This is a genomic window from Saccharibacillus brassicae, from assembly GCF_006542275.1.
Taxonomy (GTDB): Bacteria; Bacillota; Bacilli; order Paenibacillales; family Paenibacillaceae; genus Saccharibacillus; species Saccharibacillus brassicae.
This window is the reverse complement of sequence record NZ_CP041217.1, coordinates 1,436,598-1,667,283: the sequence shown is the minus strand read 5'-3', so window position 1 is coordinate 1,667,283 and position 230,686 is coordinate 1,436,598. Positions and strand designations below refer to the sequence as shown.

182 protein-coding genes, 16 tRNA genes, 2 rRNA genes, 2 pseudogenes and 2 riboswitches (2 of these 204 only partly in view) are annotated in these 230,686 nt (G+C 59.9%); of the genes and pseudogenes, 149 read left to right on the top strand and 53 right to left on the bottom strand.

What is annotated here, in order from left to right:
* The 22 genes from FFV09_RS06925 to uxuA all read left to right on the top strand — a co-directional run.
* A protein-coding gene (locus FFV09_RS06925) for a glycosyl hydrolase family 18 protein (protein WP_246098497.1) crosses the window boundary here: on the top strand, positions 1 to 104 show its final stretch. 1,468 nt of this gene lie to the left of the window's left edge; the window shows 104 of its 1,572 coding nt (coding positions 1,469-1,572); its start codon lies beyond the left edge, outside the window; the stop codon is at positions 102 to 104.
* 192 nt (positions 105 to 296) lie between these two features.
* On the top strand, positions 297 to 1,166 hold the full coding sequence (locus FFV09_RS06920; RefSeq protein ID WP_141447167.1) for a nucleotidyltransferase-like protein: 870 nt from the start codon (positions 297 to 299) through the stop codon (positions 1,164 to 1,166).
* 559 nt (positions 1,167 to 1,725) lie between these two features.
* Positions 1,726 to 3,277 (top strand): 16S ribosomal RNA (locus FFV09_RS06915).
* 291 nt (positions 3,278 to 3,568) lie between these two features.
* Positions 3,569 to 6,502: ribosomal RNA gene (locus tag FFV09_RS06910) — 23S ribosomal RNA — on the top strand.
* Together the 16S and 23S rRNA genes with 16 tRNA genes alongside form the textbook arrangement of a ribosomal RNA operon.
* Before the next feature lie 147 nt (positions 6,503 to 6,649).
* Positions 6,650 to 6,725: transfer RNA gene (locus FFV09_RS06905), tRNA-Asn, on the top strand.
* Between the two features lie 3 nt (positions 6,726 to 6,728).
* Positions 6,729 to 6,819: transfer RNA gene (locus FFV09_RS06900), tRNA-Ser, on the top strand.
* A 15-nt stretch (positions 6,820 to 6,834) separates the two neighbouring features.
* Positions 6,835 to 6,906, top strand: a tRNA-Glu gene (locus FFV09_RS06895).
* Between the two features lie 84 nt (positions 6,907 to 6,990).
* Positions 6,991 to 7,066, top strand: a tRNA-Val gene (locus tag FFV09_RS06890).
* An 18-nt stretch (positions 7,067 to 7,084) separates the two neighbouring features.
* Positions 7,085 to 7,158 (top strand) — tRNA-Met (locus FFV09_RS06885).
* 19 nt (positions 7,159 to 7,177) lie between these two features.
* Positions 7,178 to 7,253, top strand: a tRNA-Asp gene (locus FFV09_RS06880).
* 51 nt (positions 7,254 to 7,304) lie between these two features.
* Positions 7,305 to 7,380: transfer RNA gene (locus FFV09_RS06875), tRNA-Phe, on the top strand.
* A gap of 33 nt (positions 7,381 to 7,413) precedes the next feature.
* Positions 7,414 to 7,489, top strand: a tRNA-Thr gene (locus tag FFV09_RS06870).
* Between the two features lie 13 nt (positions 7,490 to 7,502).
* A tRNA-Tyr gene (locus tag FFV09_RS06865) sits at positions 7,503 to 7,587 on the top strand.
* 5 nt (positions 7,588 to 7,592) lie between these two features.
* Positions 7,593 to 7,666: transfer RNA gene (locus FFV09_RS06860), tRNA-Trp, on the top strand.
* Between the two features lie 42 nt (positions 7,667 to 7,708).
* Positions 7,709 to 7,781 (top strand) — tRNA-His (locus tag FFV09_RS06855).
* Positions 7,782 to 7,792: 11 nt separating this feature from the next.
* Positions 7,793 to 7,867, top strand: a tRNA-Gln gene (locus FFV09_RS06850).
* Positions 7,868 to 7,890: 23 nt separating this feature from the next.
* Positions 7,891 to 7,965 (top strand) — tRNA-Gly (locus tag FFV09_RS06845).
* Between the two features lie 13 nt (positions 7,966 to 7,978).
* Positions 7,979 to 8,052 (top strand) — tRNA-Cys (locus FFV09_RS06840).
* Between the two features lie 28 nt (positions 8,053 to 8,080).
* A tRNA-Arg gene (locus FFV09_RS06835) sits at positions 8,081 to 8,157 on the top strand.
* A 23-nt stretch (positions 8,158 to 8,180) separates the two neighbouring features.
* A tRNA-Leu gene (locus tag FFV09_RS06830) sits at positions 8,181 to 8,261 on the top strand.
* An 85-nt stretch (positions 8,262 to 8,346) separates the two neighbouring features.
* Positions 8,347 to 9,093, top strand: a complete 747-nt coding sequence (locus FFV09_RS06825) for a GntR family transcriptional regulator (RefSeq protein WP_141447166.1) — start codon at positions 8,347 to 8,349, stop codon at positions 9,091 to 9,093.
* A 147-nt stretch (positions 9,094 to 9,240) separates the two neighbouring features.
* On the top strand, positions 9,241 to 10,308 hold the full coding sequence (uxuA, locus tag FFV09_RS06820) for a mannonate dehydratase (protein ID WP_141447165.1): 1,068 nt from the start codon (positions 9,241 to 9,243) through the stop codon (positions 10,306 to 10,308).
* Between the two features lie 126 nt (positions 10,309 to 10,434).
* Here the strand turns inward: uxuA and FFV09_RS06815 are convergent, their stop codons facing one another.
* Entirely contained in the window at positions 10,435 to 11,253 is an 819-nt protein-coding gene (locus tag FFV09_RS06815; protein ID WP_141447164.1) for an AraC family transcriptional regulator, read from the bottom strand.
* A 195-nt stretch (positions 11,254 to 11,448) separates the two neighbouring features.
* On the opposite strand from FFV09_RS06815, the gene FFV09_RS06810 reads away from it, so the two are divergent.
* The 4 genes from FFV09_RS06810 (at position 11,449) to FFV09_RS06795 (ending at position 15,796) form a co-directional block, all read left to right on the top strand.
* Positions 11,449 to 12,639, top strand: a complete 1,191-nt coding sequence (locus tag FFV09_RS06810) for a Gfo/Idh/MocA family protein (RefSeq protein ID WP_141447163.1) — start codon at positions 11,449 to 11,451, stop codon at positions 12,637 to 12,639.
* A gap of 75 nt (positions 12,640 to 12,714) precedes the next feature.
* On the top strand, positions 12,715 to 13,497 hold the full coding sequence (locus FFV09_RS06805; protein WP_141447162.1) for a sugar phosphate isomerase/epimerase family protein: 783 nt from the start codon (positions 12,715 to 12,717) through the stop codon (positions 13,495 to 13,497).
* 95 nt (positions 13,498 to 13,592) lie between these two features.
* Positions 13,593 to 14,714 carry a Gfo/Idh/MocA family protein gene (locus FFV09_RS06800; RefSeq protein WP_141447161.1) on the top strand — a complete coding sequence of 374 codons (1,122 nt, stop codon included), beginning with the start codon at positions 13,593 to 13,595 and terminating at the stop codon, positions 14,712 to 14,714.
* A gap of 26 nt (positions 14,715 to 14,740) precedes the next feature.
* Positions 14,741 to 15,796 (top strand): Gfo/Idh/MocA family protein, encoded by a 1,056-nt coding sequence (locus FFV09_RS06795; protein ID WP_141447160.1) that lies wholly within the window; start codon positions 14,741 to 14,743, stop codon positions 15,794 to 15,796.
* A 163-nt stretch (positions 15,797 to 15,959) separates the two neighbouring features.
* Here the strand turns inward: FFV09_RS06795 and mprF are convergent, their stop codons facing one another.
* Positions 15,960 to 18,794 carry a bifunctional lysylphosphatidylglycerol flippase/synthetase MprF gene (gene mprF, locus FFV09_RS06790; RefSeq protein ID WP_141447159.1) on the bottom strand — a complete coding sequence of 945 codons (2,835 nt, stop codon included), beginning with the start codon at positions 18,792 to 18,794 and terminating at the stop codon, positions 15,960 to 15,962.
* Positions 18,795 to 19,169: 375 nt separating this feature from the next.
* On the opposite strand from mprF, the gene FFV09_RS06785 reads away from it, so the two are divergent.
* The 14 genes from FFV09_RS06785 (at position 19,170) to FFV09_RS06720 (ending at position 33,117) form a co-directional block, all read left to right on the top strand.
* Complete coding sequence (locus FFV09_RS06785) at positions 19,170 to 19,475, top strand: hypothetical protein (protein ID WP_141447158.1); 306 nt, start codon at positions 19,170 to 19,172, stop codon at positions 19,473 to 19,475.
* Positions 19,476 to 19,560: 85 nt separating this feature from the next.
* The gene (locus FFV09_RS06780; protein WP_141447157.1) at positions 19,561 to 20,232 is read left to right on the top strand and encodes a PspA/IM30 family protein; all 672 of its coding nucleotides are present in this window, start codon (positions 19,561 to 19,563) and stop codon (positions 20,230 to 20,232) included.
* Between the two features lie 6 nt (positions 20,233 to 20,238).
* Positions 20,239 to 20,748, top strand: a complete 510-nt coding sequence (locus FFV09_RS06775; protein ID WP_141447156.1) for a PspC domain-containing protein — start codon at positions 20,239 to 20,241, stop codon at positions 20,746 to 20,748.
* 1 nt (position 20,749) lies between these two features.
* On the top strand, positions 20,750 to 21,466 hold the full coding sequence (locus FFV09_RS06770) for a PspA/IM30 family protein (RefSeq protein ID WP_141447155.1): 717 nt from the start codon (positions 20,750 to 20,752) through the stop codon (positions 21,464 to 21,466).
* Between the two features lie 222 nt (positions 21,467 to 21,688).
* Positions 21,689 to 22,336 carry a cell wall-active antibiotics response protein LiaF gene (gene liaF, locus FFV09_RS06765; RefSeq protein ID WP_170314959.1) on the top strand — a complete coding sequence of 216 codons (648 nt, stop codon included), beginning with the start codon at positions 21,689 to 21,691 and terminating at the stop codon, positions 22,334 to 22,336.
* Positions 22,337 to 22,408: 72 nt separating this feature from the next.
* Positions 22,409 to 23,473, top strand: a complete 1,065-nt coding sequence (locus FFV09_RS06760) for a sensor histidine kinase (RefSeq protein WP_141447153.1) — start codon at positions 22,409 to 22,411, stop codon at positions 23,471 to 23,473.
* A gap of 2 nt (positions 23,474 to 23,475) precedes the next feature.
* The gene (locus FFV09_RS06755) at positions 23,476 to 24,126 is read left to right on the top strand and encodes a response regulator transcription factor (protein ID WP_141450376.1); all 651 of its coding nucleotides are present in this window, start codon (positions 23,476 to 23,478) and stop codon (positions 24,124 to 24,126) included.
* A gap of 293 nt (positions 24,127 to 24,419) precedes the next feature.
* Positions 24,420 to 26,189: a sugar-binding protein gene (locus FFV09_RS06750; RefSeq protein ID WP_170314958.1), complete on the top strand. Its 1,770-nt coding sequence runs from the start codon at positions 24,420 to 24,422 to the stop codon at positions 26,187 to 26,189.
* A gap of 236 nt (positions 26,190 to 26,425) precedes the next feature.
* On the top strand, positions 26,426 to 27,982 hold the full coding sequence (gene zwf, locus FFV09_RS06745; RefSeq protein ID WP_141447151.1) for a glucose-6-phosphate dehydrogenase: 1,557 nt from the start codon (positions 26,426 to 26,428) through the stop codon (positions 27,980 to 27,982).
* Positions 27,983 to 28,179: 197 nt separating this feature from the next.
* Entirely contained in the window at positions 28,180 to 29,463 is a 1,284-nt protein-coding gene (locus FFV09_RS06740; protein WP_170314957.1) for an alpha/beta hydrolase family protein, read from the top strand.
* Entirely contained in the window at positions 29,460 to 29,864 is a 405-nt protein-coding gene (locus FFV09_RS06735) for a MerR family transcriptional regulator (RefSeq protein WP_141447149.1), read from the top strand. The genes FFV09_RS06740 and FFV09_RS06735 overlap by 4 nt, the downstream gene beginning before the upstream one ends.
* A 108-nt stretch (positions 29,865 to 29,972) precedes the next feature.
* Positions 29,973 to 31,556: a peptide chain release factor 3 gene (locus FFV09_RS06730; protein ID WP_141447148.1), complete on the top strand. Its 1,584-nt coding sequence runs from the start codon at positions 29,973 to 29,975 to the stop codon at positions 31,554 to 31,556.
* A gap of 22 nt (positions 31,557 to 31,578) precedes the next feature.
* Entirely contained in the window at positions 31,579 to 32,253 is a 675-nt protein-coding gene (locus FFV09_RS06725) for a potassium channel family protein (protein ID WP_141447147.1), read from the top strand.
* A gap of 63 nt (positions 32,254 to 32,316) precedes the next feature.
* On the top strand, positions 32,317 to 33,117 hold the full coding sequence (locus tag FFV09_RS06720; protein WP_141447146.1) for a TrmH family RNA methyltransferase: 801 nt from the start codon (positions 32,317 to 32,319) through the stop codon (positions 33,115 to 33,117).
* 195 nt (positions 33,118 to 33,312) lie between these two features.
* On the opposite strand, the gene FFV09_RS06715 is transcribed toward FFV09_RS06720, so the two are convergent.
* From FFV09_RS06715 to FFV09_RS06705, 3 genes are all read right to left on the bottom strand, one after another.
* Positions 33,313 to 34,173: a sugar phosphate isomerase/epimerase family protein gene (locus FFV09_RS06715; RefSeq protein WP_141447145.1), complete on the bottom strand. Its 861-nt coding sequence runs from the start codon at positions 34,171 to 34,173 to the stop codon at positions 33,313 to 33,315.
* Positions 34,174 to 34,248: 75 nt separating this feature from the next.
* A complete protein-coding gene (locus FFV09_RS06710) occupies positions 34,249 to 35,151 on the bottom strand; it encodes a sugar phosphate isomerase/epimerase family protein (RefSeq protein ID WP_141447144.1) in 903 nt (300 codons plus the stop codon).
* Positions 35,148 to 36,224 (bottom strand): Gfo/Idh/MocA family protein, encoded by a 1,077-nt coding sequence (locus tag FFV09_RS06705; protein ID WP_141447143.1) that lies wholly within the window; start codon positions 36,222 to 36,224, stop codon positions 35,148 to 35,150. Before FFV09_RS06705 ends, FFV09_RS06710 begins: the two co-directional genes overlap by 4 nt.
* A gap of 103 nt (positions 36,225 to 36,327) precedes the next feature.
* Here FFV09_RS06705 and FFV09_RS06700 point away from each other — a divergent pair, with 103 nt between their 5' ends.
* Together FFV09_RS06700 and FFV09_RS24100 are read left to right on the top strand one after the other, a co-directional pair.
* A complete protein-coding gene (locus FFV09_RS06700) occupies positions 36,328 to 37,188 on the top strand; it encodes a helix-turn-helix domain-containing protein (protein ID WP_141447142.1) in 861 nt (286 codons plus the stop codon).
* Positions 37,189 to 37,380: 192 nt separating this feature from the next.
* A complete protein-coding gene (locus tag FFV09_RS24100) occupies positions 37,381 to 38,268 on the top strand; it encodes a YutD family protein (protein ID WP_246098496.1) in 888 nt (295 codons plus the stop codon).
* Between the two features lie 179 nt (positions 38,269 to 38,447).
* Here FFV09_RS24100 and FFV09_RS06690 read toward each other — a convergent pair whose 3' ends face one another.
* On the bottom strand, positions 38,448 to 39,248 hold the full coding sequence (locus FFV09_RS06690) for an NAD kinase (protein WP_141447141.1): 801 nt from the start codon (positions 39,246 to 39,248) through the stop codon (positions 38,448 to 38,450).
* Positions 39,249 to 39,853: 605 nt separating this feature from the next.
* Between FFV09_RS06690 and FFV09_RS06685 the strand changes: the two genes are divergently transcribed.
* The 8 genes from FFV09_RS06685 (at position 39,854) to FFV09_RS06650 (ending at position 48,592) form a co-directional block, all read left to right on the top strand.
* Complete coding sequence (locus FFV09_RS06685) at positions 39,854 to 40,231, top strand: globin domain-containing protein (RefSeq protein ID WP_141447140.1); 378 nt, start codon at positions 39,854 to 39,856, stop codon at positions 40,229 to 40,231.
* 69 nt (positions 40,232 to 40,300) lie between these two features.
* The gene (locus FFV09_RS06680; protein WP_141447139.1) at positions 40,301 to 41,002 is read left to right on the top strand and encodes a DUF2225 domain-containing protein; all 702 of its coding nucleotides are present in this window, start codon (positions 40,301 to 40,303) and stop codon (positions 41,000 to 41,002) included.
* Between the two features lie 722 nt (positions 41,003 to 41,724).
* Positions 41,725 to 42,639 (top strand): AraC family transcriptional regulator, encoded by a 915-nt coding sequence (locus FFV09_RS06675; protein ID WP_141447138.1) that lies wholly within the window; start codon positions 41,725 to 41,727, stop codon positions 42,637 to 42,639.
* A 158-nt stretch (positions 42,640 to 42,797) separates the two neighbouring features.
* Positions 42,798 to 43,664 (top strand): ABC transporter permease, encoded by an 867-nt coding sequence (locus FFV09_RS06670; protein WP_425472306.1) that lies wholly within the window; start codon positions 42,798 to 42,800, stop codon positions 43,662 to 43,664.
* A 22-nt stretch (positions 43,665 to 43,686) separates the two neighbouring features.
* Positions 43,687 to 44,580, top strand: coding sequence for a carbohydrate ABC transporter permease (locus tag FFV09_RS06665; protein WP_141447136.1), 894 nt, complete (start codon positions 43,687 to 43,689; stop codon positions 44,578 to 44,580).
* A gap of 25 nt (positions 44,581 to 44,605) precedes the next feature.
* Positions 44,606 to 46,261 (top strand): extracellular solute-binding protein, encoded by a 1,656-nt coding sequence (locus FFV09_RS06660; protein ID WP_141447135.1) that lies wholly within the window; start codon positions 44,606 to 44,608, stop codon positions 46,259 to 46,261.
* A gap of 37 nt (positions 46,262 to 46,298) precedes the next feature.
* Positions 46,299 to 47,273 carry an N-acetylglucosamine kinase gene (locus FFV09_RS06655; protein ID WP_141447134.1) on the top strand — a complete coding sequence of 325 codons (975 nt, stop codon included), beginning with the start codon at positions 46,299 to 46,301 and terminating at the stop codon, positions 47,271 to 47,273.
* 2 nt (positions 47,274 to 47,275) lie between these two features.
* Positions 47,276 to 48,592 carry a 6-phospho-beta-glucosidase gene (locus tag FFV09_RS06650; RefSeq protein ID WP_141450375.1) on the top strand — a complete coding sequence of 439 codons (1,317 nt, stop codon included), beginning with the start codon at positions 47,276 to 47,278 and terminating at the stop codon, positions 48,590 to 48,592.
* Between the two features lie 909 nt (positions 48,593 to 49,501).
* Here the strand turns inward: FFV09_RS06650 and FFV09_RS06645 are convergent.
* Together FFV09_RS06645 and FFV09_RS06640 are read right to left on the bottom strand one after the other, a co-directional pair.
* On the bottom strand, positions 49,502 to 49,732 hold the full coding sequence (locus tag FFV09_RS06645; protein WP_141447133.1) for a hypothetical protein: 231 nt from the start codon (positions 49,730 to 49,732) through the stop codon (positions 49,502 to 49,504).
* 3 nt (positions 49,733 to 49,735) lie between these two features.
* Complete coding sequence (locus tag FFV09_RS06640) at positions 49,736 to 49,912, bottom strand: YycC family protein (RefSeq protein ID WP_141447132.1); 177 nt, start codon at positions 49,910 to 49,912, stop codon at positions 49,736 to 49,738.
* Positions 49,913 to 50,070: 158 nt separating this feature from the next.
* Between FFV09_RS06640 and FFV09_RS06635 the strand changes: the two genes are divergently transcribed.
* The 3 genes from FFV09_RS06635 (at position 50,071) to trpS (ending at position 53,880) form a co-directional block, all read left to right on the top strand.
* Positions 50,071 to 51,873, top strand: coding sequence for a M3 family oligoendopeptidase (locus FFV09_RS06635; RefSeq protein WP_141447131.1), 1,803 nt, complete (start codon positions 50,071 to 50,073; stop codon positions 51,871 to 51,873).
* Between the two features lie 244 nt (positions 51,874 to 52,117).
* Entirely contained in the window at positions 52,118 to 52,525 is a 408-nt protein-coding gene (locus tag FFV09_RS06630) for an O-methyltransferase (RefSeq protein WP_141447130.1), read from the top strand.
* Between the two features lie 368 nt (positions 52,526 to 52,893).
* Positions 52,894 to 53,880: a tryptophan--tRNA ligase gene (gene trpS / locus FFV09_RS06625; RefSeq protein ID WP_141450373.1), complete on the top strand. Its 987-nt coding sequence runs from the start codon at positions 52,894 to 52,896 to the stop codon at positions 53,878 to 53,880.
* Positions 53,881 to 54,073: 193 nt separating this feature from the next.
* Here trpS and FFV09_RS06620 read toward each other — a convergent pair whose 3' ends face one another.
* Positions 54,074 to 54,280 carry a hypothetical protein gene (locus FFV09_RS06620; RefSeq protein ID WP_141447129.1) on the bottom strand — a complete coding sequence of 69 codons (207 nt, stop codon included), beginning with the start codon at positions 54,278 to 54,280 and terminating at the stop codon, positions 54,074 to 54,076.
* Between the two features lie 319 nt (positions 54,281 to 54,599).
* Between FFV09_RS06620 and cyoE the strand changes: the two genes are divergently transcribed.
* The gene (gene cyoE / locus FFV09_RS06615; protein ID WP_141447128.1) at positions 54,600 to 55,526 is read left to right on the top strand and encodes a heme o synthase; all 927 of its coding nucleotides are present in this window, start codon (positions 54,600 to 54,602) and stop codon (positions 55,524 to 55,526) included.
* A 75-nt stretch (positions 55,527 to 55,601) separates the two neighbouring features.
* On the opposite strand, the gene FFV09_RS06610 is transcribed toward cyoE, so the two are convergent.
* Positions 55,602 to 55,964 (bottom strand): toprim domain-containing protein, encoded by a 363-nt coding sequence (locus FFV09_RS06610; protein WP_141447127.1) that lies wholly within the window; start codon positions 55,962 to 55,964, stop codon positions 55,602 to 55,604.
* Positions 55,965 to 56,170: 206 nt separating this feature from the next.
* On the opposite strand from FFV09_RS06610, the gene FFV09_RS06605 reads away from it, so the two are divergent.
* From FFV09_RS06605 to FFV09_RS06525, 17 genes are all read left to right on the top strand, one after another.
* A complete protein-coding gene (locus tag FFV09_RS06605) occupies positions 56,171 to 56,608 on the top strand; it encodes an ATPase (RefSeq protein ID WP_141447126.1) in 438 nt (145 codons plus the stop codon).
* A gap of 53 nt (positions 56,609 to 56,661) precedes the next feature.
* The gene (locus FFV09_RS06600; RefSeq protein ID WP_246098495.1) at positions 56,662 to 57,795 is read left to right on the top strand and encodes a transglutaminase domain-containing protein; all 1,134 of its coding nucleotides are present in this window, start codon (positions 56,662 to 56,664) and stop codon (positions 57,793 to 57,795) included.
* 42 nt (positions 57,796 to 57,837) lie between these two features.
* On the top strand, positions 57,838 to 59,916 hold the full coding sequence (locus FFV09_RS06595) for a peptidoglycan D,D-transpeptidase FtsI family protein (protein ID WP_141447124.1): 2,079 nt from the start codon (positions 57,838 to 57,840) through the stop codon (positions 59,914 to 59,916).
* A 132-nt stretch (positions 59,917 to 60,048) separates the two neighbouring features.
* Complete coding sequence (locus tag FFV09_RS06590) at positions 60,049 to 62,088, top strand: peptidoglycan D,D-transpeptidase FtsI family protein (RefSeq protein ID WP_141447123.1); 2,040 nt, start codon at positions 60,049 to 60,051, stop codon at positions 62,086 to 62,088.
* Between the two features lie 275 nt (positions 62,089 to 62,363).
* A complete protein-coding gene (locus FFV09_RS06585) occupies positions 62,364 to 63,314 on the top strand; it encodes a metal ABC transporter solute-binding protein, Zn/Mn family (protein WP_141447122.1) in 951 nt (316 codons plus the stop codon).
* Between the two features lie 59 nt (positions 63,315 to 63,373).
* The gene (locus FFV09_RS06580; RefSeq protein ID WP_141447121.1) at positions 63,374 to 64,156 is read left to right on the top strand and encodes a metal ABC transporter ATP-binding protein; all 783 of its coding nucleotides are present in this window, start codon (positions 63,374 to 63,376) and stop codon (positions 64,154 to 64,156) included.
* 58 nt (positions 64,157 to 64,214) lie between these two features.
* The gene (locus FFV09_RS06575; RefSeq protein ID WP_141447120.1) at positions 64,215 to 65,177 is read left to right on the top strand and encodes a metal ABC transporter permease; all 963 of its coding nucleotides are present in this window, start codon (positions 64,215 to 64,217) and stop codon (positions 65,175 to 65,177) included.
* Positions 65,174 to 66,052, top strand: a complete 879-nt coding sequence (locus tag FFV09_RS06570; protein WP_141447119.1) for a metal ABC transporter permease — start codon at positions 65,174 to 65,176, stop codon at positions 66,050 to 66,052. The genes FFV09_RS06575 and FFV09_RS06570 overlap by 4 nt, the downstream gene beginning before the upstream one ends.
* 156 nt (positions 66,053 to 66,208) lie before the next feature.
* Positions 66,209 to 67,183 carry a Gfo/Idh/MocA family protein gene (locus tag FFV09_RS06565; protein WP_141447117.1) on the top strand — a complete coding sequence of 325 codons (975 nt, stop codon included), beginning with the start codon at positions 66,209 to 66,211 and terminating at the stop codon, positions 67,181 to 67,183.
* A gap of 146 nt (positions 67,184 to 67,329) precedes the next feature.
* On the top strand, positions 67,330 to 68,160 hold the full coding sequence (locus tag FFV09_RS06560) for a Cof-type HAD-IIB family hydrolase (RefSeq protein WP_141447114.1): 831 nt from the start codon (positions 67,330 to 67,332) through the stop codon (positions 68,158 to 68,160).
* 49 nt (positions 68,161 to 68,209) lie between these two features.
* A complete protein-coding gene (locus FFV09_RS06555; RefSeq protein ID WP_141450372.1) occupies positions 68,210 to 68,689 on the top strand; it encodes a DUF456 domain-containing protein in 480 nt (159 codons plus the stop codon).
* Positions 68,690 to 68,736: 47 nt separating this feature from the next.
* The gene (locus tag FFV09_RS06550; protein ID WP_141447112.1) at positions 68,737 to 70,359 is read left to right on the top strand and encodes a putative polysaccharide biosynthesis protein; all 1,623 of its coding nucleotides are present in this window, start codon (positions 68,737 to 68,739) and stop codon (positions 70,357 to 70,359) included.
* 78 nt (positions 70,360 to 70,437) lie between these two features.
* On the top strand, positions 70,438 to 70,788 hold the full coding sequence (locus FFV09_RS06545) for a thioredoxin family protein (protein WP_141447110.1): 351 nt from the start codon (positions 70,438 to 70,440) through the stop codon (positions 70,786 to 70,788).
* Between the two features lie 263 nt (positions 70,789 to 71,051).
* Complete coding sequence (locus FFV09_RS06540) at positions 71,052 to 71,957, top strand: COX15/CtaA family protein (protein WP_141447109.1); 906 nt, start codon at positions 71,052 to 71,054, stop codon at positions 71,955 to 71,957.
* Positions 71,958 to 72,248: 291 nt separating this feature from the next.
* Positions 72,249 to 72,391, top strand: a riboswitch (SAM riboswitch).
* 217 nt (positions 72,392 to 72,608) lie between these two features.
* Positions 72,609 to 73,625 (top strand): methionine ABC transporter ATP-binding protein, encoded by a 1,017-nt coding sequence (locus tag FFV09_RS06535; protein ID WP_425472277.1) that lies wholly within the window; start codon positions 72,609 to 72,611, stop codon positions 73,623 to 73,625.
* Positions 73,622 to 74,293: a methionine ABC transporter permease gene (locus FFV09_RS06530; protein ID WP_141447107.1), complete on the top strand. Its 672-nt coding sequence runs from the start codon at positions 73,622 to 73,624 to the stop codon at positions 74,291 to 74,293. Before FFV09_RS06535 ends, FFV09_RS06530 begins: the two co-directional genes overlap by 4 nt.
* 34 nt (positions 74,294 to 74,327) lie before the next feature.
* On the top strand, positions 74,328 to 75,182 hold the full coding sequence (locus tag FFV09_RS06525) for a MetQ/NlpA family ABC transporter substrate-binding protein (protein ID WP_141447105.1): 855 nt from the start codon (positions 74,328 to 74,330) through the stop codon (positions 75,180 to 75,182).
* 197 nt (positions 75,183 to 75,379) lie between these two features.
* Here the strand turns inward: FFV09_RS06525 and FFV09_RS06520 are convergent, their stop codons facing one another.
* Positions 75,380 to 75,625: a NifU family protein gene (locus FFV09_RS06520; RefSeq protein ID WP_141447102.1), complete on the bottom strand. Its 246-nt coding sequence runs from the start codon at positions 75,623 to 75,625 to the stop codon at positions 75,380 to 75,382.
* Positions 75,626 to 75,830: 205 nt separating this feature from the next.
* Here FFV09_RS06520 and FFV09_RS06515 point away from each other — a divergent pair, with 205 nt between their 5' ends.
* The 4 genes from FFV09_RS06515 (at position 75,831) to FFV09_RS06500 (ending at position 80,654) form a co-directional block, all read left to right on the top strand.
* Positions 75,831 to 76,088, top strand: a complete 258-nt coding sequence (locus FFV09_RS06515; RefSeq protein ID WP_141447100.1) for a YuzB family protein — start codon at positions 75,831 to 75,833, stop codon at positions 76,086 to 76,088.
* A 264-nt stretch (positions 76,089 to 76,352) separates the two neighbouring features.
* Positions 76,353 to 78,269, top strand: coding sequence for a beta-glucoside-specific PTS transporter subunit IIABC (locus FFV09_RS06510; protein ID WP_141447098.1), 1,917 nt, complete (start codon positions 76,353 to 76,355; stop codon positions 78,267 to 78,269).
* A 25-nt stretch (positions 78,270 to 78,294) separates the two neighbouring features.
* Entirely contained in the window at positions 78,295 to 79,758 is a 1,464-nt protein-coding gene (locus FFV09_RS06505) for a glycoside hydrolase family 1 protein (protein ID WP_141447096.1), read from the top strand.
* Positions 79,759 to 79,805: 47 nt separating this feature from the next.
* A complete protein-coding gene (locus FFV09_RS06500; protein WP_141447094.1) occupies positions 79,806 to 80,654 on the top strand; it encodes a PRD domain-containing protein in 849 nt (282 codons plus the stop codon).
* Positions 80,655 to 81,058: 404 nt separating this feature from the next.
* Here the strand turns inward: FFV09_RS06500 and FFV09_RS06495 are convergent, their stop codons facing one another.
* Entirely contained in the window at positions 81,059 to 82,123 is a 1,065-nt protein-coding gene (locus FFV09_RS06495; RefSeq protein WP_141447093.1) for an NAD(P)/FAD-dependent oxidoreductase, read from the bottom strand.
* 49 nt (positions 82,124 to 82,172) lie between these two features.
* Positions 82,173 to 83,279 carry an aminofutalosine synthase MqnE gene (gene mqnE, locus FFV09_RS06490; RefSeq protein ID WP_141447091.1) on the bottom strand — a complete coding sequence of 369 codons (1,107 nt, stop codon included), beginning with the start codon at positions 83,277 to 83,279 and terminating at the stop codon, positions 82,173 to 82,175.
* 408 nt (positions 83,280 to 83,687) lie between these two features.
* Here mqnE and FFV09_RS06485 point away from each other — a divergent pair, with 408 nt between their 5' ends.
* Complete coding sequence (locus tag FFV09_RS06485; protein WP_141447089.1) at positions 83,688 to 84,050, top strand: HesB/IscA family protein; 363 nt, start codon at positions 83,688 to 83,690, stop codon at positions 84,048 to 84,050.
* Between the two features lie 169 nt (positions 84,051 to 84,219).
* The gene (gene hprK / locus FFV09_RS06480) at positions 84,220 to 85,134 is read left to right on the top strand and encodes an HPr(Ser) kinase/phosphatase (protein ID WP_141447087.1); all 915 of its coding nucleotides are present in this window, start codon (positions 84,220 to 84,222) and stop codon (positions 85,132 to 85,134) included.
* Between the two features lie 357 nt (positions 85,135 to 85,491).
* Here hprK and FFV09_RS06475 read toward each other — a convergent pair whose 3' ends face one another.
* The 7 genes from FFV09_RS06475 to FFV09_RS06445 all read right to left on the bottom strand — a co-directional run bounded on the left by FFV09_RS06475 (position 85,492) and on the right by FFV09_RS06445 (position 91,306).
* Positions 85,492 to 86,286 carry an ABC transporter ATP-binding protein gene (locus FFV09_RS06475; RefSeq protein WP_141447084.1) on the bottom strand — a complete coding sequence of 265 codons (795 nt, stop codon included), beginning with the start codon at positions 86,284 to 86,286 and terminating at the stop codon, positions 85,492 to 85,494.
* Positions 86,286 to 87,206 (bottom strand): ABC transporter permease, encoded by a 921-nt coding sequence (locus FFV09_RS06470; RefSeq protein ID WP_141447083.1) that lies wholly within the window; start codon positions 87,204 to 87,206, stop codon positions 86,286 to 86,288. Before FFV09_RS06470 ends, FFV09_RS06475 begins: the two co-directional genes overlap by 1 nt.
* Before the next feature lie 140 nt (positions 87,207 to 87,346).
* Entirely contained in the window at positions 87,347 to 88,387 is a 1,041-nt protein-coding gene (locus FFV09_RS06465; protein WP_141447081.1) for an ABC transporter substrate-binding protein, read from the bottom strand.
* Between the two features lie 267 nt (positions 88,388 to 88,654).
* Positions 88,655 to 88,975 (bottom strand): hypothetical protein, encoded by a 321-nt coding sequence (locus FFV09_RS06460; RefSeq protein ID WP_141447080.1) that lies wholly within the window; start codon positions 88,973 to 88,975, stop codon positions 88,655 to 88,657.
* 99 nt (positions 88,976 to 89,074) lie between these two features.
* On the bottom strand, positions 89,075 to 89,761 hold the full coding sequence (locus FFV09_RS06455) for a TraX family protein (RefSeq protein ID WP_141447078.1): 687 nt from the start codon (positions 89,759 to 89,761) through the stop codon (positions 89,075 to 89,077).
* A gap of 22 nt (positions 89,762 to 89,783) precedes the next feature.
* A complete protein-coding gene (locus FFV09_RS06450) occupies positions 89,784 to 89,984 on the bottom strand; it encodes a hypothetical protein (RefSeq protein ID WP_141447076.1) in 201 nt (66 codons plus the stop codon).
* Positions 89,985 to 90,304: 320 nt separating this feature from the next.
* A complete protein-coding gene (locus FFV09_RS06445) occupies positions 90,305 to 91,306 on the bottom strand; it encodes an NAD(P)/FAD-dependent oxidoreductase (RefSeq protein ID WP_141447075.1) in 1,002 nt (333 codons plus the stop codon).
* Positions 91,307 to 91,770: 464 nt separating this feature from the next.
* Between FFV09_RS06445 and FFV09_RS06440 the strand changes: the two genes are divergently transcribed.
* On the top strand, positions 91,771 to 92,961 hold the full coding sequence (locus FFV09_RS06440) for an NAD(P)/FAD-dependent oxidoreductase (protein ID WP_141447073.1): 1,191 nt from the start codon (positions 91,771 to 91,773) through the stop codon (positions 92,959 to 92,961).
* A gap of 736 nt (positions 92,962 to 93,697) precedes the next feature.
* Here FFV09_RS06440 and hemQ read toward each other — a convergent pair.
* Entirely contained in the window at positions 93,698 to 94,444 is a 747-nt protein-coding gene (gene hemQ, locus FFV09_RS06435) for a hydrogen peroxide-dependent heme synthase (protein ID WP_141447071.1), read from the bottom strand.
* A gap of 443 nt (positions 94,445 to 94,887) precedes the next feature.
* On the opposite strand from hemQ, the gene FFV09_RS06430 reads away from it, so the two are divergent.
* The 11 genes from FFV09_RS06430 to mnhG all read left to right on the top strand — a co-directional run bounded on the left by FFV09_RS06430 (position 94,888) and on the right by mnhG (position 107,552).
* On the top strand, positions 94,888 to 96,393 hold the full coding sequence (locus FFV09_RS06430) for a replication initiation and membrane attachment family protein (RefSeq protein WP_141447069.1): 1,506 nt from the start codon (positions 94,888 to 94,890) through the stop codon (positions 96,391 to 96,393).
* A 547-nt stretch (positions 96,394 to 96,940) separates the two neighbouring features.
* Positions 96,941 to 97,888: a primosomal protein DnaI gene (gene dnaI, locus FFV09_RS06425; RefSeq protein ID WP_141447068.1), complete on the top strand. Its 948-nt coding sequence runs from the start codon at positions 96,941 to 96,943 to the stop codon at positions 97,886 to 97,888.
* A 214-nt stretch (positions 97,889 to 98,102) separates the two neighbouring features.
* A complete protein-coding gene (gene trxA, locus FFV09_RS06420) occupies positions 98,103 to 98,423 on the top strand; it encodes a thioredoxin (RefSeq protein WP_037291158.1) in 321 nt (106 codons plus the stop codon).
* Positions 98,424 to 98,651: 228 nt separating this feature from the next.
* Positions 98,652 to 100,805, top strand: a complete 2,154-nt coding sequence (gene uvrC, locus FFV09_RS06415; protein WP_141447066.1) for an excinuclease ABC subunit UvrC — start codon at positions 98,652 to 98,654, stop codon at positions 100,803 to 100,805.
* A gap of 188 nt (positions 100,806 to 100,993) precedes the next feature.
* On the top strand, positions 100,994 to 101,632 hold the full coding sequence (locus tag FFV09_RS06410) for an adenine nucleotide alpha hydrolase family protein (RefSeq protein WP_246098547.1): 639 nt from the start codon (positions 100,994 to 100,996) through the stop codon (positions 101,630 to 101,632).
* Positions 101,633 to 101,666: 34 nt separating this feature from the next.
* Positions 101,667 to 104,528: a Na+/H+ antiporter subunit A gene (locus tag FFV09_RS06405; protein WP_141447063.1), complete on the top strand. Its 2,862-nt coding sequence runs from the start codon at positions 101,667 to 101,669 to the stop codon at positions 104,526 to 104,528.
* A 1-nt stretch (position 104,529) separates the two neighbouring features.
* Positions 104,530 to 104,880, top strand: a complete 351-nt coding sequence (locus FFV09_RS06400; RefSeq protein ID WP_141447061.1) for a Na(+)/H(+) antiporter subunit C — start codon at positions 104,530 to 104,532, stop codon at positions 104,878 to 104,880.
* Positions 104,877 to 106,403: a Na+/H+ antiporter subunit D gene (locus FFV09_RS06395; protein WP_141447059.1), complete on the top strand. Its 1,527-nt coding sequence runs from the start codon at positions 104,877 to 104,879 to the stop codon at positions 106,401 to 106,403. Before FFV09_RS06400 ends, FFV09_RS06395 begins: the two co-directional genes overlap by 4 nt.
* A 6-nt stretch (positions 106,404 to 106,409) precedes the next feature.
* Positions 106,410 to 106,889, top strand: a complete 480-nt coding sequence (locus FFV09_RS06390) for a Na+/H+ antiporter subunit E (RefSeq protein WP_141447057.1) — start codon at positions 106,410 to 106,412, stop codon at positions 106,887 to 106,889.
* Entirely contained in the window at positions 106,886 to 107,170 is a 285-nt protein-coding gene (locus FFV09_RS06385) for a Na(+)/H(+) antiporter subunit F1 (protein WP_141447055.1), read from the top strand. The genes FFV09_RS06390 and FFV09_RS06385 overlap by 4 nt, the downstream gene beginning before the upstream one ends.
* Positions 107,154 to 107,552 (top strand): monovalent cation/H(+) antiporter subunit G, encoded by a 399-nt coding sequence (gene mnhG / locus FFV09_RS06380; protein ID WP_141447053.1) that lies wholly within the window; start codon positions 107,154 to 107,156, stop codon positions 107,550 to 107,552. Before FFV09_RS06385 ends, mnhG begins: the two co-directional genes overlap by 17 nt.
* 106 nt (positions 107,553 to 107,658) lie before the next feature.
* On the opposite strand, the gene FFV09_RS06375 is transcribed toward mnhG, so the two are convergent.
* Positions 107,659 to 109,449, bottom strand: a complete 1,791-nt coding sequence (locus FFV09_RS06375; RefSeq protein WP_141447052.1) for a CPBP family intramembrane glutamic endopeptidase — start codon at positions 109,447 to 109,449, stop codon at positions 107,659 to 107,661.
* Between the two features lie 209 nt (positions 109,450 to 109,658).
* On the opposite strand from FFV09_RS06375, the gene FFV09_RS06370 reads away from it, so the two are divergent.
* The 7 genes from FFV09_RS06370 (at position 109,659) to FFV09_RS06340 (ending at position 117,158) form a co-directional block, all read left to right on the top strand.
* Positions 109,659 to 110,999: a TrkH family potassium uptake protein gene (locus tag FFV09_RS06370; RefSeq protein ID WP_141447050.1), complete on the top strand. Its 1,341-nt coding sequence runs from the start codon at positions 109,659 to 109,661 to the stop codon at positions 110,997 to 110,999.
* Positions 111,000 to 111,014: 15 nt separating this feature from the next.
* Positions 111,015 to 111,686 carry a potassium channel family protein gene (locus tag FFV09_RS06365; RefSeq protein ID WP_141447048.1) on the top strand — a complete coding sequence of 224 codons (672 nt, stop codon included), beginning with the start codon at positions 111,015 to 111,017 and terminating at the stop codon, positions 111,684 to 111,686.
* A 511-nt stretch (positions 111,687 to 112,197) separates the two neighbouring features.
* The gene (locus tag FFV09_RS06360; protein ID WP_141447046.1) at positions 112,198 to 112,866 is read left to right on the top strand and encodes a succinate dehydrogenase cytochrome b558 subunit; all 669 of its coding nucleotides are present in this window, start codon (positions 112,198 to 112,200) and stop codon (positions 112,864 to 112,866) included.
* A gap of 17 nt (positions 112,867 to 112,883) precedes the next feature.
* On the top strand, positions 112,884 to 114,629 hold the full coding sequence (gene sdhA, locus FFV09_RS06355) for a succinate dehydrogenase flavoprotein subunit (RefSeq protein WP_141447044.1): 1,746 nt from the start codon (positions 112,884 to 112,886) through the stop codon (positions 114,627 to 114,629).
* A 112-nt stretch (positions 114,630 to 114,741) separates the two neighbouring features.
* Positions 114,742 to 115,530, top strand: a complete 789-nt coding sequence (gene sdhB, locus FFV09_RS06350) for a succinate dehydrogenase iron-sulfur subunit (RefSeq protein ID WP_141447042.1) — start codon at positions 114,742 to 114,744, stop codon at positions 115,528 to 115,530.
* 214 nt (positions 115,531 to 115,744) lie between these two features.
* Positions 115,745 to 116,542: an AAC(3) family N-acetyltransferase gene (locus FFV09_RS06345; RefSeq protein ID WP_141447040.1), complete on the top strand. Its 798-nt coding sequence runs from the start codon at positions 115,745 to 115,747 to the stop codon at positions 116,540 to 116,542.
* A 25-nt stretch (positions 116,543 to 116,567) separates the two neighbouring features.
* Positions 116,568 to 117,158 (top strand): GNAT family N-acetyltransferase, encoded by a 591-nt coding sequence (locus FFV09_RS06340; RefSeq protein ID WP_141447039.1) that lies wholly within the window; start codon positions 116,568 to 116,570, stop codon positions 117,156 to 117,158.
* A gap of 266 nt (positions 117,159 to 117,424) precedes the next feature.
* Here the strand turns inward: FFV09_RS06340 and FFV09_RS06335 are convergent, their stop codons facing one another.
* From FFV09_RS06335 to FFV09_RS06305, 7 genes and pseudogenes are all read right to left on the bottom strand, one after another.
* Complete coding sequence (locus tag FFV09_RS06335) at positions 117,425 to 118,315, bottom strand: carbohydrate ABC transporter permease (RefSeq protein ID WP_141447037.1); 891 nt, start codon at positions 118,313 to 118,315, stop codon at positions 117,425 to 117,427.
* Between the two features lie 21 nt (positions 118,316 to 118,336).
* Positions 118,337 to 119,227 carry an ABC transporter permease gene (locus tag FFV09_RS06330; RefSeq protein WP_141447035.1) on the bottom strand — a complete coding sequence of 297 codons (891 nt, stop codon included), beginning with the start codon at positions 119,225 to 119,227 and terminating at the stop codon, positions 118,337 to 118,339.
* Between the two features lie 29 nt (positions 119,228 to 119,256).
* A pseudogene (locus FFV09_RS24545) lies at positions 119,257 to 120,966 on the bottom strand (extracellular solute-binding protein).
* Between the two features lie 153 nt (positions 120,967 to 121,119).
* Positions 121,120 to 122,556, bottom strand: a complete 1,437-nt coding sequence (locus FFV09_RS06320; protein ID WP_141447033.1) for a response regulator — start codon at positions 122,554 to 122,556, stop codon at positions 121,120 to 121,122.
* A complete protein-coding gene (locus tag FFV09_RS06315; RefSeq protein WP_141447032.1) occupies positions 122,531 to 124,348 on the bottom strand; it encodes a sensor histidine kinase in 1,818 nt (605 codons plus the stop codon). Before FFV09_RS06315 ends, FFV09_RS06320 begins: the two co-directional genes overlap by 26 nt.
* 260 nt (positions 124,349 to 124,608) lie before the next feature.
* Positions 124,609 to 125,418 (bottom strand): histidinol-phosphatase, encoded by an 810-nt coding sequence (locus tag FFV09_RS06310; protein WP_141447030.1) that lies wholly within the window; start codon positions 125,416 to 125,418, stop codon positions 124,609 to 124,611.
* Between the two features lie 24 nt (positions 125,419 to 125,442).
* Entirely contained in the window at positions 125,443 to 126,345 is a 903-nt protein-coding gene (locus tag FFV09_RS06305; protein ID WP_141447028.1) for a LysR family transcriptional regulator, read from the bottom strand.
* A gap of 468 nt (positions 126,346 to 126,813) precedes the next feature.
* On the opposite strand from FFV09_RS06305, the gene FFV09_RS06300 reads away from it, so the two are divergent.
* From FFV09_RS06300 to FFV09_RS06255, 10 genes are all read left to right on the top strand, one after another.
* Complete coding sequence (locus FFV09_RS06300; protein ID WP_141447026.1) at positions 126,814 to 127,272, top strand: chemotaxis protein CheX; 459 nt, start codon at positions 126,814 to 126,816, stop codon at positions 127,270 to 127,272.
* Between the two features lie 48 nt (positions 127,273 to 127,320).
* Positions 127,321 to 128,094, top strand: coding sequence for an SDR family NAD(P)-dependent oxidoreductase (locus tag FFV09_RS06295; protein WP_141447024.1), 774 nt, complete (start codon positions 127,321 to 127,323; stop codon positions 128,092 to 128,094).
* Between the two features lie 145 nt (positions 128,095 to 128,239).
* Positions 128,240 to 128,551 carry a hypothetical protein gene (locus FFV09_RS06290; protein WP_141447022.1) on the top strand — a complete coding sequence of 104 codons (312 nt, stop codon included), beginning with the start codon at positions 128,240 to 128,242 and terminating at the stop codon, positions 128,549 to 128,551.
* Between the two features lie 276 nt (positions 128,552 to 128,827).
* Positions 128,828 to 129,310 (top strand): MerR family transcriptional regulator, encoded by a 483-nt coding sequence (locus FFV09_RS06285; RefSeq protein ID WP_141447020.1) that lies wholly within the window; start codon positions 128,828 to 128,830, stop codon positions 129,308 to 129,310.
* Complete coding sequence (locus FFV09_RS06280) at positions 129,307 to 130,542, top strand: MFS transporter (protein WP_237401774.1); 1,236 nt, start codon at positions 129,307 to 129,309, stop codon at positions 130,540 to 130,542. Before FFV09_RS06285 ends, FFV09_RS06280 begins: the two co-directional genes overlap by 4 nt.
* Positions 130,543 to 130,649: 107 nt before the next feature.
* Complete coding sequence (locus tag FFV09_RS06275) at positions 130,650 to 131,069, top strand: universal stress protein (protein ID WP_141447018.1); 420 nt, start codon at positions 130,650 to 130,652, stop codon at positions 131,067 to 131,069.
* Positions 131,070 to 131,232: 163 nt separating this feature from the next.
* Positions 131,233 to 132,681 carry a DEAD/DEAH box helicase gene (locus FFV09_RS06270; protein WP_141447017.1) on the top strand — a complete coding sequence of 483 codons (1,449 nt, stop codon included), beginning with the start codon at positions 131,233 to 131,235 and terminating at the stop codon, positions 132,679 to 132,681.
* Positions 132,682 to 132,735: 54 nt separating this feature from the next.
* Complete coding sequence (locus FFV09_RS06265; RefSeq protein ID WP_141447015.1) at positions 132,736 to 133,497, top strand: ABC transporter ATP-binding protein; 762 nt, start codon at positions 132,736 to 132,738, stop codon at positions 133,495 to 133,497.
* A complete protein-coding gene (locus tag FFV09_RS06260; RefSeq protein WP_141447013.1) occupies positions 133,494 to 134,840 on the top strand; it encodes an ABC transporter permease in 1,347 nt (448 codons plus the stop codon). Before FFV09_RS06265 ends, FFV09_RS06260 begins: the two co-directional genes overlap by 4 nt.
* A 220-nt stretch (positions 134,841 to 135,060) precedes the next feature.
* Positions 135,061 to 135,528 (top strand): DinB family protein, encoded by a 468-nt coding sequence (locus FFV09_RS06255; RefSeq protein ID WP_141447011.1) that lies wholly within the window; start codon positions 135,061 to 135,063, stop codon positions 135,526 to 135,528.
* Positions 135,529 to 135,800: 272 nt separating this feature from the next.
* Here FFV09_RS06255 and FFV09_RS06250 read toward each other — a convergent pair whose 3' ends face one another.
* The gene (locus FFV09_RS06250; protein ID WP_141447009.1) at positions 135,801 to 137,099 is read right to left on the bottom strand and encodes an aminotransferase class I/II-fold pyridoxal phosphate-dependent enzyme; all 1,299 of its coding nucleotides are present in this window, start codon (positions 137,097 to 137,099) and stop codon (positions 135,801 to 135,803) included.
* 395 nt (positions 137,100 to 137,494) lie between these two features.
* Here FFV09_RS06250 and FFV09_RS06245 point away from each other — a divergent pair, with 395 nt between their 5' ends.
* Together FFV09_RS06245 and FFV09_RS06240 are read left to right on the top strand one after the other, a co-directional pair.
* The gene (locus tag FFV09_RS06245) at positions 137,495 to 137,974 is read left to right on the top strand and encodes a YfbM family protein (protein ID WP_141447008.1); all 480 of its coding nucleotides are present in this window, start codon (positions 137,495 to 137,497) and stop codon (positions 137,972 to 137,974) included.
* A 46-nt stretch (positions 137,975 to 138,020) separates the two neighbouring features.
* Positions 138,021 to 138,995 (top strand): ADP-ribosylglycohydrolase family protein, encoded by a 975-nt coding sequence (locus tag FFV09_RS06240; protein ID WP_141447006.1) that lies wholly within the window; start codon positions 138,021 to 138,023, stop codon positions 138,993 to 138,995.
* Positions 138,996 to 139,515: 520 nt separating this feature from the next.
* On the opposite strand, the gene FFV09_RS06235 is transcribed toward FFV09_RS06240, so the two are convergent.
* The 3 genes from FFV09_RS06235 to FFV09_RS06225 form a co-directional block, all read right to left on the bottom strand.
* Positions 139,516 to 140,658: an undecaprenyldiphospho-muramoylpentapeptide beta-N-acetylglucosaminyltransferase gene (locus tag FFV09_RS06235; RefSeq protein WP_141447004.1), complete on the bottom strand. Its 1,143-nt coding sequence runs from the start codon at positions 140,656 to 140,658 to the stop codon at positions 139,516 to 139,518.
* A gap of 520 nt (positions 140,659 to 141,178) precedes the next feature.
* Complete coding sequence (locus FFV09_RS06230; protein WP_141447002.1) at positions 141,179 to 142,438, bottom strand: PQQ-dependent sugar dehydrogenase; 1,260 nt, start codon at positions 142,436 to 142,438, stop codon at positions 141,179 to 141,181.
* 87 nt (positions 142,439 to 142,525) lie between these two features.
* Positions 142,526 to 143,821 carry a PQQ-dependent sugar dehydrogenase gene (locus FFV09_RS06225; protein WP_141447001.1) on the bottom strand — a complete coding sequence of 432 codons (1,296 nt, stop codon included), beginning with the start codon at positions 143,819 to 143,821 and terminating at the stop codon, positions 142,526 to 142,528.
* 380 nt (positions 143,822 to 144,201) lie between these two features.
* Between FFV09_RS06225 and FFV09_RS06220 the strand changes: the two genes are divergently transcribed.
* Positions 144,202 to 145,068, top strand: a complete 867-nt coding sequence (locus tag FFV09_RS06220; RefSeq protein ID WP_141446998.1) for an MBL fold metallo-hydrolase — start codon at positions 144,202 to 144,204, stop codon at positions 145,066 to 145,068.
* A gap of 177 nt (positions 145,069 to 145,245) precedes the next feature.
* On the opposite strand, the gene FFV09_RS06215 is transcribed toward FFV09_RS06220, so the two are convergent.
* Entirely contained in the window at positions 145,246 to 146,238 is a 993-nt protein-coding gene (locus FFV09_RS06215; protein WP_170314956.1) for an N-acetylglucosamine kinase, read from the bottom strand.
* Positions 146,239 to 146,440: 202 nt separating this feature from the next.
* On the opposite strand from FFV09_RS06215, the gene FFV09_RS23950 reads away from it, so the two are divergent.
* Positions 146,441 to 147,187, top strand: coding sequence for a MarR family winged helix-turn-helix transcriptional regulator (locus FFV09_RS23950; RefSeq protein ID WP_246098492.1), 747 nt, complete (start codon positions 146,441 to 146,443; stop codon positions 147,185 to 147,187).
* Positions 147,188 to 147,325: 138 nt separating this feature from the next.
* Positions 147,326 to 148,111 carry a helix-turn-helix domain-containing protein gene (locus FFV09_RS06205; RefSeq protein WP_141446995.1) on the top strand — a complete coding sequence of 262 codons (786 nt, stop codon included), beginning with the start codon at positions 147,326 to 147,328 and terminating at the stop codon, positions 148,109 to 148,111.
* A 466-nt stretch (positions 148,112 to 148,577) separates the two neighbouring features.
* Here the strand turns inward: FFV09_RS06205 and FFV09_RS06200 are convergent, their stop codons facing one another.
* The 3 genes from FFV09_RS06200 to FFV09_RS06190 are packed head-to-tail and all read right to left on the bottom strand — an operon-like array spanning position 148,578 to position 151,884.
* Positions 148,578 to 149,561, bottom strand: a complete 984-nt coding sequence (locus tag FFV09_RS06200; RefSeq protein ID WP_141450367.1) for a DUF1861 family protein — start codon at positions 149,559 to 149,561, stop codon at positions 148,578 to 148,580.
* A 2-nt stretch (positions 149,562 to 149,563) separates the two neighbouring features.
* Complete coding sequence (locus tag FFV09_RS06195; RefSeq protein ID WP_141446994.1) at positions 149,564 to 150,706, bottom strand: glycosyltransferase; 1,143 nt, start codon at positions 150,704 to 150,706, stop codon at positions 149,564 to 149,566.
* Complete coding sequence (locus tag FFV09_RS06190) at positions 150,703 to 151,884, bottom strand: glycosyltransferase family 4 protein (protein WP_141446992.1); 1,182 nt, start codon at positions 151,882 to 151,884, stop codon at positions 150,703 to 150,705. The genes FFV09_RS06195 and FFV09_RS06190 overlap by 4 nt, the downstream gene beginning before the upstream one ends.
* A gap of 245 nt (positions 151,885 to 152,129) precedes the next feature.
* Between FFV09_RS06190 and FFV09_RS06185 the strand changes: the two genes are divergently transcribed.
* The 13 genes from FFV09_RS06185 (at position 152,130) to FFV09_RS06125 (ending at position 169,621) form a co-directional block, all read left to right on the top strand.
* Positions 152,130 to 153,125 carry an SDR family NAD(P)-dependent oxidoreductase gene (locus tag FFV09_RS06185; protein WP_141446991.1) on the top strand — a complete coding sequence of 332 codons (996 nt, stop codon included), beginning with the start codon at positions 152,130 to 152,132 and terminating at the stop codon, positions 153,123 to 153,125.
* 76 nt (positions 153,126 to 153,201) lie between these two features.
* Positions 153,202 to 153,316, top strand: a riboswitch (TPP riboswitch).
* A 124-nt stretch (positions 153,317 to 153,440) separates the two neighbouring features.
* Entirely contained in the window at positions 153,441 to 154,052 is a 612-nt protein-coding gene (locus tag FFV09_RS06180) for an ECF transporter S component (RefSeq protein ID WP_141446989.1), read from the top strand.
* Positions 154,036 to 155,814 carry an ATP-binding cassette domain-containing protein gene (locus tag FFV09_RS06175; RefSeq protein ID WP_141446987.1) on the top strand — a complete coding sequence of 593 codons (1,779 nt, stop codon included), beginning with the start codon at positions 154,036 to 154,038 and terminating at the stop codon, positions 155,812 to 155,814. The genes FFV09_RS06180 and FFV09_RS06175 overlap by 17 nt, the downstream gene beginning before the upstream one ends.
* Positions 155,811 to 156,626 carry an energy-coupling factor transporter transmembrane component T family protein gene (locus FFV09_RS06170; protein WP_141446985.1) on the top strand — a complete coding sequence of 272 codons (816 nt, stop codon included), beginning with the start codon at positions 155,811 to 155,813 and terminating at the stop codon, positions 156,624 to 156,626. Before FFV09_RS06175 ends, FFV09_RS06170 begins: the two co-directional genes overlap by 4 nt.
* Positions 156,627 to 157,516: 890 nt before the next feature.
* The gene (locus FFV09_RS06165) at positions 157,517 to 158,659 is read left to right on the top strand and encodes a glucose-1-phosphate adenylyltransferase (RefSeq protein WP_141446983.1); all 1,143 of its coding nucleotides are present in this window, start codon (positions 157,517 to 157,519) and stop codon (positions 158,657 to 158,659) included.
* Between the two features lie 486 nt (positions 158,660 to 159,145).
* On the top strand, positions 159,146 to 160,249 hold the full coding sequence (gene glgD, locus FFV09_RS06160) for a glucose-1-phosphate adenylyltransferase subunit GlgD (RefSeq protein ID WP_141446982.1): 1,104 nt from the start codon (positions 159,146 to 159,148) through the stop codon (positions 160,247 to 160,249).
* Between the two features lie 252 nt (positions 160,250 to 160,501).
* Positions 160,502 to 162,940: a glycogen/starch/alpha-glucan phosphorylase gene (locus FFV09_RS06155; RefSeq protein WP_141446981.1), complete on the top strand. Its 2,439-nt coding sequence runs from the start codon at positions 160,502 to 160,504 to the stop codon at positions 162,938 to 162,940.
* 263 nt (positions 162,941 to 163,203) lie between these two features.
* Entirely contained in the window at positions 163,204 to 163,725 is a 522-nt protein-coding gene (locus FFV09_RS06150; RefSeq protein WP_141446980.1) for a GNAT family N-acetyltransferase, read from the top strand.
* A 20-nt stretch (positions 163,726 to 163,745) separates the two neighbouring features.
* The gene (locus FFV09_RS06145; RefSeq protein WP_141446979.1) at positions 163,746 to 164,933 is read left to right on the top strand and encodes a GGDEF domain-containing protein; all 1,188 of its coding nucleotides are present in this window, start codon (positions 163,746 to 163,748) and stop codon (positions 164,931 to 164,933) included.
* 170 nt (positions 164,934 to 165,103) lie between these two features.
* Complete coding sequence (locus tag FFV09_RS06140; protein ID WP_141446978.1) at positions 165,104 to 166,525, top strand: MATE family efflux transporter; 1,422 nt, start codon at positions 165,104 to 165,106, stop codon at positions 166,523 to 166,525.
* Positions 166,526 to 166,745: 220 nt separating this feature from the next.
* Positions 166,746 to 167,399 carry a ThuA domain-containing protein gene (locus FFV09_RS06135; RefSeq protein ID WP_141446977.1) on the top strand — a complete coding sequence of 218 codons (654 nt, stop codon included), beginning with the start codon at positions 166,746 to 166,748 and terminating at the stop codon, positions 167,397 to 167,399.
* A 37-nt stretch (positions 167,400 to 167,436) separates the two neighbouring features.
* A complete protein-coding gene (locus FFV09_RS06130) occupies positions 167,437 to 168,855 on the top strand; it encodes a hypothetical protein (RefSeq protein ID WP_141446976.1) in 1,419 nt (472 codons plus the stop codon).
* Between the two features lie 16 nt (positions 168,856 to 168,871).
* Positions 168,872 to 169,621 (top strand): SDR family NAD(P)-dependent oxidoreductase, encoded by a 750-nt coding sequence (locus tag FFV09_RS06125; RefSeq protein WP_141446975.1) that lies wholly within the window; start codon positions 168,872 to 168,874, stop codon positions 169,619 to 169,621.
* Positions 169,622 to 170,072: 451 nt separating this feature from the next.
* Here FFV09_RS06125 and manA read toward each other — a convergent pair whose 3' ends face one another.
* Together manA and FFV09_RS06115 are read right to left on the bottom strand one after the other, a co-directional pair.
* Positions 170,073 to 171,020, bottom strand: coding sequence for a mannose-6-phosphate isomerase, class I (gene manA, locus FFV09_RS06120; RefSeq protein WP_141446974.1), 948 nt, complete (start codon positions 171,018 to 171,020; stop codon positions 170,073 to 170,075).
* Between the two features lie 111 nt (positions 171,021 to 171,131).
* Complete coding sequence (locus FFV09_RS06115; protein ID WP_141446973.1) at positions 171,132 to 172,034, bottom strand: ROK family protein; 903 nt, start codon at positions 172,032 to 172,034, stop codon at positions 171,132 to 171,134.
* Between the two features lie 132 nt (positions 172,035 to 172,166).
* Between FFV09_RS06115 and FFV09_RS24085 the strand changes: the two genes are divergently transcribed.
* Together FFV09_RS24085 and FFV09_RS06105 are read left to right on the top strand one after the other, a co-directional pair.
* Positions 172,167 to 173,516 carry a substrate-binding domain-containing protein gene (locus FFV09_RS24085; RefSeq protein WP_246098490.1) on the top strand — a complete coding sequence of 450 codons (1,350 nt, stop codon included), beginning with the start codon at positions 172,167 to 172,169 and terminating at the stop codon, positions 173,514 to 173,516.
* A 381-nt stretch (positions 173,517 to 173,897) separates the two neighbouring features.
* Positions 173,898 to 174,392 carry a copper amine oxidase N-terminal domain-containing protein gene (locus FFV09_RS06105; protein ID WP_141446972.1) on the top strand — a complete coding sequence of 165 codons (495 nt, stop codon included), beginning with the start codon at positions 173,898 to 173,900 and terminating at the stop codon, positions 174,390 to 174,392.
* A 1,303-nt stretch (positions 174,393 to 175,695) separates the two neighbouring features.
* Here FFV09_RS06105 and FFV09_RS06100 read toward each other — a convergent pair.
* The 3 genes from FFV09_RS06100 to FFV09_RS06090 all read right to left on the bottom strand — a co-directional run bounded on the left by FFV09_RS06100 (position 175,696) and on the right by FFV09_RS06090 (position 180,594).
* On the bottom strand, positions 175,696 to 177,681 hold the full coding sequence (locus FFV09_RS06100; protein WP_141446971.1) for a beta-glucoside-specific PTS transporter subunit IIABC: 1,986 nt from the start codon (positions 177,679 to 177,681) through the stop codon (positions 175,696 to 175,698).
* Between the two features lie 208 nt (positions 177,682 to 177,889).
* Entirely contained in the window at positions 177,890 to 178,720 is an 831-nt protein-coding gene (licT, locus tag FFV09_RS06095) for a BglG family transcription antiterminator LicT (protein WP_141446970.1), read from the bottom strand.
* A gap of 329 nt (positions 178,721 to 179,049) precedes the next feature.
* Positions 179,050 to 180,594, bottom strand: coding sequence for a serine hydrolase domain-containing protein (locus FFV09_RS06090; RefSeq protein ID WP_141446969.1), 1,545 nt, complete (start codon positions 180,592 to 180,594; stop codon positions 179,050 to 179,052).
* Between the two features lie 302 nt (positions 180,595 to 180,896).
* Between FFV09_RS06090 and FFV09_RS06085 the strand changes: the two genes are divergently transcribed.
* From FFV09_RS06085 to FFV09_RS06070, 5 genes are all read left to right on the top strand, one after another.
* Entirely contained in the window at positions 180,897 to 181,160 is a 264-nt protein-coding gene (locus FFV09_RS06085) for a hypothetical protein (protein ID WP_141446968.1), read from the top strand.
* A gap of 75 nt (positions 181,161 to 181,235) precedes the next feature.
* Entirely contained in the window at positions 181,236 to 181,412 is a 177-nt protein-coding gene (locus FFV09_RS23695) for a hypothetical protein (protein WP_170314955.1), read from the top strand.
* A 172-nt stretch (positions 181,413 to 181,584) separates the two neighbouring features.
* A complete protein-coding gene (locus tag FFV09_RS06080) occupies positions 181,585 to 181,791 on the top strand; it encodes a hypothetical protein (protein WP_141446967.1) in 207 nt (68 codons plus the stop codon).
* A 193-nt stretch (positions 181,792 to 181,984) separates the two neighbouring features.
* Complete coding sequence (locus FFV09_RS06075; protein ID WP_141446966.1) at positions 181,985 to 182,944, top strand: oxidoreductase; 960 nt, start codon at positions 181,985 to 181,987, stop codon at positions 182,942 to 182,944.
* Between the two features lie 809 nt (positions 182,945 to 183,753).
* Positions 183,754 to 185,484, top strand: a complete 1,731-nt coding sequence (locus tag FFV09_RS06070) for a SulP family inorganic anion transporter (protein WP_141450365.1) — start codon at positions 183,754 to 183,756, stop codon at positions 185,482 to 185,484.
* Positions 185,485 to 185,694: 210 nt separating this feature from the next.
* Here the strand turns inward: FFV09_RS06070 and FFV09_RS06065 are convergent, their stop codons facing one another.
* A complete protein-coding gene (locus FFV09_RS06065) occupies positions 185,695 to 190,953 on the bottom strand; it encodes a cadherin-like beta sandwich domain-containing protein (RefSeq protein WP_141446965.1) in 5,259 nt (1,752 codons plus the stop codon).
* A 298-nt stretch (positions 190,954 to 191,251) separates the two neighbouring features.
* On the opposite strand from FFV09_RS06065, the gene FFV09_RS06060 reads away from it, so the two are divergent.
* The 9 genes and pseudogenes from FFV09_RS06060 to FFV09_RS06020 all read left to right on the top strand — a co-directional run bounded on the left by FFV09_RS06060 (position 191,252) and on the right by FFV09_RS06020 (position 204,422).
* Positions 191,252 to 192,991 carry a glycoside hydrolase family 13 protein gene (locus FFV09_RS06060; RefSeq protein ID WP_141446964.1) on the top strand — a complete coding sequence of 580 codons (1,740 nt, stop codon included), beginning with the start codon at positions 191,252 to 191,254 and terminating at the stop codon, positions 192,989 to 192,991.
* Between the two features lie 84 nt (positions 192,992 to 193,075).
* A complete protein-coding gene (locus tag FFV09_RS06055; RefSeq protein ID WP_141446963.1) occupies positions 193,076 to 194,599 on the top strand; it encodes a beta-N-acetylhexosaminidase in 1,524 nt (507 codons plus the stop codon).
* Between the two features lie 160 nt (positions 194,600 to 194,759).
* Positions 194,760 to 195,434: pseudogene (locus FFV09_RS06050) on the top strand (response regulator); the annotation flags it as partial.
* A 299-nt stretch (positions 195,435 to 195,733) separates the two neighbouring features.
* Positions 195,734 to 196,756, top strand: a complete 1,023-nt coding sequence (locus FFV09_RS06045) for a sensor histidine kinase (protein ID WP_141446962.1) — start codon at positions 195,734 to 195,736, stop codon at positions 196,754 to 196,756.
* Between the two features lie 69 nt (positions 196,757 to 196,825).
* Positions 196,826 to 197,596, top strand: a complete 771-nt coding sequence (locus tag FFV09_RS06040) for an ABC transporter ATP-binding protein (protein ID WP_141446961.1) — start codon at positions 196,826 to 196,828, stop codon at positions 197,594 to 197,596.
* Positions 197,571 to 199,538 carry an FtsX-like permease family protein gene (locus FFV09_RS06035; RefSeq protein WP_141446960.1) on the top strand — a complete coding sequence of 656 codons (1,968 nt, stop codon included), beginning with the start codon at positions 197,571 to 197,573 and terminating at the stop codon, positions 199,536 to 199,538. The genes FFV09_RS06040 and FFV09_RS06035 overlap by 26 nt, the downstream gene beginning before the upstream one ends.
* Positions 199,539 to 199,675: 137 nt before the next feature.
* Positions 199,676 to 200,956 (top strand): hypothetical protein, encoded by a 1,281-nt coding sequence (locus FFV09_RS06030; RefSeq protein ID WP_141446959.1) that lies wholly within the window; start codon positions 199,676 to 199,678, stop codon positions 200,954 to 200,956.
* A 235-nt stretch (positions 200,957 to 201,191) separates the two neighbouring features.
* Positions 201,192 to 202,238 (top strand): ABC transporter substrate-binding protein, encoded by a 1,047-nt coding sequence (locus FFV09_RS06025; RefSeq protein WP_141446958.1) that lies wholly within the window; start codon positions 201,192 to 201,194, stop codon positions 202,236 to 202,238.
* Positions 202,239 to 202,478: 240 nt separating this feature from the next.
* The gene (locus FFV09_RS06020; RefSeq protein WP_141446957.1) at positions 202,479 to 204,422 is read left to right on the top strand and encodes a helix-turn-helix domain-containing protein; all 1,944 of its coding nucleotides are present in this window, start codon (positions 202,479 to 202,481) and stop codon (positions 204,420 to 204,422) included.
* 1,269 nt (positions 204,423 to 205,691) lie between these two features.
* Here the strand turns inward: FFV09_RS06020 and FFV09_RS06015 are convergent.
* On the bottom strand, positions 205,692 to 206,747 hold the full coding sequence (locus tag FFV09_RS06015) for an ArsR/SmtB family transcription factor (RefSeq protein WP_141446956.1): 1,056 nt from the start codon (positions 206,745 to 206,747) through the stop codon (positions 205,692 to 205,694).
* A 272-nt stretch (positions 206,748 to 207,019) separates the two neighbouring features.
* Here FFV09_RS06015 and FFV09_RS06010 point away from each other — a divergent pair, with 272 nt between their 5' ends.
* From FFV09_RS06010 to FFV09_RS06000, 3 genes are all read left to right on the top strand, one after another.
* Positions 207,020 to 208,801: a glycoside hydrolase family 2 protein gene (locus FFV09_RS06010; RefSeq protein WP_141446955.1), complete on the top strand. Its 1,782-nt coding sequence runs from the start codon at positions 207,020 to 207,022 to the stop codon at positions 208,799 to 208,801.
* A 282-nt stretch (positions 208,802 to 209,083) separates the two neighbouring features.
* On the top strand, positions 209,084 to 209,482 hold the full coding sequence (locus FFV09_RS06005; protein WP_141446954.1) for a nuclear transport factor 2 family protein: 399 nt from the start codon (positions 209,084 to 209,086) through the stop codon (positions 209,480 to 209,482).
* 133 nt (positions 209,483 to 209,615) lie between these two features.
* Complete coding sequence (locus FFV09_RS06000; RefSeq protein WP_141446953.1) at positions 209,616 to 210,524, top strand: NAD(P)H-binding protein; 909 nt, start codon at positions 209,616 to 209,618, stop codon at positions 210,522 to 210,524.
* A gap of 332 nt (positions 210,525 to 210,856) precedes the next feature.
* Here the strand turns inward: FFV09_RS06000 and FFV09_RS05995 are convergent, their stop codons facing one another.
* Positions 210,857 to 211,477, bottom strand: a complete 621-nt coding sequence (locus tag FFV09_RS05995; protein ID WP_170314954.1) for a TetR/AcrR family transcriptional regulator — start codon at positions 211,475 to 211,477, stop codon at positions 210,857 to 210,859.
* 251 nt (positions 211,478 to 211,728) lie between these two features.
* Here FFV09_RS05995 and FFV09_RS05990 point away from each other — a divergent pair, with 251 nt between their 5' ends.
* Complete coding sequence (locus FFV09_RS05990; RefSeq protein WP_246098489.1) at positions 211,729 to 213,687, top strand: amidase family protein; 1,959 nt, start codon at positions 211,729 to 211,731, stop codon at positions 213,685 to 213,687.
* Positions 213,688 to 213,828: 141 nt separating this feature from the next.
* Positions 213,829 to 215,838, top strand: coding sequence for a GNAT family N-acetyltransferase (locus FFV09_RS05985; RefSeq protein WP_141446951.1), 2,010 nt, complete (start codon positions 213,829 to 213,831; stop codon positions 215,836 to 215,838).
* A gap of 289 nt (positions 215,839 to 216,127) precedes the next feature.
* On the opposite strand, the gene FFV09_RS05980 is transcribed toward FFV09_RS05985, so the two are convergent.
* Entirely contained in the window at positions 216,128 to 216,550 is a 423-nt protein-coding gene (locus FFV09_RS05980; protein WP_141446950.1) for an Rrf2 family transcriptional regulator, read from the bottom strand.
* A 212-nt stretch (positions 216,551 to 216,762) separates the two neighbouring features.
* Here FFV09_RS05980 and FFV09_RS05975 point away from each other — a divergent pair, with 212 nt between their 5' ends.
* Positions 216,763 to 217,179 carry a GNAT family N-acetyltransferase gene (locus FFV09_RS05975; RefSeq protein ID WP_141446949.1) on the top strand — a complete coding sequence of 139 codons (417 nt, stop codon included), beginning with the start codon at positions 216,763 to 216,765 and terminating at the stop codon, positions 217,177 to 217,179.
* A 216-nt stretch (positions 217,180 to 217,395) separates the two neighbouring features.
* On the opposite strand, the gene FFV09_RS05970 is transcribed toward FFV09_RS05975, so the two are convergent.
* The 4 genes from FFV09_RS05970 to FFV09_RS24320 all read right to left on the bottom strand — a co-directional run bounded on the left by FFV09_RS05970 (position 217,396) and on the right by FFV09_RS24320 (position 221,008).
* Entirely contained in the window at positions 217,396 to 218,613 is a 1,218-nt protein-coding gene (locus tag FFV09_RS05970; protein WP_141446948.1) for a CynX/NimT family MFS transporter, read from the bottom strand.
* Positions 218,614 to 218,688: 75 nt separating this feature from the next.
* Entirely contained in the window at positions 218,689 to 219,381 is a 693-nt protein-coding gene (locus FFV09_RS05965) for a FadR/GntR family transcriptional regulator (RefSeq protein WP_141446947.1), read from the bottom strand.
* Between the two features lie 262 nt (positions 219,382 to 219,643).
* Positions 219,644 to 220,252 (bottom strand): lipoprotein BA_5634 family protein, encoded by a 609-nt coding sequence (locus FFV09_RS05960; RefSeq protein WP_141446946.1) that lies wholly within the window; start codon positions 220,250 to 220,252, stop codon positions 219,644 to 219,646.
* Between the two features lie 630 nt (positions 220,253 to 220,882).
* Positions 220,883 to 221,008 carry a hypothetical protein gene (locus FFV09_RS24320; protein ID WP_281288480.1) on the bottom strand — a complete coding sequence of 42 codons (126 nt, stop codon included), beginning with the start codon at positions 221,006 to 221,008 and terminating at the stop codon, positions 220,883 to 220,885.
* A gap of 318 nt (positions 221,009 to 221,326) precedes the next feature.
* Here FFV09_RS24320 and FFV09_RS05950 point away from each other — a divergent pair, with 318 nt between their 5' ends.
* Positions 221,327 to 222,286, top strand: coding sequence for a cation diffusion facilitator family transporter (locus FFV09_RS05950; RefSeq protein WP_141446944.1), 960 nt, complete (start codon positions 221,327 to 221,329; stop codon positions 222,284 to 222,286).
* Positions 222,287 to 222,444: 158 nt separating this feature from the next.
* On the opposite strand, the gene FFV09_RS05945 is transcribed toward FFV09_RS05950, so the two are convergent.
* Positions 222,445 to 223,350 carry a DMT family transporter gene (locus FFV09_RS05945; RefSeq protein ID WP_141446943.1) on the bottom strand — a complete coding sequence of 302 codons (906 nt, stop codon included), beginning with the start codon at positions 223,348 to 223,350 and terminating at the stop codon, positions 222,445 to 222,447.
* Positions 223,351 to 223,533: 183 nt separating this feature from the next.
* Here FFV09_RS05945 and FFV09_RS05940 point away from each other — a divergent pair, with 183 nt between their 5' ends.
* Positions 223,534 to 224,898, top strand: a complete 1,365-nt coding sequence (locus FFV09_RS05940) for an aminotransferase-like domain-containing protein (RefSeq protein WP_141446942.1) — start codon at positions 223,534 to 223,536, stop codon at positions 224,896 to 224,898.
* Positions 224,899 to 224,924: 26 nt separating this feature from the next.
* Positions 224,925 to 226,967 (top strand): Na+/H+ antiporter, encoded by a 2,043-nt coding sequence (locus tag FFV09_RS05935; protein ID WP_141446941.1) that lies wholly within the window; start codon positions 224,925 to 224,927, stop codon positions 226,965 to 226,967.
* Positions 226,968 to 227,173: 206 nt separating this feature from the next.
* Here FFV09_RS05935 and cydC read toward each other — a convergent pair whose 3' ends face one another.
* Together cydC and cydD are read right to left on the bottom strand one after the other, a co-directional pair.
* On the bottom strand, positions 227,174 to 228,961 hold the full coding sequence (cydC, locus tag FFV09_RS05930) for a thiol reductant ABC exporter subunit CydC (RefSeq protein ID WP_141446940.1): 1,788 nt from the start codon (positions 228,959 to 228,961) through the stop codon (positions 227,174 to 227,176).
* Positions 228,958 to 230,686, bottom strand: partial view of a thiol reductant ABC exporter subunit CydD gene (gene cydD, locus FFV09_RS05925; protein ID WP_141446939.1) — the 3' portion only. It continues 134 nt past the right edge of the window; 1,729 of the gene's 1,863 nt are visible here — the last part of the coding sequence; its start codon lies off the right edge, out of view — the gene reads right to left on this strand; it ends in the stop codon at positions 228,958 to 228,960. The genes cydC and cydD overlap by 4 nt, the downstream gene beginning before the upstream one ends.

Here is a 230,686-nt window from a genome sequence, read left to right as displayed (position 1 = left end):
TCGACTTGGCCCGCAAGCACGACCTGGCCGGCGTAGCCAGTTGGACGCGAAGCTTCGCTTCGGCGCAGGCGTGGGAAATTTTGCAAACCGTCAATGAAAAATAAGGCCGCTTAATCGGAGTATGGGCCCATACTCCGATTTTCTTTTGTCTATGAACACTTCCTTTCATAATCGAACGAATTTGAAGAAGGAATAGAGGACCCGGCGTAGAATAACCATTAACGGCCCAAAAGCGGATGCGGTTCATTCGCGGCGAAGCCGAACGGCCGGGCGGCCATGCGGAGGAGGAGACGAGAATGAGCCCATTTACATTTGAGGATTGGATGAAAACCGAACCTGCTGCGTTGGGCGCCGTTGCCTGCTACCGTCCCGGCGGAACTTTTCACGGTGCGCTGCTTCAGGACTTTGACGGATTGATTTTTCTGATCTTCGAGGATCTGGACGAACAACTGCAAATTCATCATCGCGTGGAGAACGGGCTGCATTATCAACTGATCGGCCTGCAGGCCAAAGAATTGAAGCGCTGGATCGTGACCGGGGAAAACCGTTCGCTGGTTCATTATTTTTTACAGGGGGAAGTGGTGAATGACTTGAACGGCCAAATTTTTCATTTGAAGCAGCAGGTCGAGCATTTTGAACAGCCTCTTCGGGAACAACGCCTGTTTTTCGAATTTTCCCGCCTGGTCCGCAATTATGTGGAAGCCAAGCGCCATATCAACGAAGGCCACGAGATGGATGCCTATTACAGCACGCTCAAAGCGCTGCACCATTGGGCCTGTATCGAATTGGTGCAAAAAGCCGTCTATCCCGAGAAGACGATCTGGAATCAGGTACGCGCCCATGGGACCCAGGTCTATAAATTGTACGAGCAGCTTGCTTTCAGTCAGGAAACGCTGAGAGAGAGAGTAGAGCTTGTGCTGCTGGCGTGCGAATTTTCCGTTATGTCGAAAATGGCCGTGTGCTCCGAACTGCTCATTCACGTGCTCCGCAGCCGCAGGATGCCGTGGACGATCGGAGAGTTGAGCCGGCACCCGGATCTGCAATATGTCAAAAACGAACTGCCGATGGTCGTGCGCAAATTGGTCTACCGCTCCCTCATTACGCAGTGGCCGCGCGACGGCAAACACGGTGCGCAAAGCGAAGAAATCAGGTACAGCGCGGATTGAAGCCTTGATTCTTCGCAGCAACCAGACAGCAAGACAGCAAATTTTCAAAAAAGGGTTGACTGGAATAGCCGCTACGTGATAAATTAAATCTCGGCCTTTGAAGCCGCTGAGCGCTAAGTCGCTGAGCGCCAAACGCCTCACAGTGAAGTTTAAAGCGAAGTTCAAAAATGCTTTGAAAAAAGTGCTTGACGAACTGCTTGCCACTGTGATAGGATATAAAAGTCGCCGCTGAGATGCGGTGGTGAACGAAAGAAACGAGCAAGACAAGCAAATAAACGAGTTTGTTCTTTGAAAACTGAACAGTGAGTAACGAGAATCACGGAACCCAGCCGGGCCAAGTGATTCGAGGAACCGCGCTTAGCGAAGGGTTTTGATCTTCGGATCTGAATATTGGAGCACAAGACGGTTTAGAGTGAATATAGGGAACTTTAGTTCCCGCCACGTTTTAACGAGCACATGGTGCTTTCTTGACAAGTCAACTTCAAGACCATCCGCTTTATCCGAATCCAGGCCCTATGGGGTCTCTAATCGGAGTCGCGGGTGCAACAGAGGTTGCACCTTAATGGAGAGTTTGATCCTGGCTCAGGACGAACGCTGGCGGCATGCCTAATACATGCAAGTCGAGCGGATTGGATGAGAAGCTTGCTTCTCTGATAATTAGCGGCGGACGGGTGAGTAACACGTAGGCAACCTGCCTTTTAGCCTGGGATAACTTCCGGAAACGGATGCTAATACCGGATACATCATTTCTCCGCATGGAGAGATGAGGAAAGACGGCGCAAGCTGTCACTGAGAGATGGGCCTGCGGCGCATTAGCTAGTTGGTGGGGTAATGGCTCACCAAGGCGACGATGCGTAGCCGACCTGAGAGGGTGAACGGCCACACTGGGACTGAGACACGGCCCAGACTCCTACGGGAGGCAGCAGTAGGGAATCTTCCACAATGGGCGAAAGCCTGATGGAGCAATGCCGCGTGAGTGATGAAGGTTTTCGGATCGTAAAGCTCTGTTGCCAGGGAAGAACGTCCGGGTGAGTAACTGCACTCGGAGTGACGGTACCTGAGAAGAAAGCCCCGGCTAACTACGTGCCAGCAGCCGCGGTAATACGTAGGGGGCAAGCGTTGTCCGGAATTATTGGGCGTAAAGCGCGTGCAGGCGGCGGGTTAAGTCGGATGTTTAAGATCGGGGCTCAACCCCGATTCGCATCCGAAACTGGCCCGCTTGAGTGTAGGAGAGGAAAGTGGAATTCCACGTGTAGCGGTGAAATGCGTAGAGATGTGGAGGAACACCAGTGGCGAAGGCGACTTTCTGGCCTATAACTGACGCTGAGGCGCGAAAGCGTGGGGAGCAAACAGGATTAGATACCCTGGTAGTCCACGCTGTAAACGATGAGTGCTAGGTGTTCGGGGTTTCGATACCCTGGGTGCCGAAGTTAACGCATTAAGCACTCCGCCTGGGGAGTACGGTCGCAAGACTGAAACTCAAAGGAATTGACGGGGACCCGCACAAGCAGTGGAGTATGTGGTTTAATTCGAAGCAACGCGAAGAACCTTACCAGGTCTTGACATCGGCATGACCGGCTTAGAGATAAGCCTTTCCTTCGGGACATGCCAGACAGGTGGTGCATGGTTGTCGTCAGCTCGTGTCGTGAGATGTTGGGTTAAGTCCCGCAACGAGCGCAACCCTTGACTTTAGTTGCCAGCATCTTGGATGGGCACTCTAGAGTGACTGCCGGTGACAAACCGGAGGAAGGCGGGGATGACGTCAAATCATCATGCCCCTTATGACCTGGGCTACACACGTACTACAATGGCCGGTACAGAGGGTCGCGAAGCCGCGAGGTGGAGCCAATCCCAGAAAGCCGGTCTCAGTTCGGATTGCAGGCTGCAACTCGCCTGCATGAAGTCGGAATTGCTAGTAATCGCGGATCAGCATGCCGCGGTGAATACGTTCCCGGGTCTTGTACACACCGCCCGTCACACCACGAGAGTTTATAACACCCGAAGTCGGTGAGGTAACCGCAAGGAGCCAGCCGCCGAAGGTGGGATAGATGATTGGGGTGAAGTCGTAACAAGGTAGCCGTATCGGAAGGTGCGGCTGGATCACCTCCTTTCTATGGAGAATCGTTTCCTGCAACGGAGACATTCAGTCCCGCTTTTCTAGGGAGATAAAAAATAGAAACACTCAAACACTTACTGTTCGGTTTTGAGAGAGGGAACTCTTTCAATTCCGGGTACCATCCTTCTGTAAGGACTTCAAACCCAGCTTTCGCTTATCGCGGGAACGACGTTTGATCCACACAGCGGTGATGCACCCAAACTTGTTCCTTGAAAACTGGATACCGAAACGAAAAACTTCGCGTCTGGACTATTCTTCTTATGAAGACGTAGTTCCAATGAAGTTTGGTTAAGCAAGTAAGAGCGCACGGTGGATGCCTAGGCACCAGGAGCCGACGAAGGACGCGACGAACCGCGATAGTGCTTCGGGGAGCTGTAAGTGAGCGTTGATCCGGAGATTTCCGAATGGGGGAACCCAGCTGGACTCATACCCAGTTACTGACCGAGTCAATTCATAGCTCGGCAGAGGCAGACCGGGGGAACTGAAACATCTAAGTACCCCGAGGAAGAGAAAACAATAGTGATTCCGTCAGTAGCGGCGAGCGAACGCGGAACAGCCCAAACCAGAGAGCTTGCTCTCTGGGGTTGTGGGACGTCTCACACGGAGTTACAAAGGAGTTTGGTAGGCGAAGAGGTTTGGAACGACCCGCCACAGCAGGTGATAGCCCTGTAGCCGAAAGCAAGCTCCCTCCGAGACGGATCCCGAGTAGTGCGGGGCACGTGAAACCCCGTATGAATCCGGCAGGACCATCTGCCAAGGCTAAATACTCCCTGGTGACCGATAGCGAAGCAGTACCGTGAGGGAAAGGTGAAAAGGACCTCGGAAGAGGAGTGAAATAGAACCTGAAACCGTGCGCTTACAAAAAGTCAGAGCCCAATTAAGGGGTGATGGCGTGCCTTTTGTAGAATGAACCGGCGAGTTACGTTTACATGCAAGGTTAAGGTGAGAAGCCGGAGCCGCAGCGAAAGCGAGTCTGAATAGGGCGACGTAGTATGTAGGTGTAGACCCGAAACCGGGTGATCTACCCCTGTCCAGGGTGAAGGTGCGGTAACACGCACTGGAGGCCCGAACCCACGTACGTTGAAAAGTGCGGGGATGAGGTGGGGGTAGCGGAGAAATTCCAATCGAACCCGGAGATAGCTGGTTCTCCCCGAAATAGCTTTAGGGCTAGCCTCGGATTGAGAGTTGTGGAGGTAGAGCACTGATTGGGTGCGGGGCCCGCCAAGGGTTACCAAGTCCAGTCAAACTCCGAATGCCATCAACTTATATCCGGGAGTCAGACAGTGAGTGCTAAGATCCATTGTCAAAAGGGAAACAGCCCAGACCATCGGTTAAGGTCCCCAAGTGTGTGTTAAGTGGGAAAGGATGTGGAGTTGCCCAGACAACCAGGATGTTGGCTTAGAAGCAGCCACCATTTAAAGAGTGCGTAATAGCTCACTGGTCGAGTGACTCTGCGCCGAAAATGTAACGGGGCTAAACACACCACCGAAACCATGGCTTGATGCCTTGTGCATCAGGGGTAGGGGAGCGTTGAATACGGATTGAAGGTGTACTGGAAAGAGCGCTGGACTGTATTCAAGTGAGAATGCCGGTATGAGTAACGAAAAGATCAGTGAGAATCTGATCCGCCGAAAACCCAAGGATTCCTGAGGAAGGCTCGTCCGCTCAGGGTTAGTCGGGACCTAAGGCGAGGCCGAAAGGCGTAGTCGATGGACAACAGGTGGATATTCCTGTACCGCCGTAAACCGTTACGAGCAATGGAGTGACGCAGGAGGGAAGGGACGCGGACTGATGGAAGTGTCCGTCCAAGTAACAAGTCTGGTATGTAGGCAAATCCGCATATCTGAGGACAAGTTGCGATGGGGAGCGAAAATTACAGTAGCGAAGGTCCTGGGCTCACACTGCCAAGAAAAGCTTCTAGCCAGGTGAAGGCGCCCGTACCGCAAACCGACACAGGTGGGTGGGAAGAGTATTCTAAGGCGCGCGGAAGAACTCTCGTTAAGGAACTCGGCAAAATGACCCCGTAACTTCGGGAGAAGGGGTGCCCCGGTAGTGTGAATAGCACGAGGGGCCGCAGTGAAAAGGCCCAAGCGACTGTTTAGCAAAAACACAGGTCTGTGCGAAGCCGCAAGGCGAAGTATACGGGCTGACGCCTGCCCGGTGCTGGAAGGTTAAGAGGAGGGGTTAGCGGCAACGCGAAGCTCTGAATTGAAGCCCCAGTAAACGGCGGCCGTAACTATAACGGTCCTAAGGTAGCGAAATTCCTTGTCAGGTAAATTCTGACCCGCACGAATGGCGTAACGACTTGGGCGCTGTCTCAACGAGAGATCCGGTGAAATTTTAATACCTGTGAAGATGCAGGTTACCCGCGACAAGACGGAAAGACCCCATGGAGCTTTACTGCAGCTTGATATTGGACTGGGGTGCGATTTGTACAGCATAGGTGGGAGCCTTAGATCTCGGAGCGCCAGCTTCGGGGGAGGCGCCGTTGGGATACCACCCTGATCGCATGCTAGTTCTAACCTCGTACCGTGATCCGGTACAGGGACCGTGTCAGGCGGGCAGTTTGACTGGGGCGGTCGCCTCCTAAAATGTAACGGAGGCGCCCAAAGGTTCCCTCAGAATGGTTGGAAATCATTCGCAGCGTGTAAAGGCATAAGGGAGCTTGACTGCGAGACGGACAGGTCGAGCAGGGACGAAAGTCGGGCTTAGTGATCCGGTGGTACCGCATGGAAGGGCCATCGCTCAACGGATAAAAGCTACCCTGGGGATAACAGGCTTATCTCCCCCAAGAGTCCACATCGACGGGGAGGTTTGGCACCTCGATGTCGGCTCATCGCATCCTGGGGCTGAAGTAGGTCCCAAGGGTTGGGCTGTTCGCCCATTAAAGCGGTACGCGAGCTGGGTTCAGAACGTCGTGAGACAGTTCGGTCCCTATCTGTCGTGGGCGTTGGAAATTTGAGAGGAGCTGTCCTTAGTACGAGAGGACCGGGATGGACGCACCGCTGGTGTACCAGTTGTTCCGCCAGGAGCATCGCTGGGTAGCTACGTGCGGAAGGGATAAACGCTGAAAGCATCTAAGCGTGAAGCCCCCCTCAAGATGAGATTTCCCACACGCAAGTGGTAAGACCCCTTGGAGACGACGAGGTAGATAGGCAGGAGGTCGAAGCGTAGTAATACGTGCAGCTGACCTGTACTAATCGGTCGAGGGCTTATCCTACAGACTTGCGCAGTAAGATTCTTCGGAAGCCTCTGCTTCGGTTGAGACCTCTGCGCGAGCAAACACTTCATGACGCGAAGTGGATCGTTTCGGATCCGGTTTTCAAGGTGCAAACCTTGTAGTATAGCTTACTTTTAAGCTGAATGTTCCCTGATAGCTCAGTTGGTAGAGCACTCGACTGTTAATCGAGTTGTCACAGGTTCGAGTCCTGTTCGGGGAGCCATATGGAGAGGTGTCCGAGTGGCCGAAGGAGCACGATTGGAAATCGTGTAGGCGTCTAAAGCGTCTCGAGGGTTCGAATCCCTCTCTCTCCGCCATATTTTTTACAGCAAGGCCCGTTGGTCAAGGGGTTAAGACACCTCCCTTTCACGGAGGTAACAGGGGTTCGAATCCCCTACGGGTCATTCTTCTTTTCGAAAGAGAAGAAGCACGAAAAAACATTTGACATGAGGCTGCTAACATGGTATACTAGTAAGCGTATGTGAAATGGAGGCTTAGCTCAGCTGGGAGAGCATCTGCCTTACAAGCAGAGGGTCGGGGGTTCGAGCCCCTCAGCCTCCACCATATAGTTATACACTCTGACGCGGGGTGGAGCAGCTCGGTAGCTCGTCGGGCTCATAACCCGAAGGTCGCAGGTTCAAATCCTGCCCCCGCAATTGCTTCACCTTATGGCCTGGAACCGTGGTGTAGGGGTTAACATGCCTGCCTGTCACGCAGGAGATCGCGGGTTCAAATCCCGTCGGTTCCGCCATTTTTATTGCTTTCCATCTGCTCGAAGTCGGGCTTACAGGAAAAACTGCTTGGCTCGGTAGCTCAGTCGGTAGAGCAAAGGACTGAAAATCCTTGTGTCGGCGGTTCGATTCCGTCCCGAGCCACCATTGATAACCAAATAGTATCACATTCAAAAATTGGCCGGTGTAGCTCAATTGGTAGAGCAACTGACTTGTAATCAGTAGGTTGGGGGTTCAAGTCCTCTCGCCGGCACCATTTATTGAATTGTGGAGGCTTAGCGAAGTGGCCAAACGCAGCAGACTGTAAATCTGTTCTCTCTGAGTTCGGTGGTTCGAATCCATCAGCCTCCACCAGTTATAGGGGCATAGTTTAAAGGTAGAACAACGGTCTCCAAAACCGTTAGTGTGGGTTCAATTCCTGCTGCCCCTGCCATAGTAATTTCATATTTAACCCAAAGATTTATTTTGCATTTTGGCGGTCGTGGCGAAGGGGTTAACGCATCGGACTGTGACTCCGACATTCGCGGGTTCAATTCCCGTCGATCGCCCTTTTCTTTGTTGGGGGTTAGCCAAGCGGTAAGGCAACGGACTTTGACTCCGTCACGCATAGGTTCAAATCCTATACCCCCAGCCATTTTATTTCTTCAAAAAAAGTAAGCGGACGTGGCTCAGCGGTAGAGCATCGCCTTGCCAAGGCGAGGGTCGCGGGTTCGATTCCCGTCGTCCGCTCCATTTTTTTATTTACGGCGCCATAGCCAAGTGGTAAGGCACAGCTCTGCAAAAGCTCTACCCCCAGTTCGAATCTGGGTGGCGCCTCCAGTTTATTTTTCAAAATTTTATACAGCTTGCGCCCTTAGCTCAGCTGGATAGAGCGTTTGACTACGAATCAAAAGGCCAGGAGTTCGAATCTCTTAGGGCGCGCCATTTATCTAATTTTTTTTGTTTGTGCCGGTGTGGCGGAATGGCAGACGCGCTCGACTCAAAATCGAGTGGGGAGACCCGTGAAGGTTCGAGTCCTTTCACCGGTATTACGAGTAACGAAGAACCTGCAGCCTGCAGGTTCTTTTTTTTGTTACAATGACGGCAAAGTCATTTCGAAAGGGGCGGACCGCGATGCTGAGAGAGACCGCCCGGAAGGCGGGCGAGAACGGGAAAGACTATGCGTACCGGGTGATCCGCAGCAATATTATGGATCTGACGCTCGTTCCCGGACGGGCAATCAGCGAGATCGAGTTGGCGGCCGCCCTGCAGCTGTCCCGCACGCCGGTGCGGGAAGTCATGTCCCGACTCAAAGAAGAGTATCTGGTCGACGTGGTTCCCCAGGTCGGTACGTATATCTCTAAGATCGACGCACAGTTGATCGAAGAAGCGGCTTTTATGCGCCTGACTTTGGAACAAGAAGTGCTCCGCCTGGTCTGCGGGAGTCTGCCGTCCGACATTTTGCTGGAACTGCGGCACAATTTGCGACAGCAGGAAGACGTGCGGGATCGCGCAGCCGGTGCAGCGGCTTTTCACGAGCTGGACAACGCGTTTCACCGGTTGTTGTTTCGCGGCTGTAGCAAAGAACATGTGTGGGACTCGATCACGAGGCTGAGCACGCACTACAATCGGATGCGGCTGCTGTTCGAGACGGAGCATCCTTTCGACGAAGCGATCGAGCAGCATCGCCAATGGATCGAACTGATCGCCGAAGGACGCGTCAACGAGGTGGAAGGTGCCGTACACGAGCATATCCGTCAGCCGATCCTGCATTGGAAAACGCTGCTTGGCAGCGACGATCGGTACAGCGGCTTTTTCAAAACTTCGGACGTGTTCGAGGTGGCGGCTTCAGACGGTTTGGCGCCGCGCAATTCCCTTTAACAAATTCGCAAAAGCAGCCGACCCGTCGGCTGCTTTTATTTTTTGCGGAACGCGGGCAAAGCGTCGGCATCCGAATAAGCTTGCCACGCCTATACTGGCATGCTAGTATGCCAGTATATAAACTTAACGCAGAAGGAGTGAATTGCAGTGGAGATGACGTTTCGTTGGTATGGCGAAGACGATCCCGTCAAGCTGGAGCATATTGCGCAGATTCCCGGGATGAAAGGGATCGTAAGCGCCATTTACGATATTCCGGTCGGCGAGGAATGGCCGGTGGAGAATATTCGCGCGCTCAAGCGGCGGGTGGAAGAAGTCGGACTGCGGCTGTCGGTCATCGAAAGCGTTCCGGTGCATGAAGACATCAAGCTGGGCCTGCCGACGCGTGACCGCTACATCGAGAATTACGCGAATACGCTGCGCAACCTGGGCAATGCAGGCGTCCCGGTCGTCTGTTACAATTTTATGCCGGTATTCGATTGGACGCGGTCCGATCTGAATTTCGAGCTGCCGGACGGATCGACCACGTTGATCTATGAAGAAGAGACTATTCGCCGGATGGACCCCAAGCTCGGCGAACTGGCGCTGCCGGGCTGGGATACTTCCTATGGCGAAGGCGGATTGGGTCCTCTTTTGGAAAAGTACGAAGAAGTGGACGAAGAGAAGCTGTGGGAGAACTTGGCCTACTTTATCGAGCGGATCATTCCGGCGGCCGAGGAGAGCGGAGTCAAAATGGCGATCCATCCGGACGATCCGCCGTGGCCGATCTTCGGTCTGCCGCGGATCATGACGAACCGGGACAATCTGGAGCGTTTCCTGAACCTGCACGACTCGCCTTGCCACGGGTTGACGCTGTGCTCCGGTTCGCTTGGCTGCGATCCGAAAAATGATTTCGTGGAGATGGTGCGATATTTTGGCGGGGTGCGGGATCGGGTCCATTTCGCGCATCTGCGCAACGTGAAGATTACAGGCGACAAATCGTTCCGGGAATCCGGTCATTTATCGGAATGGGGTTCGCTCGACTTTTATGAAATCGTCAAAGCGTATACCGATTACGGCTTCGACGGACCGTTCCGCTCGGATCACGGCCGGATGATCTGGGGCGAGACCGGACGGGCCGGCTACGGCTTGTACGACCGGGCGCTGGGCGCCGTATACATCAACGGCTTGGCGGAAGCGACGACCAAAGCGAAGCAGGCGCCAGAAAAGTCAAAGTAAAAGTCAAAGTAAAAGTAAAAGTAACACTAACGGGAAAACGCAAAAAGCTCAACCGCTGCAAGAGACAGCCAACCGAATCAAGCCCGGCGCCGACGACGGCGTACCGGGCTTTTTGACGTGACCGATTTAACGGGTGCTGTTGCGGTACGTGCTGGGCGAGACACCGGTCGTTTTTTTGAAAGTGCGGGAAAAGTGGGCCGGGTCCATGCCGACGCGGTCCGCGATCAGCGAGATACCCATGTCGGTCGAGGTCAGCAGGCGCCGGGCGAACTCGATCCGTTTATGCTGCACGTAGCTCATCGGGGTGGTGCCCATCTGTTTTTTGAAATAGGGAATGAAATAATTGGGATGCAGATGCACGATTTCGGCCAGCCGTTCGACTTCGAGCGGTTCTTCCAGCCGAGCCTCGATATACTCCAGCACAGCGCTCAGCTTGCCTCGTTCCCCGGCCTGCGCCGCAAGCTCCGAATGCTCGTCGTGCCCGCTTCGTTCGAGGCAGCAGGCGAGCAGCTGGAGCAGGCACGCTTTGACGCGCAGCGCGGCAAAAGGGCCGGGATGCTCGGACTGCCCGATCATGTCGCGAAACAGCGCTTCGACCGTTCCGGGATCGGCGGCATCGGCCAGATGAAAAGGCGAACCCGCCCGGAACAACGGCCAGCCGCCGATCTTCGCGTCGAAATGGCAGAAGTAGCGGGAATACGGATTCCCGGGCGGGGTAAAGCGGGTCTGCACGGCTCCGGCCGGCATGATGAACAGCTGCCCGGGCCGGGGTTCGTACCGAATGCCGTCGAGCGTCACCGCGCCTTCCCCTTCGGTCACGTAATACAGGCGGTTGAACGACGGCTTCTCTTCGGGAGCGTTCCAACCGAAATAACCGGCGCGGTAAAAAGCATGGGAGACGTGGACGGTCAGATTTTCCAGTTCGTTGCGGGAAAAAGACTGCATAAAAACCCTCGCTTTCCATAGATGTTTCCTTATTCGCAGTATACCTTCTTTTAGCCAAAACACCTTAGTTTTAGACAAGAAGTTCTTAATCGTGTTCATGTTCTTGCGTGCGCGTCCGGGTTATTCTCAAAAGGAAGCAACGACAGGAACAGAAATGGAAGCGGAAACATAATCTGCAAGCGGCGGAGGGACATCATGAAGACGACTACAGGCACACAGATAAGGTTCGGCGTAATCGGTATCGGCAATATGGGCAGCGCCCACGCGCAGAGCCTGATCGGGCAGCGGATCGAAGGGGCCGTGCTGACCGCGGTATGCGATGTGCGGCAGGAACGGCTGGATTGGGCGAAGCAGCATCTTCCGGCTGACGTGAGACGTTACGCCGACCCCAAAGAGCTGATGCGCTCGGGCGAGATCGACGCGGTGCTGATCGCGACGCCTCATTACGATCATCCGACTTTGGCGATCGAAGCTTTTCAATACGGTCTGCACGTGCTGATCGAAAAGCCGGCCGGCGTCTATACCAAAGCGGTGCGGCAGATGAACGAAGCGGCGGCCGCAGCGGCAAAATCGGGTCTTGTGTTCGGCATCATGTACAACCAACGCACCAATCCGCTGTACCGCAAGCTGCGCGACCTTGTTCAATCGGGCGAACTGGGCGAGATCCGGCGGACCAACTGGATCATCACCAACTGGTACCGCTCGCAGAGCTACTACGATTCCGGCGGTTGGCGGGCGACGTGGCAGGGAGAAGGCGGCGGCGTGCTGTTGAACCAGGACCCGCATCAGCTCGATTTGTGGCAGTGGACGACGGGCATGATGCCCAAGCGCGTAAGAGCGTTTTGCAGCTTCGGAAAAAAACGGAATATCGAGGTGGAAGACGACGTGACCGCCTACGTGGAGTACGAGAACGGAGCGACCGGACTGTTCGTGACGACGGTCGGCGAGGCGCCGGGTACGAACCGGTTCGAGCTGGTGGGCGATAACGGCAAAATCGTGATCGAAGACGACAAGCTGACCTTTTGGCGCTTGCGCACGCCGGAACCGGAGTTCAATGCGACGTATACGGGCGGATTCGGCGAGCCGGAATGCTGGAAATGCGACGTGCCGGTCGAGCGCGGAAGCGGGGAGCAGCATGAAGGCATCCTGAGCAATTTTACGCGGGCCGTGCTGCACGGAGAGCCGCTGATCGCCCCGGGCGAAGAAGGCATCCACGGGCTTACGCTGTCGAACGCGATGCATTTGTCGAGCTGGACCGACGGCTGGGTTGAACTTCCGATCGACGAAGACGCTTATCTGGCACAGTTGAACGAACGGATCGAGCAGTCCACTTTTGTCAAAAAAACGGGCACGGACGCGACGCTCAACGTATCGGGCACGCACTGATTCCGCCGTGCAGTACGGATCAACCGACAGCCGGAGATGCACGCGCACAAAAACGTGGGAAAGGCGGAACATACGATGAAAAGATCGACGATTGCCGCTCAGTTGTATACGTTTCGGGAACAGGCACAGACGAAGGAAGGCTTGGCGGACACGCTCTCCAGGCTCAAGCAAATCGGCTACGACGCGGTGCAGGTGTCGGGCATCGGCCCTATCGATCCCCATAGAGTCAAAGAACTCGCGGTGCAAAACGAACTGAAGATCTGCGCCACGCATATTGCGTACGATCGGCTGACGGATGACCTGCAAGCTGTGGCGGAGCAGCATAAGCTGTGGGACTGCGCCTACGTCGGACTCGGCATGGTGCCGGACCGGTACCGCGGCAGCGCGGACGGCTACCGGGCTTTTGCGAAGGAAGCGTCCGGTATCGCCCGGCGGCTCAAGCAGGAGTACGGCCTGCAGTTCGTGTACCACAACCATCAGATCGAATTCGAACGGTACGACGGCCGCACGGCGATGGATATTTTGCTGGACGAAAGCGATTCGGAAGCGTTCGGCTTCGAACTGGACATGTACTGGGTGCAGGCAGGCGGAGGCGATCCGGCCCAGTGGGCGCACAAGGTCGCAGGCCGGATGCAGGTCGTCCATCTCAAAGACATGGAGATCGTGGACGGACAGGCGGTTTTTGCGGAAGTGGGACACGGCAATATGAATTATCCGGCCATTATCGAAGCGTGCCGGGCGACAGGCGTGGAATGGTACGTCGTCGAGCAGGACGTCTGCCGGCGCGACCCGTTCGAGAGTGCGCAGATGAGCCTGGATTATTTGCACGGACTGCTGCGGCGGGAGAAGACGATGTAAGGAGTTTGGGAGTGGAAGGATCTCACAAGCAGGACGGAACGGGAAACAGCCGTGCGGACTGTGCGAAAAAAAGGCAGCGGGAGGATGAATCGACGATGGGACGAAGCGACGGCATGAATTACGCGCCGAGACACGAAGCGAAGCCGGTGGTGGCACCGGGCGAATTCGTCTTTGCGGCGGCGGCTCTGGATCACGGGCATATTAACGGCATGTGCAACGGGCTGATCGAAGCCGGCGGCACGTTGAAATGGGTCTATGATCCCGATCGGGTCAAAATGGAAGCTTTTATCGCGTCGTTTCCGGGCGTGAAGGCAGCGGATTCGCTGGAAGACATTCTGGATGATCCGGAAGTGCGGATGGTCTGTTCGGCGGCCATCCCGGCCAGGCGCGGACCGCTGGGCGTGCGGGTGATGGAGAGCGGCAAAGATTATTTCACGGACAAAGCGCCGTTCACGACGCTCGCGCAGCTTGACGAAGCGGAGGCCTGCGCCGCCCGGACGGGCCGCAAGTATATGGTCTACTACAGCGAGCGCCTGCATGTCGAGAGCGCGGTGTACGCGGATCAGCTGATCCGCCAGGGCGCGATCGGCCGCGTCGTACAGGTGACGGGCGCAGGCCCGCACCGGCTGAATGCCGCCGGCCGTCCGGACTGGTTTTTCCGCCGCGAAGACTACGGCGGCATCCTGTGCGATATCGGCAGCCACCAGATCGAGCAGTTCCTGCATTATGCAGGCTGCAAGAGCGCCCAGGTGCTGCACAGCAAGGTGGGCAATTACAGCAGCCCCGAATACCCCGAATTGGAAGATTACGGCGACGCGACGCTTGTCGGCGACAACGGGGCGACGCAGTATTTTCGCGTCGACTGGCTGACGCCCAAAGGGCTCGGCACGTGGGGCGACGGGCGGACGGTCATTTTGGGCACCGAGGGATACATCGAGCTGCGCAAATATACGGACATCGCGCGTTCGGACTCCGGGGACCATGTGTATTGGGTCGACGGGGAAGGCGAGCATTACGAGCAGGTGTCCGGCAAAGTGGGCTGCCCGTTCTTCGGGCAGCTGATTCTGGACAGCCTGAACCGCACGGAGCACGCGATGACGCAGGCGCATGCGTTTCTGGCCGCGCGGCTGTGCCTGGAAGCGCAGGCGGCCGCGCTGAACCTGACGCCGGACACGCTGCGCAAGCCGGAATCGGCAGGGCTCACGAATAAGACGTAAAAAGTCGAAGACGGAAGGTGCGACTGATGACAAAAACGGGAGCGGCGATTATCGGCTGCGGCACGATCTTCGCCCAGCATGCGCGGGCTTTGGCAAATATGGAAGAGGCGCAGCTGCGCCTTGCGGTGGACCTCGATCTGCCCCGGGCGGAGCGGGAAGCGGCCGCTTACGGCTGCGAAGCGGCGCGCGATTACCGGACGGTGCTGGAACGTCCGGACATTGAAGTCGTGCATCTGTGCACGCCGCATCATCTGCATGCGGAGATGGCGGCAGAACTGCTGGCGGCCGGCAAGCACGTACTGACGGAGAAACCGATCGCCCATACGCCGGAAGCGGCGAGGTCGCTGCGAATCGCGGCGGCCGCGGCCGGACCTGCGCAGCTCGGCGTCGTGTTCCAGAATCGCTATAACGAAAGTTCGCGGCAGATTCGGGAGATTATCGATTCCGGCCGGTTGGGCCGGCTGCTCTGCCTCAAAGGCGCGGTGACCTGGTCGCGCAGCCCGGACTATTATACGGACAACCCGTGGCGCGGGCGGATCGCGACAGAAGGCGGAGGGCTGCTGATCAACCAGACGATCCATACGCTCGATCTGCTGCAATGGTTCGCCGGCGGCGAAATCGAGCGGATCGCGGGCAGCGTCACGACGGACGCTCTGGGCGATTACATCGAGGTCGAAGACACGGCCCATGCCTGCCTCGATTTTTCGAACGGCGTCCGGGCGTTGTTCTACGGCACGAACGCGTATCTGGCGAACAGCCCCGTCGAGCTGGAGCTGATCTTCGAGCAGGGCGTGCTGCTGCAGCGCCGGGACCGCCTCTATCTGCTGCAGGAAGGCGAAGAGACGGAACTGTGCCGCCCTGCCCGGAGCGCCGCGGGCGCGAAGTCGTATTGGGGCCTCAGCCACGGCCTGCTGATCGAGGACTTTTACCGGCATGTGCGCGCCGGGCGCAAATTTTGGCTCGACGCGGAAGAAGGCGGGCGTGCCCTCGATCTCGTGCACGGCATTTACGCGGCTTCGCGGGCGCAGGCGTTACGGCCGACCGGAACGCCGCTATCTACCCGCGTCACGCGCGCGGACTAAGCGGCCTTGAGCCAAGCTTCCGCCAATAGAAAACAGACCAAAAAGCAGGCATCTGCGCGAGTACGCTCGCGTCGATGCCTGCTTTTGGTCGTGAAGGGCGATCATAATTTGGAAAGGCGCCGTTCACAGGCGCTGCGGCCGAACGAGCTTAGTCCGAGCAAGCCTAGTCCGAACCGCCGGGCGATTCGGCTTCCCGGTTCGGGGAGCCCGCCGGCGTTCTGCCGCTTGGCATCGATTCGCCGATCTCGACCGTGCCGTCGCCCCGATCGTTGTTTTTCGGTCGGCGGGAGACGAGGATCACGAGGTCGACGAGCAGGACCGGCAGCGAGACCGAAGCCGGATACGCCAGATAACGCGGCTGCCATTCCGGGAAGAACTTCTCCTTGTACCGGCGCAGCCCTTCGAAGCTGTAGAAGTGTCCGCCGTAGCGGAACACCAGATTCGCCAGCTTCTCTTCGCGCAGCGAGCTGCGGCTCTTGCCGACGCTCGACAGCGGAGCCATGCCGAGATTGAACGTCTTGTACCCTTGCGCCTGCGACCATTCGATCAGTCTTGCGAACAGCAGGTCCATCGTGCCGTTCGGCGTATCGGGCAGATGGCGCATCAAGTCGACGGAGATCGTCCGTCCGCCGTCGTACGCCGGAGCGAGTGTCGCGAAGGCGACGACCCGGCCTTCCGGGTCTTTGAGCAGCGCAAGCGGCGAGCGCTGCAGGTAAGCTTCGTTGAAGAAGCCGAGCGAGAAGCCTTTTTCTTTGCGGTCGCCCAGCCAGACGTCCGAAATGGCGCGAAGTTCTTCGAGCAGCTCGGCCCCGTAAGGCGCGGCTTCTACGGAGAACGTATACCCGTCCCGCTCGAAGCGGTTTTTGGCCGTGCGGAACGCCGTCATCTTTTTGCCCGAGAATGTGAACGTCTCCAGATTGATCAGCGCTTCTTCGCCGAGCTTGAAGAACCGGTAGCCTTTCTCGTGGTAGATCGACAGATAGTCCGGCGAAGCCTGATAGAACACGACGGACAGCGCGTAGCGGTCGCCGAACGCCTGGAATTCCTCGATCGCGTCGCCAACGAGCTTTTGCGGGCCGAGCGGATCGCCGAGTACGACCAGCTTGTCGCGCGAGCGCGCGTACGGGATAAGCACTTTGCCGTCCTGCGCCCAATAGAACTGCTTGTCGCCCAGATACAGCATATGCGACAGCAGGTTGCCTTCTTCCGTTTGCAAAAAGGCATCCAGCCGGTTCAGTTCGTCGCCGCACGGCAGCTGGGCGTCCTGCCGCTTCGGACGCAGCAGGACGAGGATCGAGAACAGAATCCACGCGCCGACGATGCCGCTTGCGGCAATCGCTCCGTATTCGCTCGGCTGCATGATCCATTCCGGCTGGAATCCGGCCGGCAGGCGGTTCAGGAAGCGAGGCCGCGAAGACGTTCCGATCAGGTAATAGAGACCCGCCAGCACGAGGGTGAACACGAACCACAATCCGATCCGTTTGCTCGACAGCGTCGCGCCCGAACGGTAGAAGCGGGCCCGCGACACCCAGAGCAGCAGCGCCACGACGAGCAGGAAGATCGCTTCCTCGTAGTCGAACGCTTTGAAGAAAGTGAACAGAGCGCCGGCGACCAGCAGCAGCGAGGTCAACCGGTGTGCCCTGCGCAGCCGCAGGGAGATGCCGCTGGACAGAATGATCAGCATGAAGCCGATCACGACCGAAATTTGCTGCGACAGCTTCATGAGCGGCGTGGACAGGAAGCGCGATATGAAATGCAGCCGCTCGAACAATCCGGGCGTCGCCGCGGACAGAAGCAGGATCAAGCCGCAGGCCAGCACCAGCTTGCCGAGCGCCCAGATGCCCATATCGCTCAGGAAGCCGAATTGGCCGGGCCAGTTCCAGAAGCGCTGCCAGTGGGCGGCAAGGCCGTCGTGTTCGCCTGGGCCGGGCAGCTCGTCTTGAGCGTCGCTTTTGGACCCTGCGACCGGCAGGCCGCCGGCGTCGGGTTCTCCGGCGGCCGTTTCTTTGTGGATCGCCTTGCGCCGGCTCGGCAGCAGTTCGAACGCCGTCATCGCCAGCGCGATCAGCCACGGAATAATGAAGTAGAAGACGCGGAACAGCACGATGGTCGCAAGCGCCGTCTCCGGCCGTACGCCGGCCAACTGCAGGCCGAGCAGCGCCGTAATATCGAACGCCCCGATGCCGCCCGGCGCGAAGCTGACGATGCCGGCGATTGCCGCAACGCTGTAGATCGCCATAGCCTGGCTGAGCGGAACGTCATGCAGGAAATTGGAGCAGATCAGCCAGAACGTAAGGCCCGCGAAAAACCATTCCAGCACGGAAGCCAGCACGGAGCTGACGATGATACTCCACGGCAGCCGGCTGCCGTCGCCCTGCTTGTGGAACCATTTGGCGAACAGCTTGGATCGTTGCATGAGCAGGAAGACCGGCAGATAAAGCGCCATGCCCCATACCGCGTAGACCAGCCAGCCGTGTTCGCCCAGCATGAGCTGGATCGGCAGCAGGCCGACGATGCCCGCCCAGGCCAGCACGGACAAGCCGGTCACGAGGGTCGGCGACAGAAAGACGATGGCCGGCGTAATCTGGGCCAGCGTGACGCCGCTGTTGCGATACAGCAGAGCCCGCACGCCGGCGCCCGTAAAGCCGGCAAAGCCGAGAAAGTTATTGAACGTATTCGAGATCCAGCCGTACCGGAAAGCCGCCCATTTGCTTACGTTCAGGCGGAAATGCCGGCAGATCAGGAAGTCGTACGCGCTCATGACCGAGACAGCGACGAGTGACAGGGCAAGAATCTGAAAGATGGCGCTTGTCGGCATCGTCCGGATGTCGAACAGGATGCGCGAGAAGTTGAGCTTGCGCAGCTCGCCCTCGCTCTGAAAATAGACGAAAGCGATGACAGCGACCGGGATAAGCAGCCGGACGATTTTCATACGGTAGAGAAAAGCGAACACTCGCAAAATGTGCAGACGTTCCAAAACGATTTTCGTACGATTCATGAAGTCACCTACATTAGTAAGAGTGAAATAGAAGGCATTAAAAGCATACAATTATTTCCATTGGCACGCGTTCTATAAATCTTAACATAAAACCCCCGACTTCGAACCGAACATCTTTGTAACTTTTCGCGGATGCGCCGCGGCGGCGCGTTTTTCCGCCCGGCGCTTCAGCCTTCTTCCTTATACATCGACGTTCGGGCGATTATCGTTCACTGCCTTTTACCCGATCCGATTTATATATACGCTCGAAGGTCCGGGAGGTTCCCCGCCTCAGGTCTAGGTTCAAAAACCGCCTCGGGTCCGTTTTGCGCGAAGCCTCTTCCGTCTAGAATAAAGGCATAAGGAAATTGATTCAGGGAAGGCGGTGAAAAGTTAATGAGAAGCATGAAACTTAATATCCCGGCTATCGTACTTGTGGTACTGGGAGCGCTGATTCTGTTCGGAAAACTCGGAAGTTTCGTCGGATTGTTGTTCGCGGTCGCCATCTTCGCACTCGGTTATTACGCGGTCAAGACAGGCAAGAAAGTACTGGGCTGGACGCTGTTGATCATCGGCGGCTGTATGCTGATGGCGAAGTTGTCGTGGCTGATCGGACCGCTGCTCGGCATCGCGCTGATCGCGGCAGGCATCGTCTGGATCGCCGGTAAACGTTCGAACAGACGGAGCGGATTCGGCGGCTGATTGCAGTCGGCCAAGCCGGATCGCTCCGGAGTCCCGGTAAACGAAAGATGGAACGGACATTACGCAGAGGAGGGAAAAACGCCGAATGAGCATGTTCAAACGAATGAGAGACATTACGCTGGCTACCCTTAACGATAAGCTTGAAGAAAGTCAGGACCCGGTGCGGATCATCGACCAGTTCCTCGTCGAGACCCGGCAGGAGATCGGCGAAGTGCAGCGCCTGCACGATCAATGCGCCCACCACAGCAAGCAGCTTCGGCAGCAGGTCGACCATGCAGTATCGATGCGCGAGAAGCGCGAAGAGCAGGCGATGCTGGCCCTCAAGGCGGACGAAGAAACGATCGCCAAGCTGGCCCTGCAGGAGAAGATGCTGTACGAGGAAAAAGAACGGCAGTATCTGGATCTGTGGAACCAGAGCCAGGAGACGCTCAAAGAGCTCGGCGAGCAGCTGAACGTACTGCGCAACGAATACCAGACCGTATACAACAAGCGCCAATATTATTACGCCCGGATGGAGACGCTTCGTCTGCAGCAGCGGCTGAACCGCCGCAGCGGCGGCTACGAATCCGACGTGCCGAAAATGTTCGACCGGTTGGAAGACCAAATGTCGTCGATCGAATACGAAACGTACAGCCTGCGCGATATCCGCAAGCTGGGGCAGGAAGCTTCCCGGCAGATCGGTGAAGTGGGCAGCATTCTCGAAGAGGAGATGGCCCGGCTGAAAGAAAAATTGAAACGCAACGAAGGGAAGGAGTAAGCGAGGATGCATAGATTCTACCGCTCGACCCAGGACCGAATGCTTACCGGACTTTGCGGCGGACTGGCACGCGAATTCGGCGTCAACCCCACGCTGCTCCGAATCCTGTTCCTTGTCGCCATCCCGCTGACCAGCGGGGCGATGCTTCCGATCTACTTCATCGCTTCGCTCGTCATTCCGAAAGCGCCGGCTCCGCCGTACTATCCGTACGGCCCCGACGAATACGGCCGCGATCCGTACGGCAGAGACGCGTACGGCCAAGGCCCTTACCGCGCGGAGAGCGACCGCGAGCCGCATGCGCCAAGACCGCTCCGCGAAGAACGCGAATTCGAACGCCCGTTTCCTCCGCATCGCCCGCAAATGCAGCGCGCGGATCTCAAAAAGCGCGATATTCCGGATTCCGGGATCGACGCCATGATGGAAGATATCGAGAAAAAAGCTCTCAAAAAAGAAGTTGAAGAACTCAAACACAAGCTGTCCAAATACGAGAACGACAATCCGAAAGGGGATTTATAAAATGGGAGTATTCAAAAGATTGCGCGATATGACGAAAGCGTCGGTAAACGAAATGTTGGACAAGGTGGAAGATCCGATCGTCATGCTGAACCAATACCTGCGTGACATGGAAGAAGAGATCCATCAAGCCGAAGTGACGGTGGCCAAGCAGATGGCCAACGAGCGCCGCATGAAGCAGCGTCTTGAAGAATCGTACCGCATGTCCACCCAGCGCGAAGCGCAGGCCGAAGCGGCACTCAAGAACGGCCAGGAAGAAGCGGCACGCAAACTGCTCGAAGAAAAGATTTATTTCGATCAAAGAATCGCGGAATCCCAGGATCTGCACGCTCAGGCCGAAGTTCAAGTGTCCGACCTGATGCGTCAGCTGCATGAGATGAAAGACGAGTTCTACCAAATGCGCAACAAGCGCAACGAACTGGTGTCCCGCGCCCAAATGGCGAAAGCCAAAAAGCAAATGGCTCAGGTCAACCCGGTCTACGCGATCGACAAAGGCACTTCGTCGTCGGGCTTCCGCCGGATGGAAGAGAAGATCATGCAGATGGAAGCCGAAGCCGACGTGCTGCGCACGCCTTACGGCAGCTCCAGCCGTCCGTCCGCCTACCTCAGCCCGGTCGACGCGCAGAAGCAGCTTCAAGTCGACGAGCAGCTGAACGCGATGAAGAACAAACTGAACGGCGGACACAGCTCGCCTTCGCTGACCAAAGGCGACGAGCAGTAAGAAGCCGCACGCGGCGGGCCGAACTTATGCTATACTAGCGAAGTTACCGCAGCGCAAGCTTGAAATAACGGCAAAACGACAAGAATCACGGACCGTGCGATACGGCTTCCGGCTCAAATAGGCACAGGCGAAGCCATGCGGTGTATACCGTTATGGCTTTTGCTACGCTTGGAAGAAGATGCGGAAAGCCCAAATTCGGAACACGGCAGGAGGAGAAGCGGCATGAAAACTCAAAAACGCACATGGGCGATCGTTCTGATCGCCGCCGGTATGCTGATGCTGCTCGGCAGATGGATCAGCCCGCTCTCGCTGATCGCTCTCCTCGTGCTGTGTTACGGGATCTACACGATGCGTGCCGAACGGACGTCCATCGGGTACAAATGCCTCGCCGTCGGATCGGGACTGCTGCTGCTCGACCATATCGTCATCCTGCTCGGCGGGATCCTGCTCTCGATCGGCGTATTCTACGCCCGGGCGCGCGAACTGCATGCCGGGCGCGAATACGGACGCCGCCAGGAATTGGCGGCGCAGCTGAATCGCGAACACGAAGCGTGGGTACCGGAAAATATCAGCTTGTGGCATGTGTTCGGCGACATCGATTGCGATTTCGCGCTGGCGCTGCCGACCGAGCCGGACACGGTTATTCACCTGCAGGGGCTGATCTGCGACGCTGACCTGACGTTCCCGGAAGAATACGGCATCGAACTCGACGTATTTCTCGGCTGCGGCAAAGTGACTTTTGACGGCAAAGGCCGCAGCGGCTTGCTGAACAAGTTCGTCTGGCGCTCGCCGGGCTACGCCCACAGCGAGCAAAAAGTCCGGGTCGTGATGGCTTACGCCGCAGGCGACTTGAATATCCGAATGAACTAGAACGGGGCGAAGCGGACCCGCGCACAGCGAGGCGCAACCGATCCATAAATCCGAAGGCGGTGAACGGGCACGGTGAACGAAGCGGGAAAAGCGAAAAAATCGAATACGATCGTGCGGGGCATCGGCTCGGGTATCCTGTTATCTTTTATCGTGCTGCTGTCCGCGCTGTACGTGCTCTATTCGTACAAACTGCTGGACGTTCCCGAGACGTGGCCGCTGCGCATCCGGGCCGGCCTCACCGTGTTGACGGTGAGCGTCGCCGTCGGCGCGCTGTACGGGCTGTACCGGTCGCTGCAGATCAAGATTCAATACGACCGGCTGCAAGATACGCTGCTGCTGTGGGAAAAAGGCAATCCGGCGCGTCCGGTCGGACCGCTCGGCGGGGAGATGGAAGTGCTGGCCGGGCAGCTCGAACGGATCGGCAAAAAGTGGGAAGAGCAGGTAAGCTCCCTGCAGCGGCTCTCCACGCATAACGCCCAACTCGCCGAACAGGCGCGGGTGTCCGCGATCGTGGAAGAACGGCAGCGGCTCGCGCGCGAGCTGCACGACGCCGTATCGCAGCAGCTGTTCGCGATCTCGATGACGGCGACGGCGGTCGGCCGGACGTTCGAGAAAGACCTGTCCCGCGCGAGGCGCCAGGTGGAACTGATCGAAGAGATGGCATCTGTCGCGCAGTCCGAGATGCGCGCGCTGCTGCTGCATCTGCGTCCGGTATATCTCGAAGGCAAACCGCTGTATCAGGGACTGAGCGAACTGGTTCGCGAGATTCAGGCCAAAGGACAGATGGAGATTACGCTCAATATGGACGCCGGGCTCGAACTGGTCAAAGGAATCGAGAATCATCTGTTCCGCATCGTGCAGGAAGCGCTATCCAATACGCTTCGCCATGCGAAAGCGGATAAGATGGAGATCATGATCGTCCGGCGCAACGACTCGCTGCGCATGTCGCTCAAAGATAACGGGGTCGGCTTCGAGCTCGACGACAAGAAGCAGTCTTCATACGGGCTGTCGCTTATGCAGGAGCGGGTGAGCGAGATCGGCGGCTCGATTCGGTACATTACCGCTCCGGGCAAAGGAACGCGGATCGAATTGACCGTGCCGCTGGTAAACGGGGGACAAAGAGGGAGCGAGGAATGACGATGGAGACGGAACAACTCATTAGCGTACTGCTCGTCGACGATCACGAGATGGTGCGGATCGGTCTTGCCGCGGTGCTGGACACGGAGGACGGGATCGAGGTTATCGGCGAAGCGAGCGGAGGCGAGGAAGGCGTGCGCCTGGCGCAGCAGTACCAGCCCGACGTCGTGCTGATGGATCTCGTCATGGACGGTATGGACGGCATCGAAGCGACGCGCGAAGTGCTGAAGATCTGCCCCGGCTGCAAAGTGATCGTGCTGACGAGCTATCTGGACGACGAGAAAATGTATCCGGTGATCGAAGCCGGGGCGTTCAGCTATCTGCTCAAAACGTCGCGGGCGAACGAAGTGGCCGACGCGATCCGCGCCGCGGTCCGCGGGCAGTCGGTACTGGAATCGCAGGTCGCGGCCAAAATGATGGATCGGTTCCGCGCGCCCGCACCTGTGCGGGCGCTGCATGAAGATTTGACCGACCGGGAGATGGAAGTGCTGCGGCTGGTCGCGCAGGGCAAGTCGAATCAGGAAGTGGCGGACGAGCTGATCATCGGGATCAAGACCGTCAAGTTCCACGTGACGAACCTGCTGTCCAAGCTCGGCGTGGAAGACCGGACGCAGGCGGCGATTTACGCTTACAAAAACGGTTTGGCCGAATAAACGGTCCGCCGTATCGAAGACAACAGATTGGATTGGCGGGTCGGCTGCGCAGCCGATCCGTTTTTTTTGCCGTTGCGGCGGCCTTTCACAATTTGACGGCTAACACATTCTGCGATTTGCGCAGGCAGGCAAGCCGGATGGAGTATGCTTTATAAGCGCTTAACAAAACGCGGACAGGAGGGATGCGCAGCTGCGGCCGGTTACGATTTTTGAACGCGGCCCGATCAGGAAAAGCTTGGTACGATCCGCCGGAGAGTCAACGGTTGTTATCATTCGAAATGGGGGGCTGCATCATGTCCATGTTCAAGAAAATGGCGTACCTGCTGACCGCTTCCGTTCTTGCCTTTCCCGCTGCCGCTTCGGTCCCGTTCGCGGGCCGGGAAGTCTCGGCGGCTTCAAACGCCGTCTCGATCGTCGATTACGGAGCCGTCCCGAACGATGACGGAGACGACCTGGCCGCGATCCGCCAGGCGGTCGCCGCCGCCAAAGCCGCGGGCAAAAAGGTGTGGGTACCCGCGGGCCTCTTCGCGTACGGCGACGTCGTCGCGCTGGACGGCGTCGTACTGGTCGGCGAAGGAGAACGCTCCGTGCTCCGCAGCACGAATCCGCAGCGCCAGGCGATCCAGCTGGCCGGAAGCGGCAGCGGATTGAGCGACGTGAAGCTCACGAGCGTGCCCGCGCCCGAGCGGCTGTCGAGCTCCGTCTCGGCGCGGGTGCACGTCACGCCGGAGGCGTCGGACTTTACCGTGAAGGACACGGTGATCGAGGGCGGATCTTCGGCCGGGATCATCGTCTACGGCACGAACGGCAGCATCTCGGGGAATACGGTCCGGGATACGCTGGCCGACGGGATCCATATTACGGGAGGGTCCGGGAATATCCGGATCGAGCGAAATATCGTTCGCGACACCGGTGACGACATGATCGCCGTCGTGTCGTACGAGAAAAACGGAACCTGGGTCAAAAACGTGAAGATCTCGCGCAACGACGTCTCGGGCGGCCACGCGCGCGGCATTACGGTCTCCGGCGGCACTGATATTTCGATCGAGCGCAATCAAATAGCCGACACGGGCGGCGCGGGCGTGTTTATCGCGTCGGAAGGCAGCTACCGGACGTACGAAGTGCGCAATCTCAAAGTGAGCCGCAACGATATCCTGCGCGACAGCCGCAATGCGTCGATCCCGGAAAAAGGCGGTATTCGCCTGCAGGCGACGTACAAAGAGCCAAGCATCGTCAACGCGATCATCGAGCGCAATACGATTACCGATTCGGCGGACAGCGGCATCCTGATTCTCGGCTCGGCGAGCATTCAGGCGTCGTTTGCCCGCAACGATATCCGGGACCCGGCCAACCACGGCATCCATCTGCTGCGAACGGTCGTCGGGACGCTGGAATTTGCCGGGAATACGGTTCGGGGCGCAGGCGGCCATGCGCTGTATAACCAGTCCGCGGCGGACGTCGTCAGCGACCTGCCGAATTCGGCGCCTCCGGGCGGCGGCGAAGAAGAAGGGGCTGTCGCGGCGCGCGGCACGCCAAGAATCGACGGCGCGGCCGACGACGTATGGAGCAACGCGACGCCGCTCCGGCTGAACACGGATGCCAACGGCACGACCGGTACCGTCCGGATCGTCTGGGACGATGCCGCGCTGTATTATTTGTTCGAGATGACGGACGCCACGCCGAACGCGCTCGCCGCGGACGAGCATAACGATTCGGTCGAAGTCTGGGTCGACGAGCGCAACGCGAAGAACGGGACGCGGACCGTCGGCGATTACCAACTGCGCGTCGGGCTCGACAACGCACGCTCTTCCGCCGTGCGCGGATTCGATCTGTCGGCCGTCTCAAGCGCGGTCGCGGAGCGGGCCGGCGGATATACGGCGGAGTTCGCCGTGCCGTATACGGCGCTTGCGCCGCAGGCCGGCGACAAGATCGGCTTCAACGCGAGCGCCAACGACGACTCGAACGGCGACGGACGGCGCGACACGTATCTGAGCTGGATCGACAAAAATTTGCCGTACTGGGCAGATACGCGCGTGTACGGCGAAGTGACGCTTGCAAACTGAAAGCGTTCCCTTTGATTTTTGCGGGGCCGGCGTGATTCTGCCGGCCTTTTTGGTGGTGGTAATATTAATGAAACCTTCATGTTGGATCAGCATAAATGATATCATTGCGATAGCATCAGTTTGAGGGATATGTTAAAATGACATCACATCTTTCTTTCTGCGCGTCAACGCGGAGAATTAAGAGTCAGACATAAAGACAAGAGATACTATACCAACTACAGGAAGAATGGGGAGCTATGGCGGACAATCAAAATCTTGAAGCATTGAAAGCACCGGGCGCGGTCTTTTTCATCTTCGGGGCTACCGGAGACCTGGCCCGTCGCAAGTTGTTCCCGGCCATTTTCAGTTTGTACCGGGAAGGAAAATTGGCGGAGGACTTTGCCGTGGTCGGAGTGGCTCGGCGTCCTCGTACGAACGAAGAGTTTCGTGACGACGTTTTCCGCTCGATCCAGGAATTCGGCCGGTACAAATCTTCCGACCAGGAGAAGTGGAACAAGTTTGCGGAACACTTCGAATATAAATCCCTCGACATCAACAACGTAGCGGGATTCCAGGAACTCAAAGAACAGACCGAAGCGATCGAGCAGAAGTTTTCGATTCCGGGCAACCGACTCTTCTATCTGGCGCTGGCGCCCGAACTGTTCGGCAGCGTCTCGTTGAACCTGCGCGAAGGCGGTATGCTCGATAACGAAGGTTGGCATCGTCTGGTCATCGAGAAGCCGTTCGGCTACGACCTCAAGTCGGCCGAGAAGCTGAACGAAGAACTGGGCCATGTGTTCAAGGAAGACGAGATCTACCGGATCGACCACTATCTCGGCAAAGAGATGGTGCAGAACATCGAGACTATTCGGTTCTCGAACCTGTTCTTCGAATCGCTCTGGAACAACAAATATATCGCCAACGTGCAAATCACGCTCGGCGAGACGGTCGGCGTCGAAGAACGCGGCGGCTATTACGATCATGCGGGCGCGCTGCGCGATATGGGCCAGAACCATATTCTCCAGCTGCTCACCATGATCGCGATGGAACCGCCGAGCCGTCCGCTTGCGGAAGACCTGCGCGACGAGAAGGTGAAAGTGCTGCGTTCGCTGCACCATTTCGCCGACGCCGCCGAAGTCAAAGCCAATGTCGTGCGCGGCCAGTACACGGCCGGACAAAGCAAAGGCAAAGACCTGCCGGGCTACCGCGAAGAAGACAAAGTCGATCCGGATTCGAATACCGAGACGTTCTTCGCGGCTCGCGTATCCGTGGACAATTTCCGCTGGGCCGGCGTTCCGTTCTATATCCGAACAGGCAAGCGCCTCCCGGTCAAAACGACGGAAGTCGTCATCGAATTCAAGAAGATGCCGGGCAACATCTACCTCGGACAAAAGCACGACCTGCAGCCGAACCTGCTCGTCATCCGCGTCAATCCGATGGAAGGCATCTACTTCAAGATCAACGCCAAGAAGCCGGGTTCGGAATCCGAAATCGCGCAGGTGGCGATGGAGTTCTGTCAGAGCTGCCTGGTGGGCATCAACTCGCCGGAAGCTTACGAGCGCCTGATCCACGATGCCGCCAAAGGCGATTCCACTTACTTCACGCGTTGGGACGAAGTGGCTTCGGCCTGGGCATTCGTCGACAAAATCGACGCCGCCTGGAAAGAAAACCCGTCCGACGTCAGCTCGTATCCGGCAGGAAGCTGGGGACCGAAAGAAGCGGACGAACTGCTTGCCCGCGACGGATTCCACTGGTGGCCGGTGAACGGCGAAGAAGAAGACAACGTGATCTGGGTAGCCGCTTCGAGCAGCTAAACGGATTGCGCAATGCCAGCGGTGTATTCCGCAGATCAGCCGCCGCGCGGCCGGACATTCCGGCTGCGCGGCGGTTTTTGCTTTTTTTCGACCGAATATCGAACCGAAGCTTGACCTTGAACCCAACTTCAACCCTTATGCTGAACGCATACAGCCGTAAGCGGCTTGAAATTCGATATTCAAGGGAGAGTGGCCGCATGAACAAGAACACGAAAACCGTTTGGCTCGGGGGAGCCGCCGCTGCGGCGATGGTTGCGGCCGCCGGATACGTCTATCGGTCGAGACGGCAGGGCAAAAGCCCGAATCCGCTGCGTCGGCTGTTTCCGGTATTCGCCCTGCCGGAGCCGACGGGGCCGTACGCGATCGGCACGTTCGAAGAACATCTCGTCGACGGAAGCCGGCAGGAGAACCGGCGGGGCACGCTTCCCGAAGGGGACGGTCCGCGGGAAGTGCCGCTCACCGTCTGGTATCCGGCCGACACTTCGGCCGCGGCCGCCGCGCAGCCGGAACGATACCCGGCTGCGCTCGGCGAATGCCTGTCGCTCGTATTCGGGCTGCCGCGCCGATGGTTCGGGCATTTGTCGCGGGTGAGCACGCATGCGTTCCGGCGCCTGCCGCTCTCCGGCGGGGAGTCCGCCTATCCGGTGCTGCTGTTCTCGCCGGGCATTCGCTCGACCCGGTTCCAGAGCCTGACGCTCGTCGAGGAACTCGTCAGCCGGGGCTATATCGTAATCGGGATGGATCATCCGTACACGTCGGCCGAAGTGAAGCTGCAGGGCGGGCGCGCCGCCGCGTACGTGCATGAACCTTCCTTCGCGCATTCTAGCGAGCTGCACGCGTACAACGTGGGCGAAATCGCCGTTCGCGCAGCGGATGCCCGCTTCGTGCTCGATACGCTGGAGCGCTGGAACGCGGCCGGCTCCGGCCATCCGCTGTCCGGCCGATTGGACCTTGAACGCGCCGGGCTGCTCGGCCATTCCTACGGGGGAGCGACGGCGGTCCAAGCGCTTGCGGCCGACGAACGCTTCGCCGCGGCGCTCAGCCTGGAAGGCGGGTTCTGGGGCGAAGCCCCGAGCGGGCCGCTTGAGCGGCCGTTCATGTACCTGCTGACCGGAGAGACGGAGCGGGCGCTGGACCCGAACGATCCGAAGCGGGAAAAAGTCGTCTACCCGGAATGGACGGAAGAAGCGGAGCAGGCGATGGGTTCGAGCCGGAGCGATACGCTGTTCGCGGTGGTCGAACCGTTCTACCATCAAAGCTTTACCGACGTCGCTTATGTGTCCCCGCGCCTGTTCGCCCACAAAGCGACGCCGGAACGGACGAGCGAGATCACGCGCGCTTACGCCGTCGCTTTTTTCGACCGTTATATAAAAAGTATCCGTTCGGAGCTGCTGGGGCAGGACTCGGAGGCGTTCCCGGAAGTTCGGTACGACCGCAAGCTCACCCGGATCGCCGACCAAGAGAAGGAGACCCGCGCATGAAAAAGATGACCCGAGGACAGCTTGCGAACAAAACGGGCTTGACCCCGGCCACGATCCGGTTCTATGAAGATCGGGGCGTACTGCCGGAACCGGAACGCGGCGACAACGGCTACCGGATGTACGGCGAAGAATACGTGACGATGATCCGTTTTATCCGGGACGCCAAAGCGCTCGGGTATCCGCTTGCGCGCATCGGCGAAACGCTGCGCGAGCTCGGCGGAAGCCCGGGCATCGGCATCGAGGCGCTGCGCGAATTGGTGCGGCAGCAGATCGCGGACGTCGAACGGCAGGAGCGGCATCTGGCGGAAGTGAAAAAACATCTGAACCGGCTGCTGGACGAATATGACGACGACGAAGTGCGCGAATATGCGCGTTCGTTCCGCCGCGGCGGGGACCGGTAACGAAAATTGTGCGCGCACTCCCGGTCGGCGCACATTATCCCCTTGCCTGTGCGTTAATTATGGTACAATATAGGGATGAATACGTACGATACAGAAGGGAACGTGAACATGAACCAAGCCGATGAAAAGGTTTTGCGCGATGAAGTCGACAAACGCAGAACTTTTGCCATTATATCTCACCCGGATGCCGGGAAAACGACGCTGACGGAGAAGCTTCTGCTCTTCGGCGGCGCTATTCGTCTGGCCGGAACGGTCAAAGCCCGCAAAGCAAGCAAGCACGCGACGAGCGACTGGATGGAAATCGAGAAACAGCGGGGCATCTCCGTTACGTCCTCGGTCATGCAGTTCGATTACGACGGTCACCGCATCAACATTTTGGATACGCCGGGTCACCAGGACTTCAGCGAAGACACGTACCGGACGCTCACGGCGGCCGACAGCGCGGTCATGCTGATCGACGTGGCGAAAGGCGTGGAAGCGCAGACGATCAAGCTGTTCCAGGTGTGCGCGAAGCGCGGCATTCCGATCTTTACTTTTATTAACAAACTCGACCGCGAAGGCCAAAGCCCGTTCGACCTGATGGAAGAGCTGGAGCAGGTGCTGGGCATCCGCTCGGTTCCGATGAACTGGCCGATCGGCATGGGGCGCGAGCTGAACGGTATCTACGACCGGATGAAAAATCAGGTCGAGCTGTTCCAGGGCGACGACCATTCGCAGATCAAAGTCCAAAAAGTCGAAGATTACCGCGATCCGATCATCAAAGAGATGGCCGGCGAATACCATGCGAACCAGCTGGTGGAAGAACTTGAGCTGCTGGACGTGGCGGGCGATCCGTTCGATTACGAAAAAGTGAAACGCGGCGAGCTGACTCCGGTCTTCTTCGGCAGCGCGATCAACAACTTCGGCCTGCAGACGTTCCTGCAAAACTTCCTGGAGCTGGCACCCAAGCCGGCGCCGCGCCGCAGCACGGAAGGCGAGATCGAACCGGTCCGCGAGAAGTTCAGCGGCTACGTGTTCAAGATCCAGGCCAACATGAACCCGGCGCACCGCGACCGGATCGCGTTTCTGCGCATCGTGTCCGGCAAGTTCGAGCGCGGCATGAGCGTCAAGCACGTGCGCGTCGGCAAAGACATCAAGCTGGCCCAGCCGCAGCAGTTTCTGGCGCAGGACCGCGATATCGTCGAGACGGCTTACGCCGGCGACATTATCGGCTTGTTCGACCCGGGCATTTTCCGGATCGGCGATTCGCTGGTGGAAGGACAAAGCTTCGAATTCGAAGAGCTGCCGACGTTCTCGCCGGAGATTTTCGCCAAGGTCACGGCCAAAAACGCGCTCAAGCACAAGCAGTACCAAAAAGGCATCGACCAGCTGACGGAAGAAGGCACCATTCAGGTGTTCCGCACCGTAAGCTTCGACGACACGATCCTCGGCGTAGTCGGACAGCTCCAGTTCGAAGTGTTCGAGTACCGGATGAAAAACGAGTACGGCGTCGACGTGCAGCTTCAGCGCCAGTCGTTCCAATTCGCGCGCTGGATCGTCGCCCCGGAGATCGATCCTTCGAAATTCCGGATCAACTCCACGCTCGTCAAAGACAAAAAAGGCAACTATGTCGCGCTGTTCGAAAACGAGTATGCCATGCGTACCGCTATCGATAAAAATCCGGACGCCCGATTCCTGGAAATGGCGCCCTGATCTCAAGGAGGCCTGAAGCAGGATGGGGAAAGGCAAAAAACAGTACGCGGTCATCGGTATGGGCCGATTCGGATCAAGCATCGCCAAATCGCTCAGCCAAATGGGATTCGACGTGCTGGCGATCGACGCCAGCCAGCAGCGGACCCAGGAGATCTCGAATATCGTGACGCATGCGGTGTCGGCGGATTCGACGGACGAAGAAGCGCTCAAAGCGCTCGGCATCCGCAACTTCAACGTGGTCGTCGTGGCGATCGGCCAGGATATTCAGGCGAGTATCCTGACGACGCTCATTCTCAAGGAAATGAACATGCCGATGATCATTGCCAAAGCGCAGAACGAACTCCACGGCAAAGTGCTGAGCAAGATCGGCGCGGACAAAGTCATTTTCCCGGAACGCGATATGGGTACAAGGGTTGCGCACAATCTGACGTCGCCGAACATCCTCGATTATATCGAGCTGTCGGGCGATTACAGCATCTTCGAGATGCTCGTCCCGGCGCGGATGGTCGGCCGCAACCTGATCGAGCTGAATCTGCGGCAAAAGTACGGCTGCAACGTGATCGCCGTGCGCCGCGGCAGCAAGATGAACATCTCCCCGGACCCGCACGGCCGTCTCTGGGAAGGCGATGTGCTCGTTATCGTCGGCGAACGGGACGATCTGGTGCGGCTGGAGCTTGCGTTCGACAAACACGGATAAACCCAAAAAAGGTATCGCCCCGCGGCGGTACCTTTCAATTTGAATAAGCGGAGGGCGAAACGTATGCGACATGCGCAGATCGAATCGACGGCGAATGCCCGCGTGAAAGAATGGGCCGGCCTGCTGGAGAAAAAGCACCGCGACCGTCAGGGAAAATACCTCGTGGAAGGCGTGCATCTGGTGCAGGAAGCGCTGCGCGCCGAAGCCGACGTGGAATGCGTCGCTTACGACGCGGCGCTCGGCGTGCCGGGAGAACTCTCCGCCAGCGCGCAGGGCGGCAGCGCGGCGGAATGGATCGCCGTCTCGGCGGCGATCGTGTCCAAATGCACCGAAGCGCGCACGCCGCAGCCGGTGTTCGCGGTCGTGCGCAAGTCCGCCGCGAAGCCGGCCGATCTGCTGCGCGTGCCGCACGGCCTCGTCGCCGTGCTCGACGGCGTGCAGGACCCGGGCAACGTGGGCACGATCATCCGCGCCGCCGACGCGGCGGGCGCGGCGGGCGTTATCGTCGGCCGGGGCTGCGCGGACATGTATAATCCCAAGACGGTACGCTCGACGATGGGATCGCTGTTCCATCTGCCGATCGTGGAAGGCGATCTGACCGAACTGCTGCCCCTGGCGCGCGAAGCGTCGGCCAAGATCGTCAGCACGAGCCTGCAGGCCGACCGCGGCTGCTACGAAGCCGATTACCGCGGCGCGACCTGGTTCGTGTTCGGCAGCGAAGGCGGCGGCGTCTCGCCGGAAGTCGAGGCGTTCGTGGACGAGAAGGTCATCATCCCGATGCCCGGCCGGGCGGAATCGCTGAACGTGGCGATGGCCGCTTCGGTGCTTCTGTTCGAAGCGGTGCGGCAGCGGCTGCTGCCGTAGGGCGCGGCTGCTGCTCTAGGCCGCAGCGCGAGAAATAAAAAGGACTTGAGCCGCGGCTCAAGTCCTTTTTATCGTGCCGGGTAAGCCCGGGACGTCTGTCCGGGCGCAGGCGGCTTTTGGTTCATTCGCGAGCATGCGGACCAGCCGGATTCGCCCGGCATGCATGTCGGCCGTCCCGCCGGGCACTCCGTCCCGTCACACTTCGTCCCAGATGCGCAGCACGTTGTCGAAAGCGATCCGCGTGCCGTTCAGGCAGTCTTCCATGCCTTCGTATTCGATAGACAGGAAGCCGTCGTAGCCGGAAGCTTTGACGTGGGCGAGGATCTCGTACAGGTCGAGATCGCCCTGACCGGCGATCGCGCCGCGCAGGTAGCTGCCGCCCGAACTGCGGAACCAGCCTTCGCCGGGATTGAGGCGGGCCGGACGGATATAGAAGTCTTTGATATGGACCATCGAAGCGATCGGCAGATTGTTGCGGACGGCGGTCAGCGGGTTTTCGTCGACGCAGACGAAGTTGCCGACGTCGAGCGTCGTTTTGAAATTCGGGCGGTCGACGGCCTGCACGAGCGTCTGAATCCGGTCGCTCGATTGCACGTAATAGCCGTGGTTCTCGACGCTTGTCGTAATGCCGTAACCGGCGGCGTGGTCGGCAATTCGCCGGCAGGCGGACGCGAGCTTCTCCAAGTCTTCGTTGAAGCGAAGAATCGAAGTGTCTTCGCGCGAAGCGACGTCGTGGCGCATCAGCTGGATGCCCAGCCGATGGGCGCGATCGACTTCGGCGAGAACGCGGACGATTTCCGCTTCATAGTCTTCTTCGCTCTCCGTGATGAAGTTCGCTCCGATCGCGTAGTTCGAAAGCTCCAGGTTCAATTCCTTGGCGCGCCGCGCAAGCTGCCTCTCCAGCACGCCGGCTTCGTCGAACCCGAAGCCGAGCCCCGGGACGATCTCGATATGCCGGGCTCCGATTCCGGCCGCCCAACCCATGCCTTCGCCGATCGTCATGCGGCCCTGCTGCATGGCTTGATACAGACTGTATGAACTGATGCCGAGTTTCATCGTGCAGCCACTCCCCGTCAAATGGAATATTCGATAAACGAAAGGTTTCTGTTTGAGTATAGCGCAGCCGGGAGCTTAACGATAGCGCTCGATGAAGCGCACCGCTCCGGCAATATCCGCCGCCGGATCGCGGCCGACTTCACGCTCGATCGTCAGGTAGCCCGTATAGCCGATCTCCTGCAGCGCCCGGAAGTAGGCGTCGAAGTCCACGTCGCCTTCGCCCGGCGGCAGTTCGACGAAGTCCGCGCCGCCCGAAGCCATATCGGCGATGTCCGCGTGGTCCATCTCGCCGAAGCCGAGATACCCGTATACCTTTTTCGGATCGACTTCGCGCAGGCGGCGGCCGTCTTTGACGTGCGTGTGCACGATGTAATCCCGAAGCAGGCGCACGCCCTGCACCGGATCGTCGCCGGTGACCATCACCATGTTGGCCGGATCGAAATTGACGGAGACGCCGTTGGTGCCGAGCGTATCGAGGAAGCTTTTGAGATGGGCGGCCGGCTCGGGACCGGTCTCGATCGCAAAATAGGCGTTCCGGCTGCTTGCGTATTGGCTCAGTTCTTCGCACGCCCGGTGCATCGCGTCGTAAATGGCTCCGCCGCGGTCTTCGGGCACGATGCCAATATGGGTCGTGACCACGTTCGTGCCGAGCTCAAGCGCAAGGTCCAGGATGCGTTTCGATTTCTCGATCTTCTCCGGGTTGACGGAAGCATCCTGGAAGCCGTGGCCGGCCAGATCGCCGCACAGCGCCGATATTTCCAGGCCGAGGCTGCCGATGAAGTCGCGCAGTTCGCGCCGTTTGGAACCGGTCAGGACGGCCGGGTCCATCTCGCCGGACACCGCATAGATCTGCACGCCGTCGGCGCCGACCTCTTTTGCTTTTCTCAATCCTTCCGTCACGCCGATCCCGAAGCTGTCGACGATCACGCCGATTTTGTTGGAAAGGCCCGGAGTCCCGTTCGTCGATTGTGCGTTCATTGGGCATCCTCCCCGTCCAGACGAATTTCCCGGCCTTCTTCGGCCGAGCGGTAGATCGCGTTCAGCAGCCGGATCATGGCTACGCCGTCGTCGACCGGGCACAGATTGTCGCCTTTGCCCTGGCACAGATCGACGAAATGGTTGATTTCCCGCTTGAAGCTGTCCACGAAGTCGAAGCCCGGCGTCGTGAGCTGCGGGTCGATGTTCAGGATCGTATTATGCTGCTCGGTCACGATCGACAGCGCCGGTTCGATCTCCGCGCCGCCCCGCTCGCCGAATACGGCAATCTGCGCGGAATCTTTGCGGGCATGCAGCGAGAAGCTGACGTCGACCATAAGCGAAGCTCCGTTCTCGAACCGGATCAGCGCATTGGCCATGTCTTCGACCGTATTGAGCGAAGGATCGAAATCGGCGGCCTGGTAATACGAGAAGTTCTCGATATTCGAGCGGTTGCCGAGTTTGCGATACGTGTTGCCGCTGACCGAGACCGGTGCCGGCTTACCCATGAGATACCAGCACAGATCGATGACGTGCACGCCGATATCGATCAGCGGACCGCCGCCGGAACGTTCTTCGTCCGCGAACCAGCCGCCCGGATTGCCGAGGCGGCGGATCAGGCTCGCTTTGGCGTAATACAATTCGCCCAGATCGCCCGCATCGATAAAACGCTTGAGCACTTCGATATTGGCCGCATGCCGCCGCACGTAGCCGACCTGAAGCACGCGTCCGGTCTCTTCGACCGCCTGGCGGATCGCCAGCGCTTCGTCCACCGTTTTGCAGAGCGGTTTTTCGCACAGGACGTTTTTACCGGCTCGCAGCGCCGCGATACTGATCTCCGCGTGCGAGTTGTTCCACGTGCAGATGCTGACGGCGTCGATATTCGGGTCGGCGAGCAGTTGACGATAATCGGTATGGACGCCGTCAATGCCGTACTGCTTCGCTGTCCGCCGGGCACGTTCCTCGTTCAAGTCGCACACCGCGGTCAATTTGACCTGCGGGTTGGCGGCGTAAGCCTGAAGATGCGAGTCGGAGATGGACCCGCAGCCGATCAATCCGATGCGTACAATTTCCATGGTCGAAGTCACCCTTTCCGGATTCTTATGTTATATTTGTTCATGTATAGGGGATTGCACAGGTCTAATTTAACATAGCGGAGCAAAGGAGAAAATGTTCAGGATGACTCAGTATATGGACTATACGATCAGCCAGAGCCCGATCCGGGTCTTCTCTCCGCCGATCGATCCCGCCCGCCGCCGGATCAAATCGATCACGCTGGTCAACGCGGGACATCTGCCGGGGCGAACGCTTCAGCGGGAACAGGCGACGTTCCATGATTGGGCAATCGTGCTGATCACGGGCGGCGAAGGGCATTACCGGATCGACGGCGGAGAGACGCAGCGGGTCCGGGCGGGCTCGTGGTTCTGCCTGTATCCGGGCGCGTCGTTCGATTACGGTCCCGACCCGGGCGGATACTGGGACGAATATTACGTGACGGCCGAAGGAAAACGGGTCGAGGAATGGCAGCGCGACTGGCTGCCTCCGCGCGGGCAGGTGCACCGCCTGGCGGTGGACGAAGTGCTGCTGCAGCGGATGGAGAGCCTGCTGCGCCTCGTCGGCAGCGGAACGCCGGACAATCTCGACCGTGCGGCCATGCTGCTGGAACAGTTGGCGTACGAGATCGCGGCGGGCGGCGCAGGGCAGGGGGCGGACAGGCGCGGGCACCTGGCGCAGACCGTGATCGAAGACATCCAGTCGCGGCTGCATCTGCCGCCGACCGTCTCCGATACGGCGGCCCGGCATCACGTCTCGGTCTCGACGCTGCGCCGGATCGTGAACGCCTACACCGGCTATCCGTTCAATGAATTCGTGCATCGGCTGCGCGTGGCGGAAGCGGGTCATATTTTGCTGAACACCGACCTAAGCGTCAAAGAAATCGGGGAACGGCTCGGCTACCGGGACCTGTTCTACTTTTCCCGCGTGTTCAAACGGATCACCGGCGTGTCGCCCCGGGAGTACCGCAGCCGCGTCGGACCGTGAACGCTGCCGCCGCAGCCCCGGCTCCGGGGCGTCTCCGCGCGCAATCCCGTATTGGTTTTTTGCACCGCCGCCGTTATAATGGGTGTAGCTTCACAAATCCACGTATCGACTTGCGCAGTTCTTTTATTGAATACGGCCAGAATCATATAGAGATTGACCACAGCTATCGTTTCGGCAGGGGAGGGGAATTTTTTGTTTCAGATTGGCGGCAAAGTGTACGAAGTCATGATCAATCACAAAAACGGCTGGAATGCGGAAGCGTTCCGCGGCCGCTACAGCGAAATTCTGGAACGCTACGATTACATCGTCGGCGATTGGGGATATAACCAGCTTCGGCTAAAAGGCATGTACCGGGACGGGCATCCCAAAGTGGCGAAAGAGTCCCAGGTTTCTTTTACGACCGATTACATTACCGAGCACTGCAACTTCGGGTGCGCCTACTTCGTTCTGCGCAAGGTCAAAGACATGCGCGACGTGAAGGACCCGGAAGAAGCGGCGCTGTACGAAGACCTCGGCGAGATGAAAGAGCCGGTGCGGGAGACTCGCGAATCGCACAAAGTGCAGGAAGCCGCGAAGGAAACCCGCGAGCATACGTCTCCCAAAGAGCGCAAAGACCATCGGGGCGGGCGGGATTCCAAAAGCTCGCGCGGTGAATCGCGCACTTCGGAATCGACGGAGCGCGAGACGAAGGACAAAACGCAGGGCCATCCGGGCAAAAAGAACGGCCAGCGCGGCGAACGTCCGAACCGCCAGCCGCAGGGACAAGGCGCCGACAAGGGCAAAGCTTCCGGCGGCGAAGCAGGCCCGTCTTCGAACAACCGCAACCGCAAGCGCGAAGATCGCGGCGGCGAATCCCGGCCCAAGCCGCAGGTTCGCGACGCGGGCGAACGCCAAAGCGGCGAACGCCAGAGCAGCGAACGGCAAGGCGGCGAACGGCGCGAGCCGGCCCAACCGGCTCCGCAGCCACAAACGCAGCCACAAACGCAGCCACAAACGCAGCCACAAACGCAGCCACAAACGCAGCCGCAGCCGGCCGAATCGGCTCCGAATCCACGTCCGGATCAGGAATCGGCGAAGTAAGCTTGAGTTCGGCCCATTGGGCTGTGCCCGCCACAAGGACTTTGCATTTTCGTTACAACGCCAAGAAGGACCGGCATCGCTGCCGGTCCTTCTTTTTGTCGTTGTTCGGTGTGGTGATTGTTCGGTGTGGGTCGTTGTGTCTGCCGGGGCGGTAAGCGAAGCGGGCTTGTGCCTTGCCTTCAGCCCAGGAACGCTTCGCGTACCCGGTTCCAGAACGGAAACGGACGATAACGGGCAAAGCTGATCTTCTGGCTCGATACGCGGCAGCGGACCGAGACGAGATCGTCGATCGTCAGGTAACGGTGATCCATCGTCAGCAGCAGCCGCTGCTCTTTGCGCGAGTAAATGTCGCAGTGATGGTGCTTGGGAAGCACGAGCGGCGAACCGAGCGTGCGGAAGACGCGGTTGTTGATCGAGGCGATCTCCGCGATTTGCAGCGCTTCGAGCGTCGGGTGCATGATCGCGCCGCCGAGGCCCCGGTTGTACGCGGTGCTGCCCGACGGCGTGGAGACGCAGATGCCGTCGCCGCGGAACATCTCGAACACTTCGTCGTTGATGTCGATCTGCACGACCATCGTCGCTTCGGCGCCTTTGATCGCGAACTCGTTCAGCACGGTATGGATCGACGTGCCGGACTTGCGTTCGATCTCCAGTTCGAGCAGCGGGTACTTGACGATCTTCGGGCCGAGCCCGCCTTCGCCGGCGCCGGACATGAATTCGATCAGTTCGGGCAGATCCTGCGCTTTCCAGTCGGCGTAGAAGCCCAGATGGCCGGTGTGGACCCCGACGAAAGCGATCTCCGGAATACGGTCGATAAACGAATGGAAAGCGTGCAGCATCGTGCCGTCGCCGCCGATCGACACGACGATTTCCGGCGATTCGGAATCCATTTCGAATCCTTTTTCGGCCGCGAGTCTATGGAATTGTTGGCTTAAATCGATCGACAGTTGGTCGCCGCGATCCAGTACATAATATTTCAACGGTTAAACGCTCCTTTGCTCGGGTTTTTGCCTTGCGGCCGCCGAGACAAGCCGGTGCCTGTTCCCGTACATTTTACCATGCCAAACCAGCCGCGTCGCATAAAAAGTTTTTTTGTTCATTCTCTGCCCGATCTTTTGGAAAGCGGTTGCATAATGGGTTTATTTTTAGAAAAATTATGATAGAATAAAAAAACCAAACTCTAATTTCGGCCTTTTGGCAGATTCGATGTATCGAATGTAGGCACGTTGTCTTTAAATTCAAGACGAACGGAGTGGTCAAATGAGTATCTTGACGGCTGTTATGGTATGCGCCTTTGTCTATGTGATTCGCACTTCCCTGGAACATGCCGGGGAAGAAGAGTGGAGCGGATACTAAGATTTCGGTTTGACAGGCGGCCGCGCATTCCGGGGGACGGGTACGCGGTCATATATTCGGCGCGGGGCAAAGACCCGGCGCTTTTTTTGTTTTTTCCGCAAACGGGTCCAAAGACGGGCTGAAAAGGCTCGCATTTTGTTATAATACAAGAAGGTCTCCTGCGAAGACGCATGAGGGCAAGGCCAAGTTGCATCTCCAACGAAATCGGAAGCGAAAGCAGGTAATGGACATGAACTCCGAAACAAACCTCTACGAGCAGCTCGGCGAATCGCCCGGACTGCGGCGCATCATTGAGACTTTTTATGGGAACGTGGTACGCGAGCCTCTGCTGGCCCCGCTGTTTCCCGAAGATATCGAGCCGGTCATCGAACGGCAGCATCAATTTCTGACGCAGTTCTTCGGCGGCCCGCCGCTCTATTCGGAGCAGCACGGGCATCCGATGATGCGGGCGCGGCATATGCGGTTTCCCGTCACCAACGAGCGGGCGGACGCGTGGCTGGCCTGCATGGACGCGGCGCTCGCGGAGAACGGCGTCGAAGACGAGCTGCGCGAATTCGTCGTGGCCCGGCTCAAAGGCCCGGCTTACCATTTCGTCAATACCCCGTAACGGGGAAGTTCGTCCGTCGCGCGACTCTCTGCCGAATTCGATAGACAAAGGAAAGAAGGGCTTATCATTATGGAAATCGATCCGCTGTTTCAAATTACGACGGTCTGCGTGTGCTGCGAAAAAAAATTCGAAACGAGCCGCGTACGGCCGAGTTTCAAACAAACGATTCGGCGGGATAGCGACTTCTGCGCCCATTACAAAAATGAAAATCCCGACTTCTACGTCGTGCGGATCTGTCCGCACTGCGGCTTCGCGTTTACCGAAAATTCCGCGAACAAACTGAGCGCGATCCAGCGCGGCCGATTCGAGGAAAAAGTCGGCGCGGCGCCGAAAAAGAAAGATTACGGCGGCAAACGCACGCTCGAAGCCGCTTTGGACACGTACAAGCTTGCGCTGATCTGCGCCCAGGTCATTCAGGACAAAGAGCGCATCGTCGCAAGCCTGCTGCACCATATCGCGTGGTTGTACCGCTACGCGGACAACGCGGAGCAGGAAGCCCGGTTTATCGGCTTCGCGCGCGATTCGTACATCCGCGTCTACGAGACGGAAGCGGCCGGGCCGAGCGACGCGCGGCTGATGTACCTGATCGGCGAGCTGTGCCGCCGCATGGGCGAGTTCAACGAAGCGGTGCGCTGGTTCTCGCGCGTCATCCACGATCAGCGCATCATGGACGCGGGCATGATCCGGGCGTCGCGGGAACAGTGGGCGACTTTGCGCGAAGACATGTTGGCGCGGAAAATGGAGCTGCCTTCGGAGATGTTGGAGTCTTGAAGGTGTGATGGGAGCCTGGGGCTGGGCGTCGGAGCTTGGGGCTTGGGGCTTCCGTGGCGAGGAAAGGTTGAGGTTGGGAGGCGCTGCGGGGCGGTGAGGCCTGCGATCGCTGTTGCCCCCCGGCTTCCCTGGATTGGAACAGGAAGGGTGGAAGCCGGGGGACAAAGGCGATGTTCCGCTTCCGCTCCACGGTCTCCGGCTCTCCCCGCCCCTCCGCTGACTGCGGCTCGCCTGCGCAACGAGGGTGGGGAAGCGAGCGCCCAAGGCTCCCTTTGTGGTGGGGGTAGGGGAAGGGATAAGAGATAAGAGAGAAGAGCGTAAAGAGATAAGGGACAAGGGATACGAGAGTGAAGAGATAAGAGTGTTAAGGGATAAGAGTGGGAAGAGACAAGGATAAGGGATAAGGGATAAGAGATAAAGGCTGCCTGGGAGTCGGGCGGTCTTTTTTTTGTATTTTTTAAGGGGAAGGAGAGGGAGATTGATGTGAAGGAGTAGAGAAAGGGAACGCGATGTAATCTATGTTGACGCCGAGGGAGTTGGGTTCTACGATGAGGGGGTAGAACGGAAAGTGGGCTTTTTTCAGAGAGAATCAGTAAGATACAGTAATTTTTAATGAAAATACAGTAACAATCATCGAATTTGCGCAAAGGGAAAGGGATGAGAAGCGTATGGGACGAGTCGGCGAGAATAGGGGACGAAGCGGAGAAAGAGCAGAGGAAAGAATGAAGGAGAAAGTCGTATTCCACCGCGAGTATCCGATCCATCTGTCGGACACGGTCGGGGTCACGACGCAGTATCAGAGGCTGCACGCGCACGACGCGCTGGAGATCAACATGATCAAGTCGGGAACGGGCTATTACATCATCAACGGCGTCACGTACGATTTCGAAGCGGGAGACATCGTGCTGATCCATTCGGGAGCGCTGCACTGCGCCTACGAGAAAGAAGGGCTGGTCATGCAGGTCATCACGTTCGACGCCGCCTGGTTCATGGGCAGCCAGCGTTCCGATCCCGACATTTTGAGCCCGTTCAAGGAAATGGGCGTTTATTTTACCCACGTGCTCGACCGCGACCATCCGCGCCTGCCCGAACTGCGCGGACTGCTGCTGTCGCTGCAGGAAGAGCACGACGCGGCCCGGCCTTCGTACGTGTCTGTCGTGTACGCCTACATGCTGCAATTTTTCGTGCAGGTGAATCGCCATTTTCGCCGCGAGAACGTCGAACCGGCGGCAGGCAGCGTCTCCGTCGCGCAGCTGGAAAAAGTCCGTCTCGTGATCGGCGCGATGGAAGAACGCCCCGCCCACGCCTGGACGCTGGAAGAACTGTCCGCCCTCGCTTACCTCAGCCCGTCCCGCTTCAGCGACGTGTTTCGCCGCGCGGTCGGGGTCTCGCCTCTTACGTATCTGATTCAAATCCGGCTGGAGAACGCGTATCACCTGCTGGAAACGTCCGATCTGAAGATCGTCGATATCGCGATGGAATGCGGATTTCGCACGCTGTCGAATTTCAACCGGCTGTTCAAGCGCCATATCGGCACCGAGCCGAGACTGATCCGCGGCAAAATAAATGCGTGTTGCAGTAAGATAGTACCGGTTTCCGATCATTTTGGCGGAGTCGAAGAGGTGGGGTCCAAGTAAGATTGAGTCAGGAAAAGTCACTTCAACGGTGATGCCTACTTACACCATGCGAGGGAAAGGAGGTCCATATGCAGAATACGACGCACCGGACCGCCATCGGGGAACGAAAAGCGAAGGTGTCGCTGGTCAAACGGCTTGGCAGGCAGTGGGATCTTCAAATGATGGTGATTCCGGCGCTGCTGTTCATCTTCGTGTTCAGCTACATTCCGATGTACGGGGTCCTGATGGCTTTTCAGGATTACAGTCTGTTCGACGGATTTTCCGGAAGTGCGTGGGTCGGGTTCAAGCATTTCGAAATGTTTTTCAACGCTCCCGAGTTCTGGACGGTCATCCGCAATACGGTGGCGATCAGCCTGCTGAAGCTGCTGGTCGGGTTCCCGGCTCCAATCCTGCTGGCGTTGATGCTGAACGAAGTGCGCAGCCGCGCTTTCAAAAAAATCGTGCAGACGATCAGCTACCTGCCGCACTTCCTGTCCTGGGTCATCGTCTCCGGCTTCGTCATGTCGCTGCTGTCGACGGAGAACGGGAGCGTCAACATGCTGCTGCAGACCGCGAATCTGATCAAGGAGCCGATCAACTTCCTTTCCCTGCCGCAGTATTTCTGGACGATTCTCGTCACAACGGGCGTCTGGAAAGAAATCGGATTCGCTTCGATCGTCTATCTGGCGGCCATCGCCGGCGTCGATCCGCATATGCACGAAGCGGCGGCGATGGACGGGGCGGGCAAGCTGAGGCAGATCTTTTCCATCACGCTGCCCGCGATCATGCCCGTCATCATCGTGTTCCTGATTCTGGCGATCGGCAATCTGTTGAGCGCGGGATTCGAAGACATCCTGCTGCTCGGCTCGAATCCCGTCCTGAGGGACGTGGGCGACGTGCTCGATACATACGTGTACCGGACCGGCATCCAGAACAACCGGTATTCCTACGCGACGGCGGCGGGCCTGTTCAAATCGCTGCTCGGCGTGCTCCTGCTGGTCGGGGCGAACTACGCGGCGCGCAAATCGGGCAACAGCCTATGGTAAATCGAAAGCGGGGTGCTTGCGCATGAAACCTTCAACCGGAGACCGCATGCTGACGGGCGTCGTCTACGCGCTGCTCGCCGTCATGGCTTTCGTCGCTTTCTATCCGTTCTGGAACGCGGCGGTGATTTCTTTCAACAACGGTACGGATACGATGCGCGGCGGCATCACGTTCTGGCCGAGAGCGTTCACGTTCGAAAATTACCGGGTCGTGTTCGAAGACAGCCGGCTGATCAACGGATTCGTGATCTCGATTCTGCGCACGCTGCTCGGGACGCTGCTCTCGGTCGGGGCTACGGCGATCTTCGCCTACGGCATGAGCAAATCGGAACTGATCGGCCGCAAAGGCTACATGATCTTCTGCATCGTCACGATGTATTTCAGCGGCGGGCTCATTCCGACCTTCCTGCTGATCCGCTCGCTCGACCTGTTCAACACGTTCTGGGTCATGGTCATTCCGGGACTCATCAGCGTGTGGAACATGATCATTTTCCGTACTTTTTTCAAAAGCATTCCGGCGGGGCTCGAAGAATCGGCGCGGATCGACGGCTGTTCCAACTGGGGCGTGCTGTTTCGCATCGTGCTTCCGCTGTCCGGCCCCGTTATCGCCACGCTGTCGCTGTTCACGGCGGTGTATCACTGGAACGACTGGTTTACGCCGAGCATCTATATCAGCAACGCCGATCTGCTCCCGATTCAGACGAAGCTGCAGCAGATTCTGAATTCGAACATCATGAGCGAACAGATGGCGCAGATGGACTCGGCAGCCCAGGGACGGATGAGCCGGATGAAAGCCGTGACGTCGAAGTCGCTGTCCATGGCCACGATGATGGTTGCGACGATTCCCATTTTGTGCGTGTATCCTTTCCTGCAAAAGTATTTCGTCAAAGGCGTGCTGGTCGGTTCGCTCAAGGAATAGACAAGAGGACGAAGGGGGCAAAGCCATGAGAATCGGTAAAAAAGGACGGCGGGTCGGCTCGACGCTGCTCGCATTGACGTTGGTCTTGGCAGGCTGCAGCGGAGGAAGTTCTTCCGGGGCGGGCAAAACCGAAGGCGGAAGCGGCTCGGCCGAAGCGTCCGGGCAGGAAGCGTACGTACTCGGCGAAAGTCCGCTCGAATTTTCTTTCTACGGGCATTACGACTGGTATACGATGCCGAACTGGGGCGAAGACAAAGCTTCGGAATGGATCAAGGCCAACAAAAAAGTCAACGTCGTTCCGATCAGCTCCGGCGGCAACGCCAAGCAGAAGCTGAGCACGATGATCGTGTCGGGCGAGCTGCCGGACGTGATCTGGACCGAACGCGGCGCCGACGTGGAATCGCTGCGCAAAGCGGGTGCGATCGTGCCGTTCGACGACTATCTGGACAAATACCCGAATCTCAAAAAGTGGGCCGGCGAAGAGACGCTCGACATGCTGCGCTCGGAAGACGGCAAGCTGTACCAGTTCCCGAACTGGTACACGACGCAGCCGAACGGCAACGCCGGCTATCTGGTGAACAAAAAAATCTACAACGAGCTCGGCGCGCCGAAGCTTGAGACCACCGAAGAACTGTACGCCTATCTCAAGCAGGTCAAAGACAAATATCCGGACGTCGTGCCGCTCGAAGTCGGGCAGTCCGCAAGCGGCGTCGACATTATGAGTTCGGCTTTTGCGGAGAACCGGCCTTATCTGTACAGCTCGCTCAGCATGAAAGCCGTCCCGTCGGGCGAGACGCTGACGTCGGTGTTCACCGACGACGTGTTCCGCGAGACGCTCGTCTACGCCAACCGGCTGTACCGCGACAAGCTGATCAGCCAGGACGCGTTCACCCAGCCGCTGGAGCAGGTAGAGCAGAAGATCATTACCGGCAAAGCCGCCGTCTACGTCGCGTCCAGCCCGACCGAGTTCGGGGCGATCGGCGACTCCCTGCTCAGCGAAGAAGATCCGGAAGCCGGGTACATCATGATCTGGCCGGTGCATAAGGAAGGTCTGGACAAAAACAAAATTTTCCCCGGTACGTACAACCAGCTCGGCTGGAACGTCAGCGTTATCTCGAAGACGGCCAAAGACCCGGAAGCGATCTTCGCTTTCCTCGACTGGCTCACCGGCCCCGAAGGGCAGCGAATCAGCATGTGGGGACCGGAAGGGCTGTATTGGGACGGCGTCGACGAAGAAGAAGCGCCGATCTTCACCGACGCGTTCACTTCGGACACCAAAGGCCGCGACGAACTGATGAACTCCACGGTCAATCTCCAGTGGGTCGGCAATACGGTCTACGTGGACAACTCCAAGATGAAGTTCGAATCGACGCTGCCGGAAGACAAGAAGAGTTGGGAAACGAAATGGCAGTCGGAGATTACGTGGAAAACGCAGTACGACACGACGGCCTTCGTCAACCTGAATCCGGCCGGCGATTCGAACGAAGGCATCATCGAGCAGAGCGTCGGCGAAATCTATGAAAAAGCCAAAGCGCAGGCGATTCTGAACGCGGGCAGCGAAGAAGAAGTGCTGGCTATTCTGGATCAGGCGGAGCAGGACGCACAGCAGGTCGGTTACGCCCAACTGCTGGAGTACAAAACGGGAAAATGGCAGGAAAATCTGGCGAAGCTCGGCAAATAAAACAGAAGACACGACGTTTGGATGGAGGGCAACCGATTTGAACTATTATCTGGGCGTTGACGGGGGAGGCAGCAAGACTCTCGCCGTAGTCTGCGACGAAAGCGGCCGGATCGTCGGCCGCGGGCAGAGCGGCTGCGGCAATCATCAGCTGGGCGCGGCTCCGGCCGAGCAGCAGATCCGCCTCGCGGTGGACGAAGCGCTGGAGCGGGCCGGCATACGCCGGGAGCAGGTGCGGCGTTCGGTGTTCGGGTTGGCGGGAGCCGACCGCGAAGCGGACTTCCGCATTCTGCGGCCGATGATCGCCCGGCTCGGGCTCGACCGGCACGAGATTGTGTGCGATACGGTGATCGGCCTGCGTGCCGGAACGCGGCAGGCGCACGGCGTGGTCGTGATCTGCGGCACGGGCACGAACTGCTACGGGATCAACCGGAGCGGCGAAGAACTGCAGGTCGGCGGGTTCGGCTATACATTCGGCGATTTCGGCGGCGGATCGGATCTTGCGGTCGAGGTGTTCCGCTCGGTGATCCGGGCCTGGGAAGGCCGGGAGCAGCCGACGCTGCTGGCGGAAGCGACGCTGAGCCGTCTGGCGATGGGTTCGGAAGAAGAAATGTTCCATCATTATCTGGATACGGGCCGGCCTATTCCGCCGGACCTTGCGAAAGTGCTGTTCGACGTGGCGGAAGCCGACGAGCTGGCGAGAAGCATTCTGGCCCGGCAGGGGCGTGAGCTCGGCCGGGCGGCCGGAGCGGTCATTCGCAAGCTGGAGATGGAACACGACCGTTTCGACCTGGTCATGGCCGGCAGCATCCTGACCCGGGGAGACAGCCGCTACATCCTGCCTTTTCTGGACGGGGAAGTCCGGGCGGCGGCGCCGGGCTGCCGGCTGAGCGTGCTAACGCTTGAGCCGGTGGCGGGCGCGCTGTTCATGGCCATGAGCGAGCAGGGCGGTACCGACGAAGAGCTCTACCGCCGCATTCATCAACAACTAAGCGTAAAGGCGGCGAGCGCATGAGCATGCACAAGTTGAAAGTGGCGGTCATCGGAGGCGGATCTTCGTACACGCCCGAGCTGATCGAAGGCTTCATTCTGAATTACGGTACGTTTCCGGTCACCGAAATCGTACTGGTCGATATCGAGCCCGGCCTGCGCAAGCTGTCGATCGTCGGCAGGCTTGCCCAGCGCATGGTCGCCAAGTCCGGGCTGCCGATCGAAGTCACCCTGACGTTGGATCGGCGTTCGGCGCTTGAGGGCGCGGACTTCGTCTCCACGCAGATGCGCGTCGGCATGCTGGAAGCCCGCGGCTGGGACGAGACGATTCCGCTCAAGTACGGCATGATCGGGCAGGAGACGACCGGCCCCGGCGGCATGATGAAAGCGCTCCGGACGATTCCGGTGCTGCTGGACGTCGCCCGCGACATGGAGGAGCTGTGTCCCGACGCGTGGCTGCTCAATTTCACCAATCCGGCGGGCATGGTCACCGAAGCGATCACCCGGCATTCGCGGATTCGCACGATCGGCCTGTGCAATTCGCCGATCGCGGCGTACAAATGGCTGTCGCGGCTGTACGAAGTGCCGATCGAGCGCATCGCATGCGAATTCGTCGGCCTGAACCATCTGCATTATATCAGCCGGATCGAGATCGATGGACAGTCCAAGCTCGACGAACTGCTGGATAACCGCGACGGTTATTCCGCCCGCAACGTGCCGCAGTACGAATGGAACGGGGCGCTGCTGCGCACGCTGCATGCCATTCCTTCGTATTACCTGAAATACTTCTACCTGCACCGCGAACTGCTCGCCGAGCAGCAGGAAGCCGCGGCTAGAGGCGAGACCCGGGCGGAGACGGTGCAGCGGCTCGAAGACGAACTGTTCGAGCTGTACGAAGACGTGAATCTGGCCGAAAAGCCCAAGCAGCTCGAACAGCGCGGCGGCGCGTACTACTCCGAAGCCGCGGTCAAACTGATGAATTCGCTCTATAACGACCAAGGCGACATCCAGACGCTGAACGTCGCGAACAACGGCAGCCTCGATTTCCTGCCGGACGATGCGTGCATCGAAGTCAACTGCCGGGTGTTCAAGACCGGCCCCGTCCCGATCCCTGTCGAAGTGGTGCCCGAAGCGGCTACAGGGCTGATCCACGCCGTCAAAACGTACGAACGGCTGGCGATCGAGGCCGCCGTCTCCGGCAGCCGCGATCTGGCGCTGACCGCGCTGGCGCATCATCCGCTCGTCCCTTCGGTGAACGACGCCGCAGCGATGCTCGATGAGATGCTGGAGCGGAACCGAGCTTACCTGGACCGGTTTTTCCCGAACGAAGCGGCTGTGCGCTGAAGGTCGTGCGCGGACACCGTAAGCTGGGGTTGTCGGCTGACAGCGTGCGCTGAGGGAGTAGGCCGACATTGTCGGCTGACAGCATGCGCTGCCGATGTAAGCTGAGGTCGTGCGCTGTGAAGTCGTGCGCCGATGTTATCAGCGTACATCATGCGCGGCTGCCGTGCGGGAGTGTCCGTGCGTGCGGAACACCGCCGGTCGGGCTTGGCGGTTCGCTGACGCCTGTTGACCGCGCCCGACCGAGCTTGCGGCGCGCTTCCATCCATAACCGCTGCGTTGACCGTGCGGCCTCTTGATTGCTTTTCCGTCAACGTAGCGCGCCTGGGAGCGAAGATTACGGTCTTACATTGCCGAAAAAGCAGCGTGGCCCCTGCAATACGCTTCTTTTCCGCAAAAAGACGCTTCTACGCTGCTTTTTAAGCAGCGTCAACGTGTCGAGAAAGTCTGATTCTGAACAAAGTGAGGAGGCGGAGGGAGAAATTCAGTGTAGGAGCGCCAGCGTTCGCCTTTGAAATCAGGAAAATCCCATTCAAATTTGATCCTTTTTCCTGATTTCAACACGCGACCGGAACGAATTTCTCCCGCAGTCGACAAGCTTCTCATACGTATAGGACTTTCTCGACAGCCTGACGCTGCCTTTTAAGCAGCGTAAGCGGCTCTCGCTAATTCGCCAAATCGGCGCCAAAAAAGCCCTTCGAAGGAATCTCCTTCGAAGGGCTTTCGCTTGCCCGCCGGCTAATCCCGCCAAGGCCATGTCTCGCCCAGGTCATGTCGCGCCAAAGTCGCGTGCGCCCGCTCATGTCCAAGCGGCCCGCCTGTTCCCGGCTCCGGCCAAGCCGGACGCCGGACCTCGAATGCCCGATGTCGGACGCCCGATGTCCGACGTTCACCCGCGAAGCCGACCGCGGCTCACTTGACGACCGTATCCGTCATCAGATAATCGTCGTCGCAGTCCAGCACCGTCAGTCTTCCGTGGCAGCACGGAAAGACCGTCAGGCGCTTGCGGCCGGTATGGATATCTTCCAGTTCCGACGGCTTGATCGGCAGCAGCACGTTTTCCGCTCCGCAGAACGGGCACTGCGGAACCGTCAAATCGCCCATCAGATGGTCGTACGGCAGCGCTTTTTCAAAAGGAATCATGGGTCAGTTATTCTCCCCGGACTGATCTTCCGAAGGCTTGGCTTCCGCTTCCTGCTTGGCCAGTTCGGCCAGCTTTTGCATCAGGATATGCTGCGGCATATGCATGAGATGTTCGATCGGAACATTCAGTTGTTTGGACAGCTTGATTGCCGTGTCCGCCGAAATTTGCAGAGGTCTCATGGTGTATTCCCTCCCGTGTCAGATTTGGCTTCATAAGACGTTTTCGATATAGTAATACTGTACCATGAGGCCCAGGCAAACGCCATATGGACCTCGTGAACCGATCATGCCGCCATGTCCGCTGCACCTATTTTTCGAAGCGAAAGGTGAGGAACGCAATGAGCAACCGCTTGAGACAGACCTGGGATTTGGAGACGGTTTTCCCCGGAGGTTCGGCTTCGGCCGAATTCGATACTTTTCTAAAAAAATTGGCGGCCGACGTGGAAGGACTGCAGCAGCGCGTAGGCGGACTTCAACCTCCGGCTTCCGCCGAACAGACCGCGGCGTTCGATCCGCTGTTCGTCGACGTGCAGGACGTATCCGCGCGGTTCCGCCAGGCGGGCGCGTTCGTTTCGTGCCTGAGCGCACAGGACCAGAACGACCAAAAAGCCGGGCAGCTCTCGGCGCGCGTCGGCTCGATCCGCGCCCGCTGGCAGAGCGTCGTGGCGACGTTCGACAGCGTGCTGCAAAATACGCAGGATGCCGTCTGGACAGAGTGGATGGAGCGGGAGACGGTGGCGCCCGTCGCGTTCAACCTGAGCGAGAGCCGCTCGCAGGCCCGCGAGAAGATGACGCCGGAGCTGGAAAGCCTCGCGCTCTCGCTGTCGGTCGATGGGTATCAGGGCTGGAGCAGCTTTTACAATACGATCGTGCGCCACGTGCGTGTGAAGTCCGAAGAGAACGGCGAGATCAAGCAGCTGTCCGCGGCGCAGGCCGCCAACAAGCTCGGTTCGACGGACCCGAAGCAGCGCGAAGACATGGGCCGCAGCTGGGAACAGGCCTGGACCGACGTCGAAGACTACTGCGCGGATACGCTCAACCATCTGGCCGGCTTCCGTCTGTCGCTGTACGAGAAGCGCGGCTGGGAAAACGTGCTGCGCGAGCCGCTTGAGATCAACCGGATGTCCGCCCGCACGCTCGACACGATGTGGCAGGTCATTACGGACAACAAGCCGATCTTCGTGGAATACCTGAAACGCAAAGCGCAGCTGCTGAACGTGGAACGGCTCGGCTGGCACGACGTCGACGCGCCGATCGGCGCATCCGAATCCAAAATCGAGTACGACGACGCAGCCGATCTGATCGTGGAGCAGTTCCGCAGCTTCAGTCCGCGCATGGCGGACTTCGCGCAGCGGGCGTTCGATCACAACTGGATCGAAGCGGAAGACCGGGCGGGCAAACGGCCGGGCGGGTTCTGCACGGCGCTGCCGCTGACGAAGGAAACGCGTATCTTCATGACGTACAGCGGCACGGCATCCAACGTGTCCACGCTTGCGCACGAACTGGGCCACGGCTACCACCAGCACGTCATGGACGAACTGCCGACGTTCAGCCAGCGGTACGCGATGAACGTGGCGGAGACGGCGTCGACGTTCGCGGAGATGATCGTGGCCGATTCGCTGGTGCGCAAAGCGGCGGACGAAGAAGAGCGTATCGTGCTGCTCGAAGACAAAATCCAGCGCAGCATCGCGTTCTTCATGAACATTCACGCGCGCTTCCTGTTCGAGACCCGCTTTTACGAGCAGCGCCGTGCCGGTCTGCTCACGCCCCAGGATCTCAGCGAGCTGATGACGCAGGCGCAGGAAGAAGCGTTCTGCGGCGTGCTCGGCGATTACCATCCGCATTTCTGGGCGTCCAAGCTGCATTTTTACAATACCGGCGTTCCGTTCTACAATTTCCCGTATACGTTCGGCTACCTGTTCAGTACCGGGATCTATGCGCAGGCGCAGCGGGAAGGAAGCGGATTTGCCGACAAGTACGACGCGCTGCTGCTCGATACCGGCCGCATGACCGTCGAACAACTGGCCTCGAAGCATCTGGGCGTCGACCTGACGCAGCCGGACTTCTGGCAGGCGGCGATCGATGTTAGCGCGGCTGACGTTCGGACGTTCCTGGACATGACCGAAGCGAAAGTTTTATAACAGAAAACCAAGCGTTCAAAGCTGCAAAAAAAGGCGATCAGATCTCAAATCTGGTCGTCTTTTGCTTTTATTTACTGAAAAATAGCAAAATATTTAAAATTTAATAGTTATATTTACCCAATTATTACGAATAGTATTGAAGTAGGCAGGAACCGTCTCTATAATGAGCCTCAAGCGCTACATACCGGCATAAAATCGGGATCTCACCTGTGCTTAAAGATGCATATGATAAGGGAGGATTAACATGTTTGTCCTAAACGAGTATTCGCTTCCCAGACAGCTCGACATCGTATTCAAAGAATTGGGCGAGGAACTGTCGCAGCTTGAATCCGGAACGGTTTTCGTCCAGATTCGCAACAATGTCGTCGGCAAGTTCGGCATCCGCCATACGCCGCTCGCCGGCCGCGACGGCCACGTGGAAGCGCCCGGCCGGGGACTGAACGAGCAGCAGGTCCGGGCTTTCCGCAACATGGCGATCGAATCGCTCAATTACAAGAAAAGCTGGACGCACGGCGAGATCCATTACGATTTTGCGATCCGCAAAGCGGAAGTGGTGGTGGATGCGCAGTTCGAATCGAACTACAATATGGCCAGCAGCCTGATCCGCTATCCGAAGCACACGTCCAAGGAATCGCGGTCCGAACTTTCCTGAGCATGCGGCGCACGGATTGACAAAGAAGGGCCGCCACTTTAAGATAGGGACAAGTTACTGTCACAACGCGATGATGGGGACAAGTAAGCGGGTGCGAACTGCTTCAGAAAGCCGGCGGGTGATGCGAGCCGGTGCAGACGCCCTGTCCGAATGGCCCCCGGAGTGCCGCGCCGAACCGGAATATTCCGCAGTAGGCCGGCCGGCTTCGTTCCCCGTTAACGGAACGGTTAAGGTCTGCCCCGGAGTTAAGCCGGAGAGACGAATAAGGGTGGTACCACGGTCTCACGTCCCTTGCGGACGTGGGCCTTTTTGCGTTCAAACGCCTGCCTTCAAACGGCGGGCCTATCAGAATCGGAGGAATCCTAATGATGAAAAAAGTATTATCGGGCATTCAACCGAGCGGTCAGCTGACCATCGGCAACTACATCGGGGCGATCAAAAATTTCGTGACGCTTCAGCACGACCACGAGTGCTTCTTCTCGGTCGTCGACCTGCACGCGATCACCGTGCCGCAGGACCCGGCCGCGCTGCGCGAGCAGTCGGAATCGGTCGCGACGCTGTATGCGGCAGCCGGCATCGATCCGGAGAAGTCGAACATCTTCATGCAGTCGCATGTGCCGCAGCATGCCGAATTGGGCTGGTTGATGACGACGCTGACCGGCATGGGCGAGCTGGAGCGGATGACCCAGTTCAAAGACAAGTCGGAAGGCAAAGGTTCCGTCGGCGCGGGGTTGTTCGTCTACCCGGCGCTGATGGCGGCAGACATTTTGCTGTACCAGGCCGATCTGGTTCCGGTCGGCGAAGACCAGAAGCAGCATCTGGAATTGACGCGCGACCTGGCCGGCCGCTTCAACAGCCGGTTCGGGGATTTCTTCACCGTGCCGGAACCGTACATCCCGAAAGTCGGCGCGCGGATCATGGGACTCGACGACGCTTCCAAAAAAATGAGCAAAAGCAGCGCGAATGCGGGCAGTTACATCGCGCTGCTCGATCCGCCGGACGTGATCCGCAAAAAGTTCAACCGGGCGACGACCGATTCGGGCGGCGAAGTGCGCTACGACCCGGCGACCAAGCCGGAAGTGAGCAACCTTATGGGCATCTACGCGGAATGCACGGGCAGCTCCCTTCAGCAGGTGCAGGAGCAGTTCGAAGGCAAAATGTACGGCGCGTTCAAAAAAGAGCTGGGCGAAGCCGTCGTATCGGTGCTTGAGCCGCTCCAGCAGCGCTACAGCGAGATCCGCGAATCGGGCGAGATCAAGCGCATTTTGGCCAAAGGCGCGGAGCGCGCGGAAGCGGTAGCCGAAGAGACGATGAAAGGCGTGCGCGACCGTATGGGCTTCATGCCGAAGTTCTGATCGCTCGCGCCCTTTCCATACAGCGATCCCTTACGCACAGTCCGAACATGGAAAAGCCGCTGATCCGTCTTGACGGGTCAGCGGCTTTTTGGCGTGCCGGATGATTGGTAAACGAGCCTGGCCTCCTGAAAAGGCGGGCCGTCGTTCGTGCATGTGCAAGGGTCGTTCATCCGTAATTGCCGTTCGTCTGTAATTAATGAAGCGGCTTTTCCTGCGGCGCCGCGGAGACGCCCAGTTTGCGCTGGATACGCGCTTTGGTAATGAAGCCCCAGCCGATATTGAGCACGGCAACGACGCCGACGCCAAGCGCGAGCCAAGCGCTCTCATTAATAAGGATGGCGCACAGCGTGACGAGAGCCATCGAAGAAACGGCGAACCATAGGGCAAGACCTTTATTCATCGGAAAACCTCCGTTTTAAATTCGACTTTGTTCCATTATACCTTATTTTTTCGGGATAGAGCCAAATTTTCGTCGGTTTTTCGTACCCGTCTTCCAACAAAATTCCACATCTTTTTTTGAGAATGCCGTGAAAATCTCATGAAATTGTCAAATTATCGAACTTGTTTCGGGAATCGTTGGCAATCGAAAGGGGCTTTGATATGATAAAATTCATAGCGATACTTTATCCCGGCTTGCCAAAAGCCGGTTTTAACCATTATCGTATACATTTCGCATGTACGTTTTTGCGGATCGGAACCTAAGAGGAGGAATGACAAGCGTGGGCAAATCGTTAAATTATGCAGCTTCGGAAGCCGCCCCTGTCTCGGAACACGAAGACGCGCGGGTAACGTGGCGAGATTTCGTCACCTTGGCCAAGCCGGGCATTTTGCGCTCGAACCTGTTCGTGACGCTGGCCGGATTCTGGCTGGCTTCGCAGTGGAACATCAACTGGGCGAATCTGATTGCGACGCTGGCCGGCACGATGCTGATCGTCGGGGCATCCGGCGTGTTCAACAACTATCTCGACCGCGAGATGGATACCAAAATGGAACGGACCAAGAACCGCGTGCTGCCGACCGGCAGAATCGCGCCGCGCATCGTGCTGACCTACGGCATCGTGCTGGGCGTGCTCGGACTGGCTATTTTATTCGGATTTTGCGGCGTATTGACCGGCGTGTGCGGAGCGATCGGCATGTTCGCCTACGTCGTACTCTACACGATGTGGCTCAAGCGCACGTCTACGTGGAGCACATCGCTCGGCGGAATCTCCGGCGCGATGCCTCCGGTCATCGGTTACGTCGCCGTCACGAACCGAATCGACATGGGCGCCGTACTGCTGTTCCTGTGGATGTTCCTCTGGCAGCCGCCGCACTTCTGGGCGCTCGGTATTCGCCGCGTCGAGGAATACCGCGCAGCGGGCTTCCCGATCCTGCCGGTCGTCAAAGGCATTCGCCGCACCCAATGGCAGATGCTGCCTTATATCGTGCTGCTGCTGCCGGTACCGATTCTGATGTACGCGTACGGATACGTCGGCATGATCTTCACCGTCGCTTCGGTCGCCATCACGGCGCTGTGGCTGTACTTCGCCGTCAAAGGACTGGCCAAAGGCCAGGACCCGGACGCCTGGGGCAAAAAAGTGTTCATGTACTCCATCTATTACATGATGGTCACGTTCCTGCTGATGATTATCGACACGGCGCATTGATCCGATCGTGATCGACTCGATGCGCACCGCGTCCTGCCAAGCCGTCTTACGCCCCCAATGGAGCGGAAGACGGCTTTATTCATGCCCGGTGCGGGGCAGCATCGTGTCCGGGTAGCGGATAAACTCGTCCAGTCCGGCCTTCTCAAGCTGCTGGACTGCGTATTCGTCCGGGGTGCCTTCGACGCCCGCGTATCCGCGGCGCGTATACAGATGGTCCGCGTCCGGAAACAGATCGGACAGCAGCGCCCGGATTTTCCGTCCGGACGAGTCGTTATCGAGAAACAGATACACTTCGTCGTGCTTCGCTTCCTGGTACAGCGATTCCAACCGGGCGGCGTTGGGCGTTCCGAACGTGCACAAGATCCGGATGTTCTCGTCGAGCAGACGCCGAATCTTGCTGCGGTCGTTCTTGCCTTCTACGATGACGGTGATCGGCATAAGGGATGTACCTCCTGCTTCAATCGAATAGGATGTTTTTATACAGTGTACCGGGCCGGAAACCGGAATGCAAAAGGCGGCGGAAGAATGCGGCGAAAGCTGACAGAGGGCCTTTTTTTCCTGTATAATCAAAAGGCGCGCGAACCGCTGCGAACGAGGGGGGCGGAGCGCGCGGAAATACGAAGGAAGAACGGAGGCAAAGCCTGATGAATACGGAAGTCTGGATCGAATTCGCCAGGCAGAACTGGCTGATTCTTCTGATTGCGCTCGTAGCGGTATGGTTGGTCATAAACCTTATAAAAACGATGATCAAATGGGCGATCGCGATCGTGATCGTCGTGGCGCTGATCGTGTACAGCGGCGTGTCGCTCGATCAAATTCAGCATACGGTAACGGACGTCAAGAACGAAGCGGTGGCCAAGCTTCAGGGCGAGGCGTTGAACATGCTCAGGGACGAAGCGGCGGAAGCCGTGTTCGACAGCGGCGCAGACGGTTCTTTTACGGTCAAAACGACGAGTCTCAAGCTTGAAGGCCGCCCGAACGCGTCGACCGTCAAGGTCACGTATCGCGGCATCGCGCTCGGGGAATGGGAACGCGGCGAACAGGTGAATGCCCTGATCCGCGCCGCGCAGAGCCGGAAATGACGGCGCAGGGGAACTTGACCGCCCAGGCGTCCAATATTCGGGAGGTGGACGTTTTGCCTTGGCTAAGCACGGATATCGTGACCCTGCTGCTGCTCGCGGTGCTGGTGTTGTCGGTCTTTCGCGGCGCGTATCTGGGCACGAAGAGAACGGCAGCGGGTCTTGGCAGCATGGTCGGCCGCCTGCTGATGCGCGTATTGGGCATTCTGGCCGCGCTGCTGCTGGCCGGCTGGGCTTCGCCTTATGCGCGGGACTGGGCCGACCGGACCGTGCTGGACATGCCGGCGGGCGAACTGCCCGCCTGGAGAGAAGCCGGGTATGCGCTGCTCGGCTTCGTATCCGATTTTTCCCTGCTGCGGGTGGCGCTGCTGTTCGTGCTGATCTACCCGGTCTGCGTGACCGGGTTGTCGCTGCTCGGCAGATGGCGCACGACCGTGGAAGAGCCGCCCCGCAAAAAAGGCAAGCGGCGCCAGAGCGGTCCGTTTCTGGACCGGATCGGCGGAGCGGCTCTCGGCCTCGTGGCCGGCGCCTGGCGGGGCGCGCTGCTGCTGGCGCTGCTGTTCGTGTTCGCGTCGCTGCTGCCCGCAAGTCCGGTGACCCGCTACGCCGAAGCGTCGCCGGCTTACCGCTACGCGGCGCAGAAAGTGTTCGAACCGGCGGCCGGCGAATGGATCAGCGGCAAGCTGCCGGTGCTGACGGCGTCGGCGGCGGAAGAACTCGACGGCATCCTGCGGCAGCGGTACGACGTGATCGACCGGAATATCCCTTCGGACATCGGCCAAGCCGCGATCGATATCGCGGGAACCGGCGCAGACCTACAAAAAGCCGAGCGGTTGTACGATTGGGTCGGCAGCCGGATTCAGTACGATTACGACAAAGTCGGCGATTACGAAAACAAAGGCATCTGGCGCGAGCAGACGCCGCGCAGCACGTACGACACGCGCCGGGGCGTCTGTATCGATTACGCCCGCCTGTACGCGATGATGGCTCGTTCGGTCGGGCTGCAGGTTCGCGTCGTGACCGGGCTCGGATCGGACGGGCGGGGCGGTTACGGCTCGCATGCCTGGAACGAAGTGTACATTCCGGGAGAACAACGCTGGATCGAACTCGATCCGACCTGGGCATCCGGGGGAGACTGGTTCGACCGGGAAAATTTTGCCGATACCCATATCAAGCAGAGCGTGCTGTAGATTCATCACCCTGCGGTCAAGGAACACCAAGAGGAGGCGCCCATGAAAGTGCAGGATAAAGACCGGGAAAACGAAGTGCGCCGGCAGAGAAGTTTCGGACTTCGGCTCAATTTGTTTTTTTTCAGCGTATTCGTCATCTTCTCCGTCATCATCGTCCGGACGGCCATGCTTCAATTCGTGGAAGGGCCCGAACTGAAGCAGGAAGCGGTCAGCCGGGTTACGCGCGACATTCCGATGCAGCCGATCCGCGGCAACATCCTGTCGGCGGAAGGCGTGCCGATCGCGTACTCCAAGCCGACGCAGACGCTGTACGCGACGCCGCTGAAGAACTACGCGAATAACAACGAGAAAGGGCTTCAGAACCGGCCCGAGCTCAAAAAAGCCGTCAACGAGATTCTGGCCAAGTTCAAGGAACTCAATCCGTCCGGCGAGCAGCCGACGCTTGAAGAGATGCTGAGCCGCGATCGCCTCGATCTCGAAAACATCAAGCATTACGGCTACACGCCGCGCAAGATCAGAACGGATCTGACCGAACCGGAGATTGCCTATTTCAAAGAACACAAAAACGAGTTCAAAGGCATCCTGACGCTCGACGTCGTCGAAGAAGCGACCCGGGAATACGATACCGATTCGGTCGCCGTGCAGACGGTCGGCTATCTGTCCAAGTTCAAAAGCGTACGGGAGAACAAAAATTTCCCGTTCTATCAAAAAATTTATAAAGAGCAGGCTTCCGGAGCCGATCCGACCGTTCAGTACCAGGAAGACGAGATCGTCGGCTATTACGGGCTCGAACAGCAGTACCAGGAATACCTGCGCGGCAAAAACGGCTACAAACGGATCGAGATTACGCCGCAAAGTATGGCCAAAGAAGGCGGAACCGAAGAAATCGTCGCGCCCAAAAAAGGCAATGACGTCTGGATGAATATCAATAAATCGATTCAGACCGAGACGGAAAAAGCGATTGCCGAGCAGATTCAAGTGTTGAGACGCGATCACCCTTATGTCTCGACAGGCTTTGCGGTAGCGATGGAAGTCGATACGGGGAACGTGGTCGCGATGGCGAGCATGCCGGACTTCGATGCCAACAAATACAAAACGGGCAGCATCTCCGGCGAAGATTTCAACGAGATCGAGAATCTGTACATCAACGGCACGATTCGGGCCAAAGCGCCGGACGATGAACGGAATAAAGCCGAGTCCGTTGTGTACATGGGTTCGACGATCAAGCCTTTGTCTGTACTGATCGGTCTGCAGGAAGGGTTGTTTACGCCTTCGGACGGATACATGGACGTCGGCAATACGAAGCTCGGAGAGTTCGACAAAAAAGGGATTTCCAATGCCGGCAGACATTATCTCGGCTGGATCGGTCCTCGCCAAGCGATTGAAAAGTCTTCCAATACGTTCATGATCGATATGGTCGGCAAAAAGCTGTTGAACAAATACGGGTCCGCCAAAGTCATTGACGTCTGGGATAAACACATGAAGGAATTCGGCCTGGGCGTAGAGACCGGAGTCGATATTCCCGGCGAACAAGTCGGCCTGACGGATTACACAAACGATGACGAAAGCACCCTGACCCGTATGGCTTACGCTTCTTTCGGCCAGCAGGGCAAATACACGACGATGCAGCTGGCGCAGTTCACCGTTATGCTTGCGAACCGCGGCGAAAGACTCGAGCCGCATCTGGTCAAGAAGATCACGAATCAAAACGGCAAAACAGTTAAGGAGTTCCCGCGTAAAGTGCTCGATAAAGTGGAATTCAATTCGGACTACTGGGATTTGGTTCAAAAAGGCATGAATACCAAACTCGAAAAAACATTCGACGATTTCCCTTACGATTACGCACGTAAAACGGGTACGTCCACCCAATGGATTCGAAATCAAAATATCGATAACGGCGTATTTATCGCCTACGCGCCGCGCGATAACCCAAAACTCGCGGTGGCGGTCGTCGTGCCGGAAGGCGGCTTCGGCTCCCAGAGCGCGGCGCCGATCGCGCGCAAAATTTTCGACGCTTACGATTACGAGTACGGTCTGGACGGCGTAGCCAAAAAAACGCAGCAGCAGTTCAATGAAGACGGAACGCCGATCGATACGGCGGCCGAAGGGCAGAATCCGTAACGAACCGCAGCATGCCGGCGTTTAACCCGTAACCTGCCGCAAAACGCGGTCGTGCAAGGTGCAAGCAAAATTCGGAACGGCAAGGGGCGCTCTGTCGAAGGGCGCCTTTTCCTGCCGCACAAGGAGGATGGGATGAGAATCTGGTCAAGGGAAGAACAGGAAGACCATCGCAAGCGCCGGAATTTCGGCATACGCATGAGCCTGTTCTTTTTCACCGTATTCGTCGTGTTTGCCGTCATTATTATACGTACCGCCGCGCTCCAATTCGTGGAAGCGCCCAAGCTTCAGGAAGAAGCGAAAGAACGCGCGACGCAGGATATCCCGATGAAGCCGGTTCGGGGCACGATCTACTCGGCGGACGGAGCCAAGCTGGCGTATTCGGAACCGACGCAGACGCTGTACCTGACGTTCGAGCAGGATTTTAGCAAAGGCGAAGGTCTGAAGAACCGCCCCAAACTTGATGCCGCGCTGCAGGAGATTCTGGCCGTGTTTCAGCAAAAAGGGCGCAAAGACATCGTCAATCCGACGATGGAGCAGCTGATCGGCAAAGACCTGCTCGATCTCGACAACGTCAACAGCTACGGCTACTCCGCAAGACCGGCCAAAACCGGACTCAGCGACGAAGAAGTGGCTTATTTCAAAGAAAACAAGCATAAGTATGCCGGCCTTCTGTCGTTCGAAGTGTCCGAAGAGACGCTGCGGCGCTACGATTCGGATACGGTTGCGGTCCAAACGATCGGCTATGTCAAAAAATTCGATTCCGTGAGCAGCGCCGAAAGCGGCATCGACGTCTACAAAAAAATCGCTGCCGGACTGCGAACGCAAAAAGACGAAGGATTGATGTACAGCCGGACGGAAAACGTCGGCTATTTCGGTCTCGAACAGCAGTACCAGAAGGAGCTGCGCGGCAAAAACGGCTACCGCAAAATCGGCGTCAGCGCGCAAAACACGGCGCAGGGCGTGGAAGAAGTCGTACCGCCGGTCAAAGGCAGCGACGTGTGGAGCACGATCAATAAAAACGTGCAGATGAAGACGGAAGACGCGATGCGCGCCCAGCTGTCGAAACTGCCCAAAGCCGTCTCCGCTTCGGCGGTCGCGATGGAGATCGACAGCGGCAATATCGTGGCGATGGCGAACATGCCCGACTTCGACGCCAACGTCTACCGCACGGGCTCGATCAGCGACGATAATTATCACGCCGTGGAATACTCGTACCTGAACGGCGCGATCCGCTCGAAGCCGACGAACGATACCGGCAAAAAGGCGGAGTCCGTCGTCTACCTCGGTTCCACGATCAAGCCGCTGTCGGTGTTGATCGGCCTCGAAGAAGGGCTGATCACGCTGGGCACGACGTATAACGATACCGGCATCGCGGAATACGGCAAAGGAACGGACAAGATCCGCAACGCCGGCAGCCATCCGTACGGAATATTGAACCCGGTCACCGCTATCGAACGTTCTTCCAATACATTCATGGTTAAAAAGATCGGCGAAGCGCTGTACAATCGCGACGGCGCCAATTCGCTCAAGATTTGGGACAAATACATGAAGGAGTTCGGCCTCGGCGTCAGAACCGGCGTCGACCTGCCGGGCGAATGGGCCGGAGCGGCCGATTACTTCAATACGAAAGACGGCAGCAGCGTGCTGTCGCGGATGGCTTTTGCTTCCTTTGGCCAAAAAGGCAAATACACGACCCTTCAGCTCGCGCAGTACACGGCGATGCTGGCCAATCGGGGCTCGCGCATGCAGCCGCATCTGGTGAGCAAAATCGTCGGTCCCGACGGCGTGGTCACCAAAAAAGACGTGCCTACCGTATTGAACAAAGCCGAATTCCCGGATGCTTACTGGGAAGCGATCCAACGCGGCATGAAGACCAAAGTCGACGATTCGTTTGGCGACTTCGCCTACGATTTTGCCCGCAAAACGGGTACGTCCACCCAGGACCTGAATGGCAAGCAGGTCGACAACGGCGTGTTTATCGCCTATGCTCCGCGCAAAAATCCGAAGCTTGCCGTCGCCGTGATGGTGCCGGAAGGCGGCTTCGGTTCGGAGAGCGCCGCGCCGATCGCACGCGCGATCTTCGACGCTTATGACGAGACGTACGGCCTCGACGGAAACGGACCGAAAAAAAGCGCGGACGCGGAAAACGCCGAATCGGCCGACGCCGAATAAGCCGTTTCTCGCTTCGTTTCTCGCGCCGCCATTCGGTACAGGCTGCGATTCAAAAGCCCGCTTTCTACGGAAAGCGGGCTTTTTTTGGCGTTTTTGGGCCGGATGCGCGCTCGGTACTTGCATTCTGCCTTTTTTTATCTTAAAATTTGCCCTAGGGAAACACTTTTAACGCAGAGAAATAAAGAGTCACCAAGAAAACAATTTAGCGTATGGAAAAGTTTACAGAGAACAATCGGAGAATGCGGCGTAAAGCCGATTCCAGAAGGAGGAACGGAATGCACGCAGGCAAAAAAAGAACGGGCGGTTGGGCCTCGCTTATGCCGCTGCTGCTGCTCGCGGCTTTGCTGGCCGGCTGCTCCGGCAGCGGCAGCGCGCAGGGCGTCAGCGAGGACGGCAAGCTGCTCGTGACGGCGACGACAGGCATGATCGCCGACGCAGCGGCGGAAATCGGCGGCGAATTCGTCGAAGTGACGACGCTGATGGGACCGGGCGTCGATCCCCATCTATTCAAAGCTTCGCAGGGCGATATCCGCAAGCTGGACCGGGCGAAAGTCGTTTTCTACGGAGGGCTGCACCTGGAAGGCAATATGGAGCGCATTCTGGAGAAAATGGCGCTGCGCAAAACGGTCGTCGCGGTCACGGACCACATGCCGAGGGAGCGACTGATCGGAACGGAGAACAGCGAAGAGTTCGATCCGCACGTCTGGTTCGACGTCGATCTCTGGACGGTCGCGGCGGAGCATATGCGCGATACGCTGATTGCCGCGGACCCGGCGAACGAAGCCGCTTACCGCGAGCAGGGCGAGCGCTACGTCCGGGAGCTTGAGCAGCTGGACGCCTACGTGAAGCAGCGCATGCTGGAGATCCCGGAAGAAGGCCGGGTGCTGGTGACGGCGCATGACGCGTTCGGCTACTTCGGCCAGGCGTACGGCGTGGAAGTCGTCGGCCTGCAGGGTATCAGCACGGCGGCCGAATTCGGCGCACGCGACGTCAGCACGCTGCGCGACTATCTGGTCGAGCGCAATATCAAAGCGGTGTTCGTCGAATCGAGCCTGCCGGCAAGATCGATGGAAGCGATCGTCGCGGGAGCGGCGAGGCAGGGACACGAAGTCCGGATCGGCGGGGAACTGTTCTCCGACGCGATGGGCGAACCGGGAACGCCGGAAGGCACCTATATCGGCATGATCCGGCATAATGCGGACACCATCGCGGAAGCGCTGAAATAAATCGCAAGCCGTACCCGACAAAATTCCAATCCTGACATTCCAAGAGGAGGCATGAACAGATGAACACTTCATCCCGGCAGCCGGCCTCGGCCGCGCCGCTGAACGTAACGGGCATGACCGTCGCCTACCAGAAAAAAGCAGTGGTCGAGAACGTCAGCTTCACCCTGCCCGAAGGCAAGCTGGTCGCCCTGATCGGGCCCAACGGAGCGGGCAAATCGACGCTGCTCAAAGCGATCCTCGGCCTCGTGCCTTCGATCTCCGGCACGGTCGGCATCTACGGCGACACGTACAAAAAGATGCGCAGCCGCGTCGGCTACGTGCCGCAGCGCGAGTCGGTCGACTGGGACTTCCCGACGGACGCGCTCGACGTGGTCATGATGGGCCGCTACGGCCATCTGGGCTGGATCAAACGCCCGGGACGCAAAGAGAAGGAGCTGGCGATGAACACGCTCGACAAGGTCGGCATGGCCGACTTCGCGCGGCGGCAGATCAGCCAGCTGTCCGGCGGCCAGCAGCAGCGGGTCTTTCTCGCCCGGGCGCTGGCGCAGGAAGCGGATCTCTACTTCATGGACGAGCCGTTTGCCGGCGTCGATGCCGCGACGGAGAAAGCGATCATCGCGCTGCTCGGCGAATTGAGGCAGGCCGGCAAGACCGTGCTGGTCGTGCATCACGATCTGTCCACGGTCGAAGAATATTTCGACCACGTGCTGCTGCTCAACAAAAAGCTGATTGCCGAAGGCCCGGTGCAGACGACGTTTACGCCGGAGCTGCTGCACGAGACGTACGGCGGCAAGCTTGCGATCGTCAGTTCGAGCGGCCGGGAAGCGCTGGTCGGCGAATGAAGACGGCAAGAGACATGCGCAAGCGGCCGCAGCCGCGGCGGACAAGGAGGACACACACATGCTGGATTGGTTGATCTCGCTCTGGAGCGATCCGAATACGCGCTGGATTCTGATGGGCTGCACGCTGCTCGGTCTGGGCAGCGGCGTTATCGGCAGCTTCACGTTTCTGCGCCGGGAGAGCCTGCTCGGCGATACGCTGGCGCATGCGGCGCTGCCGGGCGTCTGCGTCGCCTTCATGCTCAATGAAGTGAAATCGGCTTCGCTGTTTCTCGTCGGCGCCCTGATTGCGGGCATCGCCGCCGTGCTGTGCGTCAGCGCGATCTCGCGCTGGACGCGCATCAAGTCCGACGCCGCGATGGGCATTGTGCTGACGTTCTTCTTCGGCGTCGGCACCGTCATGCTGACGCATATCCAGCATAGCGGCAGCGGCAGCCAGAGCGGCCTGGACAAATATTTGTTCGGCCAGGCGGGCGCGATGGTCACGGGCGACGTCTACATCCTGATGGGCGTCTCCGTGCTGCTGATCGTCGCGGCGATGCTGCTGTTCAAGGAATTCAAGCTCATCAGCTTCGATCCGGGCTTCGCCCGCGGCATCGGCCTGCCGGTCGGGCTGCTGGAACACGGCCTGCTCATTCTGACGACGGTCGCGGTCGCGGCCGGCATCCAGGCGGTCGGCGTCGTGCTCGTCGCCGCCCTGCTGATCACGCCGGCGGCCGCGGCCCGCTACTGGACCGACCGCCTGCCGGTCATGCTCATGTACGCCGGCTTGTTCGGCGCCCTGAGCGGTGCTTCCGGCGCGGCGATCAGCACGCTCGGCGAAGGCATCCCGACCGGACCGGTCACGGTGCTCGCGGCCACGCTGCTGTTCGCCCTGTCGCTGCTGCTGGCCCCGGGCCGCGGCCTGCTGTCCCGGTCGCTGCGCCATCGCAGCCTCAAAGCCGATTACGCCCGTTCGGCGGATCAGGGCGCGCTTAACGCCGCCGAAAGCCTGAACGCCGCAGAAGGAGGAACACGCAAATGATGGACTTTTGGATTATTCTGACCGCCGTTCTGGTCGCGAGCGCCTGCTCCATTCTGGGATGTTTCCTGATCCTGCGGCGGATGGCGCTGGTCGGCGACGCGATCAGCCACGCCGTGCTGCCGGGCATCGCGATCGCGTTTCTCATGAGCGGTACCCGCGATTCGATGTGGATGCTGCTCGGCGCGACCGCGTTCGGCCTGCTGACGGTATTCCTGATCCAGTCGCTCCAGACGTCCGGCCTGCAGTCGGACGCTTCGATCGGCATCGTGTTCACCGCGCTGTTCGCGGTCGGCGTGCTGCTGATCAGCCTGAACGCCCAGCATATCGACCTGGATCTCGACTGCGTGCTGTTCGGCGAGATCGCCTACGTGCCGTGGGATACGTGGACGTTCGGAGGCGCCGATATGGGGCCGAGGGCAGTCTGGATGCTGGGGATTACGCTGACGGTCATCCTGCTGCTGCTCGGACTCTTTTACAAACAGTTCAAGATCTGCGCATTCGACCCGGCGATGGCGGCGGCCTGCGGCATTCCGGTCCTGCTGTTCCATTACCTGCTCATGGGCATGGTGTCGATGACGGCCGTGTCTTCGTTCGAAAGCGTCGGCGCGATTCTCGTCGTCGGCATGCTGATCATCCCGGCGGCGACCGCTTACCTGCTGACGAACCGTCTGGGCGTCATGATCGGTCTCAGCGTCGCGGTCGGCATCGTCTCGGCAGTCGGCGGCTACCTCGTCTCGTACCTGCTGGACGCTTCGATCGCGGGCTGCATCGTCTCGATCGCCGGCATCCTGTTCATTCTGACGCTGATCTTCTCGCCTTCGCACGGCATGATCGCGAAGTTCGCGCGCGGCCGCAGAGCGGCTCAAGCGCTGTAAGCGATACGCCAGGCATCCTCCCGACCGGGGAGGATGCCTTTCTTTTTTGGCAGGAAGAACAGGAAGCGGGGAGAGTGGATTTTTACGGAAAAATCATGGTAACCTAGAAAGAAGAAAAGCCGGATCGGCCGGCGGACAAAAAAGGGGCTGGAGCGCATGACGCTAAAGATCGGAATCGTGGGTACGGGTTGGTTTGCGGGCAAGCACGCGGATATTCTCGCGGCGGCGGAAGGCGTGGAAATCGCGGGCATCGTCGGCAGCAGCAAAAACAAGGGAGACGTGTTCGGCATCCGGTACGACGCGCCCGGTTATGAAAGCGTATCCGAGCTGGCGGACCATCAGGCGCTCGATGCCGTCTACATCTGCGTGCCGCCGATGGCGCACGGCGAGATCGAACGCGAGCTGATCGAGCGCGGCATTCCGTTTCTCGTCGAGAAGCCGCTTGGCACGGACGCCGAAGTGCCGCAGGACATTCTCGGCTTCATGCGCCTCAAGTCGCCGGAGCTGATCACGTCCGTCGGCTACCATTTCCGCTATCAGGATAACGTGGACCGGCTGCGCGAAGCGCTGCATCCCGGCCGGATCGGTATCGCGACGGGCATGTGGATGGGCGATATGCCGCAGGCCGAATGGTGGCGCAGACAGGAGAAGTCCGGCGGGCAGTTTATCGAGCAGACGACGCATATCGTCGATCTGCTGCGCTACTGCGCCGGCGAGGTGGACGAAGTGCGGGCGGTGTACGCCAGCCGGTTCCCGGAAGAAGAGTGGGAGCGGACGAACGTGCACGATATCGGCACGGTTACGCTCAAGATGAAGTCCGGCGCCGTCGCGAACATTTCCAACACATGCGTGCTGCCGGCGGGAGTCGGCCGGGCCGGATTGTCTTTTTACGCGCGGGAAGGGCTGTGGGAGTGGTCGCCGGGCGAGCTGAAGGAGACGCGGGCCGACGGGGAGAAGCGCCATGCCGAAGAGAGCGATCCGTACGTGCGGCAGACGGAAGCGTTCCTGCATGCGCTGCGTACCGGCGATTCGTCGCGGATCCGGTCCGACTATGCGGACGCGTGCAAAACGCAGGAAGTGACGTTCGCCGCGCTGCAATCCGCCCTGTCCGGACGCAGCATGAAGCTGTAGCTTCAGGGGGAGAGACGCAAGGCCCGTTTCCGGTTCTGCCGGCGACGGGCTTTTCGGCGTTTTCGGGTCGGCGGAACGTCTTTGGAGCATGGATGGAATTGTGATAGAATGGCGAGAGCGAACACGTTTTGAAAGGGGCAAAAAGAATGACGAGCTACGATTACAAGCTGCTTGCGCTGGATATGGACGGCACGCTGCTGAACGACGACCATCAAGTGTCGGAAGAGACGGCCAAATGGATCCGCCGCGCGATCAAGGAAGGGTTCCACGTCTGCCTGTCCACGGGACGCGCAGCCATGCACGCCCTGCCGTACGCGGTAGAGCTGGGCCTGGAGACGCCGATGGTGACGGTCAACGGAAGCGAAGTGTGGAAAGCGCCGCACCAGCTGCATTACCGGGCGCTGATGGACGTGGAATCGGTCCGCGGCATGCACGCGCTGGCGGAAGAATACGGCGTCTGGTTCTGGGCGTATACGACGGAACGTCTGTACAACCGCGATCAATGGACGGACACGCTGGAAGACAAGGAATGGCTGAAGTTCGGCTACAATACGTCGGACCGCGAAGTGCTGCACCAGATCCTCATGCGGCTTCAGGACATGGGCGGCCTGCAAATTACCAACTCGTCGATGGAAAATCTGGAGATCAACCCGGAAGGCATCTCCAAAGCGAGCGGGATCGCGCAGGTATGCGAGCTGCTGGATATCACGATGGAGCAGGTTATCGCCGTCGGCGACAGCCTGAACGATATCGCGGTGATCGAAGCGGCGGGACTCGGCGTCGCGATGGGCAACGCCCAGGACGCCGTCAAGCAGACGGCCGACGTGGTCGTGGCGAGCAACAACGAAGACGGCATCGTGCAGGTCATTCGCGAGTACATGCTTGGCGGCAAGGAATTCGACGATGCCGAGCCGGCGGCCGCGGCGTCGCAGACGCCCGCATCCAAGATCCGGCGCGAAGACGACCCGTCCGCTTGAGGACAGGCGACACTAACCGAAAAGCATAGGAGGACCTGGCATGGTCGCATTGGATATACTGGGTTGGGTACTTGTGGTCGCGCTGTTTATCGTCGGCATGGCGAGCTTGATTTTCCCGATTTTACCGGGAGCGGTCGCGATCTATTTCGCTTTCTTCGTCTACGGCTGGTTTTTCTCGTTCGGCGAGCTGACGGTCTGGTTCTGGATCATCCAGACGGTGATCTTCGTGGCGCTGATCGTGGCCGATTACGTCGTCGGAGCCTGGGGGACCAAGAAGTTCGGCGGTTCCAAGCTGTCGATCCAGCTCAGCACGGTCGGCTTGATTCTCGGCCCGTTCGTCATTCCGGCGTTCGGCCTCATTCTCGGCCCGTTTATCGGGGCGGTGATCGGCGAGCTGATTCACGGATCGAACTTCAAGCAGGCGCTGCGCGCAGGTTGGGGCGCCCTGATCGGGCTGCTCAGCAGCACGCTCGTCAAAGGCATTTTGCAGGTCGTCATGATTGTCGTCTTCATCATATGGATCGTGTAAGGAAGCCGCTTGCGGCTTTTTTTGCGGGAGAAAGAAGGGAATAGGTTTTGTCGAAAAAGGAATCATTTATCAGAGGGACGCTCATTCTGGCGGCGGCCGCGCTCGTCGCCCGGGTGCTGGGGCTCGGGCAGCGGATTCCGCTGGAACATATGCTCGGACCCGTCGGCAACGCGTCGTTCAGCGCCGCCAACAACGTGTACCTCATGCTGCTTACGGTCGCGACGGCGGGCATTCCGAGCACGCTCAGCAAGATGATCTCGGAGCGCTACGCGCTCGACCGGCCGCAGGAAGCGGGACGCATCTATTATGCGGCGCTGCTGTTCTCCGGCATGATGGGCGTCGTGATCACGCTGCTGCTGTACATCTTCGCGCCGTGGTACACGGCGCTGATCGAGCTGCCGCAAGCGACCCCGGCTATCCGGGCGCTTGCGCCGGCGCTGATCCTGTTCCCGACGATCGCCATGATGCGCGGCTATTTCCAGGGCCGCAACATGATGGCGATCGGAGGCGTCTCGCAGATCATCGAGCAGGTCGCCCGCGTCTTCACCGCGATTCTGTTGGCCTACATTTTGCTGCAAATGGACAAGCCCGGCGAGACGATCGCGGCCGGCGCCACCTTCGGCGGCGTGCTCGGCAGCCTGGGCGCGTTCGCGATCATGCTGTTCGCTTCGCTGAAACTGTCGAAGAACGAACGCAAAAAAGGCCGGACGCTGATCAACCGTCACGATCAGACTATTCCGCTCAGCCGCATTTACGGCGACATCTTCAAACTGTCGATTCCGATCGTGCTGACGGCGCTCGCCGTTCCGGCGATCAACTTCATCGACACGACGATCGTCAAGCCGCTGCTCATCGGACAGATCGGCGACGCGATGGCGACGATGCAGCTCGGCATCCTCGGCAGCCGCGCCCAAAGCGTCGCCGGCATCCCGCCGATTCTCGCGATCGCGCTCAGCACGTCGCTGATTCCGATCATCTCGGCCGCGTTCGCCCGCAAAGACACGCAGCATTTGCAGCAGCAGGTGACGCTTGCGATGCGCATCGCGACGCTGACGGGCATGCCGCTCGTACTGGCGCTCGGCTGCGCCGCCTATTCGGTCAACGGCCTGCTGTTCAGTACGCTGGACGGCGCCGGCATCATCGCCATCCTGACGCTCGGCACCATTTTCCAGATTACGATGATGGTCAGCAACTCGATGCTGCTCGGCATGAACCTGGCCCGCCGCTCGATGGTGCACGTCGCGATCGGCCTCGTCGTCAAAATCGCCGGCAGCCTGGCGCTTGCGCCGCTGCTCGGCAGTTACGGCATCTACGGCATCATCGGCATGACCGGCGTCTGCTTCCTCGTCATCACGCTGCTTAACCTGCACACGCTGCGCGGCATCGTGTCGTTCTCGGTGCTGGGCAGCCGCTGGCCGGCCTTCATCGCGACCTGCATGGTCGTCGCCGCGGCAAGCTTCGGGCTCAGCGAGCTGGGCAGCTGGATGAGCGCGTTCATGCACGCCCGCCTGGCGTTCTTCATCGCCTGCTGCGCGGTCGGCTTGATTGTGCCGTCGATCTACCTGGTGCTGCTTGTCGTGCTGCGGGTCATCCGCCGCGACGAACTGGGCTCGTACCCGCGTCCGCTGCAAAAAGCGCTGCGTCCGCTGATGCGCCTTCAGCGCGGATGATTCCCGGGCGAAATTGGGGTAAAATAAACAGACCGGCATTGATGCCCGAATAACGAAACATCAAAGGAGAGATTTCGCATGGAACAAATTCGTACCCAAGCCGATTTCGATCGGCAGATCGCAAGTCCGGGACTGACCGTAGCCGTATTCCGCGCCGATTGGTGCGGAGACTGCCACTTTATCGATCCGTTCATGCCCGAAGTCGAAGAACAGCGCAAAGACCAGCTCAAGCTGATCCAGGTCGACGTCGAAGAAGTCGAGGCGGTCAGCCGCGAGCTGAACATTCTCGGCATTCCGAGCTTCGTCGCTTTTTCGAACGGCAAGGAATTGATTCGCTTCGTGAACAAAGCCCGCAAATCGCGCGCCGAGATCGAGAGTTTCCTCGACCGCGCCGCCGCCGTGCACGGCCAACTGGCCGGCCAGAACTGATCCCGCAAACGCCCGCTTCGGCCTGCCGCCCTGGCGGGCGTTTTGCTGCGTGCGGGCTTCGATCCCCGGCATCAATGATAAAGGTCATACGGAATCCGGCAATAAGCCGGAAACTTGCCGTCGATTTGAACATTTTTTGTCACAAAGACAATTCTTAACCCGGATACATTTCCGGTATAATAAAAGGAAAAGGCATTTCGGCGGCTGCGGGGTTCGCGGCACGGGAATGCCCTCCACTACTTTTCGAATCGGCGGTGAGACTTTTGCAATATAAAGTGTTGAAATGGCTGAGCTACGCATCGTGCATGATCATGCTGCTCGTCTCGTTCAACGGCGTGGTCGTGACGAGAACGGGGTCCGGCCTGGAATGCGGACGCCAATTCCCGCTCTGCCACGGCAAGTTCGTGCCGGGCACCACGATCGGTTCGCTGATCGAGTACACGCACCGGTTGACGGCCGGCATCGCGGGTCTGCTGGCGCTCGCCACGCTCGTGGCGTTTCTGATCTGGGCGCGCAAACGGCGCGATTTTCAAATCTATGCCGCGATCATGGCGTTTTTCGTCATCGTGCAGGCGGTCATGGGCGCGCTGGCTGTCGTCTTCTCGCAGTCGCCGCCGATCATGGCGCTGCATTTCGGATTCGCGCTGATCGCGTTCGCGAGCGCGCTCGTGCTTGCGCTGTCGGTGCGCCGGGCAGGCAGCCTGGAGCGCTACCAGGAGCCGCCCGCCGCGCAGCGGGTCAGCAAGCGCACGCGCAATTTGACCGTGTTCTCGGCAGCGTTCACGTATGCGGTCGTCTATACGGGTGCGCTGGTCAGCCATACCCAACTGGCGAAAATGTCGATCGTGCTGCATATCGCGTCCGCGCTGCTGCTCATTTTCGTACTGATCGTCGGGCATATGGCGGTTCGCAATTACTCGCATATTCCGGACATCCGCAAGCTGGGCATCATCGTCATCGTGCTGATGATCGCGCTGCCGCTCAGTGGCATTCTCAACCTCGTTGCGCTCGGCAGCGAATATTACATGTTCGCTCCGATGCTGCACACGCTTATTACGGACTTCCTGTTCGCGTTCCTGTGCTTCATGAGTATCCGGACCTGGGAATTGAGCCGGATTCCGGCCAGGGAAGAAACGTCGGTGCGCGTCAAGAAAACGGCGCAAGCCTGAGTGCCCGGCAGTCCCCGCGCAGCGGATGAACCGCCCGGCGGGGCAGCCGGCGCAGGAGGCATGCTAATTTGCGCGAAGGCGCGTACGGCCAAGAAGTCTCTGCGGAGGCTTCTTTTTTGTACGCCGGATCTGTCCGCGGCGGCAAGACAAACCGGCGGACCGAAAGCGATGAAAATTTTCATGCGAGACCTTTACAAAACGTGCCAAACTGAATATACTGAGTGAAGGATTTCGGTTCGGTTCTTTTGAATTTCCGTAATCCCCAGCTTTCCAATTAGATATCTCAGATTTTTCTTATCGAGAGAGGCGGAGGGACAGGCCCGATGAAGCCCGGCAACCGATCCTGCAGGCGAACGTCCGAAGAAGACGTGCGGCGCAGGGTGTCATGGTGCTAATTCCTACAGAACGCAAGCCACGGTTCTGGGAGATGAGAAGGTGACTTTCCGCATACGATGCGAGCCCTTTTTGTCTATCAAAAAGGGCTTTTTGATTTATCAAGCCGCGGTATACACGGGTTAGATCCGCAAGCGCGGCCGGCATGGAGAACGGGTGTGCGCCGCGAATACCCGCCGGCTTTAAGGCGACAGCGCGTAACCTAAAGTGGGCAAATCGACACACAAGCGATTTTAGACAGCTAGGAGGACCAGCCGAGTGATCACCATCAAAAATTTGGTTAAGACCTATACCACGAGAGGCAAGACGATGACGGCGTTGAACGGCATCAATCTGGAGATCGCCCAAGGGGAAATCTTCGGCATCATCGGCCATTCCGGAGCCGGCAAGAGCACGCTGATCCGATGTATCAACCGTCTGGAGCAGCCGACGAGCGGTTCGGTCTGGATCGGCGAGACGGACATTACCCGGCTCGGCAAGAGGCAGCTCCAGCGCGAACGCCGCAAGCTCGGCATGATTTTCCAGCATTTCAACCTGCTGTCTTCGGCGACCGTCTACGAGAACGTCGCTTTTCCGCTCAAGCTTGAAGGCAAATCGCGTACGGAGATCAACCGCCGGGTGAACGAGATGCTCGAACTGGTCGGGCTGACCGAACACGCGAGCAAATATCCGGCGCAGCTGTCCGGCGGGCAGAAGCAGCGGGTCGGCATCGCCCGGGCGCTGGCGCCCAACCCGCGCGTGCTGCTGTGCGACGAAGCGACGTCGGCGCTCGATCCCCAGACGACGGATTCCATCCTGCGTCTGCTGCTCGACATCAACCGCAAGCTGGGCTTGACCATCGTGCTTATCACGCACGAGATGCACGTCATCCAGAGTATCTGCGACAAGGTCGCCGTTATCAACGGCGGCATTATCGTGGAGCAGGGGCCGGTTATCGACGTGTTCCTCAAGCCGAGAGAGACGATTACGCAGGAGTTCATCAAGCGCGAATCCGAAGGCGGAGAGATGTTCGAAGAAGCGATCCGGGCCGTGCACGTGCCGTCTTCGCGGACGGTCAAAGTGACGTTTATCGGCGAGTTGACGTATCAATCGACGCTGTCGCAGACGGTGAAGGAGACGGGCGTCGACTTCGCGATTCTGCAGGGCACGATCTCGCGGATCAAGGAAACGCCGTACGGGCAGCTGGTCGTCCGTTTCGAAGGCGACGCCGCGTCGATCGACAACACGCTGCGGCGCCTGACCGAACAAAGGCTTGAAGTGGAGGAACTGCAATGAACGGCAAACTCGATTTTTCGCAAGTCAACTGGGAAGAGTTCGGCAAAGCCACGGTCGAAACGCTCCAGATGCTCGGCTACTCCAGCCTGTTCACGCTGCTTCTCGGCCTTCCGCTCGGCATCGTGCTGTTCCTGTGGGCGCGGTCGTCGTCGTACGTGCTGCGGGTGCTGTACAGCATCCTGTCGGTGATCGTCAACATCCTGCGCTCGGTTCCGTTCATCATCTTGATCATCGCGTTGATTCCGATCACGAAGGAAATCGTCAACACTTCGATCGGCGTACGGGGCATGATTCCGCCGCTCGTCATCGGAGCCGCCCCGTTCTTCGCACGGCTCGTCGAGACCGCGCTGCGCGAAGTGGACCGCGGCGTGATCGAAGCGGCCCAGTCGATGGGCGCTTCCACGTGGCAGGTTGTGTACAAAGTCATCTTGCGCGAATCGCTGCCGGGCCTGATTGCGGGCTTCACCGTCACGGTCATCGCCCTGATCTCGTACACCGCCATGTCGGGGCTGGTCGGAGGCGGCGGCCTCGGCACGCTTGCGGTCAACTACGGCTATTACCGCTACGAGACAGCCGTCATGCTCGTATCGCTCGTGCTGATCGTGCTGATGGTACAGATCATTCAGATGATCGGCGATCGTCTGGTCCTTCATTTTACCCGGAAATAAAACATAAAATAGCGAACAAAAGGGGAGAAACACAATGAAAAAATGGATTCTCGCAGTACTCACGCTTGCGCTCGTCGCTCTGCTGGCCGCATGCGGCAACAGCAGCGGCGGTACCACGGCTTCGACAGGCACGGACGCTGCCGGTTCCGGCGACGCGGCTTCGACCGAAGCGGTCACGCTCAAAGTCGGCGCTTCTCCGGTCCCTCACGCCGTCATTCTGGAACACATCAAGCCTGCGCTGGAAAAAGAAGGCGTGAACCTGGAAATCGTCCAATTCTCGGATTACATCCTGCCGAACACGCAGCTGGCCGAGAAATCGCTTGACGCGAACTTCTTCCAGACCCAATCGTACCTCGACGTGCAAAACGAGAAAAACGGCACGGACCTGGTCAGCGTCGCTTCCGTACACATCGAACCGTTCGCCGGCTATTCCAAAAAAATCAAATCGATCGACGAGTTGGCCGACGGCGCGACCGTAGCCATCCCGAACGATCCGACCAATACGGCACGCGCGCTGCTGCTGCTGCAAAAACAAGGATTGATCAAGCTCAAAGACGGCGCGGACATCACGTCGACCGAGCGCGACGTGACAGAGAACACCAAGAACCTCAAGTTCCTGCCGATCGAAGCCGCAGCGATTCCGCGTCAGCTCGACGAAGTCGACCTGGGCATGATCAACGCCAACTACGCGCTTGAAGCCGACCTGTCCCCGGGCGAAGACGCCCTGTTCAAAGAAGACAGCGACGTACCTTACGCGAACCTGCTCGTTACCCGTCAAGACAACAAAGATTCCGACGCCATCAAGAAATTGATCGCGGCTCTGAACTCGGAAGATACCAAAGCGTTCATTCAAGAAGAATACAAAGGCGAGATCATTCCCGCTTTCTAAGCGCGAACCTCTGAACCGTCGTTCCCGATCTGCCGATTCACACCAAAAGTCCCGGACTCCTGATGGAGAACGGGACTTTTTTTGGTGAGATCCGTTGTTTTTTTAAAAAGACAAACAAAAAGCGCCGAATCCGAAGATTCGACGCTCTCGTTCCATGTTCGCCTAAGCGAAATCTTGTATACGAACCGGGGTCCGTCTTAGAAGACCTGGATAACTTCGTTTACGCCTTCGACTTCTTCGAACAGGGCGCGTTCGATACCGGCTTTCAGCGTAATCGTGGAACTTGGGCAGCTGCCGCAAGCGCCGACGAGCTTCAGCTTCACGATGCCGTCTTCAACGTCAACCAATTCAACGTCTCCGCCATCGCGCTGCAGGAAAGGACGCAGTTTGTCCAGCACGTCCAGAACTTCATCATACATGTCGAGTTGTGTACTTTCACTCATTATGGTCAGCTCCTCTCAAATGTTTGAAGCGTACAGTTGTAACCGCGTAGTCACTTCGGAGAATCATTTTGCAAAAGAATGAAACAATAAATCAAACTTTGCAAAAGTCTCTCTTGTATTATAATATAAATGAATCGAAAATTAAAGAAGCATTCCAAGTTTGCCGTCATGCGGCTGAGAATAAATGAGAATAGGTGAGAAAATGATGATCAGACCGATTATCGAGTTCTGTGCCAGCAATATGCACCACGGCACGCAGGAGCTGTTCGACAAGCTTGAAGCCAATCCCGAATACGATGTCATCGAATACGGCTGTCTCGGCAACTGCGGGCAATGCGATTTCGGCCCGTATGCGATGGTGAACAGCGATGTCGTCGAAGCGGAGACCGTAGAGGCGCTGGAGAAAGCGATCGAAGCGAAGATGAACGAAGAAGATCCTTGGGCGTCTCTGGATCTGGACTAGGACTAGGGTTGAATGGGAGAGAGACGGTTTAAATTCCGCCTGAATTCGAACATTCGAAACTTTTCGACAAAAAAACCGTCCGTAATGTTGACGCTTTCACCGATATGCGATACACTGACAGCAATTCAATAAACCACTAGGCATGTGACTGGTTATGCAGGCAGGACCTAAAACGAACGAATCTCCGGATTTGTGCGTTTTAGGTCCTTTTTTAGTTGAAAAATGGCTGAAACCTTTCATATCGCCTGAAAAAGGAGCATAGATATGGACTACAAACGCACCGCCACCGACGTGCTGAAGCATGTGGGCGGCAAAGAAAACGTGTCTCACTTCGAGCACTGCTCGACGCGGCTGCGCTTTACGCTGATCGACGACAACAAAGCCGACGTTCCGCAGCTCGAAAGCGTCGAAGGCGTGATCGCGGTCAAAATGGCGAGCCAATGCCAGGTCGTCATCGGCAACGAAGTGCTGGAAGTGTACGACAAAGTCGTGGACCTGCTCGGTCCGGGCCATGCCGGCGCTTCGTCCGAAGACGGCGGCATGGCCGCAGGCGGCGACAAACCGGCGGAGAAAAGAAAATGGGGCGCCGTATTCCTCGATTTCCTGACCGGCGTGTTCGGCCCGCTCGTGCCGGCGATTGCCGGCGGCGGCGTGCTCAAGTCGCTTCTGCTGCTGCTGAGCGTCGCCGGCTGGATCGATTCGGACGGGCAGACGTACAAAATCCTGTTCCAGATCGGCGATGCGCCGCTGTACTTCCTGCCGCTGCTCGTCGCGGTGACGACGGCGAACAAGCTGAAGGTCAGTCCGCTCGTCGCGCTGTCCGCGGTCGGCGCGCTGCTGCTGCCGAGCATGGGCGCGATGCTGGCGGAAGGCTCGCAGCTGTTCGGCCTGACGGTGCGCAATATCGCGTACCCGTACCAGGTCTTCCCGGCCATCCTGACCGTGCTGCTGTACGCGCAGATGGAGAAGCTGTTTACCCGCATCTCGCCGAAGGTCATCCGCGTCTTCTTCGTTCCGATGATGGCGCTCGTCATTACCGTGCCGATCTCGCTCCTGCTGCTCGGGCCGCTCGGCTATACGCTGGGCGAAGGCTTCACTTCGATCATCCTGACGCTGTTCGATACGGTGGGCTGGGTCGCCGTCGCGCTGCTGGCCGCCGTGCTGCCGTTCGTCGTCTCGGTCGGCATGCACAAAGCGCTGCTGCCGTACGCGATCGCCACGATGGGATCGGCCGGCAAGGAACTGCTCTATCTGCCGGCTTCGCTGGCGCATAACTCGGCGGAGAGCGGCGCCTGCTTCGCGGTCGCGATCCGCACCAAAGACAGACGGCTGCGCGCAACGGCGATCTCGGCCGGCGTCTCCGCGCTGTTCGGCATTACGGAACCGGCGCTGTACGGCGTCACCCTGCAGCACAAAAAAGTGCTGTGGAGCGTTATGGCCGGCTCGCTCGTGGGCGGCGCTTACGTCGGCATCGTCGCGCTGCAGGCGCTGGTGCTCGTCGGACCGGGACTCGCCAGCTTGTCGATGTTTATCGTCGAAGACCTGCCGGGCAATATCGTGAACGCCATTATCGGCCTGCTGATCGCGCTCGCCGCGTCGTTCGCCGCAGCTCTGCTGCTGTTCAAGGACAGCCCGGCCGAAGCCGCCGCAGCCGCCGAAGCCGTACCGGCTCCAAGCCGCGCGGCCGAGGAGCGGCGTCAATTCGCGGGCAGCCTGCAGGCCGCCGAGATCTTCAAAAGCCCGGCGATCGGCGAGCAAATTCCGCTGTCCGACGTGAACGACGAAGTCTTTTCGACCAAAGCGATGGGGGAAGGTCTGGCGATCGTTCCTTCCGTCGGAGAATTGTACGCCCCGGTCGACGGCAGGATCGAAATGGTGTTCGGCAAAAAGCACGCCATCGCCATGAGCACGACCAACGGCGCGGAGCTGCTGTTCCATGTCGGCATCGATACGGTCCGGCTCAAAGGCAAACATTTCGATCCGCAGGTGCAGGCCGGAGATACAGTCAAAGCCGGCGACCTGCTCATGAAATTCGACTATGCACAAATTGCGGCGGAAGGCTACGACCCGGTCGTGCTGGCCATCGTCACAAGCAAAGACCGTTACCGGGTCGACGTGGCCAACTTGAGAAAAGTCGGTCGTCACGATACGCTGATGACCGTGACCGCGCTGACCGACTAAACCTACTTTTGGGAGGCAACCAATCATGACAACGTACAAAGGATTTCCGAAAAACTTTATGTGGGGCGGCGCTATCGCCGCCAATCAGGCGGAAGGCGCATGGAATGTAGACGGCAAAGGACCTTCGGTCGCCGACGTGGCCAGCTACAAGCCGCATTTGAGCGTGGAAGACTATGCCGGGCACGTGGGTATCTCCACGAAGATGATCGAAGAAGCGATGGCCGATCCGAGCGACCGGGATTATCCGAAACGCCGCGGCATCGATTTTTATCACCGGTACAAGGAAGACCTGGCGTTGTTTGCCGAAATGGGCTTCAAAACGCTGCGCGTCTCGATTGCGTGGAGCCGCATTTTCCCGACCGGCGAAGAAAGCGTGCCGAACGAGAAAGGGCTGCAATTTTACGAGAATCTGTTTACCGAAATGAAACGTCTGCATATCGAGCCGATCGTGACTCTGTCGCATTACGAAATGCCGCTTGCGCTCAGTCTCAAATATAACGGCTGGTACGAACGCAAAGTCGTCGACTATTTCGTGGAATTCAGCCGGGTCTGCTTCACGCGGTACCAAAATCTCGTCAAATACTGGCTTACCTTCAACGAAGTCGACAGTATCAACCGCCATCCGTTCACGACGGCGGGCATTATCCCCGACCGCTGCCCGGAAGGGCAGGAAGACCAGGTCGTGTACCAGGCGCTGCACCATCAGCTCGTCGCTTCGGCGATGGTGACCAAAGACTGCCACGAGATCATTCCCGGCAGCCTGATGGGCTGTATGCTGACCAAGCTGACGACGTATCCGAACACGTGCAACCCGAACGACGTGGAGATCACGCTTCAGCGCAACCTGAACAATTATTTCTATTCCGACGTGCAGGTGTTCGGCGAATATCCGATTCTGACCGAGCGCATTCTGGCAAGCAAAGGCGTGCACATCCGGATGGAACCGGGCGACCGCGAAGTGCTCAAAGCGCATACCGTCGACTTCGTGTCGTTCAGCTATTACATGTCGCTGACCGAATCGGCGGAAGCCGGCAAGGAACGCACAGCGGGCAATACGATCATGGGCGTCAAAAATCCGTATCTGCCGTCGACCGACTGGGGCTGGCAGATCGATCCGGTCGGTCTGAAAATCTCGCTGATCGAACTGTACGACCGCTACAAAAAGCCGCTGATTATCGTGGAAAACGGCATGGGCGCGGTCGACGAAGTGGCGGAAGACGGTTCGATCCACGACGAGTACCGTATCCAGTATTTCCGCGACCATTTCCGGCAGATGAAAGAAGCGGTGGAAGCCGGCGTCGATTTGTTCGGCTATACGAGTTGGGCGCCGATCGACCTGATCAGCGCTTCCACGTCGCAGATGTCCAAGCGTTACGGCTTCATCTACGTCGATCAGGACGATCTCGGCAACGGCACGCTTGCGCGCAGCCGCAAAGACTCGTTCCACTGGTACAAAAAAGTGATCGAGACCAACGGGGAAGAACTGTAACCGGTCGGCTGCTCCGATCTTTCCGGCAGGAAGGGGAACCAGACAAGATGATCAAAATCAAAAAAGTGCTGAACTCCAGCGTCGTGCTCGTCGAGGACGATCAAGGCAAAGAATATATCGTTTTCGGCAAAGGCATCGGCTACGGGCAAAAAACGGGCAGTCTGATCGACGAGAACCAGGTCGACCAGACGTTCGTTCCGGTCGAAGACGTCAAAGTCAAAGAGTATCTCGGCATGCTGGACGCGATCGAGCCCGTCTACGTCGAACTGACGCGCGAGATTATGGCCTATGCCGAACGCAAGCTGCAGACGAAGCTGAATCCCGGCACGTATTTTATGCTCATGGACCATTTGAGCTTCGCCGTCGAACGCTACAAGAAAGACATCAACCTGACGAACAAAGTGTTCTGGGAGATCAAAAACTACTACCCGGAAGAGTTCGAGATCGGCCTGTTCGCGCTGCATCTCATGAACGAACGGCTGGAGCTTGAACTGCCCAAAGAAGAAGCCGCGAATATCGCTTTCCATTTGATCAATGCGCAGGGCGGCAAGTCCGAGTCGAAAGACGGGATGAAATACGCCAAGCTGATCGGCAGCATCGTCAATCTCGTCCGGTATTCGCTGCATATCGATCTGGATACGGAAAATATCCATTACACGCGGTTCATTACGCACGTGAAATTTTTCGTCGAGCGCTTCTATTCGGATCGGATGCTGCAGGCCAAAGACGATCTGCTGTTCGAGCAGATCGCCACGCTCTACCCGCAGGCGATGGACGGGGCATTCAAGATCAAAGCCTACGTGGAGCAGGTGCACGGAAAAGTCATTACGAACGACGAACTGACCTATCTGGCGGTGCATATCCATCGCCTGATGTCGTACAACGAGCTGGAGTAGCCGCCTGGAAAAGGTACGGTTTGTGGAGAGCCGGGGCCGGCTCTCCAACGGATTGGAGGCGGGATTTCTTTTCGCCTTTGTATAAGCCCAAGGCTGTTAGCCGGGCAACAAAAAAGAAGCCGTACTCGGATATCGAGTACGGCTTCTTTGGGCTGGGGAAGTTGACGTAAACTTCATCGGGCAGGGAGGCGGAGGAGAACTTGAATGGAGAAACGGAGTGCTCGCCTTTGTCTGTGGGAAATCTCCCTGACAACATCCAATCCTATTTCCCACAGGCAACAAGCGATCGGAATCAAGTTCTCCGCAGCTTCACAGGCCGGGCGGCGCGGATTGGGTTTTCCACGTCCGCATAGGACGCTCCGCGCGAACTGAATCTTCCCGTCGGCTCCCCAAAGCCGGATCTTCTACCCCAGATTATGCTTCGACATCCACAGGACGCCGCTCTTGAGCATGCGCGGCACGCGGCCGGTAATCGACGTATCGCCGATGACGTTCAGGCCGAAGCCGGCTTTCTGGCCGAGGGAACCAAGCATGCCTTTGAGCTTCATCGGCTTGAGCTTCGGCTTCTCGTTTTTCCAGAAGGCGAGCAGCACGTGGGCGATCTGCTCGCCCTGCGCTTCCGCCGCCTGGGCGCTCGGAGCGAACTCCAGGCTGGCGCAGTCGCCGCAGACGAACACTTCCGGGTACGTCTCGATCTGCGAATATTCGTTGATGACGACGCGGCCCGAACGGTCTTTGGTGACGTTCATGTTCTGCACGACGTCGACCGGCTGGATGCCGGCCGTCCAGACGACGGCATCGGTGTGCATCAGTTCGTCGCCGTTATAGAGCGCGTCCTGCTCCACGCGGCTGATCGAGACTTTGTGGCACACTTCGACGTCGTGTTTCTTGAACCAGTCCTGCACGTAGCGCGAGATCCGCGGCTGATACGACGAGAGCAGGCGCTCGCCGCGGTCGAGCAGCGTGATCCGCAGATCGTGCCGGCTCTCGCGCAGTTCGGCCGCAAGCTCGATGCCGCTGAGGCCGCCGCCGACGATATGCACGTGGGCGGAAGGCTTGAGGCTGCTGAGCTTGTCGTTCGTGCGGCGCGAAGCGTGCAGCGACTGGATGCTGTACGTGAATTCGTCCGCGCCAGGGACGCCGTGGTAATTGTCGGTGCAGCCGAGCGCGACGACCAGCTGGTCGTAAGGAACCGGCTCGTCGTTTTGCAGCAGCACTTTTTTATTTTCCAGATCGATCTGCTCCACCGTACCGAAATGCTTCGTGATGCGGGGATGGTTCGGGAACGCGATCCGCAGTTTGTGGTCGGACACGGTTCCCGCCGCCAGCGCGTAATATTCCGTTTTGAGTCCCATAAAAGGAAGCCGATCGATCAGCGTCACGTTCACGTCCGAAGGAAGATTTTCCGAGAGGGTATCGAGAATGGTCAGGCCGCCGTAGCCCCCGCCGAGAATAACGAGATTTTTCATATCAGATCTCCTTAGTGTGTGGATTGGTCGAGCTGCCGGCGCGAAGCCTCTACTCGTACACTTCGACTTCGTTGTAGAACGTGTCGCGTTCTACCGGGATGCGGCCCGCTCCCTTGATCAACCAGATCAGTTCCTTGCGCGTCAAGCCTTCCGGAGTCAGCGCGCCCGCGGCGTGGCTGATCCGTTCCTTGACGATGGTGCCGTGCGCGTCCGAAGCTCCGAACGTCAGCGCCATCTGCGTCAGCTGCGTGCCGATATTGATGAAGTACGCTTTGATATGATCGATGTTGTCGAGCATCAGACGGCTGATCGCGATCGTCTTGAGATCTTCGTAGGCCGAGTTGCGGCGCATAATGCTGGCATTGCGGCTCTTGGGCTGCATGGACAGCGGAATGAACACCATGAATCCGTTCGTCTCGTCCTGAAGCTCGCGGATCTGGATCATGTGGTTGATGCGGTCTTCGTGGCTCTCGATCGAACCGTACAGCATCGTCGTGTGCGTGCGCATACCGATCTTGTGGGCGGTGCGGTGCACTTCGAGATACCGGTCCACGTTCGCTTTGTCGACGCGCATTTTCTGGCGGTATTCGTCGGAGAGAATCTCCGCGCCGCCGCCGGTCAGCGATTTGAGGCCCGCGCCCTGAAGCGCGCGCAGCACTTCTTCGATCGACAGTCCGCTGATGCGGGTGAAGAAGTCGATCTCCGCCGCCGTGTACGCTTTGATCGTCACTTCCGGGAAACGCTCGTTCAGCGCGGCCAGGGAATCGACGTAGTATTGGAACGGCACGTTGTTGTTATGGCCGCCGACGATATGGAACTCGCGCACGCCCGGCGTGATGTTCTCTTCGACGTAGCGGACCATTTCGCTGCCGCTCAGCGTGTACGAACCTTCTTCGCCCTCGTCTTTGCGGAAGTTGCAGAACGCGCAGTGCGCTTCGCAGACGTTGGTGAAGTACAGGCTCATATTTTCGATAAAATAGACCTTTTTGCCGTTCTTGCGCAGGTTGACTTCGTTGGCCAACTGGCCGATCGTCAAAATATCTTCGCTCTGATATAAATAAACGCCGTCTTCCAAGCTCAAACGCTGCCCATTGTGAACCTTCTCGGCGATTTCGGCCATGCGCTTATCCATGGTGGGATTGATGATCGTAGACATTTTGTAAGAACCTCCTCGTTGATCCCGAGGCGGCGCTACCGCACCGGAACGGGCCGGACCGAATAGGACCGGAATACTGGACAGACAACAAAAACATAGCCGCACGCGGCGGCCGCTATCTTGCTGAAACGGACAAGCCGTTTCTGAAAGTGTGAAAAAAGTTACATCGGTGGGCCGACAAGCATTCTTTACATCTTCGTGTCGAAATTCCGAAAATTTAAAGAGTCATTCTGTACCCATTATAAACCTACTCGGGAAACGGGGCAATACGGGACGTTTTACGCCTATCGGTCCTGGGCAGGCGGCACGGGCCTCCTGCTCAAGCCGCGGACGGCCCGCCCGAAATGCTTGAGTCGCGCGGCCCGGAGGCGTATAATGTAGGGAGATCAGCTTAAAGGAGGAAAAACCATGATCGAAATCACGGAATCGGCCGCTTCGCGCATCAAAGGGATGCTGGAGCAGCAGGAGACGCCGGGCATGTTTCTTCGTTTGGGCGTAGCCAGCGGAGGCTGCAGCGGTTTTTCGTACGCAATGGGCTTTGACAACGAGGAGTCCGATGCGGACGACGTCTACATGAATATACAGGATATCAAATTGGTCGTATCCAAAGAGGACCTGAAATACCTCAACGGCCTGCAGGTGGATTTTGAAGAATCCGGCATGAGCGGGGGCTTCACCATCTTCAACCCGAATGCGGTCGCGACCTGCGGCTGCGGTTCTTCGTTCCGTACGCGGGAAGAAGACGAGACGCTGGCCCAACCCTGCGACTAAGCGGCGGACCGGCGGCATGAATGTTTGCACGAAGCTTTCAGCTTGGATGCCATTTCCGGGTTGGGAGCTTTTTTTGGTACGGCGGCAGCGCCGGACCTTTATCGGATCGCGGAGAGTGCCGGGCAGGCGGGCGTCTTCCGCGATCGATTCTGTACAGGAGGAATAAGCCATGAAATCCGTTACCGTAGAAAATGTCGTCCGAGCGCTCAAGCTCGAAGTGCTGTCCGGAGCCGACCGGCTCGACCGCGAGATTACCCGTCCCAAAGCCCACCGCCCCGGCCTGGAATTCGTGGGCTATTTCGAGTATTTTCCGATGAATCGGGTGCAGGTGCTGGGCCGCAAAGAAATCACGTACCTGCTCCAGCAGAGCGTCGAAGAACGCAGGCTGCATATCGGCAATATCGTCAAATACCATCCGCCGTGCTTTATCGTGACGACGGGCCAGCAGGAGATCCCGTTTCTGGAAATGTTCTGCGATCAGGAAGGCATCCCGCTGCTGCGGACGCCCGAGAAGACGACCGAGTTCCTCACCAAGCTCGACGGCTACCTGCTGAAGGCGCTGGCGCCGGAGATGTCGATCCACGGCGTATGCATCAACGTCTCGGGGATCGGCGTCCTGCTGCGCGGGCGTTCGGGCATCGGCAAGAGCGAGACGGCGCACACGCTGATCGGCCGCGGCCACCGCTTCGTGGCGGACGACGTGGTCGTGCTCAAAAAGCTCGGCCCGTCCACGCTGCTCGGCACGCACAATACGATTACGCGGGAGTTTCTGGCGCTGCGCAGCATCGGGCTGATCAACGTCGTACGCCAGTACGGACGCACCGCGTTCCAGGACGAGACGCGTATCGTGCTCGATATCGAACTGACGCCGTGGGAAGACAAAGCGCTGAACAACGATCTGGAAGTGGCGGATCAGTTCACCGAATATCTCGGCGTCCAAATTCCGCATATCGAGATTCAGCTGCAGCCCGGCCGCGATACGTCGGGGCTGATCGAAGCCGCGGCGAACAACTGGTATTTGAAGCAGCTCGGGTACAGCGCGGCGGAGGAGTTTATGGGCCGGTTGGAAGAGGGCGCGGAGTGACTGTTTGCACGGGCTCGCCGATTTCCGCTTTTCGCTCGGACTCGTTTTCCTCCCCTCTGATTGGATAAAAGATTCAGCGGAAGGGGAGGAAAGCCGAAAGTCGCTCAAATCGGAAATCGGCTCGCCTGCTGCAAAAGTCGCTCCAGTGATAAGAGATAAAAGACAAAAGACAAAAGACAAAAGATAAAAGATAAGATCAAGAAATAAGATCAAGAGATAAGATCAAGAGATAAGATCAAGAGAGTATACAAAAAGGCTGCCCTTCGCATTGCGAATTGGGCAGCTTTTTGGGTTTAGGGCTTGGAAGGAAGACAAGGCCGCGGGAAGCAGCCGGTCAACAGGCACTGCCAGTCAGGATTAACCGAGCAAAGTCCGGTCGTCCGCCATTTTCTTGCCGCTGATCCGTTCGAATTCGCTCATCAGGCGCTCGACGGTCAGATGCTGCTTGTCGGCTTCGCCGATGTCGAGAATGATGCGGCCTTTGTCCATCATCACGAGGCGGTTGCCGAGGCGGATTGCCTGCTCCATGTTGTGCGTGACCATCAGGGTGGTCAGGTTCATGTCGCGGACGATCTCGTCGGTCAGCGAAGTGATCAGTTCCGCGCGGGAAGGATCGAGCGCGGCGGTATGTTCGTCGAGCAGCAGAATCTGCGGACGCGTGAACGTCGCCATGAGCAGGCTCAGCGCCTGGCGTTCGCCGCCGGACAACAGGCCGACTTTGGCGCTCAGCCGGTTCTCCAGCCCGATGCCGAGGCGGCTCAGTTCGGCCTTGAAGATTTTGCGCCGGGCGCTGCTGACGCCAAGCGAGAAGCCGCGGCGCTTGCCGCGCAGGTAAGCCATCGCCAGATTCTCTTCGATGGTCATGCGCGGGGCCGTACCGGCCATCGGGTCCTGGAAGACGCGGCCGATCCAGCGGCTGCGGCGGTGTTCGGGCAGGGCGGTCACGGAGCGGTCGCCGATCCGGATCTCGCCGGTATCGGGCTTCATGACGCCGGAGATCATGTTCATCAGCGTCGATTTGCCCGCGCCGTTGCTGCCGATGACGGTGACGAAGTCGCCCGGCTTCAGGTTCAGCTCGATGCCGATCAGCGCGATTTTCTCGTCGATGGTACCGGAATTGAACAGTTTGGAGACGTTCGATACGTGCAGCATCAGCGGTCACCTCCCGCGGTCTCGAACGATTTGAGCAGTTCGGCGGAGCGCCGCTTGGCGGCGCCGCGCTGCTTGATCGAGCTGCGCACCGTCGGGAAGACGAGCGCGATAATGACGATGATCGCCGTAATGAGCTTGAGGTCGGACGTCTCGAAGCCTTTGATTTGCAGCGCCAGCGAGATGACGATCCGGTACACGACCGAGCCGAGCACGACGGCAAGCGTCGCGCGGAAGACGGTCTTGGCGCCGAACAGCGCTTCGCCGATAATGACCGAAGCGAGGCCGATGACGATCATGCCGATGCCCGACGTGGCGTCCGCGAACGAAGACTGCTGCGCGATCAGCGCGCCGGACAACGCGACCAGACCGTTCGAGAGGCTGATGCCGAGAATGGTCGTGTTATCGGTATTGGCGCCGAAGCTGCGGATCATGCGCTTGTTGTCGCCGGTCGCGCGCAGCGACAGGCCGATGTCCGTCTTGAGGAACGCGTCGAGCGCGAGCTTGAAGATCAGCACGAGCGCGATCATGAACGGAAACGGGGAAAAGGTGCCGAGCACCGTCTCCTCGCCCATGATCGACACGTTCGGGCTGCCGAGAATGCGCAGGTTGATCGAATACAGGGCGATCATCATCAGGATGCCGGACAGCAGTCCGTTGATTTTGCCTTTGGTGTGCAGCAGGCCGGTGCAGGCACCTGCGGCCATACCGGCCAGAATCGCCGTCAGCGAAGCGATCCACGGCGAGATGCCGTGCGAGATCATGACGGCGGCGGTGGCGGCTCCCGTCGTGAAGCTGCCGTCCACCGTCAGATCGGGGAAGTCGAGAATACGGAACGTGATGTATACGCCGAGCGCCATCAGGGCGTAGAGCAGTCCCAGATAGATGGCGCCGGGCATCGAGCCGACGAAGTTTTCGAACATGGATGACGCCTCCTAGGCAAAAGGGTAGGGACAAGCGGTTGGAGCGAACGCGGCGCCGCGCCAAGCAAAACGGGATGAAGCGAAAGCTCATCCCGTTTCGATTCGGCCGGATCTCCGGCTCTTTTCCAGGCGCCGTCCGGTTATTGAATGATGTTGTTATCCGGGTCCTGAACTTTGCCCTTCATGCCGTCCGTCACCGTGATGCCCTGCGCTTCGGCGGCTTTCAAGTTGAGAATCAGATCAAGCTTCTCCTGCATGGCGACCGGAAGGTCGGCCGGCTTCTTGCCGTTCTTGAGAATGTCGGCGGCCATCTCGCCTACCTGGTAGCCGTGGTCGTAATACTTGAAGCCGACGGTCGCGAACGCGCCTTTCTCTACCGTGTCGCGGTCGCTGGAGAAGAACGGCAGCTTGTTGTCGTTCGCGATCTTGATGATCGTGTCGACGGCGCTGACGACGGTGTTGTCGAGCGTGATGTACAGCGCGTCCACCTGGCCGACGAGCGATTGCGCCGCCTGCTGCACTTCGGACGTGTTCGTGACGGCCGCTTTGACCAGCTTGATGCCGTGCGCGCCGAATTCCTGCTCTGCGCGCTCCGCCATGACGACGGCGTTCGGTTCGCCTTCGTTGAGCACGAGGCCTACGCTTTTGACGTCCGGCATCTCGGCGGCGATAAAGTCCGCCAGCTGCTTGATCGCTTCCGGATTCGTATCCGAAGCTCCCGTGACGTTGGCGCCCGGCTTATCCATGCTGGCGACGATTTTGGCGCTGACCGGATCGGTCACGGCCGCGAACAGCACCGGCGTTTCTTTGACCTGCGCGGCGACGGCCTGGGCCGAAGGCGTTGCGATCGCCAGCACCAGGTCGTTTTTGACGCCGGCCAGCTTCTGCGCGATCGACAGATTGTTGGTCGAATCGCCCTGCGCGTTGTTGTAATCGAGCGTCAGGTTCTCTCCTTCGACGATACCTTCTTCTTTGAGGGCGGCGATGAAGCCTTCCCGCGTCGCGTCGAGCGAAGGGTGTTCCACGATTTGCGAAATCGCGATTTTGTACGTTTTGGCGTCGGGCGCGGCGGCCGTGCCGTCTCCCGCGGAACCGGCAGCCGGATCGGCGGTTTGGCTGCAGCCGGCAAGGGCGGCGAGGGACAGAGTCAAAGCAAGCGGAAGCCATTTCTTTTTCAACATAAAGCGTGAACCCCTCTCTGGAACTGTTGTCGGAACCGGACGCCTTCTTTTAATGAAAGACCGCGAGCCCGCATTGTTGCTTTCGTGCGAGAACGTGTCAAAGCGGACAGGTGCGCGAAAACGGTCGGCAAATGTTTTCTCCTATCTTACGTTGCGCATTTGCCGTCAGTCAATCCGAAATCGTTTCTTTGTTAAAATAAAAAAACGACCCGTTCCCGAAATCGGCGATGATTTCGAAAACGAATCGTTTTTTGGGAACGCGACCGGTTACGGACGGCGAAATCCGCCGGCCACACCCGCTCCGTGCCGGTCGACCATGCTGACGAGCAGCAGGACCGCCGCGACCCAATGGCCGAACATGCCCACGACCGGCACCGAAAAGAGCAGGCAGGTCACGATTCCCGCAGCCGATCCGTAGAACGACTGCCGATGCTGCAGCGACATCGCAAGGGTAACGGCGTGCAGGGCGAACATGACCGCGGAGATTCCCCAACCGCTTCCCATGACGACCATGCCGCCGAGAAGCGGGAGGCCGAGGACAAGCTCGAACAAACCGCTGATTCCTTTGAATGTGCGTGCGAGCACCATATGATACTCCCCCAGATTCCTTATGTGTTTAAAAGTAAGAACACCGTATAATACCCATTCGGCGCGACTTCGAAACACAAGTTATCCGGTTCGCCGCACTTACATCATGATCCAGTTCAGGTAATCGCCCGGCGCGGCCCCGGACAGCTGCCACTGCACGATAGCGATGACCGCCAGATGGCCCGGATAGAACGCCCGCCACAGCCAGCGCGGCAGCCGGATCTCGGTCTTCGCTTCCGGCGCCGCCGAGTGGAGGCCCGCCAGGAACAGCGTCGTCGCGACGCTGAAGAACTGGATGACGCCCTGGAACAAAAACACGTACAGCACGTTCAGCGCCAGATGGCCGCCCAGCATCCCCCACGGATTCGGCATATACCGGTAGATCAGCACCAGCAGCACGCCGTACGTCCCGTAATCGAACTGCAGCGCCTCCATCGGCCAGAACGTAAGCGCGACGAGCAGCAGCCCGACGGCCCACTGCAGGCCGGCCTGGCCTTTGAAACGATCGATCGCCATCACGATCAGCAGCGCGATCAGCAGCGTGCCGATCACGTTCACGCCGCTCGTGAGAAACATCAGCATGTAAGGGAGCTGCGACAGCAGCGCGAGCCCAAGCAGCCGCAGCACGTACCGGTTCGGGCTGCGCGTGCGCCGGTAGCCGACGACCAGCAGATAACAATAGATCGGAAAAGCGATTCGTCCGACGATACGCATCCAGCGCTCGTCCGGGAAAAAGACCGCTCCCAGATGGTCGATCAGCATCGTGATCATGGCAATCAACTGCATCGCTTAAAGCTCCTTTCGTCCGCTACAGGAATTTGTCCTGCACGCTCCACCAAGTCAGCGTCAGGCAGACGATCAGAAACACGGCAAAAGCGATAACGGGACCGAAGCGTTTTTCTTTCCAAAACTTGATGCCGAGCATGACCATAAATACGGCAATCATCAACAGAATGATCACTTCGGCAATCGAGATGACCCAGTATAGACCGCTCGCGAAATTCTCCACGGAGGTTCCTCCTCGTAAATGATAAAAACGGGTAAGCGCTGCTTCAACCTTTGAAGCCGGGAAATGAGATTTGTCACGTTCGTTCCCATCATACCATGCCAAGCGCATCCGGAAGCAATCGCGCCACTGCGCGCAGCGGGATCTTCGCCTCCCCGGCCGTCCAAGGCGTCGGTTAAGCGTCTTTTACCCCTATTATACACAAGACGCACATGGGAAAAGAGGGCCGGAAAAAGCGCGAAAAGCCGACAAAAAGCCCGTCATGCCGGGCGCCGCGGCGCTTTGAGGCATAACGGGCAGGAATATGTCGATTTTGTGGATAATTAACGCTTCATGTTGCTGCTGTGGCCCGGGGAGAGCTTGGCGTCCGGATCGAAGTACACTTTGGCGTTGTTCACGGCGGTCGGCGCTTCGCCGAATCCGACCGCGATCAGCTTCAGCTTGCCCGGATACGTCGTCACGTCGCCCGCGGCGAAGATGCCCGGGATGCTCGTCTCCATGCGCGTATCGACCACGATCGAATGGCTCTGGATCTCGATGCCCCATTCGGAGATCGGACCGAGCGAAGAGACGAAGCCGAAGTTCACGATCACGTCGTCGACTTCGATTTCCTGCGTCTCCTGCGTCTTGACGTTCGAGAGGACGACGCGCTCGATGCGCTCTTCGCCGATCAGTTCCGTGATCTCGGTCGGCGTCACGATGTTGACTTTGGACGCCATCAGGTTCTCGACGCTGTGTTCGTGCGCGCGGAACTTGTCGCGGCGGTGGATCAGCGTCACCTGCTCGGCGATCGGCTCCAGCATGAGCGCCCAATCGACCGCGGAATCGCCGCCGCCGCTCAGCAGCACTTTGCGGCCCGCGAACCGGCTCAGGTCGCTGACGAAATAGTGCAGGTTGCGGCCTTCATAACGCTCCGCGCCTTCCAGAGCCAGGCGGCGCGGTTCGAAAGCGCCGACGCCCGCGGTGATGATAACGGACTTGGCGTAGTGGACGCCTTTGTCGGTCGTGACCTTGAAGCGCTGCTCGTCTTCCTTGTCGACGGACACCACTTTTTCTTCCAGGCAAATTTCCTGATCGAAATGATTCATCTGCGTGACAAGCTGGTTAACCAATTCCTGTGCGGTCACTTTCGGGAAACCGGCTACGTCGTAAATGTATTTTTCGGGATAGAGCGCGGCCAACTGCCCGCCAAGCTGAGGCATGCTCTCGATCAGCTTCACGGACGCCTGGCGCATTCCCCCGTAAAAAGCGGCGAACAAACCGGCGGGACCGCCGCCGATAATTAAAATATCGGCTATATTGTCGCCGTTATGGATCTCTGTCACTGGATAAGCACCTCCGAAGGTATGAATCGTTATGAATCTATCGAAATGAAATGGATTTTTGCAATCTCACTCATTATAAACTCGTTTTTCACCGGATTGCAAAGCGAATTCCCGGCTTTTTTCGCTGTTTGGGCATTCGCGCGGCCGACGTCGCATCGATCCGGGGCACGTTCGGCCGAAGTTCGGGCTTGCACGGTGCGGCTTGCCCCGGTTATCGATCTGTTCCCTGACAATTATGAATACTTTTTGTCCGTTTTGCGTCCGATTTTCAAATTTTTCTTTGTAATATTGCCTTGAAAAGCGTACAATGTATGTGATAAAAGTCGCAGTGTAGATGCGGACGGGATAAATCGAAAATAGGGCGAGTTCTCTCCGTTTTTGTGTAACTTTTCACATGAGGCTCCAACCTTTATAACAAGGTTATCCCATAAATGACTATGAATCGAAAAGGGGTAAGGAAAACAATGAACAGCATTCCCAAAATCGTAATCCTGGGCGCAGGGTACGCCGGCATTCTCGCCGCTCAAAACCTGCAAAAAAAGCTCAAAAACAACGAAGCCGACGTTACTCTGGTTAACCGTCACGACTACCACTACTTCACGACGGAACTGCATATGCCGGCAGCCGGTACGCAGCCGGACGAGAAGACGTACGAGAAGATCTCGAACCTCGTGGACGAATTCAAAATCGACCTCGTCAAATCGAACGTTACGGCGATCAAGCTGGACGAGCGTCAAGTCGTACTGGAAGACGGCGTTCTGTCCTACGATCACCTGATCATCGCTCTTGGCGGCGATCCGGAAACATTCGGCATCCCGGGCATGAAAGAGCACGCGTTCTCGATCCGCAGCATCAACTCCGTGCGCGCGATCCGCGACCATATCGAGACGCAGTTCAAGGAATTCAAAAAAGACGGCGACGAGACTCGCCTGAACTTCGTAGTCGGCGGTGCCGGCTTCACGGGTATCGAATTCGTCGGCGAACTGGCCAACCGTCTGCCGGAACTTGCCAAGCAGCACGGCGTTGATCCTTCCAAAGTCGGCCTGTACAACGTGGAAGCCGCTCCTTCGGCTCTGCCTGGCTTCGATCCGGAGCTGGTCACATACGCCATGGACACGCTGACCAAAAAAGGCGTGACGTTCCGTATCGGCGTACCGGTCAAAGGCTGCGACGAAAACGGCGTAACCGTCGGTGAAGGCGAACGCATCGAAGCCAAAACGGTCGTGTGGACCGGCGGTATCCGCGGCAACCACCTGATCGAAGACGCAGGTCTTGAAGCAATGCGCGGACGCGTCAAAGTCGACGAGTACCTCAGAGCTCCGGGCCACGACAACGTGTACGTCATCGGCGACGGTTCCCTCATGATCGGACCGGAAGGCCGTCCTTACCCGCCTACCGCCCAAATCGCGATGCAGCAGGGCGAGCGTCTCGCGAAGAACCTGATCGCGACGATCCGCGGCCAGCAGACCGAGAAGTTCGTGTTCAGCAACAAAGGTACCGTCGCGTCGCTCGGCAAAGGCGAAGCCGTTGCCGTCGTAGCCGGCAAGAAAATCAAAGGCTGGCCGGCAGCCCAACTGAAAAAAGTGGTCGATGCCCGCTACCTGTTCGTGATCGGCGGCATGGGTCTCGTCCTCAAAAAAGGACGCTTCCTGTAAGCCGACCCTGAACGAAAAAAAGCGCGGGAGGAACGTCAACGCTTCCGACGACGTATCTCCCGGCTTCGAAAAGACCGTCTCCGCCCCGTGCACACGGGTGAGGGGACGGTCTTTTTTTGCGTAGATGGCGGGTTTTCGTTCCGGGAACGGGAAGTCTACGCAGCCGAAGCTCGCCGTCACGGCGCTTCGCTGTAAGTAAACCGCTTCGTATTCCGACCTCGCCGCCACGGCATTTCTCCGTACCTGAAACTCGTCGTATCCGCACCTCGCTGCCACGGCACTTCGCCGCACCCAACCCTCGCCGTATCCGCATCTTTCCTTGCTCGATTCTCGATCGTTCCATGCCAACGAATCCTAATATCCTTATTTGGCACATTAAACGGTTTCGCTATTTTTAACGAATCGTAGTCACGCTATATCGCTATTTTCATGGTCCGAATGCGATTTTGGGCCGATTAGCGTGATTACGATTCGTTACGGCAGCGCGCACCGGCGTCAGCTCCTCCGCACGCCGATTCGGCAGCGACCGTTGGGCCATCCCCATCCCGCCGCCGGTTCCGCTGTGGCAGCGCACCGGCTCCACCCCGCTCCGACGTCAGCCGAGCCCCGTCCCGTCCCCGTCCGTTCCGCTGCCCGTACGCCCCGCCGCGCCCACAAAAAAAAGCGTCCCGGAGCCGCCGGCGCTGCCGCCGCCTACTCCAAAACGCTTTCCCGGTTCTGCTTTTTCCGCCGAAAGTTACACTTTCAACATCTCGACCGCTTTTTCCCAATCGAGCAAATTGCCGACGTAGAACGCGCCGAATTCCCCGTAGCGCGCGCTCACTTCGTCGAAACGCATTTCGTAGATCAGCTTCTTGAACTGCAGCGCGTCGTCCGAGAACAGCGTGACGCCCCATTCCCAATCGTCGAAGCCGACGGAGCCGCTGATGATCTGCTTCACTTTGCCGGCGTAGCTGCGTCCGATCAAGCCGTGGCTGCGCATCATCGCTTTGCGGTCGTCCATCGACAGCATGTACCAGTTGTCGGCCAACTCGCGCTTTTTGTTCATCGGGTAGAAGCAGATATGTGCCGATTTCGGCAGTTCCGGCTTCAGGCGCGCGATGATCTGCGGATTTTGCATCGGATCTTCGCCTTCTTTGCCCAGATAGTTGCTGAGCTCGACGACGCTGACGTACGAATATTCCTTGACCGTGAACTTGGCGAAATCGGTCTTGTTGAACGCCGTTTCCAGCTTGTTCAGGTCTTCCAGCGTTTCGCGCAGGTACATGAACACGAAATCGGCTTTTTGTCCGACGATCGAGTAGACGGCCGTGCTGCCTGCTCCGTCCTGGGCGGTCACCTGGAATTCCTTCATGAATTCTTCGAGGTCTTCGATCGCCCCGGCGCGTTCCTCGTGGTCCGCCGCTTTCCACAGCGTCCAGTCGATGGAACGGAAATCGTGCAGACAGTACCAACCCTCAAGCGTCAGCGTAGCTTCGTTCATGAATCGATCACTCCCAAATCAGATTGTATGGTGGGGATTTTCACAAGAGTTTCCGTCAAAATCCGTAGGATAAACATAAGGTCGTCGGGTTACAAAAAAACGGTAAAGCTTCGCGCAGCCTGCCCAGGCGCTTTTTCCGGCGGCTCCCAATTTCCATTGTAGCGCACCGACGAACGCAAGAGCAATTCGCGGCGCGAAAAAGCCCGGGTTTTTGCGGGGAAGCCGTCATGCGCAAAAAAACAAGCATTCCGAAGCGCGGACGCTTCCGGTCGTGCGGACGGTTGCTCCTGCCGGAATTTTGGTGCCTTTCCGCTCTTTCATGCCGCAGGAATTGTGTTAAAATAGAGGGGCTCCAACGAACCTGTCCACAACCAAGGGCGCGTTCCGCGGAGCAACTCTATTTTTACGCGCCATTTGCAAGGACAAGAGGGGGACATCCGCCGATGCGCATGAAGAGCCTGCTGCACTATACGGAACATCACCGTTATTATACGTATCGCGATTTCAGTCTCAGCAGCCGGGACGAACGCATGCTGAACCTGGTCTATCAGCCGATGGTCGGCACGTCGGCTATCGCGCTGTACCGGCTGATCGCCCAGCACCTGCCGGCCGAGCAGACCGGATATTCCAAGCCCGAACAGCAGCGCAACCTGTTTCTGACGCTCGGCGTCGAACCAAACGACCGGGGGCGCACGCTGATGGTCGAGAACGCTTCGAAGCTCGAAGCGGTCGGTCTGCTGCAGACCCATCGGCTGTATTTGCCGGAACAGGACCAATACATGTACGAATACGAGCTGCAGCAGCCGCTGCCGCCGTCCGATTTTTTCGCGACCCAGCATCTGACGCTGCTGCTGCGCGACAAGATCGGCAAGTTCGCCGTATTGGCGCTGCAGGAACGCTTCTGGCAGGGGGAGCCGGAAGAGTTCGGCGAAGTCGGGCGGGCGGCGAAAGAAAACATTTCGCAGCCGTTTTACGAAATCTTCGAACTGAACACGCACGTGATCGACTACGAGCTGGAACAGGCGCTGTCCGAAGCGTCGCCGGCCCGCCGCCAGAGCAAGAACATGCCGGCCGAAGAGCCGCTGTTCGATTACTCCGACGTGATCCTGCATTTTCCGCGCGGCGCCCGCAACCGCAAGTTCGTCGAAGCGCTGCGGCATAACCGCGAACAGATGGGCATGATCAATCACGTCGCCCGCAAGTTCGACCTGAACGTCGAAGACGTGGTGCGGCTGCTGGACGAGGAAGGCATTTTCTCAAGCGACGGGGAGCTGATGCTCGACAATCTCCAGAACCGGGCCAATCTCACCTTCCGCCAGACCGCCAAGCGCACCGAAGAACGGCAGGTCCGGGCCGCCCGCGCCGTGCGTCCGGAAGAACCGGCCGCCGAAGAGATGCCGGTCGAACATGCCGTGGAGATGGAATATTATCTGGAAGTGCCTTCGCAGTTCCAGTCCAAATGCGATATTCACCAGTACAACATGCTGCTGCGCAACGAGCCGTATACCGGCCTGCTGCGCAATTTTTTCCCCGGAACCGTTCCGGGACCGTGGCTCGACATGTTCAGCAAGATCGACCTCAGCTACAAGCTGCCGGGCGAAGTGATCAACGTGCTGATCCATTACCTCGTGACGCTGCTCGGCAAAGACGGCGACCAGCGCATCAGCCGCAACTTCGTCGATTCGATCGCTTCGAATATGCTGCTGCGGCAGATCGACACGTACGAAAAAGCCGTCCGTTATATCCGCGACCAGGCCAATCCCAAACGCCAGGCCCCTGCCCAAAGCGGCAGCCGCGCCCGTGTTCAGGGCAAAGCCGCCCGCGGCAAACCCGAACTTCCGATCGTCCAGAACTCTCCGGTCCAGACCGCCGTCAGCGACGAAGAATTCGCCGAATACGTGCGCATGGCCGAAGAGATGAAAGCCAATAAAATCAAGCCCCGACCTTAAATCGGCGCTGCCCCTGCCCGCGGAGAACAGCCGGCACCGCCCGGCGCTTTCTCCGCCCGTCGGAAACAGCCGGCGAATGCCCGGCGCCTTCCCGCCCTGTCGGGAACAGCCGGCGAATGCCCGGCACCTTCCCGCCCTGTCGGGAACAGCCAGCGAATGCCTGGCACCTTCCCGCCCTGTCGGGAACAGCCGGCATATGCCCGGCGCCTTCCCGCCCTGTCGGGAACAGCCAGCGAATGCCTGGCACCTTCCCGCCCTGTCGGGAACAGCCGGCATATGCCCGGCGCCTTCCCGCCCTGTCGGGAACAGCCGGCGAATGCCCGGCACCTTCCCGACCCGCGAGAACAGCCGGCCCTGCCCGGCGCATTCGAGCCCTTAATCTTTTACGCCTTTAATCTTTTATGCTTTTACACCCCTACCAGCGGAGCGATGTCGAGGGATGGCGACTTTTGGCTTTCCCCGGCCCGAGAATCTTCGATTCGAAGGAGGGAAAACAACCGGAGCCATCCCCGACATCGCGGAGCGCCACCATGAGAGGAGGACAAACATGGACTCGATCGGCAACGTGCTCAAGCAGCTCGGAGGTTCGCGCATTCACCAGCGAACCGAAGACCTCAAAGCCAAAATATTGAACGAGCCCGACGTGCGCCAGCTTCGGCTGCGGCATCCCGAACTGACCGAGCAGGAATTGATCCGCAACATGAGCCGCCTGTACGAGTACATGAAGGAGAAGCGGCACTGCGCCGAATGTCCGGGTCTCGACAAGTGCCCGAACGATTTTCAGGGCCACTACACGAAGCTCAGCGTCGACGAGGTGGGCGGCCAGCTGCGGATTCGCGACCACAAGACGCCGTGCAATCTGCAGCTCGCCCATGAGCGGGACAAGCTGATCAGCAGCCGGATCCGCAGCTTTTACGTGGATGAACGGGCTCTGATCGAAGGCTACGACGAAGTGGAGATCATGCTCAAAGACCCCGCGCGTTCGCCGGCCGTCAATCGCATCTTCCGCTATATCAACGAGACGAAGGCCGCCGGGCTGCCGACCAAAGGGCTGTATCTGGAAGGGCCGTTCGGCACGGGCAAGACGTTCCTCATGTGCTATCTGCTGCACGAGCTGGCGAAGGAAGGCCATTCCGGCGTCATCGTGTACATGCCCGACTTCGTCGAAGACGTCAAATCGATGATCCAGGACGGAGACAGACTGCGCGATACGGTGGAGATGATGAAGGAAACCGATCTGCTGATCTTCGACGACATCGGAGCGGAAAACATGGGGCCGTGGGTACGCGATCACGTGCTCGGTTCGATCCTCAACCACCGCATGAACCGCAAACCGACTTTTTACACGTCCAATTATTCGCTGTCCGCGCTTGAGAAACATCTCAGTTTCACGAACAAGGACGGAGAAGAAGCGTACAAAGGCGAGCGGTTGATGAACCGGGTGTCGCCGTTCGTGGAAGTCGTGCGCGTCCTCGGCGAGAACAAGCGCGGCTGAACCCGACCGACGCAGACCGAACCTTCTTCATCCAATCTTCACTTACTAAAGGTAAGATATTTATAATTTATTACAAATATTTGTTTCAGTATGGCCGATTCCGTGTTATAATTGACATGTAGACAACCGCAAGTTATCTTTAACTATGCGATTACGGTGCGGGCATTCGCGCGTACCCCAGATAAATTCAGCAGCATATAAGGAGGAATTTTCCGTGGCTATTGTAAATGTATCCGACCAAACATTCGGAACGGAAGTTGAAGCGGGCGAAGGTACCGTTCTTGTCGATTTTTGGGCACCTTGGTGCGGCCCTTGTAAAATGCTCGCTCCGATCCTGGACGAGCTCGACGGCGAAGTTGGCGCAAACGTCAAAATCGCCAAAGTGAACGTGGACGAAAACCCGGAAACGGCTTCCCGTTTCGGCGTGATGAGTATCCCGACGATGATCTTCTTCAAGGACGGACAACCGGTCGACAAACTGATCGGCGTAAACTCCAAAGAAGCCCTCAAAGGCGTATTGTCCAAACACGAATAATTTTGTTTTCGCCCCGCGGACGTTTTTACCGAAACGAATACGGGCGCAGACACGACGACCTCCGGCGCATGCCGGGGGTTTTTCGTTTGTTCTTTTTCAAAAGCAGGATCGGTGAGAGCGGATGTTCGTCTTTTGGTGTATACCGGACCTTTTTGGCGTATAATAAAAAGGGTAATGCATCGAGAGAAACTTATCGCATGGCAAGCATGCAGGGAGGTCGAATGTAGAGTGGAGCCACACCTTGAGACGATTCAGGAACAGGAGAAAGCCCTCGCGCATATTCGGGACAAGCTTGCGCTGCTCCCGGAACTGCCGGGCTGCTACCTGATGAAAAATAGAGAAGGCACGATCATCTACGTCGGCAAAGCCAAAATTTTGCGCAACCGGGTACGGTCGTATTTTACGGGCAGCCATGAAGGCAAAACGCAGCGGCTCGTCGTCGACATCCGGGATTTCGAATATATCGTCACGTCGAGCAATATGGAAGCGCTCATTCTGGAGTGCAATCTGATCAAGCTGCATCAGCCGCGCTACAACGTGCTGCTCAAGGACGACAAGACGTTTCCGTATATCAAAATTACGAACGAGCGCCATCCGAAGCTGGAAGTGACGCGCCGCGTGCTCAAGGACAAGGCGCGCTATTTCGGTCCGTATCCGAACGCCTACGCCGCCCAGCAGACGAAGAAGCTGCTCGACCGGATGTATCCGCTGCGCAAATGCGGCGTCATGCCGAAGGAAGTGTGCCTGTACTACCATATGGGCCAATGTCTGGCGCCGTGCGTCAAAGACATTCAAAAAGAAGATTACGACGGTATCCGCGACGAGATTTCCCGTTTCCTCGGCGGCAGCCACGAAGAGATCAAAAAAGAGCTGCGCCGCAAAATGGAAGAAGCCGCCGAAGACCTGTATTTCGAGCGGGCCACAGAACTGCGCGACCAGATCCAGAACATCGAAGCGGTCATGGAAAAGCAGAAGATCAACGCCACGGACAAAAAAGACCGCGACGTATTCGGCTATTCCGTCGACAAAGGCTGGATGTGCGTGCAGATTTTGTACATCCGCCAGGGCAAGATGATCGAGCGGCACGCGTCCAGCTTTCCGTTCTACGGCGAAGCGTACGCCGATTTCCTGTCTTACGTGACGCAGTATTACAGCGACAACCCGGCGCTGCCGCAGGAGATTCTCCTGCCGGCGAATGAGGACGAAGGCGGCGCGGAAGCCGCCGCCGGCGAAGCCCGTCCGGCCGCGGCGGCCTCGCGTGCCGACATTATGGCGGCGAACGATGCCGCCGATGCGGACGGAGACGACGAAGACGGCGTCTCGTCGGACGACTCGGCCGCAGGCGATGCGGCCGAAGCCGCTGCGGCGGCGCAGGCGGGAGCGGCGGCCGGCGAAGCGCTGCCGCAGGTCGCGGAAGCGCAGGCGGAGTATACCGCCGCCGCTTCCGCCCCGGGCGCCGAAGCTTCGGCGCCCGCGCTGCCGGACGACGCGCAGAGTCCGGCGGGGCTCGGCGACGTCAACGGGTCGGCGGCGCTCCAGCAGTGGCTGGGCGTGAAGACGCTTGTGCCCAAGCGCGGGTCCAAGCGCAAAATGGTCGAGATGGCGTGCGAGAACGCGCGTGTCTCGCTGGAAGAGAAGTTCCGCCTGATCGAGCGGCACGAGGAGCGTACGAGCGGCGCGGCCGACCGGCTGGGCCATGCGCTCGGCTTCGACACGCTGTACCGCGTCGAGGCGTTCGATAACTCGAATATCCAGGGCACCAATCCGGTGTCGGCGATGGTCGTGTTCCTCGACGGCAAGCCCGCGAAGCAGGAATACCGCAAATACAAAGTCCGCACCGTCAAAGGGGCAGACGATTACGCGACGATGCGCGAAGTGATCCGCCGCCGCTACGAACGCGTGCTCAAAGAAAATTTGCCGATGCCCGATCTCGTCCTCGTCGACGGTGGCAAAGGCCAAATCTCCGTCGCGATCGACGTGCTGGAGAACGAACTGGGGCTGAGCATTCCGGTGGCGGGCCTGGTCAAGGACGCCAAGCACCGGACCGCGCAGCTTATGAGCGGCGATCCGCCGCAGGTCGTGCCGCTTGCGCGCGACAGCGAAGAGTTCTACCTGCTCCAGCGCATTCAGGACGAAGTTCACCGCTTCGCGATCTCGTTCCACCGCGAACAGCGGGCCAAGTCGATGGTGACGTCGAAGCTCGATTCGATTCCCGGCATCGGCGACAAGCGCCGGCAGCTGCTGCTGAAGCATTTCGGTTCGCTCAAGAAGATCCGCGAAGCGTCGGTCGAAGATTTCCGTCCGCTGTCGATCGGCGACAAGCTGGCGCGCCAGATTCTCGACGCGCTCAAAGACGGGCCGACGCCGAACCCGAACGACTGAATAGGCCGCCGGATCAGGCTTTGACCCCGCCGCCTTTACTTTTGCGCGCGGGCTGGATATAATGGTCAGTAATTGTATAGGATTTACCCGGAGGAGCCTGCCAACAGCGGGCTCTTTTTATGCTTTTTTAGAGGTTTTTTAAGGGTAATAGACAGAAAATAACAAAATGGAGGGGTTACGACGTGGAAATGGACAGGCAGCAGGAAAGTATATTGGTGTGCGTGCATTACGGACCGCACGGGCAGCGCCTTATTCAGCGGGGGAGCCGGCTGGCGAAGCTGCTGAACGCGCCGCTTCGGGTACTGACCGTCGCTCCGGCGAAGCGCGAAGAATACAATCCCGAGAAAGAACGTTACGTCGCGGGCTGGCGCAGGCAGACGGAAGAAAACGGCGGCGAATTTCTCGTGCGCGCCTGCGGCGCAGGGCTCAAAACGCCGGACGTGATCGCGGCCGCGGCCAAAGAACTCGGCGTGACCCAGATCTTGATCGGGCATGCGAGCCAATCGTTCTGGCACGAGATCACGCATGGCGATTTCGTCGACGAACTGCTGGAGCGGATCGGCGCGGTCGATCTGCATATCGTCGCCGTGCAGCGCTATCCCGAACAGCTTGAAGACACGCACGAGCAGGGCTTTGCCGCTTACCTCGTTCCCCGGAGAGGGCGCTACACGCTCAGCAGGGAAGCTTCCGGAGAAGATGCGATCAAGGGCGTCTTTTTCCGCGAGCTGGATACCGACTTCGACAGCGGCTTGTTCAAGATCGTGAAGGACGGACAAGCCGAATACGTAAAAATCGTGCAGGGAGAATGGATCAAATCCCGATCCTGAACCGCTGCCATTCCGAAAGGAGGAACGCTTACACGTGCTGCATGCCGCCGTTTTACTGCCTTTTCTATGGGCCGCTCTTATTCCGCTGATGAAAAGGCTGCCCCGCGTTCATCCGGGCTGGGCCGTACTGCCCGTTCCCGTCGCTTTGTTCGCTTTGTTCATTGTTCTGCTGCCGCGGGTTCGCAGCGGAGAAGTCCTCTCCGCGACCCTCCCGTGGATGCCGGGTCTCGGCATCGACCTGTCGCTCGTGCTCGACGGCTGGAGCCTGCTGTTCGTGCTGCTCATTACGGGCATCGGCGCGCTCGTCGTCTGGTATTCGATCTTCTATATGAGCAGGGGCATGGAGTCGCTGCGAAATTTCTACCTGTATCTGCTGCTGTTCATGGGTTCCATGCTCGGCGTCGTGCTGTCGGACAATCTGATGGTGCTGTATGCCTTCTGGGAACTGACCAGCGTCGCTTCCTTCCTGCTGATCGCGTTCTGGTACCGGCGCGAGCGTTCCCGGTACGGCGCGCTGAAGTCGATGCTCATTACGGTGTTCGGCGGGCTGGCGATGTTCGCCGGATTCAACCTGCTGTACGTCATGACCGGTTCGTACAGCATTCGGGAGATCGCGGCGCAGGCCGCGGGATTGACCGGGCATTCGCTGTTTCTGCCGGCGATGATTCTGGTGCTGCTGGGCGCCTTTACGAAGTCGGCCCAGTTCCCGTTCCATATCTGGCTGCCGGACGCCATGGAAGCGCCGACGCCGGTCAGCGCCTATCTGCACTCGGCTACGATGGTGAAAGCGGGCCTGTATCTGGTTGCCCGCATGAGTCCGGTCTTCGCCGGCGTATCCGAATGGTTCTGGATCGTGTCGCTGACCGGCCTGATTACTTTGTGCTACGGTTCGTTCAAGGCGATCCGGCAGACCGACCTCAAAGCGCTGCTCGCCTACTCGACGATCAGCCAGCTCGGACTGATCATGTGCCTGCTCGGCGTCGGTTCGGCGTCCGCCTTTTTCCCCGGGACCGAGCAGGCCGTCTTCTTCAGCCTCGCCACGACGGCCGCGGTGTTCCATCTGATCAACCACGCGGTGTTCAAAGGTTCGCTGTTCATGGTCGTCGGCATCGTCGACCATGAAGCGAATACGCGGGATCTGCGCAATCTGGGCGGATTGATGCGGCTGATGCCGGTCACGTTCACGATCGCCCTGATCGGCGCATTCTCGATGGCCGGCCTGCCGCCGTTCAGCGGCTTCCTGAGCAAGGAAATGTTCTTCACGGCGATGGTCAACCTTCGCGATTTCGAGGCGGCGGGGGCGGGCAGCTGGATGATTGGGTTCGCGGTGCTGGCGTGGATCGCCAGCGTGTTCACGTTCGTCTACAGCCTGATCCTCGTCTTCAAGACGTTCGGAGGCAAATTGCAGCTCGACAAGCTGGACAACAAGCCGCACGAAGCTTCGGCCGGCCTGCTGGCCGCGCCGGTGCTGCTGGTCTCGCTTGCGCTTGTCTTCGCAGTCGTGACGAACGGCCTTGCGGCGTCGCTGATCGATCCGGCCGTCGCAGCCGTGAACGGCGGCGCGCTGACCGCGCAGCAGGCCCATGTCCCGATCCATTTCTGGCACGGCTGGACGCCGGAACTGTTCATGACGCTCGGCGTCGTGGGACTTGGCCTCATCCTATACCGGACCTATACCCGGCTGCGGATCATGGACCGCGAACGGAGCGGCCGCGAAGGGTTGAACCGGCTGTATAACGGCGGCCTGAACCTGCTGGAGAGCGGAGGGCGCCGGGGAACCGATCTGTACATGACCGGTTCGGTCCGGCACTACCTGATCTATATTTTGCTGTTCCTCGTCGCCGCGGTCGGCGGCACGCTGCTGTTCTCGCCGAATATCCGGTTCGGCATGGATCGGTACGCGCCGATTACGTTCTACGAGGTCGGACTGGTGCTCGTGATGGTCGGTTCGGCGGCGGCGGTGCCGTTTGCCCGCTCGCGGGTGAACGCGATCCTGTTCACCGGCTCGGCCGGGTACATGGTCACGGCGCTGTTCCTGATCTTCCGCGCGCCCGATCTTGCGCTGACGCAGATGATCGTGGAGACGGTATCCGTCATCTTGTTCCTGCTCTGCTTCAAATATTTGCCCAAGCTCAAATCGGTCAAAACGGAAAAGCTCACGTTCAAATGGCTGAACCTGATCGTGGCGGCCGCGGTCGGCGCAACGATGACGCTGATCGCTCTGGCGGCGATGGGCAGCAGCCCGTTCGTACCGATCTCGGAGTATTTCCTGAACGGGAGTTACGAGCTTGCCGGCGGCAAAAACGTCGTCAACGTTATCCTCGTCGACTTCCGGGGCTTCGATACGCTGTTCGAGATCATGGTGCTCGGCATCGCTTCGCTCGGCATTTACGGCATGATCAAGCTGGGCGCCCGGACGAAGCCCGAAGCCGGGAACGCACAGCAGGCGGCCGCAAATCAAAAAGGCTTCCCGCTCGTCAGCAACGACGTGATCCTGCGCACGATGTCGCGGGTGATCATCCTGATCATCATCACGTTCTCGCTCTATCTGTTCTTCGCGGGGCACAACAACCCCGGCGGCGGATTTATCGCCGCCTTGATGACGGCTTCCGCGCTGATCCTGCTTGCGGTATCGTTCGGCATGGATACGGTGCGCCGCGTCCTTCCGGTCAATTACCGGCTTATGACCGCGATCGGCCTGTCCGTCGCGATCCTGACCGCTTCCGGTTCGTTCTTGTTCGGCGCTCCGTTCCTAAGCCATGCGTTCGGCCATTTCGACCTGCCGATTCTGGGCGATACCGAACTTGCGACCGCCGTCCTGTTCGATCTGGGCGTGTATCTGGCCGTCGTCGGCGTCGTCATGACTATCATTTTCAGCATAAAGGGGGAAGATTGACATGGAATGGATAATGGCAATCGCCGTCGGCCTGCTGTTCATGATCGGCGTCTATCTGATTTTGTCCAAAAGCCTGCTGCGGATCATTCTCGGCACGTCGCTGCTGACGCACGGCGTCCATCTGCTGCTGCTGACGATGGCTGGCCTGAAGCGCGGCGCGGCTCCCGTCCTCGGTAGCGGCAGCGACTCTTACGCCGATCCCCTGCCGCAGGCGCTGATCCTGACTTCGATCGTGATCAGCTTCGGCGTGACCGCGCTCTATTTCGTCCTCGCTTACCGGGCGTACCAGACGCGTGGCACGGATGAGATCGATGCGGCGGACGAAGTCCGCGGCGGGGAGGGGGAATCTTGAACAATCTGCTTGTGCTGCCCGTCCTGCTGCCGATGGCCCTCGCCGTGTTTTTGATGTTTTTCCGCAAAAAAGTACGGCTGCAGCGAGCAATCGCCCTGGTCGGCGGAATCGCGAACGTCGCCGTCGCCGCACTCATCGTGTTCCGGGTGCGGGATCACGGTATCCAGACGCTGCAATTCGGCGGCTGGGCGCCGCCTTACGGCATCGTGTTCGTCGCCGATCTGTTCGCCGCGCTGCTGGTATTGGCCGCTTCGATTACCGGACTTGCCGTCTTGATCTATTCGTTCTCGACGATCGGCCGGGAACGGGAAGAACATTACTACTATACGTTCTTTCACTTCCTGCTCGTCGGCGTCTACGGTTCGTTCCTGACCGGCGACATCTTCAATCTGTTCGTCTTCTTCGAAGTGATGCTGATCTCGTCGTATGCGCTTATTACGCTCGGCGGTTCCCGGAAGCAGATGCGCGAAGCGCCCAAATATCTGCTGGTCAATATTCTGTCTTCGACGCTGTTCGTCGCCGCCGTCGCTTATCTGTACGCGTCGGTCGGCACGCTGAATATGGCGCATCTGTCGGAGCGGATCGCCGAAGTCGGCCAGAGCGGGGTGCTGAACGTCGTCGCCGTGCTGTTCCTGATCGTGTTCTCGCTCAAAGCGGGATTGTTCCTGTTCTTCTGGCTGCCCGGTTCGTATGCGGCGCCGCCGTTCGCCGTGCGCGCGCTGTTCGGGGCGCTGCTGACCAAAGTAGGGCTGTACGCGATCGTTCGGACGTTCACGCTGATCTTTCCTTACGACGCTGCGCTGACGCATACGTGGATCGCCGGCATGGCCGCGGCCACGATGATTCTGGGCGGGATCGGCGCGGCCGCTTACCGCGATATTCCGCGCATTCTGAATTTTAATGTGCTGATCGGCGTCGGCTTCGTCGCGTTCGGTCTGGCGACGGGGACGCGCGACGGCATGGACGGCGTCGTCTTCTACATGCTGCACGACATTTTGTCCAAAGGATTGATGTTCGTCCTCGGCGGCATGCTGATCGCGGCGGCCGGAACCGATCATCTGGACGGCATGGGCGGACTGATCCGCAGACGTCCCGGACTCGGGTGGATGTTTTTCCTGCTGGCGCTTGCGCTGACGGGCATTCCGCCGCTGAGCGGCTTTGCGGGCAAAGTGCTGATCGTCCGCGGGGGCCTTGAAGACGGGATGCTGACGCTGTCGTTGGTCGCGCTGGCGTCCAGCCTGCTGACGCTGTACTCGCTTATCAAGATTTTCCGCGAAGCGTTCTGGGGCGTCGAGCCCGAAGCGGAGCCGGACGCGGAAGCTTCGACATCGACATCGAAATTAAAGTCAAAATCAACCCCGACAGCCCGTCCGGGCCTGCTGCCCAACGCAGCGGCCATCCTGCTGCTGCTGTGCGTCATCGCGCTCGGCGTGGGCGCGAATCTTGTATCCGGCCCCGTCTCGCAGGCCGGGGAGACGCTGGCGAACCCGTCGCTCTATATCGAAGCCGTACTGAAGGAGTAGATCGACATGCCTTTTCAAATTTTACTGAATCTGATGATCGCTTTCGTCTGGATGATGCTGAACGGAAACTGGACCTTCTCCGGTTTTGTCGTCGGCTACGTCCTCGGTATCCTGATTCTGCTCGTCGTGCGCAAATTTCGGCCGGAACCTTTTTACCTCACCAAGCTCTGGGCGGTTCTCAAGCTGCTGCTTATTTTCGGCCGCGAGCTGTTTATCTCCAGTTTCGACGTGATGGGCCGGATTCTGCGTCCCAAGCTGGATCTGCATCCCGGCATTTTCGAATACCGGACCGAGCTTCGCTCCGATTGGGAAGTGACGATTCTGTCCTGCCTGATCTGTCTGACCCCGGGCACGCTGACGCTTGAAGTGTCGGGCGATAACGAGGTGCTGTACATTCACGCCATGAACATCACGGATGCGGACGAGATGGCGGCCGGGATTCGGTCGACGTTCGAAAAAGCGATTATGGAGGTGACCCGATCGTGATAACGTTTGTATTGACGGCCGCGCTGGTCATTCTGACGCTTGCCGTGCTCGGCTGCATGTACCGGCTGATCGCCGGTCCGAGCCGTTCGGACCGTATCGCCGCGCTCGACACGATCGGCATCAATCTGCTGGCCATGATCGCCGTGTTCTGCATGCTGCTCGACACGCGCGCGTTGATCGAAATTATTCTCGTCATCGGCATTTTGACTTTTATCGGCACGACGGTGTTGGCCCGGTATATCGAAAGAGGGAGCGTGATCGAAGATGGCGACGATCGTTGAATGGATATCCGCCCTGCTGGCGCTGGCCGGAGCTGTGTTCTGCGCGATCAGCGCGTTCGGCCTGATCCGTCTGCCCGACGTGTATCTCCGCTCGCATGCGGCGACCAAAAGCGCGGCGCTCGGCGTACTGTTCATCTTGGGCGGCGCTTTTGTGTACTTCTGGGCGGCGGACGGCGAGATCGACGTGAAGCTGCTGCTCGCGATCGTGTTCGTGTTCCTCACGTCCCCGGTAGCCGGGCATCTGAACGGGCGCGCGGCCTATCGTTCCGGCGTCAAGATGTGGACCGGCAGCGTGCGGGACGATTTCAAGGACGTGCTGGAGCAGGCGGGCACTCCCGCGCCGGACACCACTTTGGAAAAAGAAGGGCCGAAACGGCCTTGAGCCCGATTTGGCCTTGAGTTCGATTGGGTTCACAACGCAAAAAAAGGCTTCGCCCTGTACAGGGCGAAGCCTTTTGTCGTTCGAATTGCTTGGACAGATTCGGAAATTAAATGGAAGGCGGACGGTCGTCTTTGGAGAGCGACCAGCCCGGCGTACGGCGCGCCGCATCTTCGTCGGCCGGCAGGGCCGGCTGAGGCTGCGGACGTTCCGCTTCCCGCTCCGGCAGGCCGCGTCCGCCCGGCGGAGTGCCGTCCGCGGGACGCGGCTTGTCTTTGCGGTAGATCAGGTAGATGACCAGAGCGACGATCGCCGGCATCACGATCGAGACGATGCCCACGACGACGTAAGTCGCCGTGCCCATGAAGATCAGGCTGAGTCCCATCAGGATGCTGTCGAACACGACGTGCGCGAACATGGCCGTAATATAGCCGTAGCGCAGGAAGATGAAGCTGAACAGCAGGCCGAGGAACAGCAGCTCGATCGGCCGCGTGATGACGGGATAGATCGGGTACAGCGTGTGGCCCAGCGCCCAGATGAGCGAAGTGATGATACTGGCCAGCACGGTGCTGCGCACGATCTTTTTGACCATCGGAATACCGAACAGCCGGTAGATCGCTTCTTCGGAGATGCCGGCCATCCAGGCCAGAATCGGGAACAGCCACGGATACATCATATTGTACGTGGACTGGGAATCGTCGGTCGTCGAGAACACGCCAAGCGTGCGTTCGAGCACGAAGAAGAGCACGGCCTGTACCGCGAGCAGGATCAGCGCCCACAGATAGCCGGTCTTGACCGATTCCCAGACATGGCGTCCGTAAGCGGGTTCCCCGCGGCGCGCCCACATATTGCGTCCCTGGCTGCGCCACATGGCGTCTCCGGCGACGAACGAGAAATACAGCGACGCCGCCATGAAGAAGCCGAGAACGATCTGAAGCAGGAGCGTCACGATGAACATGAAGTCGGAATAGTTCGCGCCTTCGAAGTACGGACGCGAGTTCCATACGGAGAAGACCGATACCGCGTAATAGAACAGCGACAGGAACAGGCCGCGGGTGAACGAAGCATGTCGTTTCAGCACGAAGGCGTAGATGATGGCGAGCACGCCCAGCACGAACGTGAGCAGCATGTAGCCGCCGTAGGTCATGATCTCCGCCCAGCTTTTCTGTTCGTTGACGTACGACGTGTACGAAGCCGGCACGCTGAAGTTCGCCCGGATCGAAGCGACTTGTTCGTCTTCGAACGTCGCGTTGACGTTCAGCACGCTTTCGCCGACTTTGGCGGAAGAAGACGTATAGGCGAGGCCGAAATCGTCGTCGGCGGAAGTGCGCTCAAGCTCCGCCGGGTCCAGGCCGAGCTTCTGCAGGAGCGGCAGGGCGATCTTCTCTTTGTCTTCGGCCAGCAGCGTCTGGTCTTCGAGCGGTGCCGGCGGCACGTTCGCTTCCGTCAGCTGCTCGGCGTAATTGGCCGGCAGATCGTTGAAAGCGACGACCCGGCCGGACTGCGCGCCCACGTCGATCGAGAGCTTGCGCTCGATGCCGCTTTCGTCGTACTCGTAAGCGACGCGGAACATCTCGTACGGGAAACGCTCGGCGTAGCTCGCGTCGTACTCGCCGGTCAGCCCTTCGCGGGACAGGTAGCCGTACAGGTCCGAGTCGCTGCGATAGCTGACCGTAGGACTGCCGAGCGGCGCGGAGATGCCAAGCTCGTCGGCAGCGAACGTCGTCGCGGCCGCTGCCGCCTGCTGCTCGCTGATCAGCGAGTAGGCTTCCTGCTGGGTCATGTCGCTCTGGAACAAGGTCGTGAAGTTGAAGAGGAAATAAACGACCAGCGCGATGGCCGCGGCCAGGCCGAGTCTTTTGTAATTCACGCGCAAAATGCGCTGCTGCGGGTCTGTCATGGTTCTCCCCCTTGCTTGATTTCGTACCGGAAAGCCGGATACCTTTCTCTAAAATACCATATTCCGAAAGTCCGATACCACAACGGGGCTTCGCCGATCGCTTTGTCGCCCAAATCGTAGTTGTGGGAAGAGAGCGCGTGCGCATATAATAGGACGACTGCTTTCATTAAATGGACGAAGTTCGCAACAGAAAGGGGAGGCGCGAAGAAATGGCAATGGCGGTTCCCAAATTAAGATTCGCTCCGCCGCAAATTTTGGCGATCGGCTATGCGGTGCTGGTCCTGCTCGGCACGCTGCTGCTGAGGCTTCCGGCGGCCAACCACACCGGGCAGCCGCTGCCGCTGATCGACGCCTTTTTCACCGCGACGTCCGCCGTCTGCGTGACGGGGCTCGTCGTGGTCGATACCGGCACGTTTTTCAATGCGTTCGGCCAGACGGTCATTATCGTCTTGATTCAGATCGGCGGCCTCGGCTTCATGACGATGGCCACGCTGTTCGCGCTGGTGTTCCAGCGCCGCCTCTCGCTGCGCGACCGCCTGCTGCTGCAGGAAGCGATGAACCAGGGCTCGGTCGAAGGCATCGTGCGGCTGATCCGGCGGGTCATTTATTATTCCCTGGCGATCGAGGCGGTCGGGGCGCTGCTGTTCGCGATTCGGCTCGCTTTCGACATGCCGCTCGGCCGGGCGCTGTATTTCGGCATTTTTCATTCGGTTTCTTTTTTCAACAATGCGGGCTTCGATATCTTCGGCGATTTCCGCAGCCTGACCGATTACGCGGACGACCCGGTCATGAACCTCGTCTCGGTGGGGTTGATCGTAAGCGGCGGCCTCGGGTTCATCGTCTTGTCCGATCTGGCCGATTACCGGCACAAAAAGAAGCTGTCGATGCACTCCAAAGTCGTCCTGTCCACGACGGGGCTGCTCATTCTGTTCGGAGCCGTCATTATCCTGCTGTTCGAATGGGGCAATCCGGGCACGCTTGGCGGCATGGACTGGGGAGGCCGGCTGTGGGGCGCGCTGCTGCAATCCGTCACTCCGCGCACGGCGGGCATCAATTCCGTGGATCTTACCCAGCTGCACCAGGCGACGCATTTCCTGCTGCTGATCCTGATGTTTATCGGCGCTTCGCCGGGATCGACAGGCGGCGGGATCAAGACGACCACGTTCGCGGTGACGATCGGCGCCATGATCGCGATGATGCGCGGACATGAAGACGTCGTCTTTTTCCGGCAGCGTCTGGCCCGCGAACGTATCCTCAAAGCGCTGACGATCATTCTGCTCGCGCTTGCGCTCGTAATCGGCGTCGCCATGCTGCTGTCCGCGACGGAAGGGCATGATTTCATGGTGGTGCTGTTCGAGACGACTTCGGCGTTCGGTACGGTCGGCTTGTCGCTGGGGCTGACGCCCGAGCTGTCGACGTTCGGCAAAATCATGATCGCGCTGACGATGTTCGCCGGCCGGGTCGGCCTGCTGACGCTCGTGTACGCGCTCAAGCCGAGAAAAACGTCCGAGAAATTCCGGTATCCCGAAGGCAAAATTATTATTGGTTAAGGAGATGCATCCGCATTGGGCACACAACAATTCGTAGTGATCGGACTGGGGCGCTTCGGCATGAGCCTCGGCATGGAACTGATCGAGCTCGGGTATGAAGTCATGGGCGTCGACCGCAGCGAGGAAGTGGTCGAAGAAGTCGGCGGCCGCTTCACGTATGCGGCGGTTGCGGACGCGACGGACGAAGAAATGCTGCGTTCGCTCGGCATTCGCAATTTCGACTGCGGCATCGTCGCGATCGGGGAGAATATGCAGACGAGCATCCTGGCCGCGATTCTGCTCAAGGAACTCGGCGTCAAAAAGGTGGTCGCCAAAGCGATCACCGTCCTGCACGGGCGGGCGCTGGAGAAGATCGGCGTCGACCAGGTCATTTTCCCGGAGCGCGATATGGGCATCCGCGTGGCGCACCAGCTCGTGACGCCGAACCTGCTCGATTACATCAAGCTGTCGGACGATTATTCGATCGTGGAGATGCGGGTGCCGACCTGCCTGAATTCGCGTACGGTGGCGGACCTGAATTCGCGCAGCCGCTTCGGCTGCACGATCGTGGCGCTGCGTACCGAAGCCGGCGTGACGATCGCGCCGACGGCGCTCGACCGGATGCACGAAGGGGACGTGATGGTCATCGCGGGCCCGAACGACCGGATCGAGCAGTTCGAGCGCGAAGTGGTCAATATCGAAGAATAAGAGGCTGCGAGGCAGGTCAATCGCGGCGGCCAAAGCGGAATCCGGAGCGAAAGCTTATCGGATTCCGCCCTTTTTTGCTTTTTTATCTGTAAACGCTTCCTTATAAGTAGGGCTGGAGCGATATGAGAACGGAGTGAGAACGCCGCAGCGGCGCGTTCCGGCGCCACCAACCCAGCAAGCGCGCGCTTTTGATCGGTTGTTGAGTCGTTAACGTTTACGCACGCTTACATATACTATGCAGGAATTTTTTGTTTTCAAAAAGACGTCATATTGGTTCCATTCTCCGAATTTTTGGGGTAACATAAAAGGGTAGTCGCTTTGTTCACGAAGAAATGGTATGGCGTGAATTTTTTTTGTTTTTTCGCGCTTTCGGGTGGGGAAAACGGCAGGGCGGCAAATTCCTTTATGGAATTTATGAAAACGTTCTAATTAAAGGGCATTTTGCGGCATGGAGGAACCCGTTTCCGAAAAGCGGCGGAATGTCGAACGATGAAAGGGGACGGTTCGGCAGATGAAAGGTTACTACGCCAGAAAGGTACACTCATTATTGGGGGTTGTTCCGCTAAGCTTTTTCATCCTCACTCACGCGATTACCAATTTCGGGGCGTATGAAGGCGGAGATCAAGGGTTTCGGGACTCGGTAAGCAGAATCAACGATCTACCGCTTGTTATTTTCCTTGAAATATTTGTAATTTGGCTTCCGCTGCTCTTTCACGGCGTGTACGGACTTTACATCGCTTATCAAGCGCAGCCCAATCTCGGACATTTCAAGACCGAGCGCAACTGGCGCTTCGTGCTGCAGCGGATCAGCGGCGTAGTCGCTTTCGTATTCATCATTTGGCATGTGTACACGACCCGTTTACAGATCCTTTTCGGCAATGCGACTCATGACGATCTCGGCGGCATAATGCATGAACTGGTTACGCAGCCCGGTTTCTTCGTTTTCTTCACGATCGGAGTCATTGCAACGACTTTCCACTTCGCCAACGGCGTATGGGCGTTCCTGGTCAGCTGGGGCATTACGGTCGGTCCGCGCGCACAGCGCATCTCTTCTTACATTTGCATGGGTCTGTTCGTAGTCGTGACGGCCCTGTTCATGCTGTCGCTGTTCGCTTTCCGCGATGATCAGTTCGCGAACACGGCACAAGTATTGACGACTTTGAAAACAATGATCGGTTAAGGGGGACTCAATCAGACATGGCAAAATCCGGACTTATTATCGTCGGCGGAGGGCTTGCGGGTCTCATGGCAACCGTCAAAGCGGCCGAAGCCGGCGTTCCCGTACAGTTATTCTCCGTCGTTCCCGTCAAGCGTTCGCACTCCGTGTGCGCGCAGGGCGGCATCAACGGCGCGGTTAATACAAAAGGCGAGGGCGACTCGCCGTGGCTCCATTTTGACGATACCGTCTACGGCGGAGACTTTCTCGCCAACCAGCCTCCGGTCAAAGCGATGTGCGACGCCGCTCCCGGCATCATCCACCTGATGGACCGGATGGGCGTCATGTTCAACCGCACGCCGGAAGGCCTGCTCGATTTCCGCCGCTTCGGCGGCACGAAGTTCCACCGCACGGCGTTCGCCGGCGCGACGACGGGCCAGCAGCTGCTGTACGCCCTCGACGAGCAGGTACGCCGTTACGAGGCCGCCGGCCTCGTGACCAAGTACGAGAACTGGGAATTCCTCGGCGCGGTACTGGACGACGAAGGCGTATGCCGCGGCGTCAGCTCGCAGAACCTGCGCACGATGGAGATTCAGACGTTCGTCGCGGACGCCGTCATCCTGGCGACCGGCGGACCCGGCATCATTTTCGGCAAAACGACCAACTCGGTCATCAATACCGGTACCGCGGCCAGCGCCGTATACCAGCAGGGCGTTCATTACGCGAACGGCGAATTCATCCAGATTCACCCGACAGCCATTCCCGGCGACGACAAGCTGCGCCTCATGTCCGAATCGGCGCGCGGCGAAGGCGGCCGGATCTGGACGTACAAGGACGGCAAGCCGTGGTATTTCCTCGAAGAGAAATATCCGTCTTACGGCAACCTCGTTCCGCGCGACATCGCGACGCGCGAAATCTTCAATGTCTGCGTAGACCAGAAGCTCGGCATCAACGGCGAGAACATGGTCTATCTGGATCTGTCGCACAAGGACCCGAAAGAACTCGACGTCAAACTCGGCGGCATTATCGAGATCTACGAGAAGTTCATGGGCGACGATCCGCGCAAAATCCCGATGAAAATCTTCCCGGCCGTACATTATTCGATGGGCGGCATGTGGGTCGACTATAACCAGATGACGAATATTCCGGGCCTGTTCGCGGCCGGCGAATGCGAATACCAGTACCACGGTGCGAACCGTCTCGGCGCCAACTCGCTCGTCTCGGCGATCTACGGCGGCATGATTGCCGGCCCGAAAGCGGTCGAGTATATCAAAGGCCTCAAGAAATCGGCGGCCGATCTGTCGAGCTCGTTGTTCGACGCCAGCACAGCCAAGCACCAGGGCAATTACAACCGACTGCTCGGCATGGACGGCGGTACGGAGAACTCGTACGTGCTGCACCGCGAACTGGGCGAGTGGATGACCGACAACATGACGGTCGTGCGCTACAACGACAAGTTGGAGCAGACGATTAACAAGATCAAGGAACTGAAGCAGCGCTACGGCAAGATCAACATGATGGATACGGCCAAATGGAACAATTCCAGCGTAGCCTTCACCCGTCAGCTCTGGAACATGCTGGAGCTGTCCGAAGCCATGACCAAAGGCGCGCTTCTGCGCAACGAAAGCCGCGGCGCGCACTACAAACCGGACTTCCCGGTACGTAACGACGAAGAGTTCCTGAAGACGACCAAAGCGGCCTGGACGCCGGACGGCCCGAGTATTTCCTACGAGGAAGTCGACGTGTCCCTGATCCCGCCCCGCGTCCGTGATTACTCGAAAGATTAATCGCGTTTCACAGAAACGCGCGACTCAGCGAAGTTTCGAAGAAACTTGCCAGTAATCGCGTTTCGCAGAAACACTCAGTTGTCCATATCCAAGCGAATGGGGGAGAACGACCATGGCGGATACACCAACCGTGCCACAACCAACTCAGAATACAGCCAGAAAAGTCAAATTTGTGATCACCCGTCAGGATACGCCGGAAGGCAAGCCTTACGCCGAAGAATTTGACCTGCCTTACCGTCCGGGCATGAACGTTATCAGCGCCCTGATGGAGATCCAGCGCAATCCGGTCAACGCGAACGGCGGCTCCACGGCACCCGTGTGCTGGGAATCGAACTGTCTGGAAGAAGTGTGCGGAGCCTGCTCGATGGTCATCAACGGCAAGCCGCGCCAGGCCTGTTCGGCGCTCGTCGATCAGCTGGAACAGCCGATCCGCGTCGCTCCGATGGCGACCTTCCCGGTCGTGCGCGACCTCGTCATCGACCGCAGCCGGATGTTCAACGCGCTGAAGAAAGTCAAAGCATGGATTCCGATCGACGGCACTTACGATCTCGGCGCGGGACCCCGCATGCCGGAGAAGAAGCGCCAATGGGCGTACGAACTGTCCAAGTGCATGACTTGCGGCGTCTGCCTGGAAGCCTGCCCGAACGTCAACGACAAGACGGACTTCATCGGTCCGGCGGCCCTGTCGCAGGTTCGCCTGTTCAACGCCCACCCGACGGGCGAGATGAACGCCGACGACCGTCTCGACACGCTGATGGAAGGCACGGACGGCATCGAAGGCTGCGGCAACTCGCAGAACTGCGTACGCGCCTGCCCGAAAGGCATTCCGCTGACGACTTCGATCGCCGAGCTGAACAAGCAGACGACGAAGCGCATGTTCAAACGCTGGTTTGCGCAGTAAGCGTCCGGCAGCGGCTTTAAGCCGGAGGCGATAACGAATCCGAGAAACCCGCTGCCGGGTTTCTCGGATTTTTGGCGTCCGGCGAAGAACGAAGCCGCGGCAATCCCGCGTCATTGCGTTTCATGGTACACTGGAAAAGAGACTGCGGCTGCCCGGCCCATGCGCGCCGGAGCGGCTTCGCATCGAACGAAATCAAGGATGGAGCCTGATTCCCATGATTGTGGAGAAACCGTATACCCGCACATCGGTTGCGGAAGAAGCGCGTGCGCTCGGCGTGCAGCCGGGCAGCGTGCTGCTGGTGCATTCGTCGCTCAAAGCGATCGGAGGCTGGATCGCCGGCGGAGCGGAAGCCGTCGTACTCGGACTGGAAGACGCGCTCGGCGAAGACGGAACGCTCGTCATGCCGACGCAGTCGTCGAACCTGACCGATCCGGCGATCTGGATGAATCCGCCGCTCGATTCCCGGTGGTGGGATCTGGTGCGGGCGGAGATGCCGCTGTACGACCCCGACCTGACGCTTACGAGCGGCATGGGGGCCGTGCCCGAAACGTTCCGCAAACAGCGCGGTACGCGGCGCAGCGGCCATCCGCACGTATCTTTTGCGGCCCGCGGGCCGCAGGCGGACGCCATTACCGCTCGGCATCCGCTGGCGTACGGGCTGGGCGAGGAATCGCCGCTCGGCCGCCTGTACGAGCTGGACGCGTCCGTGCTTATGCTGGGCACCGGATACGACAAGAATACGTCGTTTCATCTAGGCGAGTACCGGGCCGACTACCGGGGCAAAAAAGAACTGCGGCCGACGGCCAAAGTTCAGGGAGCCGACGGACCGGAATGGGTGAAGTTTTCCGATATCAACTTCGATTCGTCCGATTTCGAGCGGATCGGCGGCGACTTCGAAGCGGAGAAAGGCGCGGAAATTCGGCGCGGACGGATCGGACGCGCCGAGTGCCGGCTGGTTCGCCAGCGGAGCCTGGTCGATTACGCCGCGCGCTGGCTGGAATTGTATCGCTGAGCGAAGAACGAGGGGGAACATAGAGATGGCGGACAAAGAAAGAATCGCCGGCAGCCTGCCGGACTGGCTGCCGATCCGGACGGATCGGCTTGAGCTGCGCATTTTGACCAAAGAAGACATTCGCAGTTGGAGCCGCAGCGCGGACGATACCGAAGTGAACCGGTATCTCGCTTCGGCGGGACGCACGTTCGGCGTCGGCAATCCGGATCGCGTATACCGGCAGATCGAAGAATCGTATCGAAGCCTGAGCGCGCTGCATTTGGGCGTCTTCCTGCACGGCGGCACGGACATCATCGGGCTGTGCTCGTTCCAGCGCTGGGACGCCCGGGGCGGCAAAGCGGAGCTCGGTTTCGCGCTGTCGCACGAATACTGGGGCAAAGGGTATGCGACCGAAGCGGCGGACGCGATGGCGGCTTTCGGGTTCGAGCATCTGGAACTGGAGCGGATTCAGGCGCGCTGCTTCGTCAAGAACGGCGCGTCGCTGCGCGTGCTGGAGAAGATCGGCATGGAACGCCAGCACCGGCCGGAATTCGGTTTCGGCGTGAAGCGCCGCGACGACGAGCTGGGTATCGTCGTGTTCACGCTGACGCGCGAAAAGCTGGAAGCGGAAGCCTGAATGTAAAAGCCAAACGTCGGAAAAACGAATTTTTGGCGTGAAAAAGGCTTTGTCACACAAATGAAATATAAGCGCAACTGTTCTCTAACATGTATGGGGTATAAATAAGACATGACCCCCTTTTGAAATAGAAGTGACTAGACCCGGATAACTATCCGGGTCCTTTTTTTGCGTTTTTTTCGGTATAACTGCCGCTCCATAACGAAAAGGCTCCGGGAAACTCCCCGAAGCCCGACCGCTTTGCGGCCTAATCCGTCCGACGCTTTTTATTCCTTGACCGAACCGAGCGTGATGCCGTGAATGAAGTAACGCTGCAAAAAAGGATACACGATCATGACCGGGAGCATGGCCACGAAGATCTTGGCGGCGTCGAGCGTCCGGTTGGACAATTCCGACAGCCTGCGGTACTGGTCTTCGCTCATGGTAGCCGGGTCGACGGAGACAACCATCTGCTGAATATAAGTCTGAAGCGGATAATACTGCTCGCGCGTCATGAAGATCAGTCCGTACAGAAACTCGTTCCAATGGTATACGATACTGAACAAGGTGATGGTGGCCAGCACGGGCACCGCCAGCGGCAAATAGATTTTGATCAGCGAATACCAGGGACCCGCTCCGTCGACCAACGCTGCTTCGTCCAGTTCCTTGGGCAGATTCCGGAAGAAGTTGACGGTCAAAATGACGTTGAACACGAGCGTCTGCGCGCCTCCCACGAGCACGAGCGCCCAGATGCTGTTCAGCATGCCCAGCTCTTTGACGGTCAGGTAGAGAGGGATCAGGCCGCCGTTGAACAGCATGCAGAAGACGAGAATCCACATCAGCGGGCCCCGGGCCCGGAACTGCCGCGAACTGCGCGAGAGCGGATAAGCCATGAGCAGCACGACGACGAAATTGAGCGCGGCTCCGAGCACGACGCGCTGGACCGAGATCCAGAAGGAGCCGAAAAATTGTCCGTCTTTCAAAATTTGCGCGTAAGCATTCAGGTTGAAGCCGACCGGCCACAGCCAGACTTGTCCGGAAGCGGCCGCCGAATTCGAGCTGAGCGACAGCGCCAGCGTGTACCAGATCGGCAGCACGCAGCTTAGGGTGATTGCGATCAGGATGACCAACAGCCCGATATCCGTGAGGCGCGACCCCCAGGTTCTGTCCCGAATCATAAACGCACCTCCCGCATGGATTTAGAAAATCCGATAATGGATCAGCCGATAAGCCAGATAATACGAGACGCTGATCAGAATGAAGCCGATGACGGACTTGAGCAGCCCGACGGCGGTCGCCAGTTCGTACTGCAGATTGAGCAGGCCGGTCCGGTAGACCCAGGTGTCGATAATGTCGCCGGTCGAGTAGACGAGCGGATTGTACAGATTGAAAATCTGGTCGAAGCCGGCGTTCAGCACGTTGCCGAGGCTGAGGACGGCCAACAGGACGACGGTGGTGCGAATGCCGGGCAAAGTGATATGCCATAAGCTGCGCCAGCGGCTCGCGCCGTCCATGCCGGCCGCTTCGTATAAGGCGGGATTGATGCCCGTAAGCGCCGCCAGATAGATGATGGTATTGAATCCGAACTCTTTCCAGACGTCGCTGCCGACGACCAGCCACGGAAACAGCTCCGCTTGGGCGAAAAACAGCACGGGCTCAAAACCGAGCAGTGCTCCGAGCTGATTGATCGGACCGTTGTACGAGAAAATGTCCAGTACGATGCCGCCGAGGATGACCCAGGAGAGGAAGTGGGGAAGGTACACGACCGTCTGAATCCAGCGTTTGAGAATCATTTGGCGCAGCTCGTTGAGCATGAGCGCGAACACCAGCGGCACGACGAGATTGGTGACGATTTTGAGTACCGCGATAATGAGCGTGTTCACGAAGACTTCGCGGGTGTCCTTCAGCACGAACATGTAGCGGAAATGTTCCAGCCCGGCCCAATCCGAGCCGAATATGCCTTTGCCGGGATTGAAATATTGAAAAGAAATCGCGATTCCGAACATCGGAACGATGCTGAACACGATCAGCCATAGATAGCCGGGCAGCAGCATCAGATAATAGTGTTTGTCGAAGCCTTTGATCCGCATCCGTCAAAACTCCTTTCCGCACCGCGGCCTTACTGTTGAAGCGCTTCGGCTACTTCTTTGGTGATCTGTTCGCCGCCCTGGCGCTTCCAGTCTTCGACGAACTGGTCGAAGCTGTCGACCGGAGCTACGCCCATGACGATTTTGAGGAACATCTCGTCTTCCATCTTTTTGAGGTTGACCCACCGGCTTTCCATCAGCGGCGTCTGCTCATAGATCAGGCTTTTGACTTTTTCCATCTCCGTCTCGACGAGCGGATTGCCGCCGACCATGATCGAATAGGCGCGGGTCCATGCACCCCAATCGGCATCCGGCGTCCAGGTGCCGATATTCCATTGGTCGTACGGTTCCTGCTTGATGGTCTTGATCGCGTCCAGATCGGAAGGCAGCAGCTTGTACGATTTGGCGTCGGCAAAATCTTCTTTGGTCTTGGTGCCGGCGAGCACTTCCTTGATGGCTTTGTTCGTAAATTCGATTTCGTCCGAAGGCGCGAACACGACGCGCAGCGGATAGAAGCCGGGACCGCCTTTGCTCGGGTCGAACGTATTCTCCATTTCGTTCTTGAACAGATTGTTCAGCATCTTCATCGGGATTTCGGGATGCTCGTAATCTTTGCGCACTACGACGAATTCGGTAGAAGGGGTCGCGGCATGCGGCCGGAAAGCCCCGTCGGCGTTAAGCGGCAGCGCATACGCCTGCCAGTCCGCTTCGGCGTCGTTTTTGACGGCATTGGTGAGCGGGCCGTAACCCATCCACTAGGGAGCGAAGAACATCCCCGACTTGCCGTTGATGATCGGTTCGTCGGACGCTTCGCGCACCGCCATTTCCGGATCGATCAAGCCTTTTTTGTACAGATCCTGCAGTCCGGCGAGCGCTTCCTTGGTTTCCGGCAGGGTCGAGCCGTAGACCGGATTGCCGCTCCCGTCTTCCAGCCAGAAACCCGGGAAAGCGCCATACGCGGAGAAGATCGCGTCGAAGCCGTACAGATTGTTTTTGGATTCCAGGAAATTGGCGTACATTTTGCCGTCGCCGCTTTGCGGGCCGGAAATGCCGATCGTATCGGCTGTGCCGTTGCCGTCGGGGTCCTGCTCGACGAAAGCGCGGGCAACGGTTTCGAGCTCTTCCATCGACTTGGGCGGCTCAAGACCGAGCTTGTCGAGCCAGTCCTGCCGAACCCACAAAATGTGGATGCCGTCCGCGTCGGCCTGCACGCCCGGAATGGCATACATTTTGCCGTCGAACGTAACCGACTTCAGCGCGGCTCCGTTCGTTTTGTCCACGATGTCTTTGATTTCGGGGGACGCATAGCGTTCGTACACTTCCGTCAGATCGGCAAGCTGTCCGGCGGCGACCATCTGCCGCAGTTCCACGGCATTGACGACGAGCGCGTCCGGCAGATCGTTGCTGGCGATAGCCAGGCTGATTTTCTGGCGCATGTTGGCGGCGGAAGCGGTAAAAGCATGCTCGACCCGGACGTTCAGCGCTCCTTCGACTTGGCGCGTGTACTGGTTGTCGAGCGGCGTATCTTCGGCCGGAAGATCTTTGTCGGTCGGGTCGACCTGCATGCCGATACTGATCGTCGTCGGTTCTTCGTAGCGTCCGTAAGGATCGGCCGGTTCGGTATTTTGCGCTTTGGCTTCCTCCGGTGTGGCGTCGGCCGGCGTCTCCGCGCCGCTGCACGCTCCGAGCATCAGGACTGCCGAGAGCAGCACGATCCATGAGGCTTTGACTGTTCGCTTCATGACGTTCCCCTTCTTTCTGTGCAAGATGGATGAGATAGCTATAATTTAGCACAAAGAAACCGCTTTCACGGATAGAAAGCGGTCGTTGATCCGGTAAGGCAAATGCTTGAAATCAGTCGGAAACGCGGAATCGCCGGACAAATCTCTACCTGTTCAGCGGACATTCGTCCCTTCCGGCAGATGGCGCTGACGAAATTCGCTGGGCAGCAGACCGGTTTGTTCCCGGAAAATGCGGCTGAAATATTTCTCGTCGGCGTATCCGATACGCTCGGCGACCCACTGCACCGTATTACGCGTCTCGGCCAGCAGCGTGCAGGCCCGGTCGATCCGTTTCTGCCGCACATATTCGTTGAACGTGACGCCCAGGATGTCGCGAAAGCATTGACTGAAGTAGCTTCGGCTCATGTTGACTTCCTGCGCCAGCTGCCCCGCCTGAAGCGGCTCGGACAGTCGCTCGTGCACCAGCGCGGCGGCTCGCGTCACGCTTGCCCGTACCTCGACGGAGTAGAGCCGCGAACCGAGCGCGATGCCCAGCTGTTCGCGAACCCGGCGCAGGAAACTTTCCGCTTCGTACCAAGTCCCGATCCGCCCCGGCAGTTCCAGGCGCCGCCCGGACGCCGCTTCGTAAACCGCGTTCCAGGCGTATCCCCAGCCGAGCAGCTCGCCGTGCAATCTCGCGGCGGGAAGGCGAAGCGAAGCCAGATCCGCCAGCAGTCCTTCGAAAGCTTCGGCGTCATGCACCCAGCCCAGCCGGGCACCGCGATGCAGCAGCTCCCGCAAAATCTGCGGCTGCGTCCCGTGCGGTATGCCGGACTCCGGGTCCGCCGCTTGTCGCCAATCGGCAAAATCGAGCACGTAAGCCTTTTTGCCCGGCTGCTGCGCGTAGAACCATTCTCCGTCCAGGTAGGCGGACAGGCCTGCCGCTATTTCGGAAGTGCCGAATCCGTGCAGACCGTTTAGACGCAGCAGGCTGCAGCCCGGACGGGGATCGCTTAATGTCAGGTTCAGGATATCCGCCAGCCGTTCGTCTTCCGCAGCGTCGAGAGCCAGCCACGCGGCAAGGCGGGGAACGGACTTGAAATCGGGCGCGCGAAAATCCGTGGTCATACGGTCGATCGCGTCCTTGAGCTGCGCTTCTTCGCCGCCGATCAGCGCATAGCCGCCGTCGCTCGGAGAAGCATGTTCGAAGGAGCGGCTGTTTTTGTTTTGTTCGCTGTCGATCCGCGAGCGGATTCGCCGAAGTACTTCCTCGAAGCGCTCCTCTTCAAGCTGTACTTTGGCGATGTAATCGATTGCTCCGAGCCTGAGCGCTTCCTGGATGTAAGAGAAATCCTGATGCAGCGTCAGCACGACGATGAATATTTGGGGATAACGTTTTCGGACATGCCGCATCAATTCGAGTCCCGACATGACCGGCATTGCCAAATCGGTCAGCAGCAGATCCACTTCCTGCGTCTCCAGCAGCTCCAGCGCTTTCTCGCCGTTTCGGGCTTCGCCGACGACGCGCAGTCCGAAATCCGCCCACGGCATCGTCGAAATCAAGCCTTGGCGCACGAGCTTGTCATCATCCACGACCAGTACGTTCAGCATCCGCTGATCCCTCCTTCTGGGGCTCGTCCGTTTCGTCCGGCAGCAGCAGGCTCACGGCCGTCCCGCGGCCCGGTACGCTTTCCAGGCGAAGTTCCGCCCGTCCTTCGTAATACGATTCGATCATGCGTTTGACGTAATTCATCCCGATGCCCATGCCTACTTTTTCATGGGCAGGCTTCTGCTCGTCCAGCAGCCGTCGGATCTCCGTTTCGGAAATGCCGCCCCCGTTGTCGCGAATCACGAGCTCGATCATGCCGTGTTCGCGTTTGACGTCCACCTGGATATGCCCGTCGTCGTCCAGACCGTGGTACAGCGCGTTTTCCACGAGCGGCTGCAGGATGAAGCGCGGTACCGGAACGTCCAGCACTTTATCTTCGACCCGAATGCGTACGTCAAAATCGAAATCGTACCGGATCTGCTGCAAAATCAAATACTGGCGCAGCGAGTCGATCTCTTCGCGAATGGTCGAGACCTGCCCGAGTTTGCCCAGGTTGTAATAAAGCAGTCGGTTCAAAGAGACGAGCAGTTTGTCGATCTCTTTTTGTCCGTTGATTACGGCCAGCCAGTGCGCCGTATCCAAAGTGTTCATCAAAAAGTGCGGATTGATCTGATACAGCAGCTTCTCCACTTCGAGATCCGCCCGGCGCTTTTCTTTTTGTTCCACTTCATGGATCAGCTCGGCGATCTGGCGTTTCATATGATGGAACTGCTGCTGCAAATATTGGAATTCCGGAATCCGGCTGGGAGGGGAAGGAGGATCGAAGCGGCTGCCGACGACGTCTTTCATCTCCCGGTGGAACCGGTTAAGCGGTTCGTACACCATTTTCCAGAGCAGCCCGGCCGTTCCGAGTCCCACCGCGAGGAAAAGCAGCAGCAGCATCGTCATGATTTGGACCCAACGGCGTTTTTCGGCTTCGTAATCGCTTTTGGGAATCAGCGATACGATGCTCCATCCCTGATTGCTCGTGCCTTTGAACCAATAATAATTGCCGACCAACCCGGAAGAGGGAGTTTCGCCGCCGGCCTTTTTTTGGATAAGAGCGTCCGGACGGAAAAAGCTGTTCTCGGCGAAGGTTTCGGGGCGTTCGCTGTAGGCGATACGTCCGGAGTTGTCCAGAATCAGATGCGAAGACGTTTTGACGATATGGTCGCTGTTCAAAATGTTCTGGGTCAGCTTGAAGCCCGACTCCATGTATACGTACACATTGTCTCGCCCCGGCAGATTGACTTTTCGCAGCGCCGACAGTACGTATTGGTCGTTAAAGCGGTCTTTGCTAATATGCGGGCCGTAATAGGAAATGCCGTAATATCCCGCCAGCAGAGGCAGTTCCTCGGGATCGAAATCGCCGCGGAGCCCGGCATTCGCGAACAGCATACGTTTTTCGTCGGCAAAATAATACATAACGAAACCGGTCGTCGGATTGGTGAACGTAATCAGGTTCAATTCGCTTTGGAGGTCTTCGATCAGCGCGGCGCGGTCATAAGCCTGTTCGGCTGCCAGATATTGTTCCAGCAAACGGCCGACGCTGCCCGGATAGGCTAACTGCTGCGAGACGTGATTCAGGTTGCTGATCGTATTTTCAAGCGAAAGCTGGACCTGATGCAGATTGCTCTGCACGCCCAGATTCAAATTGTCGGCCAGAATCACGGAAATGGTACGATGCGAGACCAGGGTGGTGATCGCGAACGGAATGATGACGCCTGCCGCAAAGATCAGAATAATGCGTTTTTTCAACGTAAGACGTTCTTGTTTCGGCCAAAGTAAGCGCTTGCGAAAAACGCGGCCTGTCATCGCATCCCCGTCCTTTCTTCCGGAATCAATCAAATTGTAACCGATGGGGCAAAAGTGCGCAATTTGGAAATCGGATCATACGGCAGACCTGTCGCACGATCGGAAAAAGAAGAAGGGAACGAGGAAAATGGAAGAAGGGAACGAGGAAAATAGAAGAAAAAGACCCCGTCCGACGCTGCTGCGCGAAATCGGGGTCTTTGAACGGGCTGCGGCCCGCTTGGGTAAAAGTTTGCGCTTCGCGGCGACTTCCGCTTATCCGCTTACAGCGGAACGCTAACCGGCCGGCGCTGCTTGACGTAGATCCATTCCTTGAAGCCAATCTCCCGCAGCTTGGCGGCGACCGCTTCGAAGTCTTCGCCGACGCGCGACGGCTTGTGGGCGTCCGAGCCGAACGAGATGGAGACGCCGTAATGCAGCGCGCGCTCCAAAATGGCGTCCGACGGATACCAGCCGCCGCAGTGCTTGGTGCCGCCCGACGTGTTCACTTCGATCGCGAGGCCGTGCTCGCCGATCGTTCGGAGCGCGGATTCCACCGCGGCTTCGGCCGGAATATCGGAGAAGGCCGGGTAGTAGCCTTTCATCGCGTCGATATGGCCGAGGATCTGGAACATGCCGCTGCGCGCCGAAGCTTCGATCAGGCGGTAATAGTCCCGTTTGGCTTCGATCGCAAGCTCCGCCGGAACGTCGGTCCAGCGGTTGCGGTCGAAGATGCTTTTGCCGCCGCTGATATGCACCGAGCCGATGACGTAATCGAACGGATAACGCTCGATCGCGTCGCGGTACACCTGTTCATGTTCGGTAAAATAGTCGGATTCGATGCCGAGCAGCACGTCGATCCGGCCTTCGTATTCTTTTTTGAGCCGCAGCACTTCTTGCACGTAAGAGTCGAGTTCAAGCCTCGACATGGCGACGGTCGGGATCGGATGGTCGAGCGGACTGAACAGATGCGGCATATGATCGGAGATGCCGATCACGGACAGCCCCTGCCCGATGGCGGCTTCGATATAATCGCGAATGTCGCCGTCCGCGTGTCCGCAGCGATAGTGGTGGGTGTGCAGGTCGAACTTCATGGACGGATGCTCCTTTGCGTTCGTTTATTCGGAACCGATAAATTGCGTTTCCGGCATGCCTTTGAGATCGGCGAGAAATTGGCGCATCGCCGAATTGAGATATTTGCCGGAACGGTAGATGACGCCGACGGGATGGCTGACTTCGAATTCGATCAACGGCAGCATGATCAGCGAGCCCTGGCGCACTTCGCGGGCGACCGACAGCTTCGAGATCACGGCGGCGCCCAGATTGAGCTCGACCATCCGTTTGACTTCTTCGCTGCTGGACAGTTCCATCGCGACGCGCGGCACGATGCCGTGCTGCTTGAACACCTGTTCGACGAAGCGGCGTCCGACCGTGTCCGGGGACAGCATGACGATCGGCACGTTTCGCAGATCGTCGATCGAAATCCTGGGCTTGTGCGCCAATTCGTTGCGGGGCGAGACGACCAGCTCGAACGTATCGTAATACAGCACCGACGTCTCTAGGTCCGGATTGCGCTCGATCAGGTAGCCGATGCCGATATCCACCGAGCCGTTCTCGACCAGGCTGTAAATTTGCGAAGAAGGCATCGACTGGATGCTCGTCTGGATCAGGGGGAACTGGTTCTGAAAATAGGACAAGACGCGCGGCAGGATCTGCATGGCGATCGAAGTGGTCGTGCCGAGCATGATATGGCCCTGGGGCGTTTCTTCGAGGTCGGTCATTTTCTGCTTCAACTCTTCCACGACGGACAAAATGCGCTCGGCATGCTCCAGAAACACGAGCCCGCGATCGGTCAGCGTGACCGGCTGGCTCCGGTCGACGAGCACTGTCTTGAATTCGTCTTCGAGGCTTTTGATCTGGGCGGAAACGGCGGGCTGCGTAAGATTGAGCAGTTCTCCGGCTTTGCGGAAACTCATCGTTTTGGAGATGGTCACGAGCGTCTCCAACTGACTCATGTTCATGAAACTTCTCCTCCCACCGCGTACTTGATTCTTTAAATTATAGGGGAAAAACAAAAGCAAAAGCAATGAACGCTTGAATTTTGCATGAAAATGAAAGAAACGGGATAAAACCCTTACGAAAGTAATGAATTTCCCGAAATTGGGTCTTTGGCTATAAAAAAAAAGCCTATTTATGGCGATAAAAGAATAAGCCGAATCATTACAGGATTCGACGTCGACCGCTCCAAGGGAGCCGTCTGCCCCCGGCATGTTCGAGCTTCTTCAAACGCGCGCAATCGGTGTCGAAAATCGTCGATAAGCTGCATAATCGTTGCCAGAAATAATCATTTAAAATCGGATGCTTTATTTTTATCTCTCACGTATAATTGGGATATCGAATATTAGGCCTTAAGGGTTATGATCTAAAGGTCCCAACCTCCCAAGAAACGTGATTCCAAAAACCTAAGCACCAGGAGGCGAATTTACATTATGAAAGCGGAAGTTATCAACCCGTTTTTGGAATCGGCTAAGCTTGTGCTTCATCAGCTTATTCAGATATCCCCTTCGACGGGAGCTCTTGCGATCAAGAGCGTCAAACCGATCGACGATCATATTTGGATTCAGATCGGAATGACCGGACAGCTGAACGGCAATATCATGTTCGGCCTGCATGAGCAGGTCGCCATGCGGATCGTATCGGCGATGATGGGCGGATTCGTCATTACCGAAATGGACGAAATGGGACGCAGCGCGATCTCGGAACTTGGCAATATGATCAGCGGCAACGCGGGCATTCTGCTGTCGAATCAAGGCGTGATCGTGGACATTACTCCTCCGCATGTCGTGCACGGCGACGAATTCAGAGGCGTTATGCCCGAGAAAGCTCTGACGATTCCGCTTCTTATGGAAGGAATCGGCGAACTGGATATTCAGGTACTGATCTCGTAAACTGAACAGGCGAACATTTATCCGAATCACGAAGGAGCATTCGCCTATATGCTGAATAACAAAATCGTATGGATCACAGGCGCTTCGAGCGGAATCGGAGCGCTTGCGGCGCGTCTGGCGTCGGAACGCGGCGCGATTCCGATCTTGTCCGCCCGTTCGGAAGACAAGCTGAACCGGGCGGCCCAGGCGGTGCCGGGTCCGCACGGCGTACGCGTATTCGATGTCAGCCAAGCGGAATCGGTCGAAGAGACAGCCCGCTCGATCATCGAGCAGTACGGACGGATCGATATCCTCGTCAACAATGCCGGCTACGGATTGTTCGAGACGGCGGAGGAGATGGACCTGTTCGATTACGAAGGCATCATGGACGTGAACTATTTCGGCGTCGTCCGCTGCACCAAAGCGGTGCTGCCGCATATGCGGCGCGCCGGAAGCGGCCAGATCCTGACCGTCGCTTCGATGGCCGGCAAGTTCGCCACGGCGAAATCGGCCGGCTACGCCGCTTCGAAGCACGCCGCCGTAGGCTTCATGAATTCGCTGCGCCAGGAGCTGCGCGGAAGCGGGATCGCCGTCTCCACCGTCAATCCGGGACCGATCGACACGCCGTTTTTCGAGACGGCGGACCCGGACGGCAGCTACGTCAAGAGCGTGGGCCGCTTCATCCTGCCTCCCGAGAAAGTCGCGCGCGAGATGGTGCGGATGATGGAGACGCGCCGAGGCGAGATCGACCTGCCCCGTTATCTCGGGCTGGCGATTCGGCTGTACGGGCTTATGCCGCGAACGGCGGACAAGCTGGCCGGACGTTTCCTGAACCTGAAGTAAGCCGCGCGCCAAGTTCCGTAAGAATCGTGTTCCCGATTGCGGGGATAGGGTTTTCGCGGGGCTTTTTTTGCGTTAAGTTAGAGGTAACACGCGGCCGGTTCGCGGCCGATCGGGCTGCCGGCCATCAGGCAAAGGAGGGACACGGATGAATTTGATCGCTTCGCAGCCCTATTATCAGGTGCAGCGGGAAGTGAGCGAAGGACAGCAAAAACGCAGCGTGTCGGATCGGCGTATCGATCTGTATCACGACCGGATCACGACGCACCGACGGGAATTTTTGCTGACGCATGTGTTCGACATCTCTTATCGCCGGATCGGGGGCGGGATCGGCCTGCTCTATTTGCATACGAGCATCGGCGTTTTCTCGTATACCGTCAATACCGATCCCAAGCCGTTTATCGCCTTGTTCAAATCGATGCCGACCGATTCCGGGCGCCAGGGCGAAGGCTCGTCCTAGCACGTCAAGCCGTTCCCGTACGCCGGGTCGATCAAGCCGCAGACGCGAATTCCGCGCCGCTGCGGCTTTTTGCGTTTCTTTTTTGCGTTTCTTTTTGCGTTTCTTTTTTGCGTTTCTTTTTACGTCTCCTTTTTGCCAGCCTTTGAATAAGTCGAACCTATATTTTATAAATCTAACGTTGACGTTAACGTTAGTATGTAGTAATATTCATATGTAAATGTTGAAATGATATGAAACGTACAGAAAACTTGCGCAAACGGCGGGAGGAGGAGACGGATGGACGCCTACAAAATCGACGATGTCGCCCGCGAGACGGGGCTGACCAAGCGGACGATCCGCTATTACGAAGAAATCGGGCTGATGCCGGCACCGGAGCGCAGCGAAGGCGGCACAAGGCGGTATACGCGCGCCCATATCGAGCATCTGCAGCGGGTCATCTCGGCGCGGGACGTGCTCGGATTTTCGCTGCAGGAGATTCAGGCCTATATGGTCTATGCGGAGGAGCTGACCGGACACCGCGAAGTGTATCCGCGTATCAGCGAACCGGAGCAGCAGCTGTCCAAGCTCCGGGAGATGGACGGGACGCTGGATCGGCAGCTGAGCCAACTGGACGAGAAGATCGGCCGGATTCTGGCGCTCAAAGAAGAACTGGAGCAGTTCCGAACCCGGGTACGCGGCGGAATCGCGCGCCTCGAAGCGGACACTCCCCAAACGTCGGAACCCAAGCCCAATACGTATACGGAGGGAACGGAGTCATGAAGAATCAAGTCATATCGGGGAACGCGCAGCGTCCTCCGGAAGGAAAAACGTTGAAAGAAGGCGGCTTTTTGTCCCAGCCCAAAGCGGTCTGGGCCGTGATGTTCGCCTGTATCATTTCGTTTATGGGCATCGGGCTCGTCGATCCGATCCTGCCGGCGATCGCCACGCAGCTGGACGCGTCGCCGAGCCAGGTCTCACTGCTGTTCACGAGCTATAACTTCGTGACCGGCGTGGCGATGCTGATCACGGGCTTCGTGTCCAGCCGGATCGGCGTCAAAAAGACGCTGCTGAGCGGCATCGTGCTGACCGTCGTCTTCGCGGCGCTGGCCGGTTCGTCGGACACGATCGCGCAGATCGTCGGTTTCCGCGGCGGCTGGGGACTCGGCAACGCGCTGTTCATCGCGACGGCGCTGTCGGCGATCGTCGGCTTGTCGACTTCGGGCACGGCCAAAGCGATCATTCTGTATGAAGCGGCGCTCGGCCTCGGCATCGCGGTCGGACCGCTGCTGGGCGGAGAACTCGGCTCGATCTCGTGGAGAGGACCGTTCTTCGGCGTCAGCGTGCTGATGGCTCTCGCTTTTGTAGCCGTCACCGTGCTGCTGCCGAAGATTCCGAAACCGAAAACGACGAGCAAGCTGTCCGATCCGTTCAAAGCGCTCGCTTATCCTTCGCTGATGACGCTCGGCATCGTCGCTTTCCTGTACAACTTCGGCTTCTTCACCCTGATGGCGTATTCGCCTTACGTGATGGGACTCGACGAGCACGGGCTCGGCTACGTCTTCTTCGGCTGGGGCCTGCTGCTGGCGATCACGTCCGTGTTCGTCGCGCCCCGTATTCAGGCCCGCTTCGGCACGGTCCGCTCGATGGCGGTCATGCTGACGCTGTTCGCGCTCGACCTGCTCGCCATGGCGGTCGGCACGGTCATGGGCAGCCCGACGACCGTTATCGTCTGCGTGATCGTGGCCGGCGCGTTCCTCGGCATCAACAACACGCTGATCACGACGGCGGTAATGGAATCGGCTCCGGTCGAACGTTCGACCGCTTCCGCCGCCTACAGCTTCGTCCGCTTCATGGGCGGCGCGGTATCGCCGTTCCTGGCCGGCAAGCTTGCGGAATGGTTCAGCGCGGAGATGCCGTTCTACTTCGGCGCGGTCATGGTCGTAATCGGCGTGTTCGCCCTGCTGCTGAGACGCCGCCACCTGTCGCATATCGACGCGGCGATCAGCCATTGAGTCCAGGTCAAGGCGCAAGGTGCAACGATCAAGATACAAGGCGCGATGTGAAAAGAAAATCGAAGCACGCACACCCAAATCCCAATTACGGAAAGGAAGCGGCATCCATGCAGCATATTCTGGTAGCGATAGACGGTTCATCCGGCGCCGCGCAGGCGCTGGAACAGGCGATCTCTCTCGCTTCTTCGTTCAAAGAAGTGTCCAAAATTACGGCGCTGCACGTCGATCCCGCGATCGCGATGAACGAGCCGGCGATCGGCTTCGACCCGGAAGCCCGGATCGAAACGGAAGGGCTTGAGACGCTGCGTCCGGCGCTGGCGCGGCTGGCCGATTCCGGCCTGCCGCATGGCTCGGCCGTGCGGCGCGGCGATCCGGCGCGCGAGATTTGCGAGTTCGCCCGCCGCGAACAATGCGACCTGATCGTGGTCGGCACGCGCGGACACGGGCTTGCCGCCGAGCTGCTGCTCGGCAGCGTCAGCCACAAAGTGATCCAGCACGCGCCCTGCCCGGTGATGACGATTCGCTGAGCGGCGCGGACCAAGCCTTCTCTATTCAAGCGTTCTTCCCTTCTTCGAGAAGCGGGAGGACGCTTTTTGGCGTATCCGGCTTTTCGATTTTCATTTGGGATTTGGGCCGATTCCCCCTATAATGGAGGGAGGACATGACTGAACATAAAGGTGGAACAACGTAATGACAAAAGAAATCGAACAATTTGCGCAGCTCGGCATCGGCGAAGCGCTGACGGCCTCGCTGCTTGAATACGGAATCGAGACGCCGAGCCCGATCCAGACCGAAGCGATCCCGTACATTCTCGAAGGCCGCGACGTGCTGGCGCAATCCCAGACCGGTACGGGCAAGACGCTCTGCTATTTGCTGCCGCTGCTGGAGAGAATCGATCCGGAGAAAAAAGAAAGCCAGGTGCTCGTCATCGCGCCGACCCAGGAACTGGCCATGCAGATCGTGCGCGAAGGCGAGAAGTACGGCGCCGCGCTCGGTATTCAGACGATCGGCCTGATCGGCGGCGCTTCGGCGGCCCGCCAGATCGAGAAGCTGCGCCAACGGCCGCAGCTCGTCGTCGGCACGCCGGGACGGCTGCGCGAGCTGCTGTCGACGCGCAAGCTCAAGCTGCACGAAGTGCGCAGCATCGTGCTCGACGAAGCCGACCAGATCTTTCAGATGGGCGGCGCGGACGACGTGCGCTCCCTGCTCAAGGGCGCGCTGCGCGATCGCCAGCTGATCTTCCTGTCCGCTACGCTCGGACCCGACGTGCGCGGCTTGGCCAAGCGCGAGATGCGCGATCCGGCCGACGTCGGCATCGAGCCGGAACAGAAGCTGGTCAAGCTGACGCAGCATTTGTATTTCGAATGCCAGCAGCGCGACCGTATCGATACGCTCCGCCGGGTCGTGCGCCATTACAACCCGGACCGGGCGATCGTGTTCGTCAATCAGGCCGACACGATCGCCGAAGTGGAAGCGAAGCTGAACCACCTGGGGCTGGAAGCGCGCACCCTGTACGGCGACGCCGACAAAGTGACGCGCGCGAACGTGCTGTCGCAGTTCCGCGCCGGCAAGTTCCGGCTGCTTGTCGCGACCGACGTCGCCGCCCGCGGCCTGGATATTCCGGGACTGGAACTGGTCGTGCATCTCGACCCGGCCGCGGATTCCGAGCATTACGTCCACCGGGCGGGCCGGACCGGCCGCATGGGACGCAAAGGCCTGTCGGTCTCGATCGTGACCGATCGCCAGGCGTTCATCATGCGCCGATTCTCGCGCGAACTGGGCACGGAGATCGAAGAGCGCGCCATGTATGACGGCGTGGTCCTCGATCCGGCGGAAGCCGACGAGCGCCGCTCGCGGCGCACGTCGAAAGGGCCGACTACCGGCCGCGGCGACAGCGCCAAGCCTTCGGCGAAGCCGGCGGCACGCGGCGCGGCGCAGGCTTCGGCCGCGCCGTCGGGTGATGCGCCGGGCAGCGCCCGCCGCGACGCGGGCGAAGCTGCGCCGGAAGCATCGGTGCGGCCCAAGCCTGCCGCGAAGCCGGCCGGACGGGGACCCAAAGGCGGCAAGAAGCAGCCGAACAAAGACAAAGGCGCGCCGAAGTGGCTGAAGGAGAAGCGTTCTCCGCAGGACCCTTCCTAAAGCGGAAGGCGTCCGGCCGCGCGGCCGCATCAGATACGGAAGAGGGGTATGGAAATGGGTGAACAAGCTGCCTTGAAGGTCGCAAGTCTGACCGGCGGGTACAGCGTGAACAAGCCGGTGCTGCACGGCGTCGATTTCGAAGTCGGCACGGGCGAAATGGTCGGCCTGATCGGGCTCAACGGAGCCGGCAAGAGCACGACGATGAAGCATATTCTGGGCTTGATGTCGCCCAAGGAAGGCGAAGTCCGTATTAGCGGCGCGCTGCTCAAGGACGATCCCGACCGGTATCGTTCCGCGCTTGCCTTCGTGCCGGAATCGCCGGTGCTGTACGAAGAATTGACGGTACGCGAACATCTGGAATTCACGGCGAGAGCGTACGGCGTCGATCACGCGGTGTTCGAAGAACGCGCGGAGCGCCTGCTGAAGCTTTTCTACATGAAAGACAAAGAGCACAGCCTGTCTTCGCATCTGTCCAAAGGCATGAAGCAGAAAGTCATGATCATGTGCGCCTTCATCGCGCGGCCGCCGCTGTACGTCATCGACGAGCCGTTTCTGGGCCTCGATCCGCTCGGCATCCGCGACCTGCTGGACTACATGGTCGAAGTGAACCGCGAAGGCGCTTCGATCCTGCTCAGCTCCCATATTTTGTCGACGATCGAAAATTACTGCGACCGCTTCGTTATCCTGCACAAAGGCCGCATCATCGTGCAGGGCACGCTTGAAGACATCCGCAGCGCGTCGAACATGCCGGGCGCTTCGCTCGAGAACATGTTCGACCGGCTCGTCCGGGCAGAGGGCGCCGGGGGCATTCAATGAGCGGGCCGCCGGATGCTCCGACAGGAAGAGGCGGGGAAGCGCCGGTCGGCGCGCGCTTCGCTTCGCCGCCTTCGGGCGGACTGCCCTGGCCGGCCGGGACGATCGCCCCGATGACGGCCGAAGGCATGCAGGCGCTGCGCGGCCGGCGCCGCTCGACGTTCCTCGGCCGGATCGTGCCGTACACGCCTTACATCATTCAGAGCGGACTGGCCGTCACCGTGATGCTGCTGCTCATCCTGTTCTCGGCGTGGTACACGTCGCTTGTGCAGGACGTGCCGCCGGGGCTGCCGATCCGCTGGATTCTGCCGGCGCTGCTGTTCCCGCTGGCGGCCTGGAGCAGCTTCCGCACGTACATGCAGCCGGCCGATACCGTATTCCTGCTGCCGCTGGAGACGAAGATGCGCGCTTACTTCGCTCCGGCCTGGCGCGGAGGGATCGTCTACAAGCTGCTGATCGTCTGGCTCGTGCTGCTGGTCGCGTGGCCGATCTATATCCGCGTGCAGCCGGACGATCATGCCAATCTGTGGCTGAGCCTGCTGCTGCTGCTCGGCTTGAAGCTGCTGTTCGCCTACGGCGCCTGGCAGGAACACCGCTTCGTCTCGGGACGCCTGCCCGCAATCTTCGCGCTGCTGCGCTGGGTACTGGCCGCGGGAATGCTGATCGCCTGGTTCCAACTGGGGCTGCTCTACGCCGTGCTGTCGATCGTGATCGGCGCCGCGGTTTACATGCTCGCCCTGCGCTTCCCGGCGAAGCACCGCGTGCCGTGGGAACGGCTGATCGCGGTCGAACGGGCGCAGGTCGGCCGGTCGATGCGGATGCTCGGCTGGTTCGTGGACGTGCCGACGGAAGATCCGCGCGTATACCGGAGACGTTGGCTGGCCGGCTTCGGCCGCAAAATTCCGTGGCAGCAGGAAGAGGCGTACCGCTTCCTGCTGACCCAATCGTTTATTCGCGGCGATCTGCTCGGCATGGTGGGACGCCTCGTGATCGTCGGGTTCGCCTTGCTGCTGCTCGCCCGCGAATCATGGGGCGGCGTCGCGCTGCTGCTGCTGCTGCTTTTCATGATCGGCACGCAGCTGAACGGGCTGCGGCGCGCCCATGCCGATTCGCTCTGGCTGGCGCTCTATCCGATCCCGGAAGATTCGCGCCGGCGCGCGGGACTGTATCTCATGATTCGCGTGCTGCTGGTGTCCGCGTTCGCGATGTGGCTGCCATTCCTGCTGACGCTGCTTGCGAATCCGCTGCTTGCGCTCGGCGGACTGGCCGCCGCGTTCGCGTTCGCCTGGCTGATCCGCCGCTCGGCGGAACGCCGGTGGCGCAAAATGGAAGGCGAAGACGACTGATTCGAAGCCGGCAGCCCGCAAGGCTGCGCGGTTCGGATACGGCGCGTCGAGATCCCCGATTCTCCTGCCGGAGGATCGGGTTTTTCGTGTATGGATCTGCGGCGTTTTTTCGGTGCGGAAGAGGCATGACGGCTTGAACCCGGACACTCTTGTGTCCGGGTTGTTCTTTTATGATAGAGACAGCGAAAGCCGTACACTTTGCGAAAAAGGAGAATCCGAAATGGGCGAACGGGAACAAAGACTGCACGAATACGGACGGTGGATCGAAACGATGCGGGCGCTGGAGCGCAAAAGGGAGTCGTTCTGGGATCGCGCGCTCGGCGAAGGGAAATGGACGCTGCGGGAAATGGTAGCGCATATCGTCGAGTGGGACTGCCATTTTTACGGAAATGCGGTCAAAAAGACGGCGGAAGGTCAAGCGACGACGCTCAAGCGGCAGAATGTCGACCTGTTCAACGCCAAAGCGTCGGCCGCGGGGCTGATGCTGTCGGGAGCCGAATTGGCGTCGCGGGCCGTCGCGGTGCGCGAACTGCTCATGCGGACGGTCGGCGGTATGCCCGACGAGACGTACCAGCGTATCGCGGTGCAGCCGGACGGACTTACGTTTCAGCCGGAGTCGTTCCTGCGCGACAGCATCCGGCACGATCGGCATCATCTGGAGCAGCTGCGCACGCTCGGGCGGTTATGAATAGGAACAAGAACAGAAATAGGACGCGAATACGGCCGAAAAAAAAGAGCGCATGCCAAAACCACCGCCGGAGCCGGAAGCTCCTGCGGTGGTTTTGGGTGCGCGCGTTTATAGGGTACGTGCTTACATCATGCGTGCCTGAATCTTCCGTGCCGGTTCGGCCTGCAGGCGCCGAATCGACCGGCAGCGTAAGCAGCCTAAGCGGCCTAAGCGGCGTTACGGCGTAAGCTCGGCTATCGACCGCTCCTGCCGCGTGCCGTTCGTCGGCAGGGTTACTGTCCGATTTCCTGCGCGCCCCGATATACCAGGTCGAACAGATCTTCCAGATGTTCTTCGGCGATACAGGAGAACGCGATGCGCAGGTCGGTCTCGCCGAGAGCGATCGTACCCACGCCGTATTCGTGCAGCAGGCGCTGGCGCAGCGCTTCGGCCGGGATGCCCGGATTCAGCTTGAGGCACATGAAGTAGCCGGAGTTGAACGGGTAGTACGTCCAGACGCCTTCGTATTTGCCGCTGTCGAGCAGCGCTTTGACCTTGTTGGCGCGGCCTTTCATGATCAGGAATTTCTCCTGCTTCTGGGCTTCGAACTCCGGCGATTTGAGCGCGTCGAGCACGAACGTCTGCGACGGGTGCGGGCCGCTGGAGATGGTGGCGCGGATAATGCCCATCGTCTTCTGCTCAAGCGCCGTCAGCACGTCGGCGTCGTCCGACGCGTACGTGATAAAGCCGACGCGGAAGCCCCAGACGAATTCTTCCTTGGTCGCGCCGTCGATCTTGATCGGCAAAATGCGCGGATGCAGGCCGGCAAGCTTGCCGAACAGCGATTCGTGCAGCGAGTCTTCGAAGAAGAGGCCGAAATAGGCGTCGTCGGTCACGACGACGAGGTTGATGCCGGCTTCGGCGGCTTCGACGAGCACGGAGACGATCTCTTCGCCTTCCGCGACGCTCGGCGTGTAGCCGGTCGGGTTGTTCGGGAAGTTGAGCGGCACGATCGCTTTGCCCGCTTCCTTTTGTTCCAGCAGCGCCCGGCGGAACGCCGGCGCATTGAAGCGCATGTCCGCGTCGAACAGTTCGTAGTTGACGATCTTCGCGCCGCGGCGGATGCCGAACGTCAGCTCGTAGTTCTCCCAGTTCTTGTCCGGGTAGACGACCGCGTCGCCGCTGTCCGCGAACAGATCGGCCACGATGCTGAGGCCGTGCGTCAGCGCGTTGGTCGTAATCGGATTGCCGAACGCTTTGCCTTCGAGCGAAGGATTCTCGCGGATCATCTTCTCGCGCCAGGCGGCGCGCAGTTCCGGCTTGCCCGCGGGAGGCGCGTAGCCGTACAGATCTTTCGGGCTGTAGGCCGAAAGTTTATCCTGGATCACGTTCAGGTGCATCGGTCCGCCGTTCTCGGTCGCGATGCCGATCGTGGCATTATATTTCTTGGCGTGCGTCGTCGCTTCGGCGGATTGGCTCAAGATGCCTTCCTTCGGGAAATAGATTTCCCGGCCGAGTCCCGATAGCATATCGTGGACATGCGCGTTTGCGGTTCTGATCTTTTCGTTCCATTGTTCAGCCATAGGGTTCATTGCAAGTCGTCATCCTTCCAAACCGAATTGCGTCAATTATAGCATTCTCCCCCCGTGTCGTCACGGGAAAAGCAAGGATTTTTTGGCTTGGCGAGCCGGCTTGGCCGCTATTTTGTCGAAAAAAATTCACGATGTCCCCGGCCTGCGTACGCTCCGAATTTCCGAATGTTTAGGCTTTGATGTCAACTTTTTGTGCGGAAACAAGGAAGGCAAGGACGATGCGGAATGGTAGCGGAAAAAAAGGCGGTTGACGGGCGGGCCGCTGCGGACATAGTGTCTTCTCCCGGCGGACATAGATTCATTTCGCCCGCCGGACGTGTAGAATAGAACAAGGCACGCCGACGTCTTCTTTTTTGGCGGACGTATTCTTTTTTTAACCGAGGAGGAGTCTTGTTATGGGCATGATCGGGTACTTGAGGCGCATACCGGAGCAGTCATTGTCGTCGTTGATTCACGGAGGCCTGGATCTGTACGCGTACATTCAGGGAGACGAAGGCGAAGAACTCGATCTCGACAAAGCGTGGCACGGCCTGCAATATTTGCTGTGCGGCGACGCCTGGAGCGGGGAAGGCCCGCTGTTCGACGCGCTCATGGGCGGCAAAGCGCTGAACGAGGACGAACAGGAAGACATCATTGTGCGGTATCTGACGCCGGACGAAGTGCGCGAAGTGTCGTCGGCGCTCGAAAGCGTCAGCGAGCCGGATCTGGCCAAAGGCTTCGAGCCGGACGACATGAACGAAGCCGGCGTCTATCCGTCCGCGGACTGGAACGAAGCCGGAGAACTGGATTACGTGCTCGGCTATTACGAGCCGATGCGCGCGCATTATCGGGCGGCCGCGGCGGCGGGCGAAGGCATGCTGATCTATGTCTCCTGAAGATCGGCGCAGAGAATCGAAGCACGCAGGCAGGGAGGAAGGACCGATGCATAATCACCAAACCGGGCAGCCGCTTTCGTTTCGCTCGAGATTGAACGGCGCGCTGCTTGGACTGACGGCCGCGGACGCTTTGGGCGTTCCGGTGGAGTTTCGGCAGAGGGCGTATCTGGACGCCAACCCGGTCACGGACATGTTCGGATACGGCACGTACAACCAGCCTCCGGGCACGTGGTCGGACGACAGCACGATGACGTGGTGCACGGTGGAGAGCCTGGTGCTGCAAAAAGAATGCGATACCGAAGACATGGCCGGCCGTTTCGTTCGCTGGCTGCAAGAGGGCTACATGACGCCGCACGGCGAACTGTTCGATATCGGCAACGCGACGCGCGAAGCGCTGGAACGCTATCGGGAAGAGGCGATGTGGGCGAGATTTGCCGGGCTGACGCGCGAGAGCGCCAACGGCAACGGTTCGCTGATGCGCATTTTGCCGCTCGCTTTCCATGTGCGGGGCATGGAGGCGGCGGAGCGCGACCGTCTGGTCGAAGAAGTGTCGTCGATCACGCACCGGCACCCGCGTTCCGTGCTGGCCTGCCAGATCTACGTGGAGACCGCGCTTGCGCTGCTGGACGGGCATTCGGCGGAAAAAGCGTATATGACGGCGGTCGCCGCTATCCGCGAACGCCACGCCGGGCACGCCGAATCGGCGGCATTCGAGCGGGTGCTCGGCGGACGGCTGGCGGAGCTTGAGCGGGACGCGATCCGTTCGAGCGGCTATGTGGTCGATACGCTCGAAGCGGCGCTGTGGTGCCTGCTGACGACCGGCAGCTACCGCGACGCGGCGCTCAAGGCGGTCAATCTCGGCGAAGACACCGATACGACCGGAGCGGTCGTCGGCGGACTGGCGGGCATTCTGTACGGCGAAGCCGGCATCCCGGCCGAATGGCTGTCGCAGCTGGCGAAGCTGGAGGAACTGCGGGAGCTATGCGGCCGGTTGGAAAAGAGGCTGTTGTCTTCGGGTTAGGTTTTTGGGTTAGGTGGATGTTCTTGATCATAATCAATAATACCGATTCAAATAAAGGGTCCAACAAATTACGGCTGCAATGAACATAAATAAATGGAAGATGCAGAGACGGTATACGCGAGGGATCGAGATCCATTTCTCGGTCAGTTTCATCGTGAATTCATCCCATTTATCGTGATCAAGCAAAGACCTCACCTCCAATGTATAGGTTGAGATACGCCGCACGGATCGGGCTGCTGCAACGTATGGCATTTGCGATGATGCAGATTAAGCGCTGTAGTCAAAATATAATCTTGTTTTGATTGAAAGATTAGAGTCTTTGAGACTAAAAAATGAACGGGCACGTAGGGATTTGGTCGAACAAGCAGTGATTTGGTCAAAAAAAGAGCGTAACCGCCGGGGCGGTTGCGCTCTTTTTGGCGTGCGGGGCGGACGGTGCGCATCCGGAGGCGAGCGGCCGGCTGGAAAAGTTCCGCCGCCGCAGCCGGGCGGGGACGCTCATGCACAGACGGATCGGCATTTACTTGGCCGTGTCCGTAATGCGCCGCAGCAGCTGTTGAAGCGGGTCGCCGTTCTCGGCCGCGCGCATGCGCGCGGCGTAAAGTTCCCGGTCGCGGTGCAGCCGATCCAGCTTCGCGAAGAACGCTTCGTCGCTCCAGGCGTCTTCGTCGAGGCTCTCGGCGTAGCCGGCGCGGACGAACGAATCCGCGTTCAGGATCTGGTCGCCGCGGCTTTGCGAGCGGCCGAGCGGGCAGAGCAGCATCGGCTTGCCCAGCGACAGAAACTCGAAGATCGCGTTTGATCCGGCGCGGCTGAACACAAGGTCGGCCGCCGCGAGCACGTCGGGCAGCGATTCGTGCACGAATTCGAACTGGCGGTAGCCCGCGCGCTCTTCCAGCTGCGGGTCGAGGCCGCCGCGGCCGCACAGATGCACGACGTCGAAGCGGTGCAGCAGCTCGCCGAGATTGCGGCGCAGATTGCCGTTCAGCGCGCGGGAGCCGAGGCTGCCTCCGGCAGCGAGCAGCACGGGCTTGGCGCCGTCGAAGCCGAGGAATTCGAGGCCGCGCGCGGCGCTGCCGGTCTTCAATTCGGGGCGGACGACCGAACCGATCTGCACCGCTTTGCCGGATTTGACCGCGGCGGCCGTCTCCGGAAAAGTCGTGCAGAGCGCCGCGGCAAACGGCAGCGCGAGTCGGTTGGCGAGTCCGGGCGAATAATCCGATTCGTGGATCAGCGCGGGCACCCGGTTCATCCAGGCGCCGAGTACGACCGGCACGGACACGAAGCCGCCTTTGGAAAAGACGACCTGTGGCTTGAGCCGCCGGATCAGGCGCCGCGACTGGCCGACGCCTCTGAGAATGCGCAGCGGATCGGAAAAGTTTTGCAGCGAGAAGTAGCGGCGCAGCTTGCCCGTGGCGATCGCATGGTAAGTCACGCCGGGCAGCGCGGACACCAGTTCTTTTTCGATGCCGGTCTCCGAACCGATATAGTGTATCGACCAGCCCTGTTCCCGAAGCACGGGAATGAGCGCCAGATTGACCGAGACGTGTCCGGCCGAGCCGCCTCCGGTCAGAACGATGCGTTTATCCGAAAAAGACGAAGGCCGGGCAGCGCGGCGCGAAGGCGCGGCGGAAGCCGGGCGTGAAGCGGGATGGGCAGTCATGGCGTTGAAAGTCTCCTTTGTAGGGGCGATTCCGGCGCGCGGAGCGGGCTCCGGCCATGCCGGGCGGACCGCGCGCAAGCTCCATTGTACGTTTCGACGCGGCAAAAGCCAACCGTAGCGCTTTCCGGCGGCGCGGCGGCGCTAACGAATCGTCATCACGCTATATGCCGATTTGGACGCTTTTTTCCAAACTAACGAATCGAGAGCACGCTATTCGAGCCGCGAAGCTCTTTTTAAAGCGAAAATGGACAAATAGCGATACTACGATTCGTTAAAATGGAAAATCGGCTGTAAAACGACGATTAGCGTTACGACGATTCGTTAGCGCAGGGATGGCGGGTAGAAAGGGGAAGCCGACGGCAGCCGCGCCCGCCCGCGCTCTCCGGCCGCGCCAGCCCGCGCTCTCCGGCCGCGCCAGACCCGCCCGGCCCAGCTCCGCACGCATAGAAAAGAAGCCGTCCTCTACACCCGGAGCGGCTTCTTTTTTCCTGTTCGGCCTGTTCGGTTCGGCCGGTTGGCCTTACTTCAAGATCAGCAGCCGGTCTTCATCCGGACCCGGCTTGGCGTTGGGGGCGGTGCTCACCGAATTGTTCGTCAGCACGTAGACGCGTCCGCCGTGAACGGCCACGTCGCGGATGCGGCCTTCGCCGGTCAGGACGTCGGTCATCGTCTTGGAGAGCGGGTCGAACTGCTTGAGGCTCTGGCCGACAAGCGTCGCGACCAGAATCTTGTCGTCCGGCGTCGCCGCGATGCCGGAAGGCGCGATCGCCCGGTCGCCGGCGACGTAATACGGCGGGATCAGGCCCGGCGCCGTCTCGGTACCCTGAATCTTCGGCCAGCCGTAGTTGGCGCCTTTGGCAATGACGTTGATCTCGTCGAGGCCGGTCCGGTCGGTGCCGCTGCCGCCGGGAATCGGCGCGCCGCTCGGTCCGTGGTCCGACGCGTACAGCGTGCCGCTGGACGTCCAGGCGAGGCCCTGCGCATTGCGCAGGCCGTACGCGTACACGTACGAATTTTTGAACGGGTTGTCTTTGGGCACTTGGCCGCTCGTCGTCATGCGCAGCACTTTGCCGGCGGAACTCGACAGGTTCTGGGACAGCTCGCGCCGGTTCGCGTCGCCGGCCGTGCTGTACAGCATGCCGTCCGGTCCGATCGCGAGGCGTCCGCCTTCGTGGATACGGCCGCCTGGGATACCGTCCAGCAGTTCTTTTTGCTCGCGCCAGACGCCGTTCACGAGCTTCACCTTGACGATGCGGTTCAGCGCTTCGCCTTTTTCCTCGTAAGCATGGTAGATGTAGGCATACTTATTTTTGGCGAAGTTCGGATCGAGCACGAACCCGGTCAGGCCGGCTTCGCCGACGACGCGCAGCGCTTTTTTGGTTCGCACTTCCTGCACCGTCTGCTTGCCGTTTTTCACTTCGACGATGCCGCCGCCGCGCTGCGTAATATAGACGACGTCTCCGGCAAACTGCATCGACCACGGAATTTTAAGCTTCGTCGCCGCCACGTCGTAACCGCCTTGCAGCGAATCGGTGACGCTGGCTTTCGCCGCGCTCGTCGCCGAAGCGGCCGCCGCGCCTGCCGCTGGACTCGCCGCCGGGATCGCGGACGCGCCCGCGCCCGGACCGGGCGAAATTTTGAGAATGCCGGCCGCAGCCGACGGGATTTGCGACTCTGCCGTTTGCTGTGCCTCTCGCTGATCCGCCGCGTAAGCCGAGATCGGCACAGCAAGCAGCAGGGCTGCCGTCAGCGCTTTGCTTTTCGTGCTCAATAGGGGCATGGTTAAATCCCTCCTTCTTTTTTCCATTTTTACCCGGGAGGTGCGGGCTCAATCTTTTTTCGCCAAAAAGCACCCTATTCTTATGCGTTATCGCAAAATAAGCAGTTTATCATCGCCTTCCGCCGGCGAGCCGCGTCCGTCGGTATTGTTCGTCAGGACGTAGACCTGTCCGTCGTGGACGGCCACGTCGCGGATACGGCCGACGCCGCTCAGCACGTCCGCCATCTCCCCGGTCTCGGGATCAAAAGACGTCAGGCTCTCGCCGCGCAGATTCGCGACCAACACTTTGCCGTCCGGCGTCGCCGCGATGCCCGAAGGCGCGATCGCTTCTTCGCCCGTATGGTACAGCGGTGGCGTCAAGCCTTCCCCGCTCTCGTCGCCCAGCACGTCCGGCCAGCCGTAATTGGCACCCGGCACGATCTCGTTCATCTCGTCGTGGCCGCCGGGATTGCCGCTCGGCCCGTGTTCGGAAGCGTACATCGTGCCGTCCGCAAGCCAGTCGATGCCCTGCGAATTGCGGTGGCCGTACGAATAGACGTAGGAATCCGCGATCGGATTGTCGCCCGGCACGCCGCCTTCCGGCGTCATCCGCAGAATCTTGCCCGCGACGCTGCCGGTATCCTGCGCCGAACTCTCGTCCTGCGCGTCGCCCGTCGTCACGTACAGCATGCCGTCCGGCCCGAACGCGATCCGTCCGCCGTCGTGCACGCGCGCGCCCGGAATACCGTCGAGCAGTACCGCCGTCTCGGTCCAGCCCGAACCCGAAGGCTCTTCTTCGATCCGGATCACGCGGTTGCGGATGCCGTCGCCTTCTCCGTACGTATGGTAGACGTAAGCCGCGCGCGACTCCGCAAAGTCCGGCGCCAACGCGAAGCCGAGCATCCCGCCTTCGCCTGCTTCCAGCACGCCGGGGTCGAGCGAGACCGGCTGCACCGTCTGCCGGCCGCCGGACACTTTGGCGATAGAACCGCCGCGCAGCGTCATATAGACCGTATCGCCGGCGAACTGGATCTCCCACGGCGTCTCCAGCCTCTCCGCGGCGATCTCCGTTTCTCCGGTCAGGCCGTCGGTCACGCTGCCGCCGCTGCCTGCGCCGGTGCCGCCCGAACCCGAAGTCGCACTTTTCCCGTCGTTACCGGTATCCGCCGCGGCGCCGTCCGCCCCGGGTTCGGCCTTCCCGTCCGCGCCGTCCGTTCCGTTCGCTTCATTCGGGTCCGTTCCCGCGTCCGTGCCTTCGCCCGCTTCGCTGCCCGCGTTCGGCGTCTGCACGGGCGACTGTCCGGCCGGAACCGATCCGGCGGGAGCGCCGGTCTGACCCGAACAAGCCGCGAGCGGCAGCAGGAGCAGAAGCGCGGCGAGCTTTTTAGGGGTATAGGTTCGCATGAATATCCTCCTTGGGCTTGCGTATAGGTGTACCGTCAGCCAATCTGCGCGCTGCAAAACGGCTTGGGTCGTTTCACAGTTTCATAGGCTCGCAGATTCAAGCTTACGGGTTTTTACCCGATGGGAGGCGAGCCGACCCCGACCCGGAAGCCGCGATTGCAGCCAAAGCCACGCGGACCCGCCCGAAGCGGTTGGTGCGCAGGCCGGGAAATGGTAAAATAAACAATGACGTCCGTGCCGGAGCGGCAGCGGGCCGTTTGATCCCGAATCGGTTTCAATTCGATCTCGAATCGATTTCGATTTGATCCCGAATCTATCTTGATCCATGTTCGACGTCAGGTTTTTTTAGTTGTCTATTCGCACTTTTGGAGGTTACAATCATGTCCGAATTTGAACGCATCAGTGAACATATTTATGTCATGCACGCGGAGCAGGAGACGGACCGTCCGCTGCTCGCGGCCGTGGCGGGCAGCAGCCGGACGCTGCTGATCGACGGGGGCAACTCGCCTGCGCACGCCGCCGCGTTCCGCGATTATTTGGCCCGGGAAGGTGTGCGCAGCCCGGACGTTATGGTGCTGACGCATCACCACTGGGACCATTCTTTCGGCTTGTCCGAGTGGAGCCTGCCCGCGATCGCCCAGCGGCAGACGGCCGAGATGCTGCGCGGCTTCGCGGCACTCCGGTGGAACGAAGAGACGCTCGGGCGCCTGATCGACGAAGGCGTCATGAGCGAGCAGACCCGGACCGATCTGCGCGCTGAGTACGAAGGAGACCTGGGCCGGATCCGGGTCGACGAACCGAACATCGTGTTCGAGCGGTTTATCGACGTGCATCTGGGCGGCCTGACGTGCGAAATCCGCTACGTGGGCGGCGACCATTCGGCGGATTCGTGCGTCGTGTACGTGAAGGAAGCAGGGACGCTGTTCCTCGGGGACGCGCTTGCGCCTTCCGTGTACGGCGGTCCGATGAAATATACGACCGGCAAGTTTCTGGCGCTGCTCGATACCGTATTCGCTTACGGCGCGGACGTGCTCGTCGAGTCCCACGGCCGCCCGGTGTCGCGCGAAGCGTTCTACGAGGACGTGCGGCGGTACGAGCTGCTGGCGCGGCAGGTGCTGCGGCACGGGCCGGATCGGAGTGCGGTAGAGCGCGACCTGCGCGCGGAGCTTGGGATCGGGGCGGATCAACCGCTGCCGCAAGATCTGGACGAAGCGACCGGGTATTTCATGCACGGGCTGGAGAAGTAGGCGGACCTTGATGGTCGGGGGTAAAAAGAAAAGGCCGGGCCGGGCGCGCGAAAGCGGCGCCGGGACCGGCCTTTTCGCTGCGGGGAGGCGTCCGCGGGCGTTCGGCGCTCTGCGTCCGCGCCGAACGCCGCGGCATCGAACCGGGCGTCGGTGGGGAACGGACGAGGCGGGCGGCGCTTACAGCCGCGAGTGCGGGCTGTTCTCCAGCGCGTCGGCCATGCTGTCGCCGTACGACAAGCCGAGCGATTCGTACGCGATCAGGATCGCGCCTGCTGCCGGCGTCAGGCGGGGCGCGGTCCAGCGGAAACGTCGGCCCGGCTGCGAGCAGATCATATCCTGCAGGCCGCCCAGCATGTAGGCGCTGCCCGCGACGCTGCCGGTCTGGGAGACCGGAATGTCCGGTCCGCCGAAGAAAGCGGCCAGCAGGTCGGAGCCGACGCCGATCTGCCGCAGCGCTTCGTCGCAGACGCGGACGGCGATCGGCGAGCCGGCTTCCGCATGGCGGGTCACGACCGGCGCGAACAAGCCGAACAGCCGGTCGCGGCGCTCCCGCGAGAGCCCGAAGCCGCGGCTGGCGGATTCCGCCAGTTCCCGCAGGTCGGACGCGCGGAAGAAGCGCAGCATGTCGCGCACGAGAGCGGCGTCGCCGGGCGTCTCCCGTCCGGCCAGCGCGTCGTAGACGGTCTCGTACCCGAGGAAGCGGGCGCCGCTGGCCGCGTAATGGCCGAAATCGTAATTGCGCAGCCATTGGCCGCGTTCCGTATGCGCCAGCAGAATCGAGCCCGTGCCCGAGGCGACGAGAATGCCCGAACCGCCGGCGAGCGCTCCGCGGTGCGCGATGACCGCGTCGTTCACGGCCCGGCTCGGGCACGCCAGCCCGAATCCGGCAGTCAGCCGTTCGGCCCACGCCCGGTCGGCTTCGTCGTCGAATCCGGCGATGCCGGCAGCGACGAACGCGACGTCTTCCGCCCGGCATTCCGCCTGGGCCAACGCTTCAAGCATCTGTTCCACGAGCGGGGCGGCGTCGGTTCGCTGCTTGGGCAGCAGATCGGCTTCGACCTTGACGTAGGCGCGGACTTCGCCCGCAAGGTCGGCGATCATGATGCGGACATTGGTGCCGCCCATATCGATTCCGGCAACGACGGAATCCGTATTGATATTTTCCAGCATGTGCAGCCTCCTTGTCGGTAAAGATCCGGACAGGCCGGAACCATTAATCGCATTGTAACCGCTTGTGGCCTCTTTCATCAAACCCGCCGCCCGGCCGCGCCGCAGCTAGTGTCGGGATTCCCGTTTTTGACCCGCATGCAAAGCGTTTCTTTCTGGTATAATGGGAATGAATGTTTGCCCGACGAAGAAGGAGGAATGCGCCGTGAAGGAAGTGCTCCGCGAGATCGAAGCCATCGCCCGCTGTTCCGAAGCGATCAGCAGTATCGAATTCAAGCATCTGAAGCTGTCCCGGGGACTGGATCTGTATCTGACGTTCGTGTGCGAATATCCGGGCGAGCCGGCCGGCACGGTGGCGGACCGGCTCAAGGTCAAGCGGGCCGCCGCTTCGCGCGCGCTGGGGAAGCTGGCGGACGACGGCTTGATCGAACTGCGCGAAGCGCCCAACCTGCGCAAGGACAAGCGGGTCTACCCGACCGAGACGGGCAAATCGGCGTATCTGTTCATCCGCGACGAAGGCGAATACGCGGATCAATCTTCGCTGCGCAGCCTGTCGCCGGAAGAAATTCCGCAGCTGCTCGACATGCTGTACCGGGTGAGGGTGAATGTGGAGAAAGACTGGCGCTTCGTGCAAAAAGGCGGGCGCCGGCCGTATATCCACGATTATTACAACCGGCTGATTGCCGCGGGCCCGGAAATGGGCGGGGAACCGGGTGCCGTGCAGCCGGATACCGGCGGGCGGGGCGGCCCGGAACTCTCTTCCGCTCCGCCGGATACCGGCGAGAAACGTTCCGCCGCCGGGCCGCCGCAAGCGCCGGCCGCTTCGGACGGGGAGCGCGAAGTCTCGCTGTGGACGTATGAAGAGAGCCGCGAGCAGGCGCGGCGCGAAGCCGAAGAACGGGCCAAGCGGCGGCAGGACACGGAGAAAGCCGGGCCCGATGAACGGGGCTGACGGGCGCTTCGCCGTCCGCCATCTTCGTTCGCCGTCTGTTCGTCCGGTCCGTTTTCCGGGCCGGGCCTGTTCGGATGCCGCGCCGCTTGTCCGCCGGCATCTTCCATTACTTTTACACGAAGAAAGGAGCGGGTACCGTTGCTGAACGTGCCGCCATCCTCTTTTATTTTGACGCCCTACGTCGCGAAGATCGCGTGCGAACCGGGCTGGAAATGGCAAAAACGCGAGCAGCCGCTCCAGAACTATGACCTGTTCTACGTCTGGAGCGGGGAAGGGCGGCTGCTGCTGAACGACGAACCGCACGAGATCGGCAAAGGAAGCTGTTTCCTGTTCCGGCCGGGCGACCATACGAGCGCCACGCACAATCCGCAGAAGCCGCTCGTGCTGACGTATATCCATTTCAATATCGAAGGAGAGACGACCGATATTCCGCATGCGTACCGCATGCTGGACGAGACGGTCGACTTCGAATATTTGCTGTCGCGCTACGTCCGCCTGCTGCTGAGCGAAGCGTACGGGGCCGAAGAAGAAGCGAAGCTGCTGCTCAAGCAGATGATGATCCAACTGCTGCGCGGCGACCGCGAACAACCGTCGGAACGCCGGGGCAGCAACCATCTGTACGAGGTCGTGCACGAAGCGGCCAACTACGTCCGGCAGCATCCGAGCCTCGCCCACCGGGTCGAAGACCTGGCCGCGCGGGCCGGATTGTCGCCGAGGTATTTTTCCGCCAAATTCAAAGAACTGGTCGGAGCCTCGGTGCAATCGTACATTATTCGCATGCGGATCGAACGCGCGCAGCATCTGCTCGGCCATGCCGGCATGAACGTCACGGAAGTGGCGGAAGCGCTCGGCTACCGGGACATTTTCTTTTTCAGCCGGCAGTTCAAGCAGTACACGGGCAAAAGTCCGTCCGAAATACGCTGACCCCGCCTTGCGGGGCGGCGGTTCCTCCCGCTCCGTTAATCGGATCTTCCGCCGCGCTGTTTAGAGAGTCACACCGCGGGGTAATGATTCGTTAGCTTTCATTCTTTAGACGCGATAGCGCGGGAATGAGGAAGGAGGAACGATCATGTTAATCAAAAGACGGATTAGCTGCGGCGCGGGGCGTACCGGGGGCAATGCCATTTTCCGCAACCGTTTGCGCCGGGTCAAAGCGGCCGAACAAAGCGAATTGTGGTTCTGATTTCTTTTCAACGTCCATAATGATCGACCATATATGCACGATGCGGCACCCGTATGCACAGTGCGCCTGTGTCCGCCGAGGCGGACGGCTTGCGCCCGAAGCCTACATATTTTCTTGCACGGCGGACGACGGCCTTGCGGCCGGGCCCGATGCGCAGGAAACCCGAAGACCTCCGGAATTTTTCCGGAGGTCTTTTTGGTGCGTGCTTCATTTCCCTTTGAGGCCGTGCGGATCTTCGGCGCAAACGGCGGGCAGCCGTTCGTACTCGAGGAACGGATCGCCCAGCTCAAGGCTGTACGCTTCCGTGTCGCTTGCGCCGACGTACAGCACCGCCCGGCCGTCCGCTTCGCGGATCAGCCCGCCGCTGAAGATGACGTCGACCAGATCGGGACGCTTGGCCGGACCGTCGGGGAAATCGCCGCGGACCGCGACGATCTTCAGCTCTGTTTTTTCCAGCGTCCACGGGTTGAGCCCGAACGTCATCGCATGATAATGCAGCATGCCGTCCGCGTCGCGGCGCGAAATATGACCGAGCACGCCGAGCATGCCGTTGCTCAGCATATGGATCTCGTTCGCGCCGCCCCATTCTTCCTTGACGAACTGGTCCCGGAACAGATGGCCGTGCAGGAAGATCGTCTCGGACAGCTCCTCGAACGATTGGATGATATTGAATCCGATAACGGCGACCCGTCCTTCCACGCCGAAAGGCCGGGAGAAGAATCCGACCGTGCCGTCGATCAGCGGCGTCAGCCGGATGTCTTTCATGTTCCACGGACCGGACTTGACGTGCGTCAAATCGTGCAGCACGCTTCCGCGGTACAGCACGGTGCGCCAGCCGTCGATTTTGCGTTCGGGTTCTTTGGAGAAGTGCAGCTGCACGCCGCCCATGATCCATTCGCCGCCGAGCCGCGTAATAAACGGGTCCTGCAGGCGGAAGCGCGGCAGATCGGCTTTGGCTTTCCAGATGCCGTTCTCGGCCGTGAAAAAGACGACTTCCGAATCTTCGGAATTGCGTTCTTCCACCCGTCCCGCCATATACCATTCGCCTTCGTTCCGGAACGGAGCCGTAATATTGTACACGTCGCGTCCGTCCACGCCTTCGAACACAAGTTTGCGGCCTTTGGTCTCGGCCGGCACGTAATCGCGCAGCAGTTCTTCGCACGTTCGGGCCGTCCATTCGCTTCGCAGCATGCTCATGAGCGTTGGCCTCCGGCCGCGGCGGCCGGCTCGTCATGCCGCAGCGGCCGCATGGCCGCCTGGGCCGTGCAGTAGGACACGATGTTCTCGGAACCCTGGTTCAGGTTCAAGCCGCGGGCGTGCAGACCGTCGTAGCAGGCGCCCGTCCGGGCGTCGATCAGCGATTTGCGCAGCGAATTGCTGCCGTGGAACCAGTCGTAACAGCGGACCGCAAAAGCGCGGTAAGCGGGATCGCCCAGCAGGTCGTACGCTTCCAGACAGGCGAGCAGCGTCTCGGCCGCTTCGATCGGCTGTTCGTCGTACGGCGCCGGAGCTTCGCCCCGGACGTACCAGCCGTCGCTGCCGATCGGCTTGAAATATCCTTCGGGCGCGGACGTTTTTTGCAGCAGAAAATCAAGGCTTTCCCGCGCGGCTTCCGCGTACTCCGTCCGGTTCGGCAGCCGCGACGCTTTGAGCAGCGCCCAGGGCAGCATGGCGTTGCCGTACGTGATCGAATCTTCGTACCAGTGCCAATCGTCTCTGCGATACGTCCGGTAGCTGCCGAGCAGCCGGCCGGCCATCTTGTCGACCAGCGCTTCGATCCGCGTGCGCGGCAGAAACTCCGGGTCCGGCGCGTCCGCGTCTCCGTAAGGAAACGCGTAGAGCAGCGCCCCGGGAGCGTCCAGTATCGAAGTCAGGCCGATTAAGGCGTACGCCATCGCCCGCGGCGAACGAATCTCCTCCAGATGCGGCAGCGCGCGGTTCAGCATGTACTTGCACGTATTTTGCAGATTGTCCGGCAGCGGACTGTCTGCGATCGCCGAGCCGAGCGCCCAGGCGCAGCGGCCCTGGCAGTCTTCGGAACCGATCGTCTCCGCGAACGAGCGGTCGTAATTCATGAAGTTCCGGAAGCTGCCGTCGTCATTTTGCGCGTGATACAGAAAAGCTGTATACGTATGCGCCAGATCCAGCGTCGTCTCGCCCGGCTGGGCCGCATAGGCCAGCGCGGCGGCGATCAGCGCCCGGGCATTGTCGTCCGACGTATAGCCGTGGAAACGGTCGGGCACGCCGAATTTGGTATGCTGAAAAATGCCGGTGTCGTCCGTCAGCCGGCGCAGGTACGACAGGGAGAGCGCGTCGGGGTTCGGGGCGGTGTTCAAACGGCACTTCCTTTGGCGGAGCAGGTGCGCAGCAGCGCCGCGTATTCGCCGGCGATATGGTTCCAGTGCATCGTGCTTCCGAGCTGGAGCGTCCGGCGTTCCATGTCCGCTTTGAGCTCCGGTTGATCGAAGACGCTCAGGATATGTTTTTCCAGCGAGACCGAATCCCGGAACTCCGCCAGCAGTCCCCGTCCGTCCGCCAGCATCTCCTGCGCATAGCGGTAAGGCGTCGAGATGACGACCCGTCCGTAGCCGATGCCGAACGCGAGCGTCCCGCTGACCGCCTGATCCTGCCCCAAATACGGGGTGAGGTAGATGTCCGACATAACGAGCGACTGCACAACTTCTTCCTGCGACAGATGCTTGTCCACGAACAGCACGTTTGTGCCGAGGCCCAGTTCCGCGACCCGCTGCTGGAGACTTTCCCGGTACACTTCGCCTTCGCGGCGCTTGATGCTAGGGTGGGTACGGCCCCAGATGATGTACAGCGCTTCGGGATGGGTAAGCACGACGCGGCTCATCGCTTCGATGACGTATTCGATGCCTTTGCCGGGACTGAGGAAGCCGAACGTGGACAGGATCTGGCGTCCTTCGTGCCCGTAACGGACTTTCAGCTGCTCGCGGCTCTCTGTCTGCACAGTCGGGACGCCGTGATGGTGCATCTCGATTTTGGTCGGCGAGATGTCGTACACGTCGGTCAAATCGGCGATTTTGTTGCGCGCCATCGTGACGACCTTGAAGCTGAGCGCGGCCAGTTCCTGCATGATCCGGCGCTGCTCCGAAGACGGGGCGGCCAGCACGGTATGAAAAATGACGATGAACGGAACGTGCAGCGCCGCGGCGAAATCGAGAATATGGCTGCCGTTGTCGCCGCCGTAGATGCCGAATTCGTGCTGGATGACGACGACGTCCGCGTCGCTCCGGTTGAGGTCATCCGCGGCCCGTAAATAATCGTCAAGCCGGTTCTGCGCGATTTTGCCGATCACTTCGCTGCGGTACGCATACGCTCTTTCGTCTTCTACCGCTATAATGGACGGGGGAGCGAAGTCGCCCAGCAGGGCCAACTGGCTCATCATATCCTGGGAAAAAACGGCCAATCCGCACTCGCGCGGCGAACTGGTTCCAACGAAAACGGCTTTGATTCCGGGCGTGGCAGGTTGGAGATTTGGATTTATCATGATAAATCCTCCTTTTCATATTTTTACATAAAACAGAACGAAAAAAAGAAATAAAGAGAGCTTTATTTCTATCAGGGGTGCATGAAAAGGAAAGGGTAAACAGAGTGATCCAGAAGAGGAGTCCGTTCGTAAGGGGAATAGATCAACGCTATCACTTGGTCGATATTATGTAAAGCAAGCAAACGTATAATGTAATGAAAATTGACAAACGGGGAGCGGTCCAAGTGAAGGAGCAGCGCCGAAACATGGATACGAAAAATAAAACGGCGATCGTGACAGGCACGTCGAGCGGGTTCGGCCTGCATATCTGTATCGGGCTGGCATCGGAGGGGGTGCGCGTAGCGGCCTGCATGCGGCGGCCGGAAGCGGCGGAGCGGCTGCTGGCCGCGGCGCGGGAAGCCGACCGCGCGGCAGGGGCGGAAGTCGCAGCGGGCAGGGACGCAGAACCTGGAGCCGAAGCCGGCGCCGTCCGGAATCGGAGCGGAGACGCCGGGAAGACGATCGAACCGCGCGGCCTGATTCCGCTCGGAACCGGGCCGGTGTCGGGCCTGATCTTCCCGGTGGCGCTTGACGTATGTGACGACGCACGCGTGACCGAAGCGGTGGCGGACATTGGCGCAGCGTTCGGGCGGATCGATATTCTCGTCAACAACGCGGGACTCGCGATGGGCGGATTCATCGGCGAAGTGCCGATGCACGGCTGGAGGGAACAGTTCGCGGTCAACGTGTTCGGCCTGATCGCCATGACCGGCGCGGTCGTCCCGTACATGCGCGAGGCCGGAAGCGGCTGCATCATCCAGATGAGCAGCGTCAGCGGCGCGATCGGCCTGCCCGGCTACGCGCCGTACGTCTCGTCAAAGTTCGCGATCGAAGGCTTCAGCGAATCGCTCGCGCTTGAGACGGCTCCGCACGGTATCCGCACTTACGTGCTCGAACCGGCGTCGTACAAGACGGAGATCTGGGACAAAGGCTTCGCCGGCATTCACCGGGCGGAGCATTCGCCGAACGAGGCGGCGCTGCAGCGGATGCTCGATATGTCGCGTGCCAGCGCGCAGAGCGGCGGCGATCCGCGCGACGTGGCGAAGCTCGCGGTGGACCTGGCGCTCGGACGGCGGGGCCGCGGCCGTTTTCGCTATGTGCTGCCGCGCGGGGCGGCCGCGCTCGTCTGGTTCAAAAAGCGGCTGCCGGACCGGCTGGTGCAGGCCGTTATGCTGCGGATTTTGCGGCGCGGCATGAAGTAAGAGACCTACCTAAGCGGCGCATGCGGAAATTCGCTGTTGCGCTGCCGCGCCAAAAGGTGTAGGGTGAAAAGCAACTGCATAACGATACGGGGGTCCGGGCGAGCCGGACTGAGATTGAAGCCGTTTGACCGCTTCTGACCGTTAATCTGATCTGGATCATGCCAGCGTAGAGAATTCGTATCCGTCCGTGAAATCGGCGGCTTTCTGCGCATTTTTATGCCGGAAAGCCGCTTTTTTGCGCTTCCGGCAGCGAAAATGCCGGGCGAACCCTCGTCGTTACCGCAGCAAACGACTATGAGCGGGGAGAATGGGACAATGGGTATCAAAAGTGAAAAGGCGCCTTCGCGGCGCAAAGGATTGACGCTGACCGACGTATTGGTCACGGTCGTCGTATCGCTCGTGCTGGGCGTCGTCTACCATCTGTGGGCATCGGTATCGAGCATCGCGGGGCTGCTGTTCGTCCAGTCGGACGAGCTGGTCTACGGCATGTGGTTCGCCGCTTCGACGCTTGCGTTTCTGTTGATCCGCAAGCCCGGCGTCGCTCTGATCGCCGAGATCGCGGCGGCGCATCTGGAGATCGCTTTCGGCAGCGCCTACGGCATCCAACTGCTGCTCTACAGCGTCGTGCAGGGGCTGGGCGCCGAATTGGTCTTCGCGGCGTTCCGTTACCGCAGCACCAGCGCTTTCGTCGCGGGCCTTGCCGGTATCGCGGCGGCCGCCGGCTCGCTGCTGGCGGACATTTATTACGGGTACGTCACGGAATACGCGACGTGGCTGCTTATTCTGAAATATTCGCTGCGGACGATCAGCGGCTTCGTCATCGCCGGGTACCTGATGTACGGCTTGGCGAAGCTGCTCGAAAAAGCCGGCGTTACCCAGTCGCTGCGGCCGGTGGAGAGGAAAGAATACGATGCGCTGGACAGCTGAACAGCCGGAGCCCAAGGTCGAATACGCCGCCGAAGCGGAGAAGCTGCGGCTGAAATTTCCCGGCACGCCGGACTTGCTGTTTCGCGATTTGTCGCTCCGAATCCGCCGCGGCGAAAAAGTGCTGCTGCTCGGCCCGAGCGGCTGCGGCAAATCGACGCTGCTGCAGGTGCTCGGCGGCATCATCCCGCGGATCACGGAAGTGCCGCTCAAGGCGGAGCGGCTGAGCGTGCCGGATTCGGCGGGCATCGTGTTCCAGGACCCCGACACGCAGTTCTGTATGCCTTACGTCGACGAAGAATTGGCTTTCGTGCTGGAGAATCTGGAAGTGCCCGCGCCGCGGATGCGGCCGCTGATCGAACAGGCGCTGCGCGAAGTCGGGCTGGACCTGCCCGACCCGCACGTCGCGATCGGCTCGCTGTCGCAGGGCATGAAGCAGCGCCTCGCGCTTGCGTCGGTGCTGCTGCTCGCACCGGACACGCTGCTGCTCGACGAGCCGTCCGCGCTGCTGGACCCGGAAGGGCGGCGCACGATCTGGGACGCCGTTCGCCGCGTCGCCGGAGGCCGGACAGTTATCATCGTCGAGCACCGGCTCGAAGAAGTGCTGGACTGGGTCGACCGGGTCGTCCTGTTCCGGGGCGACGGCACGATACTGGCCGACGGTCCGGCGGCCCTGATCTTCGGCCGCTACCGCGCGGAGATGCGCGAATACGGCATCTGGCATCCGGAAGCCTGGCACGAGGCTTACGGGGCCGGGGCGGCTCCGGCGTCCCGGCTGGCCGGCGAGCGAGGCGAGCGGCGCGCTGTCGGCGGCGCGGCGGCATCGGGCGAAGCGGCGCTCCGCGTCGCTGCGCCCGAGCGCGTCGATCAGGCGGCTGTCGCGGCTTCGGCCGGCTATGCCGTTGACGCGCAAGCCCCCGGCGTTCCGGCCGCCGCTGCCGGGCCGCGCGCATCGGCGGCTCCGGGCGAAGCCGCCGACGCGGCCCGGCCGCTGCTTCAGCTGCGCGATTTCCGCGTGCTGCGCGGCGGCAAGGCCGTCTGCGCGGCGGAATCGGCCGCCGTCCGGCCCGGCGACCTGATCGCGCTGACCGGCCCGAACGGCGCCGGCAAAAGCTCGCTGCTGCTCGGGCTGATGGGCCTGCTGCCGCATGAAGGCTCGTGCGAATACGCGGGGGAACGCCCCCCGGGCCGCCGGGCGCTGCGGGAGACGGCGGCGCGGCACGCCGCCTTCGTGTTCCAGAACCCCGAGTTCCAGTTCGTGACGAACCGGGTGCTGGACGAAGTGTCGTTCACGCTGCGCAGCGAAGCGGCGGAGAGCGGCGCGGCCCGCGGCAGCTGGCGCGCCCGCTGGTTCGGGCGCAGCCGACCGGACGGCGAAGCGGAAGCCGGCATTCTGCGCCGGGCTTCCGACTGCCTAGACGTTTTCGGGCTTGGCGATTATGCCGAGCGCCATCCGTACCTGCTGTCGCTCGGCCAGAAGCGCCGGCTCAGCGTCGCTTCGGCTATCGTGTCGGACAAGCCGCTGCTGCTGCTCGACGAGCCGACGTTCGGCCAGGACGCACGCAACGCGTTCGCGATTCTGGATCTGTGCGAGCGGCTGCGCGCTTCCGGCCATGCCGTGCTGATGATTACGCACGAGATGGAAATCGCCGAGCGGCTGGCCACGCAAATCTGGCGGATCGAAGACGGCCGGCTGGCCTCGATCGAACAGACGGGCCGCTCCCGCGCCGACGGGCTGCGGCTGTCGAAGGAGGTACGTCCGTGAACGGATTTTTCGAACCGGCCCGCACGACGTGGCTGCACCGGGCCAACCCGGCGCTCAAGCTGCCGCTGTTCCTGCTGCTGTTCGCTTTGACGGTGCTGACGCACCGGATCGACGCTTCGTTTTATCTGGCCGTCGTATTTCTGCTGCTGCTGTTCGCCGCTTCCGGTTATCCGGCCTGGAAAACGGCGCTGCTCGCTTCGGGCTTCGCGCTGGCGTTCGCTTCCGCTTCGCTGTCGATGATCCTGTTCGGCAAAGGCACCGAGATCTGGTGGTCGCTTGGTCCGATCTCGATCTCGCAGGAAAGCTTCTATCGCGGCCTGCATCTGGGCTTCCGCTCGATCGCGTTCGGCTGCCAGGGGCTGCTGTTCGTGCTGACGACCCGCTCGACCGACCTGTTCTACGCGCTGATGCAGCGCCTGAAGCTCAGCCCCAAATACGCCTACAGCTTCATGGCGTCGCTTCGCCTCATGCCGATGGCGCTGGAGGAGCTGCGCATCCGGCGCGACGCCCTTGCCGTGCGCGGCACCGGAGGCGCCGGACGGGGCTTCGCGCCCGCGGCGCTGCTGCGCCTGCCGGAGCTGTACGCGCTGCCGCTGCTGGCGCAGAGCATCCGGCGCGCCCAGCGTACCGCCGTCGCGATGGAAGTGAAGCGCTTCGATGCCGAGCGCCGCAGAACCTACTATTATCCGTCGCCGGTTACGCGCAGCGATGCGGCCGTATTCCTGCTGCTCGCCGGAGCGGCTGCCGCCGCGCTGCTGCTGGCGCAGCTGGTGCCGGTGTTCGGGCTCGGCGACATGCGGACGAGTCCGTGAACGGGCTGCGTTCCGGGCTGCCGCAAAACCCTGCTGCTCCGAATGGAGCGGCAGGGTTTTTGTTCGGGCCAGGCCTGCGCGCGTTACTGTCTTTTTGCATACTATCGATCTTTTCGCATTCTCCATATCTATATGCACGTCCATACGCACACCCCCCGCACCCCGCACGTTCCCCGCCCCCGCGCAGCGAATCCTCATACCGCTATTTCCCGATTTTCCGCCTTTTTTGCAAACGAACGAATCCTCGTGTTCTTATTCGCTCCCATTCCGTCGATTCAGGCCGATTTCGGACAAATAACGCTGCTGCGATTCGTTAGTATGCAGTAAAAGCGTTTTTATCGCCGAATAGCGTGACCCGGGTTCGTTAGGTGAGGCGAAAGCCGCGAATTTTTCCGAATGTCCCCCACCGTCTGCGGCAGCCTGACCAGAACGCGGGCCAGTCCTTCTTTTTCCCCGAATCCGCACAAAATCCGTCCTGCCCAAGCAGAGGTTTCGCTCTTTTTCCCACAGGCTTCGATCGACGTCCGTTTGAGCGGCTTCACCCGCGGCTTTCCGTTCCGGATATTCATTTAATACTTTCAATTTTTCAAGTATATGGTATCATCAGGACGGAAGGACGACGCATTTGCGCAAGCTGCGTTCGTTCAATCGTTTGCACAAAATTCCGTTTGCGCTTCGTGCGTTTTATTGCGAAATTTCCCGGCAAATGGAGATTCCAAATGGCTCGCTCGGGTTAAACATGTTATATGTGGTTTTATACTGTCTCGCTGATTTGCATTCCCGTTCTGCTATCCTGGCAAGTCGCAACCGCCCGTTCGGGCACTTACACATCTGCGGAGAATGCTCCGCCACGCGCACAGTCGTATATATTGCCGAGGAGGTTCGTCTGAATGAAGAAAAAAGAAATGATCGCCATGCTGCTGGCCGGCGGACAAGGCAAGAGATTGAAAGGCCTGACGAAGTCTTTGGCAAAGCCTGCCGTATACTTTGGAGGAACGTACCGCATCATCGACTTCCCGCTTAGCAACTGCACGAATTCCGGTATCGACACTGTAGGCGTGCTGACCCAATACGAACCGCTCGTGCTGCATTCTTACATAGGGGTCGGAAGCGACTGGGACATGGACCGCAAAAACGGGGGCGTGTTCGTCCTGCCTCCTCACGAACGCGAAGACGGAAGCAGCTGGTACCGGGGAACGGCCGATGCCATCTCGCGGAACCTGAAGTTTATCGACCAATACGACCCGGAGCATCTGCTGGTCCTGTCGGGCGATCACGTGTACAAGATGGATTACACGAAGCTGCTCGACTACCATAAGGAAAAAGGCGCGGACTGCACCATTTCCGTCATTAACGTGACTTTGGAAGAAGCGCCGAGCTTCGGCATGATCAATACCCACGAAGATTTGAAAATTTACGAATTCGACGAAAAACCGAAGCAGCCGAAAAGCACGTTGGCTTCGATGGGCGTCTACATTTTCAAATGGGACGTGCTGCGCAAATACCTGACAGAAGATATCGACAAGCCGGATTCCGAATCCGCGCACGACTTCGGCAAAGACATCGTACCGAAGATGCTGGCCGATGACCTGTCGCTGTACGCGTATCCGTTCCAGGGCTACTGGCGCGACGTGGGCACGATCCCGAGCCTGTGGGAAGCGAACATGGACCTGCTCAACGACGATCCGGAACTGAACCTGAACGATCCGGAATGGCGCATCTACACGCGGAACCCGAACGAGCCCGCGCAGTACATCGCCCCGAACGCCAAGCTCAAGAACTGCATGGTTAACGAAGGCTGCACCGTCTACGGCGAAGTCGATCGTTCCGTCCTGTTCTACGGCGTCGAAGTCGGCGAAGGCAGCGTCATCACGGAATCGGTCATCATGCCGGAAGTGAAGATCGGCAAGAACGTGCGTATTCACCGCGCGATCGTCGATCAGGGCAAAGTGATCCCGGACAATACCGTGATCGGCGCCGACCGCGAAGACGACAGCGAAATTTTACTTATAAACGGCGACTCGCCATATTGATCCGATAGGATCAGCCCGCGAGAACTAGTCGCCGTCAAACGGCGACTCGCCATATTGATCTGATAAAGATCAGCCGCGAGAGATTGTCGCCGTCAAACGGCGATTCACCCTACTGATCCGCTAGGATCATAGGTGGGGAATTCATCGCCGTAAACGGCGACTCGCCTTACTGATCCGATAGGATCAGCCTGCGATAACTAGTCGCCGTCAAACGGCGACTCGCCATACTGATCCGATAGGATCAGCCTGCGATAATTAGTCGCCGTCAAACGGCGATTCACCCTACTGATCCGTTAGGATCATAGGTGGGGCATTCATCGCCGTAAACGGCGACTCGCCATATTGATCCGATAGGATCAGCCCGCGAGAACTAGTCGCCGTACCGACTTACCGAACGCCAACGGGCGATTACGCCATCTCGCGAACCGCACCGAGCACATAGCACGATTTTCGAACCAAAGAAAGCAGAAAAGGGACGGTGGAACCATGAAACTCATGGGTGTAATCAACTTGGACCACGAACTGGACCAACTCAGCGAATTAACCTACTTCCGCGCGGGCGCGGCCGTTCCTTTTGCGGGACGTTACCGCCTGATCGACTTCGCGCTCTCCAACATGATGAACGCGGGCGTGCAGGATATCGCGCTGTTCGTACGGCGCAAATACCGCTCGCTGCTCGATCACCTCGGCGAAGGCGGACCGTGGGATCTCAACCGCAAACGCGGCGGATTGTTCATCCTGCCTCCGGACTGGCATGACCCGACCGACATTTCCGTCGGCGACCTGCAGCATATGCACAACAACCGCGACTTCTTCGCCCGCAGCACCGGCGAATACGTCGTACATTCGGGCAGCCAGCATTTGTCCAAAGTCGACTTCTGCGACCTCGCCGCCAAGCACAAAGCTTCGGGCGCGGACGTCACGGTCGTGTACAAGCACGTGGACCTGCTTGAGCCGGAACACGATGCCTGCTTCCGGGTAGAAGTGGGCGAAGACGGCTTCGTGAACGGCATCCATAACGAGAAGGGGCATCACAACCTCTACATCGAGCTGTTCATTATGGAAAAAGGCTTGTTCATGCAGCAGATGGAATACTGCATCGCGCATGGCGACAGCTACTTTTTCCGTGACGCCATCCTGCGCAATCCGGCCGGCCTCAAAATCGCGGGTTACGAGTACACCGGATACCACGCGGTCATCAACTCGATCGAAAGCTACCATAAGAACAGTCTCGAACTGCTCGATCAGGACAAATACAAGCAGCTGTTCTCGCCGGATCAACCGGTGCAGACGAAGATCAAATACGAAGCGCCGACCAAGTACCTCGAAGGCGCCGACGTACGCAACTCGCTGGTTGCCAACGGCTGCCAGATCGCGGGCGAAGTCGACACAAGCATTTTGTTCCGCGGCGTCAAAGTCGAAAAAGGCGCCAAAGTCGTCAATTCGATCATCATGCAGAAGTGCGTGATCGAAGCGGGCGCGATCGTGGAGAACGTCATTCTCGACAAAGACGTGCTCGTCACCGAGAACCGCACGCTCGTCGGCGACTCGCGCAAACCGTTCGTCATCGCCAAGCGAAGCACGCTTTAGCAAATATTTCAAAAATTCGGAATCGCCCGGCAAGAAACCCAGCTATAAAAAATCCGGGCGATTAACCGATAATAGTATCAAACCCACGGGTCTTCTGGGCCGCCTCCATGTTTGGAGCGCGGTGGTGGAAGGCTTTTTTGCATCTTGATCCACGCCTACTGGTACTTCGACAGCTGAGTCGTTACAGACAAAACCATACTTTATTTGTCCGTCGCCGGACGTGACCGGCCAGACGGGAAAGGGGCTCAACCCATGTTCACCGATAAAGAGAAATTCAAAATCGAGTTCAAGCAGAGGCTGATCGGCAACAGCGGCCGCCAAATGCACGAAGTGTCCGAGGACGACGTCTACGCCGCGCTCGGCAGCATGATCCGCGAACGGATCGGCCAGGATTGGGCCGCGACGAACCGCGCCTATACGGAACACGGCGAACGCCAGGTTTACTATTTTTCCATGGAGTTCCTAATGGGCCGCCTGCTTGGCAACAACCTGCTGAACCTGGGCGTGCTGGAACTGGTTCGCGAAGGCCTCGGCGAGCTGGGCTGGGATCTGGAAGACATCGAAGAATACGAAGCCGACGCGGGACTCGGTAACGGAGGGCTTGGCCGCTTGGCCGCCTGTTTCCTCGACTCGCTCGCTTCGCTCGGCTATTCCGGACACGGCAACGGCATTCGTTACCGCTACGGCTTGTTTGAACAGAAGATCATCGACGGCCATCAGGTCGAACTGCCGGATTACTGGCTGCAAAAGGGCAACGTCTGGGAAGTGCGCCGCGGCGACAAAAAAGTCAACGTCCGCTTCTGGGGGAACGTCGAGAGCCATGAACAAAACGGCCGCCTCGTGTACGAGACCAAAAACGGCGAAGACGTCTGGGCGGTGCCTTACGACGTGCCGATCGTCGGCTACGAGAATTCCGCGGTCAACACGCTGCGTCTGTGGAGCGCCGAATCGGCTGCCGATCCGACGCGCGGCTTCGGAGGCAACTATTACAATTTCCTGGACTACAAGCGTTCGGTCGAGACCGTGTCCGAATTCCTCTACCCGGACGATTCCCAATACGAAGGCAAGCTGCTGCGCCTGAAGCAGGAATATTTCCTCTGTTCCGCCGGCCTGCAGAGCGTGCTGCGCACGTTCGACAAACTGCGTCTACCGCATGACCGCCTGGCCGACAAAGTCGCGATCCATATCAACGATACGCATCCGACGCTGGTCATTCCGGAGCTGATGCGCATCCTGATGGACGAAAAGGGCTTCGGCTGGGAAGACGCCTGGAGCATCGTGACGCGCACCGTGTCCTACACGAACCATACGATTTTGAGCGAAGCGCTCGAAACGTGGCCGGAGCAGATGATCCGCGAACTGCTGCCGCGCGTCCACATGATCATCGAAGAACTGAACAAACGGTTCTGCGCCTCGCTGCTGGAGCAGTACCCGGGCGACCAGGAGCGCGTGTCGCGCATGGCGATCATCGAAGGCGGGCAGATCAAGATGGCGCATCTGGCGATCCACGGCAGCCACAGCATCAACGGCGTGGCCGCGCTGCACACGGATATTCTCAAGAAGCGCGAAATGAAAGACTTTTACGAACTGTACCCGGAACGTTTCAACAACAAGACGAACGGCATCACGCACCGCCGCTGGCTGATGCACGCCAATCCGGAACTGGAGAACCTGCTGGAAGAGACGATCGGCTCCGCCTGGAAAAAGCAGCCCGATCAGCTGAACGAACTGCTCAAGCATACCGGCGACGCCGTCGTGCAGGAGAAGATTCGCAGCGTCAAGCGCAAAAACAAAGAGCGTCTGGCCGCGTATATTCATAAGAAGCACGGCGCGACCGTCGATCCGAATTCGATCTTCGACGTGCAGGTCAAGCGGCTGCATGCGTACAAGCGCCAACTGCTGAACGCGCTGCATATTATGGATCTGTACAACCGGATCAAGGAGAATCCTGCGCTCGACCTGACGCCGCGCACGTTTATTTTCGGCGCCAAAGCGGCTCCGGGTTATTATATGGCCAAGCAGATCATCAAGCTGATCAACAATATCGCGGACACCGTCAACAACGATCCGCAGACCAAAGATCTGCTGAACGTATTTTTCCTGGAAAACTACTCCGTCTCGCTGGCCGAAAAAATCGTGCCGGCGGCCGACGTGAGCGAACAGATCTCGACCGCGGGCAAAGAAGCTTCGGGCACCGGCAACATGAAGTTCATGATGAACGGCGCGTTGACGATCGGCACGCTCGACGGCGCCAACGTCGAAATGTACGAATCGCTCGGCGACGAAGGCATGTACCTGTTCGGACTGCGGATCGAAGAAGTCGAGCAGTATTACCGCGAAGGCGGCTACTCGGCGCAGGGAATCTATAACAGCGACGATCGTGTCAAAAAAGTGCTGGATCAGCTTATTCAGGGCCCGTTTTGCCAAAACGGCCAGAGCTTCGATTCGATCTACCATTCGCTGCTCAGCCACAACGACGAATACTTCGTCCTGCGGGATTTCGCGGACTACGCGCAGGCGCAGGAGCAGATCGGCATCGATTACCGGAACACGAAACTGTGGACGGAAAAAGCGATTCTCAATATCGCCAAATCCGGCCGTTTCGCCGGCGACCGCACGATCGGCGAATACGCGTCGGACATCTGGGGCATCAAGCCGGTCGGCGTCGGTAGCCGCCTGACCACGCGCTGATCCAATTTTTTTGCACAGCCGCTCACTCAATAGAAACGGAAGCCGCTCTTTTCGGAGAGCGGCTTTTTGCCATGATTTGGACAAAGAGGCGGCAATAAGCGCGCACGTTTGGAAATAACTTGCTTCTTGCGGCAGGAATTCGTACAAAGACGCCGAATCCTATCTCTAACGCGTAAAAGCTTGCCGTTTCCCAGTCGTGGATCGAGTCCGGTTCGTTATTCGATCATCCCGTTACCTGAACTTTTTGCAGAGGAGCGAGCCCCATGAAGATCAGATTCGCCCAACCTGAAGATGCCGCCGGCATTGCTCAGGTTCATGTCGACAGCTGGAAAACGACGTACAAAGGCATTATCGCGGACGCTTATCTGGATAAGCTGTCCATGGAAGAACACCGCACCCGGTGGGAGAAGCGCCTGAGCCAACCCGAACCCGGAGAAGGCGTGCTGGTCGCCGAGAACGAACGCGGCCAGGTGTGCGGCTTTCTCGATTACGGCGTAGACCGCGAAACGGGCAGGGCGCAGGAGGCCGAGTTGTACGCCGTGTACCTGCTGCAGAGCGAACAGCGCAAAGGCATCGGCCGCGCCATGTTCGGGGTACTGCTGGAGGAGCTGCGCAAAAAAGGCTACCGTTCGCTTATGGTTTGGGTGCTGGAACAGAACCCGGCCGTTCGTTTTTACCAAAAGCTCGGCAGCGAGGAAATTGAACGCAAAGAGATCCGGATCGGGGAGCAGTCCTTTACCGAGATCGCTTTGCATTGGCCCGATATCGTTCAGCTCACGATCTGAAGGGAAGAGTGCGACTCCTCATGACTTTTCATCTTGATGCGCAAACGGTCTATATTTCGCTCATTTGCGGACATCTGCTTACTGTCGTTTTGCTGAGCGCTTATCGTCGAAGCGAGAGCCGGGATCACTCGATCTCGCTTTTTTTTACCGCCAAGCTGCTGCAGTCCGGAGCCTGGGCGCTGATGCTGCTCAAAGATCAGATCGGTCCGCTGGCCGTCCTCTCGCTGTCCAATACGCTGCTGTTTCTCGGAACGGCGCTCGAAGCCGCGGCTCTGCTGCGGCTTCAGGGAGCGCTGACGCCCCGGGCGAAGCGGATCGGGACGGCAGTGGTGCTGTCGGCCGTTTTGTCGTTCCATGCGGCTATGCTGCTGTACAATGAGGAAGCCGTGCGCATCGTGATCGCTTCCGTGTTCTCGGCCGCGCTGATCGCGCCGCCGGCGCTTCGGCTGCTGGCCGTGCGGGAGGCGCCGGCGCTGCGCAGGCTGATGGGCGTTCTCTACGCCTTCGTCGCCGCCGCGCTGCTGATCCGGGCTTCATCCGCCCTGTTGGGCGACGGAGCCGGAGCGCTGCTGTCCGCAAGCGTCAGCCGCAGCCTGTTCTCGCTTGCCGCCTACCTCACGATGATGCTGGCCAATACCGGCTTCGTGCTGCTCGCCAAGCAAAAAGCGGACGAAGAACTGCTGCGGCTGGCCAGCCTCGACGACCTCACCCAGATCTGGAATCGGCGTACTTTTCTGAACAAAGCGGGCGTCGTATTGGATCAACATGCCAAGCGCGGTTGTCCGGTGTCTTTTCTGCTGTTCGATATCGACGGCTTCAAACGGATCAACGATACGTACGGGCACGATATCGGCGACCGCGTGCTGCGGGAGATGAGCCATATCGTCTCGCGGCAGCTTGGGCCGGCCGACCTGTTCGGGCGCTACGGCGGCGACGAGTTCGCGATTTTGCTGCCGGGCTTCAACGAAGCCGAATCGACGCTGCTGGCCGAACGCATCCGCGCGGCGGTGACCGCTTCGGGCACGTATACGCTGAGCATCGGCGCGCTGACGTTCGTGCCCGAACACCGCTCCGAACTGGAGCGGGTGTACAAATGCTGCGACCTGGCGCTGTACGAAGCGAAGAAGCATGGACGCAACCGGGTGCATCGCGCGGAAAAAGAGTACGCGTCGCAAGAAATGCCGGATACGCAGGCCGTGCATATATGAAGCGAAATAGCCCAAAACGGAACTTGAAACAGGTATTTATATAATTTTCAGGAAATTTCGCAAAAAATGATGATTTTTCATCTTTGCCGTGCTAAGATACGTTTTGTTTCAATATGTCGGAATTTTCATTTCGGCATCATGATGCCAAACGATCGAAGGAGGGCGAAGAGATGAAAACGAAAAACGGAGCCGCCGCAGCCAAACTTCCGCTGGAGCGCGAATTCAATCTGTTCCGTTTGACCTGGCCGATATTCCTGGAAGTCTTTCTGTTCATGTTGATGGGGATCACTGATACAATGATGTTGAGCGGCGTATCGGATGATGCGGTAGCGGCCGTCGGTGCGGCCAACCAGGTCATCTCGATCGCCATCCTCATTCTTGAAGTCGTGGGTAACGGCGCCGCTATCGTTATCGCGCAATATTTGGGAGCCCGCAACCATTACGAGGCCGCCAAGATTTCCGGCTTGTCGCTGACGCTCAATCTGATGCTGGGCCTGACCATGAGCGCGTTCTTCCTCGTGTTCGGCCATCATATGATGGTTGCGCTGAACCTGCACGGCGATATTCTCGCCTACGCCAAGTCGTATATGCATATTGTCGGCGGCGCGATTTTCCTGCAGGCGCTGATCAATATGCTGTCGGCCACGATCCGGACGTACGGACAGACGAAGCTGACCATGTTCGTGGCGCTCGGGATGAACATCCTGAGCGTGGCGGGCGGTTACGTCATGATCTTCGGTCACCTCGGCTTCCCCGCGATGGGCGTCGAAGGGGCCGCGATCTCCACGGTGATCAGCCGCGCCGTCGCGGCGGTCGTGCTGTTCTGGATGCTGTACCAGGTCATGGAAGTCCGTATCCAATTCAAGTTCTACATTAACCTCACCCGCGAATATATTATGAAAATTTTGCGGATCGGCGTGCCGTCCGCGCTGGAACAAATTACGTACCAGTCGTGCCAGATGATCTTCTTCTTCTACGCGACGTTCCTCGGCGCCCAGGCGCTGGCCGCGCGACAATACGCGACGAACATCTCGATGTTCATCTATCTGTTCGCGGTCGCCGTAGCGATCGGAACAGGCATCATCGTCGGCCGCCTCGTCGGCGCGAACCGCAAGGAAGACGCTTACCATCAAGTGTGGAGCAGCGTCAAACGGGCGCTCGTCATCACCGTGATCGTCGATCTCGTCGTGATCCTGCTGCGTCATCCGCTCGTGGGCCTGTTCACCGACGACGCGGACATTATCCGCATGGCAACGCAGGTGCTCGTGCTGAGCATTGTACTGGAGACGGCCCGGACGTTCAACATGATCGTCATCGGTTCGCTCCGCGCCGCCGGCGACGCCAAGTTCCCGGTCTACGTCGGACTCGTCTCGATGGTCGGCATCAGCCTTCCGCTCGGGTACGTGCTCGTGTTCCAGATGAATATGGGCCTGCCCGGCATCTGGCTCGCGATCGCGGCCGACGAATGGATCCGGGTAGCCGTCATGTACATGCGCTGGAAGAGCCGGGTCTGGAAAAAGCATTCGCTGATCGAGCATCACGAATCGGAGCAGGGCGAGAACCGCACGTCTTCTCCGGCTCCGTCAGCTTAAATCCGGCACGGCCCGCATAAAGCCTGTTTTCTTTCCTCCACCGGGGATAAGGGAAGCAGGCTTTTTTGTCGTTTCAAAAGAAAAACCCGTCATAAAGAGACAAGCGCACTTTTGAAGTGTAATAACATTACGTATACCCGAACTTACATAGCGGTCGCCGGACGGAATTTTGGAAAGCGTTTGCGGATCGGCCGCTCGACGAACGAAGGGAGAGAACAAAATGAAGGTATGGGTCATTTGCGAAGATCGCTGGCATCCCGCGGACACGATCCGGCAGGGCTTGGCGCAGCTGGACGAGAACGAATTCCAATTTACGCTGACCGACCGCGTGGAAGAGTTCGATCCCGCGCGCCTGGGTGATTATCCGGTTGTGCTGGTGTGCCGTTCGAACAGCCAATCGGACGAGGAAAAAGCGTACTGGATGAACGAAAACGTCCAGCAGGCGTTCGAGCATTACGTCGAGCGCGGCGGGGCACTGCTGGCCGTGCACGCAGGCACCGCCGGCTATGACAAGGAAGAAGGGCTGTTCCGCCGTCTGCTGGGCGGCGTGTTCACGCATCACCCCGAAGCGTGCGAAGTGACGATCCGGCCGGACAAGCAGCATCCGATCGCGGCAGGCATCGAAGAATTCGCCGTGCACGACGAACACTATTTTATGGAATGGGAAGATCCCGTCGCGGACCTGATCATGACGACGGTATCGAAGCACGGCGCCCAGCCGGGCGGCTGGACGCGCACTTACGGGCGCGGCCGCGTGGCCGTGCTGACGCCGGGGCACGAGCTTGGCGTATGGACGCATCCGAGGTATTTGCGCCTGCTGCGCAGCGCGCTGTACTGGTGCGCCAAGCAGGCGCCGGCCGGGCAGTCGATCTAAGGCCGCCCAAGCAGCAATCCAAGAGGAGGAAGAGAGCATGGACAGAACCGCATGGATTTTGAATTTGCGCGAACCGTTCGGAGCGGCATTGGGACGGGAACTGGTATCCCGCGGCTGGAACGTGATCGGCGGCGACCCCGCGCCTTCCGAAGCAGGGGCAGAGCGCCAGCCCGGTACGGACAACGGAAACGGAACGCCGGGCGAATCGGCCGAGCAGAGAGCGGCCGACGACGGCTGGGGCGGCACGATCGCTCCCGCTTCCGAGGCGCCGGCTCTTCCGGGCAGCGCGGTCGAAGTTTCCTCCGAAGCTTCTATTGAAGCATCCACCGAAGCATCCAAAGAAGCATCCACCGAAGCTTCCTCCGAGCCGCCGCGGAGCGGCTGGACGCACGGCTCGCATATCGGCGAGAACCGCGACATTCCGACCGGCACCGGCACGTCGGGACTGGACGATTTTGAAGGTTCGGTCGCTTTCGGGCCGGAGACCAACGCCCGCCCGAAGCTTGGAGCCAGCGATCCGGCTTATGCCGAAGAAGACGAACGCCCCGCTCACGGAGCGGACCCGAACGCGTCGAACGCGGCCGGAGCTTTTGTCGCGGCGGAAACTGAGCCTTCTGCGGAGCAGGCGCCGGAAGCGGCGCATAGGCTGCAATACGCCGAGCGGCCGCCCGGCGGCGCGGAGCGCGGCGCAGAAGCGGCGCCGCCGGCCGCTGCCGGAAGCGCGGCGGAGCCTTCCGCTGCGGTTGCGGACACCGCGCAGCGGCTGCCGGAGCACGGCCGGCTGCATGTCGTGCCGCTGGATGCGCGGCAGCCCGGCGCGCTGGGCGAAGCGGCGCGCCTGACGGCCGAGCTCTCGGGCCGCCTTGATCTGCTGGTGTTGAATGCGGGCGAGATCGCGCCCGGGGCTGCCGCTTCGCCGCAGCCGGGCCTGCCGCAGGGCGGCCCGGATGACGCTGTAGCCGGCGCTTCGCTGCCGGCCGCGGCGGACAGCGGCGCCGAAGAGACGACGGACGGGCGTCTCGGCGATTACGAGACGTACGCGCTGACGCCGCTGCGCGCGGTCGAGCGGCTGCTGCCGCTGATGGAAGGCGCAGACGGGTTGAAGCGCATCTGCTTCGTCTCGTCGCGCGAAGGCAGCATCTCCGCAGGCGAGCATGCGGGGCCGATCGGCCGCGCCATGGCCCATACGGCGCTGCATATGCAGGCCCGCCTGCTGTTCAACGACCTGCGCCGGGACGGCTACACGTTCCGGCTGTACGATCCCGGCTTGATGCCGAAGCCTGCGGGCGATTCACATGCGGGCGAAGCTTCGGCGGCGTCGAACGCGCCGATGACTTCGCTGCCGGCTTCGATCGCGGAAGCCGCGCGCTTTGCCGCCGGATTTTTCGCCAATCCGCATGCCAACGAAGACCGAATCGTACTGACGGGAAGCCGCGGCGAAGAATGGCCGTTCTGAGAGGAGCCGATGACAGATGAATGCACATAACGCCGTGATTACCGGCGCGGACCGGGGACTCGGATTCGCGCTGGCCGAAGGACTGCTTGAACGCGGCTGGCGCGTATTCGCCGGCAGCTATTTGCCGCATTGGCCGCAGCTCGCCGAGCTGCGGGAACGTTACCCCGACCTGTTGGTCATTCTGCCGCTCGACGTGTCTTCCGACGCTTCCGTGCAGGCCGCCGCGGCGGCTGTGGAAGAACGGACGCGCAGCATTGATCTCTTAATCAACAACGCGGGCGTCATTACGGACAAGAACGAAGATGCGATTCGTGTCCCGCAGGATTACGAAGAGATCATCCGCCTGTACCAGGTCAATTCGCTTGGACCCGTACGAACGAGCGAAGCTTTCCTGCCGCTGCTGGAACACGGCGAACTCAAGCGGCTGTGTTACGTTTCGTCCGAAGCGGGCAGCATCGGCAAAGCCGAGCGAACCGCCTGGTTCGCCTACTGCATGTCCAAAGCCGCGCTCAACCGCGGTATCCGCCACCTGTTCGGCCGCCTGCGCCCGGACGGCTACACGTTCCGGCTGTACCATCCCGGCTGGATGCGCACCTACATGTCCGGCGAACGCAACGCCGAAGCCGAACTGGAACCGTCCGAGTCGGCCGCGCCCGCGCTGGACTACTTCCTCGGCAGCACGCTGCCGTGGGACGATAAAGCGCACGCGATCGACGAAGACGAACTCGTCATGCGCGACTGGCAGGGGCGGGAGTGGCCCTGGTAGGGTGCGGAGAATGAAAAAGAAGCCGTCCGCGTTGGCGGACGCTTCTTTTTGCCAATGCGGACGGAAGATCCGAACATGCTAACGAACTCTGATCCCGCTATTTGCGCCCCAGCTCGTTTTTACGTCTACTAACGAATCGTCATCACGCTATTTGCTCCAAAATCGCTTAAATCGACCTAATTGCATTCAATAAGGATACGTCGATTCGTTAGATGACGAAAAACGCCGAATAAGAGCAAATAGCGATAGCAGGATTCGTTAGAACTTCGGGCAGCCGTGTCTGCCTTCGCTTGGGACTGGCGATCTGACGATTTAATGATCTGACGGTTTGACGATCGAACGATTTGATAATCGAAACTACGAAACAAACCCGACCCTCCATAGGGAGAGTCGGGTTTGTTTGCATGCTTACTGCCCATCTTGCTATCTGCTTTTCCGTTCCCGGCCCCGCCTATTCCCAGGAAGAAATCGTCGTCAGCTTCCCGGTAAGCGTGTAAGGTCCGAAGCCGGCCGGCAGAATGAAGTGGTCGCCTTTGGACAGTTCGTATTCGCCGGATTCGCTGTGCAGGGTGCCGGCGCCGTCCAGAATGCTTACGATCGTGTAGCGCTCGCGGGCGTCGAATGAGGCGCTGCCGTCGACTTCCCATTTTTGCACGGTGAAAAAGTCGTTCGAGACGAATTTGGTCACGGTCACGCCGTCGAGGCGATCGGTCTCGTACGCGCCGCCGGTGTAGGACTGGGGCACGGTGGTCACTTCGATCGCTTTTTCCAGATGCAGCTCGCGGCCCTGGCCGTTGGCGTCTGTGCGGTCATAGTCGTACACGCGGTACGTCGTATCGGAACTTTGCTGCGTTTCCAGCACGACGATGCCTTTGCCCAGCGCATGAATCGTACCGCTTGGCACGTAGAAGAAATCGCCCGGCTTCACTTCGATTTGCGTCAGCAGCTTTTCCCACTGGCCGGCTTCGATCATCGAACGCAGCTCTTCATGCGACTGCGCGTTATGGCCGTAGATGATCGACGAGCCCGGTTCGGCATCGACGATGTACCAGCATTCGGTTTTGCCCAGCTCGCCGTTCTCGAACTGCCGCGCGTACGCGTCGTCCGGGTGGACCTGAACCGACAGATCGTCGGAAGCGTCGAGGATTTTGGTCAGCAGCGGGAACACGTCGGACTCCGAATCGCCGAACAGCTCCGGATGGTCGACCCACAGATCGCCCAGCTTCGTGCCCGCGTAAGGGCCGTTATGTACGACGCTTTGTCCGTTCTTGTGGCCCGATACCGCCCAGCATTCGCCGGTCTTGTCGTTGGGAATCTCGTAGCCGAACAGCGTGTTCAGCTTGGTTCCGCCCCAGATGCGTTCCTGGAAAACGGGCGTCAGAAAAATCGGTTCGTTCATGGGTTATACGCTCCTTTGGCTTGTGGATTTGAAGATTGCGGATTTGTACAGGGTAGATTCGAAGCGGGATTGCAGGGTACCTGCCGCCTTGTTATTACCCGTTCCGCAGCGTTAATACGCCTGATGCACGAGCGAAGCCGCACCGATCAGGCCGGCATTCTGGCTCAGCGCCGCGGGAACGATCTCCGTGCGGCGTCCGGCCGGGCTCAGCGCGTGCTCCGAGACGTACGATCGAATCGCGTCCAGCAGCGGTTCGCCGATCTGCGACACGCCGCCGCCGATAACGAGCAGCTCGGGATCGAGCGTGTTGATCAGCGAGACGCAGCCCATGCCGAGGCGCCGGTAAGTGGTTTCGATCAGCTGCTTCATCGGTTCGTCGCCGCCCGCGGCCAGGTCGAACGCTTCCTTCGTGCCGACCGGCCGGCCCAGCAGCTCCGACGCCTGGCGCGCGATGGCCGTGCCGGAAGCGATCTGTTCCCAGTAGCCTTCGGTGCCCGCCGCGCCCGGCTCCACCATGATGTAGCCGACGTCGCCCGCGTTGCCGGATGCGCCCGTGATCAGCCGTCCGTGCATGTAGATGCCCGCGCCGATACCCGTGCTCACCGTGATAAAAATAAAGTTGTCCGCATCCCGCGCCGCGCCCAGCCATTTCTCCGCCAGCGCCGCTGCCGTCGCGTCGTTCTGGAAATGGACCGGCCATGCGCCGAAATGCTTGCGCAGCTCCTCGACGACGCCAAATCCGTGCCAGGTGGGCAGATTGGGCGGGCTGTCGAGCCGTCCGTGCTTGGCGTCGAGCGGTCCCGGCGCGCCGACTCCGATGCCTTTGACGTCGGACGGGCCGATATTTTGCTGCTCCAGCAGTTCGTTTACCGCGGCCGCCGTTTCTTCGATCAGCGCCGCCGGCGTTTTGTCCGGGTCCGTCTTGAGCGACTGCTGCGCCAATACGGTGCCTCTGTCGTCGACGAGCCCTACCGCTATTTTGGTGCCGCCGATATCGATTCCGATTGCGATCATGCGTATCTGCCTCCCATATGCGTTGGTTTAACTTGACAAAACTTGACGAAATTCATTTCTGTCAAGTAACATGAGACCAGCATAGCATATTTTCGAGTGCGGGAATAGCGTTTTCATCGGGAGGAATGAGAGATGGCCAGACCGAAAAAAATTTCCATGCAGAACATCGCGGACCGGCTGGGACTGTCCAAAAACGCGGTCTCTCTGGCTTTGTCGGGGAAAAAAGGCGTGAGCGAGACTGTCCGGCGTTCGGTTCTGGCTGCGGCGGAGGAGCTGGGCTACGAACCGCCCGCCGCTGCCGGCCGGGCGGATCGAGCAAGCCGAAACGTGTTGGTGCTGGTGCCGGAGCGGGTCGTCAGCTACGCGGACAACGAACACTTCCACTTTTTCCACGACATGCTGTGGATTCTGGAAGAAAGTATCCGCGCGCGCGGCTGCAACGCCGTCATCGCGCGGATCGACGCGCAGATGGAGAGCGGGCTGATCCTGCCCCGCCTGTACGACGACGTGGACCATATCGGCCTCATCCTGTTCGGAATCGTCGACAAGCCGTACGCTCGCCAGGTGTGGGAGACCGGCGCGCCGCTCGTTATGCTCGACTCGTATTACCGCGATCTGCCGTGCGCCGCGGCCGTGTCGGCCAATACGGAAGGCGCGGAAGCGGTCGTCCGCCGGCTGATCGAACGAGGTCATCGCCGAATCGGCTTTATCGGCCCGGCCAATCTGACGACCAGCCACGAAGAGCGCTGGTTCGGCTACTGGCGGGCGATGCGCGAAGCCGGCCTGCCGATCGAAGAGTCCCATACGCTGCTGGAAGCCGGCGACTTCGACGAAGAAACGAACGAGCGCGAGATCGGCGAGTTTTTGGAGCGGATCGGGGCTTGGGCGGATGCTTCGGAAGCGGAGGGTGGGAACAGGGCGAGTCTCTCCGGGGAGTCGGGAGGTGTGGGCGGTTCGGGCGAGGGAAGCGAATCGGAGAGGAGTCGGGCGTCGAGTAGCGCGAGTGTGTCGAGCGATGCGGAGCGGAGTCGGGCGTCGAGCGGCGCGAGTGTGTCGAGTGACGCGGAGCGGAGTCGGGCGTCGAGCGGCGCGAGTGTGTCGAGTGACGCGGAGCGGAGTCGGGCGTCGAGCGGTGCGAATGTGCCGAGTGACGCGGAGAGGAGTCGGGTGTCGAGCGGCGCGGAGCGGCGTCCGACCGCCTTTTTCTGCGGCAATGACAGGCTGGCTCTGCTGCTGATCCGCCGCCTGCGGGCACGCGGCATCGCCGTTCCGCAGGATGTCGAGGTCGCCGGCTTCGACGGGCTGCGGCAGGCCGCGAGCCCGGAATCCGGTCTGTCCGTGACGGTCCGGGTCGACAAACGCAAAATGTGCGAAGCCGCCGTCGACCTACTGCTGGGCGGATACGGACACCGGCGCGAAGCGGTGCGCTGGACGGTCGACGGCCAACTGCTGCCGGTGGACGAGGCGGCTGCTTCTTTGTGAAAGGCACGAATAAACCGCCCTTGGAACGCAGATTCGAACGCGCTCAACGCCCTTGTGCATTGAGCGCGTTGGGCGTTCCTAGAAGCGGCTGTCCATTCGTAAAAGGCACGAATGAACCGCCCTTGGAACGCAAATTCGAACGCGCTCAACGCCCTTGTGCATTGAGCGCGTTGGGCGTTCCTAGAAGCGGCTGTCCATTCGTAAAAGGCACGAATGAACCGCCTTTGGAACGCGGATTCGAACTCGCTCAACGCACTTTTTATAAAAGTTTTCTTCACTGGTATCAGAACTGCAACTAAATGACCCCGAGAAAGGTTTATATATAGAGGTAGGGTGTTTTTTTGCATCCCAACCGTATTTATATGAGGAGGACGTTTTTCTATGAAAAAAATATTGATCGCATCGCTGCTCGGTTCCGCTGTACTGGGGGCATCCGCCGCACAGGCCGCTCCGGCTACCACACCGGCTGCCGCAGCGAAACCGGCCGCTACCACTACGACGACCGCATCCGAACCGGCTGCCAAGATCTACGGCAACGACGGCATGGTTATGCCTAGCGCTTACCCGTTCTTCATCAAAAGCACGCTTTACGCCACGGCAGACGTGATCAAGCAGCTGGATATCGAAGGGCTGCAAGTTGCCTGGGACAACAAAACGAAAAGCTACACGTACACGCGCGGCGACCGCATGGTCAAAATCATGGCCGACAGCAATGTCGCCTGGGTCAACGGCAAAGAAGTGAAGCTGGAAGGTTCGGCTACCTTCAAACGCGGCATGCTGCGCGTGCCGGTCGGCATTATCGTGCGCGGCGTAGGCGAGTCGATCACTTGGGACAAAGCGACCCAAACGCTGTGGGTCGGCGATTCGAGCAAGTAAGATTCGAGCAAGTAAGAACATTTAAGCCGTGAATGCTTGGGCTACCGCTTTGATTGAAGCGGCGGTATCGAGTGCGGCTTCAGAACCGCTTTCGCAGCCTGCCTATCGGCAGGGCGGAGCGGTTTTTTTGGCTTGGATTGAGGTTGAGTGAGCAAGCAAATGAACGAACGGACGGTAGAGCGAAGGAGAGAATGAGCAACCGAGTGAACGAGCAAACGAGCGAACGAGCAAACGAGTGAACGAGATAACGATCGAACGAGATAATGATCGAACGAGCGAACGAGCGAACGAGCGAACGGCAGAGCGAATGAGCAAACGAGTGAACGAGATAACGATCGAACGAGCCAACGAGTGAACGAGCAAACCAGCCAACGATCAAGCGAGCGATCGAATGATCGAACGAGCGAACCAGCGGCGCAGCGCCATCGCAAGTGCGCAGTTCTTGTTCGCCTGAATAACTGCGTGAGGACACTTATTTTGCCCGAATCGGCTCGAATTCGGCAAATAACGTCGTGAGAGCAGTTATTTCGGCTCTCACGGCCGCCTGCGAGCGAATACCGGGCAAATAAGTGTCCTCTGGCACTTATTTGCCCGGCCGGCGGCCGGCAAAGCGAAATAAGTGCAGATCCGCACTTATTTCCGCTATTTCCGAGACAGACGGCCTGCAGGCGGCCTGTAGAGTGCCCGCGCAAAGTCTGCGCGACCCAAAAAAGCGCCCGATGTTCTTCCCCGTGAACAGGGAAAGAACATCGGGCGCTTCTGCGCGGCGCGGTGCGGGCGGCTGCGCAGCCGGGCACGAAGCTTCTATTCGGCTTTGTACAGCCTCGAGGCCACTCCGCCGCCTAGTCCCTCGAAGCTCCCGTAGCCTCGAGGCCACTCCGCCGCCTAGTCCCCCGGAAGCTCCCGCAGCCTTGCGGCCACTCCGCGGCCTAGTCCCCGGAAGCTCCCGCAGCCTCGCGGCCACTCAGCGGCCTAGTCCCCTGGAAGCTCCCGCAGCCTCGCGGCCACTCAGCGGCCTAGTCTCCCGAAGCTCCCGCAGCCTCGCGGCCACTCAGCGGCCTAGTCCCCCGGAAGCTCCCGCAGCCTCGCGGCCACTCCGCCGCCTAGTCCCTCGAAGCTCCCGCAGCCTCGCGGTCACTCCGCCGCCTAGTCCCCGGAAGCTCCCGTAGCCTCGCGGCCACTCCGCCGCCTAGTCCCTCGAAGCTCCCGTAGCCTCGCGGCCACTCCGCCGCCTAGTCCCTCGAAGCTCCCGCAGCCTCGCGGCCATGCAGCCGCCCAGTCCCCCGCAGCCCCCGCATTCCCCTCAGTCCCCCGAAGCCTCCAGCCGCGGGGCGGCGACGTCGAGCTTCAGCAGCGGTTGGCCGGACTCGACGGCGCCGCTGCGGACGCCGGCGATGCCGGCGTATTCTTTGGTGTTGGTCACGATCATCGGCGTGGTCAGGTCGTAGCCGGCTGCGCGGATCGCGCTCATGTCGAACGTGAGCAGCGGCTGGCCGGCCGTTACGGCTTGGCCTTCTTCGACGAGTACGGCGAAGTGGCGGCCTTTGAGGCGGACGGTGTTCAGGCCGACGTGGATCAGCAGTTCCGCGCCGTCGGCGGTCTGCATGCCGATCGCGTGCTTGGTGACGGCGAGCGAGTTCACGATGCCGTCCGCCGGAGCGGTGACGACGCCGGCAGTCGGCATGACCGCGATGCCTTTGCCCATGTATTCGCCGGCGAACGTGACGTCTTCGACGTCGGCGAGCGCTTTGACCGTGCCGGTCAGCGGGCTGAGCAGCTCGGTATCGCGCAGCTTGGCGATGACCGGCTGCGGAACTGCCGCAGCCGAAGCGGCCGAAGCAGCGGGCGTTGGCGCCGCAGCTGCGTCCGCAGAGGCATCCGCCGACGCCGTCGCAGCCACAGGCTGCGGCTCGCTGCCGGCCGAAGCCGGCGAAGCGACGTCTTCGAAGCCGATCAGGAACGTCACGACGGTGGCCGTGATGAAGGCCAGGCCGATGCCGACGAGGCCGTAGGCGAACGTCGGGCCGATCATGGCCGGAATGCCCGGCAGGCCGACGCTGCCGGCCATCGTGTAGATCTTGACGTGGAACAGTCCGTAGACGGCGCCGCCTGCCGCGCCGCCGATCAGGGCGGAGACGAACGGCTTTTTGAGGCGCATGTTAACGCCGTACATGGCCGGTTCGGTAATGCCCATCATGGCCGAGAAGCTGGTCGACAGGGCAAGCGACTTGAACTGTACGTTGCGCGAGCGCAGGAAGACGCCGAATGCGGCGCCGGCCTGCCCGAGGTTCGCCACGAACATGATCGGCAGGATGTAATCGAAGCCCTGCTCCGCGATTGCGAGAATAGCGATCGGGACGAGTGCCCAGTGCATGCCGGTCATGATGATCAGCGACATGGTGCCGCCGAGCAGGATGCCGCCGAAGATGCCGGTGTTATCGAGCAGGTACGTGATGCCGCCCGACAGCCCGTCGCCGATCAGGCTGCCCAGCGGGCCGATCGCGATCAGCGTGGCCGGCGCGATGACGAGCAGGGTGAGCATCGGAACGAGCAGCACTTTGAGCGCGCTCGGAATGACTTTGTTGAACAGCTTCTCGACGTAGGAAGACACCCAGACGGCGAGCAGAATCGGAATGACCGACGAGGAATATGTGACGGAGGTCACGGGCAGTCCGAGGAAGCTGACCGCCGTTCCGCCGCCGAGCAGGGCGGTCAGGTCCGGGTGCAGAATCGCCGCCGCGATGGCGGCCGCGATAAAGGCGCTGCTGCCGAACTTGCGCGCCGCGCTGAACGCGATCAGAATCGGCAGGAAGTAGAACGTGCCGTCGCCGATCGCTTTCAGGATCTGATAGGTGCTGCCATCCTGCGCCATCCAGCCGAATACGTCGGAGACGGACAGCAGCGCCTTGATCATGCCCGCGCCGGCAAGCGCCGGAAGCAGCGGAGTGAAGATGCCGGAGATGATGTCCAGCAGCGCGGAGAACGGATTTTTTTTCGTTTGCGGGGCATCTTCGCCGCCGGCCGGGGCGGAACCGCCGCCGAACGACGCGCGTTTGTTGATTTCTGCGTAGACGTTCGGCACGTCGTTGCCGATGATGACCTGGAACTGGGAACCGGCGATATTGGTGCCCATCACGCCCGGCGTATTTTCCAGCGCGGCCCGGTCGGCTTTGGTATTGTCTTTGAGTTCGAAGCGCAGGCGGGTCATGCAGTGCGTCATCGTGTTGACGTTTGCGGCGCCGCCGATTTTTTCCAGGACGGCCTTCGCGGTCTGTTCGTGCTTGCTCATATGCGGTCTTCCTTTCTATCGTGCAAAATGGGGACGGGCGAAACGGCGGACAAGACGAAAAACCCGGGCGTTCGAACCTGTAGGCACGGCAAAACCGGCGTCGATTCGGAAACGGCCCGGGTTTTGCCTTTGCAGTAACAATCCCGAGTACTGACTATGAAAATAAAAGTTGGCGGAAGCTCGCGCGGCGAGCGTCGGCCCGGTCTGGTCAGGCTTTGGCAATCCGGTCGATATGGATAGTCAGATACAGCATTTCTTCCTTGTTCAACCGGTAGTCGTAATGTTCGGCGATATAAGCTTCGATCCGTTCCGTGCAGGGATAAGCTTCCGGACAGTTTTCCTTGACGATCTCGTACAGGCTGTCGTAGTTGTTGCCGGAATGGTCGCCGCTGATCAGCCGCTGCGCGAAAAATTTCAAATGCGTCACGAAGCGGTAATAGCTGATCGAATCGACGTCGTATTCCAGATCGAAATGCGTGCGCACCAGATCGAGAATGTCCTGCATAATCTTCGTGATATTCATCAGGACAGGCATTTCTTCGCCGAGCTGCGCGTTGACGAGATGCATCGCGATAAACGCCGCTTCGTCGTCGGGCAGTTCCACTCCGATCCGTTCCTTGATCAGTTTGAGCGCGGAACGCCCGACCTGGTATTCGGCTTTGTACAGGCTTTTGACCTCAAGCAGCAGACCGTTCTTGATCTCCAGCCCGCGCCGCTGGCGCTCCACCGCGAAGTGGATATGGTCCGTCAGCGAGAGATAGATCGAATCCCCGAACTCCTTGTCCAGCATGAGGGCGGCCAGTTTGCGGATCTCCTCGGTCAGCTGAACGTATTCCATCGGAATCTGTTCCAACAGTTCCTTGAGTTTGCGGGACGAATCGTTGCTTTCCGGACGAAACACCTTCTCGATCTTGTCCGCGTCGACCTCGTCTCCCGGCTTTTTTTGAAAAGCGAGCCCCCGGCCCATCACGACGATCTCGATCTCGCTGCCGTCCAGCGACGTAATGACGTTGTTGTTGAGCACCCTCAGGATTTGCATTGCGTTCACCTCTTGTTCATCGAAGCTGCTTCATGCGGGATTGCGTCACCGTGCACAGTGGATAAAAAAAGGCAAAACCCAAAACACGTTAGGCACATGTTTTGGGTTTTGCCTTTTCAGTAACAATCCCTCAACCACAATAACACCGTTTTAAACCGTTTGCAAGAACAAAAGCGTACGCTTTCACGACGGGAATCCGGTCAAAAAGAAAAAAAGGCCGATCCGGCTGCCCGGAAAGGCCGTACACAAACGACGAAAACAAAAGGCGTACCGAAAAGCCGCGTCAAAAGACAGCCGTTCGCCCGCCGGAGCTAACGGAATCCTGCCCGTCAAGCCGCCGTGCCGTGCGCTTCTCCCGGCACGGCGCGTCTGCGCCCGGCGATCGCCCGAAGCATCAGCGCAAGCTTGAGCCCGCCGGTCACAAAGAGCATCCACGGCAGCAGTACAAGTCCCCAGCCGATGCCCGGCGCCCACGTCAGCGCGACGTCCCATGGAGCGAGTCCGGCCAGCACGTGCAGCGTCAGCAGCGGAAACGCGACGTTGCACACCAGCAGCAAAGCCGAGTTCCAGGCGATTTTCCAGCCGGTCGGCCGAAACGCTTTTCTCCAGCGGAACAAACTGCGCACCGAACCCGCAAACAGCAGCGCGATCGCCAGCACGATTCCGTCCGCGATGCCGTACAATTTGACGAAGTCCGGCAGGCTGTCGAGCGAAGGCGCGCGTCCGTGCAGGATATCGTCGATGCCGGGAATAAGGCCGGAGTAGCCGACGACGAGCGGGTCGACCGAGTTCGCGAGCACGAAGATGCCGTAACCGTCGCGGATGCGCATTTCCGAATATGTATTTTCCGTCGTGCCGTTATGCCCGGCCGAATCGCCGGTCAGCACCCAGCCCATGCCGTAAAAGGAGCCGTCGTGCATATCCGCGGACGGCTGCCGCATGAGCTCCGTATTTTCGGCGGACAAAAGGCGTTCCTCGCCCGCGGAACCGTCGTTCATCTGCATGAGCAGATACTTTGACATGTCTTCCGCGGTGGAGACGAGATAACCGGACGGCACGGTGCCGGAATGGTCGGCCAGGCGGGTAGGTACGGTCAAGCCGAACAAAAACTGGTGGCCGGACGGCGGCCGCAGCCCGGAGCGTTCGGTCCATGCCGTGCGCGCCCGTTCCGGCGACGGGAAGCTGTTGTGCATGCCGAGCGGATCGAAGATGCGCCGCTGAACATAGTCTTCGTACGACAGGCCGGATACCCGTTCGACGATCGCGCCGAGAATATTGTAGTTCAGGTTGGAGTATTGATAACCGACTCCGGCAGGCTGCGTCTGCGAGACTTTCCGCAGGTCCGCGACGTGATGTTCGAGCGTTCCGGTTCCTCTGGACAAAAAAGCGACGCCGTCGTAGGTGGACAATCCGCTGCTCTGGTGCAGCAGGTCGGACACTGTAATGTCGGCGGAGCGCGCCGGATCGGCCAGCGAGAATTCCGGCATATAGTCGGTCACCGGCGCGTCCAGCGCGATTTCGCCCCGTTCGACGAGCTGCATGACCGCAAGCGCGGTAAACGATTTGGTCGTCGAACCGATCGCGAGCGGCGTCTGCGCCGTCATCGGGCCGGCGCCGGGACCGGCGCTGCCGTAGCCCTGCGCGTACAGGATTCGGTCGCCCCGGACGATGCCGACGGCCAGGCCGGGGATATGCAGGCGCTGCATGGCGGCCTCGGCGTAGGCATCGATTTGCGTCGGAGTCCAGTTCGGCGCCGAAGACACGGGCGGAGCTTCGGGGGCGGCTGCGGAGACGGTCGCGACGAACGGGAAGGCAGCGGAAGAAGACAGCAGCAGTGCGGCCAGAGCGAGTTTGAACGTTTGGATCTTTTTCATCGGTAAAGTTCCTTTCGCGGATCGAAGTTTGCCTGTAACGGATCGGACGAAGCGGTTCCCTGCGGAGCGGACACCGGATTCGCAATCTTTTCCCAGTCTACCGGATCGCGAAGCGAAACAAATCGGGCGGCGGATTGAAGCGGTGGTCGGTCTTGAGGGAACCTGCAGCCTGGACCTGGGGCGGGGGAACGCGACGTATCGGGCGAACTTTTGCGAAGGTTCAAGCGTCTATACGAATGAAGACAGCGTTCCGCGCGAATAGGGACAGAGTCGGACAGATTCAAGGCAAGGAGGAGAACAGATTGGACTTTTCATTCGGATTCACTTTTTTTGGCGTGTTTTTGTGGATCGTATTTACCGTAATTACGCTGCTGGTCTGGTATTTGCTGATCAAAGCGGCGGTTGGCAATTCGAAGATCACGACCGAAGTCTACGCGCTGCGCAACGACCTGAACGAGTTGGAGCGCCGCCAGACAGAACGGTTTGCCGTGCTGGACACTCATATGCAGGAACAAAATAAACTGCTGCGCGAGCAGAACGAACTGCTGCGCCGAGGCGGGAGCTGACAAAAGAAGATGGATGTAGGTTGGTTTTGGATATTGGCGAGCGCTGTGATCTCTCTCCTCATAGGGGGAACGACGGTGTACCTTATTGTCTATAAAGTGGTCGAGGAGCGGATCGAAAAGTCGGTCCGGATCGAGCTGCATCATATGGAGCGCAAACATGAAGACCGCTTTCGGACACTTGACCGCGAGCTGCAGGAGGTAAAGGCACTGCTGCGCGAGCAGAACGAACTGCTGCGCCGAGGCGGGAGCTGACCGGTGGCCCGGCGATTGCCCGGCAGGCAGGCGAGCCAAACCTTCGGAAGCGCTGCCGCTTTCGAAGGTTTTTTGGCCGTCCGGCCGAAAATGAAGGCGCCGGGGCCTATTCCGGGTACATACATAGAAACGGACGCGCCGTCCGAATCCGGTATTCGAGGAGGAAAATCTCATGTTTCTGCTGATCGGAGTGTTTCTGCTGCTGTGTCCGCTGGTGATTGCCCATCCCGACCGGATTCTGCACCCGGTGCGCGATCCCGCCGGAGGCGATCTGTACGAACCGGCGAATTTTAAATCCCAGGCTTTTCGGGCGCTCGGCCTGCTGCTGCTGTTGGTCTCGCTGTCGCTCGGCGTCATGCTGATGTTGTCGGGAAGCTGAATCTTGGTACAAAGGCAGACGCCCGGCCGGATAGGCGGAGAACGGGACGTTTCCCGCGGGAAGCGTCTTTTTTGCGGTGGCTTCGGACAAGAAGGCGGCAAGTTTGATAAATGGCGTCTATTCAGGCACACTGGATAGACGAACGAAAGAGGTCGGCCCGCAGCGATCGGGCAGGCACGAGGAGGAGACGGAAATGAACGGACAATGGACGATCGACAACATGCCGGATATGAACGGGAAACGGGTCTTGATTACGGGTGGAAGCGGCGGCCTTGGGCTGGAAACGGCTTACGGATTTGCGCAAAAAGGTGCGGAAATCGTGCTGGCCGTACGCAATATGGAAAAAGGACGGCAGGCCGCCGACGGGCTGCTCGAAAAGTTTCCGCAGGCAAGCGTGGAGGTCATGCGGCTTGATCTGGCGGATCTGTCGAGCATCGAGGCGTTCGCGGCAGGCTTTATCGGCAAATACGACGCGCTGCACGTGCTCGTGAACAACGCGGGCGTCATGATTCCGCCGTACGGCAAAACGAAAGACGGCTTCGAGCTGCAGTTCGGCAGTAACCATCTGGGCCATTTCGCGCTGACGGGCCGCCTGCTGCCGCTGCTGCTGCGCACGACGGGCGCACGCGTCGTGACGCTGAGCAGCATCGCGGCCAAAAGCGGCTATATCTACTTCAACAACCTGGACGGCCGCCTCGGCTACAGCGCGATGAAGTTCTACGGCCAGAGCAAACTGGCGAATCTGCTGTTCGCCCGCGAGCTGCAAAAGCGGCTGTCGGCCGTCGGCGCCAACACGATCAGCGTCGCCTGCCATCCGGGCGTCTCGAATACGAACCTGATCTCCCGCGGTTCGGGGAAGCAGGCCGGCCGCGCCGTCTCGTTCATCTGGGGCTTGATGAGCCAGTCCGCGGCGATGGGCGCGCTGCCGACGCTGTACGCTTCGACCGAGAACCTGTACGGCGGCGAATATATCGGCCCGACCGGCAAAGGCGGCCGCAAAGGCTACCCGGGCTTCGATCTGTCCGTCGATCACAAAATGAACGAAGACACGATGGCTAAGCTGTGGCGCGCGTCCGAAGAACTGACCGGCGTAACCTACGATTTCAGCCGGGCCGAGAACGAAGAATGGGCGCGTCTGAACATTCGGATGTAGTTCGCGGGTACGACACCGTGCGGATGTGAAGAACTCGGCCTGCACAAGGGCAAATTCTTGTCTGACCGAGGCAAACTTTTCTCTGGCCGAATTTGCCTGTATGTTTCAGCCGATCGCAAAGGTTTGCAATCCCCTCAGGTCCGATTCTCCTACCGGAGAGTCGGGCTTTTTGGGCTTGTCCGGGCCTATGCCCGATCTGCTTGCGTTCGGCACGCTCTATTTTCTCCGTATGCGCGATATGTTTCGACGTTTGGGTCCGTTCGCTTCATAGCCTCGCGGTCTTTCGCCCTGCCTCTGCCGCCAATTGCCCTGCCCCGCCGCTTTTCGTCCCGCCCCCGCCGCCAATTACCCTACCTCTGCTACCTTTCGCTCCGCCTTTGCCGCCTTTCGCCTCGCTTTCGCCGCCTTTCGCCTCGCTTTCGCCGCTTTTCGTCCCGCCCCCGCCGCCTAACGAATCCTCGTATCGTTATTTGCGCCTATTTGGCTTTTTTAACAATCTAACGAATCCTCCTATCCTTATTGGCTTTGATCCGGTCGATTTAGGCCGATTTGCAGCGAATAGCGTGCTGACGATTCGTTAGAATGCGGAAAAGCGAATTCAAGCGCAAACAGCGTGATCACGATTCGTTAGAGCGCGTTACAGCGGTCAAAAAAACGTGAACAGGCTGGAAAGCGGCGTTTGAGGCTGGGCGGTATGCCGATTCGTCCGGAGTTGATCTTTCTCACATTTTTTCGGCTGCCAGCGTGGTACGTTAAAGAATGGCGGTTTTGCAAAAAAAAACGAAAAGAAGGTCGGCGCAATGGGCAGAATCAAAGGGTGGGGCAGGTTCGAAGGGTACGGAAAAAGCGAGTTGAAGCGCGATCTGATCGCGGGCTGCATCGTCGGGATCATCGCGATTCCGCTCGGGATGGCGTTCGCGATCGCTTCGGGGGTCAAGCCGGAGACCGGCATCTATACGACGATCATAGCGGGAATCCTGATCTCCCTGCTGGGCGGTTCGAAGTTTCAGATCGGCGGGCCGACGGGTGCTTTTATCCCGATCCTGCTCGCGATCGTGCTGCAGTACGGCTATGACAAGCTGCTGGCGGCGGGATTCATGGCCGGTGTCCTGCTGGTGCTGATGGGCGTGTTCAGGCTCGGCACGCTGATCGCGTATATGCCGCGTCCGGTCACGGTCGGATTCACGGCGGGGATCGCCGTTACGATCTTTGCCGGGCAGATCGGCAATTTTCTCGGCCTGACCGGACTGGAGCGTCACGAGAGCTTTCTGCTCAACATGCGGGAACTTGCGCTGCACGCCGGCACGCTGAACGGATACGCGATCGTCGTGGCGGGTGTCTGTCTGGGATCGCTGCTGCTGATGCCGCGGCTGCTGCCGAAAGTGCCGCCGTCTCTCGTCGGCCTGATTCTGTCCACGTTCGTCGCCGTTCTGCTGCTGGACGGGCGGGTCGCGACGATCGGTTCGGCTTACGGCGAGATTCCGGCTTCGCTGCCGTCTTTTCGCGTGCCCGACTTGTCGGGGGATACGCTGAAGCTGATGATCGGGCCCGCGATCGTGATCGCGCTGCTGGGCGGCGTCGAATCGCTGCTCTCCGCGGTCGTCGCGGACGGGATGGGCGGCTCGAAGCATGACAGCCGCCGCGAACTGATCGGGCAGGGCATCGCGAACATGGCGGTGCCGCTGTTCGGAGGCATTCCGGCGACAGGCGCTATCGCCCGCACCGCGACGAACATCAAGAGCGGCGCGGCGTCGCCGCTGTCGGGCATCGTGCACGGCCTCGTCGTGCTGCTCGTGCTGGTGCTGCTCGCGCCGTACGCCTCGGCGATCCCGCTTGCCGCGATGGCGCCGATCCTCATGGTCGTCGCCTGGAACATGAGCGAACGCCGGGCGTTCGCCAAGCTGCTTCGGCTGCGCAGCGGCGATTCGCTCGTGCTCGTCGTCACGTTCCTGCTGACGGTGTTCGCGACGCTGACGACGGCTGTCGGAGTCGGCCTGGCGCTGGCCGTGCTGCTGTTCGTCAAGAACATGGCCGGCGAGCAGCGGCTCGACCGGGTGCTGCCCGGCGACGACGACGGCGTCCGCGGCAAAGTCCAAGCCGACCCGGCAGACGCGGATCGAAGCTGCCCGCAGCTGAGCGTATTCAGCCTGCGGGGCGCGCTGTTCTTCGGCGTGCGCGATCCGTTCGGCACGCCGGCTTTCGCGGCGTCCCGCGATCTAACCGGCACGCTGCTGCTGCGCATGGGCGGCGTGCCGCTGATCGACGCCTCTGGCGAGGCGGCGCTGCACGGCCTGCTCAAGAGCGTCCGCGCGTCGGGCGGCACGCTGATGCTCGCCGGGCTGCGGCCCGGTCCGCGGCAGCTGCTTGCGCGCACGGGCCTGCTCGCAGAGCTTGGCGAAGAGAACGAGTTCGCCCGCACCGGCGCAGCGATCGACGCGGCGCTTGCGCGTCGGGCGCACGCGGAGCGCTGCGACGGCTGCGCGGCGGACCTGCTCAAGTGCGCCGGACAAGGCGTGTCCGGGGAAGGGAATGCTTGCTGAACGCGCGCTGCCGCGTTCAGCCCTCTGAGCGGCCGGGACGATTGAGCCGCCGTCGCCGTTCCCCTAACGTCAAAAAAGCTTCCGGTCCCTGGGGACCGGAAGCTTTTTTTGGGGATTTAACCGGGGAGCGTGCCTCCGGCCGCCTGATCGTTCAAACATTCAATTGCTCAACGTTCAATCGTTCGACTAATCATTCAACCAAGCATCCATTCAATCGATCAAGTCCGCCTGTCGAAGCAGGCGCTGCGCGAGCGCCGCCGTCTCGGCCCGGCTCATCGTGGCGGCCGGGTTAAGCTTGCCGCCGCTGCCCTGGACGAGTCCCGCGGACAATACGTTGCGCACGGACTCCAGCGCCCAGCGGCCGACCCGGTCGGCATCGCTGTAAGCTTCGAGCGAAGTGCCGCCGGCCGAAGAAGCCGGCTTGGCGATTTGCATCGCGCGAGCCAGAATCGCGAACGCTTCCTGGCGCGAGATCGTGGACAGCGGGCGGAACGTGCCGTCCGCGTACCCGTCGATCAAGCCGTATTCGGCGGCTTTGCCGACGGCTCCGGCGTACCAGTCGCCGGAGGAGACGTCGGTGAAGCCGGCCGTCGATCCGTTGTCGGCCAGGCCCAGCGCCCGGACGAGCACGGCGGCGAATTCGGCCCGAGTGACGCTCCCCGCCGGATTGAAGCGGTCTTTGTCGATGCCGTTCAGGATCTGGCGCGAAGCCATATCCGCAACGGCGCTTTGCGACCAGAGGCCCGCCGCGTCGACGAAGGTGCGAGGACTCCAGATCAGCGCGTAATCGCTGTTGGTCAAGCTGTTGATTTCGGCCGCGTAGACTTCATTATTGCGCGTGATCGAAGTCGGCACGTGGCGCAGGCTGCCGTCCGCTTCGATCACGACGGCCGTCGTAATGCGGCCCGGATCGGAACCGGCCGGAATCGGCAGCTCGCGCTGCACGTAATTCGGGAACGTCTTCCATTCGGTCGTCTGCCCCGCGTAGGAGGCATCGACCTTGAACGTGACCGGAGGCGCGACGACGACGAAGCCTTCGGCTGCGGCACGCGCGTTGAGGGCGGCGATCGTGCCGGCCGCGCTGCGTTCTATCGTAATTCGGACTTCAACTTGGGCCGGATCGGCGCTGCCGCGTGCGGAGCCGTCAAGCTGGGCAAGGGACAGTTCCGCAGCCGGCAGGGTATAGCTGCCGAGCGGGCTCTCGATACGCAGCGTCGCGCCGCGAGCTTGCAGCAGGCGGAGTGCTTCTCCGCTCAGCTGCGTCGTGACGATGTCGGCCTGAGCCGTTACCGGCACGAGAATCAGCGGATCGGGGCCTTCGCCAGCCAGCAGCGAGGAGAGCCGGGCCGTATCGATAGCGGCGTTGAACGCCGTTTGTCCGTTGCCTTGCTTCAGCGTGCCGGTCGCGATCTGCTCGACTACACGTCCGTTGATCCGGATCTCGAAGCCGTTCGGGGACGGGGCGGGCGGATTCGCCGGAGTCGGCACGGACGGCGACGGGATGCCGCCGTCGTTCACCGGATCGGCCGATCCGCCGTTCTGGCCTCCGCCCGGGTTCGGAGCGGCGGCGCGATTTGTGCGGATCGTGTAGACTTCCTGCGTCATGCCGTCCTGGGCGGTCACTTTGACCGCAATGACGTTTACGCCGACCGCGAGTTCCACGGGAGCGGATGACGTGCCATTCGCGGCCGGGAGTCCCTGAACGGTCAAGGAAGCGCCTGCGTCGTAGACCGAAGCGGTCACGGTCACGCGGCTTGTGTCGTACGGCACGGCGAGCGAATAATCGCGTACGGCGCGATCGAACGCCGGCGTTATCGTTTGGCCGTCCACGGCCAAAGACCGAAGTTCGGCGGCCGACGAAGCCGGAATCGCTTTTACCGTCACGTCGAACGTGCGGATCGCCGATTCGCTGCCGAGAACGATTGTGGCCGTCAATTTCACCGTGCGGTCTCCGCCGTCGAACGAACTCCGCGTCACGGTGCCGCTGGCGTCGATCGTCAGCGGTGTGTCGGAAGTCCAGGAGAGGGTCGTGCCGTTCGGACCCGATGTCGGCAGCGTCACGTTCTGTGTGACGGAAGAAGCGTCGTCGCCGGGCGCGTATCCGACTTGCAGCGAATCGCGGTCGGTCTGCACCGCTTGAAGATCGGTGATCGGGATCGCTTTGACCACGACCGTAAACGTTTTGATCGACAGCTGGGCATTTTTCTGAATCAAGGCGTTAAGCACGACGGAGGTATCCGTGTTCGGATAAGACGGCCGCGTCACCGTGCCGTCCGCTTGAATGAAGCCCGGAAGACTGCTGGTCCAGTTGACGGTCGTCCCGTTGGTTCCCGTCGAAGGCAGCGTCAGATCCTGTGTGACGGCAGCCGGGCCGTCGCCGGGCGCATAGCCCACTTCCAGCTTGGCGTAAGCGTCACTGACGGAATCCGCGTCGCTGATTTCGCTGCGCGTGACCGTGATCGTGTACGTCCGGGTCGTTCCGTTCTGGGCGGTCACGACCGTCTCGATGTCGTTTCGTCCGACCGCCAACGCAATCGCGCCGGAAGCATTGCCGCTTGTGACCGGCGCGTTGTTAACCTTGACGCTGGCCGTGGAGTCGGCCGTCGTCGGGGTGACGGTCAGGCTCGTCGTCGCATTCGATACGTCGGCGGCATAATTCGTCGTTCCCGCGGCGAACGCCGGAGACAGCGTGCCCGAGCTCAACGACAAATCGCCCAAGTCGTTGTTGCCGCTCGTGGCCCGCATCACGCGTACGGTATATTCTCTGGACGTTCCGTTTTCCGCGGTAACCTTCACCGTAATGAGGTTAAAGCCCGTGTTCAAAGGAATCGCGTCCGAAGCTTTGCCTTGTGCGACGAACACTTCGTTAACCGCCAAGCTGGCGTTGGCATCGGCCGCCGTCGGGGTGACCGTCAGGCTCGTCGTCGCATTCGATACGTCGGCGTTGTAGACTCGCGTTCCCGCGGCGAAAGCCGGAGACAGCGTGCCCGAGCTCAACGACAAGGCGCCCAAGTCGTTGTTGCTGCTTGCGGGCCGGGTCACGGTAATCGTATACCTTTTGCTCGCCCCGTTCTGCGCGGTGACATCCACGGAGATCTCGTTTGCGCCGGGAGCCGTCGGAATCGGGTGCGAAGCGCTGCCGCTCAAGGCGCCGACCCCGTTCACTGCAACGCTTGCCGTCGTGTCGGCGGTCGTCGCTGTCACGGTCAGGGTCGCAGCTTCCGCGGTAGCCGCGACGGTATATTCCATCGTAGCGGAATTGAACGAAGGAGAGAGCGTACCGCTGCTCAACGACAGCGCGCGCAAGTTGGTGTTGCCGTTCGCGGCCCGGGTGACGGTAACCGTATAGCTTTGGGAAGTCCCGTCCTGGGCGGTAACCTTCACCGTAATCCGGTTCGTTCCTACCGACAACACGATCGCGCCGGAAGCGCTGCCGCTTGAGACGGGGCTGTCGTTCACGGTGACGCTGGCTCTGGCATCCGCAAGCGTCGGAGTGACGGTCAGGCTCGTCGTCGCGTTCGATACGCTTGCGATATAACCGGTCTTGTCAGAGGCGAACGCGGGGGACAGCGTGCCGCTGCTTAACGCCAACGCGCTCAAATCGGCATTCGCACTTGGCACTTGCGCCCGCGTGACATTGACCGTGTACGTCTGGGTGGTGGTGCCGTCCTGGGCGGTTACGACGGTCTTGATCTCGTTCGTGCCTACGTTTAGCGCGATGCTGCCCGAAGCATTGCCGCTCGTGACCGCCACGCCGTTCACGGAGACGGAAGCATTGGCGTTGGACACGGTCGGCGTTACGGTCAGGCTCGCAACGGAGTTGGGCACGTTGGCCGAGTAACCGGTCGTCCCGGAAGCGAACAGAGGAGACAGGCTGCCCTGGCTCAGCGCAAGGTTGGCCAAGAAGGCATTGCTGCTCGGCGGCGCGGCCCGCGTGACGTAAACGGTATACGTTTTGGCGGTCATGCCGTCCTCGGCGGTTACGACGACCCTGATCTCGTTGCTGCCCACCGCCAGCGCGATGGCGCCCGAAGGGCTGCCGCTCGTTGTCGCGGCGCCGTTCACGAGGACGCTTGCACTGCTGCCGGCAAGCGTCGGCGTGACCGTAAGGCTGGTAACGCTGTTGGCTGCGCCGACGTCGTAGCGGGTTGTCGCGGGATCAAAAGAAGGGGACAGCGTGCCCTGGCTCAGTACCAAATTGGCCAGATTGGCATTGGTGCTCGGCGCGGCCCGCTTAACGGTGACCGTATAGGTCGTGGTCGATCCGTCCTGCGCCGTGACGGCGACGGGAATCGGATTGTCGCCTACCGCAAGCGGCACGTTCCTGCCGCTGCCGCTGGTCGCGTTCGTACCGTTGATCTGGACGGTGGCATTGGCCTGATTGACCGTAGGGGTAAGGTTCACGCTCGTCGTACCGTACACGACGTCTGCCTTATAGCCGGTCGTTCCGGCGGCAAAAGCGGGGGATAACGTGCCGGGGCTGATCGCAAGAGTATTCAGCGAGGAATCGCTGGAGAGGGAGATTGTCTGCGTTCGTATCGTTCCCGACTCTCCGGCGACGGCGAACAGGCTGCCGTTCGCGGCTGCGCCGTATAACGTTTGATTCGTATTGCCGACTTCCGTAGTCCAGAAAGTACCGTTGGCCGAAACGTAAATCAGGCCGGTCGAAACCGTTCCGCCTCCGACCGCGACATACTTGCCGCCGCTGTAAGTAACGTCGTAAATAGGTTCGCCGTTGGCGTCGAAGAGCGTGGAGCTGTTCCAGCTTGAACCGTTCGCGGACACCGATATTTTCCCGTCCGACGTCGCATAGAACAATCCGTTCAGAAATTTCACGCTATAAATCGGACTGCCGCCCGCTGCGGGGCCTCTGTTTGCCCAACTGATTCCGTCGGAGGAACGGTAAGCGTTCCCGTCACTGCCCGCAGCGACGAAAGAACCGCTGCCGTAAGCGATCGCGAGCAGATCAGCCGAGCCAGCCGGCACCTTGCTCCAGGTGATCGCGTCCGCAGAAACGTAGACGCTGCCGAGATTGGCCGCGATCACGTAGGTGGAATTGCCGTACACGATCGCACTCAAATTGTCGGACGTGTTGATGCTGCGATTCGTCCAATTGACCGCGTCGCCGGACGTATACACGGTGCCTGTATTGCCGACGAGGACCCACTGTCCTCCTCCATACGTCACGTTCAGGAACGAGCCCGTATAACCCGCGTCCACGGTCCGCTGCGTCCACGACGAGCCGTCGGGCGAGGTGAGCACTTTTCCGTTCTCGGCCGAAGCCACCCACAAGCCGTTGCCGTAATGGATCTTGTAGATCGGAACGGTCGTATCGGAAGTGACCGCCGTCCATGAGGACGCAGCCGAAGCCGTTCCCGCCATCCAGATGCTTGAAGTGAAGAGCAGCAGGAAGGCCAGTGCCACGTTCGTTAATCGGTAAAAAAGAGAGCGTTGATTCTTTCTGTTCATACGGGTCTTGAGCCCCTCTCGAAAGCCGGATTGATTTACTTTTGCGACGTACCGATCCCGAACCCTTATATAGAGCTGTCAAGGTACGAATAGCTTAGCCGATTTCTTTCGAATTTGATACATGTTTGTTGCGGCTTCCGCCCCTTTTGCCGACTTGCTTACACAGGACGGATGAGTCCGTCTCGATTCTTATTCCATAGCAGCTTACGTTTTTATGGGTAATAAGACGTATACAGTCGGCAAAAGCGTAGGCAGCCGGCAGACGGCCAAACACGGCTTTTTTTGGAGGAGGAACAAGATGTCGGAACAAGTACAGGCGTCACGGACGTCCAGGCAGCTTCAATCGAACATGAACTGGCGAGAAAATATCGTCTACGAAATTTACGTCCGCAGCTTCAACGACAGCAACGGGGACGGCGTCGGCGATCTGCGCGGCATTATCGACAAGATCGACTATATCGAACAGCTCGGCGTCACCGCCGTCTGGCTGTCCCCGATCTTCGATTCGCCCAACCGCGATTACGGGTACGACGTGATCGATTACCGCGGCATCCATCCCGAATACGGGACGCTGGACGATTTCGACGAATTGTTGGCGCTGCTGCATGAACGGGGCATCCGCCTCGTGATGGAGATCGTGCCGAACCATACGTCGAGCGACCATCCGTGGTTCAAGCAGGCGCTTCAAGGCCGGGACGATCCGTACCGCGATTATTACATTTGGCGGCCTGCGAGCGAAGACGGCGGCCCGCCGAACAACTGGACGTCGTTCCTCGGCGGTTCGTCCTGGAAGCTGCATGAAGAGACGGGCGAATATTATTTGCACACGTACGCGTGGCATCAGCCGGACCTGAATTGGGAAAATCCGAAGGTGCGTCAGGAAATTTGCGAAGCGATGGACTTTTGGCTGGAAAAAGGCGTGGACGGATTCCGGGTCGATACGGCGAACGTGCTGTCCAAAGACATGAGCTTCCCCGATACCGAAGACACGCAGCGTATTCAGGGCAGCGGCGAACCTTTTTACAAAAACGGACCGCGCATCCACGAATATCTGCGCGAAATGCGCGACAAAGCATTTTCCCGGTATCCGGTGTTCACGATGGGAGAAGCGTCGCAGGTGGAGCTCGAAGACGTCGAAGACTTCACCCTTCCCGAACGCGGCGAACTCGATTTGATTCTCATGATCGAAGCGTCCAAAATTTGCGACGAAGCCGAAGACATGTGGCAGTCCAAGCCGTGGAAGCTGAGCCATATGAAACAGATCATGCGCAAATGGCTCAAGGACCTGCATCCCGACGCCTGGATCGGCCTGTATCTCAGCAACCACGACCATGTGCGGATGGTATCGTACCTCGGCGACGACAAGGAGCATCGGGAAGAGTCGGCCAAGATGCTGTCGGTGTTCCTGATGACGCTGCGCGGCACGCCGAACCTGCTGCAGGGCGAAGAGCTGGGCATGACGAACGCGCACTTTTTTAACACCATCGACGATATCAAGGAACAGCAGGCGCTGGCCTATTACAAGCTGATGGTCGAAGAACGCGGCGAAGACCCGGAGACGATCCTCGGACGGGTGCTGCGCAAAAACCGCGACCACAGCCGGACTCCGATGCAGTGGACGGACGAAGACGGCGCCGGATTCACGGCGGGCCGTCCGTGGCAGCGGATCAATCCGAACAAGGCGAAGATCAATGTGCGGCAGCAGGAAGAAGATCCGCAGTCGGTGCTCAACTTGTACCGCAAGATGATCCGGCTGCGCCGCGACCATCCGGTGCTGACGCTCGGCACGTACGAGCCGGTGCTGGAAGAAGACGAGCATATTTACGCCTACGTGCGGGAAGACGCGCAGGAACGCTGGCTGGTCGTGCTCAACTTTTCCAAAACGCCGACCGGACTCGAACTGCCAAGCGAGCTGCGGGCGCATCTCGCGGAAGCGGAGTGCGTCGTCTGCTCGGACGAACAGCGGGCGAGCCAACTGTCGGCAGGCCGGGCGGAGATCGCCCCGTACGCGTATTTCGTTTTCCGTTTGCCGCGATAGATGGGCGCTTTTGGAAATTTCTGCTCGCAGGCGCTATACTAACGGAACAGAAACATCCATCCCCAGTCGAAGAGGTGAACGAAGATGAATTCACAGATCCACGATAGCGGCACGGTACCGGGAACGCGGCGATACCTGATGACGGAAGAAGGCCGGTGGCGGCCCGGCCCGGGTTCGTCGCTGATGATTTTCCGGCAGGACACCGGCGGCGCGGCAGACGAAGCGGAGCTGCTGCTCGGCGTGCTGGAAGCGGCGGAAGATTTTCGCGGCAAGTTCGCCGAAGTCGGCGCGTTCGCCGCGCCGGCCCGGATCGGGGTCGCCCGCGAAGCGAAGCCCGGCGATCTGCTGATAGAGCTGGGCGCGGTGCCCGGCACCGTTCACCCGGAAGCGTACCGGCTCGATATCGGGGACTTCGTGACGTTGACGGCTTCGGATGCGAGAGCGGCGCTGCACGGCCTGCGGACGGTGCGGCAGCTGCTTTCTTCCGGCGGAGGCGAGCTTGAGTACGGCGCGATCGAAGACGAGCCGCTTGTCGGCGAGCGGGCGCTGCATCTCGATATCGGCCGGAAATTTTATCCGCAGGCATGGATCATGCAGCGAATCGGGGAAATGGCGGAATTGAAGCTCAATACGCTCCAGCTGCATTTTTCCGAAAATGAAGGCTTTACGTTCGAAAGCGAGCGCCATCCCGAAGTGATGTCGGAACGCTACCTGACCCGGGCGCAGATCCGGGAGATCGCGGAAGAAGCGCGGCGCCACCGGATCACGCTTATTCCTTCGCTCGATTCGCCGGGGCATCTCGGCTGGGCGCTGCGCAATCGGCCGGAATGGCTGCTGACCGATTCCGAAGGCCGGCCGGCCAAAGGCGCGCTGGACATCACGAACCCCGAAGCGGTCGCGTTCGTGCTGGACCTGATCGACGAATACGCCGAACTGTTCGCGGGCAGCCCGTATTTTCATATCGGAGGCGACGAATTTATCGACTTCGGCACGTTTGCGTCGTATCCGCAGCTCGGCGAGTACGCGCGCGAGACGCTCGGCATCGAAGGCGGAACGGAAGTGGACGCGTACGTCGCTTACCTGAATACGGTCGCGGAGCGCCTCGAAGCCCAAGGCTTTACGGTGCGCGTCTGGAACGACGGGCTGTACCGGGCCGGTCTGGAGCAGCGGGTCCTGCCCAAGCCGTCCATGCAGGTCACGTACTGGACGAAGTGGGACCGCAAAATGGCTTCGGCGCAGACGTTTGTCGATCGCGGGCACGAGCTGGTCAACTTCAACGACGCCTACTTCTATTACGTGCTGGGCGAACATGCGGGCTATACGTACCCGACCGGAGACAAAATCTACGGCGGCTGGCACCCCGGCCTGCTGCCGCGCGTCGGCGAGAACGAACCGCAGGAGTGGGCACTGCCGTACCCCGACGCCCTGCTCGGCTGTTCGTTCTCGGTCTGGTCCGACAAGCCGGAAGCGCAGACGATCGAAGCGGTGGCGCAGGGCATCCGCGAACCGCTGCGCGCCATGGCCGAAAAAGCATGGACCGGAGAGCGGCGGTTCGCGGACTACGCCGCGTTTGCCGCAGCGTGCGAAGCGGCGGGGCTTCGCAGCTGACGCACGGTAAATCACTGAAAATGACGGCATATGACGGCAAGGCGGCATCCGAAGCGGCAGCTCCCCTTGGGGGATTTGCCGCTTTTTGCATGGGAGCGCAGAGGTTCGGCGTCTATGGAAGGATGCCTGTTCGAAAACGGATCAAAAGGAGAGGATAACCATGTCTACCATTCTGATCGTGGAAGACGATTGCAAGATCGCGGAGCTGCTTCGCGGCGATATCGAAAAATACGGCTACCGGGCCGAAGTGGTCGAAGACTTCGAACGCGTCATGGAAACGTTCCGGGAGTCCGAAGCCAAGCTTGTGCTGCTCGACGTCAATCTGCCGAAATACGACGGCTTCTACTGGTGCCGGCAGATCCGGGCGGAATCCGTCTGTCCGATCCTGTTCATCTCCGCGCGCGACGGGCAGATGGAACAGGTCATGGCGCTGGAGAACGGCGCGGACGATTATATTACCAAGCCTTTTCATTACGAAATCGTGCTGGCCAAGATCCGCAGCCATCTGCGGCGGGCGTACGGCGAATACGCGGCGGGCCCGGAAGAGACGAAGATCCAGGCCGGCGGTCTGACGCTCTATCCCGAGCGCTTCGCTCTGGCGGCGGGCGAACGTTCGACCGAGCTCAGCCAGAAGGAATCGCTGCTGCTCGAAGCGCTGCTGCGGCGGGCGGGCCGGGTCGTCAGCCGCGACCGGCTGCTCGGGATCATGTGGGAAGACCATCATTTTATCGATGACAACACGCTGAACGTCTATATTACGCGCGTGCGCAAAAAGCTAAAGGAACTGCAGGCGGCCGAAGTCATCGAAGTGGTGCGCGGCGCCGGATACCTGCTGAACGTGCCGGAAGCGGATTCGCACGAACGGCCGGCAGCCGGTGCAGTCAGCGGCGAAAGCGGCGGCTCCGAAGAACCCGGCGCACGTAGGGCGCACGCGGCGCAAGGCGACGCCGCAGATGCCGGCGCACGCAGGGCGCACGCGGCGCAAGGCGACGCCGCAGAATCCGGCGCACGCAGGACGCACGCGGCGCAAGGCGGCTCCGAAGAATCCGGCGCACGCAGGACGCACGCGGCGCAAGGCGCCACCGCAGATTCCGCCGACGGACAAGTCCGCCAGCCGTCCGAGGGCGAACAGCCGTGAAGCTGTTCTGGCGCGATCAGCTGCCGCTCCTGCTCTTCTTCGCGTTCCAGGCGCTGCTGGTGCCGCTGCTGTACTGGATCAGCGGCGAAGAACGGCCGCCGGATATCATCCTGTACGGCCTGCTGCTGAGCGCCGCCGTATTGGCGGCTTACCTGGCGTTTCGTTACGCGGCGCTGCGCCGGCTCTACACGCGGCTGTCGCATCCCGACGTGCCGCGGTCCGATCGCCTGGAGCCGCTCGGCGAGTCTCTGCTGGCCGAAGCGGTCTCCGAGCTGATTCGCGTCTACGACCGCCAATACGAAGAAGAACTCGCCGCGCGGCGCAGCGCGATGGAACGGCATGTCACGTTCATCGGCCGGTGGGTCCACCAGATGAAGACGCCGCTGTCCGTGCTGCAGCTCTCGGCGCGCGAGATCGAAGACGAAGATCTGGCGGACAGCGTCGCCGAAGAACTGGACCGTCTGCGCCGGGGGCTGGAGATGGTCATCTATACGTCGCGCCTGGAACGGTTCGAGCACGATTTCGCCGCGGAACGGGTCAAGCTGGCGCTGCCGGTGCGCGAAGCGCTGGCGGAGCAGCGGCGGCTGTTTATCGCGCGCCGCATGGTTCCGGTCGTCGACGTGGCGGAAGACGCGGAAGTGTACACGGACGCCAAATGGCTGCAGTTCATTCTGGGACAGATTCTGACCAATGCCGTGCAGTATACCGAAGGCAGCGGCAAAAAGGTGTTCATCCGCGCGTATCCGCGCGGGCCGCGCCTGCTGCTTGAGATTCGCGACGAAGGGATCGGGATTGTCAAGGAAGACCTGAACCGGGTATTGCATCCGTATTTCACCGGGCAGCGGGGACGGCAGTACAAGGAATCGACCGGCATGGGCCTGTATCTGGTCAGCGAAGTCTGCCGGCATCTGGACCACCGGCTCGAACTGGAGTCGGAGCCGGGACTCGGCACGACGGTACGCATCGAATTCCGCGAAGTGCCCGAACAGAATCTTAACGCGAATGTAAGGCGGCATTAAGGAGAATCTCTGGCCGCCTTTTCCGCATGCAGGTAGACTGGGTATCGAAGCAGGAGAGGAGAGACAATCATGAACATTTTGGAAGCAAACGGCTTGAACAAAGTCTATCCCGGCAAAGTATCCACCCAGGCGCTGACCGATATCCATCTGACGATCGCCGAGGGCGAATTCGTCGGCGTCATGGGACCGTCCGGCAGCGGCAAAACGACGCTGCTCAACATGGTCTCGACGATCGACGTCCCGAGTTCCGGCACGGTCAAGATCGGCGGCAAAGATCCGTACGCCATGAAAAGAAACGAGTTGGCCAAATTCCGGCGGCGCGAGCTCGGCTTCGTGTTCCAGGATTTCAACCTGCTGGACACGCTGACAGTCGCGGAAAATATCGTGCTGCCGCTGACACTCGACGGCGTGAACCTCAAAGAGATGGACGAGCGCCTGCATACGATCGCGGACCGGCTCGGCATCCGCGACATTCTCGGCAGCCGCACGTACGAAATCTCGGGCGGACAGCGCCAGCGGACAGCGATCGCAAGAGCCGTCATTACCCGGCCTTCGATTCTGCTGGCCGACGAACCGACCGGCGCGCTCGATTCGAAAGCGTCGCGCGTCGTGATGGAATCGCTGGAAGGCTTGAACGGGCACGACCGCACGACGATCATGCTCGTGACCCACGATCCGCTGGCGGCGAGCTACTGCCACCGCATCGTGTTTATCAAGGACGGACGGTTGGCCGCCGAGATTCATCGCGGAGACAGTCGCCAGGCCTTTTTCCAAAAAATTATCGATACTCTTTCTTTCTGGGGGGGCAGCGCGCATGAACTTTCCTCGATTCGCGTTTAACAACGTGAGGCGCAACGCGCGCGCCTATTTCGCCTATTTGCTCAGCAGCGCGTTTATGGTCATGATCTTTTTCTCGTTTGCGGTGTTCATTTTCCATCCCGCGATCGAAGGCAGCGAGATGAACCGTATGACCAAAGCCGGCATGCAGGCCGCGGAATACGTCATTTTCGCGTTTGCGTTTTTCTTCGTGCTCTACTCGATCAGCGTGTTTCTCAAATCGCGCAACAAAGAGTTCGGCCTGCTGCTGATGCTCGGCGCCAAGCCGGGGCAGCTCAACCGCCTTGTGTGTCTGGAAAACCTGTTGATCGGAGCGGGGGCAATCTTCGGCGGCATTGGCGCGGGGCTGCTGCTGTCCAAGCTGTTCCTGCTGCTCGCCGCACGAATCACGGAGACGGAAGAACTGCCGTTCTACTGGCCGGTCAAAGCGGCTCTGCTGACGACCGGCGCGTTCGCGCTGCTGTTCCTCGTCCTCTCGATCCTGACGCTGCTGTTCGTGCGCAAGCACAACGTGCTCGAACTGATCCGCGGCGACGCCAAGCCCAAAAAAGAACCGAAAGCGTCGATCCTGCTGTCGCTGCTCGGCATCGCGCTGCTGGTCGCCGGGTATATGGCGCTGCAGGGCGAAGAACTCGAGCCGGCCTGGATCTTCATCGCGGCCGCAGCGGGCATCGCCGGCACGTATTTCTTCTATTCGCAGCTGTCCGTATTGTTCATGCGCCTGCTCAAACGCAATCGCGCCTTCGTCTGGCGGCGCACAAACCTGCTCTGGATCTCGGAGCTGGCGTACAAGATCAAGGACAACGCCCGAATCCTGTTCCTCATTACCGTCGTCACGTCGATCGCGTCGATGAGCGCCGGCTTCGTGCTGTCGCTTCAGCAGGAGACGCAGCGGCGGTACGCCGATAACCCGGTTTCGTTCGAATTGAACGTGAGCGATCCCGAGAAGCTGGCCGCGGACAAAAGCGCGGTGGAGACGTTCGTCTCCGAACGCGGGCTGAACGCCGGCGATTATGCCCAAGCCGAAGTCCGTCAGATGTACGTGTACATGACGGGCGGGGCGGCGAGAGAGCTGATGACGCGCCTGATCTCGGCTTCGGATTACGCCAAAGTGTCCGCGCTGTGGGAGACGCCTGCTTTTGCGGCGGCTTCCGGCGGCGGAGAAGCGCTGCTGCTGCTTCCGCCGGTCCGCGAAGGCCAACGACATCCGTCCGCAGGAGACACCGTGACGCTTGCAAGCGGCGAATCTTCGTTTGCGGTCACGCAGACCGGAGGCGGAGCGGCATTCACGGCCGCTTCCGGCATGCCGGTACTCGTCGTCGCCGACGGGGCGTTCGAATCGGTCCGGCAGCAGCTCGGCGAAGAAGCGAGCCTCAGCACGCATATCTATTACGTCGTTCCGGCGTGGGACCGGGCGGATACGCTGTCTTCCGACAGCCGCGAAGCTCTGATCGGTGCCGAGATGCAGCGCTGGTGGAGAGGAGAACGCGGCGACAGCTACAGCGACCGTCCGATCTCGGGCTCGATGGACGTGCGCAGCGCTTCGTATCTCGATTTCAAGCAGCAGGTGTCCATTTTCGGCTTTATCGGCGTGTTCGTGGCGCTGATGTTCTCGCTGTCGTCGGCCAGCTTCCTGTACTTCAAGCTGCATGCCGAGTTGACGCGCGACAGCCAAATGTACCATGCGCTATCCAAAACGGGCCTCAGCATCGGCGAGATGAAGAAATCCGCCACGCTGCAAATCGCGCTGCTCTTTTTCATTCCGATCGCGGTGTCCGCCGTCCAGACGTTCGTCGTGCTGAATCCGATCCTGAAATTCATGAGCGTCGGCAGCATCACGGTTCCGGTACTGACGACGACCGCAGCCTTCCTGGCGGCGCAGATGCTGTACTTCTTCATCGTGCGAGGCCGGTATTTGGGCAGGTTGAAGAAGGTAATGGTGTAAAAAGAAAAGGCACGGTGCGCGGTTCGTCATACTTGCGGACTGTTGCCCGGCCGTTTGCGGGTACACAATAGAGAGACAGAAAACGCGGCGCGGACAAGAAGGTCTTGTCGCGCCGCTTCGCAAACGGAGGAGAACCGATGAGAGAGCAAACGATCAACGCCATAAAAGCTTTGAAAGCGATAAAAGCGATGCAGGCGGTTCAAGGCGAACCGGGTTCGACAGATTCGCCGGCCGCAAACGGATATGAGGACAAAGGAGAGAGCGGGAGCGAAACTTCTGCGGAGAATGCGAGCGAAGTCTCTGCGACAAGCGGAGCGGGCGGGGCGCTTACGGCTAGCGCGCCGGACGCGGTACAGAATGTGGCACAGAAAGCCGTGCAAGCGAAGGGCGTGTCGCAGGGTGATAAAGCGCAGCATGGAACCGGCGGCGCAAGCGGACCGGCAGCCGGCGGCACGCGCGAGCGCCGGCTCGATCTCGCCGTCGACCTGGCGCCGTACCTGCGCGGGTGGACGCTCGTCTCGGCTTCGCTCGGCCACGACGGCCGCGCTTACGTGCTGCTGATCGACGGGGAGCCGGTCCGCGAAGCGGGCTTCGTGCCGTCCGGCCTGCAGGCCGCGCCCCGCTACAAAGTGCTGGTCGTCGAGCTGCGTTCCCCGGCAGGTTCCGCTGCGCAGGACGTTGTCGAAGAAATCGCGGTCGAAGGCGAATCGTTCAACTATCACTACGTGCAGCCGCTCGGGGCGGATCTGCTGCTGGTCGGCGCGCGCAGCCGGTATTACGGCCGCGACCAGTACGACCTGAACGCCGCCGTGTTCGACCGGAGCGGACAGCCGCTGCGCCGCTTCCTCGTCGGCGACGGCATTCAGAGCGTCCAGACGACGGCCGGCGGGCTGATCTGGACAAGCTTTTTCGACGAGGGCGTGTTCGGCAATTACGGCTGGAGCCGCCCGGTCGGGGAGAGCGGCCTGATCGCCTGGGACAGCTGGGGCATCCGCGTATTCACGAACAGCGAAGCGGATATCGCCGACTGCTACGCGCTGAACGTCGTGTCGGACCACGAAGTCTGGTTCTACTACTACACCGACTTCAAGCTGTGCCGCCTGTTCGGTCCGGCCGTGCAGCCGAGCGTTTCGTTTCTCGATCCGAAGCTTGCCGGCTCTTCCGTAGTCGCGACCGACGGCGCGCGCTTTCTGCTGGACGGCGGCTACAACCGACTCGGTACGTACACGCTGCTGCGGCGCGACGGTTCCGGTGCGCTCACGCGAAGCGAAGAGTGGACGTTCGCGGATGCGGCCGGCCGCCCGCTGCAAGCGCCGATCGGCTATGCGCGCGGCGCAGCGCTGCTGCTGCTGGACGAAGCGAAATTGTACGTTTGCCGCCTGGACGAATGGAATGAACGGCCGGGCGGGCGAGGCTAGGCTTCGAATTCGGCCCGTTCTGCGGACCGGCCCGGTTCTGCGGATCGGCCCGGTTCTGCGGATCGGCCCGGAGTCGCGGAAACGGAGTCCGTGGTCGGTTCCGGACGGTTCCGCTTCCGCGCCGGTCACGCGTTTGTGCAAAAAGTTTCCCCCGAATGTGCATTGTTTCCCGCAGCGGCGAAAGCTAGAATGGGGAACAGACAGTGAGAATGAAAATCAATTGGGGGAAAAAAGGATGAACAAAATCGGGTTTACGACGATAAAAACCGGGGCTTTGGTTCTGATGTTGGCGCTCGGTGCGGCATTGGCCGGCTGCGGAGCGAACAGCGGACCGGCGACTTCGGCGGCCGGGACCGAAGGATCTTCGGGGCAGGCACAGGAGGCCGAAGCGGCAGGCAATCAGGCTTCGTCTGCCGATAGCGAAGCCGGCCAGGAAGCCGAAGCCGCGGACACCCGCGTCGTGCAGGGCGAATTCGGCGAAGTGACGCTGCCGGCCCATCCGAAGCGCGTAGCCGGCATCTATCTGGAAGATTACTTGTCGGCGCTCGGCGTGACGCCGGTCGTCCAGTGGTATCACCCGAACTGGGGCGTGCAGGATTACCTGAAGCTCGACGTGCCGCAGTACGATACGAGCGGCAGTCCCGAAGCGCTGCTCGCGCAGCAGCCCGATCTGATTATGCTGGACGGCGGCGTCGACCGGGCCGGCTACGAGACGTATGCGAAGATCGCTCCGACGTATCGGCTGCCGGAGAGCGTCCTGCAGGATTCCAAGCAGATTCTGCTCGCCGTCGCCGACGCGCTCGGTATGCCGGACAAAGGCCGGGAAGTGCTCGCGCAGTACGAAAATACCGTCGCGGACGACAAAGCGAAGCTGCAGGAAGCGATCGGCGACGAGACGGTCGCGGTCGTGCGCCTGAACGGCGGAGAGAAGACGCTTGCGCTGTTCGGCGTCAAGAACCGCTTCGTCGGTTCCCTGTACAGCGAACTCGGATTGACGCCGCACCCGATGGTCGGCGAAATGGAAGAGTACCAGCAGATCATTTCCGAAGAAGGACTGGCCGATCTGGACGCGGACCACATTTTTATTTTCCCGGCCAACGGCGAGTGGGACTCGGCGGAAAACAAAGAAGCCGCAAAGATTCTGGAGCGTCCGATCTGGAAATCGCTCAAAGCCGTCAAAAGCGACCACGTCTACACCGTCGAACGCTCTTACTGGCAGTCGGGCGGCATTCAGGCCAACCTGCTAAAATTCGCCGATGTCATGAAAAATCTCGCGCCGTAACGGTCCGATTGCCGGTGACCGCCGGTGACCGTCTAAGAGTAGCGTTTGTTGAAAAAGAGTTCGCTTCGAAGCGCCGAAAAGTCTTTTGGAGACTTTTCGGCGCTTTTTGCTGTTCGGAATCGGGCGTGAACCGTCCTGCCAGCCGGGAAGAGGCTCGAACGGATTGCCTGCGCCGCGAGAATGACGTATACTAGGCGCCAGACGATAATGAGAAACATTATCAATGAAGGGGGCTTGGACGTGGAGCGGATACCCTTTGCTTATACGCTGACCGATATTCGGTATGAAGAAATAAGCCCCGGACCGGACCGGTCCGGGGAAGGCGGGCCGATCGACGGTCTGCCGCAAGGCGAGCGGCCGACCGGACAGGCGCAAGCGCGCCGCGCTTCGGCCGGCGCCGAACTGTGGGTCGTGACCGGCGGCACCGGATCGGTGCACTGCGGAGAAACGGCCTGGCCGCTCGCCCGGGGCCGCCTGCTGCTGGGCCCGCTCGGCGGCGTTCGGGCGGTGTCGGCCGGGCCGGCGGCGGAGGCCGGCCGGCCTGATGCGGCGGCGGGCGCGGGGGGAGCTGAAGCGGCGGAAGCGGAGATGTCCGAGGCGGAGCGGAGAGAGGCTGCGGAAGCGGAGCGGAAGGCGGCAGGCCGAAGCGGGCCTGCGGCGGAGCGGGGAGAGGCAGCGGAAGCGGAGCGAAAAGCAGCAGGCCGGAGTGGGCCTGCGGCGGAGCGGGGAGAGGCGGCGGGGATGTCCGCGACGGAAGCGGCGATGTCCTTGCCGCAGCTTCAAGCGGCAGGCGCGGAGCCGCTGACGCTGTATCGGCTCGCTTTTTGCGCAGCCGATCGTTCGGGAGCGCCGCTGCCGCCCGGCGAGGCGCTGCCTTTCGTCGGCGCGACGGATTTCGCGCCGTTCTCGTTCTGCGCGGAGAGAGCGCAGAAGCTGCATGAACGCCGCGGGGAGACCGGCGGGGCCGCCGCGCTTGAGCGCCAGATCGCGTTTCAGGAGCTGCTGCTCGCCGCCGTCAGGCAGCGCGAGAGCGCTTCGCGGGCCGGAACGGGCGGAAGTGCGGCCCTGGATGTCCGCGAAGCGGTGCGGCGGTCGATCGCGCGAATCGATCGCGAATACCGCGAGCCGTTTACGGTCGAATCGCTGGCCGCCTCGGCCGGCATCGGACGCTGGACCTATACGAACCTGTTCAAGGAAGCGACCGGCAGCCTGCCGCTCGATTACTTGAACCGGGTCCGGATCGGGCAGGCGAAGCAGCTGCTGCTGGCGACGGAAGACCGGCTGGGCGAGATCGCCCAGCGCGTCGGCTTCAGCAGCGAATATTATTTCAGCCGCCGCTTCAAACGCGAAGCCGGCCTGTCGCCCGGCCAATACCGGCGGCTGCATCGCCGGGAAGTGCGCGTCTTCGCGCCTTACCTCGAAGACGCCCTGCTCGCGCTCGGCATCGTGCCGATTGCGCAGTACAGCCACAGCGCCTGGGGCGTGCAGGCATATCTGCCGCTTGAAGGAGTGCCCGCATTCGACGTCGCGGACGGAACGCGCGAAGACCTGCTGCGCCTGAAGCCGGAGCTGCTGCTGTTCGACGACGGCTTCGAACGCTGGCGATTGGACCGCTTGTCCGGCGTTGCGCCCAGCCTGCTGCTGGAGCAGCCCGGCGAAGCCTGGGCGGACAAGCTGCGCGGGACGGCCGCTTTGTTCGGCCGCGAAGCGGAAGCCCGGCACAGGCTGCGCCGCTACGACGAAGAAGTCCGCGACGCGGGTTCGCGCCTCGCCGCGATGCCCGGCGGGAGCGCTTCGCGCGGCTCCGTCGCGTGCCTGCGCATTTCGGCGCAGCAGATTCGGCTGTACGCGCAGCACAGCGGTTATACCGGCCCGCTGCTGTACGGCGAGCTCGGCTTGAAGCCGCCCGGGCTGCTGCGGCATATGCCCGAAGCGCAGCGAAGCCTGCTGCTGCGCCCCGACGAACTTGCGCAGGTCGATGCCGACCATTTATTCGTCATTTTCGACAAGTCCGACAACCGGCATCCCGGCGACGAGAGACGGCTGCTGGAGCATCCGTGCTGGCGCACCCTGCCCGCGGTCCAAGCCGGCCGGGTGTACGAAACGGACTTTTTCGCCTGGATGAATTACGGCATATTGGCGCACGGTCGCAAGATCCGGGACGTGCTGGAGACTTTGCTCTAGCCCGAACAGTAGCTTCCGCCGCCAAAAAGCAAACCCGCGCCAAGAAGCCCGACCTTCGACAGTCTGATCTGTCGGGGATCGGGCTTTTTCGCATAGGGAGTATGTGGAGCCGTCTTTTCGGTAGTTTCGAGTGCCGCCTTACCTCGTTCAGAAGATTTGCCGGATAAATGTTGCCTTTTCGTGCGAATATCTGCTCGATCCGCCGATTTCCGCGCCGAATGTTGACCTTATGTGCACATTTTTCTGGTTTGCAACGGATTATAGGCCTACTGCGCATAAAATGTTGCCTTTTCGTGCGAATATTTGCCCGATCCGCCGATTTTCGCGCCGAATGTTGACCTTATGTGCACATTTGGCTCACTTTCAGCGGATTATAGGCCTGCTGCGCATAAAATGTTGCCTTTTCGTGCGAATATTTGCCCGATCCGCCGATTTCCGCGCCGAATGTTGACCTTATGTGCACATTTTTCTGGTTTGCAACGGATTATAGGCCTGCTGCGCATAAAATGTTGCCTTTTCGTGCGAATATTTGCCCGATCCGCCGATTTCCGCGCCGAATATTGACCTTATGTGCACATTTGGCTCACTTTCAGCGGATCATAGGCCTGCTGCGCGTAAAATGTTGCCTTTTCGTGCGAATATTTGCCCGATCTGCCGATTTCCGCGCTGAATGTTGACCTTATGCGCACATTTGGCTCACTTTCAGCGGATTATAGGCCTACTGCGCATAAAATGCTGCCTTTTCGTGCGAATATTTGCCCGATCCGCCGATTTCCGCGCCGAATGTTGACCTTATGTACACATTTGGCTCACTTTCAGCGGATTATAGGCCTGCTGCGCATAAAATGCTGCCTTTTTGTGCGAATATCTGCTTGATCCGCCGATTTCCGCGCCGAATGTTGACCTTATGCGCACATTTGGCTCACTTTCAGCGGATTATAGGCCTACTGCGCATAACATGTTGCCTTTTCGTGCGAATATTTGCCCGATCCGCCGATTTTTGCGCCGAATGTTGACCTTATGCGCACATTTGGCTCGTTTGCAGTGGACTACAGCGCTAATGCGAATAAAATGTTGCCTTTTCGTGCGAATATTTGCCCGATCCGCCGATTTCCGCGCCGAATGTTGACCTTATGTGCACATTTAGCTCGTTTGCAGCGGATTATAGGCGTTATACGCGTAAAATGTTGCCTTTTCGTGCGAATATTTGCCCGATCCGCCAATTTCCGCGTCAAATGTTGACCTTATGTGCACATTTGGCGGATACAGCTAGACGCGTCCGATTTCGGGGCTGTCGAACTTCACGGACACTTCGATGTCGCGGTCGTAGCTGCCGAAGCCGCGGCCGAACAGGCTGACGCCGCCGGGGTGGGCGGCGTCCGCACGGCTCTCGATCCGCAGCGCGATCTCGCGGCCCGCCGAAGCGCCCATTGGCGCTTCGGCCCCGGCGCCGCGCATCCCCGCATCGCTCCCCGCATCGCCGCCCTCTGCGGCTCCGCCCGCGCCCCGCGCCGCCTCCGCCCCGCCCCCCACGCCCTGCATGGCGTGAATATCCAGGTCGGCCGCCGTCACGTCCGACAGTTTCGTGCCGTCCATGAACGTGCCGTCTTCGCGCACGGACAAAGTCTTCAGCAGCCCGTATTGGCTGCTGTGTTCGCTCCACCATTCGGGCGTGTGGAGCCCGCGCCTGCCGCCGAAATTGCCGGGGCAGGTCCAGGTGCCGACCGGCACGCCGCCGATCTCAAACGAGATATCGGACGGCCAGTTCGGGTTGTAGCCGGGCGCTTCGGAGCCGAGTTCCAGCGTGACGGAAATCTCGCGCACGGTCTGCGCGCCGACGAGATAGTTCGGAATCCGGTACTCGACGTAGCCGGAACCGAACCACAGATGCCGCGCCCCGACGCGGGCCGGATCGGCAAAATACCGCGGATCGTCCATCATGCCGATCAAGCGCGATTCGGAAGCGAGTCCGCACGTCGGACGGACTTCGTGTTCCGCGTATTGGCCGACGGGAATCGAGACGGCGTAGGCGCTCCGGTCCGCCTGCGACGGATGGGAGCGGAAATTGAGCGTCAGGCTGTCTACGGCCAGCCGGCACATTTTGCGGCGGCCGCGCGTGCCGGTAACGCTCTCGGAAGCGAGCAGCCCGGCTTTTTCCATTTTCTGAATATGTTTGGTGACGATGGCGGACGAGACTTGCAGTCGTTCCGCCAGCTCGCCGATGCTCATCGGACGTTCGCCGAGCAGCTCGAAGATACGCACCCGCGTCTCGGACGCGAAACATTCGAGCAGCGGCAGGTTTTCCAGGGTAACGGCTATATGCATCGCGAACCTCCTTCATATGCTCAATCTCGTGTACTCAATCTCACGTACTCAACCTCGTATACTCATTCTCACCTTCTCATTCTTCTTCCCAATCTTCGGCTCATTTTCAGCTTCGGTTTTATTTTCACGCCTTCAATCGCAATCCAATCATATAACCGTAAAGTTAATTAATCAACTTATATTGACTTGAAATCGCTTATCGCGCATACTGTTTTCGACAGATGGAAGCGTTATTTTTATAACTCGAAAGTTAACAAAAAGGAGCGATAAAAATGGGCACGAATCGTAACGAAGCAGCAGGGATCGGTCGACCGGAGTATCCGCGGCCGCAGTTTGTCCGGGATCACTGGGTCAATCTGAACGGGGAATGGGAGTTTGCGTTCGACGACGAAGACCGGGGAAGCGCAGCGGGCTGGAGCGGCGGGGAACAGTCTTTGGGGCAAAAGATTCAGGTGCCGTTCGCGTACCAGAGCCGGCTGAGCGGGATCGGGGAGACCGATTTCCACGACAACGTCTGGTACCGCCGCCTGTTCGACGTACCGGAATCGTTTGCGGCGCGGCAGGTGCTGCTGCACTTCGGCGCGGTCGATTACTCGGCCAAAGTCTGGGTGAACGGCGTGTTCGTCGCGGCGCACGAAGGCGGGCATACGCCGTTCAAGGCGGATATTACGCACGCGCTGCACGCGGACGGAACGCCGAATGCGCTGGTTGTGCAGGCGCTCGACGAGAGCCGCAACCTGGAACTGCCGCGCGGCAAACAATTTTGGAAAAAAGACTCGGCCAGCATTTTCTATACGCGCACGACCGGCATCTGGCAGACGGTATGGATCGAAGCCGTGCCGCGGACGTATCTGGACAAAGTCAAACTGACGCCGGACATCGACAACAAGCGGATAGAGATCGTGCCGCATATCGCGAATTACGCGCCGGGCCGGGAGCTGCGGCTGCGCGTGTCGATTTCTTTTGGAGGCGTGCGCGTGACCGAGCAGACGTACGACGTGACCGGGCGCACGATGACGCATACGATCGGGCTGGCCAACTTCAACGCGCAGGAACGCGAGACGCTGTGGGCGCCGGAGCATCCGAATCTGTACGACATTTCGTATACGCTGCTGGACGGGGAAGCCGAGACCGATCGGGTGGAGAGCTACTTCGGCATGCGCAAAATATCGGTCGAAGGCGGCCGGTTGTGCCTCAACAACAGTCCGTACAAAATGAAGCTGGTACTCGACCAGGGTTATTTTCCGGACGGTATCCTGACGCCTCCGAGCGAAGCGGACATCCGGCGGGACATCGAACTGACGAAGGAAATGGGCTTTAACGGCGCGCGCAAGCACCAGAAGCTTGAAGATCCGCGGTATTTGTACGGGTGCGACAAGCTCGGCCTGCTCGTCTGGAGCGAAGCGGCCAACGCGTACAGTTACTCGGACCAGTACGTGGAACGTTTTCAGCGGGAGTGGATCGAAGCGGTCGACCGCGATTACAACCATCCGTCGATCGTCGTCTGGGTGCCGCTTAACGAGAGCTGGGGTGTGCCGGATCTGGCGCGCGACCCGCTTCAGCAGCATCATTCGCTCTCGCTTGTCTATCTCACCAAGTCGCTCGATCGGATGCGTCCGGTCATCTCGAACGACGGCTGGGAACACACGGTCAGCGACCTGGTCACGATTCACGATTACGAGTGGCGGCGCGAAGTGCTCGAAGAACGGTACGCGGCGGCGGAAAAAGCGCTCAGCCTCGTTCCCGGCGGCCATCCGGTGATGGCGCACGGGTACGGTTACCGGGGCGAGCCGCTGCTGGTAACGGAGTTCGGCGGCATCGGCTACCAGAAAAGCGAATGGGAAGGCTGGGGCTACTCCGGCGCAAGCAGCGACGAAGATTTCGAAGAGCGCCTGCGCAACGTGATCGGGCCGCTGCTCGACTCCGAGCTGGTGCAGGGCTACTGCTACACCCAGCTGACCGACGTCGAGCAGGAGATCAACGGCCTGCTGACGTACGACCGGGTGCCGAAGATTCCGCTGGACAAGATCCGGGCGATCAACGAAGGCCGGTAAACTTTTTGGCATCCGAGCATCCGAGCATCCGAGCATCCGAGCATCCGAGCATCCGAGCAACTGAACATTCTAACCTCCCAACAACCGAATATACGCAGAGTAAAAAAGGCCAACACTTTCGCAATTCCGGAAGCGTCGGTCCTTTTTTTGATAAATTCCGGATCGTTTAGTCAAAATATAATTGACCGATCAGTCCGGAAATGATAAAGTGGGGTCGAAGCTTGATGCCGCAGGCGACAAAGAGTCTGCGTCCATATCCCAATCCGAAGGAGAGGAAGCACGATGAGCACCGTTACGCGAGCAAGAGCCGAAGAGATCATGTCCGTTTTTGCACAAAGTTTTTTGCAGGGAGAATACGAGGTTTTTCTGGATCTGTTTCATGAAGATGTCCGTTTCGAGTTTCCGTACGCGCCCGATCCTTATCCGAAAAGATTGCAGGGCATCGGCGAACTGCGCAGCCATCTCGAAGCCCTTCAAGACCTGTTCGTCATTCACTCGTTCTCCGACCCGGTCATTCATCGTTCCGCGGACGGCCCCGTATTCACGGCGGAGTTTGAAGGACACGGCACCCTGCTGCAATCCGGCAAACCGTACGACCAGCACTACATTTCGGTGATCGAACTCCAAGAAGACCGGATTATCCGGTATCAGGATTACTGGAATCCGCTGAGCACAGGTTAAACGAGGGCAGGACGTCCGGCAGCCCGTTCGTGTCGGCGCCGGATCGATCCCTTTGTGCATATCGCTGTTCGATTTTGTCATTCCGATCTCATCTTTTCCATTCCTAATTTTATTTCAAAAGGAGCTGTTCCGTATGACCTCTTCTTCCCCTTCTTCACCAATTCGAATTCTGCTGACCGGCGGGCAGGGCAAAACGTCTTCCCGCCTCGCGCGGCTGCTGAGGCTTCAAGGCCACGCGGTCCGACAAGCCGGACGCAGACCGGCGCAGTCCCGCGACGGACAACCGGACAGCGTCGTGTTCGACTGGTACGACCCTTCGACCTACGAAGCTGCGTTAACGGGCATGGATGCCGTCTATCTGGTAGCTCCGCCCGATCTGCACCCGGAGCAGGTCATGATTCCTTTTATCCGAAAAGCGCGGGAAGCTTCTGTCCGACGCTTCGTGCTGCTGTCCAGCGCTTCCGTGTCGGCAGACGATCCGGTGTTCGGACCGATCCACCGGGAACTGCGCAGCGGCGCTGCGGAATGGGCCGTGCTGCGTCCTTCCTATTTCATGCAAAATTTTAGCGAGACGGCGCATGCCTATACGATTCGCGAATCGAATCGGATCTTTACCGCGGCCGGCTCCGGCAAAGTCGGGTTCGTCGACGCCGAAGACATTGCGGCGGTCGCTGCCGAAGCGCTGACGCGCCCGGAGCCGTTCAACGACGAACTCGTGATCACCGGCCCGGAAGCGTTGAGCTACGGCGAAGCGGCCGAGCGGATCGGCGAACTGACCGGCCTGCCGGTGCAGCATATCGCGATCACGGAAGACGAACTGAGACAGAACCTGATTGCAGTCGGCCTTCCGCGCGAATATGCGGCCTTTCTGGCCGGTCTGGACACGCGAATCCGCGTGGAGGGCAGCGAAGACCGCGTCACCGATACGGTGCGCCGCGTGACCGGACGCGAGCCGCGTTCGCTGACGGATCATATACGGGCAAATTCGGCTTCGCTGCGTTCGGAGCCAGAGCCGGATCAAGCGGGGCGTACCAAGCTGTAGAATCGGGCCGTAAAATAAAATCAGACCTCCAAAAGAGGAAGGCGCCGCGTTCGGCGGTCAGCCAAGCACCGCCGACCTGCGACTTCACGAACTTTCGCCATACGAAAAGCCGCCGGTCAAATCGGGATTCCCGATTTGACCGGCGGCTTTTCGGCGAACCGAATGAAACGGAGCTGAACCTAACCGACTCATACCGAACCGAATCTAATCGATGCGATCGGAACCGAATCTAACCCATCCGAGCCCCGAGGCGTGCGCCAACCGGAAGCGCGGCACGTTCAACGCCGGTCCGGCCGGATCTTCGCGTCTGCAACGAGCCGCCGTCCGCCGGCTTACTCCGCCCGATCCGCGCCCGATCCAGCCGCCCTCTGCCAGCGCAGCACGGACAAAGCCGTCTCCGCGACCGCTTCAAGCTTAGTCCGGTCGGCACCCATTTTGCCGGTCAGCACCAGCGCGTTGCGCTCGTGGGCCAGAAAAAGGGACAGCCGTTCAAGATCGGCGTCGGCACGCAGTTCGCCGGCTGCGCGGCCCCGTTCGAGCAGGTCGTAGAAAGCTTTTTCCACGTCAAGCTGGTTGGCCTGCATGTAGGCGTTCAATTCTTCGTCATGCGGCATGTATTCGATCGCGCTGCTGATAATGAAGCAGTCCTGCCGCTGCTGCGGGTCCGACAAGGCCGATACGATCTCGCCGAAAGCCTGCCGGATCCGTTCTTCCGCGCCGCCCGGTTCCCGGAACAGTTCGACGATGTCCGCCTGTTTGCGGTTCATGTAGAATTGGACGGCAGCCAAAAAAAGTTCCCGTTTGGTGCCGTACGTGTCGTACAGACTTTGGCGGGCGATACCCAACCCTTTTAACAGATCCGGCAGTGAAGTGCCTTCGTACCCCTGCGTTCCGAATATGCCGAGCGCCCGGCTCAACACTTCCTCGGGATCGAATGCTTTGGTTCTTGCCACGATGCATCGCCTCCTTCCTGCTGTTAATCATAGGGGAACGGAAGGCACTGTTCAATATGCGAACGGCATTCCGGCGAACCGAACATGTTTTTCACACAGGGTCGGGAAGGCTTTCATGTATAATGGAGGAAAAGCGCACACCGATCATCGGTCCCGTCCGCGGGTACAAAGGAATAGGGAGCGATTCGCTTTGCCGCGGATCGGCTCGGTGCCATAGAGGAATCGATATTTTGACGAAAAGGATGAGGCCGATGCCCGAACACGAAAAGACGAACGAGTCCGGCCGGCGGGAAGCCGGTCTTCCGGTCGAACGCAAACAGCCCGATCCGCGGGGCATTCCCGTGGAGAACGAAATTGCCGTGCCGCCGGCCGAAGCCGGTCCCGCCAAAGGACTGGAAATCGCGGAGATTCTGGAAGCTTCGGTGTCGGCTTTTGTCACGTCGCAGGGAGAAGTCCGCAAAAAATCGAAAACGGATAAAGAGGCGGCGCCCGGTTCGAGTCCCGATTCGGACGGGGTGGACGTTCGGCAGGGCGGCGTGTCCGGCCGCGCTTCCGATTCCGCGCAGCCGGATGCCGGTTCGGACCGCGGCGTCTCTGTCGATCGGGGATTCGTGCCTGCCGTGAATACGAGTGGCGATCGCTCCGCGATGAGCGGCCGCGCCGGTTCGACGGCCGCGCAAATCGAGCTGCGGCTGCCGATCTGGGAAAGCGAGGAAGTGCCGGCCGTGTCGCCGAACGCCGATCTCGACAAGCTCAGCTCGAACGCCGCGCACGATCGCGAAGAGATTACGGACGAAGACCTGATCGAGCTGACGATCGAACGCTTCAAGGAGAAGCTGCAAAGCGGCCGTTGGACGTGTCTTCAGCTCACGCAAGCTTATCTGGAGCGGATTGCCCGGCTCGACGGCAAGCTGAATGCGGTGCTGGAAGTGAACCCGGACGCCGCCGCGCTGGCCAAGCAGCTCGACGACAACTTCGACGAGCTGGGTTCGCTGCCGCTGTACGGCGTGCCGCTGCTGCTCAAAGACAATATCGATACCGCGGACCGGATGACGACCTCCGCGGGTTCGCTGGCGCTGGAAGGGCGCCGGGCGAAACGGGATGCTTTTGCCGTCGACAAACTGCGCGACGCGGGCGCGATCCTGCTCGGCAAAGTCAATATGACGGAATGGGCGAACTATATGTCCGACGACATGCCGTCCGGCTACAGTTCGCGCGGCGGACAGACGAACAATCCGTACGGAGCCTATCCGGTCGGCGGGTCCAGTACCGGCAGCGCGGCGGCCGTCTCGGCCAACTTCGCGCTCGGCACCGTCGGTTCGGAGACGTCGGGCTCGATCGTGAGCCCGGCGGCCGCGCATTCGGTCGTCGGGATCAAGCCGACGGTCGGCCTGATCAGCCGCAGCGGCGTCGTTCCGCTGTCGCTGACGCAGGACACGCTCGGTCCGATCGCCCGGACGGTGCTTGATGCGGCGCTGATTCTGGAAGCGATGGCGTTCGGCGACGAAGCGGACGCCTGCACGCTGCTGCCGCAGCGCCCGGTCTCGTTCCTGCCGGGCCGGATGGACTTGACCGGCCGATTGAAGGTCGGCGTCGTCGAAGGATTCGCGCGGCGCCTCGATGCGGAGACGTCGGCGGTGTTCGAGCAGGCGCTTGCCGGCCTGCAGGCCGCGGGCATCGAAGTGAAACGCGGCCTCGACCTGCCGATCCCCGAAGAGGAAGGAGACGGCACGGTGCTGCGCCGCGAGTTCAAGTCGGCGATCGACGCGTTCTTCGCCGCGCAGCCGCCCGGTCAGGGTCCGGCGGATCTGGCGGAGCTGATCGAGGCCAACCGCGCGAACCCGCAAGAGCGTCTGCGGTACGGGCAGAACCTGCTGGAAGAAGCGCAGCAGGCGGGCGGCAGCCTCGAAGACGACGTCTACCAGTCCAGCAAGGCAGACGGCGTTCGAAGCGCCGGCGAAGAAGGCATTGACCGCGCGCTGGAGCAATACGGGGTGCACGCGCTGCTGTTCACCGATTACGAAGGCTCCGATCTTGCGGCGCGCGCCGGGTATCCGCTCGTGTCCGTGCCGGCCGGCTATACCGAGTCGGGACGCCCGGTCGGCCTGCTGCTGTCGGGAACGGCCATGTCCGATCCGCTGCTGATCGAGATCGCTTACCGGTTCGAGCGGGCGACCCAAAAACGCAAAGCGCCCAAAGCTTTTCGTTAGGAACCGGCAGCTAGCGGCGTTCTTTCCGTGAGCGGTGCGCCTGCCGGGCAGGAAAACGCGGCCGGACGGCGAAGGTAGCGGGTATGGTCGGGCGCACAGCGGCACAAGCCCGGAATCCGGATTTACAGGGAGGGGAAGCGGATGGAGAAAGAAAAAGAAAAAGCTCCGGCAGAGACGGAGGACGTGCTGATTCGCACGCCGAACCTGCTCATTCGCAGATTCGGACAGGAAGAATGGCCCGAGCTGCTCACTTATTTGCAGGACGACGGCGTGGCGGACGGGTTCCCGGAAGGCATCTATACGGAGGAGAGGCTGCGCGACATGACGGCCGATCCGTATCTGTACGCGCTCGTGTCGCTGCAGGACGATCAGGTGATCGGCCACGTGTTTTCCCGTCCCGGCGTTCAGCCGATGACGGGGCTGCTCGGCTTCGGCGTTCGTTCGGATTACCGAAGGTGCGGGTACGGCACCGAAGCGGCGCAGGCGCTGTTCCGGCACGCGTTCGAAGAACTGGGGCTGCATCGGGTGACGGTATCGTGCCCGCCCGAAAATCTGGCGCTGCGCGCTCTGCTCGAAAAGTGCGGCATGCGCATGGAAGCTTTTTTTCGCCGGAATCTGCCGACGATCGACGGGGAATGGCGCGACGAGTGCGTCTATGCGCTGCTGAGGGACGAATGGCTCGTCAACGCGAGCCTGCTGCATCTGCGGCAGGGCGGGGAAGCGATCCGCCTGGAAGACTTTATCGCTTTGTCCTTGTCGGCGGAGAGCGAACAATCCGGGGCAGGCGAGCTTGTCGAAGCCGTGCCGGTGCTCGATACGGCGCTTGCGATCGAAGCCGAGCACCGGGCGGATCTGGAAGCGGAGCTTGAAGCCGAGCTAGAAGCCGGGTACCAAGCCGAACTTGAGCTGGAAGCTGCAGCCGGATTCGCCCCCGAAGGGGTCGCTTCCTACGAAGCGCCGGCGCAAACATCGGCTCTGCCGGAAGCCGCGTCCGACGCCGCTTTCGAAGCGGCGCCGGTTCCGCCGGTTCAAGAGCCGGCGGGAGATGCGGCTGAAGAGTCGGCCGCAGAGCCTGCCGCCGAACATCCGGCGGCGTCCGAGATTTACGGGCAGTTCGCCGCGCCCGGCGAGCCGGACATTCCGCAGGTGACGCTGCCGATGAGCGCCGGGGACAGCTCCGGCGCGGGGCCGTCCGCTCCGGTGCTGCCGGCGGCCGTGGCGGCCACCGTGATCGAACCGGCGGCAGTCGAGGGCACGGTCGTCGGCGTGCAGCGAGCGCCGGCTGCGCCGGACCCGATGTACGGGCTGATCGAACAGCGGGTCGACGGCGTGCCGATCGTGCTGCGGCGGCTGCACGATTTCAACTGGCTGGCGCCGTTCGGACGCGTATTCCGCGTATGGGACCGCCAGGATTCCGGCAACCTGTCGTTCGGGCTGGAGATCGAAGACCAGCGCGTCTTTATCAAATACGCCGGTGCGGAGACGGCGGAATATGCCGGCCATCCGGCGGACGCCGTGCAGCGGCTGCGCGAAGCGGCGAACGCCTACGAAGCGCTGGACCATCCGGCGCTGGTGCGTATGCTGGATCACTTCGAGACGCCGGACGGGTACGCGATCCTGTTCGAATGGGCCAAAGGGCAGTCGCTGCACCGAGGCGACGATAGCGGCGCAGATCCGCATTCCGTCCGATCCCGCTTCCGCGCCCTGCCGATCGAGCGGCGGCTCGAAGCGATGGAGACGATTCTCGACTTCCACGCCCACGTGGAAGAGAAAGGCTACGTCGCGATCGATTTTTACGACGGCAGCATGCTGTACGATTTCGAAGCCGGCCGGATGACGCTTTGCGATATCGACCTGTACCGCCCGGCTCCTTATATCAACGAAATGGGCCGCATGTGGGGTTCTTCGCGCTTCATGTCGGCGGAAGAATACGAGCTGGGCGCGGCGATCGATTCCCGGACGAACGTCTACACGATGGGCGCGACGGCGTTCTACATGCTCGGCGGCACGCGGGACCGTTCGCCCGGACTGTGGGAAGCCGGGGAAGAACTGTACCGCCTGGCGCTGCGCGCCGTGTCGCCCGAACGTTCCCATCGCCAGGCGTCGGTGCGCGAGCTGCTGGACGCCTGGACAAGCCTCGTCAGAGGCTGATCCGCCGGGAGAGTCGGCACTTGCCGGCCTCCTTGCGTCATCGCAAGTTTTCAAGCCCGATCCTTCCGTTCGCAGCTCCATTCGAAGCTCTATTCGAAGCACCATTCGCAAGCCCGAAATCGGCAAAAATCCGGTTCTCCGCGCTTTTCGAACAGATGCCGCGCAGCGATAAGGGCTGCGGCATCCGTCGACCAGCGATCGGAAAACCGGATTTTTGTGACAAACGTTCGGAACAACTTTTTTGGCGAAAACTGATCTTATTTTTCTCGCGTCCGCCGGCGGCACCTCGTCAGTGGGCGTGCCCGACCGCATGTCCCGCTGCCGCCATCTCGTCCGCCACGCGGCCGATCGTCGTCGTGCGCAGATGCTCGTCCATTTTGCGTTCGGATTCGCGCATGACCGCATCGATCAGGCAGCCGGGACCGTTGGAATCGCAGCCTTTGAACAGGGGCGTGCTGCCTTCGATCGCCTGAATAATATCGAGAAACGAAATATCGTGCTTGTCGCGCCGCAGGCAGTAACCGCCCTGGGCGCCGGAATAGGAATCGACCAGACCGGCTTTGGCCAGCTTGGTAAGGATTTTGGACAGGTAGGTCGGGGATACGCCCTGCTTCGCGGCCAGGTCCTGCACGCCTACTTTGAGTCCGGGCGTACGTACTGCCAGATCGAGCATCGTATGCAGCGCGTAGTTCGTGCCTTTGGAATAATTCATCGTTTATCATCCTTAGTCATGGAATGGAAAGGCAAACGGAAAGTCCGGCTGGGGTCGCGCTTGGGATCTTCAAGGCTCTTGTCCATTGTCGCAAGCCTGGGATAGCGCGTCAATGTTCTTCTGCCGTGCGAACGCGCTCGAAGTTTGGGGACTATGTCATTGCGACCCGGAGTGGTATAATCTGGGGAAACCACGAATCAGGAGGCGTCTTTATGACTATTCAGTATCTCGACAGTCTGGAATCGATCAAGGAAGATTCGTTTGCCGACGGCTTTTTCGACGGTTGGCCCAACCGGCCCAGCCCGGCCACGTTCGTTCGGATGCTGCAAGGATCGGCTTACGTGATGCTTGCGCAGGATGAAGAGACGGGCAAGATCGTAGGATTCGTGAATGCGCTCTCCGACGGTGTCCTCAGCGCGTACATTCCGCTGCTGGAAGTCGTACCCGCTTATCAGGGCCAGGGCATCGGGCGCGAATTGGCGCGGCAGCTGCTGAAGCGGTTGGACGCTTATTACATGGTGGACCTGATGTGTGACCCGGAACTCGAAAGTTTCTATGCCCGCCAGGGCATGCGTCCGGCGAACGGCATGACGCGGCGCAATTACAAAAATCAAAAAGGCATCTCATAAAGCGTTCGAACCGCTTGCCCGGATCGGCCGGAATAGAAGCATGACGTCGAATAGAAAGAAGTTCGATATACGAAAAAGAAGCGGTTCTTCGCGCGTCCCCGGACGCAGCGGAGAACCGCTTCTTTTTCGATCAGGCCGTTTTTTCAAAATCGTTCCGTTCGCCCGGTATCGCTCTTTCTATCCGCGCGCAGTGCGTGATTGTCGCGAATCATACAATCATTCGTGCACGTACCGTCCGCCGCGTCCCGCGCCGAGGCCGGTCAGCAGGTAGACGGCAACGATGCCGAACATGACGTAATACGGAATCTGCCAGCCGCCGGTGGCGTCGTGCAGCGTGCCGTACAGCAGCGGGCCGCAGCCGGCCAGCAGATAGCCGACGGACTGGGCCATGCCCGACAGGTCGGCCGCTTCGGAAGCATTTTTGGTCCGCAGCGAGAAGAACATCATGATCAGGCTGAACGAGAAGCCGCCCGACAGGCTGAAGAAGACGATCGCGGCGATGATGATCGGCAGCGAACCGTTGGCATACAGGAAGCCGAAGATGCCGACTACGTAGAACGCCGAGGTCATGACGATCAGCGGCCGCTGGTCTTTCACTTTGGACGCGATGATCGGAGCGATGAAATTGATCGGAATCATCAACATCTGGAACAGCGACAGCATGTAGCCTCCGATGACCGGGTCCAGATGCTGGGCGTGCATCATGTTCGGCATCCAGGCGACCATGATGTAATAGATGGAAGACTGCATGCCCATGTTGACCGTGACCATCCAGGCCAGCGGCGAACGCCAGATGCTGCGCTTCGGCACGTCGGGCGCGCCGGTATTGACGGCGCGCGTATTGCGGCGCAGCTGCGGCAGCCAGACGATCAGGCCGATCGCGGACAGGATCGTCCAGATCAGCAGCGAGCCGCGCCAGCCGATGCCGGTATTCGAGATCGGCACGCTGATCGCGGCCGCCGCCGAAGCGAAGATGCCCATCATGATCGAATACAAGCCGGTCATCACGCCGACTTTGAGCGGGAACTCCCGCTTGATGATGCTCGGCAGCAGCACGTTGAACACGGCGACCGCGAGGCCGATCAGGAATGTGCCCGCCATCAGCGGTACGATGCCGCCGAACGGGCGGAACAGACTGCCGATCACGATGAGTACGAGCGAGACGAAGATCAGCCGTTCGGCGCCGTAGCGGCGCGCCCATTTCGCCACGAACGGCGACAGCAGCGCGAACGCCAGCAGCGGAAGCGTGGTCAGGAAGCCGGCCATCGTGTTCGACAGCGACAGCGCCCCGCGGATCGTGTCGATGATCGGGCTGAGGGAAGTGATATGCGTGCGCAGATTCGCCGCGACCAGCAGGATGCCGGCGAGCAGCAAATAATAGACGCTGCTCGGCGCGTCCTGGGTGCGCGGTATTTCGGTTTTTTTCGTCGTCATGGTTCTAACTCCGTTCCGGCCGCCTTCTTCGGGCGGCATCCAATGAATTCGTTGCGGTGCAGCCGGACCGCCCGGCTACGCCTCGCTGTGCTCCTGCTCGTGCGGCGCTTTGAAGCGGGCAATATAGTCGTCGACTGCCCGCGCCGCCCGCTCCGCGTCGCGTTCGCGAATCGCGGCGATGAGTTCGGGATGGCCGACCTCGTACCGGCTGCCCGCGATGCCGCGGTTGACGGTGATCGAGATTTGCAGCTTCTCGAACAGGCTTTCGTACAGGTCGGCGAGCAGGACGTTGCCCGAAGCGGCGACGACGGCGCGGTGCAGGTTCCAATCGGCCTGCTTGAACGCGTCGGGGTCTTCCGCTTCGCCGTTCATCGCTTCCCGGCACTGCGCGGCGAAGCGGTCGAGCCGTTCCAGGTCTTCGTCCGTACGCCGCCGACAGGCGAGCGCAGCGGCTTCGCGGTCCAGCGCATGCTGGACTTCCAGCGCTTCCAGCACGGAAGAGCGTCTCATCCGCTTGTGCAGGATGGCGCTCAGCTCGCTGTTGGCCGTGACGAACGTTCCGTCGCCCTGACGCGTCTCCAGCAGCCCGACCTGCACGAGGCCGCGAATCGCTTCGCGCAGCGTGTTCCGGCTGACGCCGAGGCTCTCCATCAGATCGGCTTCGCGCGGAATGCGGCTGCCGATATCCCATTCGCCGCCCGTAATCAGCGCTTCAAGCTGCGCGTAGACGCGTCCGGACAGCGTTTGTTTTTCCAATTTCTCGAACATGTGCGCCTCCTCACCAAAGGTAGGATGATTGGTTGTTTCGCTCGAATCAGTATAAAAGGTTTGCCGGAAGTTGTAAAGGAAAAGGAAACGGAAGCGGAAAAGGAAACGGGAAAAGTAGAGGGTAAGCAAAAAGCCTTTGTCCGCATTCGGAAAAAGGCTTTGATCGAAGGCGTCCGTCTGTGTGCCGGAAGTCTCCGCCGTTATGAAGGTTGGTTTTTCGTTCGGTCCGGATACGGACGGCACTTCGCCCTATCCCGGTGTATCAATGAATCTTGATCAGCCGGGCGCCCTGCTCGAAAGCGGCCATTTTTTCGCTGACATCGTCGAACGTGCCGTATTTGAGCAGGCTGAGCTGCGATTCGGACAGCGGGAGCGCCGCATACGCTTTTTCCGGCAGAGCCACGATCGCGGATTCGGTCACGCGCAGATTGCCCAGGAAATAATCGCCGCCGTAACCGAGCCGCGTCGGAGTGCCGCCCAGCGGATAAGCGGAAGCTTGGGCTTCGTCCGGCTTGGCCGCAAACAGCAGTCCTTGCGAATCGGCAGGCCGGATCGGAAGCTCCCCGAGCGGCTGGCGCTTGTCCGAATTGTCGGGGTCTTTGCGCAGGATCAGCCCGCGTGCGGTCCAATCCCGGGCGGTGGCTTCGCTGACGATCAGCGTCTTGGCGTCCCATTTGACGGGATAATCCCATCTTTCTTCGGGAAGGGCGCGAGCTGCTTGAATTTCGGCCCGGATCTGCTTGGAACTTCCGGTCAGCAGAATCGCGTTGGCCCGGTCGTTGAGCAGCGGAATCGCGACGAACACGAACGCCGCGGCTGCCGCCGCGCACACCAACAGACCCGCCAATGTTACAGCCCTACTTTTTTTCATAAAAACTCTCTCCTCGGTACGGGGCTTGCGCCGCCGTTAATAAGGTTAGTGTAGGCCGAAGAGAGAGCGGGCTCCATGGATCTGTCTTAACCGCGCCTTACATTTGCGTTAAGCTTGGCTGGCCAACGAATCGTAGACACGCTATTAGGCGTTTCGGCGCGGTTGTACGATTGTTAATGAACCGTAGGCACGCTATTGAGGCCAAAGTGCCGCAAAACGGCCTTATTCCGGCGAATAAGAATAGCAGGGTTCGTTAGTTTGCAAAAAAAGCGAAATATCGGCAAATAGCGATCGGAGGATTCGTTAGAAGGCAGATGGCAGACAGTAGAGGGTTAGAGGGTACACGGCAGACGATAGACGGCAGAGCGGGCACAGGCGGGTAGGGGTGGACGAGCCGGATGCGACACGGATGGATCGGGGATAGACGGGTAAGGTGCGGAAAACATCCGAGCGCGCATAAACCGCCCGGCCCGCCCAATGGAAAAACTTGCGATTCTACGCCACGGCGCTGCGCAGCGGCCTTCCACAGCACCTCCCAGGCAAAAAAAGCCTCCCGAAGGAGGCTTTCCTGCGTTCGGCCGCCGCTTGGGTGCGGACCGTACGGCGGCCGGGCAGATCGCGCTGCGAAGATTACTTCGCGCCGCGTTTGCCCATCGATTGCAGCTGCGACATCAATTTTGTGCGGGAGTCCTTGTTCCTGAGCAGATAAGCAGCTCCGAGTCCCACGGCAGCGGTCATCAAAGAAGATCTTTTCATGATTAATTCCTCCTCTAAAGGTGTGTGTAACAGATGTTGATATTGTGCCTTGTTCAAAAATTACCCGCTCCTCCGGCGCTGAAACGTTTTTGTTTTCAAAAAACGAAAGGTGGGCTATAATAGAACGTCTTGACGGATTTCGCAGAGATTCACAATCCAAACGGTTCGGAGACGATCCCCATGAGCAGGCACGAACGAAAGACTTTTGTCGCACACGGAATCGCATACGGCGTTTTTTTGAAAAAGTTCACGGGTCCCCGGGCCGGTCGGACTTTTTTTGTTTCCTTGGGGCAAGAAAAGTGACGGAGGGAAGAAGACATGGAAGAGGTCAAAAAGCAATCGATCTTCGCGGCGTGGATCAGTCTAATCAGCAACGTGCTGCTCACCATTTTGAAAGTTGCGGTCGGCCTGCTGTTCAACAGCCCGGTGCTGATCGCGGACGGCGTGCATAACGCGGGCGACGTGATCGCGTCCGCGGCGGCGCTCGGCTCGATGCGAATCTCCAGCCGTCCGCCGGATGAGGACCATCCGTACGGACACGGCAAAGCCGAAGTGATCGGCGCAAGCGTCGTAGCGACTATTCTGCTGCTCGCGGCGTTCTACGTCGGCTACCATTCGATCGTCGCGCTGTTCGAGCCGATGCCGGAAGCGCACGTGATCGCCCTGATCGCGGCCGTGCTGTCGCTGATCTGGAAGCTGGTGCTATACGTGTACACGATCCGCATCGGGCGCCGCGCGAACAGCAAAGGGCTGATCGCGACGGCGCAGGATCATCTGGCGGACGTGTACGCGTCGGGCGCGGCGGTGATCGGAATCGGGCTCGGCTTGATCGGCCAAATGGCGAACATGCCGATTCTTGCCTACGGCGATCCGATTGCGGGAATCATCGTCGCGGTGCTCGTGCTGAAGCTGGCCGCCGATATGGCGCGCGAATCGATCGACATTTTGATGGAAAAAGCGATTGGGTCGCACGAGCTGGCCGCGCTGGAACAGATCGTCCGCGGCATCGAAGAGGTCAAGCGGATCGACCGTATCCGTGCGCGCGAGCACGGGCAGTACATCATTATCGACCTGCGCGTCGGCGTCGACGGGCAGATGACGATCCAGCAGGGACACGACGTCATCCGCAAGATCAAAAAAGCGATCCTGTCTTCCCACCCGAACGTCAGCGAAGTCATGATCCATCTCAATCCGTGGTATCCCGGCGCGCCCGAAGCGAGCGAAGCCGAGCCTTCCGTCAGTATCGGCGACTCGGGCGGGGTGCGTGTGGAGGAATAAGCCGCAGCCGCCCGCGCAGCGAGCAGCCGCTACGCTCGGCCGTGCCCGGCAGCGCACCGGTCATGCCCGTGCCGGACGCCCCAACAAAAAGCCTTACGTTCCCGCTTCCGCGGACATCGTAAGGCTTTTTTGGTAGGCGTATCCGGTTTGTTGGAGAGCTATTTGCGGCGCGACAGCGCCGAACCGACGACGCCGGCCACGATCGCGGCCGCGCCGAGCAGCGCGTAGGTGCCTACCGTCTCGCCGAGCAGCAGCGCTCCGGCCGCGAGGGCGACGACCGCCGACAGGCTGCCGAACACGCTCATGCGGGAAGCTTCGATCCGCGACAGCGCATAGTTGGACAGGTACGACGTGGCCAGCGAAGACAGCACGCCGAGGTAGAGCATCGCCGCGAGAAAAGACGGCGAAGCAAGCGGCGCGGCCAGCTCCGGCAGCGTACCCGCAGAGGCATGGCGAATAAGCGCCAGCAGGCCGAACGTGACGAACCCGAGCAGGTTCATAAAATACGTCAGTTCGCGCGGGGTGTACGAGCCGCTTAATTTGCGCGCCAGCACGTTATAGCCGGCCTGCGAGAACGCCGAGCACAGCAGCAGCAGGATGCCGGCCAGACTGGCGGAGAACGCGGCGCCTTCGCGCCCGGCGAACAGGCAGGCGACGCCGATCACGGACAGCAGCGTGAAGATTTTCTGCGCGCGGCTCGACCGTTCGCCGAGCAGCAGCCCGGCCAGAATGAGCGTGAACACGGGCACGGCGCCCTGGATCATGCCGGCTTCGGCCGAAGACGCCTGCAGCAGGCCGAACGTCTGGAAGCTGAAGAATGCGACGGGATAGAAGATTGTAACCGGTAGGATGCGCAGGGCACCGCCGCCGATTTTGCGCAGGCCGGCGCGTCCCGGAAAAGCAAACAGGGAAGCGGCGGCGAAAGCGAACAGGAAGCGGTAAGCGAGAATGTCGAGCGGGTCGGCGGTTTGCAGCGCGATTTTGACGAACAAAAAAGAAAATCCGATAATGAGCGCGTTCAGGATCGCGGCCGCATAAGCCCGGTGCGCGGGGCGGATAGGCATGGCAGTCAACTCCGATACAGGGAATGGCCGAAGCTTCGAGAAACGGGGTTGCGTGGCGTTTTTCGAAGCCGGGGCAGGCAGTGCGGCCGCATCTGCACTTTTTATTCTAAAGATCGCTTGGCCATGCTACAATAGACATAATAACGATCTGTACCGGTACAGATCGGAGAGGAGAAGCCGCGGATGTACAAATATATGGAGCTGTTGAACGAATTGGAAGGATTGATTGCGGGTACGATGAAGGAAGGAGACAAAATTCCTTCGATCCGCACGCTGTCGGAACGGTATGTGTGCAGCAAAAGCACGGTCATCCGCGCGCTGTCCGAATTGGAGCGGGGACATCTGATCTATGCGTCGGCCAAAAGCGGATATTACGTCCTCGGCCGCGCGGCCCGGGAAGAACCGCTCAGCCGCGCGATCGATTTTGCCCATTCCGCGCCGGACCCGGACATTTTCCCGTACCTCGATTTTCAGCAGTGCCTCAACAAAGCGATCGACACGTACCGCAACGACCTGTTTATCTACGGCACCCCGGGCGGGCTGCCGTCGCTGGTCCGGGAAATGCAGCGGCATCTGGCGGGCTACCAGGTGTTCGCGGAGCCGGAGCGGATCTTTATTACTTCGGGCGCGCAGCAGGCGCTTACGCTGCTGGCCGGGATGCCTTTTCCGGGCGGGCGGCGGACGGTGCTCGTGGAGCAGCCGACGTATCCGCTGTTCGCGGCCTACCTCGAAGCGCACCGCATTCCGGCCGCCGGCATCCGCCGCGACGCGGACGGGATCGACATGGACGAGCTGGAGCGGATTTTTCGCGGCGGGGACATCAAGTTTTTCTACACGATTCCGCGTTTCCACAATCCGCTCGGCAGTTCGTACACACGCCGGCAAAAAGAGCAGATCGCGAAGCTTGCCGCCCGCTACGGCGTCTATCTCGTCGAAGACGATTACATGGCCGACCTGGAACAGGACGCCAAGTCCGATCCGCTGTACGCTTATGACCGGGAAGGGCGGACGATCTATCTGAAAAGCTATTCCAAAATCCTGTTCCCCGGCCTGCGCGTAGGCGCCGCGGTGCTGCCGTCCGAGCTTGCCGAATCGTTCGGCCGCTACAAGCAGCTGCAGGACATCGACAGTTCGATGCTGTCGCAGGCCGCGCTTGAGCTGTATTTGAAAAGCGGCATGTTCGAGCGGCACCGCGAAAAAATCCGCGGCTGCTACAACCGGCGCTCCGAACTGCTGAGCCGCGCGATCGGGCTCGCCCGGGACACGCATCCCGGCGTGTTCGGCGGGCCGCTGCCTTCTCCGGGCGGCATCCACACGCATCTGCTGCCCGAAGCGTCCGCTCCGCTGACCGGCGTGATCGAGCGGCTGCGCCTCCGGGGCGTGCACGTCGAGAGCGCCGGCACGCATTACCTGAACGGCTTCCGGGCCGACGCCATGCTCAAGCTGAACGTGTCCGGCGTGCGCGAAGCGGACATTCCCGGCGGCGTCGCCGCCGTCGCCGAAGAGCTGGCGCGGGTCTCGCGCCGATTGCAGCCCCATACCCCCTAATCCAACCGAAAAGGAGCAACCGCCGAATGGAGCTTTTTATTAGTATTCTGTTCATGCTCGCGATCATCGGGATCTCGAACGTGGTCAACCGATTCCTGCCTTTTGTGCCCGTCCCGATTATCCAGATCGGCCTCGGCGTCGCCGCCGAGCTGCTCCCGCCGCATATCCATGTGCCGCTGGAGCCGGAACTGTTCCTCGTGCTCTTCATCGCACCGCTGCTGTTCAACGACGGACGGATCATTCCGCGCGGCGAGCTGTGGAACCTCCGGGCTCCGATTCTGCTGCTGGCGCTCGGGCTCGTCTTCGTCACCGTCGTCGTATTCGGCTATTTGATTCATTGGGTCATCCCGACCATTCCGCTGGCTGCGGCGTTCGCCCTGGCGGCGATTCTGTCGCCGACGGACGCCGTTGCGGTCGGTTCGATCGCCGGACGAATCAAGCTGCCGAAAGACATCATGCGCCTGCTCGAAGGCGAAGCGCTCGTTAACGACGCGTCGGGCCTCGTGGCGTTCAAGTTCGCCGTAGCCGCCGCCGTCACGGGCGCGTTCTCGATCTATCAGGCTTCGCTGAGCTTCCTGCTGATCGCGATCGGCGGTCTGCTCGTCGGCGCGCTGCTGTCGTTCGTCATTATCCGTATCCGCGTCTTCCTGCGCCGCCTCGGCATGGAAGACGAGACGCTGCACGTGCTGATCCAGCTCGTGACTCCGTTCGTGCTGTATCTGGTCGCCGAACATCTCGGACTGTCCGGCATCCTCGCCGCCGTCTCGGGCGGTGTCGTCCACGCGATCGAACGCGATCGCGCCGAGTCGGTGCGGGTCAAGCTGCAGGTCGTCTCGAACAGCACATGGTCGGTGTTCCTGTACGTGCTGAACGGTCTCGTGTTCGTCCTGCTCGGATTGCAGCTGCCGGAAGTGCTCGGCACCGTGTTCGAAGATCCGGCCATCAGCAGCCTCGGCGCGCTGTGGCACGTAACGTGGATCTCGGTCGGCCTGATCGTGCTGCGCTTCCTGTGGATCTATGCGTACTGGTTCTTCACGAGCCGGGGCAGCAGAATCGGCCGCACCGGCAAGTCGCTGTTCCAGGCAGCGCTGCAAACGGCGCTGTCGGGCGTGCGCGGAGCGGTGACGCTCGCGGGTGCGTTCTCGATTCCGCTCGTGCTGAACGGGGGTCTTGCGTTCCCGGAACGCAACTTGATTCTGTTCCTCGCCGCCGGCGTTATCTTGTTTACGCTGCTTGCGGCCAGCGTCCTGCTGCCGCTGCTGTCGGGCAAGGAAGCGGCCGAAGCGCCGCAGGCCGAGCAGCCGCTCAAGCGCCGCATTCTGAGCGCGATCGCGCAGCGGATCGGCCAGGAAGAATTGGCCGAAGGCCGCTCCGGCGTCAACGCGACGGAAATTCATGACTTTACGAAATACTTGCAGCGCATGGAAGAAGCGACCAGCGCTTATTCGCTTGACCCCGAAGCGCCGCGCCGCGAAGCCGACCTGATGTACGCCGGTATTCGCGCGCAGCGCCGGGAACTGAGCAAGATGGTTCAGGACGGCGATCTCGGCCAGGAAGAAGCGACGCCGGTGTTCGAGCATCTGGCCCGGATCGAAGAGAGCATCCCGGGCCGGCTGGAAGCGCGCGTTACCGCTCCGGCGGCCGATATCGGCCGCTTCGCCGCCGCTTTGTTCGCCCGCGGCCGCCGCGGCGAACTGACGGACAAGCACGCGTTCTGCTCGCTGCAGACGGCCAAGACGCGCATGGCGCAGGCCGCGATCGAAGCGATCGACAAGCGCACGAACGAGTCCAACCGGGCCGAAGCGAAGCGGCTGACCGACGGCTACAACCAGCTGATCGCAAGGCTTGCGAAGACGGACTTCGGCCTGCTCGGCGAAGAGACCGAGGAGGAGCGGGAAGAACGCGAGGAACGGATGCAGGAGCGTCTGTCCGCTATTCAGGAGCAGCGCGACCACGTGCAGCGTTTGTTCGAAAAAGGCGAAATTTCCCGCGAACTGGCCGGCCGCCTGCGGCAGTTTATCCGCTATTTGGAGACCGACGTACCGGAAGAAGAAAACTTCGGGCATTGAGTCCAAGCTAAAAAGCGCACCGTCCTCTGTGGACGGTGCGCTCGGCGGGCCGGGGATCCGGTCTATCGCCCCTATCGTTCGATTTTAGACTCCCGCCGCGGATCGCCTCCGCAGCGGGAGTTTTTTTGCGTGCGTGTAGATCGGCTTGCAGGCTTGCGTCCACGTCTGTGCGCTGCCTGATTGCGCTTCGGCTTCATCCGGCAAGTTCACCCGGCGAGGTCATCCGTCGAGCCGATCATCTGCCGTTCGATCTGTTTCATGGCGTAGAAATAACCCTCGCTGCGCATCAGTTCCGCGTACGTGCCGCTTTCGACGACGGAGCCGCGGTCGACGACGACGATCCGGTCCATTCGCTCAAGACCCGCGAGGCGGTGGCAGACCATGATCAGCGTATCGCCTTCGGCCCGATCGAGCAGCGCTTCGATCACGCGGCGTTCGGTCACGTAATCGAGCGCGGAAGTCGGCTCGTCGAGCAGCCACAAGCGGCCGTTTTTGAGCAGCGCGCGGGCGACGGCCAGCCGCTGCTTTTCGCCGTCGGACAAATTTTCGCCTTTTTCCAGCACGGGATCTTCGGGCCGTTTGTCCGGCAGGTCGACCTGCGCCAACACGCGCCGCAGTTCGTCGTCGCCGATAGACTCGTCCGCGAGCAGCAGGTTGTCGCGAATCGTACCGCGGAAAAAGTGCCCCGCTTGCAGCACGACGTTGGCTTCGCGCCAGAGATCTTCCGCGTCCAGATCGCCGAGCGGCGCGCCGTTCAGCGAAATCTCTCCTTCCGTCGGCGCATGCAGCTTGAGGATCAGCTCCAGAATGCTCGTCTTGCCCGAACCGCTTGGGCCGATGATCGCCGTCTTCGACCCGGCGTCGAAGCGGAGCGTAACGCCGCTCAGCACGGGCCGCCAGTCTTCGGCGTACCGGAACCCGACGCCGTCCAGCTCGACGGCGACAGCCGCGCCGCGCTTATGCGCAGCCGCCGGAACGGCGCCCGAAGACCCTTCCGCGCTCGCTTCGCCAATTGCATTCGCTCCCGCCGCGCCGTCCGCTTCCCCGTCCGCGAACGTCTCGCCCAGCCGGCGGGCGGCGAAGGCGCTGTCCCGCTTGTACGCGGGCAGCGTCGCCATGGCGGCCGATTCGTCGAACACGGTCATCGACGCCATGATGAGCATGGCGAGGAACACGCCGGCCATCTGGCCGTCCGCGATCAGGAACGCGCCGAGCACCAGCACGCCCCAGGAGACGAAGAACGTGACGAAAGCGTGCAGCGATTGTCCGCGCAGCAGATGCAGCGCGTCCGACTGCTGGGCTTCGGTCAATTCGCCGGAAGCGGCGAGCAGATCTTGTTCGCGCTGCTTGAGCCGGCCGTACACTTTGAGGTCGACGAAGCCGCGGAGCAGCTCGGTCGTTTCCGCCGACAGGTCGGCGCGCCGGCGGCGTACCCGGCCGTCCGTGCGGCGCTGCCCGATCCGGACGAACGCCGGAACGGCGAAAGCCGTGAGCAGCATGCCGAGCACGAGCAGCAGCGCGATCCAGATCGAGAAGAACGACGCGAACAGCATCGTCGCGAGAAAGACCGATACGACGATGATCGGCGGATACGCGACGCGCAGGAAATAGAACTGCAGGCTCTCGATATCGCCGACGATCCGCGCGAGCAGGTCGCCGCTGCGCGTGCGGGTCAGGATGCCGGGCGCAAGCGGCACCAGTCTGGCGAAGAAGTCTGTCCGCAGGCGGCTCAGCAGCGAGAAGGTGGCGCGGTGCGAGAACAGCCGCTCTCCGTAGCGGCTCGCGGCGCGGGCCAGGCCGAGCAGCTTGACCAGCGAAGTGAGCAGGATCAGCGTGTACAGCGGCGGCACGAACACCGTTTTGGCGATCAGGTAGCCGCTGGCGGAGAAGAGGACGACCCCGGCGATTCCGGCGAGGAAGCCGCCCAGAATCGACAGCAGGATGTCTTTGCGCTCTTTGAGCATCGCCCGGGCAAACAAGGAACGTTCGGTCATGCCGTAACCCCCTTTCGCTGAATATCGATCATCTGCGCGTACGCCGGCAGCGTATGCAGCAGTTCGTCATGGCTGCCGCTGCCCATCAGCCGGCCCTGCTCCATGAACAAGATGCGGTCCGCCTGCCGGATCGTGTGCAGGCGGTGGGCGATCGTGATGACGGTCGCCTGCCGCGACAATTCGGCGATCGCCCGCATCAGCACCCGTTCGGTGTGCAGGTCGAGCCCGACCGTCGGTTCGTCGAACAGCAGCACGGACGGCCGCTTGAGAAAAGCCCGGGCCAGCGCCAGCCGCTGCTTCTCGCCGCCCGACAGTCCGCGGCCGCCGTCGCCGACGACCGTGTCGTAGCCGTGCTCAAGCTCGGCCGCGAGCGCCGACAAGCCCGCCGCTTCGCCCGCTTGAACGATCTCTTCGCGCGAGACGTCCCGGTCGGCACCGATCGCGATATTGTCCGCAACCGTGCCGGCGAAAATGTACGGGTGCTGCGTAATGTAAGAGACGCGCCGGAACCAGTCGTCCTCGTTGATTCGCGTCAGTTCGCGGCCCGCGATCCGGACTTCGCCCGACGAAGGCGGCAGCAGTCCGGCGATCAGATGCAGCAGCGTCGTTTTGCCGGAACCGCTTTTGCCTGCGATCGCGATCTGCATGCCCGGCTCGATCTCAAGCGAACCGGCGTGCAGCGAGAACGCGTCTTGCCCATAGTCGAACGAGAGCCCGCGCAGTTCGATCAGGGGCGGGAGAGCGCCGGGCTGCTGTCCGTGCGACGTTCCCGCCGCCGCATCCGCGTCGCCGTTGATCTTCGCCGCGCCGGGCATGGATGTATCAAGCGCCGCCGCGCCGCTCCCGCCGCCTGCGCCGGTCGGGGCAGCGCCGGTGCCGTTTGCCGCCAAAGCGACTTCGATATTGCGGATCGCACCGAGGCTGGTGCGTCCGCCGTGGAACGCCGTGCCCATATTTTTGAGCAGATTATAAAATTCCGGCACGAGCAGCAGCACGAGAAAAGCGGCATGGAACTGCATCGTTTGGAACACGACGAGCTGCAGGGCAAGTTCCAATGCCACGATGCCGATGCCGAGCATGACGATCGTCTCCAGCGCGAACGTGTTGGTGAACGCGACCCGCAAAATGTCCATCGTCGCGTCGCGGTAAGACAGGCTGCTGCGCTCGATTTCCTGCTGCTGCCGCTTGGCCCGCCCGAACAGTTTCAGCGTCACCAGCCCCTGCAGCGAATCGAGGAACGTGCCGGAGAAAGCGGCGAGCTGCTCGAACTTTTCTTCCGATTTGTGCTTGGTTTGAATGCCGATCAGCGCCATGAACAGCGGAATGAACGGAGCCGTGAACAGCAGGATCAAGCCCGACGGCACGTGCACGACAAAAACGGCGATCAGGATCAGCAGCGGAATGATCGAAGCTTCGATCATTTTCGGCGTGTATTGGCTAAAATAACCGTCCGCTTCGTCTACCGCGTCGAGCGCGAGACTGACTTTGCCGCCTGTCTGTCCCTGCCGCGCCGCGAGCAGCGGATTCGCGGCCAACGTCCGCAGCAGCCGCGCCCGCAGTTCTTTTTTGGCGTCCGCCGCGATCCGCAGTCCGATCTGTCCGTTGGCGTGAGCCAGCAGCGTGCGCACGGCCATGACGACGAGCAGCGCCGCGAACGTGAACAAGAGCGCGGCCGGGGCCGCTTTTTCCACGAACACGCGCTGCACCGCCTCGGCCAGCAGCACG

Bases quoted from the DNA above. Each gene is read 5' to 3' on its own strand.
- FFV09_RS06755 (WP_141450376.1), top strand. From the start codon at position 23,476: ATGGAGACGGAACAACTCATTAGCGTACTGCTCGTCGACGATCACGAG.
- FFV09_RS06215 (WP_170314956.1), bottom strand. From the start codon at position 146,238: ATGCTGGAAAATATCAATACGGATTCCGTCGTTGCCGGAATCGATATG.
- hprK (WP_141447087.1), top strand. From the start codon at position 84,220: ATGAAATCCGTTACCGTAGAAAATGTCGTCCGAGCGCTCAAGCTCGAA.
- FFV09_RS06800 (WP_141447161.1), top strand. From the start codon at position 13,593: ATGGGACGAAGCGACGGCATGAATTACGCGCCGAGACACGAAGCGAAG.
- FFV09_RS06510 (WP_141447098.1), top strand. From the start codon at position 76,353: ATGGACTACAAACGCACCGCCACCGACGTGCTGAAGCATGTGGGCGGC.
- FFV09_RS06275 (WP_141447018.1), top strand. From the start codon at position 130,650: ATGCAGCATATTCTGGTAGCGATAGACGGTTCATCCGGCGCCGCGCAG.
- FFV09_RS06735 (WP_141447149.1), top strand. From the start codon at position 29,460: ATGAAAAAGATGACCCGAGGACAGCTTGCGAACAAAACGGGCTTGACC.
- FFV09_RS06185 (WP_141446991.1), top strand. From the start codon at position 152,130: ATGGATACGAAAAATAAAACGGCGATCGTGACAGGCACGTCGAGCGGG.
- FFV09_RS06410 (WP_246098547.1), top strand. From the start codon at position 100,994: ATGGACAGGCAGCAGGAAAGTATATTGGTGTGCGTGCATTACGGACCG.
- FFV09_RS06075 (WP_141446966.1), top strand. From the start codon at position 181,985: ATGAACGGACAATGGACGATCGACAACATGCCGGATATGAACGGGAAA.
- FFV09_RS06025 (WP_141446958.1), top strand. From the start codon at position 201,192: ATGAACAAAATCGGGTTTACGACGATAAAAACCGGGGCTTTGGTTCTG.
- cydC (WP_141446940.1), bottom strand. From the start codon at position 228,961: ATGACCGAACGTTCCTTGTTTGCCCGGGCGATGCTCAAAGAGCGCAAA.
- FFV09_RS06080 (WP_141446967.1), top strand. From the start codon at position 181,585: ATGTTTCTGCTGATCGGAGTGTTTCTGCTGCTGTGTCCGCTGGTGATT.
- FFV09_RS06730 (WP_141447148.1), top strand. From the start codon at position 29,973: ATGAACCAAGCCGATGAAAAGGTTTTGCGCGATGAAGTCGACAAACGC.
- FFV09_RS06565 (WP_141447117.1), top strand. From the start codon at position 66,209: ATGACGCTAAAGATCGGAATCGTGGGTACGGGTTGGTTTGCGGGCAAG.
- FFV09_RS06225 (WP_141447001.1), bottom strand. From the start codon at position 143,821: ATGCGAACCTATACCCCTAAAAAGCTCGCCGCGCTTCTGCTCCTGCTG.
- FFV09_RS06180 (WP_141446989.1), top strand. From the start codon at position 153,441: ATGGGTATCAAAAGTGAAAAGGCGCCTTCGCGGCGCAAAGGATTGACG.
- FFV09_RS06605 (WP_141447126.1), top strand. From the start codon at position 56,171: ATGAATACGGAAGTCTGGATCGAATTCGCCAGGCAGAACTGGCTGATT.
- FFV09_RS06515 (WP_141447100.1), top strand. From the start codon at position 75,831: ATGATCAGACCGATTATCGAGTTCTGTGCCAGCAATATGCACCACGGC.
- FFV09_RS06770 (WP_141447155.1), top strand. From the start codon at position 20,750: ATGGGAGTATTCAAAAGATTGCGCGATATGACGAAAGCGTCGGTAAAC.
- FFV09_RS05940 (WP_141446942.1), top strand. From the start codon at position 223,534: ATGTACAAATATATGGAGCTGTTGAACGAATTGGAAGGATTGATTGCG.
- FFV09_RS06030 (WP_141446959.1), top strand. From the start codon at position 199,676: ATGAGAGAGCAAACGATCAACGCCATAAAAGCTTTGAAAGCGATAAAA.
- FFV09_RS06220 (WP_141446998.1), top strand. From the start codon at position 144,202: ATGTCCGAATTTGAACGCATCAGTGAACATATTTATGTCATGCACGCG.
- FFV09_RS06340 (WP_141447039.1), top strand. From the start codon at position 116,568: ATGGCGGACAAAGAAAGAATCGCCGGCAGCCTGCCGGACTGGCTGCCG.
- FFV09_RS06430 (WP_141447069.1), top strand. From the start codon at position 94,888: ATGCGCATGAAGAGCCTGCTGCACTATACGGAACATCACCGTTATTAT.
- glgD (WP_141446982.1), top strand. From the start codon at position 159,146: ATGAAACTCATGGGTGTAATCAACTTGGACCACGAACTGGACCAACTC.
- FFV09_RS06670 (WP_425472306.1), top strand. From the start codon at position 42,798: ATGATGGTGATTCCGGCGCTGCTGTTCATCTTCGTGTTCAGCTACATT.
- FFV09_RS05985 (WP_141446951.1), top strand. From the start codon at position 213,829: ATGGAGAAAGAAAAAGAAAAAGCTCCGGCAGAGACGGAGGACGTGCTG.
- FFV09_RS05935 (WP_141446941.1), top strand. From the start codon at position 224,925: ATGGAGCTTTTTATTAGTATTCTGTTCATGCTCGCGATCATCGGGATC.
- FFV09_RS06685 (WP_141447140.1), top strand. From the start codon at position 39,854: ATGAACTCCGAAACAAACCTCTACGAGCAGCTCGGCGAATCGCCCGGA.
- FFV09_RS06175 (WP_141446987.1), top strand. From the start codon at position 154,036: ATGCGCTGGACAGCTGAACAGCCGGAGCCCAAGGTCGAATACGCCGCC.
- FFV09_RS05980 (WP_141446950.1), bottom strand. From the start codon at position 216,550: ATGAATTATTCCAAAGGCACGAACTACGCGCTGCATACGATGCTCGAT.
- FFV09_RS06015 (WP_141446956.1), bottom strand. From the start codon at position 206,747: ATGCATATAGCCGTTACCCTGGAAAACCTGCCGCTGCTCGAATGTTTC.
- FFV09_RS06260 (WP_141447013.1), top strand. From the start codon at position 133,494: ATGAGCGGGCCGCCGGATGCTCCGACAGGAAGAGGCGGGGAAGCGCCG.
- FFV09_RS06520 (WP_141447102.1), bottom strand. From the start codon at position 75,625: ATGAGTGAAAGTACACAACTCGACATGTATGATGAAGTTCTGGACGTG.
- FFV09_RS05965 (WP_141446947.1), bottom strand. From the start codon at position 219,381: ATGTTCGAGAAATTGGAAAAACAAACGCTGTCCGGACGCGTCTACGCG.
- FFV09_RS06055 (WP_141446963.1), top strand. From the start codon at position 193,076: ATGAATTCACAGATCCACGATAGCGGCACGGTACCGGGAACGCGGCGA.
- mqnE (WP_141447091.1), bottom strand. From the start codon at position 83,279: ATGTCTACGATCATCAATCCCACCATGGATAAGCGCATGGCCGAAATC.
- FFV09_RS06825 (WP_141447166.1), top strand. From the start codon at position 8,347: ATGCTGAGAGAGACCGCCCGGAAGGCGGGCGAGAACGGGAAAGACTAT.
- FFV09_RS05960 (WP_141446946.1), bottom strand. From the start codon at position 220,252: ATGAAAAAAAGTAGGGCTGTAACATTGGCGGGTCTGTTGGTGTGCGCG.
- FFV09_RS06270 (WP_141447017.1), top strand. From the start codon at position 131,233: ATGACAAAAGAAATCGAACAATTTGCGCAGCTCGGCATCGGCGAAGCG.
- FFV09_RS06495 (WP_141447093.1), bottom strand. From the start codon at position 82,123: ATGAAAAATCTCGTTATTCTCGGCGGGGGCTACGGCGGCCTGACCATT.
- FFV09_RS05990 (WP_246098489.1), top strand. From the start codon at position 211,729: ATGCCCGAACACGAAAAGACGAACGAGTCCGGCCGGCGGGAAGCCGGT.
- FFV09_RS06300 (WP_141447026.1), top strand. From the start codon at position 126,814: ATGAAAGCGGAAGTTATCAACCCGTTTTTGGAATCGGCTAAGCTTGTG.
- FFV09_RS06720 (WP_141447146.1), top strand. From the start codon at position 32,317: ATGCGACATGCGCAGATCGAATCGACGGCGAATGCCCGCGTGAAAGAA.
- FFV09_RS06500 (WP_141447094.1), top strand. From the start codon at position 79,806: ATGATCAAAATCAAAAAAGTGCTGAACTCCAGCGTCGTGCTCGTCGAG.
- FFV09_RS06320 (WP_141447033.1), bottom strand. From the start codon at position 122,556: ATGCTGAACGTACTGGTCGTGGATGATGACAAGCTCGTGCGCCAAGGC.
- FFV09_RS06630 (WP_141447130.1), top strand. From the start codon at position 52,118: ATGTTTGTCCTAAACGAGTATTCGCTTCCCAGACAGCTCGACATCGTA.
- FFV09_RS06700 (WP_141447142.1), top strand. From the start codon at position 36,328: ATGACTCAGTATATGGACTATACGATCAGCCAGAGCCCGATCCGGGTC.
- FFV09_RS06485 (WP_141447089.1), top strand. From the start codon at position 83,688: ATGATCGAAATCACGGAATCGGCCGCTTCGCGCATCAAAGGGATGCTG.
- FFV09_RS06660 (WP_141447135.1), top strand. From the start codon at position 44,606: ATGAGAATCGGTAAAAAAGGACGGCGGGTCGGCTCGACGCTGCTCGCA.
- FFV09_RS06575 (WP_141447120.1), top strand. From the start codon at position 64,215: ATGCTGGATTGGTTGATCTCGCTCTGGAGCGATCCGAATACGCGCTGG.
- FFV09_RS06265 (WP_141447015.1), top strand. From the start codon at position 132,736: ATGGGTGAACAAGCTGCCTTGAAGGTCGCAAGTCTGACCGGCGGGTAC.
- FFV09_RS06065 (WP_141446965.1), bottom strand. From the start codon at position 190,953: ATGAACAGAAAGAATCAACGCTCTCTTTTTTACCGATTAACGAACGTG.
- manA (WP_141446974.1), bottom strand. From the start codon at position 171,020: ATGAACGAACCGATTTTTCTGACGCCCGTTTTCCAGGAACGCATCTGG.
- FFV09_RS05945 (WP_141446943.1), bottom strand. From the start codon at position 223,350: ATGCCTATCCGCCCCGCGCACCGGGCTTATGCGGCCGCGATCCTGAAC.
- FFV09_RS06145 (WP_141446979.1), top strand. From the start codon at position 163,746: ATGACTTTTCATCTTGATGCGCAAACGGTCTATATTTCGCTCATTTGC.
- FFV09_RS06235 (WP_141447004.1), bottom strand. From the start codon at position 140,658: ATGACTGCCCATCCCGCTTCACGCCCGGCTTCCGCCGCGCCTTCGCGC.
- FFV09_RS06310 (WP_141447030.1), bottom strand. From the start codon at position 125,418: ATGAAGTTCGACCTGCACACCCACCACTATCGCTGCGGACACGCGGAC.
- FFV09_RS06570 (WP_141447119.1), top strand. From the start codon at position 65,174: ATGATGGACTTTTGGATTATTCTGACCGCCGTTCTGGTCGCGAGCGCC.
- FFV09_RS06665 (WP_141447136.1), top strand. From the start codon at position 43,687: ATGAAACCTTCAACCGGAGACCGCATGCTGACGGGCGTCGTCTACGCG.
- FFV09_RS06680 (WP_141447139.1), top strand. From the start codon at position 40,301: ATGGAAATCGATCCGCTGTTTCAAATTACGACGGTCTGCGTGTGCTGC.
- FFV09_RS06255 (WP_141447011.1), top strand. From the start codon at position 135,061: ATGGGCGAACGGGAACAAAGACTGCACGAATACGGACGGTGGATCGAA.
- FFV09_RS06460 (WP_141447080.1), bottom strand. From the start codon at position 88,975: ATGGTGCTCGCACGCACATTCAAAGGAATCAGCGGTTTGTTCGAGCTT.
- FFV09_RS06330 (WP_141447035.1), bottom strand. From the start codon at position 119,227: ATGCGGATCAAAGGCTTCGACAAACACTATTATCTGATGCTGCTGCCC.
- FFV09_RS06375 (WP_141447052.1), bottom strand. From the start codon at position 109,449: ATGACAGACCCGCAGCAGCGCATTTTGCGCGTGAATTACAAAAGACTC.
- FFV09_RS05975 (WP_141446949.1), top strand. From the start codon at position 216,763: ATGACTATTCAGTATCTCGACAGTCTGGAATCGATCAAGGAAGATTCG.
- FFV09_RS06370 (WP_141447050.1), top strand. From the start codon at position 109,659: ATGGCAATGGCGGTTCCCAAATTAAGATTCGCTCCGCCGCAAATTTTG.
- FFV09_RS06165 (WP_141446983.1), top strand. From the start codon at position 157,517: ATGAAGAAAAAAGAAATGATCGCCATGCTGCTGGCCGGCGGACAAGGC.
- FFV09_RS06650 (WP_141450375.1), top strand. From the start codon at position 47,276: ATGCACAAGTTGAAAGTGGCGGTCATCGGAGGCGGATCTTCGTACACG.
- FFV09_RS06105 (WP_141446972.1), top strand. From the start codon at position 173,898: ATGAAAAAAATATTGATCGCATCGCTGCTCGGTTCCGCTGTACTGGGG.
- FFV09_RS06315 (WP_141447032.1), bottom strand. From the start codon at position 124,348: ATGACAGGCCGCGTTTTTCGCAAGCGCTTACTTTGGCCGAAACAAGAA.
- FFV09_RS06580 (WP_141447121.1), top strand. From the start codon at position 63,374: ATGAACACTTCATCCCGGCAGCCGGCCTCGGCCGCGCCGCTGAACGTA.
- FFV09_RS06060 (WP_141446964.1), top strand. From the start codon at position 191,252: ATGTCGGAACAAGTACAGGCGTCACGGACGTCCAGGCAGCTTCAATCG.
- FFV09_RS24085 (WP_246098490.1), top strand. From the start codon at position 172,167: ATGGCCAGACCGAAAAAAATTTCCATGCAGAACATCGCGGACCGGCTG.
- FFV09_RS06740 (WP_170314957.1), top strand. From the start codon at position 28,180: ATGAACAAGAACACGAAAACCGTTTGGCTCGGGGGAGCCGCCGCTGCG.
- FFV09_RS06440 (WP_141447073.1), top strand. From the start codon at position 91,771: ATGAACAGCATTCCCAAAATCGTAATCCTGGGCGCAGGGTACGCCGGC.
- FFV09_RS06645 (WP_141447133.1), bottom strand. From the start codon at position 49,732: ATGATTCCTTTTGAAAAAGCGCTGCCGTACGACCATCTGATGGGCGAT.
- FFV09_RS06785 (WP_141447158.1), top strand. From the start codon at position 19,170: ATGAGAAGCATGAAACTTAATATCCCGGCTATCGTACTTGTGGTACTG.
- FFV09_RS06240 (WP_141447006.1), top strand. From the start codon at position 138,021: ATGCATAATCACCAAACCGGGCAGCCGCTTTCGTTTCGCTCGAGATTG.
- FFV09_RS06125 (WP_141446975.1), top strand. From the start codon at position 168,872: ATGAATGCACATAACGCCGTGATTACCGGCGCGGACCGGGGACTCGGA.
- FFV09_RS06920 (WP_141447167.1), top strand. From the start codon at position 297: ATGAGCCCATTTACATTTGAGGATTGGATGAAAACCGAACCTGCTGCG.
- FFV09_RS06100 (WP_141446971.1), bottom strand. From the start codon at position 177,681: ATGAGCAAGCACGAACAGACCGCGAAGGCCGTCCTGGAAAAAATCGGC.
- FFV09_RS06285 (WP_141447020.1), top strand. From the start codon at position 128,828: ATGGACGCCTACAAAATCGACGATGTCGCCCGCGAGACGGGGCTGACC.
- FFV09_RS06035 (WP_141446960.1), top strand. From the start codon at position 197,571: ATGAACTTTCCTCGATTCGCGTTTAACAACGTGAGGCGCAACGCGCGC.
- FFV09_RS06715 (WP_141447145.1), bottom strand. From the start codon at position 34,173: ATGAAACTCGGCATCAGTTCATACAGTCTGTATCAAGCCATGCAGCAG.
- FFV09_RS06560 (WP_141447114.1), top strand. From the start codon at position 67,330: ATGACGAGCTACGATTACAAGCTGCTTGCGCTGGATATGGACGGCACG.
- FFV09_RS06280 (WP_237401774.1), top strand. From the start codon at position 129,307: ATGAAGAATCAAGTCATATCGGGGAACGCGCAGCGTCCTCCGGAAGGA.
- FFV09_RS06475 (WP_141447084.1), bottom strand. From the start codon at position 86,286: ATGCTGCACGTATCGAACGTCTCCAAACTGTTCAATTCCGGTACCATC.
- mprF (WP_141447159.1), bottom strand. From the start codon at position 18,794: ATGAATCGTACGAAAATCGTTTTGGAACGTCTGCACATTTTGCGAGTG.
- FFV09_RS06750 (WP_170314958.1), top strand. From the start codon at position 24,420: ATGTCCATGTTCAAGAAAATGGCGTACCTGCTGACCGCTTCCGTTCTT.
- FFV09_RS06780 (WP_141447157.1), top strand. From the start codon at position 19,561: ATGAGCATGTTCAAACGAATGAGAGACATTACGCTGGCTACCCTTAAC.
- FFV09_RS06360 (WP_141447046.1), top strand. From the start codon at position 112,198: ATGAAAGGTTACTACGCCAGAAAGGTACACTCATTATTGGGGGTTGTT.
- FFV09_RS06005 (WP_141446954.1), top strand. From the start codon at position 209,084: ATGAGCACCGTTACGCGAGCAAGAGCCGAAGAGATCATGTCCGTTTTT.
- FFV09_RS06250 (WP_141447009.1), bottom strand. From the start codon at position 137,099: ATGAACCCTATGGCTGAACAATGGAACGAAAAGATCAGAACCGCAAAC.
- FFV09_RS06590 (WP_141447123.1), top strand. From the start codon at position 60,049: ATGAGAATCTGGTCAAGGGAAGAACAGGAAGACCATCGCAAGCGCCGG.
- FFV09_RS06290 (WP_141447022.1), top strand. From the start codon at position 128,240: ATGAATTTGATCGCTTCGCAGCCCTATTATCAGGTGCAGCGGGAAGTG.
- dnaI (WP_141447068.1), top strand. From the start codon at position 96,941: ATGGACTCGATCGGCAACGTGCTCAAGCAGCTCGGAGGTTCGCGCATT.
- FFV09_RS06465 (WP_141447081.1), bottom strand. From the start codon at position 88,387: ATGTTGAAAAAGAAATGGCTTCCGCTTGCTTTGACTCTGTCCCTCGCC.
- FFV09_RS06010 (WP_141446955.1), top strand. From the start codon at position 207,020: ATGGGCACGAATCGTAACGAAGCAGCAGGGATCGGTCGACCGGAGTAT.
- FFV09_RS06595 (WP_141447124.1), top strand. From the start codon at position 57,838: ATGAAAGTGCAGGATAAAGACCGGGAAAACGAAGTGCGCCGGCAGAGA.
- FFV09_RS06130 (WP_141446976.1), top strand. From the start codon at position 167,437: ATGGACAGAACCGCATGGATTTTGAATTTGCGCGAACCGTTCGGAGCG.
- FFV09_RS06610 (WP_141447127.1), bottom strand. From the start codon at position 55,964: ATGCCGATCACCGTCATCGTAGAAGGCAAGAACGACCGCAGCAAGATT.
- liaF (WP_170314959.1), top strand. From the start codon at position 21,689: ATGAAAACTCAAAAACGCACATGGGCGATCGTTCTGATCGCCGCCGGT.
- FFV09_RS06200 (WP_141450367.1), bottom strand. From the start codon at position 149,561: ATGCTGCGAAGCGAATGGACGGCCCGAACGTGCGAAGAACTGCTGCGC.
- FFV09_RS06390 (WP_141447057.1), top strand. From the start codon at position 106,410: ATGCCTTTTCAAATTTTACTGAATCTGATGATCGCTTTCGTCTGGATG.
- FFV09_RS06090 (WP_141446969.1), bottom strand. From the start codon at position 180,594: ATGAAAAAGATCCAAACGTTCAAACTCGCTCTGGCCGCACTGCTGCTG.
- zwf (WP_141447151.1), top strand. From the start codon at position 26,426: ATGGCGGACAATCAAAATCTTGAAGCATTGAAAGCACCGGGCGCGGTC.
- FFV09_RS06635 (WP_141447131.1), top strand. From the start codon at position 50,071: ATGAGCAACCGCTTGAGACAGACCTGGGATTTGGAGACGGTTTTCCCC.
- hemQ (WP_141447071.1), bottom strand. From the start codon at position 94,444: ATGAACGAAGCTACGCTGACGCTTGAGGGTTGGTACTGTCTGCACGAT.
- FFV09_RS06040 (WP_141446961.1), top strand. From the start codon at position 196,826: ATGAACATTTTGGAAGCAAACGGCTTGAACAAAGTCTATCCCGGCAAA.
- FFV09_RS06115 (WP_141446973.1), bottom strand. From the start codon at position 172,034: ATGATCGCAATCGGAATCGATATCGGCGGCACCAAAATAGCGGTAGGG.
- FFV09_RS06815 (WP_141447164.1), bottom strand. From the start codon at position 11,253: ATGCAGTCTTTTTCCCGCAACGAACTGGAAAATCTGACCGTCCACGTC.
- FFV09_RS06505 (WP_141447096.1), top strand. From the start codon at position 78,295: ATGACAACGTACAAAGGATTTCCGAAAAACTTTATGTGGGGCGGCGCT.
- FFV09_RS06620 (WP_141447129.1), bottom strand. From the start codon at position 54,280: ATGAATAAAGGTCTTGCCCTATGGTTCGCCGTTTCTTCGATGGCTCTC.
- FFV09_RS06295 (WP_141447024.1), top strand. From the start codon at position 127,321: ATGCTGAATAACAAAATCGTATGGATCACAGGCGCTTCGAGCGGAATC.
- trpS (WP_141450373.1), top strand. From the start codon at position 52,894: ATGAAAAAAGTATTATCGGGCATTCAACCGAGCGGTCAGCTGACCATC.
- FFV09_RS06335 (WP_141447037.1), bottom strand. From the start codon at position 118,315: ATGATTCGGGACAGAACCTGGGGGTCGCGCCTCACGGATATCGGGCTG.
- FFV09_RS06795 (WP_141447160.1), top strand. From the start codon at position 14,741: ATGACAAAAACGGGAGCGGCGATTATCGGCTGCGGCACGATCTTCGCC.
- FFV09_RS06810 (WP_141447163.1), top strand. From the start codon at position 11,449: ATGAAGACGACTACAGGCACACAGATAAGGTTCGGCGTAATCGGTATC.
- FFV09_RS24320 (WP_281288480.1), bottom strand. From the start codon at position 221,008: ATGAAAAGATCTTCTTTGATGACCGCTGCCGTGGGACTCGGAGCTGCT.
- FFV09_RS06545 (WP_141447110.1), top strand. From the start codon at position 70,438: ATGGAACAAATTCGTACCCAAGCCGATTTCGATCGGCAGATCGCAAGT.
- FFV09_RS06150 (WP_141446980.1), top strand. From the start codon at position 163,204: ATGAAGATCAGATTCGCCCAACCTGAAGATGCCGCCGGCATTGCTCAG.
- mnhG (WP_141447053.1), top strand. From the start codon at position 107,154: ATGGCGACGATCGTTGAATGGATATCCGCCCTGCTGGCGCTGGCCGGA.
- FFV09_RS06305 (WP_141447028.1), bottom strand. From the start codon at position 126,345: ATGAACATGAGTCAGTTGGAGACGCTCGTGACCATCTCCAAAACGATG.
- FFV09_RS06000 (WP_141446953.1), top strand. From the start codon at position 209,616: ATGACCTCTTCTTCCCCTTCTTCACCAATTCGAATTCTGCTGACCGGC.
- sdhA (WP_141447044.1), top strand. From the start codon at position 112,884: ATGGCAAAATCCGGACTTATTATCGTCGGCGGAGGGCTTGCGGGTCTC.
- FFV09_RS06245 (WP_141447008.1), top strand. From the start codon at position 137,495: ATGGGCATGATCGGGTACTTGAGGCGCATACCGGAGCAGTCATTGTCG.
- FFV09_RS06640 (WP_141447132.1), bottom strand. From the start codon at position 49,912: ATGAGACCTCTGCAAATTTCGGCGGACACGGCAATCAAGCTGTCCAAA.
- licT (WP_141446970.1), bottom strand. From the start codon at position 178,720: ATGCAAATCCTGAGGGTGCTCAACAACAACGTCATTACGTCGCTGGAC.
- FFV09_RS06775 (WP_141447156.1), top strand. From the start codon at position 20,239: ATGCATAGATTCTACCGCTCGACCCAGGACCGAATGCTTACCGGACTT.
- FFV09_RS06725 (WP_141447147.1), top strand. From the start codon at position 31,579: ATGGGGAAAGGCAAAAAACAGTACGCGGTCATCGGTATGGGCCGATTC.
- FFV09_RS06585 (WP_141447122.1), top strand. From the start codon at position 62,364: ATGCACGCAGGCAAAAAAAGAACGGGCGGTTGGGCCTCGCTTATGCCG.
- FFV09_RS06400 (WP_141447061.1), top strand. From the start codon at position 104,530: ATGGAATGGATAATGGCAATCGCCGTCGGCCTGCTGTTCATGATCGGC.
- FFV09_RS06230 (WP_141447002.1), bottom strand. From the start codon at position 142,438: ATGCCCCTATTGAGCACGAAAAGCAAAGCGCTGACGGCAGCCCTGCTG.
- FFV09_RS06710 (WP_141447144.1), bottom strand. From the start codon at position 35,151: ATGAACGCACAATCGACGAACGGGACTCCGGGCCTTTCCAACAAAATC.
- FFV09_RS06155 (WP_141446981.1), top strand. From the start codon at position 160,502: ATGTTCACCGATAAAGAGAAATTCAAAATCGAGTTCAAGCAGAGGCTG.
- FFV09_RS06140 (WP_141446978.1), top strand. From the start codon at position 165,104: ATGAAAACGAAAAACGGAGCCGCCGCAGCCAAACTTCCGCTGGAGCGC.
- FFV09_RS06135 (WP_141446977.1), top strand. From the start codon at position 166,746: ATGAAGGTATGGGTCATTTGCGAAGATCGCTGGCATCCCGCGGACACG.
- FFV09_RS05950 (WP_141446944.1), top strand. From the start codon at position 221,327: ATGGAAGAGGTCAAAAAGCAATCGATCTTCGCGGCGTGGATCAGTCTA.
- FFV09_RS06455 (WP_141447078.1), bottom strand. From the start codon at position 89,761: ATGCAGTTGATTGCCATGATCACGATGCTGATCGACCATCTGGGAGCG.
- FFV09_RS06805 (WP_141447162.1), top strand. From the start codon at position 12,715: ATGAAAAGATCGACGATTGCCGCTCAGTTGTATACGTTTCGGGAACAG.
- FFV09_RS06190 (WP_141446992.1), bottom strand. From the start codon at position 151,884: ATGATAAATCCAAATCTCCAACCTGCCACGCCCGGAATCAAAGCCGTT.
- FFV09_RS06470 (WP_141447083.1), bottom strand. From the start codon at position 87,206: ATGTTCGAAAACTTCGTCGGCTCGATGCCCGGCGCCATCTATCTGGGA.
- FFV09_RS06705 (WP_141447143.1), bottom strand. From the start codon at position 36,224: ATGGAAATTGTACGCATCGGATTGATCGGCTGCGGGTCCATCTCCGAC.
- FFV09_RS06530 (WP_141447107.1), top strand. From the start codon at position 73,622: ATGAACGGCAAACTCGATTTTTCGCAAGTCAACTGGGAAGAGTTCGGC.
- FFV09_RS06345 (WP_141447040.1), top strand. From the start codon at position 115,745: ATGATTGTGGAGAAACCGTATACCCGCACATCGGTTGCGGAAGAAGCG.
- FFV09_RS06525 (WP_141447105.1), top strand. From the start codon at position 74,328: ATGAAAAAATGGATTCTCGCAGTACTCACGCTTGCGCTCGTCGCTCTG.
- FFV09_RS05970 (WP_141446948.1), bottom strand. From the start codon at position 218,613: ATGACGACGAAAAAAACCGAAATACCGCGCACCCAGGACGCGCCGAGC.
- sdhB (WP_141447042.1), top strand. From the start codon at position 114,742: ATGGCGGATACACCAACCGTGCCACAACCAACTCAGAATACAGCCAGA.
- FFV09_RS06675 (WP_141447138.1), top strand. From the start codon at position 41,725: ATGAAGGAGAAAGTCGTATTCCACCGCGAGTATCCGATCCATCTGTCG.